This is a genomic window from Chryseobacterium sp. PvR013, assembly GCF_017833095.1.
Classification (GTDB): Bacteria; Bacteroidota; Bacteroidia; order Flavobacteriales; family Weeksellaceae; genus Chryseobacterium; species Chryseobacterium culicis_A.
This window is the reverse complement of the sequence record NZ_JAFIBT010000001.1, coordinates 5,296,092-5,526,777: the sequence shown is the minus strand read 5'-3', so window position 1 is coordinate 5,526,777 and position 230,686 is coordinate 5,296,092. Positions and strand designations below refer to the sequence as shown.

The 230,686-nt window shown below is 37.2% G+C and carries 197 protein-coding genes (2 of these 197 only partly in view); 99 read left to right on the top strand and 98 right to left on the bottom strand.

Going from position 1 to position 230,686, the window contains the following annotated elements:
• The 11 genes from JOE44_RS25045 to JOE44_RS24995 all read right to left on the bottom strand — a co-directional run.
• Nucleotides 1–454: the 5' portion of a TIGR01777 family oxidoreductase gene (locus tag JOE44_RS25045; protein WP_209789020.1), read on the bottom strand. It extends 446 nt beyond the left edge of the window; only the first 454 of its 900 coding nucleotides appear in the window; its start codon is at nt 452–454; its stop codon lies beyond the left edge, outside the window.
• A 280-nt stretch (nt 455–734) separates the two neighbouring features.
• Nucleotides 735–1,439, bottom strand: a complete 705-nt coding sequence (locus JOE44_RS25040; RefSeq protein WP_209789018.1) for a DUF2071 domain-containing protein — start codon at nt 1,437–1,439, stop codon at nt 735–737.
• 16 nt (nt 1,440–1,455) lie between these two features.
• Nucleotides 1,456–1,932 (bottom strand): SRPBCC family protein, encoded by a 477-nt coding sequence (locus tag JOE44_RS25035; protein WP_209789016.1) that lies wholly within the window; start codon nt 1,930–1,932, stop codon nt 1,456–1,458.
• Between the two features lie 21 nt (nt 1,933–1,953).
• On the bottom strand, nt 1,954–2,778 hold the full coding sequence (locus tag JOE44_RS25030; RefSeq protein ID WP_209789014.1) for a DCC1-like thiol-disulfide oxidoreductase family protein: 825 nt from the start codon (nt 2,776–2,778) through the stop codon (nt 1,954–1,956).
• Nucleotides 2,775–3,137, bottom strand: a complete 363-nt coding sequence (locus JOE44_RS25025; protein ID WP_209789012.1) for a hypothetical protein — start codon at nt 3,135–3,137, stop codon at nt 2,775–2,777. Before JOE44_RS25025 ends, JOE44_RS25030 begins: the two co-directional genes overlap by 4 nt.
• 156 nt (nt 3,138–3,293) lie before the next feature.
• The gene (locus JOE44_RS25020) at nt 3,294–3,797 is read right to left on the bottom strand and encodes a transcriptional regulator (RefSeq protein WP_209789010.1); all 504 of its coding nucleotides are present in this window, start codon (nt 3,795–3,797) and stop codon (nt 3,294–3,296) included.
• Between the two features lie 231 nt (nt 3,798–4,028).
• Nucleotides 4,029–8,546: a TonB-dependent receptor plug domain-containing protein gene (locus JOE44_RS25015; RefSeq protein WP_209789008.1), complete on the bottom strand. Its 4,518-nt coding sequence runs from the start codon at nt 8,544–8,546 to the stop codon at nt 4,029–4,031.
• A gap of 3 nt (nt 8,547–8,549) precedes the next feature.
• Complete coding sequence (locus JOE44_RS25010) at nt 8,550–11,318, bottom strand: hypothetical protein (RefSeq protein ID WP_209789006.1); 2,769 nt, start codon at nt 11,316–11,318, stop codon at nt 8,550–8,552.
• Between the two features lie 61 nt (nt 11,319–11,379).
• Nucleotides 11,380–13,287 carry a VWA domain-containing protein gene (locus tag JOE44_RS25005; protein WP_209789004.1) on the bottom strand — a complete coding sequence of 636 codons (1,908 nt, stop codon included), beginning with the start codon at nt 13,285–13,287 and terminating at the stop codon, nt 11,380–11,382.
• A gap of 121 nt (nt 13,288–13,408) precedes the next feature.
• Nucleotides 13,409–15,808, bottom strand: coding sequence for a VWA domain-containing protein (locus JOE44_RS25000; protein ID WP_209789002.1), 2,400 nt, complete (start codon nt 15,806–15,808; stop codon nt 13,409–13,411).
• A gap of 12 nt (nt 15,809–15,820) precedes the next feature.
• Complete coding sequence (locus tag JOE44_RS24995; RefSeq protein WP_105680822.1) at nt 15,821–16,339, bottom strand: RNA polymerase sigma factor; 519 nt, start codon at nt 16,337–16,339, stop codon at nt 15,821–15,823.
• A gap of 196 nt (nt 16,340–16,535) precedes the next feature.
• Here JOE44_RS24995 and JOE44_RS24990 point away from each other — a divergent pair, with 196 nt between their 5' ends.
• Both JOE44_RS24990 and JOE44_RS24985 read left to right on the top strand, forming a co-directional pair.
• Nucleotides 16,536–17,738: a C1 family peptidase gene (locus JOE44_RS24990; protein ID WP_105680823.1), complete on the top strand. Its 1,203-nt coding sequence runs from the start codon at nt 16,536–16,538 to the stop codon at nt 17,736–17,738.
• Between the two features lie 209 nt (nt 17,739–17,947).
• Nucleotides 17,948–18,106: a hypothetical protein gene (locus tag JOE44_RS24985; protein WP_209789000.1), complete on the top strand. Its 159-nt coding sequence runs from the start codon at nt 17,948–17,950 to the stop codon at nt 18,104–18,106.
• Between the two features lie 190 nt (nt 18,107–18,296).
• Here the strand turns inward: JOE44_RS24985 and JOE44_RS24980 are convergent, their stop codons facing one another.
• Complete coding sequence (locus tag JOE44_RS24980; RefSeq protein ID WP_209788998.1) at nt 18,297–19,358, bottom strand: NADH:flavin oxidoreductase; 1,062 nt, start codon at nt 19,356–19,358, stop codon at nt 18,297–18,299.
• A 166-nt stretch (nt 19,359–19,524) separates the two neighbouring features.
• On the opposite strand from JOE44_RS24980, the gene JOE44_RS24975 reads away from it, so the two are divergent.
• Nucleotides 19,525–19,917 carry a helix-turn-helix domain-containing protein gene (locus tag JOE44_RS24975; protein ID WP_079242396.1) on the top strand — a complete coding sequence of 131 codons (393 nt, stop codon included), beginning with the start codon at nt 19,525–19,527 and terminating at the stop codon, nt 19,915–19,917.
• Nucleotides 19,918–19,956: 39 nt separating this feature from the next.
• Here the strand turns inward: JOE44_RS24975 and JOE44_RS24970 are convergent, their stop codons facing one another.
• Nucleotides 19,957–20,244 carry a hypothetical protein gene (locus tag JOE44_RS24970; protein WP_209788997.1) on the bottom strand — a complete coding sequence of 96 codons (288 nt, stop codon included), beginning with the start codon at nt 20,242–20,244 and terminating at the stop codon, nt 19,957–19,959.
• A gap of 109 nt (nt 20,245–20,353) precedes the next feature.
• On the opposite strand from JOE44_RS24970, the gene JOE44_RS24965 reads away from it, so the two are divergent.
• Nucleotides 20,354–20,770 (top strand): carboxymuconolactone decarboxylase family protein, encoded by a 417-nt coding sequence (locus tag JOE44_RS24965; RefSeq protein WP_209788995.1) that lies wholly within the window; start codon nt 20,354–20,356, stop codon nt 20,768–20,770.
• A gap of 31 nt (nt 20,771–20,801) precedes the next feature.
• Here the strand turns inward: JOE44_RS24965 and JOE44_RS24960 are convergent, their stop codons facing one another.
• Both JOE44_RS24960 and JOE44_RS24955 read right to left on the bottom strand, forming a co-directional pair.
• Nucleotides 20,802–21,152 carry a hypothetical protein gene (locus JOE44_RS24960; RefSeq protein ID WP_209788993.1) on the bottom strand — a complete coding sequence of 117 codons (351 nt, stop codon included), beginning with the start codon at nt 21,150–21,152 and terminating at the stop codon, nt 20,802–20,804.
• Between the two features lie 86 nt (nt 21,153–21,238).
• Nucleotides 21,239–23,671: a thiamine pyrophosphate-dependent enzyme gene (locus JOE44_RS24955; protein WP_209788991.1), complete on the bottom strand. Its 2,433-nt coding sequence runs from the start codon at nt 23,669–23,671 to the stop codon at nt 21,239–21,241.
• A 135-nt stretch (nt 23,672–23,806) separates the two neighbouring features.
• Between JOE44_RS24955 and JOE44_RS24950 the strand changes: the two genes are divergently transcribed.
• Nucleotides 23,807–24,103, top strand: coding sequence for a hypothetical protein (locus JOE44_RS24950; protein WP_245169862.1), 297 nt, complete (start codon nt 23,807–23,809; stop codon nt 24,101–24,103).
• 1 nt (nt 24,104) lies between these two features.
• Here the strand turns inward: JOE44_RS24950 and JOE44_RS24945 are convergent, their stop codons facing one another.
• The 7 genes from JOE44_RS24945 to queA all read right to left on the bottom strand — a co-directional run bounded on the left by JOE44_RS24945 (nt 24,105) and on the right by queA (nt 30,889).
• A complete protein-coding gene (locus JOE44_RS24945) occupies nt 24,105–25,082 on the bottom strand; it encodes a polyprenyl synthetase family protein (RefSeq protein ID WP_209788989.1) in 978 nt (325 codons plus the stop codon).
• 73 nt (nt 25,083–25,155) lie between these two features.
• Nucleotides 25,156–26,064 carry a hypothetical protein gene (locus tag JOE44_RS24940; RefSeq protein ID WP_209788987.1) on the bottom strand — a complete coding sequence of 303 codons (909 nt, stop codon included), beginning with the start codon at nt 26,062–26,064 and terminating at the stop codon, nt 25,156–25,158.
• Nucleotides 26,065–26,299: 235 nt separating this feature from the next.
• On the bottom strand, nt 26,300–27,148 hold the full coding sequence (locus tag JOE44_RS24935) for an IS3 family transposase (RefSeq protein ID WP_209785203.1): 849 nt from the start codon (nt 27,146–27,148) through the stop codon (nt 26,300–26,302).
• A gap of 14 nt (nt 27,149–27,162) precedes the next feature.
• The gene (locus JOE44_RS24930) at nt 27,163–27,594 is read right to left on the bottom strand and encodes a transposase (RefSeq protein WP_209784502.1); all 432 of its coding nucleotides are present in this window, start codon (nt 27,592–27,594) and stop codon (nt 27,163–27,165) included.
• Between the two features lie 114 nt (nt 27,595–27,708).
• Nucleotides 27,709–28,659 carry a sterol desaturase family protein gene (locus JOE44_RS24925; protein ID WP_209788985.1) on the bottom strand — a complete coding sequence of 317 codons (951 nt, stop codon included), beginning with the start codon at nt 28,657–28,659 and terminating at the stop codon, nt 27,709–27,711.
• A gap of 74 nt (nt 28,660–28,733) precedes the next feature.
• Entirely contained in the window at nt 28,734–29,768 is a 1,035-nt protein-coding gene (gene rlmN, locus JOE44_RS24920; RefSeq protein ID WP_209788983.1) for a 23S rRNA (adenine(2503)-C(2))-methyltransferase RlmN, read from the bottom strand.
• Nucleotides 29,769–29,839: 71 nt separating this feature from the next.
• Nucleotides 29,840–30,889, bottom strand: a complete 1,050-nt coding sequence (gene queA / locus JOE44_RS24915; protein ID WP_079242405.1) for a tRNA preQ1(34) S-adenosylmethionine ribosyltransferase-isomerase QueA — start codon at nt 30,887–30,889, stop codon at nt 29,840–29,842.
• Between the two features lie 154 nt (nt 30,890–31,043).
• On the opposite strand from queA, the gene JOE44_RS24910 reads away from it, so the two are divergent.
• From JOE44_RS24910 to JOE44_RS24885, 6 genes are all read left to right on the top strand, one after another.
• Nucleotides 31,044–31,757: a hypothetical protein gene (locus JOE44_RS24910; protein ID WP_209788981.1), complete on the top strand. Its 714-nt coding sequence runs from the start codon at nt 31,044–31,046 to the stop codon at nt 31,755–31,757.
• A 35-nt stretch (nt 31,758–31,792) separates the two neighbouring features.
• Nucleotides 31,793–32,485: an AIM24 family protein gene (locus tag JOE44_RS24905; protein WP_105680833.1), complete on the top strand. Its 693-nt coding sequence runs from the start codon at nt 31,793–31,795 to the stop codon at nt 32,483–32,485.
• 57 nt (nt 32,486–32,542) lie between these two features.
• A complete protein-coding gene (locus tag JOE44_RS24900; RefSeq protein ID WP_209788980.1) occupies nt 32,543–34,078 on the top strand; it encodes a hypothetical protein in 1,536 nt (511 codons plus the stop codon).
• Nucleotides 34,079–34,418: 340 nt separating this feature from the next.
• The gene (locus JOE44_RS24895) at nt 34,419–35,816 is read left to right on the top strand and encodes a Gfo/Idh/MocA family oxidoreductase (protein ID WP_209788977.1); all 1,398 of its coding nucleotides are present in this window, start codon (nt 34,419–34,421) and stop codon (nt 35,814–35,816) included.
• Nucleotides 35,806–36,720, top strand: coding sequence for a sugar phosphate nucleotidyltransferase (locus JOE44_RS24890; protein WP_209788974.1), 915 nt, complete (start codon nt 35,806–35,808; stop codon nt 36,718–36,720). Before JOE44_RS24895 ends, JOE44_RS24890 begins: the two co-directional genes overlap by 11 nt.
• Nucleotides 36,711–37,742: an aminoglycoside phosphotransferase family protein gene (locus tag JOE44_RS24885; protein ID WP_209788971.1), complete on the top strand. Its 1,032-nt coding sequence runs from the start codon at nt 36,711–36,713 to the stop codon at nt 37,740–37,742. Before JOE44_RS24890 ends, JOE44_RS24885 begins: the two co-directional genes overlap by 10 nt.
• A 564-nt stretch (nt 37,743–38,306) precedes the next feature.
• Here the strand turns inward: JOE44_RS24885 and JOE44_RS24880 are convergent.
• Together JOE44_RS24880 and JOE44_RS24875 are read right to left on the bottom strand one after the other, a co-directional pair.
• Nucleotides 38,307–38,798: a DNA-deoxyinosine glycosylase gene (locus tag JOE44_RS24880; RefSeq protein WP_209788968.1), complete on the bottom strand. Its 492-nt coding sequence runs from the start codon at nt 38,796–38,798 to the stop codon at nt 38,307–38,309.
• Nucleotides 38,799–39,097: 299 nt separating this feature from the next.
• On the bottom strand, nt 39,098–41,092 hold the full coding sequence (locus JOE44_RS24875; protein ID WP_209788966.1) for a S9 family peptidase: 1,995 nt from the start codon (nt 41,090–41,092) through the stop codon (nt 39,098–39,100).
• A gap of 208 nt (nt 41,093–41,300) precedes the next feature.
• Here JOE44_RS24875 and JOE44_RS24870 point away from each other — a divergent pair, with 208 nt between their 5' ends.
• Complete coding sequence (locus JOE44_RS24870; RefSeq protein ID WP_209788963.1) at nt 41,301–42,167, top strand: chitobiase/beta-hexosaminidase C-terminal domain-containing protein; 867 nt, start codon at nt 41,301–41,303, stop codon at nt 42,165–42,167.
• Nucleotides 42,168–42,218: 51 nt separating this feature from the next.
• Here the strand turns inward: JOE44_RS24870 and JOE44_RS24865 are convergent, their stop codons facing one another.
• A complete protein-coding gene (locus tag JOE44_RS24865; RefSeq protein ID WP_047388083.1) occupies nt 42,219–42,563 on the bottom strand; it encodes a phage holin family protein in 345 nt (114 codons plus the stop codon).
• Nucleotides 42,564–42,681: 118 nt separating this feature from the next.
• Complete coding sequence (locus JOE44_RS24860; RefSeq protein ID WP_079242415.1) at nt 42,682–43,104, bottom strand: PaaI family thioesterase; 423 nt, start codon at nt 43,102–43,104, stop codon at nt 42,682–42,684.
• Nucleotides 43,105–43,346: 242 nt separating this feature from the next.
• Between JOE44_RS24860 and JOE44_RS24855 the strand changes: the two genes are divergently transcribed.
• The 3 genes from JOE44_RS24855 to JOE44_RS24845 all read left to right on the top strand — a co-directional run bounded on the left by JOE44_RS24855 (nt 43,347) and on the right by JOE44_RS24845 (nt 45,581).
• On the top strand, nt 43,347–43,772 hold the full coding sequence (locus JOE44_RS24855) for a hypothetical protein (protein ID WP_209788959.1): 426 nt from the start codon (nt 43,347–43,349) through the stop codon (nt 43,770–43,772).
• A 251-nt stretch (nt 43,773–44,023) separates the two neighbouring features.
• Entirely contained in the window at nt 44,024–44,878 is an 855-nt protein-coding gene (locus JOE44_RS24850) for an AraC family transcriptional regulator (protein WP_209788956.1), read from the top strand.
• 202 nt (nt 44,879–45,080) lie between these two features.
• The gene (locus JOE44_RS24845; protein WP_209788953.1) at nt 45,081–45,581 is read left to right on the top strand and encodes a hypothetical protein; all 501 of its coding nucleotides are present in this window, start codon (nt 45,081–45,083) and stop codon (nt 45,579–45,581) included.
• A 389-nt stretch (nt 45,582–45,970) separates the two neighbouring features.
• Here JOE44_RS24845 and JOE44_RS24840 read toward each other — a convergent pair whose 3' ends face one another.
• The 14 genes from JOE44_RS24840 to JOE44_RS24775 all read right to left on the bottom strand — a co-directional run bounded on the left by JOE44_RS24840 (nt 45,971) and on the right by JOE44_RS24775 (nt 62,097).
• Entirely contained in the window at nt 45,971–48,097 is a 2,127-nt protein-coding gene (locus JOE44_RS24840) for a type IA DNA topoisomerase (protein ID WP_209788951.1), read from the bottom strand.
• Between the two features lie 386 nt (nt 48,098–48,483).
• Nucleotides 48,484–49,212 (bottom strand): M17 family peptidase N-terminal domain-containing protein, encoded by a 729-nt coding sequence (locus tag JOE44_RS24835; protein WP_209788948.1) that lies wholly within the window; start codon nt 49,210–49,212, stop codon nt 48,484–48,486.
• 895 nt (nt 49,213–50,107) lie between these two features.
• Complete coding sequence (locus JOE44_RS24830; protein ID WP_209788945.1) at nt 50,108–51,475, bottom strand: alginate export family protein; 1,368 nt, start codon at nt 51,473–51,475, stop codon at nt 50,108–50,110.
• Between the two features lie 2 nt (nt 51,476–51,477).
• A complete protein-coding gene (locus tag JOE44_RS24825) occupies nt 51,478–51,903 on the bottom strand; it encodes a DoxX family protein (protein ID WP_209788942.1) in 426 nt (141 codons plus the stop codon).
• 143 nt (nt 51,904–52,046) lie between these two features.
• Nucleotides 52,047–53,819: an amidohydrolase gene (locus JOE44_RS24820; protein WP_209788940.1), complete on the bottom strand. Its 1,773-nt coding sequence runs from the start codon at nt 53,817–53,819 to the stop codon at nt 52,047–52,049.
• Nucleotides 53,820–53,880: 61 nt separating this feature from the next.
• Nucleotides 53,881–54,570 carry a hydrolase gene (locus JOE44_RS24815; protein ID WP_209788937.1) on the bottom strand — a complete coding sequence of 230 codons (690 nt, stop codon included), beginning with the start codon at nt 54,568–54,570 and terminating at the stop codon, nt 53,881–53,883.
• Between the two features lie 44 nt (nt 54,571–54,614).
• Complete coding sequence (locus tag JOE44_RS24810) at nt 54,615–55,490, bottom strand: pirin family protein (protein WP_245169861.1); 876 nt, start codon at nt 55,488–55,490, stop codon at nt 54,615–54,617.
• Between the two features lie 456 nt (nt 55,491–55,946).
• A complete protein-coding gene (locus JOE44_RS24805) occupies nt 55,947–56,531 on the bottom strand; it encodes a Crp/Fnr family transcriptional regulator (RefSeq protein WP_209788934.1) in 585 nt (194 codons plus the stop codon).
• Between the two features lie 10 nt (nt 56,532–56,541).
• Nucleotides 56,542–56,853 (bottom strand): hypothetical protein, encoded by a 312-nt coding sequence (locus tag JOE44_RS24800; RefSeq protein ID WP_209788932.1) that lies wholly within the window; start codon nt 56,851–56,853, stop codon nt 56,542–56,544.
• A 152-nt stretch (nt 56,854–57,005) separates the two neighbouring features.
• Nucleotides 57,006–58,616 carry a Na+/H+ antiporter gene (locus tag JOE44_RS24795; protein WP_209788930.1) on the bottom strand — a complete coding sequence of 537 codons (1,611 nt, stop codon included), beginning with the start codon at nt 58,614–58,616 and terminating at the stop codon, nt 57,006–57,008.
• Nucleotides 58,617–58,940: 324 nt separating this feature from the next.
• Nucleotides 58,941–59,561, bottom strand: a complete 621-nt coding sequence (locus tag JOE44_RS24790; protein WP_209788926.1) for a dienelactone hydrolase family protein — start codon at nt 59,559–59,561, stop codon at nt 58,941–58,943.
• Between the two features lie 5 nt (nt 59,562–59,566).
• Nucleotides 59,567–60,520: a ring-cleaving dioxygenase gene (locus JOE44_RS24785; protein ID WP_209788923.1), complete on the bottom strand. Its 954-nt coding sequence runs from the start codon at nt 60,518–60,520 to the stop codon at nt 59,567–59,569.
• Between the two features lie 131 nt (nt 60,521–60,651).
• Nucleotides 60,652–60,948 carry a GNAT family N-acetyltransferase gene (locus tag JOE44_RS24780; RefSeq protein WP_209788920.1) on the bottom strand — a complete coding sequence of 99 codons (297 nt, stop codon included), beginning with the start codon at nt 60,946–60,948 and terminating at the stop codon, nt 60,652–60,654.
• Nucleotides 60,949–61,164: 216 nt separating this feature from the next.
• Complete coding sequence (locus tag JOE44_RS24775; protein ID WP_209788917.1) at nt 61,165–62,097, bottom strand: ring-cleaving dioxygenase; 933 nt, start codon at nt 62,095–62,097, stop codon at nt 61,165–61,167.
• Between the two features lie 681 nt (nt 62,098–62,778).
• On the opposite strand from JOE44_RS24775, the gene JOE44_RS24770 reads away from it, so the two are divergent.
• From JOE44_RS24770 to JOE44_RS24750, 5 genes are all read left to right on the top strand, one after another.
• Nucleotides 62,779–63,777, top strand: coding sequence for an EamA family transporter (locus tag JOE44_RS24770; protein ID WP_209788915.1), 999 nt, complete (start codon nt 62,779–62,781; stop codon nt 63,775–63,777).
• Nucleotides 63,778–63,795: 18 nt separating this feature from the next.
• Nucleotides 63,796–64,824: an ATP-binding cassette domain-containing protein gene (locus JOE44_RS24765; protein ID WP_209788912.1), complete on the top strand. Its 1,029-nt coding sequence runs from the start codon at nt 63,796–63,798 to the stop codon at nt 64,822–64,824.
• Complete coding sequence (gene metI / locus JOE44_RS24760; RefSeq protein ID WP_209788909.1) at nt 64,817–65,473, top strand: methionine ABC transporter permease MetI; 657 nt, start codon at nt 64,817–64,819, stop codon at nt 65,471–65,473. The genes JOE44_RS24765 and metI overlap by 8 nt, the downstream gene beginning before the upstream one ends.
• An 88-nt stretch (nt 65,474–65,561) precedes the next feature.
• Nucleotides 65,562–66,371, top strand: a complete 810-nt coding sequence (metQ, locus tag JOE44_RS24755; RefSeq protein ID WP_209788907.1) for a methionine ABC transporter substrate-binding lipoprotein MetQ — start codon at nt 65,562–65,564, stop codon at nt 66,369–66,371.
• Nucleotides 66,372–66,650: 279 nt separating this feature from the next.
• Nucleotides 66,651–68,915 (top strand): glycoside hydrolase family 3 C-terminal domain-containing protein, encoded by a 2,265-nt coding sequence (locus JOE44_RS24750; RefSeq protein WP_209788904.1) that lies wholly within the window; start codon nt 66,651–66,653, stop codon nt 68,913–68,915.
• A gap of 479 nt (nt 68,916–69,394) precedes the next feature.
• On the opposite strand, the gene JOE44_RS24745 is transcribed toward JOE44_RS24750, so the two are convergent.
• From JOE44_RS24745 to JOE44_RS24710, 8 genes are all read right to left on the bottom strand, one after another.
• On the bottom strand, nt 69,395–71,581 hold the full coding sequence (locus tag JOE44_RS24745) for an outer membrane beta-barrel family protein (protein ID WP_209788901.1): 2,187 nt from the start codon (nt 71,579–71,581) through the stop codon (nt 69,395–69,397).
• A gap of 393 nt (nt 71,582–71,974) precedes the next feature.
• The gene (locus JOE44_RS24740) at nt 71,975–72,526 is read right to left on the bottom strand and encodes a DUF2652 domain-containing protein (RefSeq protein ID WP_105680862.1); all 552 of its coding nucleotides are present in this window, start codon (nt 72,524–72,526) and stop codon (nt 71,975–71,977) included.
• 59 nt (nt 72,527–72,585) lie between these two features.
• Nucleotides 72,586–73,998 (bottom strand): TolC family protein, encoded by a 1,413-nt coding sequence (locus JOE44_RS24735; protein WP_245169860.1) that lies wholly within the window; start codon nt 73,996–73,998, stop codon nt 72,586–72,588.
• 17 nt (nt 73,999–74,015) lie between these two features.
• Complete coding sequence (locus tag JOE44_RS24730; RefSeq protein ID WP_209788895.1) at nt 74,016–77,156, bottom strand: efflux RND transporter permease subunit; 3,141 nt, start codon at nt 77,154–77,156, stop codon at nt 74,016–74,018.
• A gap of 9 nt (nt 77,157–77,165) precedes the next feature.
• On the bottom strand, nt 77,166–78,311 hold the full coding sequence (locus JOE44_RS24725) for an efflux RND transporter periplasmic adaptor subunit (protein ID WP_209788893.1): 1,146 nt from the start codon (nt 78,309–78,311) through the stop codon (nt 77,166–77,168).
• A gap of 216 nt (nt 78,312–78,527) precedes the next feature.
• Nucleotides 78,528–79,442, bottom strand: coding sequence for an AraC family transcriptional regulator (locus JOE44_RS24720; protein ID WP_209788891.1), 915 nt, complete (start codon nt 79,440–79,442; stop codon nt 78,528–78,530).
• Nucleotides 79,443–79,545: 103 nt separating this feature from the next.
• Nucleotides 79,546–80,292 carry a metallophosphoesterase gene (locus tag JOE44_RS24715; protein ID WP_209788889.1) on the bottom strand — a complete coding sequence of 249 codons (747 nt, stop codon included), beginning with the start codon at nt 80,290–80,292 and terminating at the stop codon, nt 79,546–79,548.
• 120 nt (nt 80,293–80,412) lie between these two features.
• Nucleotides 80,413–81,801, bottom strand: coding sequence for an MFS transporter (locus tag JOE44_RS24710; RefSeq protein ID WP_209788887.1), 1,389 nt, complete (start codon nt 81,799–81,801; stop codon nt 80,413–80,415).
• Between the two features lie 142 nt (nt 81,802–81,943).
• On the opposite strand from JOE44_RS24710, the gene JOE44_RS24705 reads away from it, so the two are divergent.
• Nucleotides 81,944–82,414, top strand: a complete 471-nt coding sequence (locus tag JOE44_RS24705; protein ID WP_209788884.1) for an Lrp/AsnC family transcriptional regulator — start codon at nt 81,944–81,946, stop codon at nt 82,412–82,414.
• A gap of 76 nt (nt 82,415–82,490) precedes the next feature.
• On the opposite strand, the gene JOE44_RS24700 is transcribed toward JOE44_RS24705, so the two are convergent.
• A complete protein-coding gene (locus JOE44_RS24700; protein WP_209788881.1) occupies nt 82,491–83,015 on the bottom strand; it encodes a hypothetical protein in 525 nt (174 codons plus the stop codon).
• Between the two features lie 17 nt (nt 83,016–83,032).
• The gene (locus tag JOE44_RS24695) at nt 83,033–84,049 is read right to left on the bottom strand and encodes a hypothetical protein (protein WP_209788878.1); all 1,017 of its coding nucleotides are present in this window, start codon (nt 84,047–84,049) and stop codon (nt 83,033–83,035) included.
• Between the two features lie 525 nt (nt 84,050–84,574).
• Between JOE44_RS24695 and mnmE the strand changes: the two genes are divergently transcribed.
• Nucleotides 84,575–85,960 carry a tRNA uridine-5-carboxymethylaminomethyl(34) synthesis GTPase MnmE gene (mnmE, locus tag JOE44_RS24690; RefSeq protein ID WP_209788875.1) on the top strand — a complete coding sequence of 462 codons (1,386 nt, stop codon included), beginning with the start codon at nt 84,575–84,577 and terminating at the stop codon, nt 85,958–85,960.
• Between the two features lie 266 nt (nt 85,961–86,226).
• Nucleotides 86,227–86,466, top strand: coding sequence for a hypothetical protein (locus tag JOE44_RS24685; RefSeq protein ID WP_209788872.1), 240 nt, complete (start codon nt 86,227–86,229; stop codon nt 86,464–86,466).
• 564 nt (nt 86,467–87,030) lie between these two features.
• Here JOE44_RS24685 and JOE44_RS24680 read toward each other — a convergent pair.
• Genes JOE44_RS24680 through JOE44_RS24665 form a run of 4 tightly spaced genes read right to left on the bottom strand, consistent with a single transcriptional unit; the run spans nt 87,031 to nt 95,959 of the window.
• The gene (locus JOE44_RS24680) at nt 87,031–87,591 is read right to left on the bottom strand and encodes a hypothetical protein (protein ID WP_209788868.1); all 561 of its coding nucleotides are present in this window, start codon (nt 87,589–87,591) and stop codon (nt 87,031–87,033) included.
• Between the two features lies 1 nt (nt 87,592).
• On the bottom strand, nt 87,593–91,141 hold the full coding sequence (locus JOE44_RS24675; RefSeq protein ID WP_209788856.1) for a DUF6443 domain-containing protein: 3,549 nt from the start codon (nt 91,139–91,141) through the stop codon (nt 87,593–87,595).
• A 5-nt stretch (nt 91,142–91,146) separates the two neighbouring features.
• Nucleotides 91,147–94,416, bottom strand: a complete 3,270-nt coding sequence (locus JOE44_RS24670) for an RHS repeat protein (protein WP_209788853.1) — start codon at nt 94,414–94,416, stop codon at nt 91,147–91,149.
• 4 nt (nt 94,417–94,420) lie between these two features.
• A complete protein-coding gene (locus JOE44_RS24665; protein WP_209788850.1) occupies nt 94,421–95,959 on the bottom strand; it encodes a T9SS type A sorting domain-containing protein in 1,539 nt (512 codons plus the stop codon).
• A 643-nt stretch (nt 95,960–96,602) separates the two neighbouring features.
• Here JOE44_RS24665 and JOE44_RS24660 point away from each other — a divergent pair.
• The 3 genes from JOE44_RS24660 to JOE44_RS24650 all read left to right on the top strand — a co-directional run bounded on the left by JOE44_RS24660 (nt 96,603) and on the right by JOE44_RS24650 (nt 99,061).
• Entirely contained in the window at nt 96,603–96,803 is a 201-nt protein-coding gene (locus JOE44_RS24660) for a hypothetical protein (protein WP_348635064.1), read from the top strand.
• Between the two features lie 60 nt (nt 96,804–96,863).
• A complete protein-coding gene (locus JOE44_RS24655; protein WP_209788847.1) occupies nt 96,864–97,451 on the top strand; it encodes a recombinase family protein in 588 nt (195 codons plus the stop codon).
• A 173-nt stretch (nt 97,452–97,624) separates the two neighbouring features.
• The gene (locus JOE44_RS24650) at nt 97,625–99,061 is read left to right on the top strand and encodes a caspase family protein (RefSeq protein WP_209788844.1); all 1,437 of its coding nucleotides are present in this window, start codon (nt 97,625–97,627) and stop codon (nt 99,059–99,061) included.
• Nucleotides 99,062–99,288: 227 nt separating this feature from the next.
• On the opposite strand, the gene JOE44_RS24645 is transcribed toward JOE44_RS24650, so the two are convergent.
• Nucleotides 99,289–99,894: an NAD(P)H-dependent oxidoreductase gene (locus tag JOE44_RS24645; RefSeq protein ID WP_209788840.1), complete on the bottom strand. Its 606-nt coding sequence runs from the start codon at nt 99,892–99,894 to the stop codon at nt 99,289–99,291.
• Nucleotides 99,895–99,977: 83 nt separating this feature from the next.
• On the opposite strand from JOE44_RS24645, the gene JOE44_RS24640 reads away from it, so the two are divergent.
• Entirely contained in the window at nt 99,978–100,397 is a 420-nt protein-coding gene (locus tag JOE44_RS24640; protein WP_245169859.1) for a helix-turn-helix domain-containing protein, read from the top strand.
• Between the two features lie 229 nt (nt 100,398–100,626).
• Complete coding sequence (locus tag JOE44_RS24635; RefSeq protein ID WP_209788837.1) at nt 100,627–101,886, top strand: hypothetical protein; 1,260 nt, start codon at nt 100,627–100,629, stop codon at nt 101,884–101,886.
• Nucleotides 101,887–101,945: 59 nt separating this feature from the next.
• On the opposite strand, the gene JOE44_RS24630 is transcribed toward JOE44_RS24635, so the two are convergent.
• Nucleotides 101,946–102,536: a DUF4840 domain-containing protein gene (locus tag JOE44_RS24630; protein WP_209788835.1), complete on the bottom strand. Its 591-nt coding sequence runs from the start codon at nt 102,534–102,536 to the stop codon at nt 101,946–101,948.
• 220 nt (nt 102,537–102,756) lie between these two features.
• Between JOE44_RS24630 and JOE44_RS24625 the strand changes: the two genes are divergently transcribed.
• Both JOE44_RS24625 and JOE44_RS24620 read left to right on the top strand, forming a co-directional pair.
• Complete coding sequence (locus JOE44_RS24625; protein ID WP_209788832.1) at nt 102,757–103,314, top strand: TetR/AcrR family transcriptional regulator; 558 nt, start codon at nt 102,757–102,759, stop codon at nt 103,312–103,314.
• Entirely contained in the window at nt 103,314–104,162 is an 849-nt protein-coding gene (locus JOE44_RS24620) for a sialate O-acetylesterase (RefSeq protein ID WP_209788830.1), read from the top strand. The genes JOE44_RS24625 and JOE44_RS24620 overlap by 1 nt, the downstream gene beginning before the upstream one ends.
• A 91-nt stretch (nt 104,163–104,253) precedes the next feature.
• Here JOE44_RS24620 and JOE44_RS24615 read toward each other — a convergent pair whose 3' ends face one another.
• The 3 genes from JOE44_RS24615 to JOE44_RS24605 all read right to left on the bottom strand — a co-directional run bounded on the left by JOE44_RS24615 (nt 104,254) and on the right by JOE44_RS24605 (nt 111,907).
• The gene (locus tag JOE44_RS24615; RefSeq protein ID WP_209788827.1) at nt 104,254–104,952 is read right to left on the bottom strand and encodes a DUF1826 domain-containing protein; all 699 of its coding nucleotides are present in this window, start codon (nt 104,950–104,952) and stop codon (nt 104,254–104,256) included.
• A 149-nt stretch (nt 104,953–105,101) separates the two neighbouring features.
• A complete protein-coding gene (locus JOE44_RS24610) occupies nt 105,102–106,967 on the bottom strand; it encodes a T9SS type A sorting domain-containing protein (protein WP_209788824.1) in 1,866 nt (621 codons plus the stop codon).
• 71 nt (nt 106,968–107,038) lie between these two features.
• Nucleotides 107,039–111,907, bottom strand: coding sequence for a PKD domain-containing protein (locus JOE44_RS24605; protein WP_209788809.1), 4,869 nt, complete (start codon nt 111,905–111,907; stop codon nt 107,039–107,041).
• A gap of 531 nt (nt 111,908–112,438) precedes the next feature.
• Here JOE44_RS24605 and glsA point away from each other — a divergent pair.
• From glsA to JOE44_RS24520, 17 genes are all read left to right on the top strand, one after another.
• Nucleotides 112,439–113,452: a glutaminase A gene (gene glsA / locus JOE44_RS24600; protein ID WP_209788806.1), complete on the top strand. Its 1,014-nt coding sequence runs from the start codon at nt 112,439–112,441 to the stop codon at nt 113,450–113,452.
• 945 nt (nt 113,453–114,397) lie between these two features.
• Nucleotides 114,398–121,423 (top strand): type I polyketide synthase, encoded by a 7,026-nt coding sequence (locus JOE44_RS24595; protein WP_209788794.1) that lies wholly within the window; start codon nt 114,398–114,400, stop codon nt 121,421–121,423.
• A 19-nt stretch (nt 121,424–121,442) separates the two neighbouring features.
• The gene (locus JOE44_RS24590) at nt 121,443–125,699 is read left to right on the top strand and encodes a type I polyketide synthase (protein WP_209788780.1); all 4,257 of its coding nucleotides are present in this window, start codon (nt 121,443–121,445) and stop codon (nt 125,697–125,699) included.
• Nucleotides 125,687–125,986, top strand: a complete 300-nt coding sequence (locus tag JOE44_RS24585) for a phosphopantetheine-binding protein (protein WP_002977699.1) — start codon at nt 125,687–125,689, stop codon at nt 125,984–125,986. The genes JOE44_RS24590 and JOE44_RS24585 overlap by 13 nt, the downstream gene beginning before the upstream one ends.
• Nucleotides 125,977–126,759, top strand: a complete 783-nt coding sequence (locus JOE44_RS24580) for an alpha/beta hydrolase (protein ID WP_149832975.1) — start codon at nt 125,977–125,979, stop codon at nt 126,757–126,759. Before JOE44_RS24585 ends, JOE44_RS24580 begins: the two co-directional genes overlap by 10 nt.
• Nucleotides 126,752–129,154: a nucleotide disphospho-sugar-binding domain-containing protein gene (locus JOE44_RS24575; RefSeq protein WP_209788771.1), complete on the top strand. Its 2,403-nt coding sequence runs from the start codon at nt 126,752–126,754 to the stop codon at nt 129,152–129,154. The genes JOE44_RS24580 and JOE44_RS24575 overlap by 8 nt, the downstream gene beginning before the upstream one ends.
• Before the next feature lie 15 nt (nt 129,155–129,169).
• Nucleotides 129,170–130,441: a condensation domain-containing protein gene (locus tag JOE44_RS24570; protein WP_245169858.1), complete on the top strand. Its 1,272-nt coding sequence runs from the start codon at nt 129,170–129,172 to the stop codon at nt 130,439–130,441.
• On the top strand, nt 130,438–131,691 hold the full coding sequence (locus JOE44_RS24565; RefSeq protein WP_209788768.1) for a hypothetical protein: 1,254 nt from the start codon (nt 130,438–130,440) through the stop codon (nt 131,689–131,691). The genes JOE44_RS24570 and JOE44_RS24565 overlap by 4 nt, the downstream gene beginning before the upstream one ends.
• Nucleotides 131,688–132,236 (top strand): hypothetical protein, encoded by a 549-nt coding sequence (locus JOE44_RS24560; protein WP_209788766.1) that lies wholly within the window; start codon nt 131,688–131,690, stop codon nt 132,234–132,236. Before JOE44_RS24565 ends, JOE44_RS24560 begins: the two co-directional genes overlap by 4 nt.
• 207 nt (nt 132,237–132,443) lie before the next feature.
• Nucleotides 132,444–133,274, top strand: a complete 831-nt coding sequence (locus JOE44_RS24555) for an AraC family transcriptional regulator (RefSeq protein ID WP_209788763.1) — start codon at nt 132,444–132,446, stop codon at nt 133,272–133,274.
• 46 nt (nt 133,275–133,320) lie between these two features.
• On the top strand, nt 133,321–133,737 hold the full coding sequence (locus JOE44_RS24550) for a hypothetical protein (RefSeq protein ID WP_209788759.1): 417 nt from the start codon (nt 133,321–133,323) through the stop codon (nt 133,735–133,737).
• Between the two features lie 314 nt (nt 133,738–134,051).
• The gene (locus JOE44_RS24545; RefSeq protein ID WP_209788756.1) at nt 134,052–134,576 is read left to right on the top strand and encodes a hypothetical protein; all 525 of its coding nucleotides are present in this window, start codon (nt 134,052–134,054) and stop codon (nt 134,574–134,576) included.
• Between the two features lie 75 nt (nt 134,577–134,651).
• The gene (locus JOE44_RS24540; RefSeq protein ID WP_209788753.1) at nt 134,652–135,455 is read left to right on the top strand and encodes a molecular chaperone; all 804 of its coding nucleotides are present in this window, start codon (nt 134,652–134,654) and stop codon (nt 135,453–135,455) included.
• The gene (locus JOE44_RS24535) at nt 135,448–136,476 is read left to right on the top strand and encodes a hypothetical protein (protein WP_209788750.1); all 1,029 of its coding nucleotides are present in this window, start codon (nt 135,448–135,450) and stop codon (nt 136,474–136,476) included. Before JOE44_RS24540 ends, JOE44_RS24535 begins: the two co-directional genes overlap by 8 nt.
• A gap of 2 nt (nt 136,477–136,478) precedes the next feature.
• Nucleotides 136,479–139,274 carry a hypothetical protein gene (locus tag JOE44_RS24530; RefSeq protein WP_209788747.1) on the top strand — a complete coding sequence of 932 codons (2,796 nt, stop codon included), beginning with the start codon at nt 136,479–136,481 and terminating at the stop codon, nt 139,272–139,274.
• 163 nt (nt 139,275–139,437) lie between these two features.
• Nucleotides 139,438–139,764 carry a nucleotide pyrophosphohydrolase gene (locus JOE44_RS24525; RefSeq protein ID WP_077418536.1) on the top strand — a complete coding sequence of 109 codons (327 nt, stop codon included), beginning with the start codon at nt 139,438–139,440 and terminating at the stop codon, nt 139,762–139,764.
• A gap of 8 nt (nt 139,765–139,772) precedes the next feature.
• A complete protein-coding gene (locus JOE44_RS24520; protein ID WP_209788738.1) occupies nt 139,773–141,953 on the top strand; it encodes a DNA/RNA helicase domain-containing protein in 2,181 nt (726 codons plus the stop codon).
• Nucleotides 141,954–141,994: 41 nt separating this feature from the next.
• Here the strand turns inward: JOE44_RS24520 and JOE44_RS24515 are convergent, their stop codons facing one another.
• The gene (locus JOE44_RS24515) at nt 141,995–142,405 is read right to left on the bottom strand and encodes a helix-turn-helix transcriptional regulator (protein WP_209788736.1); all 411 of its coding nucleotides are present in this window, start codon (nt 142,403–142,405) and stop codon (nt 141,995–141,997) included.
• 299 nt (nt 142,406–142,704) lie between these two features.
• Between JOE44_RS24515 and JOE44_RS24510 the strand changes: the two genes are divergently transcribed.
• The 16 genes from JOE44_RS24510 (at nt 142,705) to JOE44_RS24435 (ending at nt 163,637) form a co-directional block, all read left to right on the top strand.
• On the top strand, nt 142,705–143,214 hold the full coding sequence (locus JOE44_RS24510) for a hypothetical protein (protein WP_245169857.1): 510 nt from the start codon (nt 142,705–142,707) through the stop codon (nt 143,212–143,214).
• A gap of 1,529 nt (nt 143,215–144,743) precedes the next feature.
• Nucleotides 144,744–146,396 carry a T9SS type A sorting domain-containing protein gene (locus tag JOE44_RS24505; protein ID WP_209788734.1) on the top strand — a complete coding sequence of 551 codons (1,653 nt, stop codon included), beginning with the start codon at nt 144,744–144,746 and terminating at the stop codon, nt 146,394–146,396.
• 16 nt (nt 146,397–146,412) lie between these two features.
• Complete coding sequence (locus JOE44_RS24500; protein ID WP_209788731.1) at nt 146,413–149,841, top strand: hypothetical protein; 3,429 nt, start codon at nt 146,413–146,415, stop codon at nt 149,839–149,841.
• A gap of 20 nt (nt 149,842–149,861) precedes the next feature.
• The gene (locus JOE44_RS24495; protein WP_209788728.1) at nt 149,862–153,182 is read left to right on the top strand and encodes a DUF6443 domain-containing protein; all 3,321 of its coding nucleotides are present in this window, start codon (nt 149,862–149,864) and stop codon (nt 153,180–153,182) included.
• Nucleotides 153,183–153,201: 19 nt separating this feature from the next.
• A complete protein-coding gene (locus JOE44_RS24490; RefSeq protein WP_209788725.1) occupies nt 153,202–153,558 on the top strand; it encodes a hypothetical protein in 357 nt (118 codons plus the stop codon).
• Between the two features lie 9 nt (nt 153,559–153,567).
• On the top strand, nt 153,568–153,936 hold the full coding sequence (locus JOE44_RS24485) for a hypothetical protein (protein WP_209788722.1): 369 nt from the start codon (nt 153,568–153,570) through the stop codon (nt 153,934–153,936).
• A 95-nt stretch (nt 153,937–154,031) separates the two neighbouring features.
• Nucleotides 154,032–154,922, top strand: a complete 891-nt coding sequence (locus JOE44_RS24480) for an RHS repeat-associated core domain-containing protein (RefSeq protein WP_209789312.1) — start codon at nt 154,032–154,034, stop codon at nt 154,920–154,922.
• Complete coding sequence (locus JOE44_RS24475) at nt 154,912–155,499, top strand: hypothetical protein (RefSeq protein WP_209788719.1); 588 nt, start codon at nt 154,912–154,914, stop codon at nt 155,497–155,499. Before JOE44_RS24480 ends, JOE44_RS24475 begins: the two co-directional genes overlap by 11 nt.
• A 322-nt stretch (nt 155,500–155,821) precedes the next feature.
• A complete protein-coding gene (locus JOE44_RS24470; protein ID WP_209788716.1) occupies nt 155,822–156,721 on the top strand; it encodes an RHS repeat-associated core domain-containing protein in 900 nt (299 codons plus the stop codon).
• Between the two features lie 4 nt (nt 156,722–156,725).
• Complete coding sequence (locus JOE44_RS24465) at nt 156,726–157,307, top strand: SMI1/KNR4 family protein (protein WP_209788713.1); 582 nt, start codon at nt 156,726–156,728, stop codon at nt 157,305–157,307.
• A gap of 168 nt (nt 157,308–157,475) precedes the next feature.
• Entirely contained in the window at nt 157,476–158,375 is a 900-nt protein-coding gene (locus JOE44_RS24460; protein ID WP_209788710.1) for an RHS repeat-associated core domain-containing protein, read from the top strand.
• Nucleotide 158,376: 1 nt separating this feature from the next.
• The gene (locus tag JOE44_RS24455) at nt 158,377–158,649 is read left to right on the top strand and encodes a hypothetical protein (RefSeq protein WP_209788708.1); all 273 of its coding nucleotides are present in this window, start codon (nt 158,377–158,379) and stop codon (nt 158,647–158,649) included.
• Nucleotides 158,650–158,756: 107 nt separating this feature from the next.
• A complete protein-coding gene (locus JOE44_RS24450; protein ID WP_209788705.1) occupies nt 158,757–159,350 on the top strand; it encodes a suppressor of fused domain protein in 594 nt (197 codons plus the stop codon).
• A 119-nt stretch (nt 159,351–159,469) separates the two neighbouring features.
• On the top strand, nt 159,470–159,889 hold the full coding sequence (locus tag JOE44_RS24445) for a hypothetical protein (protein WP_209788702.1): 420 nt from the start codon (nt 159,470–159,472) through the stop codon (nt 159,887–159,889).
• 1,582 nt (nt 159,890–161,471) lie between these two features.
• The gene (locus JOE44_RS24440; protein WP_209788699.1) at nt 161,472–161,792 is read left to right on the top strand and encodes a GIY-YIG nuclease family protein; all 321 of its coding nucleotides are present in this window, start codon (nt 161,472–161,474) and stop codon (nt 161,790–161,792) included.
• 702 nt (nt 161,793–162,494) lie between these two features.
• Nucleotides 162,495–163,637: a 1-acyl-sn-glycerol-3-phosphate acyltransferase gene (locus JOE44_RS24435; RefSeq protein WP_209788696.1), complete on the top strand. Its 1,143-nt coding sequence runs from the start codon at nt 162,495–162,497 to the stop codon at nt 163,635–163,637.
• 127 nt (nt 163,638–163,764) lie between these two features.
• Here JOE44_RS24435 and JOE44_RS24430 read toward each other — a convergent pair whose 3' ends face one another.
• Both JOE44_RS24430 and JOE44_RS25320 read right to left on the bottom strand, forming a co-directional pair.
• Nucleotides 163,765–164,814: an alpha/beta hydrolase gene (locus JOE44_RS24430; RefSeq protein WP_209788693.1), complete on the bottom strand. Its 1,050-nt coding sequence runs from the start codon at nt 164,812–164,814 to the stop codon at nt 163,765–163,767.
• A 72-nt stretch (nt 164,815–164,886) separates the two neighbouring features.
• A complete protein-coding gene (locus tag JOE44_RS25320) occupies nt 164,887–165,018 on the bottom strand; it encodes a hypothetical protein (RefSeq protein WP_280895496.1) in 132 nt (43 codons plus the stop codon).
• Nucleotides 165,019–165,133: 115 nt separating this feature from the next.
• Here JOE44_RS25320 and JOE44_RS24425 point away from each other — a divergent pair, with 115 nt between their 5' ends.
• The 5 genes from JOE44_RS24425 to JOE44_RS24405 all read left to right on the top strand — a co-directional run bounded on the left by JOE44_RS24425 (nt 165,134) and on the right by JOE44_RS24405 (nt 170,558).
• Nucleotides 165,134–166,117 (top strand): L-histidine N(alpha)-methyltransferase, encoded by a 984-nt coding sequence (locus JOE44_RS24425; RefSeq protein WP_209788690.1) that lies wholly within the window; start codon nt 165,134–165,136, stop codon nt 166,115–166,117.
• An 86-nt stretch (nt 166,118–166,203) separates the two neighbouring features.
• Nucleotides 166,204–167,373 carry an ergothioneine biosynthesis protein EgtB gene (gene egtB / locus JOE44_RS24420; protein ID WP_209788688.1) on the top strand — a complete coding sequence of 390 codons (1,170 nt, stop codon included), beginning with the start codon at nt 166,204–166,206 and terminating at the stop codon, nt 167,371–167,373.
• A gap of 10 nt (nt 167,374–167,383) precedes the next feature.
• Nucleotides 167,384–168,304, top strand: coding sequence for an ABC transporter ATP-binding protein (locus tag JOE44_RS24415; RefSeq protein ID WP_209788686.1), 921 nt, complete (start codon nt 167,384–167,386; stop codon nt 168,302–168,304).
• Nucleotides 168,301–169,869 carry a glycine betaine ABC transporter substrate-binding protein gene (locus JOE44_RS24410; protein ID WP_209788683.1) on the top strand — a complete coding sequence of 523 codons (1,569 nt, stop codon included), beginning with the start codon at nt 168,301–168,303 and terminating at the stop codon, nt 169,867–169,869. Before JOE44_RS24415 ends, JOE44_RS24410 begins: the two co-directional genes overlap by 4 nt.
• Before the next feature lie 143 nt (nt 169,870–170,012).
• Nucleotides 170,013–170,558, top strand: a complete 546-nt coding sequence (locus JOE44_RS24405) for a hypothetical protein (RefSeq protein ID WP_209788680.1) — start codon at nt 170,013–170,015, stop codon at nt 170,556–170,558.
• A 17-nt stretch (nt 170,559–170,575) separates the two neighbouring features.
• On the opposite strand, the gene JOE44_RS24400 is transcribed toward JOE44_RS24405, so the two are convergent.
• From JOE44_RS24400 to JOE44_RS24390, 3 genes are all read right to left on the bottom strand, one after another.
• Entirely contained in the window at nt 170,576–171,004 is a 429-nt protein-coding gene (locus JOE44_RS24400; protein ID WP_209788677.1) for a DUF3592 domain-containing protein, read from the bottom strand.
• Between the two features lie 90 nt (nt 171,005–171,094).
• Nucleotides 171,095–172,582: a serine hydrolase gene (locus JOE44_RS24395; RefSeq protein ID WP_209788674.1), complete on the bottom strand. Its 1,488-nt coding sequence runs from the start codon at nt 172,580–172,582 to the stop codon at nt 171,095–171,097.
• Between the two features lie 87 nt (nt 172,583–172,669).
• On the bottom strand, nt 172,670–173,242 hold the full coding sequence (locus JOE44_RS24390; protein ID WP_209788671.1) for a helix-turn-helix domain-containing protein: 573 nt from the start codon (nt 173,240–173,242) through the stop codon (nt 172,670–172,672).
• Between the two features lie 188 nt (nt 173,243–173,430).
• Here JOE44_RS24390 and JOE44_RS24385 point away from each other — a divergent pair, with 188 nt between their 5' ends.
• Complete coding sequence (locus JOE44_RS24385; RefSeq protein ID WP_209788669.1) at nt 173,431–174,303, top strand: type II CAAX endopeptidase family protein; 873 nt, start codon at nt 173,431–173,433, stop codon at nt 174,301–174,303.
• 91 nt (nt 174,304–174,394) lie between these two features.
• On the opposite strand, the gene JOE44_RS24380 is transcribed toward JOE44_RS24385, so the two are convergent.
• Nucleotides 174,395–175,852, bottom strand: coding sequence for a hypothetical protein (locus JOE44_RS24380; protein ID WP_209788666.1), 1,458 nt, complete (start codon nt 175,850–175,852; stop codon nt 174,395–174,397).
• A gap of 581 nt (nt 175,853–176,433) precedes the next feature.
• On the opposite strand from JOE44_RS24380, the gene JOE44_RS24375 reads away from it, so the two are divergent.
• The 11 genes from JOE44_RS24375 to JOE44_RS24325 all read left to right on the top strand — a co-directional run bounded on the left by JOE44_RS24375 (nt 176,434) and on the right by JOE44_RS24325 (nt 180,963).
• Entirely contained in the window at nt 176,434–176,649 is a 216-nt protein-coding gene (locus JOE44_RS24375; RefSeq protein ID WP_047433885.1) for a RebB family R body protein, read from the top strand.
• A gap of 17 nt (nt 176,650–176,666) precedes the next feature.
• Complete coding sequence (locus JOE44_RS24370; RefSeq protein WP_209788663.1) at nt 176,667–177,182, top strand: hypothetical protein; 516 nt, start codon at nt 176,667–176,669, stop codon at nt 177,180–177,182.
• Between the two features lie 38 nt (nt 177,183–177,220).
• Complete coding sequence (locus JOE44_RS24365; protein WP_209788652.1) at nt 177,221–177,409, top strand: hypothetical protein; 189 nt, start codon at nt 177,221–177,223, stop codon at nt 177,407–177,409.
• Nucleotides 177,406–178,233 carry a hypothetical protein gene (locus JOE44_RS24360; RefSeq protein ID WP_209788649.1) on the top strand — a complete coding sequence of 276 codons (828 nt, stop codon included), beginning with the start codon at nt 177,406–177,408 and terminating at the stop codon, nt 178,231–178,233. The genes JOE44_RS24365 and JOE44_RS24360 overlap by 4 nt, the downstream gene beginning before the upstream one ends.
• A 29-nt stretch (nt 178,234–178,262) precedes the next feature.
• A complete protein-coding gene (locus JOE44_RS24355; RefSeq protein WP_209788646.1) occupies nt 178,263–178,646 on the top strand; it encodes a hypothetical protein in 384 nt (127 codons plus the stop codon).
• Nucleotides 178,647–178,669: 23 nt separating this feature from the next.
• Nucleotides 178,670–178,897, top strand: coding sequence for a RebB family R body protein (locus JOE44_RS24350; protein ID WP_209788643.1), 228 nt, complete (start codon nt 178,670–178,672; stop codon nt 178,895–178,897).
• Nucleotides 178,898–179,361: 464 nt separating this feature from the next.
• The gene (locus JOE44_RS24345; protein WP_047378383.1) at nt 179,362–179,619 is read left to right on the top strand and encodes a RebB family R body protein; all 258 of its coding nucleotides are present in this window, start codon (nt 179,362–179,364) and stop codon (nt 179,617–179,619) included.
• Nucleotides 179,620–179,697: 78 nt separating this feature from the next.
• Complete coding sequence (locus JOE44_RS24340) at nt 179,698–179,955, top strand: RebB family R body protein (protein WP_228421494.1); 258 nt, start codon at nt 179,698–179,700, stop codon at nt 179,953–179,955.
• Nucleotides 179,956–180,016: 61 nt separating this feature from the next.
• The gene (locus tag JOE44_RS24335) at nt 180,017–180,274 is read left to right on the top strand and encodes a RebB family R body protein (protein ID WP_047387826.1); all 258 of its coding nucleotides are present in this window, start codon (nt 180,017–180,019) and stop codon (nt 180,272–180,274) included.
• A gap of 85 nt (nt 180,275–180,359) precedes the next feature.
• The gene (locus JOE44_RS24330; protein ID WP_047421299.1) at nt 180,360–180,617 is read left to right on the top strand and encodes a RebB family R body protein; all 258 of its coding nucleotides are present in this window, start codon (nt 180,360–180,362) and stop codon (nt 180,615–180,617) included.
• A gap of 82 nt (nt 180,618–180,699) precedes the next feature.
• Nucleotides 180,700–180,963, top strand: coding sequence for a RebB family R body protein (locus tag JOE44_RS24325; protein WP_047378387.1), 264 nt, complete (start codon nt 180,700–180,702; stop codon nt 180,961–180,963).
• 66 nt (nt 180,964–181,029) lie between these two features.
• Here the strand turns inward: JOE44_RS24325 and JOE44_RS24320 are convergent, their stop codons facing one another.
• The 4 genes from JOE44_RS24320 to JOE44_RS24305 form a co-directional block, all read right to left on the bottom strand.
• The gene (locus tag JOE44_RS24320; RefSeq protein ID WP_209788640.1) at nt 181,030–181,710 is read right to left on the bottom strand and encodes a response regulator transcription factor; all 681 of its coding nucleotides are present in this window, start codon (nt 181,708–181,710) and stop codon (nt 181,030–181,032) included.
• A 9-nt stretch (nt 181,711–181,719) separates the two neighbouring features.
• Nucleotides 181,720–182,325, bottom strand: a complete 606-nt coding sequence (locus tag JOE44_RS24315; RefSeq protein WP_209788637.1) for an ATP-binding protein — start codon at nt 182,323–182,325, stop codon at nt 181,720–181,722.
• Between the two features lie 113 nt (nt 182,326–182,438).
• Entirely contained in the window at nt 182,439–182,975 is a 537-nt protein-coding gene (locus tag JOE44_RS24310) for a hypothetical protein (protein ID WP_123864406.1), read from the bottom strand.
• A gap of 94 nt (nt 182,976–183,069) precedes the next feature.
• Entirely contained in the window at nt 183,070–183,783 is a 714-nt protein-coding gene (locus JOE44_RS24305) for a hypothetical protein (protein ID WP_209788635.1), read from the bottom strand.
• 207 nt (nt 183,784–183,990) lie between these two features.
• Between JOE44_RS24305 and JOE44_RS24300 the strand changes: the two genes are divergently transcribed.
• From JOE44_RS24300 to JOE44_RS24290, 3 genes are all read left to right on the top strand, one after another.
• Nucleotides 183,991–184,626, top strand: a complete 636-nt coding sequence (locus JOE44_RS24300) for a LysE family translocator (protein ID WP_209788633.1) — start codon at nt 183,991–183,993, stop codon at nt 184,624–184,626.
• A gap of 175 nt (nt 184,627–184,801) precedes the next feature.
• On the top strand, nt 184,802–185,665 hold the full coding sequence (locus tag JOE44_RS24295) for a helix-turn-helix domain-containing protein (protein ID WP_209788630.1): 864 nt from the start codon (nt 184,802–184,804) through the stop codon (nt 185,663–185,665).
• Nucleotides 185,666–185,752: 87 nt separating this feature from the next.
• On the top strand, nt 185,753–186,475 hold the full coding sequence (locus JOE44_RS24290) for a siderophore-interacting protein (RefSeq protein ID WP_105680930.1): 723 nt from the start codon (nt 185,753–185,755) through the stop codon (nt 186,473–186,475).
• A gap of 105 nt (nt 186,476–186,580) precedes the next feature.
• Here JOE44_RS24290 and JOE44_RS24285 read toward each other — a convergent pair whose 3' ends face one another.
• The 4 genes from JOE44_RS24285 to JOE44_RS24270 all read right to left on the bottom strand — a co-directional run bounded on the left by JOE44_RS24285 (nt 186,581) and on the right by JOE44_RS24270 (nt 191,126).
• Nucleotides 186,581–187,159, bottom strand: a complete 579-nt coding sequence (locus tag JOE44_RS24285) for an NAD(P)H-dependent oxidoreductase (RefSeq protein WP_209788628.1) — start codon at nt 187,157–187,159, stop codon at nt 186,581–186,583.
• A complete protein-coding gene (locus JOE44_RS24280) occupies nt 187,156–188,178 on the bottom strand; it encodes a saccharopine dehydrogenase (RefSeq protein ID WP_209788626.1) in 1,023 nt (340 codons plus the stop codon). The genes JOE44_RS24285 and JOE44_RS24280 overlap by 4 nt, the downstream gene beginning before the upstream one ends.
• 53 nt (nt 188,179–188,231) lie before the next feature.
• Nucleotides 188,232–188,798 (bottom strand): Crp/Fnr family transcriptional regulator, encoded by a 567-nt coding sequence (locus JOE44_RS24275; protein WP_209788623.1) that lies wholly within the window; start codon nt 188,796–188,798, stop codon nt 188,232–188,234.
• 558 nt (nt 188,799–189,356) lie between these two features.
• Nucleotides 189,357–191,126, bottom strand: coding sequence for an aminopeptidase P family protein (locus JOE44_RS24270; protein WP_209788620.1), 1,770 nt, complete (start codon nt 191,124–191,126; stop codon nt 189,357–189,359).
• 217 nt (nt 191,127–191,343) lie between these two features.
• Between JOE44_RS24270 and JOE44_RS24265 the strand changes: the two genes are divergently transcribed.
• Both JOE44_RS24265 and JOE44_RS24260 read left to right on the top strand, forming a co-directional pair.
• Nucleotides 191,344–191,781 carry a DUF6526 family protein gene (locus JOE44_RS24265; protein ID WP_209788618.1) on the top strand — a complete coding sequence of 146 codons (438 nt, stop codon included), beginning with the start codon at nt 191,344–191,346 and terminating at the stop codon, nt 191,779–191,781.
• Between the two features lie 573 nt (nt 191,782–192,354).
• A complete protein-coding gene (locus JOE44_RS24260; protein WP_245169855.1) occupies nt 192,355–193,089 on the top strand; it encodes a DNA topoisomerase IB in 735 nt (244 codons plus the stop codon).
• 128 nt (nt 193,090–193,217) lie between these two features.
• Here JOE44_RS24260 and JOE44_RS24255 read toward each other — a convergent pair whose 3' ends face one another.
• The 13 genes from JOE44_RS24255 to JOE44_RS24195 all read right to left on the bottom strand — a co-directional run bounded on the left by JOE44_RS24255 (nt 193,218) and on the right by JOE44_RS24195 (nt 205,033).
• Nucleotides 193,218–194,108 (bottom strand): helix-turn-helix domain-containing protein, encoded by an 891-nt coding sequence (locus JOE44_RS24255; protein WP_209788615.1) that lies wholly within the window; start codon nt 194,106–194,108, stop codon nt 193,218–193,220.
• Between the two features lie 199 nt (nt 194,109–194,307).
• On the bottom strand, nt 194,308–196,554 hold the full coding sequence (locus JOE44_RS24250; RefSeq protein ID WP_209788612.1) for a TonB-dependent receptor plug domain-containing protein: 2,247 nt from the start codon (nt 196,552–196,554) through the stop codon (nt 194,308–194,310).
• A 195-nt stretch (nt 196,555–196,749) separates the two neighbouring features.
• Nucleotides 196,750–197,637, bottom strand: coding sequence for an urea transporter (locus tag JOE44_RS24245; RefSeq protein WP_209788609.1), 888 nt, complete (start codon nt 197,635–197,637; stop codon nt 196,750–196,752).
• 158 nt (nt 197,638–197,795) lie between these two features.
• Nucleotides 197,796–198,374, bottom strand: a complete 579-nt coding sequence (locus JOE44_RS24240) for a hypothetical protein (protein WP_245169854.1) — start codon at nt 198,372–198,374, stop codon at nt 197,796–197,798.
• A gap of 188 nt (nt 198,375–198,562) precedes the next feature.
• Nucleotides 198,563–199,351 (bottom strand): urease accessory protein UreD, encoded by a 789-nt coding sequence (locus JOE44_RS24235; protein ID WP_209788606.1) that lies wholly within the window; start codon nt 199,349–199,351, stop codon nt 198,563–198,565.
• Nucleotides 199,352–199,990: an urease accessory protein UreG gene (gene ureG / locus JOE44_RS24230; protein ID WP_105680942.1), complete on the bottom strand. Its 639-nt coding sequence runs from the start codon at nt 199,988–199,990 to the stop codon at nt 199,352–199,354.
• Between the two features lie 115 nt (nt 199,991–200,105).
• Nucleotides 200,106–200,795: an urease accessory protein UreF gene (locus JOE44_RS24225; RefSeq protein ID WP_209788603.1), complete on the bottom strand. Its 690-nt coding sequence runs from the start codon at nt 200,793–200,795 to the stop codon at nt 200,106–200,108.
• A 1-nt stretch (nt 200,796) separates the two neighbouring features.
• The gene (ureE, locus tag JOE44_RS24220) at nt 200,797–201,306 is read right to left on the bottom strand and encodes an urease accessory protein UreE (RefSeq protein WP_209788600.1); all 510 of its coding nucleotides are present in this window, start codon (nt 201,304–201,306) and stop codon (nt 200,797–200,799) included.
• Nucleotides 201,296–201,943 (bottom strand): hypothetical protein, encoded by a 648-nt coding sequence (locus JOE44_RS24215; protein ID WP_209788597.1) that lies wholly within the window; start codon nt 201,941–201,943, stop codon nt 201,296–201,298. Before JOE44_RS24215 ends, ureE begins: the two co-directional genes overlap by 11 nt.
• Nucleotides 201,944–202,108: 165 nt before the next feature.
• Nucleotides 202,109–203,830: an urease subunit alpha gene (gene ureC / locus JOE44_RS24210; protein ID WP_209788594.1), complete on the bottom strand. Its 1,722-nt coding sequence runs from the start codon at nt 203,828–203,830 to the stop codon at nt 202,109–202,111.
• 1 nt (nt 203,831) lies between these two features.
• Nucleotides 203,832–204,200, bottom strand: coding sequence for an urease subunit beta (gene ureB / locus JOE44_RS24205; protein WP_047378418.1), 369 nt, complete (start codon nt 204,198–204,200; stop codon nt 203,832–203,834).
• A gap of 12 nt (nt 204,201–204,212) precedes the next feature.
• On the bottom strand, nt 204,213–204,515 hold the full coding sequence (gene ureA, locus JOE44_RS24200) for an urease subunit gamma (protein ID WP_105680948.1): 303 nt from the start codon (nt 204,513–204,515) through the stop codon (nt 204,213–204,215).
• A 152-nt stretch (nt 204,516–204,667) separates the two neighbouring features.
• Complete coding sequence (locus tag JOE44_RS24195; RefSeq protein WP_105680949.1) at nt 204,668–205,033, bottom strand: hypothetical protein; 366 nt, start codon at nt 205,031–205,033, stop codon at nt 204,668–204,670.
• 406 nt (nt 205,034–205,439) lie between these two features.
• Here JOE44_RS24195 and pruA point away from each other — a divergent pair, with 406 nt between their 5' ends.
• The 3 genes from pruA to JOE44_RS24180 all read left to right on the top strand — a co-directional run bounded on the left by pruA (nt 205,440) and on the right by JOE44_RS24180 (nt 208,171).
• Nucleotides 205,440–207,065, top strand: coding sequence for an L-glutamate gamma-semialdehyde dehydrogenase (pruA, locus tag JOE44_RS24190; protein WP_209788591.1), 1,626 nt, complete (start codon nt 205,440–205,442; stop codon nt 207,063–207,065).
• 401 nt (nt 207,066–207,466) lie between these two features.
• Nucleotides 207,467–207,688 (top strand): cytochrome C551, encoded by a 222-nt coding sequence (locus tag JOE44_RS24185; protein ID WP_209788588.1) that lies wholly within the window; start codon nt 207,467–207,469, stop codon nt 207,686–207,688.
• Between the two features lie 273 nt (nt 207,689–207,961).
• Nucleotides 207,962–208,171, top strand: coding sequence for a hypothetical protein (locus JOE44_RS24180; protein WP_209788585.1), 210 nt, complete (start codon nt 207,962–207,964; stop codon nt 208,169–208,171).
• A gap of 320 nt (nt 208,172–208,491) precedes the next feature.
• Here the strand turns inward: JOE44_RS24180 and JOE44_RS24175 are convergent, their stop codons facing one another.
• Nucleotides 208,492–210,120 (bottom strand): AraC family transcriptional regulator, encoded by a 1,629-nt coding sequence (locus tag JOE44_RS24175; protein WP_209788583.1) that lies wholly within the window; start codon nt 210,118–210,120, stop codon nt 208,492–208,494.
• Between the two features lie 300 nt (nt 210,121–210,420).
• On the opposite strand from JOE44_RS24175, the gene JOE44_RS24170 reads away from it, so the two are divergent.
• Nucleotides 210,421–211,581: a thioredoxin family protein gene (locus tag JOE44_RS24170; RefSeq protein ID WP_209788581.1), complete on the top strand. Its 1,161-nt coding sequence runs from the start codon at nt 210,421–210,423 to the stop codon at nt 211,579–211,581.
• Between the two features lie 71 nt (nt 211,582–211,652).
• Here JOE44_RS24170 and JOE44_RS24165 read toward each other — a convergent pair whose 3' ends face one another.
• Nucleotides 211,653–212,348 carry a hypothetical protein gene (locus JOE44_RS24165; protein WP_209788579.1) on the bottom strand — a complete coding sequence of 232 codons (696 nt, stop codon included), beginning with the start codon at nt 212,346–212,348 and terminating at the stop codon, nt 211,653–211,655.
• Between the two features lie 317 nt (nt 212,349–212,665).
• Nucleotides 212,666–213,688 carry a beta-ketoacyl-ACP synthase III gene (locus tag JOE44_RS24160; RefSeq protein WP_209788576.1) on the bottom strand — a complete coding sequence of 341 codons (1,023 nt, stop codon included), beginning with the start codon at nt 213,686–213,688 and terminating at the stop codon, nt 212,666–212,668.
• Nucleotides 213,689–213,761: 73 nt separating this feature from the next.
• Here JOE44_RS24160 and JOE44_RS24155 point away from each other — a divergent pair, with 73 nt between their 5' ends.
• From JOE44_RS24155 to JOE44_RS24135, 5 genes are all read left to right on the top strand, one after another.
• The gene (locus JOE44_RS24155; RefSeq protein ID WP_209788574.1) at nt 213,762–214,661 is read left to right on the top strand and encodes a CorA family divalent cation transporter; all 900 of its coding nucleotides are present in this window, start codon (nt 213,762–213,764) and stop codon (nt 214,659–214,661) included.
• 106 nt (nt 214,662–214,767) lie between these two features.
• Nucleotides 214,768–216,354 carry a patatin-like phospholipase family protein gene (locus JOE44_RS24150; RefSeq protein ID WP_209788572.1) on the top strand — a complete coding sequence of 529 codons (1,587 nt, stop codon included), beginning with the start codon at nt 214,768–214,770 and terminating at the stop codon, nt 216,352–216,354.
• Nucleotides 216,355–216,392: 38 nt separating this feature from the next.
• Nucleotides 216,393–216,890: a DUF2199 domain-containing protein gene (locus tag JOE44_RS24145; RefSeq protein WP_209788569.1), complete on the top strand. Its 498-nt coding sequence runs from the start codon at nt 216,393–216,395 to the stop codon at nt 216,888–216,890.
• A 3-nt stretch (nt 216,891–216,893) separates the two neighbouring features.
• Nucleotides 216,894–217,118, top strand: a complete 225-nt coding sequence (locus tag JOE44_RS24140) for a hypothetical protein (RefSeq protein WP_209788566.1) — start codon at nt 216,894–216,896, stop codon at nt 217,116–217,118.
• Nucleotides 217,119–217,135: 17 nt separating this feature from the next.
• Entirely contained in the window at nt 217,136–217,588 is a 453-nt protein-coding gene (locus JOE44_RS24135; protein WP_209788562.1) for a hypothetical protein, read from the top strand.
• A gap of 45 nt (nt 217,589–217,633) precedes the next feature.
• On the opposite strand, the gene JOE44_RS24130 is transcribed toward JOE44_RS24135, so the two are convergent.
• Nucleotides 217,634–218,164, bottom strand: a complete 531-nt coding sequence (locus JOE44_RS24130) for an NAD(P)H-dependent oxidoreductase (RefSeq protein ID WP_209788559.1) — start codon at nt 218,162–218,164, stop codon at nt 217,634–217,636.
• A 91-nt stretch (nt 218,165–218,255) separates the two neighbouring features.
• Here JOE44_RS24130 and JOE44_RS24125 point away from each other — a divergent pair, with 91 nt between their 5' ends.
• A complete protein-coding gene (locus JOE44_RS24125) occupies nt 218,256–218,633 on the top strand; it encodes a helix-turn-helix domain-containing protein (RefSeq protein WP_209788547.1) in 378 nt (125 codons plus the stop codon).
• A 75-nt stretch (nt 218,634–218,708) separates the two neighbouring features.
• Here JOE44_RS24125 and JOE44_RS24120 read toward each other — a convergent pair whose 3' ends face one another.
• A complete protein-coding gene (locus tag JOE44_RS24120) occupies nt 218,709–219,269 on the bottom strand; it encodes a DNA-3-methyladenine glycosylase I (RefSeq protein ID WP_209788544.1) in 561 nt (186 codons plus the stop codon).
• 161 nt (nt 219,270–219,430) lie between these two features.
• Between JOE44_RS24120 and JOE44_RS24115 the strand changes: the two genes are divergently transcribed.
• The 3 genes from JOE44_RS24115 to JOE44_RS24105 are packed head-to-tail and all read left to right on the top strand — an operon-like array spanning nt 219,431 to nt 221,806.
• Complete coding sequence (locus JOE44_RS24115; RefSeq protein ID WP_209788542.1) at nt 219,431–220,345, top strand: alpha/beta hydrolase; 915 nt, start codon at nt 219,431–219,433, stop codon at nt 220,343–220,345.
• A 17-nt stretch (nt 220,346–220,362) separates the two neighbouring features.
• Complete coding sequence (locus JOE44_RS24110) at nt 220,363–220,740, top strand: hypothetical protein (RefSeq protein WP_209788539.1); 378 nt, start codon at nt 220,363–220,365, stop codon at nt 220,738–220,740.
• A 52-nt stretch (nt 220,741–220,792) separates the two neighbouring features.
• Nucleotides 220,793–221,806 carry a TQO small subunit DoxD gene (locus tag JOE44_RS24105; protein ID WP_209788536.1) on the top strand — a complete coding sequence of 338 codons (1,014 nt, stop codon included), beginning with the start codon at nt 220,793–220,795 and terminating at the stop codon, nt 221,804–221,806.
• Nucleotides 221,807–222,123: 317 nt separating this feature from the next.
• On the opposite strand, the gene JOE44_RS24100 is transcribed toward JOE44_RS24105, so the two are convergent.
• From JOE44_RS24100 to JOE44_RS24075, 6 genes are all read right to left on the bottom strand, one after another.
• Complete coding sequence (locus JOE44_RS24100; RefSeq protein WP_209788533.1) at nt 222,124–222,720, bottom strand: hypothetical protein; 597 nt, start codon at nt 222,718–222,720, stop codon at nt 222,124–222,126.
• Nucleotides 222,721–223,101: 381 nt separating this feature from the next.
• Nucleotides 223,102–224,679, bottom strand: a complete 1,578-nt coding sequence (locus JOE44_RS24095; RefSeq protein ID WP_209788530.1) for a DHA2 family efflux MFS transporter permease subunit — start codon at nt 224,677–224,679, stop codon at nt 223,102–223,104.
• Between the two features lie 116 nt (nt 224,680–224,795).
• Nucleotides 224,796–225,899, bottom strand: coding sequence for an HlyD family secretion protein (locus JOE44_RS24090; RefSeq protein ID WP_209788526.1), 1,104 nt, complete (start codon nt 225,897–225,899; stop codon nt 224,796–224,798).
• Between the two features lie 16 nt (nt 225,900–225,915).
• Nucleotides 225,916–227,232, bottom strand: coding sequence for a TolC family protein (locus tag JOE44_RS24085; protein ID WP_209788523.1), 1,317 nt, complete (start codon nt 227,230–227,232; stop codon nt 225,916–225,918).
• Nucleotides 227,216–227,842 carry a TetR family transcriptional regulator gene (locus tag JOE44_RS24080; RefSeq protein ID WP_245169853.1) on the bottom strand — a complete coding sequence of 209 codons (627 nt, stop codon included), beginning with the start codon at nt 227,840–227,842 and terminating at the stop codon, nt 227,216–227,218. The genes JOE44_RS24085 and JOE44_RS24080 overlap by 17 nt, the downstream gene beginning before the upstream one ends.
• A gap of 298 nt (nt 227,843–228,140) precedes the next feature.
• A complete protein-coding gene (locus tag JOE44_RS24075) occupies nt 228,141–229,259 on the bottom strand; it encodes a DNA polymerase III subunit delta' (RefSeq protein ID WP_209788519.1) in 1,119 nt (372 codons plus the stop codon).
• A 388-nt stretch (nt 229,260–229,647) separates the two neighbouring features.
• Between JOE44_RS24075 and mdlD the strand changes: the two genes are divergently transcribed.
• Nucleotides 229,648–230,686, top strand: partial view of an NAD(P)-dependent benzaldehyde dehydrogenase MdlD gene (gene mdlD, locus JOE44_RS24070; RefSeq protein ID WP_209788518.1) — the 5' portion only. 281 nt of this gene lie beyond the right edge of the window; the window shows 1,039 of its 1,320 coding nt (coding positions 1–1,039); its start codon is at nt 229,648–229,650; its stop codon lies off the right edge, out of view.

The window sequence follows — 230,686 nt, the reverse complement described above, 5'->3', positions numbered from 1 at the left end:
CTTCATTTTTGACTGTAAAAAATTCTTTTTCCCAGCTTTTGCAGATATTCATGGAAAAGTCATCCCCAATAATTCCGTTTTCTTCTGTATTGAAATGCATTTCAGAATGAACGTAAATGGTTGCAGAACTGGCATTCAGCCAAATTTTCGGTTGATCAGAACATTGATCTACAGCTTTCTGTAATATCCTTGTACTGTCTATTCTTGAGGAATAGATTTCCTGTTTATTTTTCTCATGATACCGGCAATCCACAGATTTTCCTGTAAGGTTGATCAGAATATCTGCTTTTTCCAGGCTATTTTTCCATTCACCTATTGTTTGTGCATCCCAATAGATTTCATTTTTACGTTGAGGATTACGGGTCAGAATGTATACCTGATTACCCTTTTCTGTAAAATATTTTTCTAAGTTTTCGCCAAGAAATCCGGTGCCTCCGGCTATGATTATTTTCATTGTTTTTAAGTTTAAGGTTTAAAGTTTGGAGTTCAATGTTTAAGGTTTTCCCACAGATTTCGCAGATTTTCACAGATACTTGTGATGAGATATATCTTATTTAAACGCTGTAAACTTTTAAGAAAAAAATCAAAAATTTTTACAGACTTATGTGTACTTCTTCTGCGTAAGATATGTTCTTAATATCACTTAAATGCTTATCTTTTGTGACTTTTGTGGTTCCATATTATATGTTCTCACGGATATTTGTGGATAGGAAGGTTTTGCATTTTTTGCTTTTTCAGCTGATATATTTTTTGGTTTTGACTTGGATTTCTGAGCCTTCGGCTAACATTACTGAAACAGGCTGTTGATGGTTCAGGCATTCAAAATCAGTTCCGTAGATCTTTTGAAAATCAACTTCCAAATGGTATTCTTTTATGGTGTAGCATTTCCATTTTGGATGACATACTTCGTATTCAGAGGTTGTATTTTCTTTTTTGGTAAATCCAAAATAATGTTCTGTGATAAATTCAAATTCAGAGTTTTCTTCCATAGGTTTTGCCGTGTTCTCCGCCATTATCTGAATAGAATGCCAGTTTTTATCTTTCCATGAATACCGGATCAGCAGTTCATCTTTATTTTCATGGATCTGGTTTTTCATGGGCATAGTGTGATAATTCTCTTTGTAAATAGAATTTGCAACCAGGCTCAATGCAGGTTTGGGAACAATTTCTTTGATGAATACCACTCCTCTTTTCCAGATTCCATTTTCTTTTTTTCTGACATAAAATCTTAGGTTCACTTCTTCAAAATTCCGGTGGAAAGGAATGGGAAATCCTAAGAGTCTGGTATTTAAAAACATGAATCCGACCAGACTTACGTAACATTTGCCTTTATAAAAATCGAGTTCTGTTCCTTTTGGAAGGTATGGCAATAAGAGGTCAGGATCAATTTCGTAATTGATGATGGCCAGTTTTCGCCATTCTGCTTTTAAAAAGTTCATAATTCTCTGTTTTAGGTTAAAAAATGGCTATTCCGTCATAGGTAGAAGATTCTGCAATGGTTTTGATCAGTTCATTTCTTTTGAGCAGGAAGTTTTTAAGGTATCCTCTGAGAAAAATGGCATTGAATAATTTTCCTATGATGCCTAGTGGAGATTCAAATTCAAAAATATCGGTCATCAATGTTTTTCCGTTTACAGATTTAAAAATATGCCGATGGCGCATAGACTTGAAAGCTCCTTTCTGCATAACATCTATGAACTGAATGGGTTTTTCCATGCTGGTAATTTTTGTGGTAAGGTTTTGATACACTCCCAGATGTTTTGCCCGCCAGGTAACTGTTTCATTTTCTTCAATCAGTCCTGAAGTACGTCCTGCGATTGCTTTTTCATGAGTTTTTGAGGTGGATTGCTGATGTAGATCAATATTCCTTGCCAGATCAAAAACATAGTGAATATCTGCGTTGATTACTGTATTTAAATAGATTGTTGACATTTTCAGAGGTGTTAAGTTTTTTTAAATTTTAAATTCAATGGTGGTCAGAATAATGATGGCCAGTGCCGTTATTCTAAACAATATCCAGGAGATCGTAGGCAGAAAGTTCAGCTTAAGTATTCTGCATCTTCTTATATGTTCCAGAAACATAATCAATACTACAATTCCAAAGTATATCATGTAAAAAACAGGAGTAAAACTCGTTATCAGAGCAGGCATTAAAAGTAAAGTCCTGATTAAGGAAACAGTCATCATATTTCCGATATAATCCCAGATTTTATCTTTGAGATAGGTTTTTAAAAAGAAGGCCTGCCAAGCGATCTGGCCAAGGCAAACTGCAAATTCTCTCAGGAAATTCCTTTCTAAATTCAAGTTTAGTTTACCAGAAAACAGGCTTAAGATATAGGCTGAAAAAATAACAACAAAGCTGATGTATGCTATTCTGTATTTCAGGTTAAAATCCGGAATGCAGGATTGTTCTGTATCATCTTTTGGGGAAGGAATAATCTGTTTCCGGTTATAAGAAACAAAGGAGTACAGTTTTTGAAAAAACCAATACAGAGGTTTTATACGAGCCATTTTTACCAGCCATGGAAAAGAGTTTCCAATGATGAGAAGCAGGCTGTCTAAACCATACACGACTTCATTTTTGGTATGGTCTACCAATGCAATTTCATTTTTCGCCCGATTGAAATCGATGAGGCTTTTATTTCTGCCTGAGAGTTCTGTAAATGCTTCTCTTCCATCTTCATCCAGCATTCCACATTTTGTAAAACCTTTGGAATAGAGATTACACATTGGGCATTCATTGTCGTAGATTAATGTGTGATTTTTGAGCGTTTTCATAATTGTGATTTATAAGGTTCATAAGTAGTGTAGCAATCATAAACATATGCCGCGGCCATCACAGGGCTGTATAAAAGAGCGGCCATTAAAACATATCCAAAAAAGTCATTGATATGTTTCTCTGTAAACAAAATGGCTACAATAATCCAGACCGGTGCTATTACAATTCCATACGCGATATACAGTGCTGACTTTTTTGTTTTAAAAAACAGTTTGATCAGGAAACTTACCATTTGCGGAATTCCTACTATAAAATAAAACAGAACAAATCCCGACAAACCACCAAATAAAAAAGCCTGAGGTCCTATTATTATAAAAAACAGCTGAATGTAATAATCATATTTTGCAAATGTTTTCATGGTAATAACTGTTTAAAGTGATCCTTTTCTTCTGAAATAAATAATCAGGAATAAATGAATGATTAAATTTTTCATACTTATTGTTAGTTTTATATTTTCAGTAATTTTTGAAAGTTAGTTTGAAATAAAAAAGGATTTTCATCCTCTTTCAGTTTTCTATTTCAACAGATTGGTAATCTTCCCTACCAGCCAGTGGTCATCACTTTTTATCGCCAGATCCATAATATTGTTGATTTTTCCGGTTACAGAACTGAAATCAGTCATCAGCTTGATAAATTCCTGAGCTTCTTCCGAGTCATTATCCTCAATATTTTTTAATTCTTCCAAAAAAGAAATTACAGGTTCAATTTCTCTCTTTCTGCGTTCTTTGGTTATCTGTTTGAAAAGATACCAGACATCTTTTTCTGCCACGAAATATTCTTTACGGTCTCCTTTCACAAATTCCTTTTTCACAATTCCCCAGTCTATTAGGGCACGAAGATTCATATTGGCATTTCCTCTTGAAATCTCCAGCTGCTCCATTACTTCATCGGTAGAAAGGGGTTTGCCGCTAGCCAAAAGCAGTGCGTGCACCTGTGCCATCGTACGGTTGATTCCCCAATTGGTAGCAAAGGTTCCCCAGGTCTGAATGTATTTTTCTTTTGCTTCTGAAAGTTGCATTGTGTTCCGCTTTTAATTTCTGTAACAAATGTAATTATATTTTTTGAATTTTCAATAATTTTTGAAAATTAATTTTAAAAGGTTTGCTTATTTTCAGTTTTGGTGTCATCGAATTCTGTTGTATCCAGCTTCCAGAAGTCATTTTAAACTTAACTTCTCTTTTTAAATGTTGCTTTCTTATAGCCAGTTTTTTCTCCTTGTCAAGGTTTAAAACCTTGACAAGGAGAAAAATTATGGTTCAATACTCGTTGTAATTCCTTGATTCCAATATTTTGCTTCCGGCATGTAATAGAGATAAACATTGCTTGATTTTCCTGTGTAGGTTCCTGCAAACTCTACTTTAAGATCAAGATTGATGGTTTTCGTTTCTTGTGCATTGAAATGTTCCCAGTACAGCACCAGATAATTATCAAAGATTTCATAGTAAGAAACCTGCTTTTTATCTATCAGATCTTTCAATAAAGCATTTTGAAGAGTCAAGCCTGCAGGAATACCAATTTTTGCTATGGTCATGGGTAACTGGCCATTTATTTTATTTTTAATAGTAACAGTCATTCTCCTGGTCTCTCCTACTTTAGACGCTCCGGGTTTTAGCTTTGTGTCCATGATAAGAGGAATATCCTTGCTTTCAGGTGCCTGTAATGTATAATATTGATATTCCAGTTTATAAGGCAGTCCACTTTTAGTGGGATAATGAATATTGATTCTATTTTCACCCGCTTTGTATGCTGATGAAAGGCTTATTATGGGTGAAGTATTGGCCTTATTGATTGTGATAACCGGTCTTTCAACTCCAAATAACTGCTCATTTTTAGAGAAAAATTCAGACAGTGCCTGTACTGCCAATGTTGTTGCCTGAGTAGATCCGAATCCATAATATCCATTGAAACTGATTAATTGATCTGCAGCTTCTGCTATTTTCAACTGGTTGAGTTTTTCATCTTTCTGAAGTGCCATGATATACAGGGAAAGGGTTTCGGCATCGGCTGATATTCCCCATGAGCCCGTAAAAGTGATTTGGGATTTTACTTTCTTTGATTCATATTGCTGATCAAGAATCTTCATCAAATCATCATATTCTGCCTGCTTACCTAAATGAGCCGCTGCATTGGCAAGCAACGCCAGCTGATAAGAGTCTTTTGTGGCTAAAGCTCTTTTCATCATCACTTTAAAGGAATCTTCAATTTCATTTTTGAGGCCCAGTTTGGATAAAGCATAGACCACGTACATATTTCTCGACCAGGAATATTCGGAAAAATCTTTTTTGGATTCATAACCTCTTCTCACCTCAAACAGACCGTTTCCGTTTTTCTTTGATAAGATAAATGAGGAAAGCCCCTGAATAAGCTTAGCATCTTGATTTACATACTTTTTTAAATCCGTAAATTCCAATAATGCAAATGCTGAAAGTGACACATCCGATTCTTCGCTGTTGAAATACCCGAATCCTCCGTCTTTATTTTTATAGCTCAACATTTTCTGGAAGCCTTTTTTCATATTTTTAATGACTTCATTTTCTGTTGCTGTATTTATTTTTTTACTTGATTTCAAATAATCCAGAATAAAAATATTAGGATACACCGTTGAGGAAAGCTGTTCAAAGCATCCGTATGGTTCTTTCTTCAATTGTGCCAGATTGTCAAACAATTGCAAAGCAGTGCTTTCAAATACGTAATATGAGGAAAATAAGCTTCCATTGATATATTCCGGAATATTGATTTTTATCTCTTCTGTTTTGTTATTGATAATGGAAAACTGATGGGGAAATCCTTTTTCTTCAACTTTAAACGGAAGGATCATTGTTTCTCTGAAATCTCCGGATCTTATGGTAAACTGAATATGGGAATCTATGATTTCATCGGTCTGTATTTTAACAAATAACCTTCCTGATTCCAGTGGTTTCAGGGTAATCAAACTGTCAGACTGCAGCAGTCTTACATGATTGGGAACAATCACGTCCATGGTCATTTTCCTGATTTCAGAGGAATTATTTTTAATAACAACAGGAATGGTCATCTGATCGGTTCTCGTCAGGTATTGTGGGATTTTGCTGTCTATTGAAATGAGACTCTGAGCAGCATAAGTTGTTTCATCTCTCCCTACAAGTCCTGACGCAGCAATACCTTCTGTCATAATTCTAAAGGTAGAATTGGCATCTGAATTATAAAATTCCACTTTTGCCTTTCCGTTTTTATCGGTTTCTACTACAGGATTCCAGTAAAGAGCTTCTCTATAATCAAAACGGTAAGAGGTATTGGTGGTCTTATATTCAGGATACACAAATTCTCTTGATCCTGCATACGAAACAAGTCGTTCATAGGGCAGCGCTTCTATGGCAAGATAAGATTTCGGGGTAATATCAAATCTGATTTTTGAGCTGCTGTTTTTATATGAATTCACAATCACCACTCCATTTGCAGCCCTGCTTCCATAAATAGCAGTCGCTGCAGCATCTTTGAGAACAGTGATGCTATTGATATCATTTGGGTTGACGGTGGTATTGAAATTTTCTACAGGAGCACCGTCAATAATAAATAATGGACTCTTATTGGTCATAGAGACCGATCCTCTGATATGGATCTGTGCTCCCGTTCCCGGCTGTCCGGTACTGATGACGAGTCCTGCTACTTTCCCATTCAACAAAGAAGCTACATTGGGATTTTGAATCTCCGTAGCAGATGTTATTGTAGTGGACGACATGGTATTACTCTTCTTCGCCATTGAACTATACCCTAATACAACAACTTCTTCAATGTTTTTATTCGTAACAGTATCTTTTCTGGAATGACCAGAATTACTCAGCGGGCTGGTGTTGTTCTTGTTTTCTTTTAATGCTTTTTCTTTTTTTTCAGCTTCTTTTACAATTTCTTCTACATCTATATGGGAAAGATTTTGCTTTGTTAAAGGATTAATATCCAGATTATAAGACAAAATCCTGATTTTCACCAGATGCTTAGGCTGAAAAGATTTGGCAATAATTTTATGTTCATTGCCTGCATTCAGATCCGAAAAATAGAACTTTCCATTTTCAGAGACCGTCTGTTTAAGGATTTTTCTACCACTTGTGTCCAACAGAAAAACCTCTGCTTTTACTGGTTTTTTGTTCTCATCTTCCACAATTCCATAGATTGAGTTTTTCTTTTCAGGAAGGTATTTGTATTTATTGGTTTTTAAAACCTCCGGGATGAGTTCGAAGTATCTGTAGCCATTTGTGAGCATGACAAGATCTAAGCTTTTATCGGCTTTTTCTTCTTTTTTATCGAAATAAAACTGAGGTTTTTCAATTTTCCCTCTCAACTCAGAGTCCATCAGAAGCCAGGAAACAATATGATTCTGTTTGTCATCGGCATACGTCCATAACTTATCATCCACCACACTCAATCCAAGGTTAGCCGGAATCGGGCTGTTGTTTTCATCGGTTGTTTCAATATTCAGGATCACTTTTTCTCTGGGCAGATAATGTTGTTTTACAGGGTTAACCTTTATATTCAGCTGGTTCACTTTATTGGTAAAAACAATACGTTCTGCAATAGGAAGAGTATGGTCAAGAACCGTAAACCTGCAGATTCCCACAGGAAATTTTTTCTCATCAATTTCCAATGAATTACTTCCATTTTTTAAGGTAAGAGTTTTAGAATATATTTCTTTTCCGCGGAAACTTCCCTGAAGAGTAATCGTTTTTTCCTGAGTTGAAGTGATGGTAAAATTCAGTTTTTTATTTTCATTTTGAATATTTAAAACCAATCCGTCATTCTTTGCTTCAGGAAAATTAAAAGTCTGGTTTATATTTTCCGGTTTACTCACTTTTGCATAGTAAGATTCTCCCTTTTCAGGGGTAAAACGGAAGCTTCCCATCCCGAAATTGTAGGCTGAAATTTCTTTTATCTTTTCATGATTCTGATTGTAAACAGCCAGGACAGCATCTACAGGTTTTTCAAATTCATCGAGAATTTTAAAGGCTATATTTTGTTCTATTCCATTGATAAAAGTTCCTCCTTCAGGTAAAAATTTCACATCAAGATTATTCAGAACAATCGGAATGTTTCTGGAAATAGATTCTGTAAATCCATCAAAATTCACTTTAATATTCAACAGTGCATCAGAGGATTTCAACACTTCAGGAAGTGTAAAGGTTAATATTTTCTTACCTTCTTTATCAGTAATCAGTTTCCCTTCTGAAACGGTTTCCCCATTGTGCATTACGGTATAATCTGCTTCATAAAAAGGAATGGGAAGGTTACTCAGACTTCTCATTGAGAAATCGGCTGTCACCTCATCACCAGGTCCATATCCTTTTTTAGGAAAATCGAGTTTCATTAAAATCCTGGGAGAAACTATTTTCTGGAGGGTAATTTCTTTTTCAAAGGTATTTTTCCCTACTTCATTCTGCATCCAATTGGTAAAAGCTCTGATTTTATAAATCCCGCCTTTCATATCTTCATCAAAATAGAAATAGCCCTGAGCATAGCCATTGGTAATTTCATATTTCATTTTTTTCAAAATGCTTCCTGCCGGATCAACAATTTCAAAATTGACAACTCTGCTTTGTTCTACCGGAAGATTATGAGTTCCTTTTACCACATATATTTTAAAATACATTTCCTCGCCAGGTTTATAAAAAACATGATTGGTCTGAATGTAAGTTTTTTCTTTTTCAAAATCCTGAAATGACTGCTGGGCTTTCACAGAAAAAGTTGAGAATAATAAGCTCAGCAAGATGATATAGTTTGATATAAATTTGAAATTCATGGGTTAAAATTTGAGTGAAACAATGCATCCAAATGTTTTAAATGACGGAAGGTTGAAAAAATCCAATCCTCTCCCATTATCCATATCATAAAAATTCTGATTAGGATCTGCACCTTTATTGGCTTGCCAAAGCATTAGATTATTCACGTAAAAAGTCAGCTTAAGATTCTGATTTCCATAGTTAATCGGAAAATTGGAAGACAGTGAAATATTGTTGATTCTTATGTAATCTGCCTTTTGAATATAGTTTTCCGCTACTCCCAGATAGCCATATCTCGACCATCTGTTTTCCTGAACATTCCGGCTGGGATCATAGAAATCAACAGGAATCTGGTTGATACTTCCATTAGCATCTACACCCTGGAAAACATAATTTTTACTATTTCTTTGATCTCCGGAATCGGAAGAACGTCCATAATAATCAAGAACAGCCTGTGTTCCGTTCCAGAGGTGACCGCCTTTTTTCCACTCCCAATTGATATCTAAGGATAGATTTTTATAGGTAAAACTATGATTGAACTTCATTACAAAATCTGGCGTAGGATCTGCAATAATTTTCATTCCATTGGCTTTTTTAGGGAACCCAAACTCATCAATAATCAGTTGTCCTGCTGCATTTCTCTCAAAATAACTTCCCATCACAGCACCCAAAGCCTGGCCTTCTGACAATGTTTTATAAATGTCTTTAAATCCTGAAACAGCCAGATTCTGATATCCGGGAGCGATGCGGTATACAATGTCTTTATATTTGAAAAATGAAACTTTATGGTTGGTATAAATATGATAGCCAAGGCGCAATCGGTTGTAAGCAAAATTGAATTCATATCCGCTGTACGTATGGTCTGCAATATTCTTTAGCTTCAACTGATTATTTTCAAAAACAGGAAACAGATCATCTGTATTTTTTCTGTTGAAATATTCTCCATCCAAATTTATATGATAACCGATATTCAGCATGGCTCCTACTTTCCATTCTCTGGAATTGATGTTGGATAATCCTTTGAAACTTTCCACTTCCTGTACCGGAAAGTATTGATTATAGTTTTCTGCATTCAGCAAAGTTGTGGCATAAGATGCGTAAGATCTTGTTATTTCCGGTTCTGAGCTCAACTGAGTATAACTTCCCAGTAACTTAAAATTATAATTATACCAATCGAAAATCTCATTAAATTTTAAATAGACATTCGCTTTTGGCAGCCAATAATTATTTTTAAGGGAAGTATTGGAAATATAAAATGCATTCCCAAGATTAACACCTGCTTCAAAATCATAATTGCGAATCTCCATATTATAATTAAAAATATGGTCCTGTGAAGTTCTCTGATAGAGAGATCGCTGGTTGATAAAACTGTTATAAATATCAGATTTTCTATCATTTAAAATAAAATTCAGGCTGAAAATATTTTTAAAATCATAGTCTCCCAATGTATAGGAACCTAATATATTGGAATGGTATGCACTGCTGTTCTGAGTTCTTTCATTCAATACTCCATTGCTAAAACCATACGCAGAAGGTTTATACTGATCGAGATTCCAGATGGTATTTTTTTCGTAGGACTGGCTGATATTCACTTTAAAATGATCCCAGTTTTTTATTACATTAAGACTAAACCATCTTTCACGGTTCTGATAACGGTATTTGCTGTCCTGCTCAAAAAGAAATGAAGGGTTGTCTGCATATTGGCTGTAGCTTCTCTGAGAGCCATTGTTCAGAAAAGTATTCTGTTCATTGGAAAAGGAAACCGGTGTTAGCAGTGAATTCTGATAAGCCTTATTGAACAGCCCAATTCTATTGGTATTGGTTGCTTTATCTTCTTCATAATTAAAAGCAAGATTGATGTTATATCCTCCTAATTCTGTATTCAGTTTTGCTTTAAAGCTATTCGCGATATCAAACTGATCGATAAAATACATCTGATTTTTCTGCTGCCCCAGATTCAGGGAAAGCCGGATTTTTTCGTTGTTCCCTTCTTGTATAAAAGCATTTACGTTCAACTGATTGTTGTATCCTACTGTAGTTTTAAAAATGTCGTTTTTATATTTCCGTGCATGCTGAAGACCATCAACCCAGGGGATTAATTTTCCGTTCTGATCATATTCATAAGGCAATCCATTAAATCCCAATGTAGAAATATCGGGTCCGAAACTGAACATCTCATGGGTTTCAGGTCCCTTCCAGACAAGGTTTCCGTTTTCTGATCTTCCCTGAACATATCTGCTCTGCGTTGCCGGAACCGCATTTCTGTTTTTAATATCAAAAGAGGTCGTAAAGCTCCCGTTAAACATTAACATCCTACTATCAAGTCTTTTAACAGTATAAACACTGTCATTCTTTTGCTTTAATTTTCTTATCAGATTAAAATAAGAATGTGATTTTTTACTTAGTCGGGTCTTTGTTTTTTCAATACTAAAGTCATCTCTAATTTCCTTTGAAACCAAAGTATCATATGCTTTGCTGTAAATATTTTCTACATTTTTCTTTTCTGTCTGACTCTCCAGAATAGCTCTTAATTCTCTGAGTTCATAGGTAGAAATAACGTGAATGTTTTTACCCTGATTCCACACTAAAGTATCATAAGGTTTAGCAGCAATGATTGCAAATCCTTCCTCATCAGTCAGTTCATAAATGCCGCTGTTTTTATTATGAATCTTTAAAAAGTTCTGTACTTTATCTTTAGGTGTTAAAAATTTCCCGGAATAATACAATTGTGAGTTTTGTGCCTGTAATAAGCTAATGGTAAACGGTAATAACAGCAAATAATTCTTTTTCATCGGTAATTAGTATGTTTAAAAGTATAAAAAAAGAAATTTCCGGGGAAATTTCTTTTACAAATTATTTTTGAACTGTTTTATAACTTTCTATCAACCTTATAAATTCCGATCGATAGCCTTCTTCATCTTTACTTTTGCCCTGTTTGGCGAGGTTTTCGATATCTGAAAGGTCTTTCTTTGTAATCAGTTCAGAATTCCTTAGTACCAGTCCGAACCATGCCACTGAAGAAGCAAATTTAAAATCCGGGCTTACTGAAGATTTATTTTCTTTTTTAATCACGTTAGTTATCTCAATGCTTTTGTCTCCATCAGGTTTTTTGTACCTAAACTTTACCGTTGCCATTTCATCTCCAAAATTTTTCTTCTTAGAAATTTCAGAATATTTCAGTTTTGTTTCTTTGGGAATAAATTTAGAATCTACGTTGGCCGGGATAACTTCATATAAAGCAGTTACCGTATGTCCGCTTCCTAGTTCTCCAGCATCAATCTTATCATTGACAAAGTCTTCATTTCTCAGTTTTCTGTTTTCATACCCGATCAGTCTGTATGATTTTACATATTTAGGATTAAATTCAATCTGCACTTTTACATCTTTGGCAATGGTATAAATATTTCCTGCAAATTCTCTTCCCAAGAATTTATTGGCTTCCTGCATATTATCAATATAAGCGTAGTTTCCATTTCCTTTGTCTGCAAGGGTTTCCATGGTATTATCTTTATAATTTCCCATTCCATAGCCAAGGCAGGTAAGGAAGATTCCGGTTTTCCTTTTTTCTGTGATCAACGTTTCAATATCGGTGGTAGAAGAAGCGCCTACATTAAAATCACCATCTGTCGCCAGAACGACTCTGTTATTTCCTCCTTTGATAAAATTTTCCTTTGCCAGTTTATAGGCAAGCTCAATTCCTGCTCCTCCTGCCGTACTTCCTCCTGCCTGAAGATTATCCAACGCTTTAATAATTTTTCCTTTTTCACCTGCTGACGTTGGGGACAAAACCACTCCTGCACTTCCCGCATAGACTACAATCCCAACCTTATCCTTAGGTCTGAGCTGGTTCAGTAAAACTTTAAGAGAAGACTTCAGCAATGGCAATTTGTTTTCCGCATCCATAGAACCTGAAACATCAATAAGAAAAACAATATTGGATGCAGGCAGATGATCCATCGGGATATTTTTTCCCTGAAGTCCTATTTTGAGCAGTTTATGTTTTGGGTTCCATGGAGATTCACTGTATTCTGTATTAATTGAAAAAGGATCGCCATTGGCGGGTTGAGGATAATCATACTTAAAATAATTAATCATTTCCTCTACCCTTACTGAATTTTTATCAACTTTATTTCCATAATTAATCATTCTTCTTACATTGGAATAGGATGCATTGTCTACATCTATAGAGAATGTAGAAACAGGTTGGTTACGGGTTAATTCAAATGCATTTTCAACTAACGCTGCATATTCTTCATTGTCATAATCAATATCCTGATCAGCTTTTGTTGTAGTCTTTTTAACATTTTTTTTGTCACCCACCTGATGGTCATAAACTCTTCCTGGTTCATGGAATCTTATGGAACTTTCTACTTCCATTGCAGTAACTGACTTTGGTTTTGGGCAGCCATTATATTCCGGTAATCCCGGAACTGTAGGACAGGCATCGTCTTTATCTAAAATCCCATCTCCATCTGTGTCCGGCCATGGACAGCCATTATTTTCAGGAGGTCCCGCCACTGTAGGACATGCATCATCTTTATCAATTACCCCATCTCCATCTGATTCTACCCACGGACATCCTTCATTTTCTACCGGACCAGCAATATCAGGACATTTATCTAACTTATTAGGAATCCCATCCTGATCTTTATCTTTCCTGACACTGTAAGCCTTTGGCTCGTTGGTTGTTTCAGTATTTTTTTGAGTTTTACAGCCTGTCAATAATACAAGCCCTAGCATGGTTATTAGAGTTTTTTTCATTTTGTTCAAATTTCGGCAGGAAATTATTAAAATAAATTCAAACCTGTTAATAAATATTTTATCATGCTTATTTCTCTACAGTAAGAAAAGAAATTTCCAAAGAAATCTCTTTTCTTAAAAATCACTTTTGAACTGTTTTATAACTTTCTATCAACCTTATAAATTCCGCTCGATAGCCTTCTTCATCTTTATTTTTGCCTTGTTTGGCCAGGTTTTCAATATCAGAAAGGTCTTTTTTCGTAATCAGTTCAGAATTCCTTAGTACCAGTCCGAACCATGCTACTGAAGAAGCAAATTTAAAATCAGGGCTTGCTGAAGATAATCTGTTGTCAGCATTTTTAACAACCTGACTTATTTCACGGCTGGTATCTCCATCAGGTTTTTTATATCTGAATTTTATCGTAGCCAGTTCATCTCCAAATTCTTTCGAAGAGGTGTTCTGGGTATATTTCAGATCATTGTTCATGGGAATAAAGTGTGATTTTACATCTGCTGGAATCACCTCATACAAAGCAGTTACTGTATGCCCGCTTCCTAATTCTCCTGCATCAATTTTATCGTTGATAAAGTCTTCATTTCTCAGTTTTCTGTTTTCATATCCTATTAAACGGTAAGATTTTACCAATTTAGGATTGAATTCAATCTGAATCTTTACATCTTTGGCTATGGCATACATACTTCCTGCAAATTCTTTCCCTAAAAATTTATTGGCTTCCTGCATATTATCAATATAGGCATAATTTCCATTGCCTTTATCTGCAAGGGTTTCCAAGGTGTTATCTTTATAATTTCCCATTCCAAAACCTAAACATGTTAAAAAGACTCCTGATTTTCTTTTATCTTCAATCAGCGTTTGAAGATCTGAAGTGGAAGACATTCCAACATTGAAATCTCCGTCTGTAGCAATAATAACACGGTTGTTACCTTCTTTCACAAAATTTTCCTGTGCTAATTTATAGGCCAGCTCAATTCCTTCTCCTCCTGCAGTACTTCCTCCCGCCTGAAGGTGATCCAAAGCTTCAATAATCTTATCTTTTTCTCCAGCTGACGTAGGTGGCAGCACCATCCCTGCGCTTCCTGCATATACTACAATTCCCACTTTATCTTTAGGTCTAAGCTGGTTCAGCAAAACTTTAAAGGAAGACTTCAACAATGGCAATTTGTTTTCTTCATCCATTGACCCTGAAACATCGATAAGGAAAACAAGATTGGATACAGGCAGATGATCCATCGGGATATTTTTTCCCTGAAGTCCTATTTTAAGCAATTTATGCAGTGGATTCCATGGGGAGTCGCTGTATTCTGTATTGATCGAGAAAGGTTCTCCGTTTTTAGGCTGAGGATAATCATATTTAAAGTAATTAACCATTTCTTCGATTCTTACAGCATTTTTATCAACTGCCTGTCCATTATTAATCATTCTTCTTACATTGGAATAAGAAGCATTATCAACATCAATAGAGAAAGTAGATAATGGCTGGCTGCGAGTTAGTTCAAAAGGATTTTCAATAAAAGCATCATAGCTTTCATTATTTTGTGTAACCGGCGTAATCTGCTGTTGACTATTAATTTCATCCTGCAGCTTTTTCAGTTTTTTTCTTTCTCTTCTTGAAAGATCTTTGGTAGTCACTACAATAACTCCATTTGCTGATCTGCTTCCATAAAGTGCTGCAGCTGTGTTTTCTTTTAAAAGAATAACGCTTTCAATTTTGTTAGGATCTAATTTTCTGAAAATCTCCTCATTTGTCAGTATTCCGTTTACAATAACCAGTGCTTTATTTCCTGCTGTTACAGAAGATGTTCCTCTAATCCGCAGCTGATTGTCATTAATATATCCCTGAGTGATATTACTCCCCAGATTTCCTCCAGATGTACTGATTTGTATCCCTGCTACTTTTCCCTGCAACGATTGATAAACCGTAGCCTGGGGTAAGTTGCTGACAGAGGTGCTTGTAACTGTACTGGATGCTGTCACAGAACTTCTTTTAACTTTTTTTGAATATCCCATTACCACCACTTCTTCAATTTCTTTTGTTTTTAAAGTATCACTGTATATCGATGGTGAAGGTATCAATATTTTACCGGGAGCTTCTACTTGTGATATACCATGAGTAGCTCTTAATATATAGGGATCTACGGGTTCAACAAGTGTAGGCTGGTGAGCAATAGGACTCGGTAAAGACAACTCTTCTTTTCTGATTTTATCTTTTATTTTCCGATCTATTTTCGCAATATCCGTTTGGGTAATCGGACCTCTTGAAGTTGTATTTTCTGCAATGACAGGTTTTAAAGGCTCTGCAGTTTCTTTTTTATTCATAAAATAAAGGGCACCTAAACCAATCACCAGGCTTGCAGCAATACCATACGGCAGCCAAAGAGGAATCATTCTCTTTTTTTCTTCTTTTTTATCTAATTTTTCTTCAATCTTAACCCATACTTTTTCAAAACCAGGAAAAACGGTTGGTTCTTCAGAAAGCTTAGAGGCTTCATTGAATTGTTGATCTATATGATTATTTTCCATTGTTGTAAAAGTTTAAATGTTTTGATTCACTAAAAGTTCCTGCAGCTTTTTTCGTGCAAAATTGAGCTGGGATTTTGATGTACCCTCGCTGATGGAAAGCATGGTTGCAATTTCCTTATGGGGATATCCTTCAATAGCGAAAAGATTAAAGATGGCTCTGCAGCCTTCCGGGAGAAAATTCAGTAAACTGAGAATATCTTTTTCCAGAGAAAGATTTTCTGTGGTTCCCTCGGAATGATCAATGAAGTTTTCTTCCAGGGAAATAAAGAGTCCTTTATTGGTTCTTAATTTCTGCAGGCATTCGTTTACTGTTATTTTTCTAGCCCAGGCTTCAAAGGTTTCGGGGTTCTGAAGCTGAGTAATTTTCGTGAAAATTTTATAGAACGTATCAGCCAATACTTCTTCTATATCTTCATCGTTTTTCAAATAGCGTCTGCAGACTGCGTAAAGCCTGCCCGCCATTTTTTCGTAAACCTTCCGCTGGGCATTGCGGTCGCTACGCTGGCATTCCAATAATAATTCTTGTTCCATAGTCAGGAGTTATATTATTATAGATGCATAAACTTTTCCAGGGGTTGGAAACATGGTCAACTTTTTTATTAAAATATCGAGAAAGTCAATTTTCAGATCAGCCATTTGATATTTTTTTCATTTCAAATTTAACTTTTCCATCTGTAACAAATCTCTATTATCAACGACTATTAATACAAATAATCTTTTTATAGTAATGAAAAATGCCAAAATTGCATCATTACTTTTTGTTTTGTCTGCAGGAAGTATGATGTTTGCCCAAGATGACTTGATTAACAAGTTAAAAAACAACCAATCTCAAAATGCTAATTTTCAGTTCACGACGTTAAAAGACGTTGGCGCAACTTCTGTAAAAAACCAGGGTTCATCAGGAACTTGCTGGAGCTACTCCGGAAATTCTTTCCTTGAATCTGAAATGCAGAGAATGGGCAAAAAACCTGTAGATCTTGCCGAAATTTTTACAGCAAGAAATTCTTACCATGATAAAGCAAAATTATATGTTTTGAATAATGGCGCAATCAGCTGGGGTGACGGAGGAGAGCTTCACGATGTCATTAATATGTACAAGAAGTACGGAGCAGTTCCTCAGGATGCGTATACAGGATTAAAATCGGGACAGACTACCAACAACTTCAAGGAAATGCAAGGGAAACTGAAGCCGGTTCTTGACAGCCTTGTTCAAGCTTCTTCAAAAGGGAAACTGACCGATAACTGGATGGATTCTGTAGATGCAATTCTTGATGAGTATTTAGGAAAAGTACCTGCTAACTTTACGTATGAAGGGAAAAACTATACTCCTAAAACATTTGCTAAGGAAGTAGTAGGAATCAACCCTGAAGATTATGTAGAATTATCTTCTTACAAAGATTATGCATATTATGAGAAATTTGTAGTTCCCATTCCTGATAACTGGAGCCACGATTCTGACTGGAATATTCCGATGAAAGATCTTACAGCAATCATTGACAATGCAGTAACTAAAGGATATTCTGTAGGTTGGGCAACTGACGTTTCCGAACCTTATTTCTCTTACAAAAACGGGGTAGCTTACGTTCCGGACATGGATCTTGATCAAATTACAGCAGAGAATAAGCAGACTTTGTTCACAGAGCCTAAAAAAGATAAAACCATTACTGAAGACATGCGTCAGAAAGCCCTTAACAATCTTTCTACAACGGATGACCACGGTATGCACATTGTAGGTTTGGCAAAAGACCAGACGGGTAAAGAATATTATATGGTGAAAAACTCATGGGGTGTAACCAATGATTTTGCCGGATATCTTTATGTAACAAGACCTTATGTTGAATATAAATCAACGGCAATTCTTGTTCACAAAAATGCCATCCCAAAAAACATTTTAAAGCAACTGAAACCAACGAAGAACATTGGTTTGTAAGAAAAGAAATCATTTCTGCCATTTTTAAAGGGCAGTTTTAGATATTTAAATCTGTTAAAACCCGCTCCCGGAAATTCCGGAGCGGGTTTGTTTTTATTCTGAAGTATTTCTTTCCATGAGAGGTATTTATATAAATTCACATTGGAATATAAACTCTTGTCTGGCTTCCAAAAAATATTATATTTGTATAAATCAACAAATTATTACCTATGAAAAATTTAAGAAAATTATTAAAGTCAGATTTAAAGAGCATCATTGGAGGAAATGCTCCGGAATGTCCGGAAGGAACTACAGCTTGCTATATTCCAGGCAGCAACGGAATTCCTCCCCGCTGGAGATGTGTTCAGGATTCTATAGGCTGTCCATAGACTTATAAAAATCGGCTTTCAGGAAATCCTGAAAGCCGATTCTTTAATAAATAGGTGAAAATTAAATATAAAATAAAGTGAATTATGCTGATTTAATACCAGACAGAATTGTCAATTCAGCTTCACAAGTCAATAAATTATGCTGTTAAAAAATTGACCGCGGAAGTGAATTCACCATTCCTTATTGATATTAAAATAAAACGCCCATACTTTCTGCTGAGAAATCCAGAAGAGCTTCAGTGTTTCCTTCTTTGATCTTCTGTACCCATTGGTGATCCTGTAAAATGGCTCTTCCTACTGCAACAAGATCAAATTCTTCATTATCAAGTCTTCTGATCAGTTCTGTAAGATCTGTTTTTTCTGTTCCCTCACCAGCAAATGCATTAAGAAAATCTCCGTTCAAGCCTACAGAACCTACTGTAATGGTTGGCTGTCCGGTAATTTTTTTAGCCCATCCTGCAAAGTTTAAATCAGAACCTTCAAATTCCGGTTCCCAGAAACGACGCTGTGAACAGTGGAAAATATCTACACCAGCTTCTTTTAAGGGTAATAGCCAGTCTTCCATTTCATTAGGAGTAAATGCCAGTCTGGTTTTATAATCCTGCTGTTTCCATTGTGAAAGACGGATAATAATGGTGAAATCCTCTCCTACTGCCGCTCTGATAGCTTTTACAACTTCTACAGCAAATCTGCTTCTCTCTTTTAGTGTTTTACCTCCGTATTCGTCAGTCCTTGTATTGGTAACTTCCCAGAAAAACTGATCAATAAGATAACCATGTGCTCCATGGATTTCAATACAATCGAAACCAAGATCTTTTGCTGATTTTGCAGAAGCTGCAAACTGTGCAATGGTATCCTGAATATCTTCAATCGTCATTGTTGAAGCTTTTTCCATTTGAACTAACGGATAGTCTTCCGACATTCTTGTATCTCCTACATGCCAGATCTGAGGACCCATTTTACCTCCATTCTGATGTACAGTATCGATTACATTTTTCCAGCCGTTTAAAGCTTCTGTTCCATAGAAATCCGGGATATTCTGCAGGTTTTTTGATCCTGGTCTGTTAATCACAGTTCCTTCAGAAAGAATTAATCCTACTTCTGAAGCAGCTCTCCTTCCGTAATAGTCTGCAATATTCTGAGTAGGAACTCCATTGTCAGATTGTGCTCTGGTCATAGGAGCCATTACTATTCTATTTTTAAGCTGTAGATTCTTGTATTGAAACGGTTTAAATAATGATGATGTGCTCATATTTAAATTTACATTTTATAATTGTTACACAAAGTAACTAATAATAGTTCACTTTTGTATCTTTTATTAAAAAAATAGTGGTAACTTCGCAGTAACTTACATTAGTAACATCAAAGTAACGTATGAAACTTTGGTTTTATATGCTGTTTAAAATAAAGATCTCCTTATGAAAAAGAATGAATTGATGCAATACAGCTGCCCTCTGGGCAAGGCAATGGCCGCTTTGGGAAGCAAATGGAAGCCCATTATTGTTCTTGTTATTAAAGACAGGAAGTTACGTTTCGGGGAACTGGCAGTACGCATTAATGTCATTTCCAGAAAGGTCTTGACTGATCAATTGAGGGAGATGGAAACGGACGGACTGGTTATCCGTGAAGAGTTTAAAGAACTACCTCCACGAGTGGAATATTCTCTCACAGAAAAAGGATTGGCTTTATTACCTATTCTATATTTACTGGAAGAGTGGGAAGCTAAATATCAGGTGAAAGGACAGCATGAAGATAAAGATTGTTCTTTTTTGAATGAAGATATAAAAAATAAAAAAGCTGTCAATGTTTGATGGCTTTTTGCTTTTTAAAACAATTCTGAGCATTATTTATTAATTATCCGGCTTACTTTTTATAAATAAGGATAAAATAAAAAATGTAATTAAAAACATAATAAACTGAATCAATAATACAGGCCATATACTTGGATCGGCATATCTACATCCGAAACTCAAAATTGAGACAGGAAATGTTACTATTAAAGCATATAAAGTCCATTCACCATATAATAGATCACTGCCATAAGCTGAACATACTGCCAATGTTCCGGTTCCTACATATAATATCGAAATAATGAGCGCCCATTTTCTCGACTTCAAAAATGAAGTTATTTCTTTCATGTTTTATTTAATATAATTAAGCACTTTCAAAAAGGTAAGTATATAACGAAAAGGTAAGCATATAGGTTCAAAGCTATTTCTGATGCAAATTTGCAGAAAATATTTCACTATGAATTACAAAGAAATTGCAAAAGAAACCATTGGAAACCTATACAAAACCCACAACAGCATCCGAAAATCCGGTATTGATGAAAAACTGATTGCTTTGGTAGAACTTCGTGTCTCACAAATCAATGGCTGTGCCTATTGCTGCAGCTATCATGCTAAAGAATTATCTGATTTTGGCTTTGAACAGGATGTCATCAACAGACTTCCGGGCTGGAAACACACCAATGCATTCAATGATCAACAAAAGCTTGTTTTAGAATGGGCTGAAGCTCTCATTGACAGTAAAGATGACTGGCAACATATCAAAACAAAACTAACGAAGCAATTTACGGAAAGAGAAATTGTAGAGCTTACTGCAAGCATTACCTTGATGAATACGTTGAATAAGTTGAGGATTACTTTGGCTGAGGGAGATTAATCAAGAAGGAGCTATAAATCTATGGCTGTTTTTATTTTTGAATAGATAATTTATTAAGCTTTATTTGAACACTTTCATGGTAATCGCCATTAAGATAATATACAAATCCTTTCTCTATCACAGCTTTTGAACCTGCTGTAGGAATTGAATCTTTGTATTTAAAATAAAGGGTATCATTTTTTAAGCTATAACTTCCGCTGTACACATCGTTGTCCCGCATCATTCCATGAGAAATGAATTCGAAACTGTTATCATCATACATTTTCAAATAAATCCAGCCTAAAGGAGCTTCTCTGTCTGCCAGTAAAACTTCTTTTTTATTCGCTTTCTTACAACCTATAATTATTAATATTAAGATCAAATATAAGAATCTAATTTTCATGGTTTATCACTGAAGGATTCAAGTAAATATAAACAAAAAAACCGCTCCCAAAAGGAAGCGATTTTAAAATGTATCTAAAATCCCAATTAGAATATTGCAGGATATTTCTGAGGATTTGTTTCATTAAACATTGCGTAGATTTTTTCTACCATATCATCTGTAGACGGCTTGCTGAAGTAGTCACCATCACTTGCATAGGCAGGTCTGTGATCATTGGCAGAAATCGTCAACGGATCTGAATCCAGGTATCTGAATGCTTTTTGTTTTTCAAGGATCTGCTGTAAGATAAATCCTGTAGTACCTCCTTCCACATCTTCGTCAATCACTACTAATCTGTTGGTTTTCTTAACACTTTCAGCAATTTCGTGAGATAAATCGAAAGGAATTAATGACTGGATATCAATCACTTCTGCAAAAATTCCCAGTTTTTCCAATTCGTTAGCTGCTTCCGTTACAATTCTCCATGTAGAACCGTAAGTTACCAACGTAACGTCTTTTCCTTCTTTTGTTACTTCAATCTTCCCTACAGGCACAGTGAAATCACCTAAGTTATCAGGCTGTTTTTCTTTTAATCTGTATCCGTTCAGACATTCTACGATGATCGCAGGTTCGTCCGTCTGAAGCATTGTATTGTAGAATCCAGCAGCTTTCGTAAGGTTTCTAGGGACAAGAACCAAAATACCTTTTGAAAGGTTAAGAATACCTGCCATTGGAGAACCTGAATGCCAGATTCCTTCCAGTCTGTGACCTCTTGTTCTGATGATCAATGGCGCTTTCTGACCACCTTTTGTTCTGTAATGTACAGTTGCAAGATCATCACTCATTCCCTGCAGACAGTAAAGAACATAGTCTAAGTACTGGATTTCCGCGATAGGTCTCAATCCTCTCATTGCCATACCAATCCCCTGTCCAAGGATCGTTGCTTCACGGATTCCTGTATCAGCGATACGTAAAGCACCGTATTTCTCCTGCATTCCTTCCAATCCCTGGTTTACGTCACCGATATTTCCGGTATCTTCTCCAAAGATTAAGGTTTCAGGATATTTTTCAAATATTTTATCAAAGTTGTTTCTGATTACGACTCTTCCGTCTACATCTTCAGAACTGTCAGAATATACAGGCTTAATTTCCTGAATATTTTCTGCTTTCCACTCAGACTGAGAGTATAAGTGAGAAGAATAGTTGTCCTTTTCAACAGCAGAAACTTCATTGTACTTCTGCATCAGTTGATTTCTTTCTGCAGAGTCTGTCCCTCTTGTTGCCAGTAATGCTTTTCTTACCAAATGGAAGATATCTTTCTTCGCTTTTGAAACCAACTTATTGAAGTTAGCAATATATGTTTCCACTTCAGCATTCTGACCTTTAAGATTTTCTACTAAAGGTAAGATAGACTGGATAAGCTCTGAAATTGCTTTCTGATAGTTTTCCCAAGCTGCCTTCTGTCCTGTTTTTGCTGCCTTCTTCGCTTCCTCATCAATAGCGTCTAATTCTTCAGCCGTAGCAATCACTTCTTCTTTTCCATCAATATCGATAGAATAGTTCAGGATCCACTCTTTGAATTTTGCCAGACCGTCATATTCAGCTTCCCAAGCCAGACGCTCTTCGTTTTTATATCTTTCATGAGATCCGGATGTAGAGTGTCCCTGAGGCTGCGTAACATCAATTACATGCACTACTACCGGTACACTTTCTGTTCTTGCGAAATGTTCTGCCTTAGCATAAGCCTCTAATAATGCAGGATAATCCCATGCTTTCACTTGGATAATCTCACATCCCTGATTTTCTCCTTCTTTTCTTTGGAAACCGCTTAGCATTTCACTGATATCAGCTTTTGCTCTCTGGTTTTTAGTAGGCACTGAAATTCCGTATCCGTCATCCCAGATTGAAACAATCATAGGAACCTGAAGAGCACACGCCGCATTAAGCGTTTCCCAGAAATGTCCTTCTGCTGTAGAGGCATCCCCAATAGTTCCGAAAGCAATTTCGTTACCTTCTCTTGAGAATTTTTCAGAACCTTCAAATTTTACGCTTTTATAAATTGTAGAAGCCTGAGCCAATCCCAATAATCTTGGCATTTGTCCGGCTGTAGGAGAAATATCTGAAGAAATATTTTTCTGAGCTGTTAAGTCTTTCCAGCTACCATCTTCATTTAAACTTCTTGTTGCAAAATGCCCGTTCATCTGTCTTCCAGCTGAAGCAGGTTCTCTTTCCACGCTTGTATCTGCATACATCTGTGCAAAGAAACTTTCTACTGTTAAGGCATCTATTGCCAATGCAAAAGTCTGATCCCTGTAATATCCTGAACGGAAGTCTCCATTTCTGAAAACTTTCGCCATTGCAAGCTGAGGAAGTTCTTTACCATCCCCAAAAATTCCAAATTTAGCTTTTCCCGTAAGAACTTCTCTCCTTCCGAGATAAGACATTTCACGAGAGATCCTTCCTAACCTGTAGTCTTCAAGTATTTGATTTTTAAAATCTTGAAAGGATATTTGCTGTGTTTCAATATAGGTTGTTTGCATAGCTAAGTAAAAAAGTTTTTTAATCTTCAAGTATTTTGCTAATATACACTTTTTAAATTAATTTTAATTTTTAATAATCTTTTTTAAAAATTTGATAATAAAAAAAATTGTGCTTTATTTTGAAAAAAATTGTAAATGATGGAGAAAAAGTCACCTCACATTTTGAATGCTTCAAGCAATCTTTTAGGGTTTTCGTTGATTATTATTACCTCATTGAAAATCTCTAAGATCAGTCAGAGTACGTATTTGGATGAATTTGCAGGATTTGCCTGTATTCTTTTTGCCTGCAGCTGCTTCTTTTCTTTTCTGGCGATCAGAACAAGAAATACAAAGCGGGAATACACGTTTGAGAATATTGCGGATTATTTATTTTTAATCGCTTTATTTTGTATAGTTCTAGCTGTTATTATTGTAACCCTAAAAATTATTTAATTTAAAATTTTCGCTCAATTACATAATCCAGCATAATATGTAACGATTTTCTTGCTTCAGAATCCGGAAATTCATTCAGAATGTTTTTCGCTTTCTGCTGGAAATCTTTCATGACCGTAATGGCATATTCCAACCCACCGGAGCTTTTAACAAATTCTATAAGCTCTTTTACACGTTTGGGATTGTTATTATAACGTTTTATGGTATCGAAATAGTACTTTCTATCCTTTTCGCTGGCTACTTTCAGGGTATGAATTAAAGGAAGAGTCATCTTCTGTTCTTTAATATCAATTCCTACCGGCTTACCAATCACGTTTGAACTTAAATAATCAAAAAGATCATCTTTGATCTGAAATGCCATCCCGGTAAAGGTTCCAAAATCCATCATTTTTTTGGCAAGAGCCTCATCTGCATTGTTGGAAAGAACACCTATTTCACAGCATGCTGCAATCAGCGTCGCTGTTTTCTGGCGGATAATTTCATAATACACATCTTCAGTGATATCCAGCTTTCTGGCCTTTTCCAGCTGAAGAAGTTCTCCTTCGGACATTTCACGGATCGTTCTGGAAATCACTCCAAGCAGGTCATAATCTTTATGGTCTGTAGATAGTAAAACCGATTTTGATAAAAGATAATCTCCCACCAAAACCGCAATCTTATTTTTCCACAGTGCATTGATTGAAAAGAAATTACGACGTTTAAAGCTTTCATCCACCACATCATCATGTACCAGAGTAGCGGTGTGGATCAGCTCAATCATAGAAGCACCACGATAGGTTTTTTCCGTCACTTCACCCACCAGTTTGGCACAAAGAAACACAAACATAGGACGCATCTGCTTTCCTTTGGTGGTAACAATAAAACGGGTTACTTTATCTAATAAAGCTACTTTACTCTGCATTGATTCATAAAACTTCTGTTCAAAAAGTTTCATTTCATCATTGATCGGTCGTTTAATCTCTTCTACTGTATTTGCCACAATCTGCGAATGCTGGGTGAATAATTATTAATTCTCACAAAGATAATTTTTTTCGCTCAATTTTAAGATAAAATTAATCTTTGAGTTGATCTTTCGGAATAAAATAAAAAGAGGGTTTTGTAGTTCCCAACGGAGATCTGAACTTTTCTCCGGAGATATACATTCCTGTTTCATCTACACTTATTCCTTCAATCTGTGACAGGGAAAGTGCTGTTCCAAGGTAATAATGTTTGGGTTTTTCTTTAAAAAATATCCCGGGCTCCGTCTCTGTAAAGATGTCTAAAAAGACTTCTGTTTTCTTGGTATATCCTATTAAATAAAGCTTTTTATCAAAATAAGAGGCATCTGTAACCACAAAACCTGTAGTATAGACTTCTATTTTTTCTGCCTTTTGCAGTTCTGAAATTTCAGGATCTACGATATAGTGTGAGGTTGCTTTTGAAGCCCATTCTTTGGTAAATACATGCAGCTTTCCATTTAAATAGATCATGGCTTCTGCATCGAAATCATTTTTTGTATTTTTAGAGGTAAAATCAGTCTGTTCCGGATAATAAAAAAGAATTCTTGTTCCATCCAAAGCTCTTTCTGAACCGGGAATTTTAATGGTATTAGCTGTATCAATACGTCCGTAAGGAACTTTATAGATCATCAGATCTTTCCTGGTTCCCGCATTATTTCCGAAATCTCCGATATAAAAATTTTTCCCATCATTGGCCAAAGCCTCCCAGTCTGTATTGATTACATTGGTTTTCAGTGTTCTGATAATTTCGCCACTTTTTTTATCAATTTCAAAAAGTTCAGCAGCATTTCCACTATCATTGAATGTGTACAGCTTTCCATTTAAAATATTCAGTCCTGAGGTTTCCTCAATTTTATCATCAAGATAACCTACTCTGTATTTTTTTATTTTCAGAAAGTCAGTCCGCTGTGAAAATGCAGACTGGAAGACAAAAAGAGCAACAATCAGAAGAAATTTTTTCATAGGACAAAAATAGGGTTTTATTGTGAGCTAGTGAATTGGAGAGCTAGAGGGCTTGAGAGTGAGTATGAGAGATTTCGGGATGTGATTTTGAGATTTTGAGGATGAAATGGTTCATTTGCAAATTACTTGGCTCTTTTATCTGTTATCTTTTATCTGTTACTTTCAACTTTTGCTATCATCTTGACTAGTCCTAAATAAGCGTTACATATTAATAGGATAAAAATACTAATATTTATTATATAGTTGTTGGGTTTTCCCGACAACTATATTTGTTTTTATACGTTCTTATTTTTACACTATTTTGTTTGTGCATCTGCTCCGGTGTTTTCATATAACACGACCAATGTGGTCTTTTGGTATTATAAATGTGAACTGCATCTTCTACCAATAGCTTCATTGTCTGTATATTTACCTGATAATCTTCTAATAAGAACTCTTGCTTGAGTATTCCGTTTACTCTTTCTGCAATAGCATTTGCATAAGGATCATAGCTTTCAGTCATTGAGGGTCTGATATTTTTCTTTTTCAATATTTTTTGATAAACATGACTGCAATATTGTAACCCTCTGTCGGAATGATGAATTAAGCTTTTTTTATAATTTCTTCTCTTTATAGCCATATTCAGGGCCCGCAGAGATCCCTCAGTTGCCAAACTATTAGAAAGGTCATATCCCATTATTTTCTTAGAATAAGCATCTGTAACCAAAGCCAGATAGCAATTCCTGTCTCGCCCTCCAATATAAGTGATATCTGAAACCCATACTTGTTCCGGCTGTTCCAATGGCATATTTTCTATTAGATTCTTATGCTTTCTGAATCGATGATGGGAATTGGTGGTTATTCGATAGTTTCTTTTGGGTTTTATGAGCATATGATTGGCTCTGAGTATGCTGAAAAGTTTATCTCGTCCCACATGTAATGTATGCAGAGAGTCCGCCAGCATATGATAGATCTTTCTTGTACCCACACGAGGCATCATCAAACGCAGGTTATTGACCAGTGTAATCACTTGGTCAGCCCGGGCTTGTTTTTGATCTCTAAGCCAAAAGCTTCGATAATAGTGCTGTCGGTTGATCCCGACCAATCTACAAAGATAACTTATCGTTTTTTTTGTTTCTTTGCTGAGATGCTGGATTGATCGGGAAAGGAGTTTTTTCTTACCGGAATCAAATATTCTTCCTCCGCCAGGTCTATCAATTTATCCAAAATAGCGGCTTTGTCTTCCGATTCCGTTAAACGGGTTTCAAGATATTCGTTATGACGTTCCAGACGTTTTAACTTCTCTTCCAGCTCTTTAATCTTTTGTTCAGGTGTTTGCATAGCTTTATGTTGGGAGCGGTTGTCTATATCAAAGGTACCATATTTTCTTCGCCATTCCGTTATAGTGCCGTGACCTTGAATACCATACTTACGCATTGCTGCACGATTGCCAATACTGCCACTCTCTACTTCTTTTACTACCGCCAATTTAAAGGAGACGCTGTAATCCTTTTGGCTACGTTTTACATACTGATTGTGAAATGATTCCATAAAATTACTTTTTTTGTGTAACGCTATGTTAGGACGAGACATCTTCCTAAAATAGAAAAGCGGACTAAAATAGCCCGCTTTTCCCTTAGATTTCTATTGATTTTAAATCAAAAGTTAAGCAGATTTCTGCTCTTTCTGATTTAGCTGTTGTTCTTTCTTTTTAGCCTGTTTTGCAAAATACTCTTTCTGGTATTGCTTTACTGTTTTTCCGGTTCCGTCATGTCTCCATCCCGGTGAATTGAAAATATAATTAATTCTGTCTGTGAATTTTAATCCCGGCTGCTTCAGATCTTTCCAGATTTTTCTCCATTCATAAAAAAGAACCGTATCCGGTCTGTTATCGGGCATTTTAGGATATATTCCGTATTTTACAGGAATATTGGGATCTTCTTTCTGAAAGGTTCCGAATATTTTATCCCAAATAATCAGACACATCCCCATATTTTTATCCAGATATTTTACATTGCATGCATGATGTACACGATGGTGAGAAGGAGTCACCAGGATATATTCTAAAAATCCCATTTTCTTCACGGTCTGTGTATGCACCCACGTCCCGTACACCTGCCCAATAGCGTATGCCACCATAATATGCCATGGATTAAATCCTAAAAATGCGAGTGGTGAAAAATACAAATATCTGTAAAGCGGCTGTAGTACAGGGCTTCTGAATCCTGTGGTAAGGTTAAAATATTCTGAACTGTGGTGCGTAATATGAACTGCCCAGAATGCTCTGGAACGGTGATCCACATAATGCAGCACATAATAGGCAAAATCTGTGATGATAAAGCATGCCAGCAGATACCATATACTAAGATCCCATGAAAGAAGTCTGTGATTGTAAAAGAAAAACATTACGCCCATGGCAAATGCCTTCATGATAAGGTCAAGACCAAAATTCATCAATGCCAGATAAACATTGGTAGCCAGATCTTTTCCACTATAGAGCTTAGCTTCTGAAACGTGACTGTAAATCATTTCAGCTAAAATAACAGTAGCATGCAGCGGGATAGCCCATGCATACACATTTTCCAGCCCATCCTCGCTCATTAAAAAATCCATCATCACAAAATAATTTGTGCAAAGGTAGGGTTTTAGCCTATGTTTTAAGAAAACCTTAGGCTTTTTTTAAGGAAATTTTAATCTGTTGTTTTGTTGGCCAACTGTCCGCAAGCTGCATCAATATCACCTCCACGGCTTCTTCTGACCATTACAGTAACCCCTGCATTTTCAAGCTGTCGGATATAATTTTCTTCTGCCTGTTTGTTGCACTGATCATATTTTCCATCCCCGATCGGATTGTATTGAATAAGGTTTACTTTTGAAGGTAACTGTTTGCAGTATTTGATTAAAGCTTTGATATCTTCATCCCCATCATTGATTCCTTTCCAGACACAGTATTCAAAAGTAATGACAGAACCTGTCTTTTGATACCAGTACTGAAGCGCTTCCATAATATCCGTTAACGGGAATTTATCAGAGAAAGGCATGATCTCATTACGCTTTGATTCAATAGCGGAGTGAAGAGATAAAGCAAGCTTCACACGTAATTCATCATCTGCAAGCATTTTGATCATTTTAGGAATACCGGATGTAGAAACGGTAATTCTTCTTGGAGACATTCCCAATCCTTCCGGCTGGGTAATTTTTTTGATAGCTTCCACTACGTTTTTGTAATTCATCATAGGCTCTCCCATACCCATAAATACGATATTGGAAAGTGGTCTGTCGAAATACATTCTGCTCTGGCTGTCAATCAGGGCTACCTGATCTACAATCTCAGCTACTTCAAGGTTTCTCATCCTTTTCAGTCTTGCTGTAGCGCAGAATTCGCAGTTTAATGAGCATCCTACCTGAGAAGATACACAGGCTGTTGTTCTTGTTTCTGTAGGAATAAGAACAGATTCCACCATCAGCCCATCATGAAGTTTCACTCCGTTTTTGATGGTTCCGTCAGAGCTTTTTTGAAGAAGGTCTACGGAAACAGGATTAATGGTATATTCTTCCGAAATTCTCTCACGCAGTGATTTGGAAAGATTCGTCATTTCGTCAATCGAATGGAGGTTTTTACTCCATAACCAGTCATAGACCTGTTTCGCACGAAACGGTTTCTCTCCTAAAGATACGAAATAGTCTTTAAGCTGGTCTAATGATAATATACGGATATCTTTCATTGTAAGGTTGTAGATTATAGGTGGCAGGTGGCAGATAACTACTACCTGCCACCTTTTACCTATTATCTTTTTTAAAGAATTAACATTGCATCACCGTAAGAATAGAATTTATACTTTTCTTTTACGGCTTCTTCATAAGCATGCATGATGAAATCTCTTCCTGCAAATGCAGCAATCATCATAATCAAAGTAGACTTCGGTGTGTGGAAGTTGGTGATCATTGAGTTCGCAACTCCGAAATCGTGAGGTGGATAAATGAATTTATTAGTCCATCCGTTGAAAGCAGAGATTTTTTTGTTTGAAGAAACAGAAGTTTCCAATGCTCTCATAGTAGTAGTACCTACTGCACAAACTCTTCTGTGAGTTTCTACTGCTTTGTTGATAATCGCAGCATTTTTCTCATCAATGATGATCTCTTCAGACTCCATTTTGTGCTTAGAAAGATCTTCTACCTCAATTGGGTTGAATGTTCCTAATCCTACGTGAAGGGTAACTTCAGCAAAATTGATTCCTTTGATCTCTAATCTCTTCATCAAATGTTTAGAGAAGTGAAGACCAGCTGTAGGTGCAGCCACCGCTCCTTCTACTTTAGCATAGATCGTCTGATATCTTTCTGCATCTTCCGGCTCTACTGCTCTTTTGATATATTTTGGAAGCGGAGTTTCTCCCAATTCTTTTAGTTTCGTTCTGAATTCGTCGTAAGAACCGTCGAATAAGAATCTTAATGTTCTTCCTCTTGAAGTCGTGTTATCAATAACTTCAGCTACCAAAGACTCATCTTCTGTGAAGAATAATTTGTTACCAATTCTGATTTTTCTCGCAGGATCTACCAAAACGTCCCAAACTCTGGTTTCTTTATCAAGTTCTCTTAATAAGAAAACTTCAATTTTAGCACCTGTTTTTTCTTTATTTCCGTAAAGACGTGCAGGGAAAACTTTAGTATTGTTGAAGATGAACAAATCTTCTTCATCAAAATAATCCACTACATCTTTGAATAATTTGTGCTCGATAGTTTGTGTTTTTCTATCAAGTACCATTAATCTAGCTTCGTCTCTGTGCTCTGATGGATGTTCTGCTAATAATTCCGCAGGAAGATCAAAATTAAAATCTGATGTTTTCATTTTTTAAATTACGGTTTAAAAATTATTGAAATTACAAGGTGTAATTTTCGGAGTGCAAATATACGACATTGAATACCCCTTTGTCAAGTATTATTTACAATCAAATATAAAACCGTGATTTTACGGGGTTTTTAAAGGCTTAAAAATAGTATTTTTGAGAAAATTAAAATTCAATATGGAATCTGTAAGTAAAATATACTTCATTGATAATCCGTATCCCAATGGTCATAAAATTGAAACATTCAGCTGGAGCGGAAGGATTGATGAGTATGGATCTATCTGGTTTGATTTTCATCTAAAAACTGAAAATTATTATGCCGATGATGAGGAAAACAGTGAGGAAGAAAATGAAGATTTGTCTGACTGGGACTCCAAAATAGTGTTGGGAAATTATCACGCCTGCATATTATCGTCAAATTATTGGGGTGAAGAGAAAGGAATCAGAATTGATAAACCCGGTGAAAAACTGGATTTCGATACTGTTATTAAAAATGATCTTTTCAGCAATGATTTGCCGTCTGAAAAACATTTTGATGACGACAATCTTGCCTTCAATATTTATCTGCTGGGACATGACAGCTGTGCAGGTCATCACATCCGGTTCTTAAAAACAGGTGACCATCAATATGATATCACATGGACAGGTAAAATAGCATTGACCTACGCGGGTGATGAGGAGTTTTCTCATGATTTCAAAGCACAAATCTTCAATGCTGAGTTCGAAGGTTTTCATTATCCCAAAACCTGGTCATTAGAAAAAGCGGCAGAAATATTTAATGCCAAGCTTGCCCGTTTTGAAGACTATGAATTTGTAGATCTGAATCCTAAAAGTAACAAACGGGAATATAAACTCGACAAACTAAGATAATAACATAGTAAAAACAACACATTAAAAATATTATAATGAGTAAATATTCAATAGAAGCATTTATCAACGAGACAAAAGAGAATCCGCAGCAAAGAGATTATTTTGAACTGGAAACAAAACACCTTCTTGAAATCAACCTTAATAATCAGGCGGTATGGACAAAAAAAGGAAGTATGGTAAGTTATGTGGGTAATATCAATTTTGAAAGACAGGGAATGCTGGCTGGAGGAATTGGAAATCTTTTGAAAAAAGCAATCAGTGGTGAAGGAAGCAAACTCATGAAAGCAGAAGGAACCGGAAAATTATATGTAGCCGATTCCGGAAAGAAAGTCCGTATTCTTTATCTGAATAATGAATCAGTTTGTGTAAACGGAAATGACGTTCTTGCCCACGAACAAAGCGTAAAAAGTGATATCACCATGCTGAAAAGCATTGCAGGAATGATGTCCGGAGGTCTTTTCCAGGTAAAGCTTTCAGGTACAGGACATATTGCCATTACCACTCATGGAGATCCGCTGACTTTATTGGTAACTCCCGATACCCCAGTCTTCACTGATCCTAATGCCACTGTTGCATGGTCCGGAAATCTAAGCCCGGAACTGAAAACCAACGTTTCTCTCAAAAGTCTTATTGGCAGAGGAAGCGGAGAAGAATTCCAGATGAAGTTTTCAGGACACGGATGGGTACTGATTCAGCCTTATGAAGAGGTGTATTATATGGAAAAATAAAACAAACAATCCTTAAGAAGTGATTTAGAATTTTCGTAATCATTAAAATTGCATCCAGTGAATACCCTTATAAAACTATTTTTCGTGATCATTCTACTTCCTAATGTAATGATTGCCCAAAAAACAAAGAAAAATTACGAATACCATATAGATCTGCTTCACCTGTCTAATGATGAAGTCCGGGTTTCATTTTCACCTCCAAAGAATAATCTTAAACAAGGTAAGTTTATTATTCCCAAATTGGTTCCCGGATTTTACCAGGCTATGAATTTCGGACAGTATGTTTCTGATTTTACGGCCACCGATAAAAACGGAAAAAAAATCTTAACCGAGCGTTTGGATAAAAACAGCTGGATGGTTCATGATCTTAAGAATGTAAAGAAAATATCATATCAGGTCGCTGATGGATGGGATTCTTTGGAAAAGAATAATCAGGAAGCGAAGTCTCCAGGCACGATGTTTAAAAAAGACAGTGTCTTTGTCATCAATTATAATTCTTTGGTGGGATATTTTGAAGAAATGAAAGGTAATCCCTACCAGATTAAGGTTACAAAAAACAAGGGTTTCTATGCTTCTTCTGCTTTGAATTATCAACAGAAAAATAAAAACACCGATATAGTTTGGGCTAAAGATTACCGCCAATTGGTAGATTCCCCTGTTTTATACTGCGTTCCCGATACTACATGGATCAAAATAGGCCACACCGAAGTACTCGTATCATTTTATAACGATAAAGAGCGTCATTATTCAAAAATAATAGCCCGTGAAATAGAGAATATTTTGAAAAATCAGCAAGCCTATCTGGGCGGAACATTACCGGTCAATAAATACGCTTTTCTGATCTATTATGAATCTTCAAATGAAAATGGATATTTGGGAGACGGATTGGAGCATTCTCATTCTACCCTGTGTCTGTACCGTGCCGGAAGTATGAAATTCCTTCCCCATGCTTTAAACAGAGTGGCTTCTCATGAGTTTTTTCATATCGTTACTCCTCTCAATATTCATTCAGAAGAAATTCAGCATTATGATTTCCTGAACCCTGTCATGTCTAAACATTTGTGGCTATATGAAGGGATGACAGAATATGCTACCATACACATGCCCATCAAACAAAAAATGATCAGCCTGGAAGATTTTGAAAAAAGTCTGGAAGAAAAAATACAGGGCATGAAGGAGTTTGACAATAAACTGTCCTTTACGGAAATGAGTAAAAACTCTATGGAAAGACAAGACCAGTATATGAATTTCTACCAGAAAGGAGCATTGCTCGGAGCGTGTCTGGATATAAGACTAAGGGAACTTTCTCATGGAAAAATGGGAACTCAGGATCTGATGCAGATGCTTATGAAAAAATATGGTGAAGGTAAATATTTCGATGATGACCATCTTTTTGATGAGATTACCAAAATGACTTATCCTGAAATACGCACTTTCTTCAGAGATTTTGTAGAAGGCACCCAACCTATTCCATTGAAAGAATATCTGGAAAAAGCAGGTTTTAATTATGATGAAACCACCGGAAAAGTAACCTCTTTCCCCAATCCGGATTCCAAGCAGCTGGCACTAAGAAAAGCCTGGATCAATCAATAGATTTTTAGATAAAATGGCAAAGAGGCAAAAGGTAAATGAAGATACTCTCCTGCTCACAAACCTTTTCATCCCAAAAACTCTAAAATTCTTTTCCAAGCAATAAATATATACTATCTAGCTTCCTACGGAATGACAAAGTGAGCGGATACATAAAATGCTTAGGTTGTCCATTCCGTAGGAATCTATACTCTTACAATTTCAACGCTTTTACTCTAAAACCCTCTTACTCTAAAACCTTCTAACTCGCACCCCGCACCCCGTAATTCATAAACCCTCCCACTTAATATCTCTCACGCCATCGGGATTTACAAAAGTTTTAATATATTTAAGAAAAAAATAGATGGACAATAGCAATTCCCGCAGGAACTTTCTTAAGACAGCAGCTTTAGCAAGCTTTGGGGCACTGGTTTTACCCAATTCTTTATTTGCCTATTCAAATGATTTTAAAACAGATAAAAAAGTCCGTGTCGGGTTTATCGGTGTCGGTCTTCGTGGTCAGGAACATGTAAAATTACTGGCAAAACGTAACGATGTAGAGATTGTAGCCTTTGCAGATCCTGAAAAAAGGATGCTCGCTGCTTCTCAGAAAATCTTAAAAGACAATAATAAACCGGCTGCTCAGGAGTTTTCCAACGGGGAATATGACTATCGAAATCTTTTAAAATTAAAATCAATAGACGCTGTGGTTATTGCGACCCCTTGGGAATGGCATCTTACACAAGGTGTGGAAGCTATGCGCGCTAAAAAAATTGTGGGCATGGAAGTTTCGGGAGCCATAAAACTTCAGGACTGCTGGGAGTTTGTAAAGGTATATGAAGAAACAAAAGTTCCTATCTTCATGATGGAGAATGTATGTTACCGCAGAGATATCATGGCCATTCTGAATATGGTCCGTAAAGGAATGTTTGGGGAATTGGTACACGGAAGAGGCGGCTATCAGCATGATCTGAGAGGTGTTCTTTTCAATGACGGAGTTAATCCATACAATTCCGGTGCTGAATTTGGAGAAAAAGGATTCAGTGAAGCCAAATGGAGAACAGAACATTATGTAAAACGTAATGGCGAGCTCTACCCTACCCATGGATTAGGTCCGGTTGCCATGATGATGGATATCAACAGAGGAAACCGTTTAACAAGACTGTCATCATTCTCATCAAAAGCGGTAGGACTTCATAAATATGTTGTTGAACATCCAAAAGGTGGAGAAAACCATCCTAGCGCGAAAGTACAATTCAATCAGGGAGATGTGGTAACCACACAGATTGCCTGTGCCAACGGAGAAACTATCCTTCTTACGCATGATACAAGCTTACAGAGACCTTATGATCTTGGTTTCAGAGTTCAGGGAACCGAAGGATTGTGGCAGGATTTCGGATGGGGAGATTTCAACCAGGGACATATCTATTTTGAAAAAACAATGAACCATACCCACCGTTGGGACAATACGGAAAAATGGATGAAAGAATATGATCATCCGATGTGGAAGAAGTTTGAAAATGTTGCTGCCGGAGCAGGACATGGCGGAATGGACTTTTTTGTCATGAATACGTTTATTGAATGTATCAAACGAAATATTGAATTCCCGATGGATGTGTATGATCTTGCCTTATGGTATTCAATTACCCCATTGAGTGAAGAGTCTATTGCCAAAGGTGGTCAGGTGGTTGATATTCCTGATTTTACCAATGGAAAATGGAAAACCCGTAAACCTGTATTTGGAATGACCGATGAGTTCTAAGAAAACATTACTCATATTAGCAGGCGGATTAGGCAGCAGATATAAAGGTCTCAAACAGATAGATGGAGTACTCGGTAACGGTTCGCCGATTTTGGAGTATTCTATCTTTGACGCATTGGAAGCTGGTTTCCAGAAAGTAGTCATTATCGTCAACAAGCTTATTCCTCAAAATTATATGGAAAGGCTCAATGCCATTTCAAAGAGTAAAAATTTTGAACTGCATTGGGTATATCAGGAAATAGACTGTATTCCCATTTCATTGGAAGGTTTTGATTATCCTGATCGAGAAAAACCATGGGGAACTGCTCATGCCGTTCTTTGTGCCAAATATTCGATACAGGAGCCTTTCGTGATGATCAATGCGGATGATTTTTACGGGAAAGAAGCCTATCAGCTGGCTGCCCATGAAATTAACCATCATCATATTTCAGATACCCAGTTGGGAATGATTGCTTATCCTGTAGGTACTACATTGAGTGGAAACGGAGCTGTAGCCAGAGGAATATGTACGCTGGATTCAGAAAATAATCTGATCAAAGTAGTGGAGCAAACATCTATTCAAAGAATAAACAACTCCATCGTTTACATTGAAAACGGAGAAAATATAAAATTGGATCCTGACACCTTAGTATCCATGAACTTTTTTATTTTCCATCCTCACATTTTCTGTTATCTGGAAGCTTATTTCTATGATTTCATAGAATCTGATCCCTTACCGAATCAGGAGTTTTATATTCCTTCCGCAGTACAGAGAATGATGGATGAAAACAGAGTAAAAGTAAAGGTAAAAGCCTCTCCTTCTCAATGGATGGGAGTTACCTACGCTGATGATAAAAAGGAAATTATAGATTTTCTGACTTCAGAGATCAACAACAACAGATACCCGGAAGATTTATGGAGCTAAATGATATTGTTATTGAATTTATCGGTACGGATAATTATGAACTCTCTCCTATCACTGATGGATTGATCAACACAACTTACCTTCTGGAAGATAAGGATCAGGGGAAGAAGTTTATCCTGCAAAAAATTAACAATCATGTCTTTAAACAGCCTGATGTGATCGTCAATAATCATTTAATGGTTAATGAGGTTCTCCTATCGAATAATTATCAGTTTCAAATTATTGAGCCTATCCCTTCTCTTACCCACAAACTTCTGGTAGAGGATGCAAATGGCCAGCCATGGCGCATGCTAAGTTTCATAGAAAACAGTGTTACTTTTCTTACCGCTCCTTCTTTGCAAACGGCTTTTGAAGCAGCTAAAACCTTCAGTTATTTCCTTAGCGTCGTTAATACTGAACAATTACCCGCCCTTGAAGATACTCTTCCTAACTTCCTCAATTTTGAGAAGAGAGTTGCAGATTATAAAAGCTCACTAAAAAATGCGGCCCCTCATTTAAGAGAAAAAGCAAAGACTGAAATAGAAATCACCAACCAGCTCCTGTCCTTGCCAGATCAATGGATTGAGATGGAAAAAAACAATCAGATCCCCAAAAGAATCATTCATGCAGATGTAAAAATCAGTAACATTCTCTTTGATCAAAGTCACAGTCCGTTAGCAGTAATTGATCTGGATACCATAATGATTTCGACTATTTTGTATGATTTTGGAACGATGATCCAGTCCTACACCAATACAACACCTGAAGATGACGGAAGTGCCCAAAACAATTTCAATCCTGAAATGTATGAGGCTGTAAAAAAAGGCTTTTTATTCTATCTCAAGGAAAAACTGACTTCCAAAGAATCTGACAATCTTGATTATGCTGCACAAGTCGCTATTTATATTCAGGAGCTTCGTTTTTTAACCGATTATCTGAATGGAAGTGTTTATTATTCTACGAAATACCCTGAGCATAATTTAGACCGGACTAAAAACCAACTGGAGCTGTTGAAAGGATTGAGAGAATATTTGGGAGTTTGAGAGTCGGAGAGTCAGAAAGTTTGAGAGTAGGAGGGTTTGAGGGTTTGAGGGTTTGAGAATAATAGAGTAAAAACAGATTTCTGCGGAATGACAAAGTGTATGGATAGATAAAGCATTCCGTTTGTCATTCCGTAGGAATCTATGCTCTCACAACTCAAACTCTCCCACTCTCAAACCCGAACCACAGATCCCGAAACTTACCCTAAAATCCAAGATTCGTCACTGAAAAAATATGTACAATGCTGAGATTCCTACGGAATGGCAAGGTGCATGGATAGATAAAGCGTTCCGTTTGTCATTCCACAGGAATTTATGCTCTTACAACTCAAACTCTCCCACTCTCAAACCCTCAAACCCGAAACCCGAATCCCGAATCCCGCAACTTATCTTAAAAATCCAAGATTCGTCACCAAAAAAATCACGTACAACGCTGAGACTCCTACAGAGTGACAAAGTGTACGGCTAGATAAAGCGTTCCGTTTGTTATTCCACAGGAATTTATGCTCTTACAACTCAAACTCTCCCACTCTCAAACCCTCTAACCCGAACCCCGAATCACTAAACTCATCTCAAAAACTCCAGAATTCTTTTCCATTCTTCCAGTTTCTTTTCAAAGGAAACAGTGTGGAGCGGACTTGTAGAAGGCAATAGAAAAATGGGTCGCTTATAATTTTTCCCAAGCACTTTCTGTAAATTTTTGTAGGATTTTCCTCCATTGCAAAAAATAGCTTTAACATTTGGATGTTCTTCCAACAGCTCAGCAATCTGATTCGCTTCTTCATTTTTGATTTCGGAATCCAGACTTCCTTTTCTCTCACAGGAATCAATGACATCCCAAAGGGCAATATGATGTTTCTGTATCGTTTCAATTCTTTGAGTATAATCATGAGTAAATTCTTCGTTCAGCAATTCAAAAATGATTTTCCAGAATTTGTTTTGAGGATGAGCATAATATTGCTGTTTTTCCAATGATTTCACCCCGGGAATTGATCCTAAAATTAGAATGTCAGACTGATAATCAATGATTGGTGGAAATGAAGAAATACGGTTTTGCATATTCAAATATAGAGATTTAAATTATTTTAATCTGGCTGGAAGCTGGAAGCTTGAAGAAGGAAGTTATTGAGGTTTCAAAAAACGGTTGTCCCTATTTTCATCTTTCTAAACAGTGATATCATTAATGTATGGTAACCTCTATCAATGTTAAGATTAACAGCTACTCCCAGCTTCCAATACCCTGAATTTAACTCCCTTAAACCACTCAGATTATTTAGATTTTGGCTAAAGCCATTGGATATTTTTCATAAAAAAAGCGGGCTAAAGCCCGCTCCTATTGATATTTATTTTTATTGATCTTATAAAGTTTCCTTCAGCCAATCAAAGAATTCTCTCTGCCATACCAATCCGTTTTGAGGATGAAGTACCCAGTGGTTTTCATTCGGGAAGTAAACCAGTTTAGATTTTAATCCTCTTAATTTTGCTGCCTGGAAAGCTTCCTGACCCTGCTCGTAAGGAACACGGAAATCAATTCCACCCTGAACGATCATGATGGGCTTATTCCATTTTTCTACAAAATTACTTGGGTTGAATTCTGTATACGCTTTTGGAAGCGGTTTCTCCCATGGAGAACCAAGATCCCAGTTTGCAAACCAAAGTTCTTCCGTCGTCAGATACCATGACTTCATATCAAATAATCCGTCATGAGCGATGAACGTCTTGAATCTGTTTTCATGGATTCCTGCCAGCATAAATACACTGTATCCTCCATAGCTTGCTCCTACAGCCGCTACTCTGTCACCGTCAACATAAGGTAACGTTTTCGCAAAATCTGTGGCTGCCAGATAATCTCTCATCGGCTGTCCACCCCAATCTTTTGAAATATCTTCATTCCATTTTGTTCCCCATCCTGGCATTCCTCTTCTGTTTGGTGCTACCACGATATAATCATTGGCTGTCATTAAGGCAAAGTTCCATCTTACGCTGAAATATTGCGTCAGTGCAGATTGTGGTCCTCCCTGGCAATACACCAATGTTGGGTATTTTTTATTAGGATCAAAGTTCGGTGGATAGTGGAACCAAACTCCCATTTCCTTTCCGTCTGAGGTTTTCACCATTTTAAGTTCAGATTTCCCTTGAGCCAGCTTAGCATAAGTATCTTTATTAGCTTCAGTCACCTGCTTCATTTCTCCGTTTTTAACGTTTACAGAGAACAATTCCGTGGCATGGTTTACATCTGTTCTTCCTACTAAAAGTGAAGATTTATTATCTGTAAAGATTTCATTAACGTCAAAATCTCCTTTGGTAATCTGCTGTACTTTTGCTGATTTGGAATCCAGTGAGAAAAGTTGTTTTGTTCCTCTGAATGCAGCCGTAAAGTAGATTGTTTTTGAATCTGCTCCCCAAAGTACATCTCCGGAAACACTTTCGTCCCAGCCAGAAGTAAGATTAGTGGTTTTCCCTGACTTCCAGTCCAGGATTTTTACATCATTTTTATCTGCTTCATATCCATCTCTGCCCATACTCTGCCAGATCAAAGATTTTCCATCCGGGCTGAATTTTGGATTAATGTCATATCCTTTATTTGATTCTGTAAGGTTTTTGGTGGTACCTGACGCTAAATCATAAGCAAAGATATCTGTATTGGTACTTGTAGCGTACTCTTTTCCGCTTTTAGGCTTTGTAACATATAAAAGCTGTGCAGAATCCGGGCTCCAGATAAAATCTTCAGCACCTCCAAAAGGTCTCTGAGGAGAATCCCAGGTTTTTCCTTCCAAAAGATCCTTTGCTCCTTCTACTTTATCAGCAGTATTCACTACAAATACGTGGTTGTATTTTCCTTCATTGAAATAATCCCAGTGTCTGTGGTTCAGATCTGTGTAAACCTGAGCAGTAGTTTTAGGGGTATCACTGAATTTATCTTTCCCCATCACTTTTTCTACCAATACCTGCTTGCTGAAAGCTATTTTCTTCCCGTCCGGAGAAATTACAACGTTATCAGCCTCACCAATCGTATAAAATTCTGTCCAGGTTTTTCCGGCATCTTTAGAAAGATAGATTTTATCACCTTCCTGCGCATAAATTCCGTTTTTATCCCATTGAATAAGGGCTTTTTTACCGAAATCAATTTTAGAAGACTGATGATTAAGAACATTCAGAAAATAGTTCTCGTTTTTCGTTTTCTCTGTTTTCAGATCTACCTGCCCTACTTTATAGATAAGGGAACCCTGATCTGGTGAAACTGCCTGTACCCCAACTTTTTTCAAAGTCCAAAGAATTTCAGGCGTCATTACTTGTTGTGCATTCATTAAAAGCGGAGCTGCCAAAGCCAGCAGACTGTACTTAAGTTTCATATGTTGATATTCATTTTTTAACGGATTTATGAAATCGCAGTGATTTTATAATATCCTTTTATTAAATTCAAAGATTGCCAAAGTTAATATTTAAAATAAAAATGGACGAAAAAATTAACATTTAAGTTTTACGATATTGAAAATAAATAGTTAATATGCAGCTGAATTTTTATTAATTTTATAAAAACTAAACTAATATCCATTTTACATGAAAAAATTTCTTCTTTTTTCTGCACTCTTTGTGTCTTCTTTCTTTTTTTCACAGTTAATGATAAGCCCTTTTCCCAATCATTATTATAATGCTTATCAGGCAACTCTTTCAGGAAACGGAACTATTTATTATACTACTGATGGGAGCACCCCTACATTGAGTTCCAGTTCAGCAGTCAATAATGTACAGATTACCATTGATCAGAATAAAGAAATCAAAGCATTTCTTGTTGATGGACAGGGAAGTTCATCAGCTGTCATCAGTAAAAAATATTATACAGGAAGTATTCCTACGGCCAACATTTACTTTAAAATTCCTTCTATATGGACTACCGGAAGCTGTGTAATGATTGATATGGTGAGTCCCAATTCCATTGACGGATTTGCCATGGATACCTTCTGGCCAGGGGTTGTAATGCAGCCGGCAGGATGTGAATCCTGGTATAAGGCTGCCAGAAATTTTGAAAGTGCCAATGTACGATTTAACAATTGTACTCTCTTTGAAAATATTCCTGCAACCATCAGTACCAATTTGATTCCGATGGGAAGCACTTTATATTATGATTTTACAGATGGAGTAATAACAACTCCACCCTCATGTTTATTTTTAGCGACTCATGAAACGCAGCAAAAAAACAACAATGTTTTAATCAAAGTTTACCCGAATCCTGTTTCAGATATTTTAAAAGTAAATACCGACCGGAACTTTCAGGAATATGAGATCATAGATGGAAATGGAAGAATGGTGGTAAAAAATCAGTTTGTAAAAGAAATTTCTATTCATCAACTTATTTCAGGAAATTACTTTCTAAAACTGAAAGATTCAAAGGGAGATCTGGTGTTGTTGAAGTTCATTAAAAAATAAAAAAAATCCGCTCAATGAGCGGATTTATATTTTGATCTGTAATGTTTTTAATTAATCTCCATCTGAGAACATTGAGTTCGCCAAAGAGGTTACAATTGACAATAATATACTGAATATAAATGCCCACCAGAAACCATCTACCACCATACTGTCTATGAAATAATCTGCAATCAGGATAATCCCTGCATTAATCACAAGGGCAAAGAATCCTAAGGTAAGGATCGTTAACGGAAGGCCGAACAGACTTAAAATAGGCTTTACAAATATGTTAAGAACCCCAAGTACAATCGCAAAGATAATGGCTGAAGAAAATCCTTCAAAATGTACTCCCGGTAAAATTTTTGTTAAAAGATAAGCTACAATTGCCGTAATAAATAGTCGGATAATTAAGTTCATTGTGATATTTTTTAATGTTTATGGGGGATATGGAGCAAAAGCCATTCCATTTCAAAAAAAAGAATTCCGTGAAACCCTTTATTTAAGGAATATTTTGTCTTTTATTTCCCGTAACGTCTTATTTTATTTTCATCATGGTGACTAATGAGGTCGCTACATGACTTTCTGAGTCCGAACCTTCAGTCTGAACATAAATTTCTGTCCTCACAACAACAATTTTACCTCCACCTTTGATAACATAAGATTTTGAAACCAAAGCATCACCCATCGCAGGACGAAGATAATTCACTTTCAACTCAACGGTCACTACATAGCAATCTTCCGGATAATGGCTCACAGCGGCATATCCTGAAGAAACATCAACCAAAGAGGCGATCATCGCTCCGTTAAACATTCCTGCTTTTCTGGTCATCATTTCCATTTTAGGAATCTTCATGGATATAAAATCGGTTTCTACTCCCAGCAGTTCTGCTTTATAGAATTTCAAGGTTTCCGAACGGTTGAAGCTGTCTGTGATGAGTTTTCTTTTCTCTGGTGTCATTACTTTTGAATTTGAATGTAAAGGTAGAAATTGATTTAAAGATTAAAGAATTTAAAGATTAAAAATTTCCAGTGGCAGGAAGCTTTGAGGGAACTGATATAAACTTATGCTGCTCTTTGATCTCTATATGAATATTTAAATCTTATAGGTATTGAAAACCTGTAACGTTTTTTTGTGTATCGTTTTGTTCAGCAATAATCAAAATTTTTCAGTTCAAAAGGTTAGATTTGCAGGAAAGCTTTATGATGGGTTTAAAAAGGTTTTTACAATTTTTAGGTTTATTGGCAGGATTCTGTTTTCAGGCACAAACATTACATTTGTATGGCGGTGCAGATCAGGATCAGTATCTGGGATGCCTAAACTGTGATAATTTTGATAAAAATTCGATCTGGAACAAGTTCAGCGATTACGGAAATGTCTTCAGTTCAAAATCCATATGGAATCCATATGGAAATTATGGGAGTACCTACAGCGCCTATTCTCCATGGAATTCCTATGCTTCCTATCCTCCGGCAATTCTGGATCAGGACGGAAATTTCTTTGGATTTCTTACTTTGAATCCTTATAAATCTGACAGATCAGAACTGGAACTGGCTGTTATTTTATGTAAGCATCATGAAGAGATTAAAAGTGATGTTGGGGGCTGGTATGAGAGGTTGTTCCGGTAACCTATGAATTCTCACTTCTTCTCCTGGAATATTTATATAAAAAAAATGGTGAAAACATAAGGCTGGATTCCTACGGAATGACAAGTATACCGCTTAGTTTATCCACATCGTTTGTCATTCCGTAGGAATCTAAACTGCATAAATTAAGCTTTTCAGAGAATGACTGTGTATATTTGTTGTTGACTCATTTTTTACAGAGCAAATTGTTTACCTTTTCATAGTATTGAATTCAAAAAAGAAACTCCTTCATTATGCTGAATGATTACAAAAAACACGAACTGTTTGGAAAACCTTTATTACAGAAGATTGATCTTAAAGCGCCATTCAGATCTGATTTCCCGGTTTCTGAGCAGGCTTGTTTTCTGTATGTTATTAAAGGAGAATTTCAATATAAAACAGCAGAACAGGAGTTTACTATTTCTGCTAATTATTCGCTGTTTCTTAATTGTATCAGCTCCGGAAAGTATATTCAAAACTCAGAATCGGAGGAGCATTGTGAAATCGTCATCGTTACTTTCTATCCGGATATTCTGAAAAGAATCTATGACAGGGAACTGCCTGTATTGCTGCAAAAACCGGCAAAAATGGTCTCGAACCAATCCAATGAGAAAATAAATAATGATTTTCTGATTCAAAAATATGTTGAAGGACTGCTCTTCTATTTTGAAAATCCTTCCCTCGTTAATGAAGATATATTAATTCTTAAATTAAAAGAAATTATGTTGTTGCTGGCTCAATCCCAGAATGCTAAAACTATTCAGCTGATCCTGTCACAACTGTTTTCTCCCACAACTTATTCTTTCAAGCAGATTATTGAGGCTAATTTATTTTCACAGCTCACCATTGAACAACTTGCAGCGCAAAGCAATCTGAGCCTGTCATCCTTCAAAAGAGAATTCACCAAATTATATAGTGATACGCCCGCCAACTATATAAGAAACAAAAAGCTGGAAAAAGCGGCCGAATTGCTTTTACGATCAGATGAACGGATTACTGATATTGCATTTGAATGCGGATTCAATGATCTGGCTACTTTTACAAAAAACTTCAGTGATAAATATCGTGTCACTCCTTCAAATTACCGCCAGGAACAAAAGGGGAAATAATTGAGGAGCATTTTTAGGTAATGACACCGCTATTTCTTATTTCCATAAGGAATGTTTCTTTCTGGACCAAACTCTCAAATTCTTGAACTAAATCACAAAATCATTTCTGTCTATCTATCGCAAATTTGTACCATCAGTTACAGGGAACAGAAATATACCTGTCATTACAACTGAAAATGTATCAATTTAAAATACGATCAATATGAATCTATCAGGTTTAGGAATTTTTCATACCATTATCGGTATAGCAGCCCTTGCAGGGGCCATCACAGGGTTTATTAAATATGGCAAAATCAATCTGGCTCAGCGGTCCGGAAAAATATACTTGTATGCAACCGTCATTACATCACTTTCAGCTTTGGGAATTTCTAAGGCAGGAGGTTTCAATGCAGGACATGTATTTTCCTTATTTATCATTGTTCTGATATCCATTGCTTATTTCCTTTTTTCCTATAAAAAGCATGTCGGAAAAGCAAGATATTTTGAGAATTTTTTGCTGTCATTCAGTTTTTTCCTATCATTGGTTCCCACAATTAATGAGACCTTTACGAGGGTTCCCATTGGGCATCCTTTGGCTAAGGATATCAAAGATCCGGTAATTGGCCAGACGCTTCTTGTTATTTTCCTGCTTTTTGTGATTGGATCAATCTTTCAGTTTATGAAGCAGAAAAAAGAGAATGTTGAGATTACACGTCTTCAGTAGGACATTTGTATTGTGCTAAAGATCGTGAAATTGTAGCAGGTAGGGCTGGATTCCTACGGAATGACAAACTGTATGGATAAACTAAGCGTTGTAATTGCCATTCCGTAGGAATCTCTGTATAAATGAAAAGCAGGAAGATTGTTGGAAAACGCAAATACGCAGCTTATTTCCTAAGCTGTATGTTTTTAAGGCGCAAAGATTTTATCTCCGATAAAATGTGATAATGTTCAAAATTGTATCATCTATCTATGAAGTTCTGGCTGGCCATTATTTTATTATCTTTCAAGGACAATGCTCATATAGCGTATATTAAAATTTAACGCGTTTGACTGGCAGTCAACAGGTTGCGGTTTCGAATCCCGTATTCTCCACTCAATAATGATATTTAATTAGCTAAGCTGTGTCTGGAAGTCATCACTCAAAGTTAAAACACCTTCTGCAAGATTTTCCGGATGGGTGGTAAAGCCTTTCAATTTTGAGGTTTTTCCCTTTAATACAAGGTCTAAAAGCTGCTTATCAGACAATTTTTTACCGAAATTTTCAAAGGTAATTTTGAAACCACAGTTTTTAAAATCAGAACATCCTACTGCTGTTTTTCCTTTGATCAGGTTGTGTTCTTTGCATTTTGGGCATTTCGTTTCTTCCCAGGACTGAAGTTCTTTTTTCTGTGCAGGCTCTCTTTTTTTCTTTTCCTTTACTTCTTCTTTTTCTTCTTCCTGAAGGGTAATCACTTTTCCTTTTCCGTACACCACTTTTTCAGTAAGTTCGGTAACCATCTGAATCAGTTCTTCTTTGAACAGGTTGGCTTCATACTCTCCTTTTTCAATTTTACGAAGTTTGGATTCCCATTCACCTGTCAGTTCCGGACTTTTTAACAGCTCATCTTCGATGGTATCAATCAACTGAATTCCGGTTTGGGTAGCGATGAGGTTTTTTCTTTTTTTCTCGATGTATTTTCTTTTGAAAAGGGTTTCAATGATGTTGGCACGGGTGGATGGTCTTCCGATTCCGTTGTTCTTCAGCATTTCACGCAACTCTTCATCTTCTACCTGTTTTCCGGCAGTTTCCATCGCTCTCAGCAGTGTTGCTTCGGTATAAGGTTTGGGAGGTGTTGTTTTTCCCTGGTGAATCATCGGATCATGTGGTCCGGTTTCTCCTACGATAAATTCAGGAATAGTTTGTTCTTCCTCTTTTTCTTTTTCCTTATCGGTAGTTTCTTCCTTAGGCTCTTTGGCATAAACAGCTCTCCATCCTGCTTCAAGCACCTGTCTTCCGCTGGTTTTGAAAGGAATTGTTCCTACTTTTCCTTCCACCAATGTATTTGAAATTTTACATTCCGGATAGAAAACGGCAATAAAACGTTTGGCAATCAGATCATAAATCAGTTTTTCTTCCCTGCTCAGATTTTGAGAAGGTGGAATTTCCGTAGGAATGATCGCATGGTGATCGGTTACTTTTGTATCATCGAAAACGGCCTTTGATTTTGGAATCGGAGCTTCCAGTAACGGAGCAATCAGCTCCTGATAAGGATACATTTTCTGAAGAATACCTGTTATTTTCGGATATAAACTCTCGGATAGATAAGTGGTATCAACACGCGGATAGGTTACGTGCTTCTTTTCATAAAGACTTTGGATATAATTCAACGTATTTTCTGCTGAATAACCGTATTTTTTATTGGCTTCTACCTGAAGTCCGGTCAGGTCGAAAAGTCGTGGATTTTTTTCTTTCCCTTCTTTAATTTCGAAAGAAACGATCTCAAATGGATTGACTTTAAGATATTCCAATCCTTTTTCAGCTCGTTCCAAGGTTTTTAAACGGTCAATCGCTGCATTGAAAAGAACGTCACGATATTTGGTTTTCAGTTCCCAATACTCTTCTGTGGTAAAGGCATCAATTTCTTTCTGACGCTGCACCAGCATGGCCAATGTGGGAGTTTGTACCCTTCCAATGGAAAGAACGGCTTTGTTTCCCCCGAATTTCTTGGTAAAAAGTCTGGTCGCATTGATTCCCAACAGCCAGTCTCCGATAGCTCTGGCATTTCCGGCCAGATACAGATTTTTATAATCTTCTGCAGGTTTTAAGCTGGCAAAACCTTCTTTAATAGCATCTTCCGTCAATGAAGATATCCATAAACGCTGGATGGGTTTGTTACATTTTGCTTTCTGCAATACCCAACGCTGGATGAGTTCTCCCTCCTGCCCGGCATCCCCGCAGTTGATGACCTCATCACATTCTTCGACCAATTTTTCAATGACTTTAAACTGATTTTCAACGCCTTTATTCGGGATCAGCTTGATTCCAAAACTATTGGGAATAATCGGCAGTGAAAAAAGGTTCCAGGATTTGAACTGTGGGCCGTAGTCGTGAGGTTCTTTCAGGGTACAAAGGTGTCCGAACGTCCATGTCACGCAATAGCCGTTTCCTTCCATATAGCCTTGTTTAGGCGTGGTAGCGCCCAATACTTTGGCGATATCTCTGGCAACACTGGGTTTCTCGGCAATACATAATTTCATGAACTCGGGTTTATTGAAGGAGTGCAAAAATCGGGATTTTTTTTGACATTGCCAATTTAGTTGAGGGTTGAGGTCTTAGAGTTGAAAGAGAGGAAATTAGGTTCTGTATTATAAAATTATAAAGATGTAAAGTTTTATAATATATTCCATCAATCCACTTTGTCATTTTGACGAAGGAAGAATCTTACTGATATTAAATGACGCTACATTTCATTTAGTTCAGAATGATATTTTGAAAATCCTACATTCATGCTGCCTTAAAATTAAAAACATTTAAGCTAAAACTTTGTATTTAAATTACTTCCTATATATGTGATTATATACTTTATATAAAAAGCCCCCTTAAAAAAGGAGGCTAAATCAACAATGTAATGAAACTAGGTTCATTATTTCTTTTGAGCTTCTGAAATAGCATCAGCAATTCCTCCGCCTGCAGTTTCAAAGAAGGCAGGACCAGCCAGAAGATATACTTTTTCTAATTTTTTTGTGGTGGACAACTTGTGTTCTTTCAGGTAATTTTCTGAACGGTTGGCATGCACGATTCCTCTTACTACGTTTCCGGCTACCAAAGCGGTTGGAGAGTCTATTCCGGCATCTTTCAGATCACTGGCGAAGGCAAAGTTGGTAACACCTAATCTCATCGCTTCACGGGCTGCCACTTCTCCTACGGAAGTCATTAAATCTGGAGTGAAATTCTTGCGGTCACCCAAACCAATCAATAATAATTTCTTTGCAGACATCGATCCTGCAGGTGGTGTAATTAAAAGAGTTTCCAAAGAATGTCCCTGAAACTGTCCTGCCTTTCTGATATTGGTTAGTTCTCCTTTTAAAGCTTCATCCAGGTGAACCAATCCGTTCAATTTAGCAGGTAAGGCCTGAGCATTGAAGATGTCTCCTTCTGTATATTCGAAAACACAGGCTACCTGAAGCTGGGCATCTGCTGAGGAAGGTCCCTGTACCAATCCTACCATGGAGATACCGTCTACGGTTCCCCAGGTTTTAGAGGTTCCGATGGCTGTTGTTTTTGCAGTGGTTGCAGTGGTTGTTTGTGCAAAATTTAATGTTGAGAATGCTAATGTTGCAATTATCAGTGATTGTTTTAGTGTATTTTTCATGAGATTTTTTGTTGTTAGTTGCTGGTTATTTTTGTTGCTGGTTGTGTGTGTGTTGTTGGATAACGCTAAGGCGCTAAGTTTTTGCTGATGTTTTATTTTTTAAGGCGCAAGTCGCTTAGCTCAGGCTATTTTTTGCTTTTTCAAAGGTAGTTTCTGTGATGTAGATGTGCATTGATGTGGGATAATTTGTTGAGAGGTGTGGGTTTTAATGTTTGTTTGTTGGGATAACACAAAGGCGCTAAGTTTTTGCTGATGTTTTATTTTTTAAGGCGCAAGTCGCTTCGCTCCGGCTATTTTTATTTTTTCAAAGGTAGTTTTTGGGATGGAAAGGTACATTGATCTGGGATAATTTGTTGAGACGTGCGGGTTGCGAGTGTTTTGTTGGATAACGCAAAGGTGCTATGTTTTTGTTGATGTTTTATTTTTTTAGGCGCAAGTCGCTTAGCTCAGGCTATTTTTTGCTTTTTCAAAGGTAGTTTTTGGGATGGAAAGGTACATTGATCTGGGATAATTTGTTGAGACGTGCGGGTTGCGAGTGTTTTGTTGGATAACGCAAAGGTGCTATGTTTTTGTTGATGTTTTATTTTTTAAGGCGCAAGTCGCTTAGCTCAGGCTATTTTTTGCTTTTTCAAAGGTAGTTTCTGTGATGTAGATGTGCATTGATGTGGGATAATTTGTTGAGAGGTGTGGGTTTTAATGTTTGTTTGTTGGGATAACGCAAAGGCGCTAAGTTTTTGTTGATGTTTTATTTTTTAAGGCGCAAGTCGATTCGCTCCGGCTATTTTTGTTTTTTCAAAGGTAGTTTTTGGGATGGAAAGGTACATTGATCTGGGATAATTGTTCAATTAATTTTCAAATTATCTCATTTTCAAATTTTCAAATTCCCTATATTTTTTTAAAACTTAAATACAATTCTGGAGTTGATAAAGAGTCCGTCTTTGTGGCTATCGATGACATCATTGATGAAAGCTCCGGTGTTGAAATACTGTATTCCTGTATTAAAGGTTAAAAATGAATTGATTTTATAATTAAAGCTTCCCAGGAAAGCCGTTCCGATGTATCTCTTTTTTGAGTTTGAAGATGGTAGGTTTAATGTTCCGCTGGGTCTGTAAATTCCGTCCTGGGTAGAATATCTCCAGTTGAAAACTACATCTGCCTGCACTGTTATTTTTTCACCTAAATCAATGGTTGCATAGGGATGAATATCAATTAAGTTTACAGGTCCGATCTGAGGATTAAATCCAAAATATCCACCTTTCGGATACAGAGGATTGAATGTCCCTAATGTTCCGTCTCCTTTATTGCTGTCGCCTGAGATATAATCATTTCTAAGATTGATGGTTGGTTTTCCTTTTACATTTTCAAACATATATCCGATGTCTGCAGAAGCCGTCCATGCGCTGATATTTCCTTTATTAAAGTTGCCAAACTGATAGGCTGCTTCAAAATTGTAGATAAAGCCACCGCCATATTTCCAGAATCTTCCTCCAAAAGTATGTCTGTTTTCGTCTGAAAGTCCGTCTTCAAAGCGTACATCTTTTCTGTGAATCCCCAGATAATACAGCTCCAGGTTTCCACTTCTGGGAATAATCCATGTGTTGTAACTTCCCCAAAGGTTGACTGATTTCGAAGATTTGTTATCGAATGCTCCCGGGTTGATTTCACTGGCAGCCATCATAAAAGCATCTGATCTGAAATTTCCTCTTTTGTACATGAATTTTAATCCATCAAAATAGAGTCTTAAATTCGGGCCTTCTCTTACGGAGATCAGTCTTCCGCTTCCATAGTCCAATTCCTGTCTTCCTGCACGCACGGTCAGTTTTTCTTTATCATTTTTCAGAATATCGAAATCAATGAAGAGGTTCTGAATATTCAGATGGTCTTCATCAATCGGTCTTGGTCCATTTTTCCTTCCATTTTCCCATGCACTTCTCACCTGCCCGAAAATTCTTACCCGTGAGCCCAGATGCAGATCTCCATGTATCGTGTATCTTTGAATCAGAAAAGGATTGCTTCCAATTCCCATTCTGCCCCAGTCTTCATTATTAAAATCTACAAATTCCAGTCTTGCTTCTCCTCCCAATGACAGATATTTGTTATTGTTTTCTGTAATCGGGATGTATTTTATGGAGTTATAAAAAGTTCTTGCAGAGTCTTTGTATGCCGCATAATCTTCATCAAACCTCATCAGCTTAAACTGAGCGGAGAGCTGAATTGGAATAAAAATCTGCAGTAACAGTACAATAGCAATGAGTTTTTTCATAATTATTTCTTTGTTAAATAATGATCCACTGAATATTTTCCTGAACCCACACATAATAAAAACAGGTAACACAAGCTGTACATAAATGGAGTATCTTTTACCAGTAATGCATCATTCCAATGAAGAATAAAATATCCTGTAAGGGTTACAGCCAAGATCGGCAATACAGCAATTCTTGTGAAAAATCCAAAGATTACAAATACCGGAAATACGAGATTGGCAGCATCTGCAAAAAGGCTATTGAATGATTCCGGAAGGTGCAACGGGTTCGGAACCTGCTCTGCTTCTGAAACACCTACTCCTATTTTTTTTAATCCGTGGGCTACGATTAATTCTACAGAAAGTAAGACTCTGAAAACTAAAAGTGCAATATTGATTAGTTTTCCTCCCGGATTGGTATTGGTGATGATGTGGATTAACTTTTTCATGATTGTTGTAACTGTTTTACTATTGAAGACTTTTATGGGTAAGACCACCCCGTCAAAAATTCTTTGAATTTTTGCCACCCCTCCGGAGGAGGGGAATTTTTACCCCTTCAGTTGAAGTGTTTGTGGATTTTGTGGTATAAAAACTATTTTGTTTGATAGCCTCCGTAATATTTCACGGGTGACCATTCCGGAATGACTGGAAGCGGTGCTGGTGCGGCTGTTTTGTAGGTTTCGTCTCCGTACACTACTTTTCCGTCTACTATGGTTAGTTTTGAAGTAATGTTCTTAATTTCTTCATCCTTAACCTCAAAATAGTCTTTATCCAAAATGGTAAGGTCTGCAAAATATCCCTTTTGTATTTTTCCTTTCTGATAGTCTTTTATTAATTCATAGCCGCCATAAGTAGAAAGGGATAAGGCTGTTTTTCTGTCCAGCGTATTTTCTTTGCCCATCACCTGAGTTCCTCCGATGGTTTTTCCTGTTGTGATCCAGTATAAAGCAACCCATGGATTGTAGCTTGCTACTCTTGTTCCGTCTGTTCCCAATCCTACAGGAATTCCCATTTCAAGCATTTTTTTCACAGGAGGAGAAGCTAAAGCCGGCTTTTTACCATATCTGTGGATGAAACTTTCTCCCTGATACGCCATTCTGTGCTGTACTGCAATTCCTCCACCCAAAGCTTTTATTCTTTTCATATTGTCTTCAGTAACGGTTTCTGCGTGATCCATAAACCAGACTAATCCGTTCAAAGGAGTTTCTTTGTTGACCTCCTCAATGACATTTAAAAATCTTGTGATACTTTCATTATAGGTAGCATGAATTCTGAAAGGCCATTTATTTTTTACCAGAAGACTTACGACCTCTTTCATATTTTTCTCCATGGTAGCGGGAAGTTCTGGTCTTGGAAAAAGGAAGTTTTCAAAATCGGCACCATCAGAAACCAGGTTTTCACCACCTCCGTTCACATGGTAATCTATTTCATTGAAATCATTGTGGCCATGATCATCAATCTCTACCATTCCTATCCATTTGGTATAATCTGCAAGCTCAGAACCTTTCTTTTGAGCAAATAAATAATAAGGTAAGCGAACGGTAATTTTTCCTTCTTTGTTCAACTTATCTGTTGTTCCATAATCGTCAGGAAAATTCTGGAATCCTCCTCCTGCATCCATTACAGCCGTTACCCCTAATCTGTTCAGTTCCGTCATATACTGGAGGGTTGAGTTTATTTTTTCTTCTTCTTTCAACTCCGGTAATTTGGCCAATGTTGAATAAAGGATGAATGCGTTAGGCTCTGCAACCAATAATCCTGTGGGATCTCCATTGTTGTCTTTCTCAATTAAACCCTGTGCAGGATTAGGTGTTTCTCCGTTGATATTGAGTTCTTTTAATCCAGCTTTGTTTAACCATGCTTTTCCATAAAGATACATGATGAATGTGGGAACATTTCCCGTGGCCTCATTAATTTCAGCCAGTGTGGGAAGTCGTTTTTCTTCAAACTGATATTCATTCCAGCCTCCGATCACTCTTACCCATTGTCCTTTGGGTGTTCTCTGCGCCTGTTCTTTCAACATTTCCAGTGCTCTTTTTAAAGATTTCACCCCATCCCACCGAAGTTCTGTATTGTAAAATCTTCCTCCACGGATCACATGTAAATGGCTGTCAAATAAACCGGGAATCACTCTGTTTCCTTTGGCATCAATAACTTTTGTATTGCTGTTTTTTAATTTTAAAATCTGGGCATTGGTTCCCACCTGTAAGATTTTATGGTCTTTGATGGCAACAGCCTGTACTTCAGGATTTTTATCATCCATGGTGGTGATCTTCCCATTGGTAATGATCATTTCTGCTTTCTGAGCATGGAGTATTCCTGTTCCTAAAACCGCAGAAAAGATAAGTGTATTCAGTAATTTCATTATTTCAATATTTAAGTTTGAAGTTTTCGGCAGGCTTTCAGCCTGCCGAAAACAGACATCATTAATGTTTTAACATTTCCTGAGCATACTGAATTCCAATACCGTAAGCTCCACCGTGTTTTTTCATCAGATCATTAACTGGTTTGTAGGTTTCTTTTCTTGCCCAGTCTCTCTGAAGTTCCAACACATACTGAACAGAAGTAATTGGGTGAGCTCCTGCCTGAACCATACGGGTGATTGACTGATCGTGAGCTTCTTTAGAAATATCCCCTGAAGCATCTGTTACCACATATACATCATACCCTTCATCAATAGCAGATAATACAGGGCCTACGATACATACACTTGTCCATAATCCTGCAAAAACCAGTTTCTTTTTATTTTTTCCTGTGATGGCTTTGTGAGCGTTAGTGTCTTCCCAGGTATTCATTGTGGTTCTGTCTACATATCCGCTTGTTGCTTCAGGATATACTTCTGAAATTTCAGGGAAAACAGGTCCGCTGAATGATTTTTCAGCCACCGTTGTTACCACTGTAGGAACATTAAAGATTTTTGATCCTCCGGCTACCAGTGCTACATTATTTCTCAGTTCTTCCATGCTGATGCTCTTTGTTGCAAAAGCCATTTGGCCTTCATGATCAATCAATACTACGGCATGGTTGGTAGGGTTTAATAATGATTTTCCAGGGTTTTGAGCTGATACTGTTAATGATAATAAACCAGCTGCAAATGATAGGATTAATTTTTTCATAATTATTTAAAATTTAAGGGTTGTTATTTCTGTTTAATTTTCTTTTACATGGTCATTGGCACCTCCATTACAAGGATTTCGGTACCTTCTTTAATGGCTTTGATATTAATATCCTGAATATCCCAGACTCCAAATCCATCGCGTTCTTCCAAAATTTCTCCGCCGATTTCTGCACTTCCTTTAAGAATGAAAACATAAATGCCGTTTCCATTTTTTCTGATCTTATAATGCGTTTCTTTATTCTGATCAAAAATTCCCAGATGGAACCACGCATCCTGATGAATCCATACTCCTTCATCGTCTGCATTGGGAGAAAGAATCTGTTGAAATGTATTGTGACCTTTTGTTTTATCTAAAGTGATCTGATCATATCTTGGAGTTACATTTCTTTTTTTAGGATAAATCCAGATTTGAAGAAATTTTACCAGCTTATCACTGTTTTTGTTGAATTCACTGTGCATGATTCCCGTTCCTGCACTCATCACCTGGATGTCTCCACTTCTGATCACTGCCGTATTTCCCATGCTGTCTTTATGTTCAAGATCACCTTCTAAAGGAATACTGATAATTTCCATATTGTCGTGAGGGTGTGTTCCGAAACCTCTGCCTGCTTCCACTTTGTCGTCGTTCAGGACTCTCAATACTCCGAAATGCATTCTTTCAGGATTGTGATAGTTGGCAAAACTGAAAGTGTGCTGGCTCAGCAGCCATCCATGATCTGCTTTGCCTCTTGAGTCTGCTCTGTGGATTACAGAATTTTCCTTTATTTTTGATTCTGTATTGGGCAGGTGATTGTATCCGATTGGTTCTAATGGTTCAATCTCATCGATATCATTTTTCATAGCGCTTGCCAGAGAAGCTGATGCGACAAACATTCCTGTTCCCAGTAATCCTTTTTTTAAAAAATCTTTTCTGTCCATATCTCAGTTGTTATTTGTTCGTTTTTGATATGACAAATGTAGAGCGCTGAAAAACCCTGCACATTTAACTAGTTTAATAAATGACTTTTCAGCAAAAAAAAATGCCGGATACTTTTGTATCCGGCAGTATGATTATATTGGATTGTTTTTTGAGAAAATACAGAAGTCTTTTTACTCTTAAGACCTAAAGGATAAATTTGTTTAGATTCCTACGGAATGACAAATACAACACTTAGTTTATCCATACAGTTTGTCATTCCGTAGGAATCTCTGTATGAATGATAAGCAAAAAAATAGTTGGAAAACGCAAAGACGCAAGTTGTTTTTTAAGCTAAATATTTTTAAGGCGCAAGGATTTTATCTCCGATAAAATGGGTGACTATAATTTCACAGGAATATTCACCCCTATAAAATCCATGCAAATCTCTGCAATCTGCAAGTATAAAAAACTAAGATTTATTTCTCTTTTGAGGCAAGTCGTTTTCTGATGGTACTTACAAATTCTTTTGAAACGCCGAGATAAGAAGCGATGTAATATTGTGCTACTCTTTGTGGAATTGAAGGATATACTTTGATAAATTCAAGGTATCTGTCTGAAGCAGTTTTGGAGATCGTATTGACCAGTCTGCTTTGTAATGTGGCGAGATTCCTTTGAACCAGCATTCTGAAAACTCTTTCAAATTTAGGGATCTCATGAAGTAATTTTTCTTTGGTTGCAGGATTCAGCATATAGATTTCCGAATCTTCCAGCGTCTCAATATAAACTTTAGAGGGCTTCTGCTCCTGAAATGAAGCAATATCACTGATCCACCAGTCTTCAATGGCAAACAGAAGCGTAACTTCGGAGCCGTTATCATCCAAACAGTACATTCTCACACATCCTTTGTGAATATATCCTTCAAACTGACAGATTTCTCCTTCTCTGAGTAAAACCGTTTTCTTAGGAAACGACTGGCAGGCAAGCAGATCTGTAAATATTTTTTCTTCTTCGGGAGTGATGGAGATAAATCTTGTAATATTTTTGATGATATTTTCGAACATAATGTAGCATTTACCCCTGCAAATTAGGAAAAAGACTGTAAACTTCATTCTTTAAAAGCCCACTTCCTCCTCCATAATGATCGATCACTTTAACATCTTTATCTAATCCGGCGCAAAATGCTTTGATATTTTTCTCAAAATCATCCTCCAAACCTGAGCTTAAAAGGACAATATCCACTGTATTTTCTTTTATATATTCATAGCAGAAATTTTCATCACTTTGTATTTCAGCCGTCCAGCCTTCATTATTTTCTATAATTCTTTTTAAAGTATCCAGAATTTCCTGATTCTTTCCAATAACTAAAAAATGTAATGTTTTCATCTTGTTCAAGGTTTAAAGTTTAAAGTTCAAGGTTTAGGGTTTAAGGTTGAGTGTTTATATTGTTTGAATAAAGGGTAAAAGATAGATGAAATTACTCTGATCCTCTCAAACCCTCCGACCCTCAAACTCACATCTTGCATCCGGAATCCTTCCTACAAATGTTTATTCCCCGTAATTTTCAGTTCATTAAGATCCAGTTGGGATTCTGCTTTTCTGATTTCATCATCACTGAAGAGTTTTTCGCGCTTCATTTTAAACAGCTCCTTTCTCTGCAGGGCAAATATATCCAGCATTACTTTGTGATATTCTGCCATATCATTTTGTCTGTTCGTACACATTTCAATAGAGCTTAAATGATTCTGATGGAGTTTGATATCATTTTCCAATGCTTTTTTAAGATTTTCAAGCAGGTTATTGCTTTTCACTGCATCATTATACTCATGGTCAAGTTTATGAACGGCAAGCCTATCCAGCCTCATCTGAATTCCTGCCTGCTGTTCGTGGGAAGGAAGAATGGGATCAATCTCTCCAATCTTTGTTAATTTAATTACCAAAGGCAATGTCAGTCCCTGAAATACCAGTGTCACAAAAATGACTACGAATGTGATAAAAATGATCAGGTTTCTCATCGGGAATTCCGCCTGAGTATTCATCATAACCGGAATTGAAAGGGCTGTTGCCAGAGAAACAACTCCTCTCATTCCTGCCCAGCCTATAATTAGAGGGTTTTTCCATCCCGGACTAGGATCACGACGGGCTTTTTCACTGAACCATCTTGGAAGATGAGCCACAGGATAAATCCACAACAAACGTACTACAATGACAATCAAACTGATAATTAAACCATATTTGATTCCTTCCATCAAAGAAATTTCCCCCAATCCATTGATGATATCCGGAAGTTCGAGCCCTATTAATACAAAAACCAGAGCATTCATCACAAAAATAAGGGTGTTCCAGACTCCTGTCATGTTAATTCTTGTGGTTCCTGTTTTAAAAATTTCATGAGCACGGAAAGACATAAACAATCCTCCGCTTACCACCGCCATCACCCCCGAAAAATGAAAATGTTCCGCAGAAAGAAACAAAATATAAGGAGTCATTACGGTAAGAGCCGCATCAATGGCTGGTGTTGTAGGTAAAAAACGGTGAATGGCATAGAAAATATGAGCTCCTGCAATTCCTATGACCACACCCATTCCTGCTACCAGAAAGAACTGTCCTGTTGCTTCATGCATTGAAAAAGCACCTGTCATTACTGCTGCCAGAGCAAATCTGAAAACAATAAGTGAAGAGGCATCATTAATCAAACTTTCTCCTTCCAGTATGGCGATTGTACGTTTTGGAACTTTTAACCCCTTTAAAACTGTAGTGGCGGCAACTGCATCTGGTGGCGAAACAATTCCTCCCAATAAAAAACCTAATGCCAGTGTAAAACCCGGGATCAGCATTTGTGAAGTATAAGCAACGACCAGAGAAGTCAGAAATACCAGTCCAAAAGCCAAAAGGCTGATGGGGCGTTTCCATTTCCAGAAATCATTCCATGAGGTATACCAGGCTGCTTCGTATAAAAGAGGAGGTAAAAAAATTAAAAATATAATTTCGGGATCCAGTTTTAAAACAGGAACTCCGGGAATAAGGCTGATTCCCAAACCGGCAAGAACCAGAAAAATGGGATAGGCAATTTTAATCCGCTGCGCCAGCATAACCAGCAGCATGACCAGTAATAAAAGGCCTAATATTAAGAGGAGTTGTTCGTGCATGTTTTTTAGAAGTTAGAAATTAGAGGCTAGAGGTTAGTTTTTAGATTCTGGTTATTTAGGTTTGGGCTAAAGCCAGTGGATTGATTATTTATTATAAGGCGGGCTAAAGCCCACCGCTATTGAATTGTCATTGTTTTAAAATCCCAATTATAAAGATTAACCACAAAAGTCACAAAGTTTTTATTTTAAAATGTTTATAAAGTTTAATAGCATACAATATAAAGATCACATGAGAGAAAAATCAAAGATTTTTATAAAACTTAAATGTTCTTTTCAGGAACTCGATATTTACTTATCAAATCTTTTGTGATTTTTGTGGTTAAATTATTTAAATATCACTGAATTAGCTATTTCAATTTCTTCCTCATTAATAGAGTGACCAAAGTTAGCATATACTTTTTCTGTTACTTCCGCATTCATTTCTCGTAAAATATTGGCTGTAGCATATACTCTTTCTACAGGTACATGAAAATCCGGATTGCTGGTTCCCAGAAAAATTGGGGTTCCGGCAAAGTCGCCTTTATAGTTTTCACGATTAATTTTATCTCCTATTACCCCACCGATAATAGCTGCTGCTCCACCGAATTTCTGCGCATTACGGGCTAAAAATTCAAGGGTAAGGCAGGCTCCCTGAGAAAATCCGAAAAAGTATATATTTTCAGGTTGAATTCCGGCTTTTACTGCGGCTTTTACTGTTTCATCAACTATTTCAAGGGCTGATGATAACCATGGTTCATTTTGTTCCACGGGTGCTATAAATGAGAAGGGATACCAGGTGTGATTCAGTGCCTGTGGCGCTAGCAGTGCATAATCTTTTACATTTAAATGCTGTGATAAACTCAGAATATCCTGAGCACTTCCTCCACGCCCATGAATCATAATCAAAACTTTTTCTGCCTGATTCAATGGTACTCCTGCTGTTTTTATATTTAAAATATGACTCATTATTTCTATCTGAATTTTTCTGTTGGATAATTAATTACGGGAAGAACTTCTGCCAGACGTTCTCTTCTTTTTTCAAACTGCGGTGGCAACTGCAGATCTTCTCCTAAAAACGCTGCTTCTTCATCTACATCGAATCCCGGGCCGGAAGTGGCAATTTCAAATAAAACACCTCCAGGTTCTTTAAAATATACTGATGTAAAGTATTTTCTGTCCTTCACTTCAGTATGTTCCAATCCGTATGCATTTAATTTTTTCACCATTTCAAGCTGAGACGCTGCATCCGGAGTGGCAAAAGCTACATGATGAACAGTACCTCTTCCTGCCAATCCTTTCAATGCACTAGGTGTAGACAGCAGATCTACATATTTTCCCGGCAAATTCTCGGTTCCCAACCTTAGTCTGTCAGGAGTTTCCTTAATCACTTTATGATCCATCTGAGTGGTCAGAAGAGCCGCCGTTCTTTCATAGGCATCCTGCCAGATTTCTACGTGATGGATTCCTTTGACAGCATAGTCTTTAGGAATATACCCATTGTAATATCCTTTTCTTTCGTCTTTATCATTAAACACCAACTCCAGTCCTAGCCCGTCAAAATCTTCAAGATAAATAAAAACTTCATCAGAAAATCTTTGCTGCGGTTGTTTGAAAGGAATATTAAACTGCTCGAGACGGTTCATCCAATAATCCAGAGCTTCTAAAGAAACTGAAAAAGCAGTGGTATTGAGCATTCCTTTACCATGTCTTCCATTGATCAGATCTTTGCCATAAGGAAAAGTGGTCATAATGGTTCCCGGTGTTCCGTATTCGTCACCGAAATAAAAATGGTAAACATCTGAGTAATCGAAATTAACCGTTTTTTTAACTAAACGAAGTCCTAAAACTCCCGTGTAAAAGTCTATATTTTCCTGTGCATTGCCGGTAATTGCCGTAACATGATGCAGTCCTGTGATAAGTTTCATTGTGTTGAAATTGTTAATTGGTTATGATGATGGAAGGCGAGATTCGGAATTCGGGTTGATAAGTTAGAAAGTAGTTTTTATGCATCGTTTGCCTTTCACTTCTATTTTTTAGCTCAAGACGCTCAAACTCACTACAGTTCTTCCTTCATCCAGACATCGTTATATTCTTCCGGGTGGCGTTTGAACTGAGCGTGAACATACGGACACAACGGTACAATTTTCAAATCATTTTCTCTTGCATAGGAAACCAGTCTTTCCAGTAAAATTTTCGCGAAACCTTTTCCTTCATATTCCTGATTTACTTCGGTATGGTAAACTGTCAGCTTTTTTCCAATGACTGATATATCCATTTTTCCTGCTTTATGGTCGTCTGAGAAAAGTTGAATTTCTCCTTTTCTTCCTTCTAAAACTATTTCTGTTCTTTCCATTTTTTATATTTTTATTTTGTATTCAATAGTAAGTAAATTTTAACACAAAGATTTAATAATAGTAATGCATATTTTAAGTGAGCTAAGAATGGAATCAGCAAATTGATCCGATGAAGCGTACTGTTATGATTACCTATAATAAACTTACTTTCTTTAATTGTGTATGGGTAATTTCTTAATTCAAAATTAGCATCTTTATCAGTACTGACCGATGATCTATGATAAGTTCGGCAGGGCTCCTTCTATTTTGTCACGCATTCCTTCGTATTGAACGGGAAGTTTCAGATTTGTGCCCAATTCATTCAAAGGTTCGTCTACGGTGAATCCCGGATTATCGGTTGCTATTTCAAACAATACACCACCAGGCTCACGGAAATATAATGAATAGAAGTAATCCCTGTTGATCTTCGGAGTAATGCTCAAACCAGCTGATAACGCTTTCTCACGATATTCCATCAGAACAGTATCATCTTTCACTCTGAATGCAATGTGGTGATTGGTTCCGGCAGCATTTCTTCCGGCAGGAATGGTATCATTTTCAATAATATCCACAAGATTGGCAGTATCAATTGCATCCGTTGCCAATCTGTATCTTTCTCCCTCTTGTTTCTGCAAATCGTATCCTAAAATATCCGTCAGAACTTTGAGGGTAGGATCTGCTTTTTTTAAGGTTAAAGTAACATTATGGAAACCTTTCAAAGCATTTTCATCTTTGATATCATCTGTTGTCCATACTTTTCTGTTGTCTTCACTAAGCGGTTCGATCAACTGTAACTGAAGCCCGTCCGGATCTTTAAAAGAAATCATTTTTTCTCCGAAGATTTCGCCCTCTTCTGTAGCTACATGTAAGCTTTGTAAATGATTTTTCCAGAATTCAAGACTTCCTTTAGGTACTGAATATCCAATATGAGTAGCCATTCCGCTTCCATTATTTCCTTTTCCTATTCCTTCCCACGGAAAGAAAGTAAGAATGGTTCCCGGTGTTCCTTCTTCATTTCCGAAATAGAAGTGATACGTTCCCGGATCATCAAAATTCACCGTTTTTTTCACAAGTCTTACTCCTAAAACCTTTGTATAAAAATCTAAATTTCTTTTGGCATTGTCTGCTATTGCAGTAATATGATGCAGACCTAATATTCTATTGTCCATGTCTTTAATTTTGATGCTAAATTACACTGAACAGAAATCCTGTGCATTTAACTAGTTTAATAAATCAAAAAGGTCCAATGATCTTGTCCTTTTGATCTGATGATTATTTAATTTAAAATTCACAGATTTGTTGGAAATTCAAGCAATACATAAAGTAAGGTTTATAAATAATCTACAAAATAAAAATGCACCAGAATAAATTTCTATCTATTTCATCCATGACAATATAAAAATTATTTAATTCTTATAAATTTCAATTTATATTACATTTTTAATAATTAGAAATAAATGATATTTTCTCTATTTTTTGAAATAAAAGGCATTAAAAACATTTTTCAAATTAAAATAAATGAGTGAATTTAAAATTATAAAATACTAATAAACAGCAATTTAAATCATTAACAATAAATTAATATTTAAAATACCTACTTTTTTAGTAGACTAATAGAAATTAAATTATATATTTGCAAACGTATTCAGGAAATAAAACAAAATGAAGACAAAATCAAACAATAATACAATTAAGAAACATACCATCAAAAATATGATGAAGGATATCTGTATGCCTATACATCAAGAATACTGTGGTTGACCTTACTTTTATATAGATATATTTTCAAAAAGGCTTTACCACGTGGTAGAGCCTTTTTTATTGAACACAACAACATCAAAAAAATAAAAATGAGCAATTCTAAAAACAAATGGTTGATTCCATTGGCTTTTACAAACATCTATGTGATATGGGGAATTACGTTTTTAGCTATTTCATTTGGCCTAAAAGGTTTTCCGCCATTCATTCTTTCAGGATTAAGATTTCTGGTTGCCGGAATTCTGATGATAGGATATCTTCTTTCTAAAGGAGAAAAAGCAAATTCTCTGATCAACTGGAAGAAAAATGCAATTACCGGTATTCTTATTCTTACCGGAGGAACCGGGCTTGTAGCCTGGGGAGAACAATATATAACGGCTTCTGAGGCGGCTATTTCTATTGCCACCGGCCCGTTCTGGTTTATTGCTATCGACAGAAAAAACTGGAAATATTATTTTTCGGATAAATTCATTCCTATAGGATTGGCCATTGGATTTGCAGGATTGGTGATGTTTTTAAAAGGCAGTGTAAACTCAAATGCTGCTCATGCTATTGCTAATGAAAATCTCCGTATAACTGCGTTTGTCGTATTGGGATTAAGCTCCATCGCATGGGTATTGGGTTCTTTATATTCAAAGAAAAATCCGGCTTCTCAATCTACATTTATGAATATTGCCCAACAGCTTATCGTAGCAGGATTAGCCTCCTTTCTCATTGCTTTTTTCAGAAAAGAATGGACTGATTTTTCAGTTTCTGCTGTTCCGTTATCGGCATGGTTTGGGGTTCTATTTTTGATCTTCTTTGGATCCATAGTCGCTTATTTGTCGTACATTTGGCTTCTGTCCGTAAAACCCGCTGCCTTGGTAAGCACCCATACCTACATCAATCCTATTGTAACAGTGATTGCAGGCTGGATTATTGCCAACCAAAGCATCAATGGAGGTCAGCTGTACGGTTTATTCGTTATATTGCTGGGAGTACTTCTAACGAATGTCACCAAGTATTTCAGACTTTCAAAACGGTCCAAGGTCAAAATCAGAAGAGTAAGGAGATTTTTTAACAGAACAGGCAGACCATATCAGCCTATTTAAAAAGTATATAAAATCAGAATGATAGAAATCAGAAACATATCAAAAACATTTCATCAGAAAAAACAGTCTTTTAAAGCACTGGATAAGGTAAGTCTTACCATAGATAAAGGAGATATCGTAGGAATTATAGGATTTTCGGGTGCAGGAAAAAGTACCCTGATCCGTACGGTAAATCTATTGGAAAGACCGGATGAAGGACAGATTATCATTAATGGAAAAGATTTTACCCAACTGAGTTCTAAACAACTGGCTGAGGAGCGTAAAAAAATCGGAATGATCTTCCAGCATTTCAATCTTCTTTCTTCGAGAACTGTTTTTGATAATGTAGCGCTTCCTCTTGAACTGGACCATACCAGCAAGGACGAAATCAACAGAAAAGTTAATGAATTACTGAAGATTGTAGGACTTGAAGATAAAGCCAACGATTATCCTAAAAGCCTTTCCGGAGGGCAGAAACAAAGAGTTGCCATTGCAAGGGCTTTGGCCAATGATCCTCACCTTCTGCTTTGTGATGAAGCCACCAGCGCACTGGATCCTGCTACCACGCAGTCTATTCTGCAGCTTTTAAGAGATATCAATCAGAGACTGGGAATTACCATCCTTTTAATTACCCACGAAATGGAAGTGATCAAAGCGGTCTGCAACCATGTAGCCGTGATCGACAAAGGAAAATTATTAACAAAAGGTACATTAAGCGAGATTATTTCGGATAAAGAAAACCCGATAATCCGCCAATTTATAAATTCAGACATCATGACCCTGCCACAGGAATTCATTAGCAGACTGCAGAAAGAACCTAAAGAAGGTTTATTTCCGCTGGTCGAAATAGAACTTAACGAAAACATCAGTGTTGAACAAATTCTTTCAACGCTGTACAACCAATATAAAATCCCTTATAAATTGTTAAAAGCAGATGTAGAGTATTTTGGAGATTCCAATTTCGGGAAATTGCTGCTGCAGCTTCAGGGTGAAACTGAAGAAAACCAACAGGCGATCTATTATTTCAACCAAAATAAAATTCAAAATACAGTAAAAGGATATGCTTAGTGATACGGTAATTGCCCTTTTGGCAAAAGGAACCTGGGAAACGGTTTATATGACATTTTTATCCGGATTTTTTGGATTTGTACTGGGTCTTCCGGTAGGAATTCTGTTATTTTTAACAAGAAAAGGCCAGCTGCTGGAAAATGTAGCCTATCATAGAGGGCTTTCTATTTTGGTTAATATTTTCCGTGCAATTCCCTTCATTATTCTAATTGTATGGATGATTCCTTTTACCAGAATTCTGGCAGGAACTTCCATTGGAGTAAATGCTGCTTTGGTTCCATTAAGTGTGGGTGCAGCTCCTTTTATTGCAAGACTTGTAGAAAACAGCCTTATTGAAGTTCCTCATGGTCTTATAGAAACAGCAAGAGCCTTGGGAGCTTCTCCATTACAGATTATCAGAAAAGTACTGCTTCCTGAAGCTCTTCCTTCATTAATCAATAATGCTACCATCACTTTGATTACCCTTGTAGGTTACTCAGCAATGGGTGGTGCCGTAGGTGCAGGTGGACTTGGACAGGTGGGCTACCAGTATGGATATATCGGATATGATATTGTCATTATGAATACGGTATTGATTCTGCTTGTACTTTTGGTTTTCTTCATCCAGTTTATGGGCGACAGATTGTCAAAAAGATTTGATCACAGGTAATTGGGTGAGAGTGTCGGAGGGTTTGAGAGTTGAGATTCGGGTTACTAGATGCGTGATGTGTGATCAGTATATATAAAATTTAATTAGAATGAAAAGAATAAAGATTTTTGGCTTATTGGCTGCTGGAATATTACTGTTCAACGCTTGTTCGGGAAGAAAAGATGATCCGAACTTTATCCGCGTAGGAATTACTTACGGCCCGGAACAGGAAATTGCCGAAGTGGCCAAAAAAGTAGCTAAAGATAAGTATAACCTGGAAGTGGAGCTTATCCCTTTCAACGATTATGTGGTTCCCAATGAAGCATTGACCAACGGAGATATTGATGCCAATGCCTTTCAGCATATTCCTTATTTAACAGAACAGTCAAAACAGAGAGGTTACAACCTTGTACCCGTAGGCAATACATTTGTTTATCCTATTGTAGCGTATTCAAAAAAGATTAATAATATCAGTCAGTTACAGGAAGGCAATACCATTGTAATTCCCAACGATCCTACCAATGGAGGACGCTCTTTACTGCTTCTGCAGAAAAGTGGTCTGCTGAAATTAAAAGCGGGTGTCGGGCTTTTACCTAAAGTGACTGACATTACAGAAAATCCTAACAATCTGAAAATTATGGAGATTGAAGGTGCCCAGATTCCAAGAGTGTTGGAAGACAGAGATGTTGTGGTTGGAATAATCAATAATAATTTTGCTGCTCAGGCAGGCTTGAATCAGGAAAAAGAAGGAATTCTTGTGGAAGATAAAGACTCACCGTATGTGAATGTGGTAGTTGCCAGACCAGATAATAAAAACAGCCAGAAAGTAAAAAACTTTGTAAAAGCCTATCAGTCTCCTGAAGTAGAAAAGAAAGCCAAAGAAATTTTTAAAGGAGGAGCTGTGAAAGGATGGGATTGATGAGTGAGAGGATTTGAGTGTGGGAGAGTTTGAGGGTTTGAGAGTATTAGAGTTGTCAGAGTGGATTCGGGATTCGGGGTACGGGTTTTCGGGATTCAAAGTATTGCTTTTTACTTGTATGCTTCTCTTCAGTTTTTTCGCATTTACCAATACAATATTTAATAAAAAGCTGTCTGCCATTAAGCAGGCAGTTTTTTTATTTGATAAAATTTTATTTTCTCAATTTGAGATAATAAAAAATTTTCTTTATTTTTGTTTTTAATCAAATAGAAAGGCATTATGTTAAAGAAAACCGTCATTATAAGTTTACTCACCTTTATTTCTGCTTCTTATATGGCTCAGACCAATACTACCATCCCCGTTTATTTAGATGAATCCAAACCTGTAGAACAGCGTATTCAGGATGCATTATCAAGAATGACACTGGAAGAAAAAGTGGCCATGCTGCATGCACAGTCGAAATTCAGTTCACCAGGTGTTCCAAGATTGGGAATTCCTGAATTCTGGACAACAGATGGTCCTCACGGAGTACGTCCTGAGGTAATGTGGGACGAATGGGATCAGGCCGGATGGACGAACGATTCTATCATCGCCTACCCTGCCCTAACTGCTTTATCCGCCACATGGAATAAAAAAATGTCATGGAATTATGGTAAAGCTTTGGGTGAAGAAGCCCGCTACAGAAAAAAAGATATTCTTCTGGGACCTGGAGTTAATATTTACAGAACTCCGCTGAATGGAAGAAATTTTGAATATATGGGTGAAGATCCTTATCTTACTTCAAAGATGGTAGTGCCTTACATTAAAGGAGTACAGTCTAACGGCGTGGCAACTTCTGTAAAACATTTCGCCCTGAACAACCAGGAAATGTTCCGCCATACCAGCAATGTGAATGTAGACGACAGAGCTCTGTATGAAATTTATCTGCCACCTTTCAAAGCAGCCGTAACAGAAGGTGATTCCTGGACAATTATGGGTGCTTATGACATGTACAAAGGTCAGTATGCCAGCCAGAATCAGTATCTGTTAAATGATATTTTAAAGAAAGAATGGAATTATAAAGGGGTTGTAGTCTCTGACTGGGGTGCTGTAAACAATACGGAACAGGCTATTCATAACGGTCTTGATCTTGAATTCGGATCGTGGACTAACGGACTCTCCGCAGGAACTAAAAATGCCTATGACAATTACTATCTTGCTAAACCTTATCTTGATTTGATTAAAGCAGGAAAAGTAGGTACCCAGGAACTTGATGATAAGGTAACAAGACTTCTCCGTCTTGCCTATAAAACTACAATGAACCGCAACAAGCCTTTCGGAAATATTGCTTCTGAAGAGCATAAAGCGGTTGCCAAAGAAATTGGAGAAGAAGGAATTGTTTTATTAAAAAATCAGGGGAATGTTCTTCCTATTGATATTAATAAGGCTAAAAAGATTGCCGTTATCGGAGAAAATGCCATTAAAATAATGACGGTAGGCGGAGGTTCTTCATCCTTAAAAGTGAAATATGAAACCCTTCCTTTAGACGGAATCAAATCCAGATTTGGAAAACAGGCAGATGTACAATATGCAAGAGGTTATGTAGGTGACATCGGAGGAGAATACAACGGAGTAAAATCCGGACAGGATTTAAAAGATACCCGTTCTGCCGCTGAATTACTGAATGAAGCTGTGGAATTGGCAAAAAAATCGGATTATGTGATTTTCGTTGGCGGACTGAATAAAGCAGATTTTCAGGACAGTGAAGGAAACGACAGAAAAAGCTATGGCTTGCCTTACAATCAGGATCAAGTGATCTCTTCACTTGCAAAAGCAAATAAAAATCTTGCTGTGGTTCTCGTTTCCGGAAATGCCGTAGCTATGCCATGGATTAAAGAAGTTCCCACAGTTTTACAGTCCTGGTATCTGGGTTCTGAAGCAGGAAACTCTATTGCAGCTGTTTTAGCAGGAGATGCCAATCCATCAGGAAAGCTTCCGTTTACATTCCCAATAAAACTTGATGACAATTCAGCCCATCAGCTTGGAGAGTATCCAGGGCAAAAGGATGAGTTTGCAGCAGGAAAAGGTAAAGATCAGAAAAACCCTATCAATATTACTTACAACGAGAGTATTTTTGTAGGTTACCGCTGGCATGATACTAAGAATATAAAGCCTCTGTTCAGTTTCGGGCATGGGTTGAGCTATACCACGTTTGAATTCGGAAAAGCAAAAGCTGACCAGACAACGATATCACAGGATGGTACCATTACTTTTACCGTTACGGTTAAAAATACAGGTAAAAAAGCAGGTGCTGAAGTAGCCCAGCTTTATATCAGTGATTTGAAATCATCCGTTCCACGTCCTGCAAAAGAACTGAAAGGTTTTGAAAAAGTATATTTGAATCCTGGAGAACAGAAAGAAGTTACTTTCACCATTGATAAAACGGCTTTAAGTTATTTTGATGCTCAAAAACATGACTGGGTAGCTGAACCGGGAGACTTTGAAGCATTGATTGGAAATTCTTCCGATGCCATTAAGACGAAAGTGAAATTTACGCTTAAATAAAACTGAAAGTTAAGAGTACTAAACTCTATTTAATAATTATTTGATAGAATGCAAACAGATTCCAGATTGGGATCTGTTTTTTTATTCCTCCCTTTTTTATGCGTGCTAAACCTATCAGAGTTTTTCTAACGCAAAGTTTAAATAAAAAAAGTAACATTTTTTAAGGAAGCTAAGAAAGCAACTTTGTTGCTTAAGAAGGATTATGATTGTACGTTCGCTTAGAAAGAATCAATGTACTTGATTCAAAACTTTGCTGTCTTAAAATAATAAGAAATTCAGATAAGAGCTTTACGTTAAAATCTAATTATTTTTCTCCCACAGATTACAGTGATTGCACAGAGTTTTAAGACAAGCATAAAGATTATCTTTCACTACTTCCCTCTTCTAGCTTCTAGCTTCTAGCTTCTAGCTTCTAGCCAAAAATAAAAAGCAGATTCCAAATTGAAACCTGCTTTTATTTTTATCTAACAAATTTTGAATTACTTTCCTCCGCCACCGTTTTTCTCTACATCGGTTTTTGTATTTTCTTTTACCTTCTGATTTCCAAAACGCTTTACAAATGTAAGAGAAACACCATACCAGTCCCATTTTGAATATTCTCTGAAAGTTCCATCAGGGCTGTAAGTGGTATTATCACCATAAGGTCTCTTAAAAATATTCATCAGCTGCATGCTTAGTTCCATCTGGGTTTTCGGAAATATTTTAGTCACTGAAATATTATGGAAGACATTGGTATTATTCGCATATGAATTTCCGTTATTCTGATTGGCAAGCTCCATCCACGCACTCAGGTTAATATTTTTATTGAACAGATTGGTATAAGAAATATTCGCAGAGGCTCCCCAATAACTGATATAATCTTTGGCACCCAGCTTATTTTTCTCATTAAAATCCTTATTATTAATGTAATACCATCCAAATCCTGCATTCACATTCAGTTTATTTTTCAGGAAGTTCTGGTTGGTATTGGCAAACAGGTAATATTTTTCAACCTTTCCATCGAAGTTCCCTGGTAATGAAACTGTTCTTCCGTTTTCCGTTACATAGGTAGTCCAGTAATCCTGATTCGTGTGCATATATCTTGCAGAGATAAAGTATTTTTTCAGGATTCCCAATTTCAGATAAAGCCGGTCATTCGGATTGGGATTCAAATAAAGGTTTCCTCTGGAATAGGTTCCGTTAATTTCAGGCGTCACGAAAGGGTTAAACTCTGAATACCAAGGCCTCCAGATACTTCTGTTATAGGTAAGGCTCAGATCAAACTTCTCTGAAAAGCTGTATTTCAGCAATAAATTGGGAAGAAAAGTACCGTAAGAATCTCTTCTTTCTGTACCTGCTACATCCTGTCTTACTTTATAATCAATATATTCGTATCGGATTCCGATTCTGGTTTCCAGTTTTTCGAAAAATGTTTTGCTATAATTGGCATATAAAGAGCTCAGATGATCTTCATAATGGAATCTGTCGTTTTTGGAAAGATTAGCATATTCCGGTGTACCATTATCAATACTAAATCCATAGAGACTGTTAGGAATAACGTGATTGTTCAATTCGGTTTTTCCCCCTGCTTCCATGGTACCGCCTGTCTTACCAAAAGGATGGGTATAATCTATTTTCAGATAATAATTACGCATCTGATTTGAACTGATCGACCCCAGCTGCTGATTGGTTATCAAACCCTGCTTATTAATTTGCTTGTCAATCAAATTATCATTGTCATTACTGGAATAATTGGTTCCTAAATTAATATCTAAAATCCTATTCTTTTCTTTATCATAATATTTATAGAAAGCATTAGTACCAAGATTACGGCTGAATCCCCAGTTATTTTGGATTTGATGAAAAGATTCACCGGGATCTCCATCTTTTGTAGTCATCCCATCAGATTCTGCTGAAAGCAAATTCCTGTTCTGGGAATATTCCAATACAAGTCCGAAATTATTTTTGTCATTGATTTCAAATTCTGAAGTGGAAGAAAGAGATGGACTTTCATTTCTCATTACATTTTCCAGATTGAACTGAGTAAGTTTATTTTCAGCATATCGGTTATCCCATGTTTGATTCTTCTGCACATAAGTTCCGTTATTATAACTTCCGATAAAGGTTTGGGTAAATTTTTTCTTATGGTAATTCAGATTGAAATTCGTGTATTGTGAGTTTTTGGTACTTTGTCTGTTGTTGAGAGAGATACTTCCTTTTAGTCCTTCATCATCCCTTTTTTTAAGGACAATATTGATAACAGAACCGGAAGTTTCATAACGGGAAGACGGACTGGTAATCACTTCAATTTTCATAAGATTATCAGCAGGAATTGTTTTAAGATATTCCTTTAGTTCCTTCCCTGTAAAAACAGATTTCCTGTCATTGATATATACCGTAACCATTTGTCCCTCGGCTTTTACCTCATCATTGTTATCAATACTTACCAAAGGAGTCATTCTAAGAACATCCCATGTTGTATTTCCTGCCAGAATTGCACTATTTGCTACATTAAATACAGTTCTGTCTACTTTAGATTCTACGGTTGGTTTTCTGGCCACCAGAGTAACCGCTTCTATTTCTTTTGCATTTCCTTTTACAGTATCGTTGGCAGCCGGAGCTGGAGCCTGCTGGGCCATTACTAAGGAGCCTGTTAATATTGCTATAGGAAATAATATTCTCTTCATGTGAAATTATAGTTTTTCTATAAGACCACTATCTTCACAAGTTTGTTACATCAAAAAATAAAAAAAATTAAATAAAGATTTAATTCCCAGCAATATATCAACATTTAATGTAAACATAAATTAAAAATCAATACACATTTTTCAATAAACCAACGAAATACAAATCACTTCCATAATAAATAATCTTAAAAAAATATTTTATACGTAATTTAAATTTCACTTAAAAAAAATTGCAAAACCAATGCATATTACATAAATATTTTACTACCCCTATAACAAAAACAAATTTTTTACCCGCAGATTTCCTAAAAGCTGACCAATAAAAAAAGCCCGGATCTCACCCGGGCCGCTAGCAATAGCAAATTTACAAGGAATACTATTAAAAAATATAGGCTAGTTTACATTTTCAAAATAATGGATAACCCCCACTTCAGGCAGACGAAGGGGTTCTTTATTAAAATCAGACTCTCTGTTTTTACTGCTTTCCAGAAAAGAATTGCTGAAAAGTGCATAAGAAGGCTTTTCTGCCATTCCATTTTTCAAAAGCTGATGGGCTTCCACAATCGTTTTTCCATATAGCTTTCTGAAATTTCCAATATTGTATTGTGAAAAGGATCCATAATGCACAATAAATTTGAGAGCCAGATCAATGGTAGTGCTTAAACTTTTACTCAACTCCTCTATTTTCCTGTTGAAGGCACTTCTCATCTTCCACAGCATTTTTGAAATACTCTGATAAGACGGATTTTCATCATAACGGTAAAATAAAATGGCATCTCCCTCAATCTCGGAAATTTCAAAATACTGATCGTTCACATCAATCAGTGTAGACAATAACTGTCTTACAATATACTCGCCTGTATACAATTTTGTATTGAACACAAATTCGGTAAATCCGCTGAAATCCGGAATAAGAATGATCCCCTCTTGTATATTTGTCTTCATAATGATAATGGATTAAAAACCTGCTTCATCCTTACAGACGAAGCAGATTCAATTTTACTTTATTGCCACCCGCCTCCTACAGAACGGTAAAGTGCTGTAATAGCATTCAGTCTCTGGGTTTTCAGAGAAGCCAGTTCCAGTTCTGCCTGAAGTTTATTCGTTTGTGCGATAATCACTTCTACATAAGTTGCTGAATTATATTTAAATAACAGATCAGCCTTCTTCACTGCTTCTCCAGATTTCACGGCCAGCCCTTCTGCAATTTTCTGCTGTTCTTCCAGTTTTTGGATTTGTATCAGTGCATCAGAAACTTCTCCTACTGCTTTTAAAACAGACTGCTTGAAATTGAGTTCAGCCTGATCAGCAACTACTTTAGATTGTTCATATTGTGTTTTCAGCTGTTTCCCGTTCAGAATAGGCTGGGCTACAGCGCCTGCCACCATTCCGAAAAGCGATCCCGGAACACTGAACCATTTGCTGATCTGAAAGGCATTCACGCCTCCCTGCGCCGTAATATTCAGTGAAGGATACATGCTCATTTTCGCCACATGAATGGCTGCTGCACTTTTTCTTACTTCAAGTTCAGCTGTTTTGACATCCGGTCTGTAGCTCAATAATTCTGAAGGAATTCCTGCAGCAATATGATCCGGAGACTGTACATTATTCAGGCCTGCACTTCTTTCAATTTTCCCCGGCATAGAACCCGTTAGCAGGCTCAAAGCATTTTCCTGGGTTGTTACAGAACTTTCAATAGCCGGAATTGATTTCAGAATCTGATCTTTCACAATTTCCTGCTGTTGTACAGCCAATGCTGTAGTAAGCCCAAGCTCCTGCTGTTTGGTCAGAAACTTCAGCGTATTATCCGCATAAGCAAGATTGGATTTTGTAATTTCCAACTGAGTATCCAGCATCAAAAGGTTATAATATCCTTGTACTACAGCAGATACAACTTGTGTTTTCACTGCTTTTGCCGCTTCCTGTGTTTTAAGATATTCTGCTAAAGCCTGTTCCTTCCTTCCTTTAATCTTTCCCCAGATATCAGCTTCCCAGGAAAAACTCAAGGAAGTTGTATAATCTTCCATATACCTTTTTCCCATAAACTGTCCGGCCATCATTCCGTTCATACTGTTGTCTGAAGGACGGTTGATATTGGCATTGGCAGAAGCACTAACAGTCGGAATATTTGCCCATTTGCTCTGATTGTAAGCTAATGATGCAAATTCTATCTGTTTTAAAGCGACCTGAAGATCGTTATTTTGTACCATCGCTTTATCTATCAATCCTACAAGAACAGGATCTTTAAAAAAGTCTTTGTAGCTGATCTTCGCAATATTTTCATGAGAATCCGCTGCAATGCTGTCACTTCGGAAAGCTTCAGGCATTTTTACTTCAGGCTGTTCATATTTCTGAACTTTACAGGAGATTGCGGTTCCCGAAATGAATGCGATATATGCTATATTTTTAATTTTCATTGTTAAAATCATTTGAATTAATATTCCCAATCTGCATCGGTTACTACTTTTCCGTTGATTCTCTCATGCAATGCCTGGAATACCACAAAAAGAACAGGAACTACGAAAATTCCTAAGATCGTTCCGAAAAGCATCCCTGAAATGGCGGCATACCCAATAGAATGGTTACCCATTGCAGAAGGTCCAACCACAAAGATCAATGGGATCAATCCGGTAATAAATGCCAGAGAGGTCATCAAAATAGGACGTAAACGGGCTTTTGCTCCTTCCACCGCAGAGGCGATAAGACTTTTCCCTGCTCTACGTCTCTGAATCGCAAATTCCACGATCAGAATACCATTTTTTGCTAACAACCCAATCAACATCACCAAAGCAATCTGTACATAAATATTATTGGATAATTCCGCGAAGGTAATCCCCACAAATACTCCGGAAAGTCCCACCGGAATAGCAATCAATACAGCCAATGGAAGAATATAACTTTCATATTGAGCAGATAAAAGGAAGAATACAAACACGATACATAATCCGAAAATCATAACAGATTGTGAGCTTGAACCTGCTTCTTCGCGGCTCATTCCTTTATAATCGTAAGTATATCCCGGAGGAAGTACCTGCTTGCTCACTTCTTCAATGGCGGACATAGCCTGTCCGGTACTATATCCCGGAGCTGCCATTACTGTTAAATTGGATGAATTAAACAGGTTGAAACGATCCACCACCTCAGCTCCTGTTACCTGTTTCAGGCTTACCAATGTATTGACAGGAACCATCTGACCTAAGTTATTTTTAACGAAAATTCCGTTTAGGGATTCTTTATCTTGTCTTGTCTCTGGTGTAGACTGTACCAAAACTCTGTAATACTTTCCAAATCTATTGAAATCAGACGCCTGAATACTTCCGTAATATCCCTGCATTACTCCTAACACGTCAGAAACATTAACTCCCAGCTGGGCAGATTTCACTTCATCTACAAGCACTTCAAACTGCGGATACGTCACATCGAAAGTGGTAAATGCTACCGCTACTTCAGGTCGCTGCATCAAAGCGCCCATCATTCCGTAAGAGATATTTCCTAAATTCTGAAGTTCTCCGTTGGTACGGTCCTGAAGCACAAGCTCCATTCCACTCGTATTTCCGAAACCGTCTACCGTAGGCGTATTGATCACAAGGAAATTGGCTCTTTTATCCTGAGAAAGCATTCCCTGAGTTTGTCCTATGATATCATTGATATTATTGACAGGTCCTCTCTCGCCTCCTTTTTTCAATTTAACGAAAATAGAAGCAGCGGAAGATGACATGGAACCACTGAATAAGTTCAATCCGTCTACCGAAATCACTTTATCCACAGCAGGATTTTTCATCAGAAGATCTTCTGTGTCGGAGACTACTTTCGAGGTTCTGTCTTTTGATGCTCCCGGAGCAAGGTTCGCGGTTACAATGATAAAACTCTGGTCTTCATCCGGAATAAATCCTTTAGGCGTTGTCATAGACATCCACGCAAACAAACCTCCGAAAGCCACAATCATAACAAGTGCCACCCATTTTCTTTTCAAAAGGAACAGCACAGCTTTCCCATAGCGGAATGTCAGTTTATTAAAGCTGGCATTGAAACCTGCAAAGAAACGATCTTTGAAATTCATTTTTTCATGCGTTCCCGGATGGTGTTGTTTTAAGAATAAAGCACATAATGCCGGGCTCAATGTCAAGGCATTGATCGCTGAAATCACAATCGCGATAGCCAATGTCAAGGCAAACTGCTGGTAAAATAATCCCGTGGAACCACTCATAAAGGCTACCGGAACGAATACAGCAGACATGATTAATGTAATAGAAACAATGGCTCCTGTAATTTCACTCATCGCTGACATGGTAGCAGCTCTCGGATTGAGCTTTTTATGTTCCATTTTAGCATGAACCGCTTCCACCACTACAATAGCGTCATCCACTACAATACCAATGGCGAGCACCAAAGCAAACAACGTAAGAATATTAATAGAGAACCCAAAAACCTTCATAAAGAAGAACGTTCCTACAATAGATACCGGAACTGCAATAGCCGGAATCAACGTGGAGCGGAAATCCTGAAGGAAGATATACACCACGATGAATACCAGAATAAATGCTTCTATCAGAGTATGAATAACCTGCTCTATGGATTGATCCAGTGCATCTTTTGTAGCATAGGGAATTTCATAATCCATTCCGGCGGGAAAAGATTTTTCCAGTTCTTTCATTCTTTCCTGAAGCGCAATTTGTACTTCATTCGCATTCGATCCTGCCATCTGGAAGATCGCCATCGTTACGGATGCTTTTTTATTATAATTAGAAGATACCGTATAACTGTAGGCTCCAAATTCTACTTTGGCAATGTCTTTTAACTTTAATACAGATCCATCATTCAATGCTTTGATGGTAATGTTTTCATACTGCTCAGGTTCTGTAAATTTTCCTTTGTAGCGAAGAACATATTCCATCACTTCTTTACTTCTCTCTCCCAATCTTCCGGGTGCTGCTTCAAGGTTTTGAGTCTGAATAGCACGGGAAACATCAGAGGGTGTAAGATTGTAGGAAGTCAGTTTATTCGGATCCAGCCAGATACGCATGGAGTAATCTTTATTTCCATACACCATGGCATCTCCTACTCCTTTTACTCTTTTCAGTTCCGGAACAATGTTGATTTTCGCATAGTTTTCAAGGAAAAGGTCACTCATCGTACCATCTTTACTGGTCAGAGAGACCATCGCAATCATACTGTTCTGTCTTTTCACGGTGGTGATTCCTGCCTGGATTACCTCTGCAGGAAGCTGGTTGGTCACCTGTGCCACTCTGTTCTGAACGTTAATGGCGGCCTGATCCGGATCTGTTCCTAATTTAAAGATAACAGTTATACTCAATGTACCGTCATTACTTGCTGTAGAAGTAATATAGTCCATATTTTCCACACCATTGATGGCATTTTCCAATGGCGGTGCTACTGACCTGGCAATTGTTTCGGCATTAGCTCCCGGATAGGCAGCTGTTACCATAACGGTAGGAGGTGCGATGTCCGGAAATTTTGTAATCGGAAGGCTTACCATCCCGACGATCCCCAGAATTACAAGCAATACGGAAATAACCGTTGCCAGTACGGGTCTTTTTATAATTTTCTTTAACATGACTTCTTCTTAGGATTTTTTCTGTTGAGCATTTTTCTTTTGTGCCACTACAGGAGTTCCCGGCTGCAATCGGTCAAAACCGCTGGTGATATATTCATCTCCTGCTTTAAGCCCTTTCGATACAATAAAATTATCGCCTGCTTTTCCGTTCACTTCAATAGGAAGCATTGCGGCTTTTCCTCCCTGAATGGTAAATACAAAAACTTTATCCTGAATGGTTCTGGTAGAGGCAATAGGAAGTAAAACAACATTGCCGTAGAACTGATCCAGTATAATTTTGCCTGTATTCCCACTTCTCAAAAGGTTGTTGGGATTGTTGAATTTTGCTCTTAAAGTAATGGATCCTGTTGTTTTATTGAACTGTCCTTCTACAGCATCAATCTTTCCTGTCTCCGCATATTTTTCACCTCCTGAAAGCAATAATGAAACTGCCGGAGTATTTTTAATGACCTCATCAATACTGCTTCCCGTGTATTGTTTCTGGAAATTATTAAAATCATTTTCACTCAGGCTGAAGTAAGTATATACCTGGTGAATATCTGATAATAAGGTAATCGGTTCCTGATTTCCCGGAGTCATTAAACTTCCCAGACGATAGTTGAATCTTCCGATAAATCCGCTTACCGGAGCTTTAATGGTGGAGAAGTTCAAATTGATTTTAGCCGATTCAATGGTAGAAGTAGATTGGCTTACTGCTCCACGTGCCGCATTATAAGCCGCTTCAGCTTCTTTCACCTGAATATCTGAAACCATTTTGTTTCTAAAGAGTTCTTTTTTTCTGTCCAGATCAATTTTAGAGGTTGAAAGGTTGGCCTGAGCCGTAATCAAAGATGCCTGAGCACTTTTCAGCTGTTCACGGAAAACCTGATCTTCAATTTTGAATAATGGCTGGCCTGCTCTCACAAAATCACCTTCATCTACAAAAATTTTGCTTAAATATCCTGTTACCTGAGGTCTTATTTCCACATTGGAAACTCCTTCAATAGATGCTGCATATTCTCTGGAAACAGAAGCGTCTCCCTGTGTTACTTTTGCCACGGGTAATTCCGGTGCCTGCTGCTGATAGCCCTGGTTTTGATTATTCTTCTTACAACCCGCCAATACAATCAGCGAGAGAAAAAGTAGAGTCGATTTTTGAATAAAAAATCTTTGCATAACAATAGTCCTTTTAAATTTTCCGCACAAAAATCGAACGAAAAAAATTCAATAGGATTATTCGAAAAACCCCTTGTTTTGTCAAAAAGACTCTTTATTTTTAAAAACATGAGAAATATCACTTATAGACAATATAAATGACAGTATTCAATATTTTAAATCAAAATAGTATTCAGTTTTGGCAAAAAGACATCTTAAAACACAACCTACTGACTATCAATACAAATCATCTTTCCTATATTCCAAAGGAGATCTTCCTGTATGTTTTTTGAAAAACTTACTAAATGAAGCCTGATCAGAAAAACTTAGCTGTGATGCTACCTCATTGACATTCAGGTTGGGATTTCTCAATAACAGCCTGGCTTCTACCGCTAAAACCTGATGAATAATATCTCTTGGGGATTTGAACACTGTTTTATTAATCACCTTTGTAAGGTATTTACGGCTGATAAAAAGCTTATCGGCATAAAACTGAACATTATGTTCTTCTTTGAAATGCTCCTGAACAAGCTTAAAGAAGCTGGTGGTCAACTCGTCTTCTCTATTGGTTACAACGTGTAGTTTTTCCGTTTTTTTGAAATAATTATCAATTTCGTAGATCACCAGTGAAAAGTGATGCCAGATCATTTCATTGAAATAATAATTGTCTTTTTCCTTGTCATTCAAAACCTGAAGTTCATCGAGATGAAAATTCAGTTTTCTGTACACATCGGGTTCATTTCTGATGATGTGGGTAGGATCTGATGAAAGGCTTTTCAGGACATTATTTGACTTATAATTAAAGCCTGCGTCAGAAATAAAATTCAATGAAAAGAAAATATATTTAGCATTGTAATCTTCCGAAATTTCGTCTACCCAAAAGGTTTCCAGCATGGGGCAAAAAACAATATCCCCTTTAGAGACTTCATAACTCTTATCATCCAACCTGAACGTAACGTCTCCCTTTTGTATCATAAAAATGCAGAAATAATCTGCACGGTAAGGAATATTCGGTTGTATGATATAGTTCACCTTATCAATTTCCATCACGACAAATTCCTTGATTCTAAGATCAAATTCCACCTGCTGAAGAACTTCATCAAAAGCGAGCTGCGAAACAAAATCAGGTTTTGGCTGGGATTTTCTAGGCATTGAAAAGGTATTAGAATACGAAGATAGTGATTAAGGAGAAAGGGTAAAATAGCAATAGGCAGTAGGCAGTAGGCAGTAGGCAGTAGGCAAAATTGCTTTTTTGCTAAACAATAATAATCAGTTCTTTATCATAGCCGTTATATTTTTCATCAATATACCCATGAGGATTACAGATAACTTCTGTTTTTTCAATTTTATATCTGCATGGTGTATGAATATGCCCATGAATCCAGTACAAAGGTTGATATTCTTTGATTACATCTTCCAGATCAGATGCATAAGCAGAGGTAACGGGATCTTCTTTATAATGCTCCGGCACTGATTGGAGACTGGGAGCATGATGGGTAACGACTATATTTTTAAGTCCTTTTGAGTCTTCAAGACTTTCCTGCAGCCATTGTCGTGAAAGCTGATGAATTTTAAAGGTATCTAATGTTCTCATTTTCGAATAGGAAGGATCTCTCCTGATCATTTTATAGTCATTCATTTTAGACTGACAAAGCATTCCGTACTGAACAGGATTTCCGAATATTGAAAAATCCGTCCATAAGGTGGCCCCATGAAAACGAATTCCGTCAATGTCTACAAATGTATTTTCCAGCACATAAACATTGGAATTCACAGCCGCTTCTCTGATTTTATGGAGTGTTTTCGGATAGGAACCTTTATAGTATTCATGATTGCCCAAAACATAGATGACTGGTTTATTGGGTATTGCTTTTTTAATCCATTCAATCCCTTTGGTTCCTAAATTGACATCACCTGCCAGCACAACAATATCCGAATGGTCAAAACCTAATTCCGTACTTCCAAATTCCTGATGAAGATCGCTGATGACCTGTATTTTCATGATGTTATAGTAAAGCACAAAGGTAGTGAAGGGAAACAGAATGGCAAAAGAACAAAAAAAGAACCGACACCTAAGCACCGATTCTTTCCTCATATAGTTTGTGTATTTTTAAACTGCTTATTACGAAACAGCAACTTCTGCCTGTTTCAATTTTAAGCTTTTCAATATAAAATAGAATAACATTCCGAGCGCCAGCAGAGCGTAGCCGATCAATATCATCAGATTCAGGCTTCCTACTGAAAATTCTGAGGGAAAAATCTGGCTCATTAAAGTCATGAATGACAGTCCGATTCCTGCTCCCAGAAAGTAACTTGTAGAGCTCAAACTTGATGCCAATCCATAATTTTCCGGCTCCACATCCTGAATTCCCATTACAGAAAGCGCAGTAAAGCAAAACGTCATTCCCACTCCTGAAATACATGCAGCTCCCAGCAAAACCAATGTTAACGGGTGTCCTGCATACACAGAAATCAACAGTGACAATCCTCCTGCCAGCATAAACAACCATCCTAAAACACCCATTTGAGAAGAATTCAGGCGTTTTGATACATGAGGCAGGATAAATTTAGCTGTTAAAGCGGATATGATACTGAATGGAACAAGCATTAATCCTGCAGAGGCAGCGCTATATCCCATATCTTTCTGAAGCATCAGTGAAATAAGGAATAAAAATCCGATAAAAAACGCACCCAAAGTGAAAAACACAGCATTGGAAACGACTAAAGACTGATGTTTAAACAGTTTTAAATCCACTAACGGCTCTGCCACGGACTTTAATCGGTAATAGACCATCACCAGCAGTATTAATGACAGAACCAAAGATCCTGCTACCAGAAAAGGCTGTTCTTTAATATGAACCAATTCATGGGTTCCGTATGTAAGGCTTAACAATCCAAGTACCATTAATATTCCTGAAACCACATCTGTTTTCTGAGCGGTTTCATTTTTCTCATCTGCAGGCAGATAATAATAAGACAGCACAAGGGTTATTAAAAGAACGGGAACATTGATCAGGAAAACCCAATGCCAGCTCAGGTAAGTACTGATAATTCCTCCCACGGAAAGACCACTTCCCGAACCAATGGCAGCAAATGAACTGAAGATTCCGATAGCCCGGTTTCTCTCCTGTTCTCCTCTGAACGTATTGGTTACAATAGAAAGTGCTGACGGCATCACTAACGCAGCTCCCAGTCCCTGTAAAGCACGGAAGATGGCCAGTACCTCAAAGTTTTGAGATAATCCTGCACCTAATGAAGTCAGCATAAAAATCAGAGCTCCCAGTAAAAACATTTTTTTTCTCCCGATCTGATCTGAAAGTTTCCCTCCAATGATCAGAAATCCGCCAAAAAACAATACATAAAGGGTCTGCAACCATTGAACAGTCTCGGCTCCAATCTGAAACTGCTGCTGAATAGAAGGAATGGTTAAATTAATAATGGCAATATCCAACGCCTCTACAAATGTTCCTACCGATGCTAAAATTAATATTACATTCTTCCTTGTATCCATGTTTCAAATTTCCTGCAAAATTAAAATTAACAGAACGTATTTAAAAATTTAACCTTAAATTTGGAACAATATTAAATATTTAAAATATTTAAAAGAACAAAACACCTGAAAAACCAAGTAAAACCTATAAAAACAGAACAAAATGGCAAGTGAAAATTATATCCCTGATGAAAAAGACTTATCAATTCTTAGACTTCTTCAGAAAGACGCTAAGATGAGTGTCCGAGATATTTCGGCAAGAATCAATTTGAGTCCTACTCCTACGCATGAACGTATTAAACGTATGGAAAAACAGGGGATCATTAAAGAATATACTGCTGTAGTAGACCGTAAAAAGGTCAATAAAGAAATGATGGTGATCTGTATGATTGCCTTAAATGTCCATAATAAAAAAACAGCGGGAAAATTCATTGAGGAAGTGGGCAAACTGAAGGAAGTTGTAGAGTTTTACAATATCAGCGGAGATTTTGATTTTATGCTGAAAATCTTGGCTCCCAATATGGATGAATTTCATGAATTTTTTGTGAACAAATTATCTGAAATCGAAGGAATTGGTCAGACTAAAAGTATTTTTGTCATGAACAGCATCAAGGAAAGTAACCAGATTGTTTAACATGGGAAATAAAAAAGCAACTGCATAAAAATACAGCTGCTTTCTATTATTTTAAGACAGATTACTCTGCCTGTGTTTATTTCCAGTAATTCCAGACCGACCCATCAAATATGGCCAGTGTTTTGCTGGCTGTATCATAACAGATCATTCCCGGATAAGGATTTTTCACATTAAGATGGGGTGATGTTATTTTAGGAAGAATCATCGCTTTATTTTGAGATTCCAGCACCAAAACTCCATCAGCAGAACTTGTGGCTTCTCCCATAATTACTCCTTTCCCTGACTCAGCAGAATTGTTGACAATAACCGCATTTGAATTTCCGGCATCTGATAAAGATTTCCAGACTTCATTTTCATAGACTTTTACTTTGTTATCTGTGACATCAAAGATGAATGTTCCGTTTGCCAAAGATCCTGTGGGAAATCCTGAGGTAGCGGGAAGAATTAAGCCTTTTGTATTCCCTGATACGTTATCAAAGTCTAACACCGTACTGTTTCCGTCTATCACCTGTTTGCCAATAGCTACCTGAGCAAAAAACGAGTTAAAAATAACCAAAGCTATTACTATCCCTATATTTTTTATATTTTTTATATTTTTCATACAATCTATTTATCGGTTTAATCATTACAGCTTCTTTGTACACATTTCCATTCGGTCCCGTTATAAAGCTTTACACATTTATCCTGAATATCATACAGGAGCATTCCTTCTTTCGGTTCTGCGATGGCATCTCCAGGCTGTGGTGTCTGGCTTACGTGCTGAACTCTGGTAATGACAAAACCCTTGTTTTTTGATTCCATAGCCAAAAATCCATTCGGTACATTTTCCGGCCATGCTTTATTTTTCTGCTGTATGGTAATTCCGAATTTAGTAAATCCATCTGGTGTACCGGAAATTCCGGGTTTTGTACAAAATCCGTCAATCTCATCAATAATCATAGGAGCATTTCCACAACTTGTTTTATCTTCTGACAACCCTTCTGGCCAAAGAGAAGGACACATTGCTTTTGTTGCATTGGGTCCACAGAAACTGGAATTTCCCATTCCTAATCCTGTTACAGATCCCATCACAATAGCTACGATCTGACTGTCATCACTGATAATGGAAGCTCCACCTCCACCACTTACATCTGCTTTTGCAATACAGTACGCTCTGCCAGTAGGAATACCTACATATTCAACAGAAGGATATGTGTTGGACTGCTGGGTAAATGTTCCACAAATTTCTACCACACTGCTTGTTCCCATTTCAATAACAGAAGTTGTTCCGGGATAAAAGCCACCAAAGGTTGGATCTTCCTGAATCACTGATCCTACAAGCGATAGAAAGGATTTGGTTCCCAGTTTAATTTTTGAATTTTTCTGAGATCCGAAAGTTCCTACTTTCACAGTTCCTGTAGACTGAACACTTGCTCCGTCAGCAATTTCCAATACTCCATCAACCTGAATACTATTGGAATGCAGCTGCCCCGATTGTATCATAAGAGTTGCTCCGTTCGGAATACTGATATTGGTACTTACATTAAGATTTCCGTTAAGACAATACGTATTTCCACTGGTCATCGCCTGCCCTGTATAAGGAATACACTGAGCATAAGCCACAGCGCTAAAAGCAAGCATTAATAAAAAAATCATTTTTTTATTAATATTTAAAAAAAATAGGTTATTCATATACATTTATAATACTTTAACAAATTATTACTGTTTTAATAATAAAAATTTAAACTTTCAACATCATCGACCGACTAACAACAATTAACATACCAAACAACTGTTTAATTTTTTCAGATGGATATGATATTTAACCAGCACACTCCATTTCCAGCACTATCAGAAAACGCTTATAAATGTTACACCCAACAAATTGTACACTTTAAATGCTATTTACATTCAACAGAATTATTTTATATATTTTAAATTTAAAATAGTGTATTCCTTGTATGTTTAATAAGAGGTATTCTTTATTCTTTATTCTTTATTCTTTATTCTTTATTCTTTATTCTTTATTCTTTATTCTTTATTCTTTATTCTTTATTCTTTATTCTTTATTCAAAACACAATACATTTCAAATCTTCCTTTTTTTAAACTGAATACAACAATAGATAATCTGAATAGCAGACCTCCATGAAAATTCACATTAAAAACCGTAAATTTGCAGCATGAATAACGATACGATATGTGCACTGGCTACTGCCAATGGAATAGGTGCTTTGGGCATCATCCGAGTTTCAGGAAATGAGGCTTTATCTGTAGTTCAGAAAAGTTTTCCGGCAAAACAACTGGAAAAACAGAAATCCCACACCATTCATTACGGTTATTTTATGGATGAGGAGGAAGCTATTGATGAGGTAATGCTGTCAATCTTCCTGGCTCCAAAAAGTTTCACCACTGAAAATTCTGTGGAGATTGCTTTTCACGGTTCCCCGCATATCGGAAAACGTATTCTTGAAACGCTGATCAAAAACGGAGCGAGAATGGCCAAGGCTGGAGAATTTACCCTTCGTGCCTTTATCAATGGAAGAATTGACCTTTCCCAGGCGGAAGCTATTGCTGATGTGATTGCTTCTGATAATGAAGCTTCCAGAAAAGTAGCCATCAATCAACTGAAAGGAGGAATCACCAATGAGATTTCCTTATTAAGAACTGATCTTCTGAATTTTGTTTCCCTGATTGAGCTGGAACTGGATTTTGCTGAAGAAGATGTAGAGTTTGCAGACAGAAGTGCATTGAGTGGATTATTGGATAAAATTGAATTAAAATTAAATTCTCTGATTGAGAGTTTCCAATATGGAAATGCCATTAAAAACGGAACCGCTGTAGCCATCATCGGAAAACCCAATGCCGGAAAATCTACGCTGCTGAACTCTCTTTTGAAGGAAGAAAGAGCGATTGTAAGTAATATTGCAGGAACAACAAGAGATACCATTGAGGAAATTCTTCATATTAAAGGACATGCTTTCCGATTGATCGATACCGCAGGACTTCGTGAAACGGTGGATGAAATTGAAGCTATCGGAGTAAAAAAAGCAAAAGAAAAGGTAGAAAACGCCAATATCCTTGTGTATCTGGCCGATGCTGCTACGGAAGATTTTTCGGAAGATATTGAAATGATCCAATCCCTATTGAGAGAAGATCTGAAGCTGATTATCTGCGCAACAAAAATTGATGAAGTTACTCCTACTAAATACGAAACAGTAGAAGATATTTTCAGAAATGCCATTTCCCACGAATTTGATTTCATTAAAATCTCAGCAGTTGAAAATCAAAATATTCAGGATCTGAAGAATGAACTTTCATCGTATGTTGAGCAGTTAAAGTCTGAAGAAAATAATGTTGTTATTACCAACCAACGTCATTTCGAAGCCTTAAGAAAGTCTCTGGATGCCGCTCATAAGGTAAAAGAAGCTATTTCTTTCCAGATCTCTACAGAATTACTGGCGTATGAGCTTAGAAACGCCTTGGAACATCTTGGAGAAATTTCCGGAGAAGTGACGAATGATGAAGTGCTGGGGAATATTTTTTCTAAGTTTTGTATCGGAAAGTAGGCTATGTTTTAGATTGTATATAGATTACAATTACAATAATACGAAAACCCTTTAAATATAATATTTAAGGGATTTTTTATTTATTTTCTATTTTATTTCAAAATTTAATATTGCATAATATATACATTCTATTTGTTTCTATTCCGTTTCTATGAATTTGATTTGGAATAAAATTTGTAATTTCATCGTTAAAAAATGTTACATTTTGAAACAATGAGAAACATGGGGAAACAATGTGAAACATTTTTAGGGAGAATTTAGACATTATGGAAGTCAATAAAATTTGCCAATTCTGCGGAAATAGGTTTGTAGCTAAAAAGACTACAACAAAATGCTGTTCCGATTACGCAGAGATTTTAAAAGCTTTAATACCTCAATACATATATGAATACACTGGCTTAATACCTAAAATAGAAGAGGAAAAATGGAAAAAGCATGATTTTCAGATTGATTATAAAAAGCGATTAGAATTACATCCCGAATGGTATACTTATAGCGGTTTTTAAGGTGTTTTAATGACGTTTTTTATCGAAACTATGTAACTATTTATTGTGTAACCTGAAAAAAACAGCCTTATTTGGGTCTTAATTTGTGTTGTTATCTATTGTTAAAAGCGCTTATTAAATTGAAAAAAATTCAAAACCATATTTTTGCCTATATCATATCTAATCTGAGTAGTAATAGGAGTAGGTATATAGATAGATTATGTAGAAAGGTATATGGAGTTAGGCTTTTCTCTTTATGTTGCTGATTTTGCTTTAACTCCCTTCCAGTAAGGGTTAAAAGGGACTTTTGAATATTCTATTGTTTATAAATCTGTGCATGAGACGATAGTCGTTTTTAAGCGATTTTATAGATTTGTAGGATTAATTGTAAAGCAAAAAGAAAGAGGTCAATTTGATCAGGAATACGATTAATAGTATCACTTTTGCAAGCTTGTATCCTGTATTAGAAAAAAATAATACTAAAACTATAAACGCAAAACCCATCACAATTGCGATGGGTTATTTGCTATTAGTTAGATCATCATCTGTACTTATTTAAGAATCTCATTGAAAGACATGATAAAATTATTTAGGGTTAAAAAGATGGACAACTTCTTTTGTTTCTTTCTCTGCTAAAACAGGGGGATCAAATATTACATCTCGAATAATTTTCTTTTTGATAGTATCAAAAAGCGTTTCGCCCTTTATATACTGATTTTTATTATCATGGGTAAAAGTATATACAGCATATGGTTCTCCTGTTTTACTGTAAAAAATCCAAGGTCCCCTTTTTAAATATAAATTTTTACCTTTATAAAAATCTACTTCTCCCTCACTTGCTATTTTACCATTATTAAAATAGATTGTTGAAGTAAAATGATTAGGTGCTTTATGTAAATAAGAGTAGCTACTTACCTTTTGATTTGGATAATATTTATAAATTTTAACAACAGTGCCATTATGATAAATATACTTACTATCTAATTTAGCACTTTTATCAAATACTTCAGAACTTACTAATCTTCCTTTACTGAATGTTGCTTTTGTATCATTCTCATTAGTTTTAATCCATTCAACATAATTTTCTTTTTTACATGACTGTAGCAAAAGAACAATCATCCAAACCGTAAAACTTAAGTTCTTCATATTATTTTTGTTTAGTTTTTATTACACTATCAACTTTTGCCCTTACATATGGATTTGAAACTTCGTCATAATTATTTCCTGTATGCCAGTTCTGATATATATTTCCAGTTTTAGGTACTTTAAATTGCATAATAGTATCTTTATCATCAAGTGGTACCGTAGCATTAATAATTGTATCTTTATTAACAGGTTGCACTCTTCCACCTAAAAAAGTATATGCTAAATCTCCTAACGCCATTATATCAACTCTGTAAGCCATAAGATCTTTCCAGTCATTTCCTCTGCTTAAACTATTAACCATTCCTCCCATAAAACCATCCAAGCTAACAATTTTATCAATATCCCCTCTAAAAAAAGGATTAGTATAGTTTAAAGGACCAGCACCTCCTAAATTTGTATAAAAGTTACCTCCTTCATTTCCTAAATGAGAGAGATACCTAGTAAGATCAAAAGCACCTTGACCTTTTATATACATTCCTCCAGGTGTTGTTGTTGCTCCATAGGAAGTATTACCGTTTGTATCGGTATAAGTTCCGTCCGCATTTAATGTATACTTGACATCACCTGTAGTCTGATCTGTAACTTCACCTGTTTGTGCAACACCATATACATTTGCATAATTTGCATCCAATGCTTCTTGTACAGTATTAATTTTAGCATTATACGTCAATGTATGTTGCCCATTTATGATCTGATGTATCCAACCTAATCCTTCTCTACCATCAGGATCTATAAAATTAATAGGGTTACTGAAAGCATAATTATAGGTGCTATGTCTTGTCATCTTTTCAGCCAATGGATCTATTACTCCCCATCTACCAAGGTCACTCATATACATTCTGGCTCCAAAATCACTCCATCCTGTTTCCTGTAGTTCCTTTCCTCCGAATTTATAGTTATAATAGCTTCCAAAGTTTGAACTAGAAGATCCTCCAATATGGTTTAATCCAAATGGATAATAATTATTGGTGTCTATAGTTTCCAGTACTCCAGCATTATTTTTAGCAAAAGTTATCCTTACATTTCCTAAATGATCCTTGTAGTTGTAAATATAGCGGTTTTCTACGAAACTGTAAAATCCTTCTGAGGTAGGTACAAATTCTAATTTCCACTGAGCTATAGGAAGAATCGGTGGCTTTTTGGAGTAAGCCTGTACTTCAAATGCATTCTCTGTTTTACATGTCAAGCATATACCTCCGTTGTCTTCAAATGAGTAGTGGAAATCATCCAGATAGTCTGTCATACGATTAGTAGGAAGTCCCATATAAAACTGCTGTGAAACTGTTTTGCGAAGCTTTACTCCATCAGCTCGGTACAGATGTGATATTCCTGTATTGATAGGTCTGTCCATATAATCAAAACTCTGAATCGAAATAGCATTAGGCAGACTAAGGTGATTGTAAGCTATGGATTGAATCCCTTTATCTTTCATATCAGTCATACTCCCATTAAGATCATAAGCAATGATATTGTTTCCTCCTTCGTATCCTGAGTTGTTAGGTGAACTTTCTATCACCTGATTCAGACGGTTTCCAGTGTATTTATATTCAAGATCATCTACCTGAGTGGCTGTAGCTCCCGATACAGGGTAAGCATTTCTTTTCAGGGTCATGATATTTCCGTTCATATCATAAGTCAGGCTTTCATTGAAGTTATTATTATACGGATTGGTAGCCCCAGGTTCTGTATAAATACCATCTTTCAGCCTGTTAAGTGGATCATAAGTATAAGAATATCTTTTCAAAACATCTTCTGAAGCGTTTTTCCAGTCTACCTCTGCAATATTTCCATTATACCTTCCTGGAGCTAAATTGGTGTATTGAGGGTTAGTATACCTGATTTCATATCCAAAGAGTTTTCCGTTTAAAGAAGCTGGATCGTTGATTTTGGTGAGCCAGCCTCTGATATTATACTTGTAATCTATAGATTGTAATGGATTGGCAAGATCTACTCCTCCTACTTTTTTATTAGTAACCTGAGAAATTTCATTATACGTGTTTTGAGTTAAAATTTCTATTGGATTACTATCTACCTGGTGCTTGTGTACTAATAACCTGTTCTGGTTATCATAATCAAAAGTTTCTGTAATGACTCTTTCTGTATCAGTATCTAATCGTTTATGCTTTGTTACAGTCTGCTTTGTAATACCTGCAAAATCCAGCTTGGATTCTGTATGGGTATATCCTCCCAAATGATTAATGGAATGATTTCCAATCACTCTTCCTTTCTTATCATAATAGCTATAATTCTTAGTCCAGCTGTCATCTTCAATGTTTTTTACAAGACTGAGCACGGGAAGACCTTTAGTACTTCTTCCGTCAGCTGTAGGGCTGGAGGTAAGAACTGGTTCTCCCTCAATACCTGAAGGAAATGCAGGATTAAAACTATAGTCAGGATAGGTGTCATAATAATTAACACTTAATATCTGGCTAACATTGGAAGGGGTGGAAAGCTTGGTATAGTATACAGCCATGCCATTTAAGGTAAATCCAGGTGTAGTAGTTCTGGTTTCATATAAATTAGCATTGATGTTAGTGCTGTTTTGCATTGATGTCCTGCTGGCAGGATTATTTGTGATTCCTGTGTAAATGACTCTTCCAAATTGATCATGTTTAGTGAAAAGCCATTGTCCTTTTCCTTTAAGAACCGTATCCTGGGTCAGGATAAGTTGATCAGCTTGATTGTACACCATATATTCCAAGCCTTTGCCAGGAACTTTTTTTTCTACCAGGCGGTTTCTGCTATCATATTTATACTGGTAACATAAATCATTAAGTACAGATTTGGGATTAGTCTCTATTGAAGCTTTAGGAGGAATGACAAATGCCAGCTGATCATATTCATTGTAGAGATAATACGTATCTGCATTCTCTGTAGCACTGATTACTTTTCTTACCAATAAGACCTGCCCTTTACCATTTTTAAATTCTATGGTTTTATTGTCATCTTCATCGGTAACTGTATTTTTATACAATTTGGACTCTTCATACATTGTAATGTTACTGATCTCTGATAATGTGGCATTATCGATCCAGCTTGTAGTAACAGTAAACTTTTTTACCTTATCTAATGTAGAATTGACATCATATCCGAACTTTACAGATTTTCCATTCCAATCATTACCTACTTGTTTCTGCTCCAAAACTCGGTCTAAAGGGGACTTTTCTATTTCTTTTTCAGAGTAGATTTTTTCATTGCCATAAGGACTACTGGAGAGATTGCTTAAAGGATTGGGAGTAATAGCTCCGTTTAAAGTGCTACCCTGAGGAACTGGAAGATAGTCTTTAACCTGTCTTCCAAACGGATCATATTCAATAGGAGTAACCACATCTTTTCCTAATGGCGATGCTTTTATATTGACTATTTGTTTTGGTCTTCCCAGACCATCAAAATACTGGACAGTTTCCAGAGACTTTGTAGCGGTAGTACCATTATAATCCAGATATGTTTTACTCTGGATATAGTTTTCCGTATTGGGAAGCGTCGTAAGCTGTGCTTGCAGAGTACTTGTGATAAGCAAAGCACTTATGGGGATTATTATTTTTTTCATTGTGTTTAGTTTTTATAGTTATACTTCATTTCCTTTACAGTCTGTCCATTGGCATCTACTACTTTCTGAAGTCTTCCCGCAGAATCATAGATGTAATTTTCCCTGATTCCTGATGGAGGGGTAATACTTCTTATTCCAATCAAAGAATCATAGGTATAAGTGGTGATTTGATAGTTTGACAGAGAGTTTCTAAAGGTATTCAGCACTGATAAAAATGCGGACTCATCATTATTAGCCACAGCAGAAGCATCTGTATTGGAAGCATTAACAATAGAATCAATCAGCGACTGCGAAATATCTGTTAGTTTGGCACCTTCTATCTTGGCTAGTGGCTGAGTCTTTTTATAACCCCAGATAATAGATGTTGTTACTCCATTCTTATCTGTATACTGCGTTAGGTTTCCTCTGGAATCATACTGATCATATGTAATTTCAGTCGTGGTAGTTCCTACAAGATCTGCTACTACAATAGAACTTGCATATAAATGAGAAGGATTATCATATTTTATTTCATGCTTACTGATGGTTTTACCATTTTTCTTCACTTCAGTTTCTACTGGCTCACTGATAATATTAGCAAAGATCAGTTTATTGATTTGTTTGTCTGTCGGATATTTATAGTTAACCTCCATTAATTCATTATCAGGGTATTGTATATTCTTATTAGTCAAGAAACACAGGCTGTTAAATGCATTATTTTCCATCGAACTTACTGTAGTGTTATTTATATAGTCTTTTACTGTTGAATCATTCATAAATACATAATCCCCAGTAAACTTGCTAACCTCATAGCTGATCTGGCTGACTTCAGAGTTTTCTGCAAGGAATACATCTTTTGAACCAACACCCAAAGAATAAACAGTAGCAGGAGTAAATCCAGATGGGTTGATCTGATAATGGTTATCTGTTTCTTTTAAAAGTATTCCGTTATTATCTTTCTCTTTGATATTTAGAATCAATCCTCTTAGGTAACTTTTGTCTGGATGATGAATAGTAGGAGCAGACCATGTATCAAATTTTGAGAAATATGGAGAAAAATACAGTGGATCAAGAGTAAATCCTCCATTACTTGCACCTGCATATTTCCATGTTTTTCCTACTTTGACATCATCAGGATGAGTGGAGAATGCACTTAATGTATATTCTTTTTTACCTTTTCCGTCGGTCTCAGCTACCACTCTTGAATACCTGATCATATCATCTGTGTACATGTATTTTGGACTAGAGTATATAACCATATATCGGCTTCTGTTACCATTATTTTCATTTACTGTGATCTTCTGAATTTCAGACAGTCTTCCAGCTCCATTATTATTGAAGGATGCAGCTACTTGTAGAAGTTCTGGATGAATTTCTCCACTGGTCTGTCCATTGGGAAGGAGGTACTTATAAGCCGTAGTAATTGGTTGGGATTGGCTATTTTCTTTTTTAATGATATTCTTAATACGAAGTCCACCAGTTTTATTGTTGGTAATGTATGTTTCTCCACCCGTATTAAAGTCGTTAAGTTCATATTCGTATGATATACTCCCTTTTGTAGGATAAATAATCTTGGTCAGTATTCCTGCTTTTGATCTGGCATCAGAAGGTCTTCTATTTGCACCAGTGTAATTCCAGCCATAGGATGCGCTTATAACTTCAGGAACCAATGTCATAGCAGTATTATCATTGAAGTATCCCCAGAAATCCTGCTGAAACGCATTGCGTGAAGGAAGGTTCTCGGTCATGTTATATTCAAAATCTGTCGAAGCAATCTGATCATTTGACGTTCCGATAGATCTAAGAGTTCCAAGCTTTAGTCTTTTACATTTGTAATCATTGCATGATCCCGTAAAATAAGACTGAACGAATTCCATTTTTGAGATTCTATTATTACTAAAGTCATATTTTTCTACCGATGACAGACTTTTCCTTTTGCTGTTTCCATTCTGGCTTTGGTCAATATCCTGTCTTTCAAGACCATTGTAAAAAAGACTGATCTTATTTTGATCTGACGTGGTTATTGCAGAAATTCTTTTCGGTGACTTGAGCCTAAAGTCTGTGTTTCTAGGGACTTCACGTTCTGTAAAGCCTGGATCTCCTGAAAATATAAAATAGTTTGGTGGACTTGCTGTATAGCCACCTCCAGGAAAGAATTTTTGCTTTATAAATGATTTTTCATTATAAATGAGATCAGGTAAGGTTTCATAGGCATAGTTCATATAATCTCCACTTACACCTTCCATTTTGCTTACATACCATTTAGAAGTATATTCATTTGCGTCAATCCCTTCATTTCTGTCAGGTGTATTGAGCCCCCAGCTGTCATCATGCTCTGGAGTAGTTTCCGTTTCAGTGTATAGTCTTTCTATATATTCGGGAGTATTAGGAAGTGTATAAACTATCCCTTCGGGGGTGGTGATCAACCATTTGTTGTCTGTGGAACCAAAAGGTGCTTTTATTTTTAATCCTGGGATATGAGGTATGGTAACAGGATTCCTGTCTCCATCAAAAACAAATTTTCCTGAATATTTTCCTACCTTAAAGTAAAATTCATCAGGTTCACCATCAACATTAAGAATCTGCCAACCTACACCAAGCATGGCTGCCAAATCAGATATCAGGTATCCATCTGAGATATTGGGCGCAGGTCCAACAGCAGGCTGAGCAAGAAGTGAACGGAATTTATCGACATTAACACCATTTTTAATATTTATGGCAAGACCTTGCAATGCACCGCCAAGTGATTGATTATTATAAGGTTTTTCAGCCATAATGAAAGTCCCGTTGTAAGGGGTTGCAAAAATTTTAGGATTCCAGTTGGCATAATCCAGCCAGCCGTTAATACTTTTCTGTTTATTGGGCATGGAAGTACTTATAGTACCCGCAACTCCTACTGAAGCATTGGTATATATGGTAATATCATCAGGAAAACCATTGACTTTACGGCTAATGTATCCACCAGCTTCAATTTCCCATCCAAGACCAGCATCTGAAGCAATATCATTCACTCTTATTCCTTTACCTTTATCATATATTAAGGATATGTTTTCACTTAGTGATTTTGTTGATAGATCAGCAATGGCTATTGAAGGTCTTACAATTCCTGTGCTCAAATCAACCTGCTGATCAGAAATTTTGAATTGAGTTAGTCCGCTGGTTTCTGGTTTGTTTACACTAGGTCTGTTAGCATTCATGGTTTGCACATCAAGCCAGTAGGTCTGTGCATTAAATGAGACAGTGCTTGCAGATAAAAATGATAATATTAATGCAATTTTTATTTTTTCTTTCTTCATCGTGTTATTTCTTAATTAGTTTGGCATTGGCTGATTTACCCGTATCAGTTTTGATGGTCACCAGATACGCACCCTGAATCAGTGCCTGGGTATTTAGCTTGGTAACTCTGTTTTTCGTTGTAATATTTTGTAGCTGTCTTCCAGACATATCATATAACAGGATATCTGCATTTTTGAAGTCATTAAATCCTATTTCCACATAAGCATAGTCAGATACAGGGTTTGGATAGATTTTGATATCATATTTTTCAATCAAATCATTTACCTGCTTATCTGCAAGCTTTACAATCTTCCAGTTCTCTTTCCCTAATTCTTCTGCACTTGTTCCAGCCAGAACAATGGAACCATCTCTGTTTAGTTTTAAGTCAGACAATCTCTCTTCTTTCTTTCTGGATTTTCCTTTTACATGTTTTCTCCACTGCTCATTTCCATTTTGATCAAGATATAGCATCCAGAAAGTTTCATCATCAGTCTGTATTCTTCCTTCAGCCTGAGTATAGCCCCCTAATAGAATTCCTTTGGAAGATTTGTCATCTGCTAAATGAAGCACACTCATTCCCATCAGAATATCACGGTTTTTGAAATTGTAAGATTTTTGCCACTGCTCATCACCTCTTTCGTTTAAAGAAATTAGCCATAGGTCTGTGCCTTCTTCGATACCTACTGTTTTGTTCCCTGATCTTTCTGATCTTGATTCTCCACCGACAATAAAGCCATTTGAAGTTAAGGCTAATGTTCTGATATGATCATCATCTTTTCCTCCAAAGTTCTTTTCCCATTCTATTTTTCCGTCCTTTGAAAGCTTAACGATCCAATAGTCACCTTCACCATAATTTTCTGTCTTCTTTGTCCCACTTATAGAACTTCTTGAATAAATTCCAAGTAGCATCCCTCCATCACGGGTAGGGATCATCTCTTCTACTTCATCTAAACCACGTCCTCCTAATGTGTGTTCAGATAGTATTTTTCCATCTTTATCAAGTCTTATAATCCAGACGTCTTTAGAACCATAACCTTTAGAGGAATTCTGTACATTCCCAGCAACAAAGAATCCCTGATCTGTAGTTTGGATAACTGCTTTAGCTTCTTCATTTGAAGATGTACCTAATGTTTTCTGCCACAATTCGTCCCCAAATTCATTGATGCGGATTAACCAAATGTCTGAACCTCCCTTTGAGTCATCCTTTTTATCCAAACCTTTACCTGAATATGAGGTGCCAGAAATAAGAAAACCACCATCCTGGGTAGTGACAGTTGAAGATAAATAGTCGTGATTGTTTCCTGAAAAATATTTTTCAAAAACCTGCTCTCCCTGCTGGTTTAATTTGATCAGGTGAAAGTCATAACCGTTATTTTGCTTACTTCCAGCTCTTATTGGCTGTATAGAGCTTCCTGTGATCAGATACTGCCCGTCAATAGTTGTAGTTATCTGGCTTAAAAAATCCTGCGAACTTGATTTTATGTCTTTTTGCCATATCACACTCTGAGAGTACAATACTGCGGTAATGCAAAGAGTTAATGCACTAAAGTAGAGTTTCTTCATACTTGTGTTTAATTTTGGGTTGTTAATTACTTATTTTAAGTAGTTGTAAAAATATTGCTTTTAAATCTCGTTAGAAACATTTATGCGTTAACTGAATATGAAAGTTATCACTTTTCAGCGTTTTGTATCTGTTCTAAATTAACTTATGACAAAGGTATATCCCAAAAGCGACATAACTTGACGTGTTATAATAAGTTTTGAAGTATTTAGTATTTTTCTTTCTTGAAATACTTTTTCATTGCATTGATTGTGGATCTCAAACCTTTCATAAAGTAATAAGCACAACTGATGTACAAAATAAGTATTGAAGCCATCATCAAAATAAGCCATACATCATCCCAAATATTGTATGGCTTAAATTTAATTGCTGGAAAACAACTTGTTTGCACCTGTAATTGTACTATCATTTTGCGTTATTAAATGGGTTTTTCCCCTCACGCATAAAAACTGTTCCCATTTTTTGATACTGAACAGGTTGCTGTTTTACGCACACTGTATAAATTCCACTTCCAAAACCGTTTTGCGCTCTGATTATGATTACCTCTTTTTCATCAACTCCATTGTCAATGGCAACAAATTTCTTTAATCTGTTATTTTTGATTGGCTCTTTGAAGTCTTTTGGTAAATCACATTCTTTAAGGAAGTGGAAGACCTTTTAAATAGTCTTTCGGATTCTTATTATGGTGAGTATGATTCAGACGAAGATTTTGCCCAGACTACTTTAGAACAGGAGGGTTCAATTCCTGAAAACTTGCCCTTTTACATCTGTATTGATTGGGAGGCAACAGCCAGACATTTAATGTATGATTATATGAGTTCTAATGGGTATTATTTCCGAAACTAATTACAATACTAATCTTTGCACCTTGCTTAAAATGCAGGGTGCTTTATAACATTTACAATTATGAAAGCACGATATATAAGAGTTTCAACAGGAGCTCAAAACACGGCCAGACAGGAGGAACGCCAAGCAAAAGGCGAAAGGGTATTTACCGATATTGTTAGCGGTTCTACTCCCTTTAATGATAGAGCGCAGGGAAAAGAACTCATTAAGGCTATTGATGGGGGCGAAATAAATTACGTTTCGGTAAGTTCTATTGATAGGCTTGGAAGAAACCTTTACGACATTCTTACGACTCTGGAATTTTTCAAAGAAAAGGGCGTTATTCTCAAAGTCGATAATCTCGGAATAGAAAGCTTAATCAAAGGAAAGGAGAATCAGGCCTTTAAACTTATTATTTCTGTTATGGCAAACATAGCCGAATTAGAGCGAGAAACCATTTTAGAACGTCAACGAGAGGGCATCGCACTTGCAAAGGCTAAGGGGATTTACAAAGGGCGTGAAAAAGGTTCTACTGAGAGTATAGAAGATTTCCTTTTTAAGTATAAAGAGGTGATTAAGAACCTAAAGAAAGGAAATTCCATCCGGGATACTGCAAAAATTTGTAATGTTAGCATTGGAACAGTTCAGAAAGTCAAAAATAATATCTAATTTAATGAGGGTAGACCACTCCTAGAAAATATAATTATCACTATCGACAGATCAGAAATGAAGCAAAACGGCTTATTTTTATTATCAGGGTATTGGAGTTGCTTTTATTATTCTATATAGCTAATATGGTACTAATTCTGTTAATGTATGTATATTAGTTGAAAATTAATATCATGAAAACATTAGCAATAGTTATTGGAAATAATGAGTATCATAAAGGAGCAACCTTAGATAATGCAGTAAATGATGCTACAGCAATTTCAGAAATCTTCAAGAGATTAAGATTTGATGTAGAATTATTAACAGATATTACAAAAGATGATATTCCAAATATATTAGATGGGCTTATAGCTAAAATAGATGACTATGATGCTACAATCATCTATTTTGCAGGACATGGTTTTGAGCTAGATGGTGAGAATTATCTAGCATCTATTAACTGCCAAATTCCGCCAGCTGGTGTACATAGTGCAGGTGCTGATAGTATAAAAATATCTGAAATTTTAAAAATCTACTCGAAAAATCCAAACAAAGTAAACATATTAATTATTGATGCTTGTAGAAGAACTTTTAATAGGGGTAGCACATTGGGATTTTCGCCCATTCAGTCACCACGTGGAACATTAATAGCTTTCTCAACATCACCTAATGATGGAGCCAGTGATAAAGGATATGGTGAACATAGTATTTACACAGGTGTTCTTTTAGATTATTTAGGTAGAGAACGCCTTTCCGTTGAAGCACTATTTAAAAAAGTTAGACAATCTGTATATACTTTAACAAATGGAGCACAAACTACATGGGAACATACATCATTAATTAGTGATTATTATTTTAATGATGGGCAACTAGTGTATTCTTTGAGTATACCTTATGACGAATCAGTAGTTATGGATCAAAAATTTTCAGAATCTTCTGATTTTGGTGAAATTATAAAAGCATTCAAAAGCTATAATTTTTATGCACAAAATGATGCATTGGAAAAAGTTTTAAAGATGGATCTCAATTCTTTGGATAAAAATCAAAAGTTTATACTAGGAAGAAATATTTTACAAGCTGCTAATGGTGGTGCTTGGGAGTGTAAAAAATTTATTGAAAATTTGAGCAATACTTTGATACCGTTCAATGAAAGTAATGGTGAAAATCATCTTTTAAATGGTATTCTATTTGAAATTTATTTTGATTCTAATGGCAATTTTAGAAAAGACAAAAAAAACAGACTCTTTGAGGAAATATTTAGATTAAGAAAAAAAAGTCAATTCATAAAATCTTTTGATTTTATTGGTACATTGCTAGCCGCACAAAATAACAATATAATTTACATACCTAGTGCTACTGATGTTATTCATGATGTTGATGTAGTAGCAGTTGAAAAAACTATTAAAACATTCTCTGGTGAGGAAAAGATGCAAGTTATATCTAAAGTTTCGATAAATAACATTGATATTACAAAAGAAATTTCGAGTTATAATTTTAGTAATGGTAATAAAGACACATTATTAGATCACCTTAGTAATTATCTATGTATTCCTAAGGATCTTCTAAAAATTAATTGTACGATAAATCTTGAAAAAATCTATTTTGATAGAGACACAGTCATTACTTGGTAAATATTTAAAAGAGAAACAAATACGATACTATAATGTTACTATCATACACAACAATATGATAATCAATACTAATTACTTTTGTATCGAAAAATAAAACCTTAATTTCTATTAATCATCCTAAAAACCGTATTAATTACAAAAAAAATAATTACTAATCCTGCATACATCTTTACAACAAGCTAAACAGCTACCTATCTGTATTTTAAGATAAGTAGCTGTCATATTTTTCAGGCCTGAGTGATAGCCGTTTCAATGTCTTCTACAGCTTTCAGAAAACTCGCTTCCCTGAGTTCCGGTATCACTGTACCTTCTGTTTTGAAAACTTCCACATCGGTGATTCCTATAAATTCAAAAAATGTCTTCAGGTATTTTTCCATATTCTCTACGATTCCATTATCATAGACTCCTCCTATCGCAAAATTCAGGTATACTTTTTTATTTTCAAGAAGACCTTTGAGTGTACCGTCGGCGTAAGAAAATGTTTTCCCGGCAATAGAAATATGATCAATCCATGATTTCAATGTTGAAGGAATCCCAAAATTGTAAAACGGAACACCAATCACAATAATATCTGCTTCCTGGATTTCCTTTATCGCCAGATCTGAGAACCTTGAAACTTCTCTTTCCTGTTCATTTTTTTCTTCGTCTCTTACATTGAAGGCATTGAAGTGCGCAAGCTCCATGTGAGGAATGATATCATTAGCCAGGTCACGAACAACAACCTTGCTCAAATTATCTTTTGCCAGTAAATGTTCAATTACAGCCTGTGACAGTTTGCTGCTTACCGAATCTTCACCGCTGATGCTTGTTTTGATATTTAAAATATTTGCCATTTCTAAATTTTTTGTTTTTGACAGGGACAAAATTATTGTAAATTCACATTCCAAAGTATAGCAGTTACCTAAAGGAAAGCAACATGGAAGAATATCATGATCATAAAGAATGCCTGCAGGCACTTAGACCCATTCGGGATACCCTGGACATCATCAGTGGAAAGTGGAAATTGCAGATTATCATTTCCGTGAATGCAGGAAACAGACGTTTTACAGAAATACGAAAAAGCATTCCAAAGCTGACACCAAAAGTACTGGCAAAGGAATTAAAGGAACTGGAACAGAACGGACTGATTGAACGGATCGTGACGGAGAGTTATCCTGTGATTATTGAATATTTCCCTACAGATTATACCAGTACATTGGATCAGGTGGTGACTTCATTACAGGATTGGGGCGAGAATCATCGAAGACATATTTTTGGGACAACTCATACACCTGCAGAAAAAAGTAAGGTTACCGAAACCACGAATGAACAAAACAAAATTATTTCGTCAAAATAGGAATTTACAGGTTGGTTCTTTACCGTAATACTCTTGGTACATTTCAGTTTCAGAAATGCTCAGTTCAGGAATTCTTCTTTACTCTCCAAGCATAATAATCACTGCAGTTTATTTTTTTAGCCGGAAATAATTTAATTCCCTTTATTTAATCGTTTGCTTTGAAAAATAGCGAAAAAGGGTAATGTTTTAGTATTTGTTTACAGAGGTAACTTTATCAAAAATAAGTACCATGAACACAATTATTAAAAAACTATCAATTTTAAGTGTACTGATTTCACTGATGAGTTTCTGTTCCTTCCTGTTTGCGCAGGTTTATCCAATCGGGCAGATGTTTTTGACTACTTATGGGCAGTCTTTTACCATGTACAACACAGGGGTGATTGTTCAGAATGGAAATCCGGGAAATGCAGGCCAGGCAGTATATGACCAAACCGGAATTAATTATCTGTGTTTGCCTTCGGCAGTTCCTTATCAAAAGGCATTTTTTCTTGATTTTGATAGAAATATTATCGAATTGGATTACCGATTGGGATACCGGATTGTAGGCTATTCCACGATTCCTGTCCCTCCCCGACCTGTGATGTTCCTGCCAAAACCAACTTACGATAATCAAATAGGAATTGAAACCGCTGACGGATTGAGACCCTTACCTACACAAATTGTGGATGAACAAAAACCTTTCGGGGACGTCATGATGACAAGCGAACAAACGGCTGTAGACTGTTATAAAAACACCATGAATCCTGACGGAACAATCAATCAGCTGGAATTCGGGGATTGTATGGTAACAAATATGGCTGGTAAAAAAGAACTTGAAATTTATAAGTGCGCCAAAAACTCAGAAACCCCTGAGGAACAAAGTCTTTGTATGCTCAGTATATTGGGAGGTTCAAAAGAAAGACAGATTACCCAGGATATGATGAAATGCTATAAAGAATATGGCAATAATTACGAAATGTATCCGCTTTGTTTCGCTGATAAAGTAAATAATCCGGAGTTAAAACAATTAGTTTCCTGCTTTAAAGATCAGGCCAGCAGTGGTCAGGTAACCTTTATGGGAACTGCTGTGTGCTACGGTGCAGGTAAGCTTAATCTGAATACGGAAGCACAAATAGCAGTGGAATGCGCTGTAAGTACCGGAGGTCAGCCTTATGCATTTGCAGGTTGTGCAGGCGGCCAATTGACCTACCGTGAATTAAGCAAATGTTTAACAAACGGTGTAGGTGGAGATCATGGATGTTTTGGAAAGAATAATACGATCGTTAAAGGATTAAATCAAATTGGAGATGCCTTAAAAAATCAGTTCGGACCTACGAATGATATCGTTAAAACATGGAATACGACCGTTCATGATTTGCAATACGGTCCCGGAAAAAATCATGAAGCCGTAAAAGTGGTCAGAAACATAAGTAATGAACTGGGGAAAGCGGGAACTAATGTAGCCAAAGAAATAAAAAAAGTAGTTCCCAAAATAAGAATCAAATGGTAATGAAGAAATAAGACAGATGCACTTCTGTAAGTGCATCTGTACAATATTCAATCCTGCGATTACTTCTTCAGCATTTGAAAATTATATTTGATGAGGTTGAAAGGATTGACAGCTGTTCCCTCAACGGTTATTTTACTCGCAAGCAGTTCAAAATTCATATTTTGCGTGCTCTGTTTGGTAAACAATCCTTTTTTAGAAGCTGTAAATGTTATGACCACCTTTTTGTTTACCCCATCAATAGGAACCTGAACCGTTAATTCTTTAGGAAGAAGATTAAGTTCTATTTCCTTTTTTTGCTGGTATAAAACTGCTGTATAATCCAGGTCATATTTTATTTTCCCAATGGCTGTTAAGGCTTGATTGGCTTTCACAGGATCAGAAATTACAGAGTAAATAATTTCTTTCATTGGAAATTCTGAATAGGAAATCAGGTTTTTCTTGGCCGTAAAAGCAACCGCTGTTTCTCCATTCACAGTTCCCTGGGATACACTTGCTTTTCCTGTGTATTCACCATTAAGATCATCAAAACTGATGGTCACAGGATTAGGTTTAGGAGATTCATCATCATTACTGCAACTTGCCAGAGCAAAAGGAATAGCCAGTAAGATCACAAGCATAAATATCAATTTTACATGAATGAATTTTTTCATTTTGATTTTAATTAATTATTTTGATTAAAAAAATATTTTACTGAGTACTCATCTATATAAATACAGAAATTCCATATCCTTGCTTGGGATTTAAAAAAATAAATTCAATTACCTGATTTACTGCATATTATTTTCAATACCGATTTCTATTGATCATGATTTTTTAAATGAATGTCTCAATATTGAGACATTTGTCGTAAATTTGAGCCAATAAAAAATAATGAGTACTCAACAAAAAATTATTGATACAGCCATAACGGTCTTCAATGAAAACTTTTCGGCAACATTTGAAGAGATTGCAGAACATTGTAATCTTAACAGAAGAACATTGCACCGCTATTTCAAAAACCGGAACGAATTACTGGAAGCCTGTAACAAAAATATGATGCAAGCCTGGGAAAATGCAGCTATTAAAGCTTGTAACAGTTCCACAGACCCATTGGTACAACTTGAAAACTTATTATATGCAGGAATTGAGAGCGGAACAAAGTATGCTTTTTTGATAAAACTGAATGAAGTTGAACCTACCTATAAAACCGAAACAGGTAAGGAATATTTAAAAGTAAGAAATGAGCTGTTCAGTACAATTGAAAAACTACAGAAAGAAGAATTGATAGACAGCCAGTTACCATTAGTCTGGATAAAAATTCTTTTCACAAATACAATCACTGCAACCATCACCGCTTACAGATCCGGAGATATTGCTCCCAATGAAATAAAGAAACTAGCCTGGAATTCCTTTAGCAGAAGCATAGGCATGCAATTAAATAAACAATAATGATACATTCTTTTTTAATGATAGGCCAGTCCAATATGGCTGGACGCGGCTACGCAAAGGAAGTCCCTCCTATTTTTGACGAACATATTAAAATGCTGAGAAACGGATTATGGCAAATCATGTCAGAACCGATAAATTATGACCGTCCAAGTTCGGGTGTCGGGCTTGCTGCTTCATTTGCTGCTTCCTGGAGACTTGATAATGCGCAGAATGAAATTGGATTAATTCCATGTGCTGACGGAGGCACCAGTCTTGATGACTGGGCTGTGGATGGTGTTTTATTTGAAAACACTATATCACAAGCCAGACTTGCCCAACGAACAAGCGAAATCAAAGGAATCTTATGGCATCAGGGTGAGAGTGACTGCTCTCCTGAAAAGGCAGAAAAGTATCAGGAAAAGTTTTCTGAAATTATTGAAGCGCTGCGTAAAGAATTAAACAGTCCTGAAATTCCTCTTATCATTGGCGGCTTAGGCGATTATCTATTCCATGGAATATTTGGGCAGTATTTCATCCATTATCCTTTAGTCAACCAGCAATTGGAACAGTTTGCGCAGACTCATGAAAAATGTTATTTTGCCACCGCAAAAGACCTTACTGCCAATCCTGACGGTGTACATTTCAATGCGCATTCACAAAGATTACTGGGAATCAGGTATTATCATGCGTATCGGGATCTGAAAAACATCTTCAATCCTTTGCCTGATGAGGACAGCATACTGGAAAAAATCTATAAACGATCTTCCACTAAGACAGAAAAAATCAAACTGCTGGAACACGAATTTGCAGTCGGGAATATTGAAAGTAAAGATTACTTAAACGAACTAAAAGCGATCAGTCAGGAGTAAAAGAGCGCTTGATAATCAGTCATAAAAAATCCAACATCTTTCCGATATTGGATTTTTTTATTCAAGCAATTGATTTTACTCAAAATATAATCTAACAAATCAACAGCAACCTGTATGCTCCATCATTTTCAACAGGTGCTCTGTGAACACAAGGTAAGGCTGATTGCTCAGGATGATCTACAGCAATCCGCCAAAGATGGCCAACACCCAAATTGACAGGCTTTGCATCAGGCTTAGGCTGATAATGAAGATCAAAGAAATACTCTTTCAGGAAGTCTTCAAATTCTTCTTCCGGACCGTCGTGTAATTTTTTGAGCTGTTCCCGGATTTCAGGAATTAAAATTTTCTGTTCAACCTCAGCATTGGCTATGATGTCGCTTGCTGCCCCGTGATAAGTACATAGAAAAGTATCTGTTCCTACGGGAGAACGGTCTACATGATATGAGTATACATCTGTTGAAATAAAACCAAGTTCTTCGTCACGTTCATAGCATTTCAGTAAATTAAGAACCGGAGATGCTCCAAAATCTGTCAGTAACTGTAAATCATTTAAAATAATTTCCCTTGCGATACTGCCTTCTTCTGATAGTTGCAGTGCTAAAAGATCTTCACTGGTAACTTCGGTGATATTATCTTTTAACTGAAGCTTTGCCACAATTTCTTTAAAATCACCCGCCATATTTCGATGCCAGCAAATGGCATTCATCACTCCCTGAAAATGGGTATTTACAAGTTCAGAAAAGGAAGAAACCACCCCAATTTGACGATTATCAGAAAACATATTGTTCATATTTTGGAATAAACAGTTTAGCCATTTAATTCTGTGCAAAAATACGGAATAGGTTATTCAATTCCATCAACCAGCTACGATAAAAAACAGCGCCCTCTTTTGGAGAACACTGTTTTATATATAAGGTTATTAGTTTTCAGTTTTGTTTTTTACTTCTTCAATATTTTTTCCGTTACTGTTGAAGATTTGGTTTTAAGTTTAACGTAATATACTCCTGTCTGAAGAGAAGATACTACAATCTGTTCCTGCATCATATTCAAAGTTCCCTGTTTTACCAGTTGTCCCGTGGCCCCAAAAATCTCATAAGAAACCAAAGGCTCTCTGCTTCTGATATTGAGCACCTCCTGAACCGGATTTGGGTATAACTGTATTCCTGCCTGAGCAGCAGTTTCTTCTACAGACATCTGGCTGCACGCTGATTTAGCAAATTTTGTAAAAAAAGACTGAGATTTCCCTCCTGCTACATTAACAGCCATTGTATTGACATTATCATTGGCCTCTGTAAATAATTGATCATGAAAAAAACCTCCTACTACATAATTACCATCTTTATCTGCGGCCACTGCCGTAAATTCATCGATAACATAATAGTTACTGCGAATCTCTCCTGTTCCCAAAACATCTCCGGTATCTTTGTTAAGTCTTACCAATAAAGGATCTGACCGATCTCCATCAGGGCGCACCATGGCATAGCTTCCCCAGATATCAGACCAGCTTCCTTTGGCAAATGCTATTTCGTTTCCATTAATGGCAATTGTTCCTTTGGTAAAACGATAGCCAAACTGAAGGCCAGACATTCCGTCCGGAGTTCTTGCCCATTGTACTGTACCTGCTGCATTCATCTTCATAACAAAGGGAACGGCTTCAACATAGTTCCTCAGAGGAAAAGTATAGCTTCCGAAAGTTGCAGGCACTGTTATTCCGTTAAAATAACGTCCTGAAATATAAATATCTGAAGTCACCGGATCTTTTATAATGGAATGAATTTCATCATCCGTACTTGTGGTACCATTATTAAGTTCTTTTCGCCATACCTCAGCTCCGGTAGTACCATCAAAAGCAAACACATAAGCCGCTTTCGTAAATGGAACATTATTGTAGGAAAGATCAACCAGATTACTGAAGCCGGGATCCATCCTTTTACCTGCAATGTAATAACGATTCAAACCTTCATCATAGACAACATTCACTTTTCCCTCTCTTCCCACAATATTTATTGCATTTCCCGTGATAGGAAGAAGCAAAGGAGCAACTGGAGTCATATTTCCACCATCATAATTGAACTTAACCGCATAATACTGATAAGTTGAAGTAAAGGTTGAAGGCACCGTAATTAATCCGTTTAAATGTGTTCCTGCTCTGAAACCCATTACAGCATGAATATTTTTGGCAGAATCCATATACATCATCTGCACATCGCACATGCGGGAAAAATAGTTAACATCTCCCTGTAAAGGCTTACTCCATGCCAGTGTACCGTCCGAAGTATTATATTTCAACAGAAAAGCAGCTTTGTGCGCAGGCTCTGTTGTCTGGTCATAATAGGTATACAGAGGTTGTGTGTGGGTATCATCAAAATGTACGGGAACCGCATTTGGATCTCCGATATATGAATTGTTATAAATGGTAGTCATAACGTATAATCCACCGTTATTATCCACTTTAATATGCCATGCATTTTCTCCGTCTCCTGAACCTCCTATTGGCCTGGACCATCTTATATTTCCTGCACAGTCTGCAGAGAACAGAAAAAGATCACTCAGTCCGTAATTAGTTACAGAAGTACCATTCAGGTTTTGTCCCTGTTCACGCATTGTGGCAAGATAGTAGGTGTTATTATTGTCATCTACTACAATATCCCTTATGGATTCATCAAAGACATAATGAAACCCCGGATCAGCAGAACCTGTCAGTCCTCCTGCCTGTTTTCCCCATTGCCATTGATAATTCTGACTAAAAGATAATCCTGGTAATATCAGCAGTAATCCCCACAGTTTGTTTTTGAGTTGTATCATAAAAATTCATTTAATTATCACATACTATAAAAAAACAGTGCTCTCCGAAGAGAACACTGCTTTATAAGCTACTAATTTTTAATTAGTTTTCCTTGTAATGATGTATCTCCCGTTTGTACAATAACGATATAAACACCTTGCAGCCAGCTTGTAACTTCTACGTCTACCTCTCCGGAAGCCGTTTTCAGTTCCTTACGGAATTTGACATTGCCCATGGCATCAAAAACTGTAATCTGTTTTGCCAGTAATTTTTCATTACCTGTATTATACGAGATTTTCACTTTTTCCTTCGCAGGATTTGGTATCATTTTCAGAGAAGAAACTGAAGCAGCCATTACACTTCTTCCTGCACTTCTCATACCCATCCAGTTAGGATCTACCGCTTTGGTAGTAAACTTACATGTTTCATTTGAGAATAAGATCTCATCAGTACCCTGGAAGCTTGAGTTTGGATAGAATGCCAACGGATTAGCGTTCATATCATATACACCACCTGCCGGAATAGTAATAATGGACGGAATATAAACTCCAAATCCATTAAGACTTGAAACAGTAAGGCTTATAGCCTGGCTTCCGCCATTGTAGATCATACCATATACTTTATAGTGATCTCCAGCCCATTTCATGTCTTTGATATTTGCTTCCAGCTTACATTCTGTTTCGAATCCACATTCTTTACCTGGATAGTAATTCATGGTTCCCGAAGTAAACTGACATCCCAAATGATCGATCTGAAGCTGATATGTTCCCGGAGCATTAATATACAACGGATAGATATAATCATTGTTTCCGCTCTGGATATTGTTTCCGAACAACTGCCACTCATGATGATCAAAGATTCCTTTAGGTCCTAAAACATAATTCTTTCTAAGACATTCATCATAGCATCCTGTTGGGAACACCCACATCAGACTCTCAAGGCTTAATGGAACCTGAGTATTTCCTACTACTTTACATCCGCTTGGTGCAGTGTAAATAACCTGATAAGCACCCCCTTCATTTACCGTAATAGACTGACCTGTCATTCCGTTACTCCAATTGTAAACTCCTGCAGATGGACCTGATGCTGTTAACACAACCTGATAAGGCTGGCAGTTTACCATATTATAGGTTACCGAAATTGGGGCTGGCGGACTATTTACCGTTACCGTAAAGCTTTTGCTGCTTGTACAGCCTGATGTACCCGGAGTTCTTACTTCCAGAGTATAAACATACGTACCTGCCGTTAATGGCCCTGTACTTAGAGCAATTGGATAAGGAGCAGAAGTCCATGGTACAACGATTGAATTTCCTTTTTTCCATTGATATTCCAATGTATTATCCGTTACAATACCAGTAAGGACTGTTGAAGATCCTTCACAGATATTAGCCACTCCGGATATGTTAACATATGGAGGATTTTTAAGAGTCACAGGGATTGCTTTAGTACTCATAATGCTTGTTCTACATCCATCTGATGATACCAGCACCGGCCAATAATTACCAGATTGTGTTGGAGTGAACACAGGAGAGTTTGGCGCTCCTGATACAGGCTGAGAACCATTCATCCAGATATACTGGCTAGGAGATCCAAGCGTACTGGTAAATACGATATTAGGAGCACTTCCGATACATGCTACAAGAACAGGAGGCGCTATATCACCATCAAGAGTTGCCTCTTTCACATTCACAGTAATGACCGGAGAAAGATATTCACATCCCTGAGCAGTTCTAATTTTCAGCTGAATGGTTTTTGTTCCTGCAGTATTATACGTTATCGTAGCATCTGACCCTGTCGTAATATACGATGTACCATCAAAGATCCAGGTATATGTATTTCCCGGAACATAGGTTATTGGACTGAACGTAATAGGCGAACGTGCACATAACCAGGCTGGAACCAGGAATGATGTATTAGGAATCGGAGCTAATGTAATAGTCTGCGTAGTGGTACACGTTGGTTTCCCAGGTGCAGACACTGTCATCGTAAAGGTATAAGTACCTGGTGCCAGATTATAAGTAGCTGATTGCCCTGTTTGAGTAGGCTGTCCTGGCGAAGTAAATGTATACGTAATAGATCCCGGATTAATTTCAAATATTGTAGAAGTGTTGAAAAGCGTTACACTGTATCCGTTTCCGCTACACACTGTACTGATATTGAATTTAGGCTCATAATTCTTTCTTACTTCTACTCCTTTACTGTACCAGCATGAACCGTATCTCAGACGTACAAAAACAATGTGTGCTCCTGCAAGATTAGTCTGATATACCGGTGAAGCTGTTCCCTGACCAGAAACTAACGTAAGCATAGGATCAGACAACCATTGGATTTCGTCCGGAACTCCATTATAGGTTAAACCTGAAACTGTAATATTGTTACAAGCTGACCATGCCGGAACGAAGTTAATCTGAGGGTTTGCCGTACAGCTTCCACTGCTTGGACAAGACTGAGTTACATTAATGTTTTGTGAAGAAACCACACAACCGTTAATATCTACAGCCTGTACTCTATAAGTTCCAAAAGCACCTGCTCCTGAGATAGTATATGAGTTGGTAGTTGCCCCCGGTATGATTGTATTATTTTTATACCATTGCCACGAAAGAATATTTGTAAGTCCTGTAGAACTGTTAGCCGTAATGGTATACGGTGTCATTGTTGTAGGATCACAAACTGCAATATTATATACCGGAGAAACAGTAATAATCGTTTCAGGATATACAATAAAGTTAGCACTTGCGGTAGGTTTATAATTACATCCGTTCGTACCTGTATACGTTACAACAACCGTTTGAGAAACATTATTTCCTGAATTGTTCTGGATATATCCGTTATTCGGGAAGCTGTAAATTCCACTTGGGTTGAAAGCTGTAGTATACGTTCCGCCAGGGAATGTGAAAGTTACATTCGTTGCTGAGGTAATGGTTCCCTGGTTAACTGTGAAAGTAAGGTTTGACCCTAAACAAATTCCACCAACATTTGTGAAACTCACTACCGGAAGGGTGATTAAAGATACCGGCATAGTGATGATTTTCGTCACACCACACTTTACTATTTTTAAAACCAGGTCCGTAGTACTGGTTGAAGAAATCTCATTGAAGTTAACTGTAATATTAGCAGTACCCTGTCCTCCGATAACACTTCCAAAGTTGGAACTTGCAAATGACCATTCCATAAAATCCGGAACAATTCCATTCAGATTAGCACTGAAAGTTTGAGTGCTGCTCGGACAGAAAGGTCCTGAATTTGGATTAATAACAATCGTGCTAAGATCCAGTTTCGTTACATTGAACAATTTTGGAGCAGAAAGACATGCTGCACTACTGATCGATTTATTCTGTGCAGACACTGTATATGATGTAGCACCAGCGTTAAATATAACCGTTACAGAAGGTCCCGCATTACTTCCCTGAATGGTTCCGTTGGTAACACTCCAAACCGGTACCATTCCAGAATCCACTGAGCTGATCGTATAAACATAAGGTTTTCCAGGGCATACTTTTGTTTCTCCGGAGATTGTTCCGTTAGGAGCCTGTGGAATTGGTAATACCTTAATAATTCTTGCATTACTTTCACAACCTCCACCTTGCTTAGTAGCTGTAATAGTATACGTTCCTGCTGTCGCAAAGTTGTAGTTGAATATTCCCGTCATTACAGGAGAAGTATAAGTAGAACTTCCTGTGGTTACTTTCCAGATAACAGGCACGTTAGGAGAAGCCGTAAATCCCTGGCTTGTTCCTGCACAGATTTCATCTACGCCTCCACTTATCACTACCGGTGCCTCTACGATGATATCAATAGATGCCTGCCCTTCACATGTCAATAAAGTATTGAAATAATTAGCAGTAAGATGATAAGTACCCGGCTGACTGGCTGAGAAAACAACTTCATTTCTCTGTTGTGTATTGGTCAGCAAACCTCCTGCAGGCCCCGATACATTCCATTGAACTTTCGTTGTAGGCCATTGAGGAATTGAATATGTGTACTGTCTTCCAGTACATATTACTTCCTGTCCTTTAACTTTTGCATTCTTTAAAACTACAGGAATTTTAATTGTCGTCCACTCAGGACAAGCACAATCAGACATATACATTACGTACCCGAAGCCGTCAAGCGGATCTACCTGATCCCATACTACTTCGATTTCGTTACCGTTATTGTTGATAATTGATCCACCAATAACTTTCCATTGTCCTTTGTTACATCCATCCTGTGCACTGTATTTCTCAGTACTTCCTTCACATACTACGGAAGCACAATTGATCTGTACAGGATCTGCTTTTAATACCTTGATCTGTTTTTTAATTTTATCCTGGCAGCCACACTTGTTGGTTACCGTTAATTGGATGGTATAATTTCCAGGATTAGCATACAAATGAGAGGGTTCAAAAGCGGTGGAAGTTGTACCATCGCCAAAATCCCAGAAGTAATTGATGATATCCGACCCTCCGTTCTGTTCAGAAAGATTGTCAAAATAAATCGTTGTATTTCTACATACCGTATCACCTAAGTTCAGTAATTCAAATTTAGCGATCGGTCTGTTAATCTTCACAATACAGATCGTCTGTGTTTCAACAGTTCCATCATTGTAGGTGATGACAGCCTGTAAAGATCCGTTACCTGCTGATCCCCAGCCCACATTGGCTATGGTATTCGCGGGCCCTGAAGTAGCTACCGTTCCTCCGGAGACTGTCCATTGTACGGCAGAAACATTAGGTCCCTGTACCTCATAGGTGACATTTGATGCCTCGCAGACGCGCAGACATTGGGATGAATTGATGTAGGAAAAGGTGGTTCCGTTATCAGGGACCTGATCATCTTTCTCGCCACGGAATTCCTGGCATCCGACCTGAGCGGTCCATGTAATTCGAGCTTGAGCTTGTAGTACCCATGGTACCAAAAGCCAACATAGCAGGAGCCATCTGAAGATGTGCTGCCTACCAAAATAGGTGTTGTTTTTCATAGTTATTAAAAAAGTGTTATTAATTTTTTGTCAAATTAATAAAAAATTCAATACAATAATCATTTAATAGTGAAAAAATAACATAATTTTATAACTGAATTCCAACAATATAGATAAATTCATGCTTATATGTTATTTCACTACTCTATTAATTATGCAAAAAAAATCCGCCCTTTATTAATTTTTATAGCTACAGCCCATTTTAAACCAAATAAAATTCTAAATTTCAATGTATTAAATCCCAAAATAAACAACCAAAAGAACAATTTGTTTATTTTTTACTAATAAAACTGATTTTAAATTAAAATTAATCACATTAAAAAAGCTAAAAATAAAACTGCCTGTCTATTCATTATTCTTAAATAACTTTCCATACATTTTAACAGCTTCAGTCTTCATGTATCAATGCGGCCAGCCCAAAATCACAATGATATTCTCAGGCATGATAAAGGAGAATTGCTGACAAGATTAAAAAACTATATCTTTGTTTTTTAAGGCTTATCATAAACATTTTATTTGAAGATCTTCTCTATGAAAAACAACAGCTTTTTATTTTCTGCAAAAGGAATCTGCACTGCCGCTTTTCTTTCCTTAAACACAATCGTTTATGCACAGAAAACAGCAGACCTCTCAACCCTTTCAGAAAAAACATTAAATACCATCCTGGAAAAAAACAGAACATATTACACCCAGGGAAAAGTAGCAGATTACATTCCGGAACTGGGAAAAATGGATGCTAAAGCAATCGCTTTTTCAGTGGTAGATAAAAACGGGAAAGTATTCAACACCGGTGATATAAGTAAGAAATTTACCATGCAGAGTATTTCTAAAATTATATCATTAATGGTTGCTGTAAACGAAAAAGGAGAAGCTCATATTTTTGATAAAATGGGATACTTTGGATCAGATAAACCTTTCAACCACTTTTCAAACCTTGAAACGACAGGGAAACCTCTTAATCCAATGATGAATGCCGGGGCTATTCTTACCACTTCACTGATCTCAGGAGATGGCGAGAAACCATTCCTTAAAATACTGGATATGGTAAGATATATTACCAAAAATTCATCAATAGATTATAATAAATCAGTTTATGAATCAGAAAAATCAACAGGACACCGTAACCGCGGTATGTTTTACATCATGAAAAACAGCGGACTGATTTCAGGAAATGAAGACCAGCTGGACAACTATTTCAAGCAGTGTTCCATTGAACTTACTGCTGAAGATCTTGCAAAAATAGGCTACTTCTTTGCCAACCAATGTGTAAGATTCGACGGAGATTCCACCTATAAAAATGCAGATATGGCGAAACTGGTAGAATCACAGATGCTGACAGCCGGAATGTATGAATTCAGTGGCGAATATTCCAGAACAGTAGGCTTACCTAGCAAATCCGGCGTAGGAGGCGGAATTACCGTAAGTGTTCCCGGAAAAATAGGAATCGGAGTATTCAGCCCTGCTTTAGATCAGCATGGAAATTCACTGGCCGGATATCATATGATTTTAGATCTGGCAAAGCAGTATGGGTTAAGTATATTTTAATTCCTACCGTTCTTTATATAAGCAGCTCACCAGATATTTGATTCAATAAAAGGTATTTTAATATAATTGATCCGAGATCATCTTTAAAAGCCTTATTCGTTCAAAAAAACTCAACAATCAACCGATTCAAAAACAGTAAGTATATCAGATACTTACTGTTTTTTTATGAATTTCGGAAAGATATTTAAATTATTCTTAAAAATACCTATCTGTTTATTTATCAAAAAGATAGAAAAAATTCACAAATAATTCAAATTAAATCACATTATATTGATTAATTTTATTTAAATTCGCCTTGCCATTTTATCAGATTGATAAAGGTAATTCTTACATTTCAGAACCCTATTCATTGTATATTATCTTTTTGTAATATACCTAAAAACAAATCTCTTGTTTTTGAAATATTTTATTTTTTATTCCTATATTTGCTTAACATTTTTTTAACTATAAATATTTATAGTTAAAATTTAAAGATTGTACCGGCCATGTTTCTAAGAATAAGGAAACAATAAATATACTTTAATAGTATTTGAATAATTGATATTTTCATATTAAAAAATCATTATCAAATAGCATTTATAATTGAAGATATATTATAGTTTTATTATTTTTATTTCCTCATAACAAAAAATTGTTATTTATATGAATAACATTGATGTTTTGCTATGAGTTATCATTAATCATTTCTATACCGTAAATGCTATGAAAAACTTGACCAAAATCAGGCTGATGTCTTTTGAAAAGCCGGATATAACTACCACAACCCAAAATCTATCCAATACCGATAGATTATTAAATAATTACCACAAAACAACACCTATTGTTAACGATTTAATAAAAACAATTTTTACTATATCGTAGCAAAGAGTAATGGTCTTACGATCGAAAGACCTTGCATTCTGTTATGGAACTCTTGCTATCATTCAATAATTCAATTAACACGCCATGAAAAAACTAACCATTATTGGATTGACGCCTTTTGAAAAGCCGGACGTTAACCTCATATCTAAACTGCATCAGGCAGGTGCACTTCCCGTTCTAAGTTTAGGAAATGAGCTAACGAAAGCCCAGGAAGCGTTACATCAACTTGACCAGATAGACGTACCATCGTATGGTATTTATTTTTCTAACGACAAATTCACTACTCTTCAAATTCCGGAAAAAGTACGATTTGCGATCCTACCGTTCGGAATGTCTAAGCCACTCAATGTACCTGTTATTTATCAGGTAACCAGTTTAGAAGAAGCTAGACAAGCTGAACAGGCGGGAGCACAAGGAATTATTATCAAAGGAAATGAAGCTGGCGGATTAGTAGGCTATGAATCCACGTTTGTATTATTCCAGCGTGTGATCAAGGAAATCCAGAGCATTCCGGTGTGGGTACAGGGAGGAATAGGTCTCCATACCGCAGCCGCAGCAAAAGCTTTGGGAGCAACCGGAGTTATATTGGACAGCCAGCTGGCATTGTTCCCGGAAAGTTCCGTTCCTAAGGATCTGAAAGAAGTATGCTCAAAACTGAATGGTACAGAAACTAAGGTGATCGCGAACCATCGTGTATTGGTAAGACCCAATTCACCGGCTTTACCTGAAAACGTAACCGCTGAAGAGCTGAAACAATATTTTACCGGTTTTGACCTTAGCACATGTTACATCCCAATGGGACAAGACATTTCGCTTGGAATTGACCTGTATGAAGACTTCAAAACACTGAAAAAACTGATTTTCGGATTTAAAGAAGCCATGTATGGACACCTGAAGCAGGCAAAAGCACTGAATGTCATTGATAAAGGCAACTCTTTAGCTCAGGAACTGGGATTACAATACCCTATTGCTCAGGGGCCAATGACCCGTGTAAGTGATGTCCCATCATTTGCCAATGCAGTTGCAGATGCCGGAGCTTTACCTTTTGTTGCTTTGTCATTATTAAAAGGAGAATCCGCGAAGTCTTTGGTAATGGACACCAAAAAACTTGCTGGTGAAAAAACATGGGGTGTAGGAATTTTAGGATTCGCACCACAGGAATTAAGAGATGAACAGACCTCCTATATATTAGAGGCAAAACCTCCCGTAGTTTTAATCGCCGGAGGAAGACCTGCTCAGGCCAAAGTATTTGAAAAGGCCGGAATAAAATCATTCCTACACGTTCCTTCCCCTGCCCTTCTGGATATTTTCCTGAAAGAAGGCGCTAAAAACTTCATTTTCGAAGGACGTGAATGCGGAGGACACGTAGGACCACTTTCAAGTACAGTACTTTGGGAAAAACAAATTGAACGTATTTTAAAAGAAGACCATCCTGAAAAAATCAGTGTCTTTTTTGCAGGAGGAATTCATAATGCATTTTCAACGGCATTTGTTTCCATCATGGCTGCACCATTAGCTGCTAGAGGAGTAAAAATTGGAGTATTGATGGGTACTGCCTATCTGTATACTCATGAGGCTGTACAAACCGGAGCTATTCAGGAAGAGTTCCAGTCTCAAGCTATGCAGGCAAAAGATACCGTTTTACTGGAAACAGCTCCGGGACATGAAACACGTTGTTTAAACACTGCATTTGCCTACCATTTCAATACAGAAAAAGCAAAACTTCTTGCTGCCGGAATGGATAAGAAACAAGTCTGGGAACAGCTTGAAAAACTAAATGTAGGCCGTCTGCGTATTGCCGCCAAAGGTATTGAACGCCAAGGCGACAAACTGGTCAATATTCCTAAAGATGATCAACTGGATTTAGGAATGTACATGATAGGACAGGTTGCTACGATGCATAATCGTGTAATCTCATTGGCAGCCCTGCATCAAAGTGTTGTAGACAATTACGCATATATTCAGGATGCTGTATTATCAGAGGAACCTGTTTCAACAGAAAAGCCACTGGATATTGCTATCGTAGGAATGGAATGTATCTTCCCGGGCGCTAAAAACCTGGATGAATACTGGAGAAATATTATTTTAGGAAAAGATAGTGTTACTGAAGTACCGGATGAAAGATGGAATAAAGAATTATATTACCATCCCGATTCTGACGGACCGGATGTATCCCATTCCAAATGGGGAGGATTTATTCCTAAAATTGATTTCGATCCACTGGCATTCGGAATTCCGCCACAGTCTCTTGCAGCGATTGAACCTACACAATTGTTGACCTTATTGGTCGCAAAACGTGCAATGGAAGATGCAGGATATGGTGAAAAACATATCAATAGAGAAAATATCTCTGTAATTATCGGAGCTGAAGGAGGTAATGACCTTGCCAACAGCTATAGTTTCAGAGGATACTATAAACAGGTTTTCGGAGAACTTCATGAAGAAGTAAAAGAAGCCTTCCCACATACCACAGAAGACTCATTCCCGGGTATTCTTGCCAATGTTATCGCTGGTAGAATTACAAACCGACTGGATCTTGGAGGCAGAAACTTTACCGTAGATGCAGCTTGTGCTTCTTCTTTGGCCGCTATTGATTTGGCTTGCCAGGAACTTGTATTAGGTAAATCGGATATGGTTCTTGCCGGAGGAGCAGATTTACACAACGGAATCAATGATTATCTGATGTTCTCCAGTACGCATGCTTTATCCAGAAAAGGAAGATGTGCTACTTTCGATGGCGAGGCAGACGGTATCGCTCTTGGAGAAGGTATTGCCATTCTTGTTTTAAAAAGATATGAAGATGCAGTACGCGATGGTGACCGTATTTATTCAGTGATCAAAGGAGTTGGCGGATCCAGTGACGGAAAAGCATTGGGATTGACGGCTCCTAGACAAATAGGTCAGGTAAGAGCATTAGAACGTGCTTATTCCCAGGCTGGTATCAGTGCTGCTTCCGTAGGTTTAGTGGAAGCTCACGGTACAGGAACCGTTGTAGGTGATAAAACTGAATTAAGTGCCTTAACTAATTTATTCAGCCGTTCAGGAGCTTTACCCGGACAGACTCATTTAGGTTCTGTAAAAACACAGATCGGACATACAAAATGTGCGGCAGGATTAGCAGGATTAATCAAGGCTTCCCTGGCTGTATATCACGGAGTAAAACCACCTACCCTTCACCTTCAGCAGCCTAATGCGTATTATAATGCAGAAACCAGCCCATTTGCTTTCCATGCAGAAAGTGGACTATGGAGCGAGAAGAACCGTTATGCCGGAATCAGTGCTTTCGGATTTGGAGGAACGAACTTCCATACAGTTATTGCCAACCATCCTAAGCAGGATAATTCAATCGCAATGCAATCGTGGCCTTCGGAACTATTTGTTTTCCGTGGAGATACGTATGAAGAAGCCAAAGGGCAGTCAGGCCAGATTAAGGCTTTATTAGAAATTAATGATGGTATTCCATTAAAAGATATTGCTTATAGCTTAAGCATCAGTTCGGAAAAACCAATTCAGTTCAGTATTGTAGCGGATACAGTTGAAGACCTGATGATGAAGCTTGAGCTAGTACTGCTAGGGATTGAGACAAAAGATACTTTTACTGTAAATAAAAAAGAAGGTAAAGTAGCGTTCACATTCCCTGGACAAGGCAGCCAGAGAATCAATATGGCTCGTGATTTATTCGTCGTTTTCCCTGCTATGCGTAAGATTATCGATGAGTATCCTGAACTTGAAAAAGTCGTTTTCCCATCTAAGACCTTTAATGAGGCTGACTTAAAACAACAAAAAGAAACCATTAAAGATACCCGTTTAGCACAACCTCTTTTAGGAATTGTAGACCTTGCACTGGCTAAATTCCTGGAATCATTGGGTATTATTCCGGATATGCTGGCAGGCCACAGCTATGGTGAAATACCGGCTTTATGTTTTGCCGGAGTATTTGGAGAAGATAAACTGGTTGACTTAAGTATTCAGAGAGCTCAATCTATTTTAGATTCAGTGGAAGGTGGAGATCCTGGTTCAATGCTGGCTGCAAGTGCTACTGCGGAACGTTTACAGCCGATCATTGCTAAAGTAGAAGGATGTTATCCTGTGAACTTCAACGCTCCTACCCAATGTGTCATTGCAGGAAGTACAGAAGCGATTAATACATTACTGGAGGTTCTTAAACAGGAAGGTATTTCTGCTAAAAAACTGGAAGTAGCATGTGCTTTCCACAGTCCATTATTGGCAAAATCCAAGGATTTATATGCTGAAGTCTTGAAAGACGTTCCTTTCCAGGAAATGCAGATTCCTGTGTGGTCCAATACCACGGCAGAAGTATATCCAGCGAATCCTTCAGAAATAAAAGAAAGACTTACTGATCATCTGGTAAAGCCTGTAAGGTTTGTAGAACAGCTTCAGGCCATGTATAATGATGGGGCAAGGATCTTCATTGAAGTAGGACCAGGAAAAGTACTTACCGGACTGGCCAAATCCTGCCTGGAAAAAGATCAGCTTACCTTATACGTTGAAGACAACAGCCGTAATAAATTCAGTCATCTGCTTTGCATGCTGGCTCAATATTTAGGAACAGGCCGCAGCTTCAATATTAATAAACTTTTTGATGGCAGAAGCGTTAAGGTTATTGATATCAACCAACCTGAGCTTTATAAGAAAAGCCCTGCTATCTGGCGTGTTAACGGGCAAACTGCCCATCCAACTACTGGTAATCTGCCATCTAATGGTGCGTTGCCACTAATAAACCCTATTCCCATGAACAATTTTACGAATAACCCACAGGCACCTGCAACTGAAGCTCAGTCTACTGCTGAACGTATGCTGCAGGAATATTTAAACAGCATGAAATTAATGATACAGGCACAGCGTGATGTGATGCTTTCCTTTATGGGACAGAATCCTCAGGCATTCCCTGCTCCTGTATACCATTCACCAATACCAGCTCCTGCACATCAACCTATATCTGCCATTCCGGATCAGCCTGTTCATCAGGAAAAACCTGTAGCTGTGGTTCCTGTAAAACAAGCTCCGTCAAGAGATATCAAATCCTTATTACTTCAGGTGGTAAGTGATAAAACAGGATATCCACAGGAAATGCTGGGTATGGAAATGGATCTTGAAGCTGATTTAAGTATTGACTCTATTAAAAGAGTAGAAATTATCGGAACACTTCGTAATGAATTGGGAACTCTGGGCAACGGAAACACCAGTGAAGATACCGTTATGGAACAATTAGCCGGAATAAAAACGTTAAGCGGCCTTGTTTCATGGCTTACAGAATTCTCGGGAGCAGATACAACAACTGCCTCAGAAAAAATCGAAACAGCAGCTGAATCATCAGTTTCAAAATCACAGACACAGCCGGCATTCTCTCTTGAAGATCTTCAAAATGCCATTTTAACTATTGTAAGTGAAAAAACAGGTTATCCAAAAGAAATGTTAGGTCTTGATCTTGATCTGGAAGCTGACCTGAGTATTGATTCCATTAAACGTATGGAAATCATCGGTGATCTTAAAACCAAAATTGGTTTTGGCCAAAACCTTGAACAGGCAGACGATGTTATGGAAAAACTGGCTGCCATTAAAACCCTTCGTGGTCTGGCAAGCTGGATCAGCGAAATGAATGGGGAAACCAATGAATCAGCTCAGGAAGTAAAAGCAACAGACACTGCAGAGCCAGCTCAAAATGTATTATCCCGACTTCGCTTTGATATTACTCCAACCGATGCTTCTTTAGTACAAAATACAGAAGTATTGCAGGGAAAACGTTTTGCCATCACTCAGGATGACAGCAAGCAAACCTCAGCGATCAGGGAAGCACTGGAAAAACATGGAGCCATCGTAGAATTGGTAGACTCAGAAAAAGATCTTTCAAATGTTGATGGATTAATTATGCTGGACCTGTTCTCAACAGTTGATAAACCAAGCATTATCGACCATGTAGACCTGATCAAAAAGCTGGATTTTGATAAAGCAAAATGGGTATATCTGATCTCTGATATTCCTGCACATCTTCAGGAAATTTCTGATGTAAGCATATTACGCCACCACCAGGGATATCCGGGGCTTTTCAAAAGTTTAGCAAGAGAATTTGACAATACCACTTGCAGATTAATCAGTCTAAGCACTCCTCAGGAAGTAGATCAGATTGCTGAGATTACTTTAAAAGAGATTTTGACCAACGATAAACCTGCTGAAATCATTTACAAAAATGACCAGCGACACAAAGTAGATATCATCCCGTCTCCATTATCAACAAGTCTGAATGAAGCGCATATCCAGTTAGATCAAAAATCTGTGGTCCTGGTATTGGGAGGTGCTCAAGGAATCACGGCTGAATTGGTGAAGCATATGTCTCAGGCTTATCCGTGTACTTATATTCTGGTAGGAAGATCTGCTGACCCAAGAAATGAACTTTCGGCTAAAGACTTTGAAGGAATGAAAACCAAAGAAGAAATCAGAAGCTTCTTAATCAAATCAGGTCAATTCACATCTCCTGCAGAAATAGAAAAAGAAACGACGAAGATTTTCAAAAACAATCAGATCCTGCGCACGATCCGTGATATGGAAGAACTTGGAAATACCATTATTTACCAATCATTGGATCTTTGTGACGAAGAAGGTTTAAGCAATCTGATCAGCAGTATCTATGAAAAATATAACCGTTTGGACGGAGTAATCCATGGTGCAGGTCTTTTAGAAGATAAATTATTCAAACAAAAGACGACAAGCTCTTTCGGACGTGTATTTGATACCAAAGTAAAACCCCTTCGTGTATTGGCAGAACAGCTTCGTTCAGACTGCCAGTTTGTAGTATTATTCTCAAGTATTGCTTCCGTATACGGTAACAAAGGTCAGACAGATTATGCTGCGGCCAACAGTGTACTAGATGATTACGCAAATGCTTTAAATAAAAGATTAAAAGGAAAAGTGATCTCTATCAACTGGGGACCTTGGAAAGGTGCCGGAATGGTTTCTGCCACCCTTGAATCAGAATACGAACGCAGAGGTATTTCTATGATTCCATTGGATGAAGGGAAAGAAATCTTCCTTAACGAAATCAAATACGGAACAGAAAGCCAGGTGCTGATCATGTCAGGAAATAATTGGTAAAACACTGCATAAACTCAATATGAAAAAAACAGATGTTGCTGTAATTGGTCTATCCTGTGTCTTTCCCGGGGCACAGGATGCCAACACTTTTTGGCAGAATATTGTCAATAAAGTTGATTCTACCGAACTGGCTCCGGCCGATCGGATAGATCCCGTGCATTTCAGTGATGCCACAAGTCCCGTTGACCGTTTTTACTGTCAGCGTGGAGGATTCATCCCTGATTATACTTTCGATCCTACAGCATTTGGTATCTTACCATTGGCCGTTGAAGGAACGGAACCTGACCATTTGCTTACCCTTGATCTGGTGCAGAAAGCCCTGGAAGATGCCGGCGTATTTCAAAAGAACATTTCTCTTGAAAAAACGGGAATCATCATCGGTAAAGGAAACTATACCGGTCCGGGAGCTACCCGCGCTATTGAAATTGTAAGAACCGGAGAACAGATTTCTTCGTTACTGCAGGAATTACTGCCTCATGTTTCTTCCGCAGATATTGAAAAGGTAAAACATGCTTTCCAACAGCGTAAAGGACGTTTTGCAGCCGATACCGCCATGGGATTAATTCCCAATCTCGTTGCTTCTCTTGTTGCCAACCGTTTCAATTTAGGAGGAGCCGCATTCACTGTAGATGCCGCTTGCGCTTCTGCATTAATTGCTGTAGATCATGCCGTGCAGGAACTTCAGAGAGGTCGTTCTGATATCATGATTGCAGGAGGAGTCCACACAGGACAGAACGCTGCTTTCTGGAGTATTTTTGCTCAATTGGGAGCCATGTCCCGCCAACAGCAGATCAAACCGTTCAGCGTGGATGCTGACGGATTACTGATTGGTGAAGGTTGTGGTTTTGTCGTGTTAAAACGATTGGAAGATGCCGTTCGCGATCAGGATAAAATCTATGCCGTAATCAAAGGGGTGGGCGTAAGCAGTGATGGTACCGGAACCAGCGTAATGAGCCCATCTGTAAAAGGTCAGTTAAAGGCTTTAGAGCAGGCGTGGATCAATGCTGATTTAGATAAAAATAAAGTGGGATATCTTGAGGCTCATGGCACAGGAACACCCCTTGGAGATAAAACAGAGCTTCAGACGTTAGCTCAGTTCTTCGGAAAAGAAGAATCGACTCCGGCAGCGGGTATCGGATCTGTAAAGTCCAATATCGGTCATGCTATGCCGGCAGCCGGAATTGCAGGATTAATTAAAACCTGTCTGGCTTTACACCATGATATTTTACCGCCAACCTTATATTGTGAGAATCCAACCTCGGAGATGCAGAATACAAGGTTTGAACCGGTACAGGAAGCCAAAAACTGGTCAAAAACCGGACTTCCAAAAGTAGCAGCAGTAAATGCTTTCGGATTTGGAGGAATTAATGCACACGTTGTTCTGGAAGGCTATGATATGCCGAAAAAAGACCACGTACTGATATTAGCCAGACCTACGCACGAAGAATTGCTTTACGCATTACAAAATAATGAAACCGCCATTGGTGAAGGAGATTTCAGAGTTGCTATATTCGATCCAACACCTGCAAGAATAGAAAAAGCCATTAAAATTGTTTCCAAAAATATTATCTGGAAAAACAAACAGGACATCTGGTACACCTCTACCCCATTATTAAAAGATGGTGGTAAAGTAGCCTTTGTATTTCCGGGCTTAGATGGTCTTGCAAAAGGTGAAGTGGAGACGGTAAGCCGTTATTTTGGATTGACAGCTCCTATTGAAACAGAAGGAGAAGGTCTTTTAACCGATGCTTTAAACATCTTCAACAACTGCAGTATCCTTGATAATTCATTGAAAAAGCTGGGAATTATTCCCGATATGAATGCCGGACACAGTTTAGGAGAATGGCTGGCAGGATATTCGTCCGAATTAGCAGAAGCCAATTCTGTAAAAGCGTTAATCGATGTACTTCACCCTGAAACATTTGAATTAAAAGATTCCAAGTTCATCGCTATAGGTGCAGGAATTGACGTCATAAAACCTTTTATTAACGAAATTTCAAACCTTTATATTTCCAATGACAATTGCCCTAATCAGGTCATTCTTTGCGGAAGCAATGCTGCTCTGGATGAATTGATTCCTTTGTTAAAGGCAAAACAGATTTTCCATCAGGTGCTACCGTTCCAATCAGGATTCCACTCTCCTTTTATTGCTGATAAACTGGATGTAATCCTGGCGGGAATGGAAAAAGCGCAGTTCCAGCAGACCAAAATCCCATTGTGGTCAGCCACAACCTTAGAACCTTATCCTTCAGATCAGGCAGCGATCAGAAAACTGAGTGCAGAGCATTTGGTTCAGCCTGTTCGTTTCCGTGAGCTGACCGATACATTATACGAAGAAGGAGTCAGAGTATTCATTCAGGTGGGTACAGGAGGATTGATCGGATTTATTGATGATACCTTAAAAGGAAAAGCCTTCAGTACTATTGCTTCCAGTGTTCCTACCCGCTCTGCATTAGCACAGTTACAACGTGTAGTCGCTTCATTATTTGTAGAAGGGAAAACCATTGCGCTTGACTTTTTAGAGATTCAGAATCATACGAAGAGAGCATCAGGAAAAGGAATTAAGCTGGAATTAGGTTCACCTATCATCCGTAATTTTAAAGAAGTGAAAGCGTTGGCTCAATCCTTTGAGACACCAAAACAATATACCGCAACTGCTTCAGCTATTGCCACCAAAAGCGGTCATCCGCTGGTACAGGCATTCCAAGACAACGTTGCCGATATGATCCGTATGCAGGAAGAAGTATTGACTTTATTCCAAAACCGTCCGGAGATTACAATCCAACGTCCTGTAGCTCAGGCAGCTCCTATTGCTCCAAAAGCACCAAGAAGTACAACCTTCTCAAAAGACTTATATGTAACGCTTGAAAGTCATCCTTACCTGATTGACCACAGCCTGTTGAGACAGCCTAAAGGTTGGGCTCATGTCGCAGATATGGAACCGGTCATTCCGATGACCATGATCTTTGAGCAGCTCGCAGAAATTGCAGAAGCCGAAATTCCGGGAACACTGGTTCATAAAATCATGAATGTAAGTGTATTCCAATGGATGAATGTTGCCAAACCTTTCGAAAAAACCGTAAAAGGAGAATGGCGATCACCCAACCACGCTTATCTCGATATTGAAAACTTTGCCAACGCAGAAGTAATTTTAAAATCCGCTTCGGTTCCAACACCAGCCTTCAATCTTTCCATCGGTAATCTTTTGCCTATCGAAAGAACTCCTGAAGAAATCTATGACATGCACATGTTCCATGGAGACAAATACCAGGGAATCACTGAAGTTTCAGCCGTTGGAGACAAAGGAATTATCGGAAAAATAAAAGGAAACGGCGGTAAAGGTTCTCTATTGGACAATGCAGGACAGTTATTCGGACTTTGGCTGCAGCTTACTTTGGTGAAAGACCGTATTGCATTCCCTGTAAAGATCAGAGATATTGAATTCTTCGGCGATATGCATGACCAGGAAGGTATTTTTGAATGCACCTGTATGCTGACGGAGCTTAATGATGAATTTGCCATTGCAGATATCATCCTGACAAGAGACGGAAAAGTATGGTGCGCCATTACCGGCTGGCAGAACAGAAGACTGGAAATAGATGCTCCGTTATGGAATGTTTCCATGTCACCGCTTCACAACAGGCTTTCGGAAGAGATTGCTCCTGAAGTATTCTTTTTCCATCAGGCGTACACCAGAGTGGCTTCATGGGATTTTATCCTGAAAAGATATTTCAACCAGACGGAAAAACAGCATCACCAGCAGTTATTACCCAACAAAAAGAAAAACTGGATGGTAAGCCGTGTAGCCGTGAAAGATGCTGTAAGAAACCTTCTTCGTCAGGAAAAAAATCATGCCTGCTTCCCGATCACGTTTGAAATTCGTTCCGATGAAGTAGGAAAACCTTACCTCATCAGTGATTTTACAGAAGATATTCATATTTCTCTAGCTCATAAAGGCAAAGAAGCCGTAGGAATCGCGAGATATGGAAAATCTGTAGGAATTGATATGGAACTGATGGAAGAACGCAGCTCAGGATTCTACGACATGGTATTTACCGACAAAGAATTAGCCTTATTAAAAGACAGAGATCAGGCCGAATGGACCACCCGTTTCTGGGTAGCCAAGGAAGCCTACGGAAAGTTCCTGGGAACAGGACTGAAAGGAAATCCTAAAGCCTTCGAAGTCGAAATGATAAAAGACGATCACCTGTGGATCAACAACATTGAAATCAAAACTATTAAACATAAAAATTATATTATCGGATGGACACTGTAAACGCAACATTAAAAATGAACCACGAAGAACTTTTTACTTTATTAAAAGGTTTTATTACTGAAGTGATTGGGGCTGAATTTGTAGAAGAAATGGATATTACTCCTGAAAGTTCATTCACCAAAGATCTTGAAATGGACAGCATCGAGATTGTTTCTTTCTCAGAAAAAATCAAAGCGCATTTTGGCGATCAGATCGACTTTACAGGTTGGTTATCTTCTATGGATCTTGACCAGCTTATTAATCTTGACCTTAGTATGATCATCAATTATATCTACGAATGCCAATAATCACTGTCAATAACAGACAAGTTCATATACAGGAACTCAACAAAGGAGCCGAACAAACCGTGGTACTCATCCACGGTATGTTCAGTAACCTGTCCATTTATTATTTTAATATTGCCCCTGTGCTGGCGAAGCATTTCCATGTGGTGATGTACGATCTGAAAAGCCACGGTATGAGTGAACGCTTTTTGGATGGGTACGATCTTGACAACATGTCATCCGATTTAATAGGTTTAATAGATCACCTTCAACTGGAAAAAGTACATCTTGTAGGCTATAGTTTCGGAGGTCTTATTGCACTGAAAACAGCTTTAGAATATCCTGACCGCGTGAATCAGCTCGTGGTGATGGAAGCTCCGGATCCTCAGGATGAAAAAGCCCGTAACATCATTGATGAATATAGCAAAGAATTTCTTGAGCACTATGTCGCCAATTTTACAGACACTACCAAAGTACAGATGGGTAAAAGACAAATGGAAAAGAACCATCGTATGTATGAATTTCTGTTTAATCAGACCACCATTAAAGCAGATATGATCAGGGAAAAACATTTCCTTGGTGAAGCTGACTTCAAGGGATTGGAAACTTCCACTTTATTGCTTTATGGCGCTGACTCCAACTGCAGACCTACCGGTGAGTGGCTTCAGTCTCAAATCAGCCAGTCTGAACTTGAATTAATTCCGGGCGATCACAATATTCCTATCCAGGAACCTCAGCTCATCGCTGAAACAATCGCTCAATTTTTATCTAAAATTTTAACACAAAACCATGGCTAAATTTGCATTTATAGTTCCACCATTAACAGGACATGTCAACCCTACCCTAAGCATCGGTGCTACCCTGCTGGAAAGAGGACATGAAGTAGCCTGGATCAGCCTCGACCCAACGTTAGAGGCTAAACTTCCCGAGGGAGGAAAATTATTACTGATCCAATACGATCAGACCGACGAAGAAAAGAAAGAAAGTGAACAGTATCTCGATATAATTTCAAAAAAAGTAGTGTATGGTATAGACAGCGTTAAGTTCCTGTACGAAGAGGTTCTTATCCCGCTGAACAGACATTGCTATAACGGAATTATTGCTTTACTGAAAACATATCAGCCTGATTTGATCATCGGAGACCATCAGTTATTTGCTGCCCCTGTTGCCGCTAAAACTCTTGGAATCCCTTATGCCACTTCCGTTACCGCTCCGGCAGCCATTAAAATCATGAATGAGCTTCCAAAAGTACACGAGTGGGAAGTGAATCAGATCCTAGATTTACAGAAAGAACTCGGTTTCCAGGAAGAACGCTCTCTGGCAACCTCAGACCTATTAACGCTTGTTCTTACTTCCAATTATTTCTTTGGGGAAATGGATGATCTGCCTTCCCAATATCAGTTCACAGGTCCCGTTCTTACCGAAAGACGTGTTTCATGTGAATTCGACTGGGAAAAGTTGAAAAGCAAAAACAACAAAAAGATCCTGGTAAGTATCGGTACTACCTTCGATCATGATCATAAAAAAGCTTTCTTCCAAAAGGTCATTGATGCCTTTAAAGATGAAGATTTAACCGTTATAGTCGTTTCTGATCCACAGCTTTTCGAACAGTGGCCGGATAACTTTATGGTCTATCAGCAGGTTCCGCAATTGGATCTTTTACCTCATCTTGACGGTGTGGTATGCCATGGCGGTCACAATACCGTATCCGAAACACTATCACACGGTATTCCTTTGGTCGTGATCCCGATTGCCTATGACCAGTCACATGTTGCCGGACGTGTTGTACGTACAGAAGCTGGTGAACGTCTTAATTTTAACAGATTTAAAGGAAATCACCTGAGAGAAGCTGTACAGCAAATCCTGAACAATCCGAGCTACAAAGAAGCAGCTCAGAAAGTCGGACAATCTTTTGTGAAAGCAGGAGGCTCTGCTACGGCAGCCAACTTATTGGAGCAAGCGATATTGAAGGCTTCAAAACCTGAAAAACCGTCTAAGTTTTTATTTGTAGTTCCCCCGTTCTTCGGACACGTGAGCCCTACTTTAAGTGTGGGAGCAAGTTTAATTGCCCGCGGCCACGAAGTAAAATGGTTCGGAATTACGCCTTTAGACAACAAACATATTCCTGAAGGAGGTTCTTATTTCTATCCTGAAGAAGATCTTATTCCGTATCAGGAGGAAATTGCCCGCATTCTGAAAAGACAGGATGACGGGCCCGCATGTTCCGGACCTGAAGTCATGAAACTGGCACTGGAAGAAACCTATGTTCCTTTTGCTAAAATGATGATGCCGGGACTTACCAGACTGACAGAAAGCTGGATGCCGGATGTTATTGTGAACGACTGTATCACTTTCGGAGGAGCTCTTTTCGCTCACAAACATAATATTCCTTGTGTAACCACTACTCCGGTGCCACCGGATGTGATGGGAGATACGGAAAAAAGTGCTCCAAAAATCTGGGAATGGCAGCAGAACTTAATCAAAGATCTTCAAAAAGAAGTAGGCATTCATGAAGAAGGTATTTACATTCATTCTCACAAACTGAATATGGTGTTTACATCACAGGCTTTCGCTGGTTTTGAAACGGTTCCATCTCATATGAAATTTGTAGGTCCGGTAAAAGGCCGTCCGAATGATGCCCCATTCGACTGGGATAAACTGAACGCCTCCACCACTCCAAAGATATTTGTATCATTGGGAACGCTGCTGGTAGATATCAGAAAAGCTTTCTTTGAAAAGATTATCGCTGCATTTAAAGACCAGCCGGTTACGGTGATTGCCGCTACTCCACCGGAAATCTTTGAAGAATGGCCGGATAATTTTATTGTGAACAGTTTCGTGCCTCAATCTGCAGTGATGCAGAGAATGGATATGGTGATCTGCCATGGTGGTTTCAATACCGTTAACGATACTTTTAGAAACGGATTACCGATGTTAATCACTCCTATTGCTTATGATCATTTCCATATTGCAAAACTGATCGAGCAGGCAGGTTGCGGAATGAGTATCCGATATAAAAGACTTCGTGTAGATGCTCTTCGTGAAACTACTTTTGAATTATTGGAAAATCCGAAATACAGAGCCGCCGCTCAGGAAGTCCGAAACACATTTACCCTTGCCGGAGGGAACGATAAAGCGGTAGAACTGTTAGAAAATTTTGTGCAGGAACATTCAACATTAGCTTCTGTATAGCCTATGAATCAACACATGAAAAGAAAATTGTTATTTGGTGAACGCATGTTATTGGGAGACGGTACAGAACCCTTTAACGCGGTCATTCCGTTCAGACTGAGAGGTACTTTCACCTTAAAAGAGATCCAGCAGGCTCTGGCTCAAATTCAAAATAAACATCCATGGCTGAAAGCATTGATCAGCCATGATGAAAAAAATATTCCATGGTTTAATGTTCCTGAAAAACCTATTTCTATTCCCGTAAGAATCATCACCCGACAAAGTGAAGATCAATGGCAGGAAGAATCCAGGAGAGAATGGAACACCATTTTTAATTACGAAAAATTACCTCTGATCCGGTTTGTATGGATCAAAGGGGAAAACGTTTCTGACATGCTTTTTGCGTTCCATCATTGCTTATGTGATGGTGGTTCTGCAATGGCTTTTTTAAAAGAATTTCTTTTGGTACTGGATAATCCGGCTGCCGATATTGGAACTGAAAATCCCATCTTAGGTATTCAGGATGTTGTTCCCTCCAATATTCTGAACAGCCGCAGGCAGAAACTGAAAGCTAAGTTTATCGGAAGACTGGCCGCTACCGCAATCAAATGGATTCCCGTAGGTAAAAAAGCGGTGGAAAGACAGAATGACTATCTGATCCACTGGAAACTGGATGAAACCCTGAGCAAAGAGTTGATTAATTACTGTAAATCTCATGAAGTGACCGTCAATACATTTTTGAGTGCATCCGTATTGCAGGCATTTAAAAAAGTAAGAGGAGAAAAATCCTTCAACAAGGTTTCCTGTCCGGTAGATATCAGAAGGTTTGCCAACCAGATCAAAGAAGATCATATTTTCGCTTTCGGGCTGATGATTGTGGTTTCTTCTGATGAGAAGCTAAGTTTTGAGGACAATCTAAGGACAATGCAGAAATCTGTGGAACAAAAGACTTCAAAGCTGAATCCTTACATCACGATGATGGTGATGGAGTCCGGGCATGATGCACTGAAGAATTTTACCAGGCTGTTAAAAAACGGAAAGTCATCCAATGACTGTATGTTTTCCAATCTGGGACGCATACAGATTCCTCATGAATACAAAGAGTTTACGGTGGAGACGATTTTCAGTCCGTCAGTTATTGGCCCATTAGGAAATACAACGACCCTTGTAGTCTCTACTTATCGTGGAAAAATGGATTTTTCATTCATGGGAAGCGAAGGATATTTGCCTTACACCGATGCTCTGGCAGTCCGTGATGAGGTGATGCAGATTATACATTCACAACTGAAACAAATGGCAGTATCATGATCAAAAGACCTTTAATGATGGTGGAAAGGATCATGTATGTAGATCCTGAAACGCCTTTAAACTGTGTTTATACAGCAAGAATCAACGGGGAGATTCCCGAAGAAAATTTTAAAACAGCTTTAGTAAGAATTCAGCAGAAACACCCGATGCTGAGAGCTAACATTGATCATAACAACGGACGATATCCTTTCTTTATGGGACAAAGAGATATCGAACCCATTCCGCTTCGTATTGTAGAGCGAAAAACGGATGAGGATTGGTTCAAAGAATCTGAAAAAGGATGGTTCCAGCTTTTTGAAACTCCTAAAAAACCACTGGCTGAAGTAGTCTGGGTAAAAGGACAGAACACTTCCGAAATCCTTTGGATCATGCCTCACTGTATTTCTGACGGAACTACGGGAGTAACTTTAATGCGTGAGCTTTTGAGTTTACTGGATAATCCTTATGCTCCTTTAATTCCTTATGTTGCTTTTGAATCTGTTGATGATTTTCTTCCTTCAGATTTTAATACGGGAATTAAAAAATATAAAGCCGGTCTTTATCTGCTGTTTGCTAAAATTTTCTTTGCAATCCAACGAAAAAGTAAAAAGAGAAACATAGGAAAAAACTACGCGATTCACTGGAAAATGACACCGGAAGAAACCCGGCTGATCACTGAAAAATGTAAAGCCAACGGAATCTCTGTACATGCTTTACTGTGCTCTTCTGTGATGCAGGCATTCCGTGATGTTCAGGGAGACCGTGCCAAAGGCAAGGTGATCAGCCCTGTAGATGTGCGTCATTTTATTCCGGAAATTAAAGAAGATCATTTATTTGCTTTCGCTCCAACGGTAGAACTTTCCGTGAAGAAAGACAACAAGAATGTGATGAGCAATGCCAAAGAAATCAAAAGGAATCTTATTGAGAAAATCAGTAAAATGGAAGCCCGTGAACTCCTCTGGATGGGCGAACATATGCATCCCATTGTGGAACGCATGATCCATATGCTGAAATCCAGCGAAGGCGGACATGATGTAACCTTATCCAATATGGGAAAGGTCAATATCCCGAATGATTATAAAAATTTCAATCTGGAAACGGTATTCAGTCCTACTGTGGCTTTCCCATGGCTGAACTCCAATACCTTAGTCACCAGTACGTACAACCAGCAGATGGACTTCACCTTTATGTCCAATGAAAATTTTCTTCCCAAAGAGGAAGCCCATCAGATAAAAGATAAAGCCATCGAGCTATTGACCACCTGTCTATGAAATTTAAAATAAAGCCGCCGAAGCCGAAACTCATTAAGAAAACTACCCTGAAACGCTTTCTCATCAAGCGTACGATTTACTATGTCCTTCCGAATGTGTTTTTTAATTTCATTATCGCCTACGCCAGCTTCAAAGAATTAGGGTACACCCATTTTTTTTCGGGAACTCAAAATCTGGCCCGTCTTACCCTTCCTATGGCTATTTTTCTTCCCGTTGTTCTTACCATTGATATTATTAAAAGAGTAACGGATGCCGCCAGTCAGGAAGCGATAGAGTTTACGGTAGATGAACAGCTGAATATTAAAAAACTGATGACCAGGCTAAGCATCTTACATGGTTTGATTACAGGGTTGCTTGTACTATCCCTGCTCTTTATCGGACAGTACAATTTTTCCAAAGATTATAAACTGGATGCTACCGCCATGGCTGTAGTGGTGGGTATATTGGCAGGAGTGCTGTCCGTGATTTTTGTGTATCTGCCCGTGTGGAGATTGAGAAGGTGGATGTCCAGAGTACGACCTCTGCCCGCAGACCTCAACACATAACCCACGGCCAAACAAACTTACAGCACTGTATTTCATTTCATTACGAATCAAAAATACTGAATATTCCCGGATGACTTAGTAGCCATCCGGGATTTTAATATCTCGATCAACTTAATTTTTTTCTTTAAAACTCAATATTTGATAAATTTTTTATATTTATATCAATAATTTTCCAGAATTTTTCTTGGGCAGAATGAGCAATAATGTATGTACAAAATCACGGATCAGTTAAAAAATATAGGATTCAGTATCAATCGTTTAGATTATATTATTACCAGAAATAATTACAGAAGAGAATTCAGCACATTAGACTATTTTTGTATTTATATTATTCTTGAAGACATCCAGTTAACGGTAGAAAATGTTCCGTATTCATTAAAAAAGGGAAATATAGCCTTCGTAGGACCACAAAAGAAAATCGTTTTTGGGGAGACCAAAAGATCAGATGTCTATTCCATTGCTTTTTCATCCAGTTTTTATGAAAGATCAACCAAGGACAGCCTTTTTATCAATTCACAGCTTTTTTACAATTATAATTCTGAAATATTTATAGCGCCATTCAACAATATAGAGCAGATGAGGGTCATATTTCTGGAACGGATGGAAAGTTTCCGGAAAAAGGATGAAAGTCTATATATATCTGCTGCCCACAATGCTATAGAAAGGCTGATGCTGGACGCATTTTTTCATATTCCCACTGAAGATATCAAAAAAGATATCAAATTCAACTATATGTATTATGTGAACCGCTTCAAAGTGCTTTTACAAAGAGATTATAAAAAAGCAAAAAAGGTGGCCTACTATGCAGGAGAATTGAATATCTCCTCAAGAAAACTGACCGAGATGACAGAATATGTACTGGGAAAAACAGCCAAACATATCATCATTGAAAAGCTGATTACCGAGTGCAAAAAAGCACTGGCCTTTTCAAACGCTACCATCTCTGAAATCTCTTATGAGCTGGGTTTCAGCAATGAAGGAAACTTTACCAATTTCATCAAAAAACATACAGGAAAAAATCCCTCAGAAATGAAATAATTTGTATATTTACATAAGTAACCTTTTGGGGAAAAATATAGGTTATATGCTTGCAAAGTACATTTTATTCATTTTGTTATATTTTGCTTTTACAAAATCATTTGCACAGGCAGCAGACGGTTTAAGGCTTAACGTAAGGCTTTATCCGGTACAGATGCTTGCTATTGGCTCAGGGTTTTCGGACGATGGGAATGAGTCTTCCTCCCGGGAAGTTCAGTCTGTGACAATCTCAAGTCCGTCAGGGTTTCAGCTGAATGCACAATATAATGAATATCGTGATACAATCGGACATTCCGAAAGCAACCGGGAAAGATCTGATGAATATCATCTTATCAACCATCATAAAGGAGTGGTTCAGAAGAGATATCCCATCAATCATGAGATTAAAAATGCAATAAAAAATTTAGCCACTAATCCGAGTGATGAGCGTAATTTTTTAATATTAACTCTAATTTCTCAGTAAAAAATTAAGCAAGGCCTATAAAAATAACTATGCAACGAATAATACTTTTGCAATTTATTCATTCCCTTTGTATTAAGTAAGTTTAGTGTTTAAGATTAATAAAACATTAAATTTGCTTTATGGTGATTTTATCAGTATTTAAATGATACTTTTTATGCAATTATTCATAAAAGGTATTTATTGTTGTGCGCTAATCTGTTTGTAAAAATTCACAAATAATAAGTATCTTTTCACAAAGGCCCTGATGTTCTTTGTATTTACCTTTGCATCCGCAATTTTAAAAACAATTAATACAAAAAAACATCCTTAACCTTATGAAAAATTTTATCTTAGCATCTTTTGCTATCCTGGGATTCTCTACATTACAAGCACAAAAGAATGTAACCCTTAACGTGAGACTTAAACCTATTCAGACTCTTGTTGTTAACAACGCTCAAAAAGTCGTTAATTTAGACTACCTTACTAAAGATGACTATGCCAATGGTGTATCTTCTGTAAACGCAGATCATTTAAGCATCTACAGTACAGGAGGATTCCAGGTAAAAGTAAGAGGTGGTAACGATGCATTAGAGTATGGAGGTAAAAGCATCCAGGCTAACACCATCCAGATTAAAGCAAGCGCAGGTTCTGACGCTGTAAACGGTGCTCAATATGCTCAGAGTGTACAATTATCAACTAACGAAGCCACTTTGGTAACTTCTTCTACCGGAGGAGTAGACAAAAAAATCAACATTGAATACAAAGGAGCCGGAGATAATAAGTACCTGAACAATTATATTGCCGGACAAGATCCTACAGTATACACTACTGAACTTACGTATACCATTATTTCTCAATAATAGCTATCATTTTGTAATGATAAAGTGTTGTACCTACCACAGCACTTTATCAACACTTAAAAACTAATCTCCGCCATGAGCAGATTCTCTCTTCTCCTTTTCAGCCTTCTTTTCCTATCCTTTTTTCATGGGTATGCACAAACAGGAGTTTCGGTTTCACCGCCAAGACTGTACTTTGAGTCGGGAAACGGAAACAGCAATACCCAGACCATAACGGTGACGAATGTAAGTGCCAAGAATTCTCTGGATCTTGCCATAAGTTTGGGAGACTGGGAGTATGACGGCAAAGGTGAGAATATAACGTATCCCGCCAATACGCTTCCCACTTCCTGCGCAAGTTGGGTTTCGGTCAAAAAAGAAGAGAATTACTTTACCCTGGCTCCCGGAGAAAAAAAAGATATTGAGGTAACTCTTACCGCTCCGAATGCACTTTCAGACCAGCTGGCTACCCATACGGCCGTTCTGTATGTAAGCCAGATGAATCCGGTAGATGACGTGGATCATAAAGGAGCGAATATCAAAGTAAGCATCCGCTCAGGAATCAAATTATTCCATAAACTGCCTGCAGCCAAAACCAAAAAACTTGAAATCCAGAATCTGGTATATGGAAAAACAACCCATACCATCAACCTTTTTTTTGAAAATCAGGGTGACATATGGGGAGACGGAAAAATATACTCCGACTTTGTGAATACGCAAACCGGAAAAAAAGTATCGCTGGATCCCGTTATCTTTTACACCATGCCCGGAAATAAAAGGGAAATGAATATCCCTATTCCGGCAAGCCTTGAAAAAGGAAAGTATACCGCTTCCGTCATGATTGATTACGGAGACAACAACAATCTTGAATTAGGAGAATTAAGTTTCAGCTATGAATAGTAAAATTTTCTTCTGCTTCTTTCTGTTGGTTTCTCTGAACTGCTTCTCACAGGTCAATTACAACTCATGGGTAAACAGCTATCTGCAGATTAATTCTTACAGCGGAAATACCAATCCTGATGCCTATACCTTTACTCTGGCTGGTAATGGCGCATTTAATATTCCGTACTGGAAAATATCCATGAGGCTGAAACAGCCTATCACTTCTACTGAAGGAAACTATACGATGCCTGCCAACAAAATATCATTTCAGCCCGTTTCCACTTCAGGACAAGCTTATCCGGGACCTGTACCCACGATTCCACAGATCGGAATGCCGCTGAATACTTTTCTTCAGGCCAACCAGGAAGTCTTTTTAATTCCGCAGTCCAATGCAGCGCTGTACAATCAGCCGCCACAGCCCAACGGCTACTATAACCTGCAAGTAAAATACAGCCTGACCGTTATGGGAGGATCTTATCTGGGAAGCTACCCTTCCTGGACCAGATTTAATGTTCCGGTACAGTTTACGGCGTATGACCAGTACAATAATATTATTGGCAGAGCTGATCATAATTTTCAGATTCACATCGGACCACTCAGCGGAACTCCTACTGATGTCCCCGAAATGTCGCTTCAGTTTTCAGCAAAAGCAGTCAACGGATCACTGGAATTCAAAAGCATGTCAGATTATGTCAACGGAGTAAGTGTCACCTATTCCAATGGACTGATTGTAAAAAGCAATACCAATTATCAGATCAAATTACATTCTCTTCAGGGACAATTCAGCTCTCCAGCCGGAAATTTTATTCCTTTAGAAACCGTAAAAATGAATCTCATTCCCGTTTCGGGAAACACAGGTAATGTATATCCTATCCTGCTGAGTGCTTCTCCCCAGCTTATTGCTACAGGAGGCTCTACAGGAAATTCAAGCCTGTATTACGATATCAGATATTCCACCAAAGCTAATGATGAAAGACTGATTAATGCCAAATCGGAAGAATATTCCACCACCCTTCAATACGAGATTATCCCCCAATAACCATGCTTCAAGACCTGTTCAAAAAAATCTTTTTCATTTTTTTGATTTCGTTCCAGATATGGATTCCGGCACAAAGCAGTTCCGGAGTAAGTCTTGATATCCGTAATGAATCCAGAACAGATAAAGCAGGGATTTTGGATCTGATCATCGTTCTTGACAATCAAAGCACAAATGATTTCAAAGGAAAAGTAAACATCACGATTCCTAAAGGTTTCAGAAATATTTCAGGAAACAGTCTTCAGGTCGAAATGAAATCCGGGGAACATCTTTTTTTACCCGTAAAAATTGTGGTCAGCAACAATGCCGTTTCAGGAGATGCCCGACTTACGTTCCGGCTTTCGGACCCGCAGCATAAAACAGCTGCAGAAAAAGAAATCCTGTATACGGTCAGAGAAAATAATGCAATGCGCATCACGGCAGAAAATCCAGTGATCTATATGAATAAAGTCACTGATTCAGTAGAGGTCAGAGCAAGAGTTTCCAATCTGGGCAACAGAAAACAGAAGGTAACGGTTGTATTTAAAATTCCCGAAGCAGAACAAGGAAATGCTTTCATAGAGAAAAAAGGAAGTATCAGCGTGCAGACGGATTCGGTGTTTGTATTTCGTTTTCTGCCTTCCAGAATACGATCGCGGGGCAACCAGCTTTCCGTCAATATTGCAGGTTTCAGGGAACCGGATAGAGAAATATTCGGCAATACCTCAGTAACTGTACAGAATGTTTCTTCGGTACAGCGTTATGAAGATCTTGAATCTACCGCCTTTTCAAATTTCACCAGGAACACCATCACGGCAAGCTACAGACATGCCGGGGAAAATCTGGATATGTACCAGCTCGTAGGTTCGGGAGGCTTCAACCTTCCTTCCGGATATGTTTTCATCCGGGGAAATATCTATACCATGACGAATCAGAGTGATCCTATTGTCAACAATACTTATCTGACCTATCGTCGCGAAAACAGTGAATTCACCATCGGAAACATCAACAAAATGCTCGAACTTTCCCTGTTTGGAAGAGGGCTGGAATATGCCTACACTTCTCCGGATAATGACACAAAAATTGAAGCAGGTTTTGTAGATCAGACCTATAGCCTTATAGAAAGAAATTCATTTCTGAAGTATGGCTACGGATTCTATACCAGAGGAACCCTTGGAGCCCAAAACGCGTCCCGCAATATCTCCGGAACGTATATTTTCAGGGATGATCCTTATGAAAAGGCCAGACATCATGTGGCCGGAACAGACCTTCAGCACGCCTTCGGGAAAGACTGGAAAATAAATACAAAAGTGTACGGCGGACTGAGTTTTTACGAAAATAACCAGTCTACCAAACCTTCTCTCGCTTTGGAATCCCAGTATTCAGGGAAGATCAGAAAGGTCAATCTGAACGGAAATTATTTCTACAGCACCGATTATTACCCTGGAAACAGAAGAGGAATTTTACAGATCCAGCAGAATTTTTCCACGATGATTTTCAAAGACCATTATGTGTATGCCAACATTATGGCTTCCCATTTTTCACCTAAATTCTACTTTTACGACAACACTCTGAACTCAAGCAACATAAGACTGGATACAGGAATCAATTTCCCTAAAAAAGGGAATTTCGGGATGGGACTCGGCTATCAGTATCAGGAAGAAAATTCTAATTCCTACAATAATTTTTTCAATGCCCAGCCTTACGAGAATACGAAACAACTCAAAGCACAACGTTTTACGGAATATCTTACCTGGCTGAGCCCTGATAAACAGCATACCTCTATCCTGAGCATGGAGACAGGATGGGTGCAATATCCGGACAACGACAAACAGCAGTTCCAGATGAAAGTAAGCGGAACCTATGGCTACAAATGGCTCACAGTGAACGGTATTTATCAGCATGGAAGTTATTTCCTTTCCGAGTATGCTTTTTCAAAAATGATGAACCAGAGCACTCCCTACAAAAAACTTTCGCTTTCTGCTTTTGTGAATAAAAACTTCTTCGACCATAAGCTCAATGTGACCACAGGAGTTTCTTATACGGATGATGTTCTGTACGGAAAATCACCTTCAGGCTTTATGAACCTGAAATATTCAAGGGAAAGATATGCCCTGTATCTGAATTCTTCCTACTTCAGTTATACGGCAGGAAGTTTTACCAATAACCTGTTGACCATTGAAGCCGGAGTGACCGTCAACCTTAGAAACAGCACCCTGGATCCAGGTAAAAAAGGTGATATCAAAGCATTCGTCTATTATGACCTGAACGAAAACAATATCTATGATGAGGGCGACAAAGAAGCGGCAGGCTACCTTATCATGCTCAACAATATTTCATTTAAAACCGACCCTTCAGGTTCTATCAGTTACCGCTCTATCCCTTACGGAAAGTATGCCCTGAAACAGGTTATCCAGCAAGGTTGGTATTATGATGAAACCGAATTTACCGTAGACAAGCATCACTACTCTTTTCAGATTCCCCTTCATCAAAACGGAACTACCCAGGGAAAAATAACCTATGATTTTGATTCCAAAACCGCAGTAGATTTCACCCCAAAAACAGGAGGTATCCTGTTCAATATTTACCGTAACGAACAGTTAGTACATCATATCATCACCGATGATAACGGTGAATTTGCCTCCTTCCTACCTTCCGGAAATTACAGGATTGAACTGAACAAAAACTCCCTGCCTGCCAATACCTATTGCGAACACTCTACTGATACCTTCAAAGTGGAAGCCGGGAAAATAGTACAACTGGAGCCTTTTGTGATTAAGGTAAGGGAGAAGGTTATTAGGGTGAAGAAGTTTGGGAGTTAAAGTATGATATAACTATTTATCAAATATTTATAAATGCTTAAGCAGTCTAAATGTACATATCAACTTAAAATTCTAAGAATAAACTAATATTTTCAAGATGATTATGCCCAAGTTTTTACTATTTTTAAGGTTGAATTAGATTTCAATTTATTAAATAGTGCTCATGATAGATAAAAGTACAATTGAAAAGCTTCTAAAATTTCGTGATGACAGAGACTGGGAACAGTTTCATAATTCCAAAGATTTAGCATTAGCTTTATCCATTGAAGCATCTGAACTTTTAGAAATATTTTTATGGAAGAAGAATGAAGATTTTGATAAAGATAAATTGGAAGAAGAATTAGCCGATGTATTCATGTATGGTTTACTCCTTGCAAATAAGAATAATATAGATATCAATAGTATTATTCTAAAGAAGTTACAGAGAAATAACGAGAAGTATCCTGTAGAAAAAGCAAAAGGAAAATCAAATAAGTACGATGATTTGTAGTACAAGAAATGAAGAATTTTACAATTACAGAGGAATACGATTTTGATCACCTCATAGAAACCAAAATAAATAATAATCATAAAGACTACTTATCCTGGCCAATAGTTTATTTTTTGAAAAATAAAAAAACTAAATCTGCTTATGTTGGAGAAACTACAGATGTATTAACCAGAATAAATACCCACTTAAAGTCAGAAGAAAAGAAACAGCTTTCATCTGTAAATCTTATTGTAAGTGATTTATTCCACAAATCTGCTACCTTAGATTTAGAATCAAATCTTATTAAATATATTTCAGCTGACGGACAATACACATTACAAAATGGGAATCTGGGAATTTCTAATCATCAATACCATGAAAAGAAAGTTTATTGGGATTTATTCAAAGACATTTGGGATGAACTTAGACAACTAGGTATATCCCGACATTCTCTTGACTTTATCAATAACTCAGATCTTTTTAAATATTCTCCGTATAAATCTCTTTCTAAAGAACAGATCAAAGGATTGAAAATGATTCTAAACTGTTTACTTGATGAAAATGCTAAAGTCAGTCTTATTCATGGAGGAGCTGGAACTGGTAAATCTATTTTAGCAATTTTTTTATTTAAACTATTGAAAACAAATTTAGAGGATTTCAACTATGCTGATTTTGATGAAGATGATGAAGACCTTTTCCTTTTACTAAAAAGGGTTAAAAATAAATTTAAGGATTTAAATATGGCATTAGTAATTCCAATGGCATCATTTAGAAAAACCATTTCTAATGTATTTAAGAATGTAAATGGCTTATCTGGAAAAATGGTAATAGGACCTTCAGATTTAGCAAAAAACAAATATGATCTTATTATAGTTGATGAAGGACATCGGCTGAGAAGGAGAGTAAATTTAGGATCTTACTTTGGAACATTTGATACAAATTGTGAAAAATTAGGATTAGATAAGTTTACTGCTTCTGAACTAGATTGGGTTACTCTACAAAGTAATAAATCGATCATTTTTTATGATCAATTTCAATCTATAAAACCTTCCGATGCAGAAAGAAGTAGTTTTAAAAAGTTAGAAGCTGAACCTTTAACACGTGTTGAAAAATTAAAAACTCAACTTCGGGTACGTGGTGGAAATAATTATATAAAATTAATTCACAAAATTTTTGATGCACCTGCTACACTTTCTTTAGAACCATATAAAACAGATGACTATGAATTCTATCTTTTTGATGATTTATCTCAAATGATTGATAAAATAAAAAAGAAGAACGAACTTCATGGTTTGTCAAGGATGGTAGCAGGATATGCCTGGGAATGGGTTTCAAGCAAAAATACTGAAGCTTATGATATTATTATTGGAGAAAACCAATTAAAATGGAACAGTGTTTCTGTAGATTGGGTCAATTCACCTAATTCTATCAATGAGGTTGGATGCATTCATACTACACAAGGTTATGATTTGAATTATACAGGAGTAATTATAGGACCTGAATTGGATTACGATTTTGTATCTGGAAAATTTATTATTGATAAGCAAAAGTATAAAGATAAGAATGGTAAAAACTCTATTAAAAATGAAGAAGAATTATTAGATTTTATTATCAATATTTATAAAACCATATTGTTGAGGGGAATAGAAGGTACTTATATTTATGCATGCAATGAAAATTTGAGACGCTTTCTTCAGCAGTTTATTCTATCTTATAACCCTTACTCCACTGATAAGAAATCAATAAAATTTTCCAATACTCCTACAGAAAGTTCAATTCCTTTCTACGATTTAAATATTGCGGCAGGCTCTTTTTCTGAATTGCAGCAATTAGAAAAGGTGAAATTTATAGAACTTGATAGTATAGAAAATAGAGATGATTATTTTGCATGCACTGTAATAGGTGAATCAATGAATAAAATCATTCCCAATGGGAGTATTTGTTTGTTCAAAAAATATAACGGAGGTTCTCGTAACGGACTAATCACTTTAGTTGAGGGAAGAAACATTGCTGACTTAGAATTTGGAAGCAATTACACTATTAAAGAATATTCCAGCAAAAAATTAACTGATGAAGAAGGATGGCATCATGAAGAAATAGTATTGCTACCTCAATCCTACGATTCTAATTTTGAGCCTATCATTCTTAGAGATGAGGAAACGATTGATTTTAAAACTCTAGGTATTTTTGTAAAAGTATTAAAAAAATAAAAAAGGTTCAGCACATGCTGAACCTTTTTCTATATCTTAAGTTATCCCTTCTCAATCAACTTCTCCAACCTCTCCATCATCTCATCCTTCTCCTTCAGCATCCTCTCATAAAGAGCAATTTTTTCATCATGCAACTGAACTATTTTCTCAATAGGATGAAAATTAATTGTACCATAATTAAATGAATTACTGAAAGCATGCTCACCAAACGTATTAGAAATAATATTCACCGCCTGCTCCTCATCAAAATTCTGAAACGCTTCCACCGGAATTTTCAATACTTCAGAAATTCTTTTCAGTAAAGGGTCTTCAATAATTTCTTTCTGTTCCAGCAGAGAAACTTTCTTCTGGTTCCAGTCGTCCCCAAGGTCAAGAGCCAATGCTTCCTGCTTGATGCCCAGCATTTCTCTGAATCGTTTTACATTGCGTCCCTGATGTATTTTATGTTCCATGATAATTCAACATTTATGAGGCTTAAATATAGAAAAATATTTATAAAAACGGTGCTTAAAAAACAGCTTAATTACAATCTCTGTTCTTCATGATGATCCTGTGAAACGGGTCTCCTCTCCTATTTCGCCATTTCCATTTTTATACCCTCTTTTTTTCTTTAAAAACCTAGAAAAAACAAACCCTGTTATACCGTTTTCACTTTCTGATGAACACACTCTGAAAATCTTATAACACCCTATTTTTCTATGCCCTGCACTCGCTATATTTGATTCAACAAACAACCAAAAAACACAATATTATGGCGCTAGACAATTTAATCAGTGTAAGCTTTTCAAAAACAGATTTGGAAACCATTGACAAAGCGATTCAGGACATCCAGTCTGTACTTACAGGAAAAACCATCAATCTTACTCCTGAACAGCGACAGCAATACGGAAGAATTGCAGAACAGAACAAACTCTTCGTGAATAAAGCAAAAATCTATATGGAACAGTATCCGCAATATGTTCCTCCCTTCCTGGATAAAGCAGAATTCGACAAAGATTATACCGCCAGAGAACAGATTGAACAAAGACTGCAGCAGATGGATTCCTTAGCAGAACAGCTTTCAGATACCAAAGTATTGCTGGATCACGACAATTATCACAACTCGATCAGCTTTTACAGGAATATCAGATTTCTTTCTGAAGAGAATGTACCGGGAACCAATGTCATTTATGATGATATGAGACAGTTTTTTGTAACCACACAAACTCCTCAGCAAATTCAAACTCCTCCATCCTCAACAGATCCTAATACTTCTTCTTAGTCAATAGTACTAGCAAATACATCTTCTCTCCACATGAGCACGTGAAAACGTGCTTTTTTTGTGATTATTCATCTGCCGATTTTTGGGTGAAAATCTCACATTGATCAAAGTCGAAATGTTGTTGCCTCTTAAAAATACAGTAAGCCTAAAAACTTTGCGACTTTGCGTTTCAAACAAAATAAATAGTATACATTATCCACCCTTGCAGATTTTAAGATTTGCTAAAAATGGTTGGAAATCGCAAAGGCGCAAGAGCTTATCATAAGGACGCTTTTTAAGGCGCATGGATTTTATCTCCGATAAAATTTCTGATAGTTTATTATAATTTCCTGGTTGAAAACCTCACATTGATCAAAGTCGAAATGTTCTTGCGCCTTAAAAATATAGTAAGCCTAAAAACTTTGCGCCTTTGCGTTTCAAACAAAATAAATACTATACATTATCTTCACTCACAGATTTTAAGAGTTGCTAAAAATGGTTGGAAATCGCAAAGGCGCAAGCTCTTATCATAAGGATGTTTTTTTAAGGCGCAAGGATTTTATCTCCGATAAAATTTTCTGATACTTTATTATAATTTCCTGGTTGGAAATCTCACATTGAGCGAAGCCGAAATGTTCTTGCGTCTTAAAAATACAGTAAGCCTAAAAACTTTGCGCCTTTGCGTTTCAAACAAATATCTGATTAGATTTTTTTTAAAACGCAAAGTTCTATTAGCTATAATGGATGATTTGAGAAAGCAAAGAAGAGTAGCTGCGTGGATAGTGAAACAGCTTTTTAAAATAGCATTTTACCGCCTCTACCCTCTTCCTAACCCTCTCCAGGCAGTATAGCAACCGTCCCGAGCCCCTTATATAACGGTCTGGAGCCTCTTCAGAAGTCCCTGGAGCCCCTTATCCAAGTCCGTCTACCCCCTTACCTAAGGGGGTATAGCCCCTTCATGAAGGGGGTGGAGACCGTTTGGAAGTCCCTCCAGAGGCTTATTGAAGTGGCTGGAGGGACTTCGGAAGAGGGTAAAGCCCCTTTTAAGAGCCATTTTATTAAAAATTCTTTTATTTCTGTAAGCAGAGGACGAAGAGGTGTAATAGTATGGCTGCTTCCAATAATTTCTCTTTTAAAAATTTAATAGTCATAAACAGATGTTTTTAAATAGTATAAGACATGCTGTTGCTTCACGAGGATATTTTTGCATATACCAAAGTAACATTCATACAAATAGGTCAGATTTTTACCATCGGCCCATTAGGGGTAAAAAGCAATAACTATAATTTTTTTAGTCAGTTAAATCCAATCAGCGGATATTCTTCAACACCTTTTAAAATACTAAAAATCAGTTTAATGTGTACACATTGACGCTCAATTTTATGCACATAAATTACAATATTTTTCACCCCTAAAAAATATTATTATAAATAGTTTTGAAACATTTCTGAGCCTATAAAAGCATCTGATTCTCAAAAAAGATAATAAAAAAGAATTGGATTAACCATGATCTATCAGAACAAACTATGTTAACTTAAAACAACACGGGAATGAAAAAAAATTATCTCAGTGCATTCACTCTATGCACAATCCTCGGCGTATCCGCTCAGGAAGTAGTGTGGCAGAAAGACCTCAAATCCTCCACTCAGGATTTTCTCAGCCAGGTCACTACCACCATCGATCAGCAGTATCTGATCACCGGAAGTTCTATACAGTCAGGAAGCGGAAAGCTGGAGGCTGGAAGTAAGCAAAACAACGGTTACGATTTTCATCTGGTAAAACTGAACCAGCAGGGACAGGAAGTCTGGGAGAAATATTTCTCTGGATTCAACCATGATTATTTATCCGCAACCGTCACCACCCAGGATGGCGGATTTTTATTAGCCGGAACATCGTATTCAGGAAAAGGACTGGATAAAAAAGAAGATTCCAAAGGAGGCTCGGATATCTGGCTGATCAGAATCAATGAATTTGGCGATGAATTATGGCAGAAAACTCTGGGAAGTTCTTCCGATGAAGAAGCCAGAGCAGTGATTCAAACCACGGATTCAGGATTTTTTATAGCAGGATCCTTCACCTCCGCCCAGGACTCCAAAATGAAAGGCTATGGTTCAAAAGATGTCTTAATAACAAGATTGGACAAAGACGGAAAAGAATTATCCCAATTAATTCTAGGGGGAAAAGGGTTAGATGAGGTAGAAAAAATGATTCCAACCCGTGACGGCGGAGCATTACTCGGAATTTATTCAAGAAGCTCATCTGTTAGGACAAATAATCAGCAATCAACGACCAACACTAATATTCCGTCTGACAGACCTGCAACCCATAACCTGTTATCTGCAACCTCAAAGCAAAGCGACAGCTTCGGTGAAGGCGACTATTGGATTGTAAAACTCGACAAAAACGGAAAGGTAGAATGGGAAAAGAACTTTGGAGGGAAAGCAGATGATCATATCAGAACCTTGGCGTTGACTTCAAATGGCTTTGTGATGGGGGGAGAATCCAGATCAGAAAGATCAGGGAATAAAACGGTAGGCCTGGAAGAAGGAACAGACCTCTGGCTGATCGCACTGAACGACAGAGGCGAAGAACAATGGCAGAAGTCCTACAACTTTGGAAACCGTGATGTGCTGATGGGGATGAGTGTGATTCAGAGCCAGGATGCAAGAACCAAGAATCAAGACTTTACCAAAGGAATATTGCTGGGAGGGTATACTCAGGCAGAAGGAAGAATAGAGAAGGATGATGAAACATTTTGGCTACTGTACATTGACCAGTTAGGGAACGAAGCATGGAGAAAGCATGTGAGTGGAGAATCGAGACAAAAAGAGGAAAGACTTTCTGATGTAAAACTGAACAGAGACGGCTCTATTATTCTGGCCGGAACAAGTGCAGAAGAACTGGGCAAAGAAAACTGGAAGATTGTAAAGCTGGGCGATAAACAAGTGGATCAGCTTATTGAGAAATACGACATCAAAATTTATCCAAACCCTGTTTCAGACTATGCTTACGTAGAAATCGGCTTTGATTTTAAGGATGCTGACATTCTGTTGTATGATATGTCTGGAAGACAGCTTCAAAACCTGAAAACCACAAACAAAGTAACCAAAATCAACACTCAGGCTTTGGTTCAGGGAGCCTATCTGGTGACAATAAAAACTGATACCAACAAAACGGCGAATGCCAAGCTAATTAAAAAATAACAATAAAAACACAATCATGAAAAAAAATATAAGCAGTTTATTTTTCTGTTTATCCCTTGGGACTGCATTAGCACAAACTACGGGCAGCAAGCAATCAACACTTCCTAATATCATTCCTCCTTCTTCGGAGTCCTATAAACTGGGAGCATTTGGAAACCTTCCGGTAAGCCTTTTTACAGGGAACGCCAATGTAGACATCCCTATAACATCCTTTGCCACTGAAAATATCAACATTCCCATCAGACTTAATTATTTTTCCAATGGGATAAAAGTAGACGATATGAACGGCTCTACAGGATTGGGCTGGACGCTTACTTCCGGAGGCGTAATCACCCGAATCATTCGTGATCTTCCGGATGAAAATAACCTCACAAATGTCTCTATACCCACCAATTTTGATGAGATAGGGGCTAATAACCCTATAGCCATGCAGTTTTTTCAGGATGCTTCTAATGATAATGTAGATACGGAACAGGATTTATATATGGCCAGTTTCGGGGGAATGCAAATCAAGTTTATTTTTGACAAGAAGGGAATTCCTGTCATCTATTCTCAAAAAGACATCATCATTGAAGGAAAAAGCGGTGGGGATTCATTTACCATTACCACGGATGATGGTATCAAGTACTATTTTACGGATAAAGAATCTACCTCCAACCGTACCTCGGGTGCAGGACATTCTTTGATCAGCATTTCTACAACAGCCTGGTATCTGACAAAAATTGAAGATACTTCCAGCGGAGAAATTGTATTTATCGAAAATGTAGAGGGTGGATATACAGCTACCATGAGCCAGTCTCAGACTTTATCCTATACCAGTCCCAACAGTGGGCCAATGTTTTCTTCCTGTGGAAACCCCACATTTATAAGGTATCCTCAAGTCAGCGAATTGATCAGCCACAACCAGACGGTTAATGGCAAGCAGATTAAAAGAATCTACAGCAATAATCCTTCTCAGGGCGAAATTATATTTGATTATTTTCAGTCGGGAGGAAGTTCGGACTACAAACGATTACAAAAGATCACCAAAAAAGTGAATAACAGCATGATCAATGATGTTACTTTAAACTATACCCTCACCGCTAATAACCGATTGTTTCTGAATTCTGTTTCTGACAATGTATCGGGCAGTTCGTACAGTTTTCAGTATAACCAGCCTGACCAGTTCCCACCCAGGCTTTCATTTGGCAGGGATGACTGGGGATATTTCAATGGAATTGAAAGTAACTCTAATCTGCTTCCCTATATCCCCAAAATTATGAGTTGGAGCGGTTATCAATCTTCTGCAAGAGGTGTTGTCCCTTTTAAAACTTCTATCGGAATACTGCAAAAAATTACGTATCCCACTAAAGGCTTTTCAGAATTTTTCTACGAAAACAATACAGTGGTGGAAAAGGGTGTAGTCCTTATCCCTGAAAAGAAGAATGGAGTTCAGATTGGAGCACAGAAAGGAAGCAGTGGCCCGCAGGGAACGAACTCCACTACATTTATGTCTGTAAAAGATGAAGAAATTACCATAGGCGGAGGAGCATGGTTCAATAGTGATGCCTGCGATGCCCAATGGGAAGTTCCGGGTAAACACCGTGCTGTTGCCCAGCTTAAACGGGCGAATGGGCAAAGTGTCACTCTTTATCAAAAAACACAAAGCGGTATGCTGACAAGTCCAACCACTTCCCTTACACTTCCAGCACCTTATGCCTATTATGCCATGATTCCCAAAAACGAAATGCTTACCCTGTCGCTCAGTACCCTTTTTGTATGCGTACAGGCGGAGGCATCAGCAACTTATACGGAAGCACTGGAAGTAAGAGGAGACAAAGAAGAGCCCATTGGAGGGTTAAGAATTGCTAAAATTGTAGATACCACAGAAAACGGAGTCGCTACAACCAGAAAGTTCGTTTACCATGATCTTGGTGAACAGACCACGGAAGCGATTGTACTGAGAACTCCAGAGTTTGAAGAGCAGTTGGATTATACAATGACCTGCAATACGACACCTAATCCGGGCAATAATGGTGGGAATGTCCCTACAGGCGTAGAGCGGTTTCCGTACTACACCATAACGTCAACGAATATCAATCAACTCTTCGCTACTCATCCCAATGTTTTCTACAAGACCGTTCAGGAGATTGTTGAAGGAAAATCAAATATCATCCACCATTATTCCACAGACGCTGATGATTTCGGCAAAGTGCTGTATGGAAAAAACATCAGAAACTCTGTCCTGACCAATTTAGGCTGGAATAACGGAAAAGAGAAACTGACACAATATCTGGACAGCGGAAATAACCTGGTTCGGACTATAGAAATGAACTATGAAGAGGATAACAACCGCAAGTATCAGGTAGATGGTTTTTCGATCAGAAAAAATTATGATCATCCGGTAACACAAAATGTAACAAGAACCTGCACGGCAGAGGATGTTGCGAGAACCTATGATTACACCTACTGCAGTGCCAACCATTCTCATTTCTATACAACTACAGATGGAAATAAAAACTGCCATGCCATAGGGGCAAATAACCAAACTATCACGTATAAAGATATTTGTTATGGGAAAAGTGTTGGAGAAGTCATTGCGTTTGCTGATCAACTGGACAATCTTGACATCATGCAGTATAAGAACATTTCGCGTTTTGAGTATCTGAAGTCCCAGAAAACAATAGATTATCTCAACGGCAATGCCATGAAAACAGAAACCCAGTATTTCTACACCAATCCTAAACACCATCAACTGACCAGTGAGAAAACAATTTTTCCAGACCTTTCCACAGCAGAAAAAACGCATCAGTACGCCCATGAAAAAAACAACCAGCTGATGATTGATAAAAATATGGTGGGCATCCCTTTAGAAAGCCAAACACAGCAAACGGCAAATAATATCACCAAAGTGATCTCCCGTGATGAGACTGTTTATCCAGCCGCTTTGCCCCATGCAACCACGGGAAATTTAGTGCTTCCATTAGCTGAATATTCTTATGATGCATTAAGCCCTGCTATTTCCTCAAAGGAGGTTACCTATGAAAAATATGATGAAAAGGGAAACATTCTCCAGTACAGGGAGAAAGACGGTACTCCGGTAAGTATTGTCTGGGGTTATAACAAGACCAGGCCGATTGCCAAAGTTGTAGGCTCTACCTATAGTCAAATCGAAGGAATGATAAATACTATCGTAACTAAGTCCAATGAAGATGCAGCAGATCCCACCAAAGAAGCTGAGTTATTACTGGCTCTTGATGCCTTTCAGCCTGTGGGAATGACCACCAAATATACCTATGATCCTTTGGTAGGAGTAACCACCATAACGCCACCGTCAGGAATCAGGGAACTCTATGTCTACGACAGCGCTAACCGATTAAAACAGGTTCAGTTAAGGGAAAGGGATAATACCGGAACCTACAGCTATAAAGTGGTGAAAGAATTCAGATATCACTATAAACAGTAAGCACCCATAAAAAAACACCCATGAAAAAAATACACCTATTAGGTCTGCTGTTGATCGCCATGCTGACCTCTGCACAAAGTATCTCAGAAAACTATATACAATCCCAAACCTGCCTGAGCGGAGACTGCAGCAAAAAGACAGAAACCCTTACCTATTTTGATGGACTGGGAAGACCCAAGCAGATTGTCAGCGTAAAAGCGACCACAACAGGAAAAGACCTGGTGACTCCTATTATTTACGATGCCTTCGGAAGACAGGTAAAGGATATTCTTCCAGTTCCTGCCAATACCCTCAATTCAGGCATTCATACCGGGATTATCGATGAAACTGCGGCTAATTCTTACTACGGAACAGCCAATGCCTATACGGAAAAGGAGATGGAGAATTCTCCCTTAGACAGGCTAAAGCAAGTGGCTCAGCCTGGTGACCCCTGGAAAATGGCGGGCGGACATACACAAAAGCTTACCTATGAAGTGAACCTGGGTTCAGAGGTAAAGAAATTTATCACGAGTACAACCACGGCTACATCTGGAGCAGATCATAAAACCATTTCCTCTGTATCCATAGTGCCGGGCAGTGAGTTTTATGCCCCGGGAACTTTATACAAGGATACCGTAACCGATGAAGATGGAACACCTGTTATAGAGTTTCAGAACGGGCGTGGTGAGACGGTACTGATACGCCGTACTGATGGAACCCAAAATATTGATACCTACTATGTCTACAATGAATATGGGCAAAAGGCATTTGTAATTCCCGCTTTAGCAGTAAAAAAGATTGAGCAGAATAATAATGTTATTTCCACCGATATTCTAAACAGCCTTTGTTATCAATACCGCTACGACGGCCAGTACAGGCAGGTGGAAAAAAGACTGCCCGGAAGGGATGATTGGGAATCTGTAGTATATGATGCTTCTGACCGTCCGGTGCTTACCCAGGATGTCAACCTGAAAAATAAAGGACAATGGCTGTTGACCAAGTATGATGCTCTGGGACGTGTTGCCTATACCGGACTTATGGCAGGTGGAGAAAGAGCAGCCATGCAAAGCCAGCTTGCTTCTCAGGTGGTCAGTGAAAACCAGACAGCAAATGGATTTGATAAAAATGGCTTCATCGTCTATTACACCAATAATTTCCTATCCGGCTTTACGACACTTTTAACGGTTAATTACTACGACTCTTATCCAAGAGATACTAAGGAATTTCCCCCTGCAAAAATCCTCGATCAATATGTAATTAACGAAGACAAATCGCTTAACGGAGGAGCCAGTACCCAAGGGCTGCCCACGGCATCTTATGTAAAAAATATTGAGGATGATAACTGGACCAAAACCTATTTCTACTACAATACAAAGAGTGAGAAAGTAGCGGAGAAAAGCTGGAATCAACTGGGTGGATATACAAAAAAGGAATTCAAACTTGATTTTTCCGGTGCTGTGGATGAAAGCTATACCTATCACAAAAAAGGGGCTTCAGATGCTGAGGTTACCATCCAGGAAAGGTTTGTATATGATGACCAGAAAAGGCTATTGAAACACTATCACAAGGTGAACAGCCAAATGGAAGAACTGCTGGCAGAAAACACCTACAACGATCTTGGACAGCTTATCAATAAAAAAACAGGGAATACCACGGATACTCCTTTACAGTCGATAGATCATACCTACAATATCCGTGGATGGCTTACCAAAGTGAATGATCCTGCCAACCTGAACGGGAAGCTTTTTGGTTATGAGCTGAAATATCATAATCCCGTGTATTCTACGGTGTCTACAGGAAAATACAATGGGAATATTGCAGAAATAGACTGGTCAAGTGCAGATACCGGAACATTCAGAAGGTATAATTATCAATACGATGGATTAGATCGCTTAAAAAACGGAATCTATTCTGAACCCAATGCCACCGTTCCACAGAATGATTATTACAATGAAGCTTTGACCTATGATCTCAATGGGAATATCCAAACCCTTAAAAGAAACAGGTTTTTGACAGGGTTTGGGGCACAGCTGATTGATGATCTTACTTATACTTACAATGGCAACAGAGTAAATACGGTGAGTGATGCTTCAAGTAATTATGCAGGGTATCCCGCTTCAGTATCCACCGCAATTCCTTATGACGGTAACGGAAATATGATCAGCCACGAGGATAGAGGTATTCTGCAGATAGACTATAACTACCTTAATCTTCCCAACTCCATAAAATTTAATAGATTATACAATAGCCATGACTTTGTAAATACCTACAACTTCAACACAAAATACCTGTATAATGCTGCGGGAATCAAGCTAAGAAAAGTTTACACGCATGGAACTGGTAGAGCACAGATTGAAGCCGTCAGCAAAACAGATTATTTAGATGGATTTCAGTATACCAATGAGGTATTAAGCTTTGTGCCGACCTCAGAGGGCTATTATGACTTCGTTCAGAATAAGTATATTTACCATTATACCGATCAGGTAGGAAACATCAGACTTGCGTATTACAAAGATGCTTCCGGAAACCTGAAAATAGACAGGACTACTCATTACTATCCTTTTGGATTGGAGTTTGGAGATTATTTAGGGACATCTCTTTCAATATCTCCGAATTATAAGTACTCTTCCCAAGGACAAGAAAAGCAAACGGAAACAGGCTGGAGTTCTTACCATTGGCGTAATTATGATGCTTCAATGGCGAGGTTTTTTAATGTAGATCCGCTTAGTGAAAAATATGCTTATCAGTCACATTATAATTTCTCTGAAAACAGGGTTGTTGATGGTAAGGAATTAGAGGGATTGGAATGGGTAGGAATCGCTACCAGATTTATGCCAATGATGGAAAATACAGGAATCCGTCCTGTTATTGAACCTCTATCAAAACCAGAAGTAATTGAAGGAACGTCAAAAGCAAGTAGATTTTCCAAAGAACAGCTGGAGCATTTTAACTTAGGAAGGAAAGTAGAAAAAGAAGTACTCGATAAAATGGGATTAGAAAAAAATACTGAAACTTTTGAATTTAAAGATCCTAAAACAGGAAAATTAGAAAGAACAATTCCTGATGCAATGACGAAGGATGGTGGTACCGTTGAGGTAAAACATGTTCAAAAACAGTCATTGACTAAACAATTAAGAGGTCAAATAGAAATCTCAAAACAAAATGGTGCTGAAGCTCTTTTAAAACTAAATGAAAAAGCTACAACTACTAAATCTCTTGAAAGATCGGGTATAAGAATTGAAAGATACCAACCTTCTATACCAAAAACAGATAATATAAAAGCTAATAGCAACCCTCCTGCGTTTATACGTTCTCAACCTGTTCGAAAAGATGCATGTGCTAAAATTCCTAATTGTATTTAATATAATAAAGTAAAGAATAATGAACAATGTCGAAAAATTAATCAAAGCAATACAAGAACAAGCTGAGAAATTTTTAGTTGAGAATGGGGAGTTTGCACCTTTTGCAACGTATATAAGAGAAAACGGCAAATTAACATATATTGGAACATATTCTGAAACAGCAGATTCAAAAGAAATGTATGAAACTCTTTTAAATGGAGCTTATGAGAAATTGAAAGATGAAGATGTAAGACTTTATGCCATAGGTTTAGACGGAAAGTTTAATGGCATGGACGTATTAGTTATAGAAATAATTTTATCTCCTGATGATAGATATATTGCTAAATATCCTTATGCTTTGGGAGAGAACGATGTTATATTTGGTGATAAAATTTAGCAAATTACTATGTCAGAAAAATATATAACAGGAATTAGTCAAATCGTTGAAACAAGTAAGAAATTCTTGAAAGAGCTAAAGGAGTTTGCACCCTTTGGGCTAATTTATAAGAATGGAGAATGGATGGATTTGGCAACTTATGATGATTCTATGGATTCTAATAAGATGAAAAGTTTTTTAATCAATACAATAATGAAGGATTTTGAAGAAGGAAATACTGAGTTTGGAGCAGTATGTGTTGATGCTAGAATTAAGGATATAGGAGATGTAATAATAATCTATAATACATCGAATGGAAAAGATTGGTATGAGCTAGTCTATAAGTATGAATTTGATGGTGAAGATGTCCAGATTGTAAAAAAAAATATTGAATATTGAGAATGTTATTTTTCAAATGTTAATGATTTAGGGTATTGATCTCAATACCCTAATTTTTAAGAACCAAAACATATACTACCGATCATCAAGGAAACATCAGAGTTGCGTATTATAAGGATGCTTCCGGAAACCTGAAAATAGACAGGACAACGAACTTTTATCCATTTGGACTTGAATTTGGAGGAGATCTGAGCACTGCCAATTCAATATCTCCAAACTACAAGTACTCTTCCCAGGGGCAAGAAAAGCAAACAGAAACAGGCTGGAGTTCTTACCGATGGAGAAACTATGATGCTTCAATGGCAAGGTTCTTTAATGTTGACCCTTTAGCAGAACAGTATCATATCTGGTCTACCTATGCATTCAGCGGAAACAGGGTTGTAGATGCAAGAGAGTTAGAAGGATTAGAGCCTGTACCGCTACCAATATATGCACCTGGGATTGTAGCAGCTCCACCTGGATATTCAGTAAAATCGGGAGCAGGATCAGCGGTATATGAGCAGATGAAGAGTAATGCCGTTAATAACTATAATGGCTTAATGCGTGGATTAGCTGCTCAAATATCCGTTATTGCGGCAGTAGGTATCACCGGAATATCCATTGCTAACCGCGTTCTGAATAACGATAATGATAAAAAAGATAGTAAATCTGAAAAAGATAGCACCGAAAAAGGTAAAGCCAAAAGTGGCAGGTCGAAGGAAAAAGGAGTTGTATATGAAGTTCCTGAAGACGGAACTGAATCGGGGGTGCCATATGTAGGTAGAACTAAAAAAGGTAATCCAAGTAAGAGAGGTGGAAAAGATGATGGCAGGGATAGAAAAAAAGCAAAGGTCATTGATGAATATGATCCTAAGAATCCAGAAGAAGGAGCATTTAAAGAGCAGAAAGCCATTGATGAAAGAGGCGGAATAGGTAAATTGGATAACAAAAGAAATGAAATGAACCCAGAACGTTTTAACAAAGTAAAAGCAAAATATGAAAGATAAAGAATTCAATAATTTTTGGAATTGGATTAAAAATAATATTGAATATTTAACTCCCAAAAAAATTACAGAGGAGTATATTAATCTATTAGACACTGAAATTGAAAAGATTGGTGATTTCTCTTGGGAAATTGGATTTGATAATAGAGAAGATAAGAATTTTTTAACAATTTCACCGGAAGGGGATGCAGAATTATTGAAACTTTCAAAAAGTATTATTAATGAGGCACCCCCAATTGAAGGTTGGATTTTTTATTCTGCTAAGCCTCCTAAACAATGGAAACTAATATTTAACCTTTTAATAAATGATGAAAAAGTTCAGTTTAATGCAACCGAATGGAAATATGTTCTTTACAAATATCCTGACAATGTCTATGATGTCGTAATACAAGTTCCAAAATCGTATATTCCTTATGAAGATTATTTTGATCAAATAGGTGATATTGCGATTACAGGTGAACTTGGTGAAGCCTTTGTAATTGAGTACATAAATGAAATTGAGTTAGTGTATAAATTCGAGGAGCGAGCAATGGGAAAGGAAAAAGATTTTGTTTACCTGAAAACTGAAATATTGATGTAGAAGGATAGTTTACTATCATAATATAGAAAAATGAATAATATTGGGTAATGTTTCAAACATGTTGGTAATGAATTAGAGTATTGGAAACCAACACTCTAATTCATTACCAACACTAGTTAAAATTTGAATTTGAGATAATATTGCGGTAGGCAGAGCAGAAGAAAAGAGAAAAATAGGCTATGTAAAATATTGAAGATCATACCTGGTGATTCAGATTTGTTGGTAAATAATAACTTAGGTAGGAAACATCAGAGTTGCGTATTATAAGGATGCTTCCGGAAATCTGAAAATAGACAGGACAACTCATTTTTATCCTTTTGGATTGGAGTCTGGAGATTATTTAGGGACATCTCTTTCAATATCTCCGAATTATAAGTACTCTTCCCAAGGACAAGAAAAGCAAACGGAAACAGGCTGGAGTTCTTACCGTTGGAGGAATTATGATGCTTCAATGGCAAGGTTCTTTAATGTTGATCCATTAAGTGAAGACTATGCTTATCAGTCACATTATAATTTCTCTGAAAACAGAGTTGTAGATGGTAGAGAACAGGAAGGCTTAGAGTGGCAAAGCACAAAAAGAGCACAAGATCTTCCTGGTGATCCTGCAGAATTTGCAGAAATGATTGGTGGCGGGATTAACAGTCTAAGAGCTGCGGTAGCCAATAATGTTGCAAGAACAGCTAACTTTTTCACCAATGATGCTGTAAGAAATAAATATGTAGTTGGTGAAGAAGGCGGGCTGACTTTGCTTACAGGAGTTCCTAAAGAATCCTTGAAAGAGAAAGTAGCAAACGGTGCTCTTGATTGGGGTACTATACTTTTATCAGTTGCTGGCGGACCTGAAGGAGCATTAACGGCGCAAGGTGGGAAATCGCCTGCTGTAAAAGGGTTTGAAGAGGTAAAAGATGCGGTAAAAACATCAAGCATTGCTAGCCAGCGTCAAGGGGCTGTTAGGAAAGCTTGGAAAGAAGAACAAAGCATGGTGGAAAGAACAGCGGGAAGAGGAACTAGAAGGTGGAACTCAGCTCAATTAAAAGAATTGAAAGAAACTGGCAAAGTAAAAGGAATGAAAGGGCATCATATTAATAATGTTAAGCATCATCCTGAAATGGCTGGAGATCCTAACAATATTGAGTTCGTAACAACAAAAGAACATTTGCTACGACATAATGGAAATTTTAGAAATAAAACTACTGGAACTTTAAAAAATCGTAAAGATTAAAATTATGTATAAAGAAATAAGAGAGCTTATTTATAAGTTTCAAAATTTAGGAACAGTAAACTCTAGCGATGGAGCAATGTTAATAGGTCACATACCATTTAAAGCTCCGGAAGCTTGGCTAAATGAAATGTTCCCTGTATTAGATAATAGTGAAATTGATAGTTTAGAAGATCAGTTAGATACAAGTATACCAGAGGAATACAAGACTTTTTTGCAAAAATTCAGTAATGGTTTGATACTTCTAGCCGCAACATTAAGTCTTGATGGATTTCGAAGACAATTGACGCGTGATCCAAAAGCAAATTCAAGGCAACCTTTTTCAATTATCACTCCGAATGTTTATGAGAGGCCTGATAATTCAAAAGAAAGTTATTTTTTTATTGGAGGATATCAATGGGACGGTTCACTCTTATATATAGATAAAGATACTAATATTGTGCATTGTGGTTCACCACATGACGCAACTTCAAAAGTTCAATGGAATTCCTTTGAAGAAATGTTATTATCCGAATTGAAGCGTTTGTATACTTTCTTTGATGATGAGGGAAGAGAGATAGATGAAGATGTTTCAACGCTTCCATATTAAATCAACAATTTTAAAGAATTGCTATTGATAATTTAGGGTATTAAAAACAATACCCTAAATTTTAATAAAGTAATTTACTATCAGGTAGGAAACATCAGAGTTGCGTATTATAAGGATGCTTCCGGAAACCTGAAAATAGACAGGACAACTCATTTTTATCCTTTTGGATTGGAGTTTGGAGATTATTTAGGGACACCTCTTTCAATATCTCCAAACTATAAATACTCCACTCACGGAAAAGAAAAACAACAGGAGACCGGATGGAGTGACTTTGGTGGAAGAATGTATATGCCTGACATTGACAGATGGTTTTCACTCGATCCATTGAGTGAAGAGTTTGGAGGTTGGTCACCATATAATTTTGTATTAAATAATCCGGTACGTTATGTTGATCCCGATGGAAATGCTCCAATTGATGTAATTGGTGAGGGAGACGGTTGTTGCGGAAATTTCTTTAAAGGTGTAAAAGAAGGATTTACTGGAAGGATTTATGGTATCAAAAATTTTGTATCAGATCCTTACGGAACAACTCAAAATGCTGTAAATAATTATACATGGAGTGATTATGGTGATAGTGTAGCCAATTCATTGACATTTGGTATTTATGGTACTGCTAAAACTGTTAATAAGGCTGCTCAAGGAGATACACGCTCAGCAGGCCAAGATGTGGGAGGAACAGCTTTTGATGCCGTGGTGGCAGGAGCTACCGTCGGAATTGCAAAAGGATTTAAGGGGAAAGCACCTGTTCTTAATAGTGTAGAAGAAATTAAAGCTGGAAAGTATTCACATTTAAAAGAGCCAAATACAGTAGGAGAAGGCTTAAAAACAACCTCTGCACAGAGAAAAAGAATTTTAGCTGAAAACTTGAAACAAAATAATGGTAAACTTATCAGTGATGGGGATGGAAGGGTTTTAAATATGCCCAAAAAAAATGTTAAAGGACAAAAAGCAGATATGGATCAGGCTGAAGTTGATCACATAAAAGCCCGATCAAAAGGAGGTTCAAATAGCAACAGAAACATGCAGGTATTATCAAAAGAAGAAAATATAAAAAAATCAAATAAATAAAATGAAATCATTTAAAGAAGATTTAAATACAGCGGTGATAACTACAAAATTCGTTTTAGAAAGAAAATCTCCAATTTTACATGTATTCCATTATGAAGATGATGGTAGTTGGCAGTTTTCTGGAAATGAAGCCAACTTAGATGATGATGATTTTCGGGTAGCTTCTCTTGAGGAAATTATTTCTCTTGATTCGACAGTTTTAGAGTTGGTAGATTTGCCTTTAGGTAGAGAAGCACACAGAAAGGATATTAGTGCTTCTTGGGAAACCGAATAGAAGCAGAAAAATATGAAAAAAAAATAAAATTAATATGATTGGTTGCTTTTCAATCCTAATGATTTCAGAGGGGATTAATATAAAATATAATTACATTTTAAAAAAATATGTCTCAACACCCTTCTGAAGAAAACAAAAAACTTTCTAACTATATTACAAATATTGTTGGTATTAATGAAATAATTGATCGTCATTATGACAAAGAAAAAAAGAATTTTATCGATATTTTCACCTGTGATGATCCTCTTTATCCTAGAATAAAAATTTGCGGTACGATAGGAATATCTGATCACCCCAATAAAATTGAAATGAATAATAATAGCTTTAAAGACATTCCAATAGAGCTTTTAATTGGTGGATATAGAGAATTCAAAATGTTGTCAAATATTCTATCCACAGCAGGATTTTATATTACTAATAATGGGTGGGAATGCCAACCAGGTTCAGTATTTATGAGAATTGTTGAAATGTATTTTGAGACTTCTGAAATGAAACATATTATGTTTACATCACCATTTTTATGGGAGAACAAATTACAACCACTAAAACTTGAAACGAAAACAGTACATTGGCTTTTGTGTATTCCTATTTCTGATAAAGAACTCGAATATAAAATGGAAAATGGTACATCTGCATTAGAAGATATATTTCAGGAAAAAGATATTGATATATTTGATATTAATAGAAAATCAGCTATTTAAGAGCTTTATTTTAGTAGCAAAATTCAAATTGCCACATGAATCCTTTTGTGTGGCATTTTTCTGAATTTAGTGATTAAATACTTCAAAATCTTACTTCCAAATGATAATCCTTAAAAATTATGAAGCTTTTAATTTTACTTTCCTTTGTTCCATTATTACTTGCTAATCCAAAAGAAATTATTTCTGGAAACCTATCTTGCAAAGATTTTAAAACCGGAAAATTTGTATTAATAAGCAATGAGACAAACAGAAAATTTCTTATACACAGAACCAAAACCCTTCAGATAGAAGAAGTTTTTGATCTTTCAACAAAGAAAAAAATACAGAAGGATAGATATTATAGAATATTATGGAAGAGTGACTGTCAATTTATATTATTATTAGACCTTACCAAAAGCCAGCATGATGAAACTGACAAGTATATTAACTCTCATGGTGGGTATCTTTGTACGATCAAAAAGATAGAAGGAAAATGTGCTATTATTGAAACCCAATTTGCAGGGGAGATTTTTGCTTCTGAAGTTTGTAAAACTCAATAAGAGATAAATTTATAAATATGTTGATTATTTAGGGTATTATTTTAATACCCTAAATTTTAAAATGGAATTCTGATCAGGTAGGAAACATCAGATTAGCGTATTACAAAGATGCTTCCGGAAACGTGAAGGTAGACAGCGTCCCGCTCATATCCACGTTAGAATAAATAACAACCCTTACATAAATGCAAGGGTTTGTTTATACTACAAGTTTTGCTACTTTTAAACTTTGGATGACAGCCAGCTTTGCTTCAATCTGTAATTGAATTCTCAGAATAGTTATATTAACTTAATAATCTTGTTTATGGACACGAGCGGGACGCTCGCGCCAGCAAGGGAATGCTTTTATCACTACAACAAACTAATCTTATTTCTCTCAAATTCCTACTGCAGATCAAAGTGGCAGTCTAGATTCCTACGGAATGACAAAGACGCACGTATAGGATCTGCATTAATTAATTATTCAATATGTACAATTCTAACAATACATTTCCCTACCCACATAGCTTGTCATTCCGTAGGAATCTCAACAATCTACTGAAGTTTGGGCTAAAACCAGATGAATGTTTTATCATTACAACAAACCAAGCTTATTCCTCTCAAATTCTTACTACAAATCTAAGTGGTAGGCTAGATTCCTACGGAATGACAAAGGCACCTTGTATATAATCTGTATTAATTAATTATTCAAAATCTACAATTCTATCAATACACTTCCCTACCCACACATCTTGTCATTCCGTAGGAATCTCAACAATCTATTGATGTTTGGGTTAAAACCAGATGAATGTTTATCATTACAACAAGCCAAGCTTATTCCTCTCAAATTCCTGCTGCAGATCAAAGTAGTAGTCTAGATTCCTACGGAATGACAAAGACACCATGTATCTAATCTGCATTAATTAATTATTCAATATGTACAATTCAACAATACACTTCCCTACCCACACAGCTTGTCATTCCGCAGGAATCTCAACAATCTATTGATGTTTGGGTTAAAACCAGATGAATGTTTATCATTACAACAAACCAAGCTTATTTCTCTCAAATTCCTACTGCAGATTAAAGTGGCAGCCTAGATTCCTACGGAATGACAAAGGCACCATGTATATAATCTGTATTAATTAATTATTCAACATCTACAATTTAACAATACACTTCCCTAACCACATAGCTTGTCATTCCGTAGGAATCTTAACAATCTATTACTGTTTGGGTTAAAACCAGATGCATTTATCATTACAACAAACCAAGCCTATTTCTCTCAAATTCTTACTACAAATCCAAGTAGTAGTCTAGATTCCTACGGAATGACAAAGACACCATGTATATAATCTGTATTAGTTAATTATTCAACATTTACAATTCAACAATACACTTCCCTACCCACACAGCTTGTCATTCCGTAGGAATCTCAACAATCTATTGATGTTTGGGCTAAAACCAGATGAATGTTTTATCATTACAACAAGCCAAGCTTATTTCTCTCAAATTCCTACTGCAGATCAAGTGGTAGCCTGGATTCCTATGGAATGACAAGAATCGAAAATATATTTTTTGTAACTTTTGAAAAATAAACACACAAATGATTGAATTTCCAAAAGGAAGATACACCTACTATATCTATATTCTTACTAATAAAAATAGAAAAGTACTTTATACAGGGGTTACAGAAAACCTCCACAGAAGATTGTATCAACACAAAACAAAGCAAAATCGCAGTAGCTTCACGGCAAGATATAATCTTGAATTTTTGATTTATTATGAGAAATATGACTGGATTCATTATGCTATTGAAAGAGAAAAAGAAATTAAAAACTGGTCAAGAATTAAAAAACTTGAACTTATAAGGACAATCAATCCTAATCTAGAATTTTTGAATTACTTGTTTGAAAATTGGCGTTAACATAAACCATTTTATATCAAAATACTAATATTGTCATTCCACAGGAACCCAATTTTCTACAATAAAAATTCTTTATATAATAACTTTGGCTAGATTCCTACGGAATGACAAAAAAATCATGTATATAATCTGTATTAGTTAATTATTCAACATCTACAATTCAACAATACACTTCCCTACCCACATAGCTTGTCATTCCGTAGGAATCTCAACAATCTACTGAAGTTTGGGCTAAAACCAGATGAATGTTTTATCACTACAACAAACCAAGCTTATTTCTCTCAAATTTCTACTGCAGATCAAAGTGGTAGTCTGGATTCCTACGGAATGACAAAGACGCAGGTATAGGATCCGTATTAATTAATTATTCAAAATGTACAATTCTAACAATGCACTTACCTTGCCCACACAGCTTGTCATTCCGTAGGAATCTCAACAATCTATTGATGTTTGGGTTAAAACCAGATGAATGTTTATCATTACAACAAACCAAGCTTGTTCCTCTCACATTTCTACTGCAGATTAAAGTGGCAGCCTGGGTTCCTACGGAATGACAAGGTGAATACGTATACTGACTGCTTTATAATAGACGAACGTTTTCCGGAACTCCTACGCCCTTCATAATACTTTAACACCCATTATACCCCATGCCCCAATAAATTTTCGTTCTTTTGCAAAAAGTTTTAATTTTTACCCAACCGCATGTCTAAGTTTGATGAAATCCGGTATTTCAATGATCAGGAAGTAAATGAGAGATTACAGAGTATAGCCCGTGATCCGATGATGAAAGCCTTCATGAATTTCACTTTTCCTGATACGGATGAGCAGGTTTGGCTGGAACAGTTTAAGAATATTCATTCTATCAGTGATTTTCAACATCAGTTTGTAGCCTATGCCGTTCGCCAGATCCTTGCAAAAAGTTCTGACGGCTTAACGACTTCAGGCTTTGATAAGCTGGATAAGAATACCCCTTACCTTTTCATCTCGAACCACAGAGATATCGTTCTGGATACTTCATTGCTTAATCTCGTATTGCTGGAAGGCGGTTATGTGATGACTGCTTCAGCAATCGGTGATAATCTTGTTCGCAAAAAGTTCTTAAATGTACTGGCTAAACTGAACCGAAATTTTCTGGTACAAAGAGGTCTGCCACTTCGTGAACAGCTAACAAGTTCACAAACCATGTCTGAGTATATTAAAGAACAGCTGTCTCAGGAAAACCGTTCTGTATGGATTGCACAGCGTGAAGGCCGTACCAAAAACGGTAACGATTCCACCCAGCAGGGAGTTTTGAAAATGCTTGCTATGGCTTCCGAAGACCAGTCTCTGAAAGATTATTTTAAAACATTAAAGATCGTTCCGGTTTCCATTTCCTATGAGTACGATCCTACAGATTCGTTAAAGATGCCTCAACTGCTGGCACAGCACAGAGATGAGGAATATATTAAAGGGAAAAATGAAGATTTTACCAATATCATCAGCGGAATTCTGGGGCAAAAGAAACGCATCCATATTCACGCAGGTGAGGTATTAGATAGAGAACTGGATGAAATTGCAGCTACCATTGACAATAAAAATAAACAACTGCAGGCTATTGCACAGGTAATTGACCGTTCTATCATCAGCAATTATAAGCTTTGGCCTACCAAGTATATCGCTTACGACCTGCTTCACAACACCCATACCTATGCTTCCGAATATACGGAACAGGAAAAACAGTTATTTGCCCGCAGACTTGAAATGCGTATTGATCCGTCAGATCCTGTTTCTAAGGAGTATTTCCTGGCGATGTATGCAAACCCTCTGGTCAATAAACTGAAGATCCAGGAAAACCCTGAAGGATAATTAACAATCAGATAAAATTAAAAAACCACTGCTATTGAGTAGTGGTTTTGTTTTGTTGAGAATACGAACGAAAATTCATATCAGCTGACCAATAAAAGGGTTGCTATTCTTGAAATTCTGTAATTTTTTATTGGGATGATGACATGGAATCTACTTCTATGATAGCCTCTGCAAATGCTTTCGGAGCTTCCTGTGGTAGATTGTGACCAATTCCGCCTGTTAGGGTATGGTGTGCATATTTGCCTGTAAATCTGGAGGCATAACTTTCCGGTGCAGGAAACGCAGCTCCGTTGGCATCACCTTCCAGGGTAACGGTGGGAACTGTTATAGAAGGAGATTTTGCCAGTCTGGCTTCAAGCGCATCATATTGTTTTTCACCTTTCGCCAATCCCAGACGCCAGCGGTAATTGTGAATCACAATATCAACATGATCAGGGTTATTGAATGCCTGGGCAGAGCGTTCATAAGTAGTATCATCAAAAGCCCATTTTGGTGAAGCTGTTTTCCATATCAGTTTATTAAATGCCGCAGTGTTGGCTTTATATCCTTTAAACCCTCTTTCGGTAGAAAAATAATACTGATACCACCATAAAAGTTCAGCATTTGGAGGTAAAGGCTTTTCATTTGCTTTTGGACTTCCTATTAAATATCCGCTTACAGCTACCAGTCCGGAACAGCGTTCAGGCCACAGGGCTGCAATGATATCAGCAGTTCTGGCTCCCCAGTCGAAACCGCCAATGATGGCTTTATCAATTTTCAGGGCATCCATAAAAGCAATGATATCCAGTGCAACTGCGCTCTGCTGGCCGTTGCGTTTGGTATCCGGAGACACAAAGGTAGTGGTTCCGTAGCCTCTTAAGTAAGGCACTAAAACGCGGTACCCTTTTTCAGCAAGAATAGCCGAAGACTGTTCAAAACTATGGATATCATAAGGCCATCCGTGAAGAAGGATCACAGGTTTTCCGTTTTCAGGCCCTACTTCTGCATAGCCTACATCCAGCAGCCCGGCTCTGATTTTCTTTGTATTCTGGAAAGCAGTTCTTACAGCAGTGTTTTCCAGATCTTTGTCGCCATTCGTGTAAGTCTGTGCTTTAAGAGATAATAATCCCATTCCTATAAAAATGACCAAGGATAAAATGGCCTGTACTTTTTTACTGAAGTTCAATGTAGTATTCATAATAGTGATGTTTTATGAGGGTAAAATTAGGGTAAAGCAGCGCTCAAAATAAGGGTAAATATGTTGAACAGGTCATATTGAACGGCGAAAACTGATTTTCAGGCGGTAAACCAGACAGCTTCCCTGCTCTTCTTCATTGGTTTTATTTTCAAAAGAAAGGATTCCTGATGGATAAAAAAGTACCACATCTGGTAAAAACATCATGATAATCATTCTATTAAAAGTAAAATTGTTTATATTTAATTAGATATATTCAAAGAATTCATGTTGTAAAGGCAGGATAATTGCAATAATCTACAAATCACACAAAATAAGACTTATGAATGTACAGTTAGACCCGCAATCTAAGACTGCAAAGAATGCTGTTGATCAATTCCGTTCAGATATTTTGAACGGCCTTAGCAATACTCCTAAAAAATTATCTTCAAAATATTTTTACGATAAGATCGGCGATCATCTTTTTCAGAAAATCATGGCCATGCCTTCCTATTATCTGACCCGTTGTGAGCTGGATATTTTCAAAAATAAAACAGATGAACTTATTGATCTGCTTATTCCCGGAGACGAACCTTTTGATCTGATTGAATTGGGTGCAGGAGACGCCATGAAATCCACCTATTTACTTGAACAGCTGATCCGGAAAGGGATTAACTTTACTTACATGCCGATTGATATCTCAGGAAATATTCTTTCCATACTTCATCAAAAACTGAGCAGCCAGTTTCCGGAAATTAAAATAACCTGTCTGGAAGGAGATTATTTTGAAATGCTTCAAAAAGCAGCTTCCTTATCGGACAGGAGAAAAGTTGTTCTATTTTTAGGAAGTAATATCGGGAATATGACTCTGGAAGAGGCTGAAGGTTTCTGTCTGCATCTGAATAAAAATTTATCTCCGAAAGATCGTGTATTGATAGGATTTGACTTAATGAAAAATCCACACATTATTCTGGAAGCTTATAATGACAAAGAAGGAATTACCGCTTCTTTTAACCTTAATCTTCTTACCCGCATCAACAATGAACTGGGCGGTAATTTTGATCTGAAACAATTTCAGCATTACCAGACCTATGATCCGGTTAGCGGAGCCTGCAGAAGTTTTCTGATAAGCCTTATCAGCCAGGAAGTGACTATTGACAATATAAGGATTTCTTTTGAAGAAAACGAATGGATTGATATGGAGATTTCGCAAAAATTTTCTTCTGAAAAAATCATGGATTTAGCCCAACAATCAGGATTTGCCATCGCAGGAACTATCAACGATTCTAAAAAATGGTTTGTAGATTCAGTCTGGCAGGTCAAATAAAAAAAGAGGATACACACCACGCCTATGTAAAAGTGAAATAAAATAGACTTCTTTCATTGAACATCAATCATTAAAAACTAAAAGACATGACACCAGAGATCACCACAAAAGATTTTACTAAAAAGTATAAGGACATCCGCAGACGTTCTGAAGAAATCTGTGCTCCGCTGGAAATCGAAGATTATGTAGTACAGCCGATTGTAGATGTAAGCCCCCCGAAATGGCATCTTGGTCATACCACCTGGTTTTTTGAAACCTTCATTCTTTCCCCACATTTCCCGGATTACAAGGTTTTTGATCCCCAATATAATTTTGTTTTCAACAGCTACTATGAAACTATCGGGGCACGGGTGATCCGGACCGACCGTGGAAATCTCAGCCGTCCTTCTGTTTCAGAGGTGTATCAATACAGAAAATATGTAGATGAGCATATGGAGGTTTTTCTTCAAAGCTCATTTCTGACAGAAGCTCTTGAACCTCTTTTGGAACTGGGGCTTAACCATGAGCAGCAGCACCAGGAGCTATTAGTTACTGACATTAAATATATTTTAGGACATAATCCGCTTTTCCCTGCTTATACAAAAGAAAAATCCGGACAAAAGAACCCCGGAGATCTGGAAATGTTAAGGTTTTCTGAAGGCATCTATGAAATTGGATTTAAAGGAGAAGGGTTTTGCTTTGATAATGAATTAGGAAGGCATAAAGTATATCTTCCAGACTTTAAAATTGCCAACCGTCTCGTCACCAATAGTGAATATTTAGAATTTATGAAAGCAGGCGGATATGAAGATTTCAGATACTGGCATGCTGAAGGATGGGACTGGGTGAAACAGAATGCTGCAAAATCTCCACTGTACTGGCATTATATCGAAAACAAATGGATGTATTATACCCTCAACGGATTGCAGGAAATAAACCCTGATGCTCCATTGTGCCACGTTAATTTCTATGAAGCCTCTGCTTTTGCTTCCTGGAAAGGAATGCGTCTGCCCACCGAGGAAGAATGGGAAACGGCTTCCATTTATTTTGACTGGGGAACACGCTGGGAATGGACGAATTCTGCTTATCTGCCCTACCCTCATTTTAAGAAAGAAGCAGGAGCAGTAGGTGAATATAACGGAAAGTTCATGATCAATCAAATGGTTTTAAGAGGAGCTTCGGAAGCCACACCTCCGGGACACAGCAGAAATACCTACCGCAATTTTTTTCAGCCTAATTTAAAATGGCAGTTCACAGGAATCAGACTTGCCCAGTAATTTTTTACCGATGATCACAGTAGAATCAATTTCAAAAAGTTTTAACGGAAAAAAAGCAGTAGATCAAATTTCTTTTCAGGCATTTGATCAGGAAATCCTTGTTCTTTTGGGAACCAGCGGGTGCGGGAAAACAACCACACTTAAGATGATCAACCGTCTCATAGAAGCAGATTCCGGAAATATTTTTATAGATGGCAAAAATATCCGTGATCAGAAAGCTGAGGAACTGAGAATGGGAATTGGTTTTGTCATGCAGCATTCGGGGTTATTTCCCCATTATACCATTCAGCAGAATATTGCGGTGGTTCCTGAGCTGTTGAAATGGGACAAAAAGAAGACAGAAAGAAAAACGGATGAGCTTTTGGCCAAACTCCACCTTTCCGAAGAGATACTTTCCCGATTTCCCCACGAGTTGAGCGGCGGACAACAGCAGCGTGTGGGTATTGCAAGAGCATTGATTGCAGATAATCCCGTTTTGCTGATGGACGAACCTTTTGGAGCGCTTGATACCATTACTAAGGCTGACATTCATTCGGAATTTAAATCGCTGGAAGAACTTAAAAGTAAAACTATCATATTGGTTACCCATGATGTACAGGAGGCCTTTGAGCTGGGCCACCGGATATGCCTGATGGATCAGGGAAAAATTATACAGACCGGTACTCCCGGAGAAATGCTTTACCACCCTGAAAATGACTTTGTGCGTGATTTTTTTGCCAAAAACCGTCTTTTATTAGAGTATAAAGTAACATCATTACACCACATCAGTCCTTTTCTTACACCAGAAAATGTATACCACAGACCAAATGGTACGGGCAGTACAAGTGTGTGGGATATTTTACAGCAGTTGAGTTCCGATCATCAAAACGCTGAAGTATATGAACAAGTGATCAGAGCGTTTAATCAGTATAGAAAATCACAGATGGTATGACACAGCAACAGAGTCTTTGGCAATTTATTGCGGAACAGCACGAAAAGCTTACTACCCAGATCATTCAGCATCTTGGGCTTACCTTTTTGTCTTTGCTTCTGGCCATCATTGTTGGAGTGCCATTAGGTATCCTGATTTCAAGAAAAAAGAAACTTTCCAGCCCGGTGCTGGGTACCGCAGGTATTTTACAGACCATTCCGAGTATTGCCTTGCTTGGATTTATGATTCCTGTTTTCGGGATTGGTCCGAAGCCGGCCATTGCTGCTTTATTGATCTATGCTCTTCTTCCCATTATCCGGAATACCTACACTGGAATTATGGGCGTAGATCCGGCTGTGATTGAGGCAGCCAAGGCTATGGGAATGAACAGAAACCAACTTCTTTTTAAGGTAAAACTTCCTTTGGCCATGCCGGTTATCATTGCCGGTATCAGAACCGCTGCTGTAATTAATGTAGGAGTGGCTACTCTGGCATCATTTGTGGCAGCAGGTGGTTTAGGAGAGTTTATCTTTGGAGGAATTTCACTCAACAATACGAATATGATTCTTGCCGGAGCCATTCCGGCAGCATTATTGGCTGTTTTTCTGGACCAGGTTATTGCCATGATCCAGAAATCAGGTTACCGGTTCTTGCAAAAGCTGAAATATATTCTTCCTGTTATCTTTATTATTCTGGGAATAGGATATCTTCTGACTTTTGTGTCACACCGGACGATTAAGGCTGGTTTTACACCGGAATTTATGGGAAGACAAGATGGTGATATCGGGCTTCGCTCGGTATATGGACTGAATGTGAATCCCCTTGTGGTAAGTGATGCGATAATGTATAAGGCTGCTTATGAGAATGAACTGGATCTGATCAGCGGATATTCTACAGACGGAAGAATCAAAGCGTATGATCTGTATGTCCTGAATGATGATAAAAAAATATTTCCGCCTTATTATGCTGCTCCCATCATCAAGACCAAGACTCTGAAAAAATTTCCGGAATTGGAAAACACCTTAAACCTACTGGCTGGAAAGTTCAATGATTCTATCATGACGGATCTGAATTACAGAGCTGATCATCTCCATCAAACTCCGGAAAAGATTGCAAAGGAATTTCTCATCAGAAATCATCTGTATAAAAGTCCCCGGAAAGGTAATGCAGGAATCGTCAGGATTGGCTCAAAAATCTTTGGGGAACAATATATTCTCGCAGAAATGTATACACTGCTTATTGAAGGGTATACAGATTATAAAGTGGAAACCAAAACAGGTTTAGGGGGAACAAAAATATGTTTTGATGCTTTAATGAATGATGCCATAGATTTCTATCCTGAATATACGGGAACAGGGCTTCTGGTGCTTTTAAAACCTTCCACAGAGACCATCAGCAATGTGTCCAAAATTCCCGCTGCAACCTATGAATATGTGAATACCGAGTTTGAAAAACAATATGGAATTCAATGGCTGAAACCACTTGGGTTTAACAATGCTTATGCTCTGATGATGCGGAGAAAGCAGGCTGAAGAGCTTCATATCAAAAGTATATCTGATCTTACCCATTATTTTGATGGAAACTAAATTTCCATTGATGATCCGGATAGCTTGAATCAGGAATATATCTCATTTTTATTAAAAAACAGCAGGAAAAGTCTTTTGAAATCCATCAGTTTTTCCAAAAAACCTATCTTCGTATCTGAAAAAAATTGACAAAATTTGACAAAATGAAGAAAATAATATTGCTGGCTTCGGTTGTATTTGTTCTCCATTCATGTGTGGTAAGAACGGCTACAAAAGTAGTATCCGGAGCGGTAAGCTTAAGCTATAAAGCGGTAAAAGGAACCGTAAACGGAATCAGCTGGGCGGTAAGCAAAGCGAAAGGAAAAATAGACGAAGACCGCGTGGATGGCACCTGGAAAGTAGTAGGTGTATACCGTGGTTCTTTTGAAGACTTTTCGAAAGATCAGAATCCTGACGGCTCATTTACCTCAGAATGTACGGAAGGTTTTGACCAGATTGTTTTCAAGGCTAAAAAATCTAAATTCAAACCGGTACATTGCAGTACGCAGGATGAGGATTGGGTGAAATATTCTATGGAATTTGGAAAAAATCCTTCAACGAAGGAAAAGGAGAATTATATAGAATACAATTCCAACAACTATATTTCCGTTATTGATGTGAACAATAAAACGATGGTTCTGGAAGGCAATCTGATGCCTAAATTAGCATTTTCCGGAGCTAAATTATATCTTCTGGAAAAAGTAAAATAACAATATAAAAAAGCAGGTTATTTTAAAAACTGAGCTGCGATAAAATATCCGGCTCCTACCACCAATAATGGCAGTGCTATTGAGATCAGGATTAATGGCCAGGCAAAAATTCTGAAATACGTATATAATTCTACCGAAGAAGGATCATCCGGATCATAGATAACCGTCTCCGTTTCCCCTACCGACCACGCTGAAGGATTGGTTCCTTCAGGCAGTTCATAGGTATATTCAATATTATTTTGGGTACGGAAGGTAAAGAGAGGGCTGAATACTACTCCATCCGATTCAAATTCCCGAAGTGAGGTAACGGTTGCCGTTGCCTTTTCGGCTTTCTTTAAGAATAAGAGTGTGCTTTTGAGGCTCAGCAATGCTGCAACAAACAGAATCACTCCTGCTCCAAGGATAAAATAATATTGCCACATACCTTTCGTTTTATTTCTGTTCATAGTACTGCATTCCGGAAACAAATATTCATCTATTGCATTTATTTTCAGATTGATACTCTAAATATACAAAGATTTTCATTGTAGAAGCAGTTATCTGGTTTCTATGTCCACAATCTTCTTACCCTGTTCTCCCAGATAGTGGACAACCAGTTTTTCATATACTTTGTAACCGTCATCAACATTGGTAAATATCACAATCCCTTTACCTGAATTAGGCAGTACAATAGCAATACAATGGGTGCCATGATCCGTCCCGCCGTGAGCCAATGCATAATCCCCATTTCCAAGGTCATATATTTCAAAACCTAATCCGAAATACTTGTCCTCTTTTGTTTTTACCTGTTTTTTGATCATTTCCTGAAAAACCTCTGGCTTCAGATTTTTCTTTTTCATGACACTGGCCATAAAATTCCCGTAATCTTCTACTGTAGTATGGAGATCATCGGCAGCATTAGCCATTTTAATTTTTTCTATGGGGTAAGCTTCTCCTTTTTCATTGTATCCTGTTACAAATCTTGATTCATCCATGCTTTGATCCCAGATGTAGCTTGTATCACTCATTTTGAGGGGTTTAAAAATCAATTCTCCGGCAAGCTGTTCCAGCGATTTCCCAAACTTCTTTTCTAATGCTTTCCGAAGGTATTCAAAACCTTCTCCTGAGTATTGGTATTTTGTGCCAGGATCAAATTGAAAATTCAGTTTTTTATCTGTATTCATCCATCTCCAGTTGGGAAAACCGGTCTGATGGGTCAGGATCATTCTGGTGGTGAGTTTTTTATGCCTCGGATCTATGGCAATATCAGGATCTGTCCAATAAGTATCTAAGGGTTCGTCCAGTTTCCATTGTCCTGAACTTATCAGACGTAAAGTGACCATTGCTGTGACAGGTTTGGTAAGAGATGCTACATTAAAATAGGCATTACGGGGAGCCGGCATTCCTTTTTTATAATCTCCAAAAACTTTTACCTGCTGAAGTTTTCCTCCTTCAATAATTCCTAATCCCAGCGCAGGAATATTATTTTCTTTCAGCCAGCTTTCCATGGAACGATCGTTATCAAATAGGGTTTCACTATCTGTAGTCTGCTTCGGATGGTGATTAAAACTCAATGAATTTTTAAGTTTCCATTCATCATTTTCCAGCATCCAGAGGTGGGTAAACTTTGCTTCTCCAACTAATTTTTCAACGTGATTTCCGGTGTTTTCGTGAAACAGATGATCTCCATTCTGAATAGCAGCATATATTTTTCCATCTTTATACATGGGATAAATTTCAGTACTTTTCTCCACCAGAACTCTTTTTAGCTGATACGTTTCGGGAGATTTGCATAATCCGTTTTTAAAATCAATGATGAATTTTTTCCGGTCTTCAAAACCGCCTTTATCGTGATAAAATTCAAACGTATCGCTTAACAGATTTTCCATCTTCTTTATGTTGCAGGTATTGTAGCCTGCTGAAAAAAACAGGCTGTCTTTCGACATAATGGTTTTATAAAGGGAATCTGTATTTTTAAGTTGCGCCTGGTGTATGCTAAAGAATAGGGTGCAAAAAGAAAGGAAAAACTGAGTAGGCTTTGTCATTGTTATTTTTTTGACAAAGATTCAATTTCATTTCGTTTTTTAAATAAAAATGAACCCGACAAAAACCCGACAAAGTCACGACACAAATTATAACATACTGAATTTCAGATTGAAATATAGTTTCTTTTTACGATCAATCTCAGCAGCATTCCGGAGGATCATCAATACGTTGGATAATACAATAAGGATCATCAGAATAAGGGTAAACTCTTTTCCGAGCTTTAAAAAGATACCGAGCATAAATACAATGGGCGCCATAGCAGTCCAAAACATCTGCAACGAAATAATCTGTTTAGTAAGAGTGTTTCTCTGCTTCATGAAAAACATCAGCAGAAAAGGAGCCAGAACATTTAATGGGGGTACAATTACAAATAATAAGGAGGAGAGATTGATCATTTTAACCAAAGAATAATTGATTGTTTCAGATTCTTCTGCAGCTTCTGTTGTTACCTCATTATTTTCCGGGAAAATGACAGCTTCTTCCTGCAATAATAAAGATTCGTCTATTTCCAAAGTCTGTGCAAGGGCTCTCAGCGTATGTCCTTTAGGTTCTGTTCCAGATTCTATCCTTTGAATGGTTCTTACAGAAATCTTTGATTTTTCTGACAGCTCCTCCTGCGTCAGGTTTTTTTGTTCTCTTATGGCTTTTAGCTTGGACATCTTTTAGAGTATTCGAAAAAAATTATTTTGGCTAATTTACAGCTTTCCCTTATTAAAAAAACAGAAACTATTTTCTTTACGAAGGCTAATGCTAAAAATTGGTATTCGTATAAAAAATAAATGTATTTTTATTTAAAAATAACCTTCTATTTTTCAATCATTTATAAACATCAACACCAGATCAGTTTATGGAAAATACAATATCCAAATCCGAAATCAGGAAGAATATTGCTACTTACCTGATTCTTACCTTACTTTTCTGTCTCCCGGTTTATTATATGTGTATCCGTACCGGAAAACTTGGCGGCGGCATTATATCTTATGCTACTATTGTAATGTGGTGTCCCGCTATTGCTGCATTTCTTACCTGCCGTATCCGAAATATCCCGATTTCTTCTCTGGGCTGGAAATGGGGACTTACGAAATACCAGATCATGGCTTATTGTATTCCTGTTCTTTACAGTTTAGTTCCTTACCTCATCATCTGGATCAGTGGAGCCGGCGGTTTCTATAATCATGAATTTGTAGCAGAAATTGGCAAAGGAATGGGCTGGAATCTTTCTGATGGCATGACGATCATCCTGTATATTATTCTGATGAGCAGCTTTGGTATGGTACGTTCGGTAGGATCTGCATTAGGGGAAGAAATAGGCTGGCGCGGTCTTCTGACTCCTCAATTGGCCAAAATGAATTCTTATACTGCGACTTCTCTTTGGATGGGTGTGATATGGTCTGTCTATCATTATCCTCTGCTGCTTTTTTCCAATTATAATACGGGCGGCCCCAAATGGCTGGCTTTTTTATGTTTTACGGTGATGATATTTGCAGCCTGTTTCATTTTCACCTGGTTACGGTTAAAATCCGGAAGTTTATGGACAGGTGTTATTTTACATGCCAGCCACAATCTTTTTATACAGTCTATTTTCACACCGCTTACGGTAGATACGGGAAATACCAATTATTATATTGATGAGTTTGGTATTGCTCTGCCTATTGCTACAGCTATTGTTGCTTATTTCTTCTGGCGAAAGAGAAAACAGCTTCCAGCAGTTTCAGATTGAACATCCGCTATTTCTTGTATTTAATTTAAACAAGAAACGGCATTCTGAAGCTATTCAGAATGCCGTTTTTTTGGAGCAGGGTATATTTATTTTAATCAATCTTTTCGGAACTTTCCAGGAGTTTTTCGTAGCTTTTCTTTCGCTGCGGGATATTACGTTCGTATCCTGTTTCTCTTTCTACCCAGTCTAAGGGCTGCAGATATCTCAGAATAATATCCATATCATCAGTATTAAAGCCTTCTGAGTAGTTGCTTTTTTCTTCTTTCAGAATAGGCTCGGGAAGCTTTTGATCTTTGCGATAGGGAGACAGGTCGGATCCGGCATACTTTTTCTTTCTCGCATCGCCTTCATCATCTATTTCTTTTATCTTTTTTTCAAGGTTTTTGATAGTCTGACTTTGCGGATTTTCCCCGCTTTCTTTTAATCTTTCAATATGATCTTCAAATGGTTGTTTCCTTCCCCTGATCTCTGTGTTTATTTCCTGGATTTGATTTTGAATAAATTTACCGGATCTTGTAGGAGGCTCACCCAATAAAAGCCTTTCATATCCGGTAGCTTTACCTCCTTTTTCTGTTTCACCGTCTCTCCTATTAAACCAAATGGTCATTCTGCCTCCGCTTTCACTTCCTTTTTCTTCCATATACCGAACCTGATATCCCAGCATGGCCATCACTTCAAGATTCCCGCTTCTGAAGCCAAGATGTTTTACATTTTGAAAATGTCTCTGAAAATAATCATACAACTTAAACTGGCCTAAACGGGTGTTTCCTCCCCATGCTTTCAGTTCGGAAGAGTTTCCTTTCCAAAATTCTGTAATATTGAATACTTTTTTGGGGCCATAATATCTATTAATCTCCTCTGCTGTTTCATCGTATTTCTTTGCTCTTTCTTTTATGTATCCCTTATCTCCGGTAATAATAATGGCATCATACATATCTGCCACTCTATGTACAATCTGCTTGATTCCCCAATAGCTGGTATCATGTTCTATGTGAATATCACCTCCTTTTCCGCTGAAACGGGACCATAAAATCAGTAAATTTTTCCCGCTTGTGGGGATCCCCTGCGTTTGCAGCCATATTTCTATCGCATTATCCTGGCTTCCGTTGATGTCCCAGACATTTCTCAGATTATTTCTCATCTCATCAGAAAAGTTTTGCGCAATATACTGGGTTCCTTCCCCTACAGGTTTATAGTAGTTTCTGATTATTTCTCCTTTTGAAATATTAGGATAATGTATTAAAAGGTTTATTACTTCTTTTTTCAGCTCACTTGCCAACCCGGGACTTCTCACTTCCGGAACTCTATGAGTATGTATCCTGTCTTCACTTATTCCGGAATTCCTGTAGAATTCTCTGATCGATTTGCTGTTATCATACGGATCATTTACATTCTCAAATTCATCCATTGTTGTAGATAGCAATACGTGGTATCTTTCATCATTAATCAATGTTGCAGCAATGGCAAACATATCTCCGGTGGCATATCCCGGCTGTACTATTATAAAGGGAGGTCTCACTTCCGGTTCTTCGTTGTTCTGATTATTCATATTATGATTTTAAATGTTAGAATAGGTTATCAGACAAATTTCAAAGTAAACCTGCTGCCGTTATAGAGGGGATCTACCCATTTTCAAAAACTAAGGGTTTACCCGTATTCACAGGTGATGTATTTATGTATTCATATGTATTTTCATGAAGCAGAGAGGAAGCTGGAGGCTGGGATAGGAAGTTCATAAACGTAATTGAAGAGCTTCCTCTTTTTTATTCAACTTTATAAAATTTCATTGTTCAATAAACCCTTAAAGAAGTAATTGTCCGGATAGTAACTTCCGGCTTCATTCTTCCAGCTTCTGGCTTTTAAGATAGATTATTTCTGTTTTTGCTATTTCTTAAATACAATCCATTTTTAAAAAATTTCACTCATAGGAGAATTCCCTTATTTTTTAAAATTCCGTTTTTTCCCTTAATGAAGATTTATTGAGTTTGATGAAATTTGTATCAGACAAAAGAGATCAACAATCTCATAGTGAAGGCTTAACCGGAAAATAAAAAAAGGTTGAGTTGAAAGAAAAGTCTTTGAAAAAAGATACTTGAACATAAAACAATAGTAACCCAATAAACCCAGAATATGGCAGATACAGTAAACACCCAGACTACAGATGCAGTAACACAGACGAATGTTACGGTACTTGGTGAGTCTCCCGCACAGGCTATGAGTATGCTTTACCAGATGGCCACCCATGCCAGTGGAATTTCCATTCAGAATTCTGTAACGAATCAGCAGAACTTGAACCAGCTCAACCCAGCGATTGTTGCAGATGCCATTAAAATTTTAAAAGGATAATCTAAAACCTTACAATCATGAGTGAAAACAACAGTGAAACCCAACAATCCCAGGCAGCAAATGCTACCACTCCGGCGGAGAAAGCTGTAGTATTTGTGAACAGTGAGGTATTGGCTCCCCCTAAGGCTTCTCCAATGACCGGAGTAACGAAAGTAATGATAGAACAGTCTACAGGAATGATGGTTCAGGATTTACAGTCTTTTTTAAAAGGATTCGAACAGGTAGGTTTGATTGCATTAAGCAGACTGGCCAATAATTTACTGACGTATGGAACCACTTTCGGGCCTGCTCCCGGAAGTAAAGAAACCTCCGTTCAGATGGCTGAGAATCTTCAGGGCCAAGATGCAGGAAAAGGTAATGAAATGATGAAGGACTTATTCAAAATGGTAAGTGAATATGCTGAAGTAAAGGCTAAAATTTCCAATACTATTTATAATGTGAATACCATTCCAGTCTCAGAAGTACTTCCTTCTCCCCCATCTTATACGGAAGTTTCCCCTGAGATTGAAGATTCTGAAAAAAAAAACGAGTAGATCCGGTTTCGGAAGAAGTCTCATCAGAAAAGGAAGGTATGAGAAAAAGCTTTATCACGGCTGATCATGGGGGAAAATTAGTATTAAAGTCAGTAAAACTGACACAGCCACTTGTAAAACCAGAGATTAAAGAAGCAGTAATTCCTTCAGTAGAGCCTGAAGATAAGCCAAAGAAAAAAACAATCATCAACCAAATCATTGAAAAAATTAAAATAAATAAGAGATGAATTATTCCTCAGTAACTAAACCCGCAAAAATTTTAAATCTAGAAAGTTTAAACGATTTAAATGAACGACTTTACCTGGTCAAAGACCATGATAATGATTATTTTGATACCAAAAGTGCAGATGCCAAAAGGACAGAAAACAATGCAGAGCGTTTTGTATTTAATCTTCAAACATCCAATATTAATATACAACCTTCTGTAAGACTGGTCAACTGCCTCAACAGAAATAGTAAAAGATACAATCAGTTTCAGTGTTTTGTGGTGGAACCTATAGATAAATCAACGGGAATTGCCGTGATCATGGTCAAACTGGATGATCCAAAGGTGTTTTATTGTAATGTCAGAATTATGCCTCTTACCACCTTAAGCGACATTGCTGTTCCTGATTATGATTCAAAACTTCTAACGGTCAATCTTGAAAAATCAAAATGCATCCTTAAAGCAGATATTACGATCACTCCATCTGATACAGGTGAAGCACAATATTCAGTACATGATGTAGATGTGGCTGCTATTTCTGACCTGGCTACCCAGGAGGAAACAATAGCCTTAAAAAGGGAACTGGAATTTCAGGCCTCCAAGCTGATTGCTCATTATTTCCAGGAAATCCTGAGTATTGTTGTGAACGAAACGCCTCCACCCGGTAAATCTCTTATCATTCCGGATGATTATATCCTTACACTTCCTCCACACCAGCTGAAAGAAATGTTATCTGCCAGTACTATTGCAGCATGTGTAGCATTGGAAATTACAGGGTATAATGTATTGAAAGAAATCAACCGTGACTGGAAGGCTGCGTCTGCATTTATTAATTATCTGCTGTAGTAATTTTTGCAACATTTAAAGCAATATGTATGCGCAGAAGAACCAGAAAGAAAGCTCCCGCCTATAAACCTCCGATTCCTGTATCGGAACCTGAAGTTGTGGAAAAAGAAATCATGCCTTTTGTTTTAAGACATGAAGAAGAAATCATCAATTATATCAGGGATAAAGCCATCAAAGAGACGATGAAGTCATTGGCTCCTCTGCTGGAAAAGCTTGAAGAAGCCGTTAAACAACAGGAATCTGCCCAGGTTCAGGCTGTCACACCAGATCCACCGGATACTCCTGTGATGAATTATGAAGAACAGCTAAAAAAGCTTCAGGAGGCCTCTACAGCAAAGGTAAAGGAGAAAGAACTTAAAATAATGGACCGGATGAATAAACTGAATGCCAGATTTGGAAACATCCGACCATAGAACCCCCAAAATCCACTATTATTATGAACGAAATCGATGCAATGATTACAGGAATGTCTACCGCTGTACCTCAGGCGATCACCACACAGGTAAGTGCACATTCTACGGGTGCAATGCAGATCAATTCTGCCTTGAACCAGCAGCGAAATAATATGACTGCCATGAGCAACTATGTCATGGGCTTAAAAAAAATGAGTCCGAAAAACAGTAAAATAAAGGAACTGGAGATATTGAGAAAAGAACGTTTCTAATTTCAGTTTTATCACTACAGATGCGGTCTGTTTCCTGCAAAGATGAAAGCTGGTGCCTTCAATATATACAATCAGGTCAACATTTATCCTGCACCGCCTTTCAGATGCTGCCAATGTACAAAACAATCATTCAGAATCCATCTTTAGCCCAAAGGAATCCAGCATTGTCAGCATAGCCGCAGTAGAAATTTATTTTTAAGACAGATATTAAAAATAAAGACCGCATCCTTTTATCAGAAAAAACAGGCTTTAAACTCGCGCAGATTTTACAGAGAGGTTTTCAATCATTGTATTCAGAGCCACCCTTCAGATTTAAATATTCATAACTATCACCTGTCTATACCAATGTCTTTGAAATGTATTCATCTGAAGATCTGTGGTGAGTTTAAAACTCAAATAGTAAACTAGTTTACCTCAAATAATTATTAACCGAGATCAGATCTCAACAAAAAACAATTACAATTATGCCAGTTAATGAACAAATCACAGACGCAGTAACGCAATCTAACGTGAAAGTAGTAGGAGAATCTCCTGCAATGGCTTTAGCCAACGTGTACCAATCTGCTGCACATTCTACAGGAATTATGTTTGAAAATGCAGTAAACGCACAGAACCAACAGAATATTTTAGGTCAGGCAGCTACTACTCAGGGTATTCTGCAGATCTATAGCCTGGACACGGTAGCAGATGCTGTTTCTATTGCAAAGATTCTTAAGCCGTAGTTTTTAACTTTTTCGAAAAAAGTAATCATCCCAGCCGGAAAATCCGGTCGTTTTTTAACCTAATAAACTATAATCATTATGCCAGTTAATGAACAAATCACAGATGCAGTAACGCAGTCGAACGTAAAGGTAGTAGCAGAATCTCCTGCAATGGCTTTAGCCAACGTTTACCAATCTGCTGCACATTCTACAGGAATCATGTTTGAAAATGCGATGACCGCTCAAAACCAGCATAACATCGTAACGCAGGCAGCTACTACGCAGGGGATCTCCCAGATCTACACGAAGGATACGATAGCTGATGCCATTTCTATTGCTAAAATTCTTAAACCTTAATTAAAACAATTCTATAAAGCCGGAACAGCCGGTTATTTTAACCCAATAAACAATAATCATTATGCCAGTAAACGAAAAAATCACAGACGCAGTAACGCAATCAAACGTAAAAGTAGTAGCAGAATCTCCAGCAATGGCTTTGGCCAACGTATATCAATCTGCTGCACATTCTACAGGAATCATGTTTGAGAATGCAGTAAATACCCAAAACCAACAAAATATTGTTACCCAGGCAGCTACTACTCAGGGAATCACTCAGATCTACAGCCTGGATACGATTGCAGATGCGGTTTCAATGGCTAAAATCCTTAATCCGTAATCCATTTTTTCGAACAGCTTACATTTCATTATCCGAACAACCGGAAAATCCGGTTGTTTTTAACCTCAACTAAACAATAATCATTATGCCAGTAAACGAACAAATCACAGACGCAGTAACACAGTCGAACGTAAAGGTAGTTGCAGAATCTCCTGCAGTAGCTTTAAGCAACGTATATCAGACCGCAGCACATTCTACAGGAATTATGTTTGAAAACGCTGTGAGTGCACAAAACCAGCAGAACATTGTTACCCAGGCAGCTACTACACAAGGTATTGCACAGATCTACAGTCTGGATACCATAGCTGATGCGGTTTCTATGGCTAAAATCCTTAATCCATAATCCATTTGCGGACCTCTTTTAAAACTATTATCAAAACAGCCGGAAAATCCGGTACTTTTAACCCCAATAAACAATAATCATTATGCCAGTAAACGAACAAATCACAGACGCAGTAACGCAATCGAACGTAAAAGTAGTAGCAGAATCTCCTGCAATGGCTTTAAGTAACGTATATCAATCAGCTGCACATTCTACAGGAATTATGTTTGAAAATGCAGTGAATGCACAAAACCAGCAAAATATTTTAGGTCAGGCAGCCACTACTCAGGGTATTTTGCAGATCTATAGCCTGGACACTGTAGCAGATGCAGTTTCTATTGCTAAAGTATTGAATCCTAAATTATAGTGTGTTTTTAGATTTCTTGTGATCAGGGAGTACATCATGTACTCCCTGATTCTTTTTGGATACAGACTACTTGTCGAATAACACAATTTCATCAGGATCTATCACCTTATTTTGTACGGCATAAATAACCAGTCCTGCCATATTTTTTACGCCTGTTTTGATCATCAGGTTGGTTTTATGCGTTTCTACGGTTTTTGGAGAAATAAAAAGAGAATCAGCAATTTCCTTGGTGCTGAGCTGCTGGCAAACCAATCGCAGAACATCTATTTCTCTTTCGGTGAGTTCATTCCTGGAAAACGCATGAAATTCCGGGAGTTTATTGGAAAGCTGAGTTCTCATGACATCAATTTGATCATTGGAAAAATAATGTCCTGTGTGGTGAACGGTTTTGATGACAGCCAATAATTCTTCTAATTCAATTTCTTTAGGCAAAAAAGCATGGGCTCCCATTTTCAACATTTGTCCCATGAATGAGCGGCGGTAGAAGCTGGAAAGAACGATAATTTTTATTTCCGATTCTCTTTTGGTGAGTTCAGCCATTACTTCCAGACCGTCACCGTTTGTCATCCTCAGATCCAGAATCAGGATATCTATAGTTCCGGAATTTTGCTGTATGAGAAACTGATGTCCACCTGTAGCTGTCATTACAACCTGGTAGTCACCATTATTTTCAATATAATTTTTTAAAAGCTGTACAAACAGCAGATCGTCATCTACAATTCCGATTTTAATTTTTGAATGTTCCATGTTTATTTTTTATTGTATGGCCATACAGGCTATAAATTTTGTTCCTTTTTGGGGTTCTGTCTTAAGTTTATAGATTGCTTTAATTTTTTGTGCTCTTGACTGAATATTCCTCAGACCAATACCTCCGGAATGGGTTTCTATGATAAATCCGCGCCCGTTATCTTCTATGGTTAATATCAGATAATTCTGAGAGATTCTTAAGGACACCTCTACTCTCGTAGCTTCAGCATGTTTTAAAATATTGGTTATCAGTTCCTGCAGGATTCTGAAAAGATTCAGTTTTACAGGATTACTGATGGGTGTACTTATCGTAATATGCCGGAAAATGACTTCTATGCTTTTATTGACCTGATCAAGATAATCGGCAATTAAATCCTCCAGCTCAATCTCATCAAGATCAGGCGGGGTAAGATTATGGGATAATTCGCGTATCAGCTGCATAGATTTTTTTAAATCACGATTAAGCTCTTCCGGTTTTTTATCATTAAGGTTTAAACGGATAAGATTCAACTGTGAAATAATATTATCATGAAGTTCTTCTGCCAGACGTTCCCTGTCCTGTTCCTGTAAAAGCAGCATACTCTCCCAATATTCATTTTTTGTATTCCGAACCATTCGGGAAACCTTCTGTTTATTTTTTTTAATACTATTTAAATAACTAATAACCAATAATGTAATGAATAATGTTGTTAAAAAAAATAGTCCAATTCCGATCCATATCCATACAACTATCTGATCCTGATTTTCCCAACGCCACATCCCAGATTAATAAAAGCAATATAAAAAAACAATAGCAGGAAACCTCTGAAAAGCCAGATTGGAGCTACCCAGTTCAGATGGTTGCTGATTAAAAAATTATAGGTAGTAGATATGAGACATTCGATAGAAAAAAACAAGAAAACAATGATATTAACGATAAACATATCCCTATCTGTCCTACCTTCCCTTATGATCTTCATAAAATAAGAGGAGGCATAACTACAAATAATAATACTGGTGATAATATTGGAATAAAAAGTAATCTGTGTATCTCCTTGTACATACAACACATTCGTAAGTAACACCAATATTGCATAACAATAGATCATCCATCTCAGCTCACGGGAAAGCTGGATATAATAATTGCTATAGATCACCGTAAGAATCATCAAACCAAAAAACTGGCTTAATGTATAATTGTAGGTATTGAAAGTATTTAACTTCATCAGCCTTCCGGCCAAATCTGTCAGTTCCAGCATGAATTCTCCTGAAAGAAGTATGATCACAGGAAGTTTCGTTTTTCCCCTTTCTTTTATCAATAGAATCAGCCCTGTACATAAGACCAGGTTAATAATGATCTGTAAGTACAGGGATAAACTGTTATACGAAAACACTGGTGCTTACCTTCAAAAGTTGATAATCATTAAGAGTATCAATAATGGTAAAAGGAGGTCTTGGAGTAGAATAATTTTCTGCGGTTTCACTCATATGATCAATCGCCAGACTTTTCATGGTAATAATTTCGATATGATAAGGAAAATCAGTATCCTTTTTTTCTAAATCATCAGTAAGTCCAAAGAAACTGGCACACGTCTGTCCGCCTGCAATTCCCATTTTTTCATAATCTGAAAACGGAATGGAAATAAGCTGAAAGATATCTTCTTTTTTCTGAGCCTTCAGCCATGACGTACTAAACATATTCCATCGGAAACTACGGTTAATAGCAGATTCTGATGTGATTGGAGGAACATTTACTGCAATATCGTTACTGCTTTCTATTTTTGATTCATTGAACTCAAGTAAAAAATCTTTAGTAATGATTGTACTGAAATTGGCATCTTTATCGCTTTTAGAATCAATCAGGAAAAATTTCAGCTGATCTTCATGAATCCCTACATAAGCATGAATCATTTTCAGTTCTGCGGTTTCAAGATTTCTTTTCCATTGTTCAATCTCTTCCCCTGAAACACTGAAGTGGGTTCCCTGATTCAAATAATTCAAAATTTCTTTACCATTTGTATCAATTCCGTTTTTATAAGAATCAATAAGATTTTTCCATTTTCTGATGGCTTTAAAGATGTTTTCAGTAGTCATGATAATATTTATTTGTGAATGATAATTATTTTATGTGTTGAAATTTACAAAAAAAACAGACTGCTATTTATTTTTAAATCACATTCAAGTGGAAAATAAAATATAATGAAGTTAAAATGACTATTTCTTCTTTTTTTCATAAAATTAAATGAGAAACACCTCCTATCTTTGCATCAGAAAACACCTCATTTAAATAAATACCACCGTATGATTCCATTTCACGAGCTTATATTTTTCATTCTGGCTGCACTCATCTTAGTGATCAGCCCCGGTCCCAATATGATTTACCTCATTTCGAAGTCTATAACACAGGGGAAAAAGTCTGGTTTTATCTCATTAGCCGGAGTAGTATGCGGATTTTTATTCCATATCATCATGGTTTCTTTTGGTCTGACCGCTGTTTTACTGGCCGTACCATTCGCTTATACCGTTCTTAAGGCAGCGGGAACGTTGTACCTTTTATATCTTGCCTATCAGGCGATCAAACCCAACGGCAGGAATATTTTTGATGTTGATAAAAGCAGTTCTCATGACAGTCCCAAAAAGCTTTTTACCATTGGTTTTTTAACGAATGTCCTGAATCCAAAAGTGGCAGTCTTTTACCTGTCTTTCTTCCCTCAGTTCATCAAACCTGAGTATGGTTCCGTATTCACACAAAGCCTGGAGCTTGGTGTTATTCAGGTTCTGATCAGCTTCAGCATTAATTTTATCATTGTATTAACTGCTGCAAGAGTTTCCTTATTCTTTTCCAATAATCCGGTCTGGATAAAAGTCCAGAAATGGTTTATGGCCAGCGTACTGACTTATCTGGCGATAAAAATGGCATTTTCTAAAGCAAAATAAAATCCGGAACAGGTTTCTTTCTGTTCCGAATTCTGTTGTATATTCATATAAAATCTGACTTGAAGAAAGCATCATGGTTATGCACCGCGAATTTGAGATTAATATTCGGGGTATAAAACCGTGAAAATACGTAATTTTACCATTGCGTATTATCCTCATCACAACAGGTTTAAAGATGAAACAGACCATTCCCACTTATGATTTAAACGGTATTTCCCATCATCAGTTCCATGTCAAAAGAATGGATAAAAGTACTCAGGAAGCTGAGGATATTCTTTTGGACAAAGGAATACACCGGGACAGTCACTATATTTTTACCTGTATGGAAAGCGGACATGTAAGAATGATGGTGGATTTTAAAACGATTGAAGCCAAAGATTCCACTCTTTTCTGTGTATTACCTGGACAGGTACATCAGGGACTTTTAATGAAAGATGTCTGTGGATGGTTTGTCGCGGTAAAAGCAGAGCTTGTTCCTGATGCAGTACGTACTTTTTTTGATGAATCTCTGGGGGAAATTCAACCGCTGGCTCTGGATAAAAACCTGGTTAAAAAACTCAATACTACAGCCGGTATCCTTCATACTTCCTATACCAACGAGATGCTTTCATCTAAGGAGGGATTCCTGGTGGTTCAGTCATTACTGAATGCATTTCTTGGGATGTTTGCTTTGCTGTATTCCCAGAAAAACAGGTCTCAGGCTTCCGGTGAAAGCCGATCTGTGCAACTGTCAAGAGCCTTCAGAGGTTTAGTTCGAAGAGATTTTAAAACCCTGAAAAGTCCATCAGAATATGCAGAAATTTTAAATATTACAAGAGGATATTTAACCGAAGCGGTTCGTGAAGTAACAGGAAAACCCGCACAACACTGGATTCATCAGGAAATTTTAATTGAAGCGAAAAGACTACTGGTCTTTACTCATCTGAGCGTAAAAGAAGTAGCCTATGAGCTGGGCTACAGTGATCACACCTACTTCAGCCGTTTATTCTCCAAACTGGAAGATCAATCTCCGTCAGAATTCAGAAATCAACACCAATAACACAAACCACGAATAGTCCAATTAATTCCCCGAAACAGCTATCGGTATTTTCTGATTTTGCAACGTCCTTTGCAATAAAAATGATTTATGCCAAGCCTACCAAAATGGATCAATGACACAGTAGAAAATGTTTGGTCCTCAAAATTTAAAGAATGTACTGTTACGCATATAGAAAAAATTACGGAAGACCTTTGCCGTATACGTTTTGAAACAGATTTACAGGAAGTTCCCTATGAACCTGCCTACGCCATAGGAATAAGAATTAACGACCGGGATTTCCGGAATTATTCTCCTTATAATTTCAACAGGGAAGCAGGAACTTTTGATATTTTATTTCACCTGCATGACATTTCTGCCGCCGGAAGCCATTTTGTAACCCAATTGACTCAAGGAGATTCTGTAAAACTTTTAATGCCCAGAGGAAAACAGTTCTTTGCTCCTGATGCAAAAATTCATTTTTCTGTGGGAGATGAAACGTCTTTGGGAAGTTCTCTTTCCCTCAAAGAAGCTGTGGAGGAATGTGGTTCTTCATTCATTTGTCTTCATGAACTGGAAGAATGTTCCGCTCTTGAGAAACTCAATTTATATGGCTATCACAGTCCTAAAAACAATACCATGAGAATGATCGAAGCTTTGAATGACTTTCTGAGAGAAGAAAAAGAAGCCATTTACAATGATGATGCCGTGTTCTACCTTACCGGAAACGGAGGAAGAATGTCTTTAATCAGGAAGTTCCTTAAAGCCAGAGGTGTTTCTCCCAAGTGTATAAAATCCCAGGCCTATTGGATTGAAGGGAAAAAGGGTCTGTAAAAAGGAGCAACAACAATATTTTCACTTTAACAATGAAACTTTATCCGGTAATAAAAACCGATTATTGCCGGATAAAGTTATCATTACTACATCCTAAAATTTAAATTATTTCTGTTTCTTCCCTAATTCTTTCACTTTTCTCAACCATTGAGCCCGCTGCTCATCTTTAGAATTCCGGATAATCCCGATATAAGTTAGTTTAACAGGTTTTACGCCGCAATATTCCAGTATGGATTTTTTAAGCTGATTTACGCTGGGCCTTCCAAAAAACAAACGGTAATACCAACCTGGCTGATCTAATGTAGTCATTATATGTGCCGTTTTACCTTTTAAAAGTTTATCCCACCAGACAGAATTCTCCCGGTATTTATAAGCCATTCCCGGTAAGAAAAGACGGTCTATGAATCCTTTCATCAAGGCTGGAAATCCGCCCCACCAAACGGGATGTACCCAAACCAAATGATCTGCCCATTGAATAATTTCCCAGGCTTTCATCAAATCCGGCTCCAGTTCCATTCTTTTCTGGTATCCAAACTGCAGATTGGGATTGAAATTTAAATCTCTTATGACGATTTCTTTTACTTCTGCACCTGTTTCTACTGCTCCCAACCGATATGCTTCCGCAAGACCAAAATTGAAGGAATCTTTATTAGGATGTCCGTTGATAATTGCTATTTTTTTCATTGCGTGACATTAATATTAATTGAATCATAAGCATGAAGCTGTGCCATTAAAGATAATGGGTCGTGCAGCTGATGGCTGAAGTACACCTTATTTTCATGGGGGTTTCTCAGTAGCTCTTCTGTGTGTAAAACAGCCGATAAAGCAGTTAGTTCTGCCTGTCCTTTTAAACTCTGAAGGCTCAATTTCTTTTGTCCGGACGGATCTTCAACAACAATTTCAAAAACAGACTGATCTCCGTTCCCACTGGAACCGAAAATCATTTTTCTCTCTTTTAAAGATAAAATATTGTAGATCCTCAGGGATTGAAATGCGCCCAGCAACCAGGTAATGAATTTTGAATTATATGTCATTTTCACACTCACATCGGAAATTCTTTCCACCTTATTAAGAATATACAGATCAGGCACATCAAAATTATAAGCACTTCTCTTACCAATTCCAAAGGAAAAATTAAAAGCTTCCGTATCTAGAAAATGTCTGATAGAAACCGGCCTGTCGTTTTGATAATACACAAAAGGAACCGCTACATTTTCTGCCATAAAGTGAGCCGAACTCTCGCCTGCCAGATCCTTCACAGAATAGTATACAAAGAGTTTTACTTCATTGATATCACCTGAATCCGAAAGGGCATTCACCAATCCCGGGACAATTCCGCCCATCCATCCTGAACTGAATACAATTCTGCTGTTCACGTCTGCTTTTCCGGCAATAGCATAAGCTTTTACCAAAGCCGGAGTAGGTTTGGTAATATCCAGATAATCTATTCGATGAGTAATCGCGAAATGAAGTATATGATCTTCTTTATCATTCACAGAAAGAATGATGAGGTTTATTTTTTTTTCTACAATAACCTTAAAAGAGGAAGGATCTGTAACATCAATCCTTAGGTCTTTATCCGTTTTTCCCCCTTTTCTTCCACCAATAAAAACATTGATATGAGGATTTCTTGATTTGAGAATGCGGGAAATCGTTTTTCCTACCAATCCATTTCCTCCGATAATTAAAATATTCTGCTCCATAACTTTTTTTGACAAAAGTAGAGCGCTCCTATTTCAATGAGCAGGACAAATGTCTAAAAAGAAATTTCCTTTCTGATACGGCTTAAATGGCGTTGGGTAATTCCCAGATAAGAAGACAGATACTGCAATGGAATATTCTGAATATAGTCAGGATGATTCTTTAATAATGTTTCATATCGTTGCGCTGCGCTGTCTCTCTGAAGCTGAAAAAAACGTGTTTCAAGTTCAAGATATTCCTGCTCTGCAATGATCTTCAAAAATTTCGTCCAGTTGATGCTGTTCTTTACCAACTCATCTACTGCTTCTTTTTTAAGAATAATCAGTTCTGCATTGGTAATAGCCTGCATACTTTCTTTACTGGGACAACCTGAAACAAATGATGAATAGGCAGCAATCATATGATTGGGAAATCTGAAGCAATAGGTCATGTCTTTTCCTTCATCTGAAGTATAAAAAGAACGGAAAATACCAGATTTCACCAATCCTACTTCTTTGCAAAGTTCTCCTTCCTGTATGAAATAATCATTTTTATTAACGAGTCTTAACTCGGAAAATTTCAGGAACTCTTCAATTTCATCTTCTGAAAACAGATTAAAGCTTCGGAAATATTCACGTTCCATTCTATAAAATAAGTTTCAGCGAAAATAAATAAAATACTTCTTTGTAAACGCAGCGTTTTGATTTTTATAGAATTCTATTTTAAAAAAGTAAAGGCGGAGGCTGTCTCAAAAGTGAAATAGTTTGGCTTTTGTCATTCTGAACGAAATGAAATGTAGTGAAGAATCTCATATTTATTGTTATTAATAAGATTCTTCCTTCGTCAGAATGACACTTCCGAGACAGACTCTTTTTAAGCGAGAGCATATTGATAAACTTCAATTAACAGCAAAAAAAAATCATCTCAGGACGAGATGATATACCGTTTTGAATTTACTTGAGTTATTTATGAAGATATGAATGATGTTTTGTTATAACAAAGATAAGCCAGTCCCGGTTTTTATCCATCAGTGGAATCCCTAGAATTATATCCGTAAAAATACGGTTGTATAAAAAGAAAAGCCCTGCAGGAAATACCTTACAGGACTTTGGTTTATCTAACAATTCTTCTGTTTATTGTTTAGAATTCAAAATGTAAAGTAATGATTATCATGTACTTTTCATCCTGAACTTTATCTTTATTAAAGAGGGCTTACCAATTGCAGGAACCATTCTTTAACTTCTCCATCTAAATGAGGAGCCAGCTTTTCTTCACAGGTTTTATGGTAACCATTCAGCCATGCAATTTCATTTTCTGAAAGAATTTCCTTCACTACAGTGTCTTTAAAGAATGGGCAGAACGTCAATGTTTCAAACTCATAGAATGTTCCGTGAATTGTTTTTTCTGCTTCTTTTACTGCGATCAGGTTTTCATGGCGAATTCCATAATGACCTTCCAGATAATATCCAGGTTCGTTTGAACAAACCATTCCAGGAAGAAGTTCCTGAGGATTCAGGTCTTTTCTGATATTTTGTGGTCCTTCGTGTACATTCATGAAGCTTCCTACCCCATGTCCTGTTCCGTGGTTGAAGTCTTTACCTTCCATCCATAACGGAAGCCTTGCAATAGCATCAAGGTGTACACCTTTTGTTCCTTTCGGGAATTTCACCATGGATAAACGGATCAATCCCTGTAATACCAATGTTGAATTTCTTTTAAACTCTTCTGAAGGTGTTCCTAAAGCAAAAGTTCTCGTAATATCTGTAGTTCCTTCAAGATACTGACCTCCTGAGTCTACAAGGATTGTTTCCTCGTTGGTAACGTCTTTGCTTCCTTCTTTTTTGGCAGAATAATGCATGATTGCACCGTTATCTTTATATCCTACGATAGATCCAAAGCTTTCTCCGACAAAATTTTCTCCTTCAGCACGGAAGCCTCTCAGTTTTTCACCGATAGAATATTCATTCATTGCTTCTTTTCCAGCGTTGTGAGTTAACCAGTAAAGGAATTTCACCATCGCTACTCCATCTCTTACCATTACTGTTCTGAAACCTTCAAGCTCAGCTTCATTTTTCTGAGCTTTCATCAGATTTCCGGGAACCGGAGCTTTGATAAACTGATTGTCTGTCTTTAATGTTTCGAAAATCTGCTGGTTGCTGTTTGGAGAAACCAATACTTTTTCATTTTTGAATGTCTTCAGGTAATTGTAGAATTCTTCGTACGGCATCATTTTCACAAAGGCATCATCCATTTGTTTTCTTGCAGCCACTTCCATTTTTTCTAATCCTGTGAACAGCACCGCATCATTTTTAGTAATCACAATATATCCTAAAAATACAGGATTGCTGTCTACATCACTTCCTCTCAGGTTCAGTGTCCAGGCAACATCATCCAGGCTTGAGATAATATGTACGGTAGCTTCCTGTTCTTCCATTTTCTGACGGATTGCAGAAATTTTATCGGATACCGATTTCCCTGCTCTTTCTACCGGATGTACAAAAATTGGATTGGCAGATGGAATTCCTCTTTCTTTCCAAACTTCTTTTAAAAGTGGAAAATCTACCAGCGTAATATTTTTTGAATTCAATTTTTGAGAAAGCAATTCCCAGTTTGCATTGGAAGCTGCCACAGCATTTACCGCCACTTTACCGCCGGAAGGAATTTCTGAAATGATCCAGTCGATATAATTGGGAGTTCCTTCCATACCCTCTTTGAAAAGGTCGATTCCTGAACCATCCAGCTCGATAGCGGCTTGAGTAAAGTATCTTCCGTCTGTCCAAAGTCCGGCTTTATCCTTGGTAACCACCACAAAACCAGCGGAACCCAAGAAACCAGACAGCCAAGCTCTCTCCTGCCATTCTTCAGGAAGGTATTCACTCATATGCGGGTCTGCAGAATATACTATAAATGCATCAACATTATTTTTCTGCATTTCTTCACGAAGTGCAGCAACTTTTTCCTTTGAAGTCATTATTTTTATTTTTAACCACCGAAAGTTACAAAAAATTTGATGTCTGAAGGGTAAATCTACTGCCTATTTTGCTTAATAATCTGTTATTTTTAATGGGCTCTAAAAAAAAATCAAACCCTTAAACATATTCAATAAAAAAAACCATTTTCAAGTAAAAAAAACTACCACATTATCAAAATAATAAATTTTTGGAAGGATTATTGCTTCATTCTACTTCATGAAACAGCAAAACTACAATAACCACAGGAAATTTTATCCGCCACATCATTTTATTTATCTTCCATTGCTTATTATACTGGAGATTTTAGGAATTTACAAAATCTGGGATGATCCTGGAAATCAGCTGGTCTGGATACTCTTTTCTGTTGTGATTTTTTTGCTTTTTTATCTGGCATTTATGACACGGCAGCATTATGCACTGGGACTTCAAAACCGAATGGTAATTCTGGAGTTTAAGCAGCGTTATTTCGAGATTTTCAATAAAAGATCTGATGAAACTGCTGAAAAACTGAGATTTGACCAGATTGCTGCCTTGAGATTTACCTATGATGATGAATTCAAAGAGCTTTTATACAGAGCACTTCATGAAAACATCTCAGGAGACGAAATTAAAAGGTCTATAAAAAAATGGAGGGCTGACCGACTCAGAATCTAACACACCCACAAAATATATACTTATGAAAAAATGGAGCTTTTATAGTATTACGATATTAAGTTTGTTGACACTAACAAGTTGTGAAGCAGTAGAAACGATTTTTAAGGCAGGAATGTGGTGGGGAATAATCTTAGTCTGTGTGATAGTAGGGATTCTTTTACTGATTTTTTCGAAGGGTAAAAACTCTTAACCATGTTTTATGGAGAAGAATACAGATTTGGAGATCATTTCTCACCTAAAGCCTTCAAAAATTGTTAAAATAATGAAGGATCCGGAAGCTTCTGCAAAGGCGGTACATCTCGTATATACCACCGATGCAGAAACCGACGGAATTACCCGTAAGAAAACAGGAAACACATATTCCTATTATAAAGACGGCAAAAAGATAAAAGAGATAAGGAAGAAATTACCAGAATCAAAAGTCTGGTTATTCCACCTGCCTGGGAAAATGTATGGATCTGTGCTCTTGACAATGGCCACCTTCAGGCAACAGGCTTTGATGTCAAAAAAAGAAAACAATACCGCTACCATCCTCTTTGGAGCGCTTTAAGAAATCATACCAAATTTTACAGAATGCTTCAGTTCGGGTATGCGCTACCGGACATCCGGCTGCATATAGAACAGGATCTGGCGCTGAGAAATTTTGAAAAACGAAAAATCCTGGCTTTAATTGTAAGCCTTATGCAAAGAACCAATATCCGTATTGGAAATAATGTCTATGAAAAACTGTATGGTTCTTTTGGCCTAACCACTTTAAAGGATAAACATGTAAAGGTAAACGGACAGAAAATCTCTTTTTCTTTTAAAGGAAAGAAGGGCATTATGCATCAAATCGACCTTAAAAGTAAAAGGCTGGCGAGGCTGGTTCAGAAATGCAAGGATATTCCCGGAAAAGAACTTTTCCAGTATTTTGATGATGAGGGAAACCGGCATTCAATAGATTCCGGAATGGTAAACGATTATATTAAAGAAATAAGCGGTGAGGATTTTACGGCAAAAGATTTCAGAACATGGTCCGGAACAGTAAGTGCTCTGATTGCTTTTAAAGAAATCGGGTATGCAGAAAATGATTCTCAGTATAAAAAGAAAGTAAAAGAAGCCTTGGATATCGTTGCAGAAAATCTGGGAAATACCTCTGCTGTCTGTAGAAAATATTATGTTCATCCATTAGTCATCAATCTTTACGAGAACAATACCATCAAAAAATATCTTGATGAGCTGGAAGTTATTGAAGAAAATGACGGAAAAGCCGATCTGACAAAAGAGGAAAAGCTGGTTCTGAAAATTCTTGAAAACGAGAGAATGTGAGAAGATGGAAGAAAGGAAGCAGGGAGATGGAAGTTCTGAAATTCCTGAAATCAAATTCTGAACTTTCAACTTATTTTGATTAGGTTACTGCAATACTTCCAGCATCTGGCTTCCAGCTTCCAGCCTAATTATATTGAAATCCTGTTGTTGTTCAAAAACTGAACTCTATATTCCTTTGGCGTAATGCCTGCAATTTTTTTGAAAAGCTGTGTAAAATGGGAGGCGGTATGAAAATTCAATTCGTAAGCTATCTCCGCAATGTCTTTACTGGAGTGCAGTAATGCTTTACTGTAATTGATATCAATCTCGTTGATCCATTGTTTTGGGGACTTCTGAGTAACTCCTTTCACACATTTATTCAGATAACTTTCCGTTACCGATAGTTTATCAGCATAAAAAGCCACTCTCTTTTCTCCTACATGATATTTGAACAAAAGATCCCGGAACTGAAGGGACAGCTCCATGGGTCGTGTGGCAGATTTATGATGGGTGTCAGAATCTGTGCTCAGCATTTTGATTAAAATAAGATGAAGCATAGTAACCACAACATCATTGACATTAAGGTTATTCAGCCATAGTTCCTGCTCCATGATAGGGAGAAGCTGGGTAATCGTTCCATAGGTCAGGCTGTCAAGATTCAAAAAAGGAGTCATGAAAAAAATACTGCTTTTATGTTTAGGAAGTTCCTGTTCAGACAGAATATTATTTTCATAGGCAAGGAAGAAACCTTCAATATCGTCTGATAACTCAACAGTAGCCGTGATGGTTCCCTGTTTAATAAAGATCACACCTCCTTTTTCAGCGTGGTATTCTTTATTTTCAAGATACTGTCTGATATGTCCATTGGTCACGAAAATAATAAAATTGAACGTTGTACGGTACGGAATGACCGGCATGAGAATACCTTTAAGATAATTTTCTATCCGATACAGCTGTATATCAGCATTATTGGCTAATATCTTATCCGTAATATTCGGGAGAAAAAGCTTTTTATATTGAAAATTGGATAGTACTTCCATAATGAATTGATTATTACAAATTTAATACTGAAAATTGAATATTTGGATGTTTTTGTAATTTGTACAATGTCGGGTGTAAAATGTACAATGTATAAGAATAACATTATTTGAACGATCGCTTTTTTTTATTTTAAAATATTCAAGAAACAATTGCCCGCACCACATTATACATTATACATTATACATTATACATTATACATCAGAATTTATAATACACCCCGACTCTCACTCCAAAAGGACTTCCCGGAGTATACGTAAGGTCTGTAATAGGTTCTGCTTCTCCTTTCAGCTGGGTTTCTGTGGCAAACTGAGCTTCGTTCCATTTTACATTGAAAAGGTTGTTCAGCTGCACATTAGCGCCCCATGTCTGACGGTTATAAGAAAGCATCAGGTCATTCACAAAATAAGCTTTGGTTCTGATGCTGTTATCTTCCACAGCAGGTCTTGCTCCCAAATATCGGTACTGCAGTCCTAAAGAAAATCCGTGCAGGAAATCCCAGTTTACAGATCCTGTACTGGTTACTACCGGAGCCAGTGGCACATAATCCTGTCCTTTTTCTTCTTCAGTAAATCTTGCGTGGGAATAGTTGATATCCGCATTCAGATAGAAGTTTTCCAATGGCTGAAAACGAACTCCCAGATCGGCCCCGAAACGTCTTGATTTTCCGGAAGGTTCTACTACAGCATCATCTCCTACATACACAAATTCCTGCTGCAGATCCATATACCATAATGCCGGAGTAATAATTAATGATTTGAACGGATGTAATCTTACTCCGAAGTCTGCGCCAATAGAGTACGGAAGTGTATTTTCGTTTTTATTGGGAACTACCACTCTCAGGTCATTGGAATGAAAGCCCATTCCTGTTTTCAGGAACCACATTACGTTATCATTCTGGGCATAGGAGAAATTAAGTTTAGGGCTCAGTCTTGTTGCTTCTTTTGACTGTCCGGAAGGCAATTGTTCCACATCCAGCAGGTTGTGCATATTAAAAATAAAATGATCTACTCTCAAAGCCGGATTAATCGTCCATTTCCCTGTTTTCCAAACCAGTCCGGAATAAGCATGAAGATTGGTTTCTGTTCCTGTTACATCAGACAAACGGTCTAACAGAAGATCTCTGTGATACACATGGTTAAGCTGCAGGGTATTAATATCATCATTTCTTAATCCAATTCCTGAAGTCCAGTTTAAAGAACTGTTGGCAAATGAAAAAGTCTTGATGTATTTTACTTCAGCTCCGTAAATATTTCTTCCGTCCGTCTGCTGAATCTCGTCTCCATGTTCTTTATCTTTTAAATTAAAGGTAAAATCAGAATACAGATTAAAATTATATTTTGAATAGAAAGCCATGGCATCAATCTGTTCGGAAGGAGAAATAATGTGTTTAAAATTCATCTGAAGGTTTGTTCTGGAAGTTTTTCCGCCTTCTGTAGGATCAATACTTCCCCATCGTCCGATGATTCCATCATCTACGGCGCGTTCGGGAATTTGTCCGGAAGCATTCCAGGAAGAATTAAATGTTGAGAACTGGATATTGAAATAGTCTTTATCCGTAAGCCACTGGTTGTATTTTCCGAAGATATTGACTCTGTTAAAATTCTGTTTTACATCAAAAGGACCGTCTGTATAATTGTACTCTGCTGCGATATAGGCATTTTTTCTGCCCAGATCATCATGCAGAATATTGAACATTCCCAATACTCTTTTTGAATTGAATGAACCTCCTTCCAGTTTAATCATACTGTTTTTCAAACCATTGTACGTCTGAAAATCTACGTATCCAGCAGTATTAAAGTCTCCACGATCCATGTAATAGGCTCCTTTTCCGAAATCAATATTATTAACCGTTTCAGGAATCACAAAGTGTAAGTCTGAATATCCCTGACCATGGGCATGAGAGACAATATTCACCGGCATTCCGTCTACATTTACGCTTACATCAGTACCATGGTCGGCATCAAATCCTCTTAAAAAAAGCTGTTCAGCCTTTCCACCTCCGGCATGCTGTGCAATAAACAATCCCGGCACTTTTCTCAACAAATCCTGCGCGGAATTTACCGGAAATTTGTTCAGATCAACCTTTGTAATGGCGGATAAAAACGAACTGTGATTAATAGCTACTTCAGAAATCTGAAAAGGTTTATGCTGTAAAAAAATAACTTTATTTTTATCCTCATCATTGGCCACTACCCATTTTACCTCATCGTATCCCTGACGGCTGATCACAAGGGTATCAGGAAGGGATTTTACAGGAATGGCAAATGTTCCGTCTGTTCCTGTGTGAGTATGGCTGTTTCCGTGGTCATATTTTACCAAAGCATCTGCAATAGGAAATTTGTCATCTGCATCTTTTATTAGCAACTGTTTTTCTGCTTCCTGCGCCATTATTTTTCCACTGAATGCCATGACCAGAAATACTGCGGCTATTTTTGTTATTTTCATTTTTTTAGTTTAATTATATTTGAATTTTAGAAGTTAGAAACCAGAGGTTAGAGGAATATCAATAGTGAATTTTGCTTCGCAAGTAAATGGTCAATCATCGTGAAAAAAACTTTAAACTTTAAACTTTAAACCTTGAACTTTAAACGTTGAACTCTCTCACTCTCAAACCCTCCAACTCTAAGACTCTCTGACTCTTTATTTTTTTGCTTTAAGAAATACTTTCTGAATTAAAAGCGTAATCCAGGTTCCGGCTACAAATGGGAACGTAAATACACCACCCACTCTATCCAGACAGTGATTATCAATTAAAAGATCATCAATAGCAATGGTTAAAAGAACGGCAATCAATACCCACAGACCATCTGTTTTCTTTACTCCGGAGAAAACAATTGCGGAAAGCACGGCATTAAATCCAAATAATCCCATGTGAATTTCTTTGATAGGTTCTCCATTCAATTGTGATAATCCGGCTCCCAATATAGAAGCTGCCAATCCATATAAAGCCGCTATCGGAGAACTTATGAAAACAGCCAGGAAGAAAATCATTCCTGAAAGTATGCCTCCCTGAAATATTACTTCCCCAAAACCATTGGTACAAGCAAGAAAATCATCATATTCTGTAGAAATAACTTCACTGCTCAACATCGCAGAAGGCGGAATATGAGTAAAATGATGCAGCGTGAATACCAATACCCATGTGATAATGATAAATGGAAAAGTAAACACCGGAATTTTCTTTTGGATAAAGAAATGCTGAATAACAGCTGCCAACGCTCCTCCCAATACGATAAGAATCCATATTAAGAATGTTGTCTGAAACAAAAATGCCAATGCTACTCCCACAAGGGCTGCACTGAAGCCGTAAAGCCCTGCGTTGATTTCAGATTTGGCATAGCTAAGTTTCATCGCCGTAAAAGTTCCGGTTGCTGTGGAAAGCAGTACTGCCACTCCACACTGCCAGCTTCCCATAAAAATTCCTATCAGAAACAAAAGCCCGGTCCATCTGTTTTCCTGGAGCATAATCTGCCCGATTCCTTTTAAAACCTTATCGATAAAGGGAAGTTTTTTGAAAAATTCGTCCATAGTTTTTTTTGTATAATGTATTTTGTACAATGTAAAATGTATTGATGATTTGAAATTAATAGCAGGAGGTTGGAAGTTGGGAGCTGAAAGCGGGACTTTACCCTAAAGCTCTCACTCACTCTTACCCACAAACCCCTTCATTAGAATCCCGAACCTCATCACCATCCAAGAAAGACCATTCCAACTCCGCAAACGGTTACTACTGCTCCACTTACCACTCCCATATACCTTTCCAGTTTTTCAGTGTTGAATAATGTTGAGTAACCATAACGTCCCAAAAGAACCATTCCAAGCATTGTCAGGACCGTAGTTGCCGTAAAAGAAATAACCAGAACAGCAATTTCAGACATAGAATGTTTTACTCCTGAATAAAATAATAAAGGAATAAGAGGCTCACTGGGGCCCATCACGAAAATCATAAAAAGCACAAGCGGAGTTACTTTTATTCTTTTTTGAGGCATTACCACTTCGCTGTGATTATGTTCGTATACATATACATCATCCCCCATCACATCAAAATGTTTGTGAGGTTTGTTTCTGATTGCCTGAATGAGACCATATACCAGATAAACCCCTCCAAAGATCAGCAATGCCCATCCTGAAAAGTTCCCTCTAATATCCTGAAACCATGAAATTTTATTCAGCTGCCATCCGAGAAAAACTCCGATAAAACCCAAGATCAGAGAGCTCAGCACATGTCCGAATCCACAGACAACCGTTAATATTGCGGTTTTCATTCCACTCCATTTTTTGGATTTTGAGATCACTATGAAAGGCAGGTAATGATCGGGCCCCGAGGCTGTATGTATAAAGCTTATTGAAACAGCACTTAAAAGAAGTGCCCAAACTGTACTATCCATTTTTTATTTATTTTTTTACCTGAGAGCCTTGTCAAGGTTTTGAACCTTGACAAGGCTCTCCTTTTTTACTCGAGTGTCCAAAGGATTTCCTGAATATGAAGGAAAAAGTTGTACATCAGTTCTCCGCCATGTCCCAAAGCTCTTACTACAAAACCATTATCTTCCATAGCGGAAACACCCACTTCCATTTCTTCATGATGCTGTGTTGCGGCTTCAACAATCTCCTCAATCAATCCAGTTTTATCTACATTTTCTTTTGTACTGTAAAAAATCAGGGTTCCCTGGTGGGTATATTGTTCGAGATTTCCGATGCTATTGATTGGGATCATATCAGGCTGGATCAGGACATTATCTTTTACAACAAGTTTATTGTTGTGGTAGATTTCCATCACATTCTGAAAACGTTTCAGTTTAAAAACTTCTCCATAATGTTTTCTTCCACAGGTAATAATCTCGCTGATGATGATCTGACTATTTTTCCCAATATGAATATTCGCTTTACTTTTAAAGTTGGAATCCTCGTGCGGAACGATAGGATGCGGAACATAGGCAAAAGAAGTTTCATCTTCCATTGAAACATTCAGTTCCTGACGCGCTTCATCCTTCATATTGAAAAGCCTTTGATAGGATTGTGACTGTAACTGAAGGGCAGCTCCTTTTTCAATGGCAACGTCTAAATGGTAATGATCACCATCCAGAATTCCCGGAGAGGAGCTCATCACCATCTGATAGAGCTTTTTGTCACTTTTTCGCTGTCCTACAGAAACTACTCTGAAAGGAAGTGAGACATAAAGGTCTTTCACATAGGATTCTCCTCCCTTGAATCCTGCAATAATTTTTAAACGACTATCCATTTATCTTACTAAGTTCGGTTCTTCAACTTCTTCTAAAAGAGCATATTTTTTGATCCAACCGATTACTTTATCTAATCCTTCATCTGTTTTAAGATTGGTGAATACAAAAGGATTTCCTTTTCGCATTCTTCTGGCATCATTTTCCATCACTTCAAGGCTGGCTCCTACGTAAGGGGCAAGATCTATTTTGTTGATGATCAAAAGGTCTGATCTTGTGATACCAGGTCCTCCTTTTCTAGGAATTTTCTCTCCTTCCGCTACATCGATAATAAAGATGGTAACATCAGCAAGATCGGGACTGAATGTCGCTGAAAGATTATCCCCTCCACTTTCAATTAAAACGAGTTCAATTTCCGGGAAACGTGCTGCTAGTTCATCTACTGCTTCAAGGTTCATACTTGCATCTTCACGGATAGCAGTATGAGGGCAGCCACCTGTTTCTACTCCGATAATTCTGTCGTGGGGAAGAAGGCTATTTTTCGCCATAAATTCAGCGTCTTCTTTGGTATAAATATCATTGGTAATTACTCCAAGGTCATACTTACCGAATAATTTTCTGCTTAAACGTTCTAATAGTGCAGTTTTTCCTGAACCTACAGGTCCTGCTACTCCTACTTTTATGTATTTTCTATTTTCCATTTTTTTTATTTTTTTTAACGCTAAGAGCGCTAAGTTTTTTTGATTGAGAATATTTTACGATCGTAAAGGTGTTTCACTCAGCAGAGGGCAATTCATCAATTTGCTCTTTTATCTTTTAGGACATATAAAGTCTTGAATACAGTCTTTCATGCTGCATACACCTGATATCAAAGGCAGTGTTGCAAAGTCCCACCATATCCCGGTCCATTTCCATTGTTTCCCATACTGTTTTTTCCATTACGGGATATAGTGAGAATAAAATATCTTGTCCATCCAGCTGTCCGAGAGGAACGAGCTTTACCGCATTGGTAATCATTCCTGCAACAGAGGTGTAATAGAATCCCAAAAGAGCTTCATACAAAGGAATCTTCATTAAGTAAGCATATACTCCGAATACAATACAGTAATGAGAATTGGCTTCTTTATGCTGAACTGCTTTTTCAAAAGCCTCCATAAAAGGGAAACTTTCCCGTCTTTTGAAAATCTTAATCAGTCTGAGCCCTAATTTCTGACTGGCCTGGCGGATTTCTCTCGGGCATTTTATTGCATTGCATTCATTATCGAGAAGTATCAATGTTTCTAAATCTCCTTTTTCTGCAGCTTTATAAGCCAGTTTTACAAAAGCTCCATCATTGAATTTAAGATTGTACTGAAGCATATTCTGCACAAACTCTTTTGCCGTATCTGCATTATGTACAATTCTTTCCTGAACATACGTTTCAAGTCCGTTGGAATGGGTATATCCTCCGATGGGAAGTGTAGGATCTGCAAGATGAAGCAGTCCCGACAGGAAGTTTATGTTCATATTATTCATCTTTTGGGGCGGCCATTTTTAGGATTTTTGTAAAGATTGTTGAGCCCAGACTTCCATGTCCATGAGGTTCTACATTCGATTTAAGAAGATTCAGCAGTTTTACAGATTGTTTTTCCGGTCTGAAACCACTTGCTTCCAGCCATCTGAACATGGGCATTTCAAAAGGAAGCAATACTTTATCATTCTGAATGAAAAGCGGAATGTGTTTGTTTCCGATCTCATAGCACACGGTACCCATTTCTAACAGTGAAGCAGGCGACATCACAATCGCTTCTGTTTCGAGAACGTTTACTGCAATTATTTTTTCTGCATCCTCAAAAAGAATATCTCCTTCACGCAAACGCTGTCCCTCTCTTAGAAACTTGATCGCAATATCAGTTCCTTTTCTGGTTTTTTTACGTTGAATTCTTTTGGTGGTTTCAAACCATTCCAAATCGAGATAGTCTATGGTTTTATCTGAAGAATTTTCAGAGAGATTGCCTATGATTTGATTAATTATCATTTTTAGATTTTTTTCTGAAGTCTAAGTTTTTGGAAATGCCTACCCCGAATGTTGAACCGCTGATTCCTGCTACATAGCTTTTTGTCCAGCCTTCTTCTTTCGTTTTGGTTTGCAGCATTGAAAGCTCAGCAAATTTGAATTTCAATGCCCAGCCTCCACCCAGCAAAATCCCGATCAAAGGATAGGCACGAAGACGGAATCCATTAAAGTTCTGCATAGCATCAGCAGCCGTTGAAAGTTGCTGTCCCCAAACATAATGAGCATCCACCTGCCCGATTAATACAAAGTATTTCCCAAGCATTACTGACGGACTGTACCAGATACCGGCCTCATTTTGCTTATAAACAACGTTATGGTCTACCGTATTCTGTGAGTAGGCATAGTTGACTCCAATAAGATCATTATTATTGATGAAGTATCCCACTCCAAGCGGTGCGCTGGCAACTGTACTGCTGCTGCTTGATGGTGTTGTAATTTTAGAGTAGTCTAATGAACCGTACACCATAAACTGCCCTTTGGGTCCTTCTTCATCACTTTTAAGCCTGTGTCCGCCAAGAAACTGAGCGCCCAGATTTCCTGAAAGCACAGACATTCCGGCTACAGCAAGAGAAAAAACTGTTTTATTTAAATATTTCATTTTTAACCTTCGTTCTATAATTATTTTACATTCAGTGAGTAAACCTGGGATAAAGGAGTACCTGAAAGTGTCATTCTGAACGAAAGGATTCCTGCGAGATTCTTCCTTCGTCAGAATGACAGAACCAAATAATTTCGCTTTCAGATACTGTACTTTAAATTTATCTTAGAATAAGAAATACAACTGGGTTAAAGGAAGTTTTTCTGCCGGTTCACAAGTGATGTACTCACCATCTACTGTTACTTTGTAGTTTTCAGGATTCACTTCAATCAGAGGAGTCTTATCGTTATGGATAAGGTCTTTTTTTGAAATATTTCTACAGTTTTTCACCGGAAGAATCATTTTCTCTAATTTGTAAGAAGCGATAGTTCCGTTGTCAATAGAGATCTGAGAAACAAAATTGGCACAAGTTCCAAACTTAGCTTTTCCATGAGCTCCAAACATATTTCTGTAAATAATAGGCTGAGGCGTAGGAATGGATGCATTCGGATCTCCCATTTTAGCAGCAATTACAAATCCGCCTTTTACAATCATTTCCGGCTTTGCTCCAAATAATGCAGGTTTCCAGATGACCAAATCTGCTAATTTCCCTTCTTCAATTGATCCTACATATTCTGAAATACCGTGTGCAATAGCTGGGTTGATGGTATATTTAGCTACATATCTTTTTGCACGGTAGTTATTGTTTCCACTGTCCTGATCTTCAGCCAAATCACCTCTCTGCTCCTTCATTTTACTTGCCGTCTGCCAGGTTCTTGTGATCACTTCTCCGGGTCTTCCCATTGCCTGGGAATCCGAACTCATGATGCTGAAAACACCCATATCATGAAGGATATCTTCTGCTGCAATGGTTTCAGGACGGATACGAGAGTCTGCAAACGCCACATCTTCAGGAATATTTTTACTCAAGTGGTGGCATACCATCAGCATATCCAAATGCTCATCAATGGTATTAACCGTGTAAGGACGTGTAGGGTTTGTAGAAGCAGGCAGTACATTCGGGTACATTGCTGCTTTAATGATGTCCGGTGCGTGACCTCCTCCAGCTCCTTCTGTGTGGAAGGTGTGAATTACCCTTCCGTTGATCGCTCTCATGGTATCTTCAAGAAATCCTCCTTCATTCAGAGTATCGGTGTGGATGGCAACCTGAACGTCGTATTTATCCGCTACTTTCAAGGCTGCATCAATGGTTGCAGGAGTTGCTCCCCAGTCTTCGTGGATTTTTACTCCCAAAGCACCTGCTTCTACCTGCTCTTCAATAGGTTCTTCTGCCGAGCAGTTCCCTTTCCCGAAAAATCCAAGGTTCATAGGATATTCTTCAGCGGCTTCAAGCATTTTCTGCATATTGAATCTTCCCGGAGTAACGGTTGTAGCATTCGTTCCATCATTTGGACCTGTACCTCCGCCAATCATTGTTGTGATTCCGCTGTATAAGGATGTTTCAATCTGTTGAGGGCAGATGTAGTGAATGTGGGTGTCAATTCCTCCTGCTGTTACGATATATCCTTTTCCACCATGAACTTCCGTGGAAGCTCCGATAATCATATTGGGAGTCACTCCATCCATTGTATCAGGGTTACCGGCTTTTCCGATTCCTACGATCTTTCCGTCTTTGATTCCGATATCCCCTTTTACGATTCCCCAGTGGTCAATAATTACGGCTCCAGTGATACAAAGATCCAAAACACCTTCGTCTCTTTTAGCAGTAACATTCTGTCCCATTCCGTCACGGACTGTTTTTCCTCCTCCGAAAACGGCTTCGTCTCCGTAGTGCGTGAAATCTTTTTCAATTTCAATAATAATTTCAGTATCCCCTAGTCTGATTTTGTCTCCGGCTGTAGGACCTAATATATTGGCGTATTGTTTTCTGTCTACGTGTAAGCTCATCTTAGTGATTTTTAAAGTTTAATTCTTCAACTTTTGCAAGGCTTGCTTTTTTCTGTTCTTCAGAATCCACCTGCCCATCGACAAGGTTGTTGAAACCCATTGCTTTTTTAGTTCCTCCTATTTCTACCAATTCCACTTCTTTTTCTTCTCCCGGCTCAAATCGAACGGCAGTACTTGCTACAATATTCAGTCTCTTTCCGAAAGCTTTTTCACGGTCAAAACTCATGGCTTTATTAACTTCGAAAAAATGGAAGTGTGAACCTACCTGAATAGGACGGTCTCCTGTATTTGTTACTTTTATTTTTACAGTTTCTCTGCCTTCATTACAGATAATTGTACCTTCTTTTACAAAAATTTCTCCTGGTATCATAATCAGTAGGTATTAACGGATTGGATTGTGTACGGTTACAAGTTTAGTCCCATCCGGGAAAGTGGCTTCAATCTGAACATCGTGGATCATTTCTGCCACGCCAGGCATTACATCCTCTTTAGTAAGAAGATGAGCGCCTTCCTGCATCAATTCGGCTACTTTTTTTCCATCTCTTGCTCCTTCAAGCAAAAAATGACTGATGAGTGCTATGGATTCCGGATAGTTTAATTTAAGGCCTCTTGCCTTTCTTTTTAGAGCGAGCTCGCCTGCCAGAAATAGCATAAGCTTCTCCGTTTCTCTCGGTGTTAAGTGCATAATATTTTTATTTAAAATTGGACAAACAGAATCCCGTTCGCCTTTCTGCAAAGGCAAATAGAAATGTTCAGAAATGTAAAATGGGAATGATTTTTACGGACTTGTATTGACATGAATACAAATCATAACGAATCATTAAAATTTTAAAAGATTTAGCAGCGTGCTATCTGCAGGGAATGATACAGAATGTATCTTGGTTCGGTAATATAAATACGGGTTTGAACGGCCGCAACACGTGTATTGTAAGTATAATCTGCAAAGAAATAGTGTAACCACTGCTGTGCAAGTATCGAATAGTCAAACTTCACTTTCTCCCAGTCGTTGGAATCCTGTACATCCTGTGCATCTGAAAAGCTATACATTTCAGGCTGGGTCTGCTGATCAGATTTCTGCTGAAGGAGATGAATTTTTGAAAGAATATCAGAGTATGGTTGAGTTTTCCCTGTATGTGCAAAAAGACCTGCACACAACGCTGAGAAAAATATCACAAAAGAGAAAAATAAGACTCTTTTTTTCATACTGTTAATAATGGTGTAAAATTAGAACAATCTTAAAACCCAGGCTATCAAAAAAATTATTTAAAATGTTCAAAATCGCAACAAATGCAATTTTATGTATTTTTAACATTCCACTATAAATCCCTTATTTACAATACATAAGCACTATTTATAAACTATGACAAATATTTAATTGTCCCCATTCCCATAATTCTGATTGTTCATCTCCTCTTTTCCTTCTATTTAAGAAATCGAATAAATACATCTTGTATTCTCAATTTCATATGTTAAAAAACCGCTATCCATTAATGATTATTCAACAATCAAGTTTATTCCATAAAAGCAGGCGGTATTTTTTTCTTTCCTTATAATTATCGTAAATTTGTATACACATCTTATTTAATTTAATAAAATAATAAAACGTAATATGTCAAAAGCAATTTCGCAAGTACCATTAGCGGTAAACGAGCCGGTAAATTCTTATGAACCGGGATCTCCGGAAGTTAAAAGCCTTATCGACACTTATAAAAAAATGTGGGCTGAAAAGGTAGAAATCCCAATGATCATCAACGGAAAGGAAGTAAAAACGGATACAAAAGTACAGCTTCAGTCTCCACAGGATCATGCTCATGATTTCGGATTCTACTATCAGGGTGGTATGCAGCATGTGGATGACGCTATCAATGCGGCATTGGCAGCTAAAAAAGAATGGAATGAGCTAGGCTGGGAACAGCGTGCAGCAATTTTCTTAAAGGCAGCTGATCTTTTGGCTGGTCCTTACAGAGATGTGATCAACGCTGCAACAATGATCGGACAGTCTAAAAATGTACACCAGGCTGAAATTGATGCAGCTTGTGAGTTCATCGACTTCTTAAGATTCAACGTTGAGTTCATGACAGAAATGTATTCTGAGCAGCCGGTTTCTGACAATGGAATCTGGAACCGTGTTGAATACAGACCATTAGAAGGATTCTGTTTTGCAGTAACTCCGTTCAACTTTACAGCTATTTCCGGAAACCTTCCGACTTGTATGGCAATGTTAGGAAACGTAGTGGTTTGGAAGCCTTCTGACAAGCAGGTATATTCTGCAAAAGTAATCATGGATGTATTAATCGAAGCTGGTCTTCCTGCAGGTGTTATCAACATGATCTTTACAGATGGAAAAGAAACTGCTGAGAAAGTATTGGCTCACCGTGATTTTGCAGGTCTTCACTTCACAGGTTCTACAAAAGTATTCCAGGGAATGTGGAAAATGATTGGAGACAATATCCACAACTACAGAACATATCCAAGAATTGTTGGAGAAACAGGTGGTAAAGATTTTGTAATCGCTCACCCATCTGCTAACGTAGAAGCTGTAGCAACTGCATTGGTAAGAGGTGCTTTCGAATATCAGGGACAAAAATGTTCTGCTGCTTCAAGAGCGTATGTACCTAAGTCTCTTTGGGCTGATGTGAAAAAAGTAATGGAAACTCAAATGAACTCTATTAAAGTAGGTTCTCCAGAAGATACTTCAAACTTCGTAAACGCTGTAATTGATAAAAATTCTTTCGAAAAATGTAAAGGATACATCGACAGAGCAAATGCTTCCGGTGAAGCTGCTGTAGCCATCGGTGGAAAAGTTGACGATTCTAAAGGATGGTTTGTACACCCAACAGTAATCGAAACTACAAATCCTCACTACGAAAGTATGGTGGAAGAGATCTTCGGGCCAATCTTATCGATCTACGTATATGAAGATCAGGACTGGAAAGAAACACTAAAACTTGTAGATTCTACTTCTCCTTATTCATTGACTGGTTCTGTGTTCTCACAAGACCGTTACGCAATTAATGAAGCTTTTAAAGCGTTAGAAAATGCATCAGGTAACTTCTACATCAACGATAAACCAACGGGTGCCGTAGTAGGACAACAGCCTTTCGGTGGTGGTAGAGCTTCAGGAACTAATGATAAAGCAGGTTCTAAAATGAATCTTCTAAGATGGACCTCTGTAAGAAGCGTAAAAGAAACGTTTGTTTCTCCAAAAAACTACAAATATCCATATTTAGGGTAATCAACGATCATTGATCATTGATAAATGATATAGCAGCCTCGGAATTTCGGTTTCGGGGCTTTTTTGTGGATACGAGGATTCAGGTTCAAGGTTCAAGGTTCAAGGTTTAAGGTTTAAGGTTCAAGGTTTAAAGTTTAAAGTTTAAAGTTTAAAGTTTAGAGTTTAAGGTTACTGGCAGTTAAAAAAGTACTTTCATTTCCATAACACGCTCCCACTTCTAACTTCTAACTTCTAACTTCTAACTTCTAACTTCTAACTTCTAACTTCTAACTTCTAACTCCTATTCCCTGCAACCTGCTACCTAACATCTTTTAACAAACTTTACAGATATTTTACGACTTCCCAGGTACTGTTAGGAATAATTATTGATTTTTTGTTACTACACCTCAAAATAGAAGAATATGAAAAAGTTATTGTTAACAGCCGTTGGAATAGGAATATTTGCAGTGAGCTGTGGAACCAAAGAATCGACAATGTCAACCAGTAGCCGGGATTCAGCAACAGTAGGTAATACGCAAAAAAGTATACCTCCTACAACAACTGATACCATGACTACAAAAATGACGAATCCTGACAGTATCAAGATAAAAAGGGATTCTATGGCAACGTCTCCTGTCAAATAGTATTTATATAACATTCGATCTAAAAATGGAAAATCTGCAGATGAAAGCTCTGCAGATTTTTTTTATTGAATAACCAGAAATGTTGAAGTTATCATCAAGTTTTAGCTTTAAAGGACTATTATTTAGGTTTTGGCTAAAGCCGATGATGATATATTATTTTTAAAGGCGGGTTAAAACCCACCCCTATTGAATTTTAATGACAACATCTTTTATCTTTTATCTTTTAATTAATTCCTTATATTTGATTATCATCAACAATCAAAATTAACTATTATGAAAAAATTATGGATAGGAGCTGTTCTTGGACTTCTTTTCCTTGGAAGTTGTGCTCAAAATAAAGAAAAAAGAGAGGAATATAAAGAGGCTCACAATAAAGATTCTTTAAGAAATAAAATGGGAGATTCTGCTGTGGCCAACTCCATCCCTTCACCCGCAACCTCTGATACTTCAAAAATTAAAACCGACAGTACAAAAGTTAAATAAAATCACAAATCCACAGAAATCTGTGGATTTGCACTTAAAAAAACTTGACTGAAAAAAAACCGGGCAATCAACCCCGATTATAATATATGGTTCATATTCCTGATCAGAAGAATATTTTCCTTAAAAGCTAAAAAAAAGGGAATTGCAGTTTGGGCTTACTCTTATCTTGAAAGAAGAAAATAAAAATGATAAGCTGCAGCAGAATTACATCATGTCCCGTGAAACTGATGCAAATATATACCAGCAAAGCTTTTCTTTAAAATAATAGGTTGTTCATTTTCATGAAAATGGTAAGGTAGAATTAAAAAAACAAGCTGTTTTTAATCATTTTCGGGAAAATGGATATTTTTGTCTGATTGCTTTTCAGTATCCAGATATTTGATATATGCTGATGGAGAATAGTCTGTAACCGCTTTAAAGACAGCAGCAAATTTACTGTGTGAAGAGAATCCGCATTCATCGGCAAGGATACTTATTTTATACTGTCGGTACTTTTCATCATTGATTAATTTGTCTACAATATAATTGATTCTTAGACGATTGACATACGTTTTAAAGTCTGCACTTTTATGCTGATTGATAACATAAGACAGATATTTTGTATTGGTATTCAATTCACCGGCAAGAAAAGAAAGGGACATTCCTTTGTTGTTATAAAGATCACCTTTTTCAAAATTTTCAAGAAGTTCAAGCAATTTTGATTCTGTTTCGGAAGTCATGAGGGAATCATTCCGTCTGCGGTCTGCTTCAGAGTCTTTTTCATCAATTTCTTCCACAGATATATTGGAAAATTCGGCACCATCGGGTTGTTGTAAAGAATACTGAGTTCTGTTACTGATCATATTTAACTGAGCTCTTATAATATTTCTGAACTTTGAACGCTGTTTTTTCTGCTTTGCCCTGAATAAAACAAGTAAAACAACCAGCGAAGTAAACAGAATGATAATGGCTGCATTTTTTGCCAGATTCATATGTGCTCCTTTTTTACTGTTCTTTCCTTTCAGAATTTCTCCACCCTTCGCAGCAAAACTCTGATTACGGGCTGCAATACTGTCATAAGCACGTACATATTTCACAGCATATAATGAAGCTTTAAAATTGTCTCCAATTCCTTCATAGTAATCGTTAATATTGGAATAAACGGCTTTTTTAAGTTTAAGGCTTCGGGATGTGTCTGCAATTTTTTCTGCTTTTTTAAGATACACCTCAGCGTCCTTCCAGTTTTTCTGCTTCAGGCGTATACCTCCCAGCCCGTTATAAACCAGTCCCATTGTACAGCTTCCATTTTTAAGCAGTCCTTCCGCTTTTCGATAGTAATCTTCGGAAACAGAATAATCATTAAGTTTGAAATAGACATCTCCCAACAGCTGATATGAAGCTGCTGCTGTTCTGCTTTCGTTATAGCTGTTTATTTTTTCAAAATATTTCAGAGAGGATTCAATATGCCGTATCGCATTGGGATAATTCCCAAGCTCCATCTCATAGAAGGCCATTTCCTGATTCAGGAGCCCTGCGGCTTCATTACTTTTTTGAAAATCGGTAATCCGTCCGGAAGCCTCCAGCCCTTTTACAATGTATTTTTTGGATCTTTCGTATAACCCTACCTGTCTATATTGCCTCGCAAGTAATCTGGTCACCACGGCCATCCATTCCGGATCATTCATCTGATTGATTACCGAATGGGCATTTTCACTGAAACAGATTGCTTTTTTAAGTTCTCCTGCATGATGATATAGCTCCGAAGAAAGAACAAGACATTTGATCTTCTCTGAAGATGTTTGTGCCCTCATATACAGAGAATCTGCGGTTTTGATGGCTTTGGGTAAATCCTTATAGGCTGTAACAGAAGAAGTCTTCTCACAGATAAGGTCAAAGTTATTTTTTTTCTGAGCGAATATGGGGACTGCTGTTGCCAGCAAAAACAAAAATTTCAGAAGACTTTTAGGCATAAGAAAACAAATTATTATTTTTATTCTATAATAATTCATCATTATTTTCACGGAGTGTCTTTTTGTTTTTTACAAAACTAGTGATATTTTATTTTTTATTAAAACATTCTACTGAAATTTAATCATTTACCTTAAAACAGTCATTTGCGTTAATTTTAATAATAAGACTAAAACAATAGATGATTATCTTTCATACGCCTTGATAGCTGTTTTAAAACTAAAGTTCCTTTATAATTATTTTCAATATGAACGACTCATATGTCATCATATTTATTACATTTGCAGGGAATAAAAGTTTTTATGAAAAAAATAGCCATACTTTCCTCAATCTTTATAGGAGCTCTTGCATGGGCGCAGGGAATTAAATTTGAAGACAGCAATTTTGCTTCTATCCTTGCCAAAGCAAAAAAAGAAAATAAACTGGTCTTTATTGATGCATATGCCTCATGGTGTGGACCTTGTAAGCTAATGGTGAAAAATATTTTCCCGCTTCAGTCTGTAGGTGATTATTACAATTCTCACTTTATCAATGCTAAAATTGACATGGAAAAAGGAGAAGGAATTGAGCTTGCCAAAAAATATAACGTAAAAGCATTCCCTACCTATCTGTTTATTGACGGAAACGGTGAAGCAGTACACAGAACGTTAGGATATGTAGAAGAAAAAGACTTTATCCAGTTTGCCAAAGATGCTGAAGACCCGAATAAAAGACTTACTTCTCTGAAACAGCAATTTGAAAAGGGAGAGAAAAACCCTGAGTTTTTAAAGAATCTTGCCGGACTTACTATGTATAACGATGCTGAGTTTGCCGGAAAAGTACTTAACCGTTATTTCCAGCAGAAACCCAATTTAGATCAGGAAGATATCCAGATGCTTCTTTCAGGAGTTCAGACAACAGATAGTCCTTTGTACAAGATTTTCCAGGATAAAAAAGCAGAGATCATTAAATTCTTCCCTGAAGATAAATACGAAAAGTTTGATAAAAACATCAAGCTTAACACCGTTTCTAAAAAAGCTTATAACCCGGATACAAAAAAATGGGATGACAACTATTTCATGGCTGAAACCCAGAAATTCCTGAGCAAAGAAGAGGCTGACAAGATTTTAAAAAGAATGAAAGCCAACAGAGCTTTAAAGAACAAAGATATTCCTGAGTATGAAAAATTAATCCTTGACCTTTACAAAGATTATTCTGCAGCAGGTTCTGAAGAACTGAATTCTCTTGCATGGAACTTCTTTGAAAATGTAAGCAGTAAGACATCTCTGGAAAAAGCAATTACATGGGCACAAGAATCTGTAAAGAAAAACCAGAACTTTGCCAATACAGATACGCTAGCCAATCTTTACAATAAGGTAGGAGATAAGAAAAATGCAAAAATGTGGGCTGAAAAATCTATTGAACTGGCAAAAAGTACCGGACAGGATTCTTCTGACACAGAAAAATTATTAAAAAGCCTTTAATAGAGTATACTATATAAATAAGAAACCGCAGAACTTTCGTTCCGCGGTTTTTTGTTTTTTGATTAGAATGTTCAGTTATTATATACCAAAACCTGCATCTTAGTAAGCATTGCTTCTGTATCACCATTATATCCTGCATAAGCAGAAGGAACAAAATTAACTGTAGCACTCCCAGACCACGAAGTATATTGAATTTTAAAAGTATAAGTTCCCGCTGCAAGGGTTACCGATTTCAAAAATGTCACCGGAATCGGCATATTTAGCAAAGTGATTCCCCCAGGAAAACTTCCTGCTTTAGTAGCGAAAGCTGAAGAAATTTTCACTCCATTCTGTAAAAGGGCAAAAACCCCTTGGCTCGAATTACCATCTAATAATGTAGCATATCCTAAAATAGTAAATAAAAAGGTCTGAGTTCTCCCTGCAGGAACTGTTAAAGTAATAGTAACTCCCGGCACATCAATTGTTGCTCCAGGAGCAGCTGTAGCAGCTGTAGTTCCCTGTACATAATAAGCGTTGTTAATCGTTCCGCTTATTGTATTCACTGTTTGCCATGAGGGTGCAGCCGCAACACCGTTAGAAGTCAGAATCTGACCGGAAATTCCTGCTGATCCAGCTGTTGTACTATCTCCACCTACATTTAATTCATTTACTACCTGTAATGAACCGTTGACATGTAAGGTTTTCTGAGGAGTTGAAGTCAGTATCCCGACCTGCCCCCAAAAAAACATGGGAACTAAAAAAGCTCCCAGTAATAAATAATTTTTCATGTTTTTTGTTTCTAGAAATTTCGCTTAATAAACTTAATAAAGTTACTATTATATATATTTTTCTTAAAAAAACTTTAATGAATATTTTCAATTAAAAAACAACAACTATACTATAAGTTCTATAACACAAAAAATTCACTTTAAAAACCAAAAATACGTACATAATATACTAAAAAACAATGATTTAAATTAAATTATTAAAACAAATAAACAAAACAAATTAAAACCTCTATTAAAAACAAAAAAAAACACAGAACGAGAGTTCTGCGGTTTTTTTTTAGCTATTTTGCAATGAAGCCTTTTCGCCTTTTTGTTTATTAATATTCAAACAGAACACTTCCCCAGGTAAATCCGCTTCCGAAAGCTGAAAGAAGAACCAAATCTCCTCTCTTGATTTTTCCTTGCTCAATCGCTTCACTTAAAGCAATGGGAATAGAAGCAGCCGTTGTATTTCCGTATTTCTGAATATTATTAAAAATCTTATCATCCGGCAGTCCAAATTTTTGCTGAACAAACTGAGCAATTCTAAGATTCGCCTGGTGTGGAATGAACATATCAAGATCTTCAATGGTTTTCCCTGCTTTGTTCAGTGCTTCCATCATGGTTTCCGGAAATCTTGTTACGGCATGTTTGAATACAAAGTTTCCGTTCATAATAGGATAAACTTCTTTATTGGTAACATTCTTCGGTTCTTTTCTCATTCTGTCACTCCATCCGAATTTAGATCCCGGAAACTGTGTACATAATTCATCGGCATATTTCCCTTCAGAATGCATATTCATCGCTAAGATATCCCCTGCATTTTCATCTTCTGATGCAGAAAGAACAACAGCTCCTGCTCCATCTCCAAAGATTACAGAAACCCCTCTTCCTTCGTCAGAAAAATCCAATCCGAAAGAATGAACTTCTGCTCCTACAACAAGAATATTTTTATAAGTTCCTGATTTAATAAATGCATTCGCAACACTCATAGAATAGACAAATCCTGAACACTGATTTCTTACATCCAATGCTCCAATGGTATCACATCCCAACATATCCTGAAGCAATACTCCACATCCGGGAAAATAATAATCCGGAGAAAGTGTTGCAAAAACAATATAATCAATATCCTTAGCAGTCAGACCCGCTTTTTCAAGGGCTTTTTCAGAAGCTTTAAATCCTAGATAAGCGGCTGTTTCCTGAGAATCATTTCTATTTTTACGATGTCTTCTTTCCTTGATCCCCGTTCTTTCCGTAATCCACTCATCATTGGTCGTCATGAGTTTTGCTAAATCATCATTTGTAACAACGTTATCTGGAACATAAAATCCCACACCTTTTATTGTACTTTTAATCATATAGTTTTTTAATTTTGGCAAAGATAAAACTTATTTAACACATAGTTTTTCAAAATATTAGTATTTTTACTTTATGCCAATTGATACGATATACAGAACCTCCCAGTGCGAATGGGTAGATGTAGAGGCTCCTACTGTAGAAGACCTGAAATTTCTTCATGAAAGATATGAAATCAATAATCTTCTGCTGGAAGATACAATGGATCCTAATCACCTTCCGAAATATGAAGAAGACGGGAATATAAAATTCTTCTTACTCCGTGAAAGTACAGAGCTGGAAAGAAAGAATTTGAATACCATCAGCGATATCAGCACCAAGATTGGAATTTTTTTGGTTGAAAATACCATTATCACCATCCACAGGATGAAAACCAGAAGCATCACTGAAGTCAAGAAGAAAGTTTCTTTGATTCAGGAAGATCTTAATCCTCAGCAGATCACGCTGATGATTGCTATATTGATCATGAAAAGTTTTGATGATGAATCTTTAAGTCTGTTTGAAACGATGGACAATATAGAGAATGAGATTTTCCTTAAAAATACCAATCATACCAGCCAGATCCGCCGTCTTTACAAACTGAAACGAAAATCAGGATTAAATTCCAGGGTACTGGTGATTTCCACGGATGCTATTGATAAATTTAAATTACTGAATTTACAGGACTCTGAAATTGTCGATTTAAAGGATAAGCATAAAGATGTAGTGGCAGATTTTGACCACTTGAATATTCAGATCACCAACCTTATTTCCATGTTCCTTGCACTTTCGGATCAAAAGGCCAATCAGGTGATGAAGGTTCTGGCTATTTATTCAGTTTACTTCTTACCGATTACTTTTATTGCCGGAGTTTACGGAATGAACTTCGATAATATGCCTGAGCTTCACCATAAATATGGATATTTTATAACGCTTGGAGCCATGGCAACGGTTGTGATCAGTACGTTTATTTATGTGAGACGAAGACAGTGGTGATTAATTTTATATCAACACAAAAGCGCAAAGATTTTATCTTCGGTAAAATAGACATCGGTTGATTGCATTTTTGCCTTTAACCAACACACCATCAAAACAAAATACCATGACCACTGAAAACCTCAACAAAATTCTGGGAGATCCTTCTCTTTCACAGGCATCTAAAGATAAACTGCTTGCCTTACACGAGAATATATCTGCCAAAGAATTCTCTGATCTTCTGGATCAGAATGGTAATCAGTATGTAGAATTTGTACAGGAAGGTGGCGGTGTCTGGGGAAGCGCATTGGTAGGGTATCTTTACGGACTGGAAATATTCGGCATCCGTTTTCTGAAAGTAGCAGGAACAAGTGCCGGAGCAATAAACACCATGCTCATTGCAGCCTGTAAAACCAAAGAAGAATCTAAAAGCGCCTTGATCAAAGATATTCTTTTCAGTTGGGATTTTTCAGATTTCATGGATGGGAAAACCTATGTAAAAACAACGCTCCATGCGATGCTGAACAACAAAGATTTTTTTAAGATCAATGCTGTTATTGCCGCTATCCTTTTTATTATTCTGATCAGTATTCCTTTTTTCGCTCCTTCAACAACAATTCTGAATGCCAAACTGATGTTTCTGATTCCTCTGATTCCGGCTGTCATTCTCTTTTTCTGTATTCAAAAGCTCTACAATAATTTCAGGAAAGAAAACAGCGGACTGAATCCGGGAAATGCTTTTCAGAATACCATGCAAAATGCACTGGATCAATTTGGAATAAAAACGGTTGCCCATCTCAATGAAAAATTCATTCAGAAAGAACAGGAGCTCAACCTCAATTACCGTTATGGAAACGGGCAGGAATATTATCTGATGGCGCTGCAAAGCATCGAAAAAATTAAAATCAAAAATCAGGTACACATTGACCAAACCCGATACAGAATTTTCTATGAAAGCGCTGTCAACAATGATTACTATAAAAACAACCCGTTTTATCTTCTGAAGTCTGAATATGTAATCATTACCACCGATATCAATGCTAAAATTAAGGTAGAGCTTCCTACGATGGCCAATCTCTACTGGTCTGAAGAGGAACTGAAACACATCAGTCCGGCTGAATTCGTAAGAGCCTCTATGGCGGTTCCCCTTTTCTTTGAACCTTTTCAGAAACAAATCAATAAAGATGACAGTTCTGTAAAGTACGCCTGGAGATACTGGATGAATACAAAACCGGAAGATATTAATCCTGCCGGAGTTTTCATTGATGGTGGCAGTATTTCCAACTTTCCTATTGACCTGTTTCATGCTGATGAAGTTTTTTATCCGAGAATGCCCCTTTTCGGAGTACAGCTGACGAGCGATTCTGCTATTCTTTCTGAAAGAGGGAAAACCAGTGAGGAAATTCTCAAAACGCCCTTCAGTTATGCCGGAAATATCATCAGCACCTTAAAAGGATTTAATGACAAAACATTCCTTACCAAACATACTTTTTATCGTTTATACAGCATACAAAGCGTCAACTGCGGTACCAGCAGCTGGCTGAACTTCTTCATGAAAAAAGAAGAAAAGGAAGAACTTTTCAACAGAGGTTTTCAGGCTGCCCTTGATTTTCTTAACACCTTTGATTGGGAAAAGTACAAATATGAAAGAATGATGCTTACCATGAAGGAGAAAAAAATACTGAAGGAAGAAGATACACCTACGGTGGGATAAGGATTTTTAGGTATTTTAGCCGAAAAGCAAATTTAATCATGAAATACATCTGCCAATGCTGTGGAGAAGAGAAAGAAGACTGGCCTGCAATAGCCTATTCATATCCTTATTTTTACTCCTGCTTATCTGAAGAAGAATTAAAGAATGCTGAACTCAGTTCAGACCTTTGCGTTGTAAAAGAGGAAGAAAATACCCATAGATTTATCCGTACTGTTCTTGTACAGGAAGTCACAGATGATTGCAGAGATCTGGATTACGGAATCTGGGTATCCCTGAGTGAAAAGAGCTTTGATGAATATGTGGAAAATTATGACAATAAAGAATTTGAAGCCGAGTATTTCGGATGGCTTTCTACGTATCTTCCGGATTATGAATTTGAAGAAAGTGTTCCTACCACAGTTGTAGTGAATAATTCTATCGGCCGCCCTTTTGTCTATCCTCACCAAAGTTATGACCATCCATTTGTACATGATTTTTATAATGGAATTGCAAAAGAAGAAGCAGAGAAAAGAATCAATCGGGTTTTAAATAAATAGAAAATGAAATCAATTTACAAGTACCTATTTTTTATCGGATTATCAATGTTTGTTCTATCCATTATAATGTTTTTTACGTCTGTTGGATTATTTACAGCAAGAGGAGATTATTCTGAAATCATTGTAAATTTAGGTGAAATTTCCTTTTTCCTCTGGCATCCTTTTTTAATCATTGGAATATTTTTAACTATAGTAGGAATAGTTGGTAGACTAAAAAAAAATAAATAAAAATATATTAACTGAATATGAAAAAATTTGTGTCAGAAAAATTCCATATTATTCTTTTGGTACTCACTTTAGGATTAATCATATTCTGCATGGTAGACGAGAATTTATGGGTAAAGAAAATGCTCAAATCCCCTAAATATACAATTGGAGAAGCTGTTACGGATTGGCATCCAAAGAATAACAATGGTGTAGGAACAGATTATAGATATCAGGTTAGTAATAAAATATATTTTAAAACAACAAATTATTCTTACAAAAAAGGAGATAAATTCCTCATCATTTTCGATTCTGTAAAACCTAAAAATGCAAAAGTTCTTGGCATTTATTCTATTGAGAACTATCTTATAGATTTAAAAGTTCCTTCAAAAGGCTGGAAATATCAGGATGTGCCTTTTAATATTGATAGTAATACCATAAAGAAATATTTACAAGACTGGAATGTGGAACCTTTTGAATATATTCAGCAATAAAGTTGAACTCCTTTAATTCAAGAGTCCAACTTCATTTTTATATTGTTACAAATTATCCAGAAACTCCAGATACATCGGAACACTTCTGTTGATCCATTCATCGGAAGAATCTCTTTCAATTCCATAATAAACGAAAGGTTCTTTGTAGTCTGCCTTTATATAATCAAAGGTCAGTTCGTAAGGTCGGAAAAGTTCCTTCATGGTGTATTTATATTCTCCAGATGTACTGTACCCTTCTTCATCTATTCCTGCGGTAACAGCCAGTGACATTTTCTTTCCGGCCAGTTTGAAACCGCTGTTGCTTCCATATGCCCAACCATACAAAACCACCTCATCCAGCCATTGTTTTAAAAGCGGCGGACTGCTGAACCAGTAAAACGGAAACTGAAATACAATCTTATCATAAGATTCCATCAGCTTTTGCTCCTGAGCTACATTGATTTTTCCGTCAGGATAAGCTTCGTATAATTGATGAATAGTATATTTTTCAGGGTATTTTTTTAATTCGTCAATCCATTTTTTATTGATAACAGATTTTTCAATATCAGGATGGGTAACAATTACTAAGGTCTTCATTATGTTTAAATTTCTATGACAAAATTACTACACGTAACTTACATTTCGTACATTAGCTACCCATTGTATGGTACTATAAAAAATGTAAGTAATGACTAAAATAAAGGAAAATTCAACCAATTTTGCCAATAAAAAAGCGCTTGCCGATGAATGTCCGGAGATCTATGCTTCCAATATTATCGGGGGACAATGGGCATTGGCGATCTGCTGTTATCTGATTAATGGAAAAATGCGTTTTGGAGAATTGAGAAAAAAGCTTCAGAACATTACGGAGCGTATGCTTACCCTTCAGCTCCGAAGGCTGGAAGAAGATAAAATCATCACCAGAACAGTGTATGCTGAAGTTCCGCCAAGGGTAGAATATGAACTTACAGAAATAGGCTACAAACTGAAACCCATCATCCTGGAGTTTGAAAAATGGGGCAATGAGCATAAAGAACTGATGAAGCAATCATCAAGGAATAATTGAGATTCCTACGGAATGACCAATAGAAGTATTTAGTCTTAAACACGCACCTTGTCATTCCGTAGGAATCCAGGCATATTATTTAGCCGTTTTCCCCCTCCACAAAGGTTTTTGAGCCAATACTTTCGAATGTATCGGACAGCTTTCGTGATGAGCTCCTTTGAGATATCCCGTGCTCATGAGAAATTCATTGACAATCTCTCCGCCTGTAAATTTGAAGGTTTTCTTGAATAGCTTCATCCATTCCTGCAATGTCATTGGATGATGATGTTCCAGCCATTTCTCGAACGAACCAAATTCCTTCTGTAATTCTATAATCTTTTTTGCATTTTCAATGGCAGCATTCACTTTCAGTTTATTCCTGATAATCCCCGGATCGCTTAACAGTCTTTCACGGTCTTTCTCTGTATAAGCCGCTATTTGCTGAATATTAAAATTGTCATACGCTTTTCTGAAGCTGTCTTCTTTTTTCAGAACGGTTTCCCAGCTTAATCCCGCCTGATTGATTTCAAGAATCAGTCTTCCAAACAACTCATTATCATCATGAATAGGAAATCCATAATAGTTATCATGGTAATTTTTGTGCAGTTCTTTTCGGCTTTCGGGCTGCATTCCTTCTATGGCTAAACAATAACTCATTGAAATATTCTGTTTAAATTCTAAATAATGTGGTAAAGATAAGACAGGTTTGTGACAACTGTACGTCAGTAGTATTTTAATGTTAATAATAATTCCATGTGCTTGAGGTCTTTCAGCTCAGAGAATATTTAGTAGTTTAGAAGACTCAAAAAACGATCAACATGAAATCTCTGTTTTCCATTCTTCTTATGATATGTTCAATATCCTTTCAAGCACAGAATTTATACTCAAAGGCTTATGGAAATCCGAAAAATACTCCTGTCATTTTTATTCATGGCGGCCCCAGCGGAAATGCAACTTTATTTGAAGGAACTACAGCTCAAAACCTTGCCGACAAAGGATTTTATGTCATTGTCTATGACAGACGTGGTGAAGGACGCTCAAAGGATGAAAATGCAACCATGACATTCAAAGAAAGCTTTGAAGATTTAAAAAGTATTTATACCACTTACCATATCAAAAAAGCCAATATTCTTGCCCATAGCTTTGGAGGAATTATCGGGACTTTATTTACAGAACAATTTCCGGAAAAAGTAAAATCCCTTACGCTTGCCGGAGCTTTATTTACCCAACAGGAAACCTACAACCATATTATAAAACAAGCTAAAGAACATTTTAAAAATGATCCTGCCCGGCTTAAAGAGATTTCGGAAATAGAAAGTCTAGACAAAAATTCTGCTGCTTATAGAAAAAGATGTTATGATATGGCTGGGAAACTTGGATGTTTTGATATGCCCCATCCTACTCCCGAAAGTGAAATGCTGAGAACGGAATACAAAGCAGGGGAATTCAACAAAAACAATATAAGAAACCCTGATTCTCCTCTTAAATTCTACCAAAATGAGTCTCAGAATAATCTTGATAATACTGCCATTTTAAAAAGTATCAGCAAAAAAGGAATTCCCATTTTTGCAGTGTATGGCAAGAATGACGCAATATTTTCAGAAAAACAGCTGAATGATCTTAAAAATATTGTCGGGAAGAACCATTTCAGGCTTATTGATAACTGTTCCCACTACTTATTTGTGGATCAACAGAACGATTTCCTGGAATTTATAAAGCTCACATTAAAATAAAGTGTAGTTTTGTAACCATGCCCCATTCAGGAATCCATATGAAAACCTATAAAGCCATCATTACGATGCTTATATTGGTGTTTTCATTATCACCATGTTCTGTGAAAAGAAATGTTCTTGATATTTTTGACATTCAATACATCAGCGGGCTGAATAAAGTAAAAACAACTTCATCTCTTTCCTTTAGCTGTGATCTCGCTTCTGCTTCTTCAGGAATTTCAGTTTCAAAAACTAAAGTTCAAAGCCGATACAGTAAATTCTTATTGAGTGCTAATCAAGCTACAGGTAACTTCGTTGAAGAAAAGATTCTCCTCAATACCTATTCCGGGCATTCTACAGGAAACAGCCCTCCAAAATATATTCTATTTAAAAGACTGAAACTTAATCTGATTTAAAAATTTTTAAATCTAATAACAATCAGTTTTTTACAATACAATATTAATTTCAATGAAACATACCATAAACAGCCAGTCTTCGGACCTGGCCGGATTATATACTTTATCCCTCCGCATGGTGATCGGATGGACTTACTTTTCAGCGTTCTGGCGCCGACTTATCCTTGAAAACAAGCTTATTCCTGACGAAAAAGGATACATAGGAGAAAAATTCAATCATTTTTTACCTAATGCCCTCGGCATAAAACCTATTATTGAATATCTTGTTACCCACCCGGATGCCTTGGAGCGCTCCATGATCATCTTTACCATTATTGAAGCCGTTGTAGGATTATTCATTATTCTCGGATTATTTACACGGTTAATGAGTATCGGAATTTTCAGTCTTGCCCTCGGGATATTATTAGGTTCCGGCTGGCTGGGAACAACCTGTCTTGATGAATGGCAGATCGGAGTTTTAGGAGTTGCCGGCGGATTTGTTCTGTTTCTTACCGGAAGCGGTCCTTATTCACTGGATTATTATTTCATGAAGAATAACAAAAGCTTCACTCAAAAAAGATGGTTTCAGTGGCTTGGCTCAGGAAATTTCCCTGTCTCACAACCCAAAGTTCTTGTACTGGCAGGTTCGTTTATCATATTGGGTTTAACTCTTTTTACCAATCAGTATTTCCATGGAGGTGTATGGGGAACCCTGCATAATAAATCGGTAAAACCGAAGCTGGAAATTTCAAATATTTCTCATACTAATTCGGATTTAAAATTTGAAGTGTACAGAACGGAAGGAGCCGATGTGTACGGTTCTTTTCTGATAGGCATTCATATTCTGGACAAAAATGGAAATATTTTAAAAGAGCTGGATCATAAAGAACTTGCCGGATTGTCTAAAGAAAATATAAAAAATCATTATGTTGCCAAAGTGAAACCGGGAAAGCACAGTCTGGTAGTTCCATTGGGAGCAAAGGCTGATATAACCGTGAGTATTGATGATATAATTGAAAAAAGTGAAATTCAGGCTCTAAAGCTGATTGATATCAGTGGTATTGAATGGATTGAGAATATTAGATAAAATATTTTGTTGGTAGGCACAAAGGATTTTCATGCTTTAGGCTATAAGACGCAAAGATTTTATCTCCGATAAAATTGAATGCTGCAGACGATATTTATCTGTTTTGTTAAATGGGCAACACCCATTCCTATTGATTTTTCTTTATGATATCATTTCGTGAAAATAAAATCTACGGAATCAACTAAATCGTAAGTTTGCTTATCAGTTTTGTCTCAAACCATTGGATATTTATCCATAATAAAAGCGGATTAAAATCCGCTTTTATCACTATTTTGAAATAAAAATTCTGTAAAATCAACGAGATATTTGTAAGAATTCTATTTTTCTACGATTACTACATGATAACTGCATGAGCTGTCAGGATCTAGTTTGAGGACTTTTATATCCAATAAAACATCCAGTCCCATTGTATCGCAAACTCCCTGTATGAAAGGTTTTATGACCGGCCATTTCAGCAAACCCGCAATCTGCAGGCTCTGGGTGATTTTATGATAGCGGTCTACTCCTTTAATCAGTAATTCACATTTGTAGTCATTTAATTCTTTAAATTCAAAGTTATATTCGGGACTGGATGTAAAAATTGCTCCTATCAGTATTTTTGCTACAGCAGGAATACCAGGCTGCAGGTTAGGTTTTGTTTCAAGATTTCTCAGCGCCATTCTTGATCCGAGATCATACATAAAAGTACTGGAAAGCTGTTCTATAGCTTCTGCTCCATAAAGTTTTCCGATTTGTTTGAGCATCCCTCCATAAAAAGCACCTGTAATATCTGACAAGCGCTGGGTAAGTTCAGTAAAGGTTTTGGGAAAGAAATCTGAAATAATCTGAGGCTGATCCATTTCAGGAAGATAAACATCATTTTCTCTGAAGTCGGATAACGCGGCATAAGTTTCCGGCAATTGAATTTGATTCATATTTAATACGGTTTAATTAGGTAACGCAACGAAACACACCACTTCATACAGCTTCGGAAATGGGAAAATTGTCTTTATGGAATATAAAAACAAAATAAAAAGTAGCTGTTTCAACTGTTTTTAATACATGAAGTTCAGATAAAAATCTGATACTGTATTGCGATAAATCCTTTTTGATTGGACTCTTGAATGGTGAGGGAATGTATTCATACTTTTTTCATTTGGTATGGTAAAGCTAGACAAAATAAATAAATTCTCCAATATGTGATATTATTTTTTCTTTAACAAAATTACAATCCAAAGATATTGACTGATACTATTTTACAACAGAAACAACATAAAAAAACCTTCGAAAAGTTCGAAGGTTTTTTTTATTATAATTTAGTGCATGGCTTCACTCAAATCTATTTTTTCTTTGCTCTTTCTTTCTTTTACAAGTAAGATAAACGGAATACATATCAGGAATACGATTCCGAGGTAAAGAAATACATCCATATAGGATAATACCGTTGCCTGTTTCGTTACGGATAAGTCGAGCATTTTATATGCGGCATTCATTGCTGCATCAGGAGTCATTCCTTTCGCTATAAAATTTGCTTTAAGGGCGGCAAGCCTTTGCTGAACTTCAAAACTGTTTTCGTCAAGGTGGGAAATCAGGTTATTCCTGTATTTCTGACCCGCATTGGCAATAAAGGTAGTAATTGCTGCAATCCCGAAAGATCCTCCCAGCTGTCTCATCATCCCTGTGAAAGCGGCTCCCTGGCCAATCTCCTGCCCTTTCAGTGTACTTAAGGACAAAGAGGTAATCGGAATAAACAATAATCCCAAACCTGCTCCTCTCACAATCAACATCCAGAAGAAGGCATCTTTACTGGTATCCGGTGTCAGAATTTTGTATCCCCAGAAGCTATAGACAAAGAAGATGAATAATCCTAAAGAAACCAGAATCTGTTGTTTTGCTCCTTTTGCCAGTAATCTACCAATGATAGGCATCATAAAGGCCGTCGTTAAAGCTGCCGGAATCATCAGTGCCCCAGACTGAAGTGCTGTCCATCCCAAAATACTCTGGGTATACAGTGGAACGATGAACGTGGAACCATACAGCCCGAATCCAAGCACGAATGACATCATGGTTCCGATTCTTAGGTTACTATTTTTAAGTACCCTGAGCTCAACGATTGGATATTTAAAGGTAAGTTCTCTCCAAAGGAATAATATAAATCCTAAAATTGCGGCTACTGTGAAGGCTACAATCATTCCGCTTTCAAACCAGTCTTCTTCATGTCCTCTTTCCAGAATGAACTGTAATGAACCTACTGTTACTGCCAGCAATCCAATCCCAATCCAGTCAACATCCGAGACTTTACGTTTTTCTGCATATTTCGGACTTCTTACAAACTGCAGCGTCATCAAGGTTGCTGCAATTCCAATCGGAATATTAATATAGAAAATATAGGGCCAGCTGAAGTTATCAACGATATATCCTCCAAGAGGCGGACCTAAGGTAGGACCGATAATTACTCCCAAACCATAAATAGCCTGAGCCATACTTCTTTTTTCAATCGGATAAGATTCCGTAATAATCGTCTGTGAAGTTACCAATAAGGCTCCCCCACCGATTCCCTGCATCAATCTGAAGAACACAAGTTCCCAGATATTGGTCGCATTTCCACATAAAAATGAAAATATGGTAAATATAATGATGGATGCCGCAAAGTAATTTCTACGCCCAAACTGCTGGGAAAGCCAGCTCGTCATTGGTACTATAATTACGTTACCAATGGCATAAGCCGTAATTACCCAACCCACTTCAGAAAGTGTAGATCCAAGATTCCCCTTCATTTCATTCAAGGCAACATTGACAATCGTGGAGTCTACAATTTCAAGAAGGGCACAAAGGATAGCCGTAATCGTAATGATTACTCTACGCGCTCCATATTCTACTAATGAATCTTGCATAAGTTTTTTACGATGTAAAAAATCAATTGTGAATTTTGCTTCGCAAGTGAATAGTGAATTTTAAAGCTGATTCCCTATTAACAACGAAATTCATTGACTTTTAACAGTTTTAAAGGTTATTTCAAAGCAACTTCTGCCTTCACGTTCATTCCTGTTCTTAATCTTTTTGCAATGTTCTTATCAAGATTTACAAAATCGATTTTTATAGGAAGTCTCTGAACTACTTTTACGAAGTTACCACTCGCATTATCCGGAGGAAGAATAGAGAAAGTAGCTCCTGTAGCCGGAGAGAATGAACTTACCACTCCTTCAAACTCCTGATCAGGGAAAGCATCAATCTCAATTTTCACTTTTTGCCCTTCTACCATTTTATCTACCTGTGTTTCCTTAAAGTTGGCCACAACCCATTTCTGATCGTTTTTAACCAAAGCAAACAACTGTGATCCTGCCTGCAGATACTGACCTGCCTGTGTAGATACTTTCCCTACATGACCGTCTTCAGGTGCAACAATTACGGTATATGATAAGTTTAATTTTGCATTTTCCACATCTACTTCTCTTTGTTTAGCAACAGATCCGGCAACACTGATTTGTTGTGAACTTGCAGCCGTTTGAGAAGAAGCAATATGGGTTTGCTGAGCAATTTGATTTCTCTGATCTACTAAAACCTGTAACTGTCTGTCTGCAGATTGTTTTGCTGCTAAAGCCTGCTCATACTGCTGTTCTGTAATAGAATGGTCTTTTACAAGATTAGCATATCTCTTCAAATCCTGAGAAGTTTTCCAAACATTTACTTTTGCGGCTTCTATCTGAGCATTGGCAGTGACTACCGCTGCTTCTGAAGAACCGATATTTTTTGAAGTAGCCGTTGTAGTAGCTTCTGCATTGGAGATATTACTTCTCGCTGTAGATAATGCTGCCTGAGCCTGTTCAAGAGCCATTTTCTGATCTCTGTTATCCAAAATCACCAACGTATCTCCTTTCTTTACAAACTGGTTGTCTTTTACTTTTACCTGAGCTACATATCCTGAGATTTTAGAAATTACCGGTGACATATTGGAAGCGATTTGAGCATCGTCAGTCTCTTCATGGTACTGTCCGTAAGTAAACGCTCTGTAACCGTAGATTCCTCCTCCGATTACTACTGCAGCTAAAATGATAGGAAAAACTAAACTTTTTTTCTTTTTAGGTTCAACTGCCTGTGTATTATTATTTTCCATTTTGGTTTCGATCTGATTATTTAATTGTTAAAGTTCCTGTTGTCTGTAATAGTTTTCTGTATGCCAGTGCAGCATCTGCCTTAGCATTGATTACGCCAACGTTGGCAGCAATCTGCGCCGCATCTGCATCCAATAATTCTGTCATGGTTGCAAGACCGTTATCGTATTTATTTTTGGTAATTCTGTAGTTTTCATTAGCCTGCTCAGCAGATTTTTCAAAAACAGTAATTCTCTTCTTTGAATAATCTGTGTTCTGATACTCTCTGTTTACATCAAGCTTAATGTTATCATTCAATAATTCATCGGTAGCAGCAAGCTGTTTTTCTCTTGCCTGCGACTGTCTCAATGAAGAATTTTCTTTCCACAGGTTGGATAAGTTATAGGAAACTCCAATCCCTACGTTAATCGCATTGTAAACAGTAAGAAACTTAGGAATATCAGCTGCGACATAACCTCCTGTAAAGGCAATAGAAGGAAGATTTTCTGCTTTTGCTGCTTTTGATCCCAGTTCTGCCGCTTTTCTCTGTTGAGCCAAAGCCTGTAAGTCTTTACGATTTTCTCTGGCTTCGGTAACATAAAAATCAACAGGTTTTACGTCTGATCCTTCCTCAATATAATTTTCATCTACTGCCAGCTCTGTCGTTTCAGGAAGTCCAAGTAATAAATCCATATTGATGTTGGCAATATTGTAGTTATTTTTAGCTTCCAACAGTTGAAGTTCAATATTTGAAGTCTGAAGATTTGCCTTTAATCTGTCATTTCTTGCAATCAAACCATTGTTTTCCATTTTAAGGAAAGTTTCATCTCTTTTTTGAGAAGCGGCAAGATTTTCTTCAAAGACCTTGATAGACTGGTTGGCTTTAAACAGGTTGTTATAAGCCTGGGCGACATTATAAGCAATGGCAATTTTATCATTCTCAGTACTTAGTTTAGAAGCTTCTACCAAATATTTAGCTGACTGAATACCATATTTGATTCTTCCCCCGCTGTAGATCGGAACGCTAAGGTTAGCTGAACCGTAAAGCACCTGATGTACTTCTGGGCCACCTGCTCCACCGGAAACTCCCGGAAGTTTAATATCAACATTCGGTTTTATCGGAAGGTACATATAGCTACCTGACACTTTTAATTCCGGTAACTGTCTGTTTTTAGCCTCCAAAAGATCAGCTGTAGCCTCTTCGATCTTGGCTGCATCGATCTTGAGATTCTTGCTGTTCTGGATTCCCAGCTGCACGGCTTCGTCAAGAGAAAGTGTTTTTTTCTCCTGAGCATTTACATTTGCTATTCCTACGAATAGTGATAATGCAATCACTGAGTTATTTATTCTCTTCATAACCTAAAAGGTCTTTTAGTAAATATTTTATATGTTTATTAAGTTCTGTGTAGTATTTTTCATCAAAAGCTTCTTCTTCTTCTGTTTCATTCAGGAACTCTTTATACATTTCTTTAGCATTGAATGCATAAAATAAGGTTCCGCTTACCGTGGAATGAAGCAGATAAATAGGTGGGTTTTTGGTGAAAATTCCATTTTTAAGACCACTTTCCAATATTTGGGAATACATAGAAAGGAATCCCATTTTGGTTTGTTTCAAAAATTCTACAATCTGAGGATTCTTTGTATGCAGCTGCTCTCTCTGCATAATTCTGTAGAAGCATTTTTGAGTTCTGATCTTGTGAGAAAACTGATCAATAACTTTTTCAATTTTCTGCCACTCGTTGATATCTGTTCTTCCCAAAAGATCCTTTGAAAAAAACTGACCTTCATTCATTCTGTATTCCACTAATTTCTCATAAAGTTTTTCCTTAGAGCCAAAATAATACGAGATCATAGAGATGTTTACATTAGCATCCTTTGCAATTTCGCGGGTGGAAGTCCCTTCGAATCCCTTTTCTGCAAAAAGCTTCTCGGCTGCGAATAATATATTTTCTTCTTTTGAAATCATGTTAGTGTTCATTTTTCAGGGCGCAAATGTACACAAGTTTTAACACAAATCAAACGATTGATTGATTTTTTAATATAGATTTAATTTATTGTAACGGAAAGACGGTTTCTATAATGAGTGCTGGAACTTCTGGAAAGCCTGTTTTGGAAGAAAAACAGCTGGATAAAGTTTAATGATAATGGAAAATTTGGGAGAAATTCTCTACAAAATATCAATCTTTAACACAATTTTACTGGAAAACACTTCTTAAAAAAAAGGAAAATACAAACAAAAACTCCGGTGAGACCCGGAGTTTTATTTATGTGCTTTTGTGAATATATCTTGATAATTTTATGCCGAGATCGGTCCAGACAATTTTAGGATTTCCGTTTCGGGTAAGGTGCAGATCCGCAGTATTGATTTCTTCCAGAATACTTTCAATGTTGCCGCCACTGATAAATTTTGAAAACCCGGCCCAATTGAAGCCGTTCGCATTAATCTTTTTATACACCAGATTTTCGGACTGATAATTTTGAAGTAATGCCAGTCTGAAAATTTCAGAACAATAGTTGAGGAAGTTTTTCTGTTTTTCCCTGTTCCATCCTGCAATTTCCCTTGCCCAGAAAATAATGCTTTTCAAATATTCAGGTTTCTTTTTAACCATAAATGCATCTCTCACCCACTGTACAAAGAGCTTTTCGAATTCATTGCTTTTATCTCCAGAATTCAGCAGTTTTATGGCATCATTGAGATCTCCCTGTGCTTCATGAACAATCTCTCTCACTTTTTCTTCGGAAACAGAAAAATTCTTTTTGAGATGATTTTCAATATCTTCATCATTAATTCTGGGAATCTCTACAATCTGTGCTCTGGAAAGAATGGTTGGAAGAATATCGTTGGTGCTTTCAGCTGTAAGAAGAATAACAGTCTTTGCAGGTGGCTCCTCCAAAAATTTCAAAAACTTATTGGAAGCGGCAGTATTCATTTTATCAGCTCTCCAGACGATAAGAATTTTGGTTCCCCCTTCATAACTTTTCAAAGAAAACTTCTGGTTCTGGTCATCAATCTCATCAGCAGAAATAAATAACTGTTTATTCTCCGATTCTAAAAAAGCAGTCCAGTCATCATAACTTGCATAAGGAGAAGCCAGGATCATTTCTCTGAACTCATCAAATTTATTTTTACTTAATGAATTTTTATTATCGGTAAAAACCGGAAAACTGAAATGCAGATCCAGGTGATTAAGGTGCTCTACCTTCACCGCAGCATGTTCATTTTCCCGCATGAAAATTTCCTGTGCATAGGCCAATACCATAGGCAGTGTTCCGTATCCCTCCTTTCCTACAAAAAGTTGGGCATGGCTCACTCTGTTTTCAGCAATGCTTTCTCTAAGAAGTTTTTTCAGATTTGTCTGTCCGGCGATGTTCTCCCAATTCATGTTTCAAAGATAAAAAATCTTCTCTCATTTCATAAAATTAAGTCTGCTTAAAATCCATAAAAATATAGATCATACATTTTGAGTTTCCTTAAATCTATAAAAATACAGGATATAATAAAACCATGAAGAAGGGTTGAAGAAATAAATTATAGTTAAGATGAATCATTCTGATTTTAAGCTTATAGCGAAGCTTATCTTACTACTCTTAACACCTTCATACCATCTTAGTGGTTCAAAAAAATGCCTCCTATTATAGGTAATATCAATAATAGGATTAGAATAAAATATAAATTAAATTTTACACAATGTAATTTTATACAATACATTTGCAACGTGAAATTATTCGTAAATTCATTACCATTTCACACCTATTTAAAATATTAAACCAATGGATACAAACCTGGAACAAAAAATTAAAGGGATATTTCAACAGCAGAAAGCCTTTTACAAAACGAATCAGACTAAAGATATTGAATTCAGAAAAGCACAATTAAGAAAATTCCGTGAAGTTTTTTTACAGCATACTGATGCACTTTGTGAGGCTTTGGATACAGATTTGGGGAAAAGCAGAAAAGAAGCAGAGTACGTGGAGATTCAAATTGTTATCAGTGAACTTGATTATTTGCTGGAAAATGTTGATGAATGGGCAAAGCCAACCCCTGTACCTTCAAAACCACATCCTTCAGATGCTGAAATTGTAAGTAAAGTGACCTATCAGCCTTATGGAGTTACGTATATTATCGGACCTTTCAACTATCCAGTTCAATTAACATTCAGTCCGCTGATTGGGGCTTTGATTGCAGGAAATACAGCCATTATAAAACCTTCTGAAAATACGCCTCATGTAGCTCAGGTTCTTGAAGATATTGTCAGAAAATCTTTTGATGAATCTTATGTAGCGGTTATTCAGGGTGCTATTGAAGAAAATACATTGTTATTAAGTTTACCTTTTGATTATATTTTCTTTACAGGAAGCCCGAATGTTGGGAAGATTGTTATGAAAGCAGCTGCAGAGCAGTTAATTCCGGTGACCCTTGAACTGGGTGGAAAATCTCCAACGATTGTTCATAAAGATGCAGATCTGGATAAAGCCGTGGCAAGAATATCTTATGGAAAATGGATTAACTGCGGACAAACCTGCGTTGCTCCTGATTATATCTATATCCATGAGTCTGTAAAGGATGCCTTCATTGAAAAATTCAAAGCTAATCTGGATACAACTTATGAAGGAGAGTCACTTGGGAAAATAGGAAAAATAGTTAGTCAGAACCAGATTAAACACCTGGCGGGTTATCTGGAAGCAGCTCCGGAAAAAGTGATTTACGGTGGAAAATATGACCTTGAAACGCGCCATTTTGGGGCTACTCTAATGGATAATATTACCTGGGATGATCAGGTGATGCAGCAGGAGATTTTCGGGCCTATTC

Coding starts and splice junctions, on each gene's coding strand:
- JOE44_RS24255 (WP_209788615.1), bottom strand. CDS start 194,108: ATGGAAGTACTATCCAATTTTCAATATAAAAAGCTTTTTCTCCCGAAT.
- JOE44_RS24325 (WP_047378387.1), top strand. CDS start 180,700: ATGCCAGTAAACGAACAAATCACAGACGCAGTAACGCAATCGAACGTA.
- JOE44_RS24465 (WP_209788713.1), top strand. CDS start 156,726: ATGTATAAAGAAATAAGAGAGCTTATTTATAAGTTTCAAAATTTAGGA.
- JOE44_RS24115 (WP_209788542.1), top strand. CDS start 219,431: ATGAAATCTCTGTTTTCCATTCTTCTTATGATATGTTCAATATCCTTT.
- JOE44_RS24805 (WP_209788934.1), bottom strand. CDS start 56,531: ATGTTCGAAAATATCATCAAAAATATTACAAGATTTATCTCCATCACT.
- JOE44_RS24265 (WP_209788618.1), top strand. CDS start 191,344: ATGAAACAGCAAAACTACAATAACCACAGGAAATTTTATCCGCCACAT.
- JOE44_RS24825 (WP_209788942.1), bottom strand. CDS start 51,903: ATGAAAAAGTTAATCCACATCATCACCAATACCAATCCGGGAGGAAAA.
- JOE44_RS24855 (WP_209788959.1), top strand. CDS start 43,347: ATGATGGGTTTAAAAAGGTTTTTACAATTTTTAGGTTTATTGGCAGGA.
- JOE44_RS24140 (WP_209788566.1), top strand. CDS start 216,894: ATGAAATCAATTTACAAGTACCTATTTTTTATCGGATTATCAATGTTT.
- JOE44_RS24125 (WP_209788547.1), top strand. CDS start 218,256: ATGACTAAAATAAAGGAAAATTCAACCAATTTTGCCAATAAAAAAGCG.
- JOE44_RS24955 (WP_209788991.1), bottom strand. CDS start 23,671: ATGCAAACAACCTATATTGAAACACAGCAAATATCCTTTCAAGATTTT.
- JOE44_RS24545 (WP_209788756.1), top strand. CDS start 134,052: ATGAAAAATTTTATCTTAGCATCTTTTGCTATCCTGGGATTCTCTACA.
- JOE44_RS24090 (WP_209788526.1), bottom strand. CDS start 225,899: ATGGAAAATAATAATACACAGGCAGTTGAACCTAAAAAGAAAAAAAGT.
- JOE44_RS24450 (WP_209788705.1), top strand. CDS start 158,757: ATGTCTCAACACCCTTCTGAAGAAAACAAAAAACTTTCTAACTATATT.
- JOE44_RS24180 (WP_209788585.1), top strand. CDS start 207,962: ATGAAAAAATTATGGATAGGAGCTGTTCTTGGACTTCTTTTCCTTGGA.
- ureC (WP_209788594.1), bottom strand. CDS start 203,830: ATGAGCTTACACGTAGACAGAAAACAATACGCCAATATATTAGGTCCT.
- JOE44_RS24335 (WP_047387826.1), top strand. CDS start 180,017: ATGCCAGTAAACGAAAAAATCACAGACGCAGTAACGCAATCAAACGTA.
- JOE44_RS24120 (WP_209788544.1), bottom strand. CDS start 219,269: ATGAGTTATTGTTTAGCCATAGAAGGAATGCAGCCCGAAAGCCGAAAA.
- JOE44_RS24135 (WP_209788562.1), top strand. CDS start 217,136: ATGAAAAAATTTGTGTCAGAAAAATTCCATATTATTCTTTTGGTACTC.
- JOE44_RS24375 (WP_047433885.1), top strand. CDS start 176,434: ATGGCAGATACAGTAAACACCCAGACTACAGATGCAGTAACACAGACG.
- JOE44_RS25015 (WP_209789008.1), bottom strand. CDS start 8,546: ATGAATTTCAAATTTATATCAAACTATATCATCTTGCTGAGCTTATTA.
- JOE44_RS24745 (WP_209788901.1), bottom strand. CDS start 71,581: ATGAAGAGAATATTATTTCCTATAGCAATATTAACAGGCTCCTTAGTA.
- JOE44_RS24635 (WP_209788837.1), top strand. CDS start 100,627: ATGAACACAATTATTAAAAAACTATCAATTTTAAGTGTACTGATTTCA.
- JOE44_RS24340 (WP_228421494.1), top strand. CDS start 179,698: ATGCCAGTTAATGAACAAATCACAGATGCAGTAACGCAGTCGAACGTA.
- JOE44_RS24455 (WP_209788708.1), top strand. CDS start 158,377: ATGAAATCATTTAAAGAAGATTTAAATACAGCGGTGATAACTACAAAA.
- JOE44_RS24980 (WP_209788998.1), bottom strand. CDS start 19,358: ATGAGCACATCATCATTATTTAAACCGTTTCAATACAAGAATCTACAG.
- JOE44_RS24410 (WP_209788683.1), top strand. CDS start 168,301: ATGACACAGCAACAGAGTCTTTGGCAATTTATTGCGGAACAGCACGAA.
- JOE44_RS24645 (WP_209788840.1), bottom strand. CDS start 99,894: ATGGCAAATATTTTAAATATCAAAACAAGCATCAGCGGTGAAGATTCG.
- JOE44_RS24570 (WP_245169858.1), top strand. CDS start 129,170: ATGAAAAGAAAATTGTTATTTGGTGAACGCATGTTATTGGGAGACGGT.
- JOE44_RS24830 (WP_209788945.1), bottom strand. CDS start 51,475: ATGAAAAAACTCATTGCTATTGTACTGTTACTGCAGATTTTTATTCCA.
- JOE44_RS25035 (WP_209789016.1), bottom strand. CDS start 1,932: ATGTCAACAATCTATTTAAATACAGTAATCAACGCAGATATTCACTAT.
- JOE44_RS24875 (WP_209788966.1), bottom strand. CDS start 41,092: ATGAAACTTAAGTACAGTCTGCTGGCTTTGGCAGCTCCGCTTTTAATG.
- JOE44_RS24130 (WP_209788559.1), bottom strand. CDS start 218,164: ATGAAGACCTTAGTAATTGTTACCCATCCTGATATTGAAAAATCTGTT.
- egtB (WP_209788688.1), top strand. CDS start 166,204: ATGACACCAGAGATCACCACAAAAGATTTTACTAAAAAGTATAAGGAC.
- ureG (WP_105680942.1), bottom strand. CDS start 199,990: ATGGAAAATAGAAAATACATAAAAGTAGGAGTAGCAGGACCTGTAGGT.
- JOE44_RS24150 (WP_209788572.1), top strand. CDS start 214,768: ATGACCACTGAAAACCTCAACAAAATTCTGGGAGATCCTTCTCTTTCA.
- JOE44_RS24080 (WP_245169853.1), bottom strand. CDS start 227,842: ATGATTTCAAAAGAAGAAAATATATTATTCGCAGCCGAGAAGCTTTTT.
- JOE44_RS24485 (WP_209788722.1), top strand. CDS start 153,568: ATGTCAGAAAAATATATAACAGGAATTAGTCAAATCGTTGAAACAAGT.
- JOE44_RS24165 (WP_209788579.1), bottom strand. CDS start 212,348: ATGAAAAATTATTTATTACTGGGAGCTTTTTTAGTTCCCATGTTTTTT.
- JOE44_RS24105 (WP_209788536.1), top strand. CDS start 220,793: ATGAAACATACCATAAACAGCCAGTCTTCGGACCTGGCCGGATTATAT.
- JOE44_RS24095 (WP_209788530.1), bottom strand. CDS start 224,679: ATGCAAGATTCATTAGTAGAATATGGAGCGCGTAGAGTAATCATTACG.
- JOE44_RS24655 (WP_209788847.1), top strand. CDS start 96,864: ATGAAAGCACGATATATAAGAGTTTCAACAGGAGCTCAAAACACGGCC.
- JOE44_RS24610 (WP_209788824.1), bottom strand. CDS start 106,967: ATGATACAACTCAAAAACAAACTGTGGGGATTACTGCTGATATTACCA.
- JOE44_RS24930 (WP_209784502.1), bottom strand. CDS start 27,594: ATGGAATCATTTCACAATCAGTATGTAAAACGTAGCCAAAAGGATTAC.
- JOE44_RS24215 (WP_209788597.1), bottom strand. CDS start 201,943: ATGAAATATTTAAATAAAACAGTTTTTTCTCTTGCTGTAGCCGGAATG.
- JOE44_RS24415 (WP_209788686.1), top strand. CDS start 167,384: ATGATCACAGTAGAATCAATTTCAAAAAGTTTTAACGGAAAAAAAGCA.
- JOE44_RS24620 (WP_209788830.1), top strand. CDS start 103,314: ATGATACATTCTTTTTTAATGATAGGCCAGTCCAATATGGCTGGACGC.
- JOE44_RS24720 (WP_209788891.1), bottom strand. CDS start 79,442: ATGCCTAGAAAATCCCAGCCAAAACCTGATTTTGTTTCGCAGCTCGCT.
- JOE44_RS24075 (WP_209788519.1), bottom strand. CDS start 229,259: ATGAATTGGGAGAACATCGCCGGACAGACAAATCTGAAAAAACTTCTT.
- JOE44_RS24650 (WP_209788844.1), top strand. CDS start 97,625: ATGAAAACATTAGCAATAGTTATTGGAAATAATGAGTATCATAAAGGA.
- JOE44_RS24995 (WP_105680822.1), bottom strand. CDS start 16,339: ATGGAACAAGAATTATTATTGGAATGCCAGCGTAGCGACCGCAATGCC.
- metQ (WP_209788907.1), top strand. CDS start 65,562: ATGAAAAGAATAAAGATTTTTGGCTTATTGGCTGCTGGAATATTACTG.
- metI (WP_209788909.1), top strand. CDS start 64,817: ATGCTTAGTGATACGGTAATTGCCCTTTTGGCAAAAGGAACCTGGGAA.
- JOE44_RS25010 (WP_209789006.1), bottom strand. CDS start 11,318: ATGAAAAAGAATTATTTGCTGTTATTACCGTTTACCATTAGCTTATTA.
- glsA (WP_209788806.1), top strand. CDS start 112,439: ATGAAAAACAACAGCTTTTTATTTTCTGCAAAAGGAATCTGCACTGCC.
- JOE44_RS24175 (WP_209788583.1), bottom strand. CDS start 210,120: ATGCCTAAAAGTCTTCTGAAATTTTTGTTTTTGCTGGCAACAGCAGTC.
- JOE44_RS24360 (WP_209788649.1), top strand. CDS start 177,406: ATGAATTATTCCTCAGTAACTAAACCCGCAAAAATTTTAAATCTAGAA.
- JOE44_RS24185 (WP_209788588.1), top strand. CDS start 207,467: ATGAAAAAGTTATTGTTAACAGCCGTTGGAATAGGAATATTTGCAGTG.
- JOE44_RS24100 (WP_209788533.1), bottom strand. CDS start 222,720: ATGAATCAAATTCAATTGCCGGAAACTTATGCCGCGTTATCCGACTTC.
- JOE44_RS24345 (WP_047378383.1), top strand. CDS start 179,362: ATGCCAGTTAATGAACAAATCACAGACGCAGTAACGCAATCTAACGTG.
- JOE44_RS24350 (WP_209788643.1), top strand. CDS start 178,670: ATGAACGAAATCGATGCAATGATTACAGGAATGTCTACCGCTGTACCT.
- JOE44_RS24615 (WP_209788827.1), bottom strand. CDS start 104,952: ATGAACAATATGTTTTCTGATAATCGTCAAATTGGGGTGGTTTCTTCC.
- JOE44_RS24950 (WP_245169862.1), top strand. CDS start 23,807: ATGATGGAGAAAAAGTCACCTCACATTTTGAATGCTTCAAGCAATCTT.
- JOE44_RS24440 (WP_209788699.1), top strand. CDS start 161,472: ATGATTGAATTTCCAAAAGGAAGATACACCTACTATATCTATATTCTT.
- JOE44_RS24775 (WP_209788917.1), bottom strand. CDS start 62,097: ATGGACAATAGAATATTAGGTCTGCATCATATTACTGCAATAGCAGAC.
- JOE44_RS24740 (WP_105680862.1), bottom strand. CDS start 72,526: ATGAAGACAAATATACAAGAGGGGATCATTCTTATTCCGGATTTCAGC.
- ureA (WP_105680948.1), bottom strand. CDS start 204,515: ATGCACTTAACACCGAGAGAAACGGAGAAGCTTATGCTATTTCTGGCA.
- JOE44_RS24330 (WP_047421299.1), top strand. CDS start 180,360: ATGCCAGTAAACGAACAAATCACAGACGCAGTAACACAGTCGAACGTA.
- JOE44_RS24860 (WP_079242415.1), bottom strand. CDS start 43,104: ATGACACCAGAGAAAAGAAAACTCATCACAGACAGCTTCAACCGTTCG.
- JOE44_RS24085 (WP_209788523.1), bottom strand. CDS start 227,232: ATGAAGAGAATAAATAACTCAGTGATTGCATTATCACTATTCGTAGGA.
- JOE44_RS24810 (WP_245169861.1), bottom strand. CDS start 55,490: ATGGACAGAAAAGATTTTTTAAAAAAAGGATTACTGGGAACAGGAATG.
- JOE44_RS24305 (WP_209788635.1), bottom strand. CDS start 183,783: ATGACTACTGAAAACATCTTTAAAGCCATCAGAAAATGGAAAAATCTT.
- JOE44_RS24495 (WP_209788728.1), top strand. CDS start 149,862: ATGAAAAAAATACACCTATTAGGTCTGCTGTTGATCGCCATGCTGACC.
- JOE44_RS24670 (WP_209788853.1), bottom strand. CDS start 94,416: ATGAAGAAAGAAAAAATAAAAATTGCATTAATATTATCATTTTTATCT.
- JOE44_RS24890 (WP_209788974.1), top strand. CDS start 35,806: ATGAGTTCTAAGAAAACATTACTCATATTAGCAGGCGGATTAGGCAGC.
- JOE44_RS24675 (WP_209788856.1), bottom strand. CDS start 91,141: ATGAAAAAAATAATAATCCCCATAAGTGCTTTGCTTATCACAAGTACT.
- JOE44_RS25000 (WP_209789002.1), bottom strand. CDS start 15,808: ATGGAAAATAATCATATAGATCAACAATTCAATGAAGCCTCTAAGCTT.
- JOE44_RS24785 (WP_209788923.1), bottom strand. CDS start 60,520: ATGAAACTTATCACAGGACTGCATCATGTTACGGCAATTACCGGCAAT.
- JOE44_RS24290 (WP_105680930.1), top strand. CDS start 185,753: ATGCCAAGCCTACCAAAATGGATCAATGACACAGTAGAAAATGTTTGG.
- JOE44_RS24285 (WP_209788628.1), bottom strand. CDS start 187,159: ATGAAAAAAATAGCAATTATCAACGGACATCCTAATAAAGATTCCTTC.
- JOE44_RS25320 (WP_280895496.1), bottom strand. CDS start 165,018: ATGATGTTTTTACCAGATGTGGTACTTTTTTATCCATCAGGAATCCTT.
- JOE44_RS24870 (WP_209788963.1), top strand. CDS start 41,301: ATGAAAAAATTTCTTCTTTTTTCTGCACTCTTTGTGTCTTCTTTCTTT.
- JOE44_RS24510 (WP_245169857.1), top strand. CDS start 142,705: ATGGCGCTAGACAATTTAATCAGTGTAAGCTTTTCAAAAACAGATTTG.
- JOE44_RS24725 (WP_209788893.1), bottom strand. CDS start 78,311: ATGCAAAGATTTTTTATTCAAAAATCGACTCTACTTTTTCTCTCGCTG.
- JOE44_RS24590 (WP_209788780.1), top strand. CDS start 121,443: ATGAAAAAAACAGATGTTGCTGTAATTGGTCTATCCTGTGTCTTTCCC.
- mnmE (WP_209788875.1), top strand. CDS start 84,575: ATGAATAACGATACGATATGTGCACTGGCTACTGCCAATGGAATAGGT.
- JOE44_RS24840 (WP_209788951.1), bottom strand. CDS start 48,097: ATGAAATTATGTATTGCCGAGAAACCCAGTGTTGCCAGAGATATCGCC.
- JOE44_RS24880 (WP_209788968.1), bottom strand. CDS start 38,798: ATGCAAAACCGTATTTCTTCATTTCCACCAATCATTGATTATCAGTCT.
- JOE44_RS24940 (WP_209788987.1), bottom strand. CDS start 26,064: ATGAAAAAATTTCTTCTGATTGTTGCTCTTTTTGTCTTCCAGTCTGCA.
- JOE44_RS24925 (WP_209788985.1), bottom strand. CDS start 28,659: ATGATGGATTTTTTAATGAGCGAGGATGGGCTGGAAAATGTGTATGCA.
- JOE44_RS24145 (WP_209788569.1), top strand. CDS start 216,393: ATGAAATACATCTGCCAATGCTGTGGAGAAGAGAAAGAAGACTGGCCT.
- JOE44_RS24425 (WP_209788690.1), top strand. CDS start 165,134: ATGAATGTACAGTTAGACCCGCAATCTAAGACTGCAAAGAATGCTGTT.
- JOE44_RS24540 (WP_209788753.1), top strand. CDS start 134,652: ATGAGCAGATTCTCTCTTCTCCTTTTCAGCCTTCTTTTCCTATCCTTT.
- JOE44_RS24790 (WP_209788926.1), bottom strand. CDS start 59,561: ATGAGTCATATTTTAAATATAAAAACAGCAGGAGTACCATTGAATCAG.
- JOE44_RS24580 (WP_149832975.1), top strand. CDS start 125,977: ATGCCAATAATCACTGTCAATAACAGACAAGTTCATATACAGGAACTC.
- JOE44_RS24525 (WP_077418536.1), top strand. CDS start 139,438: ATGATAGATAAAAGTACAATTGAAAAGCTTCTAAAATTTCGTGATGAC.
- JOE44_RS25025 (WP_209789012.1), bottom strand. CDS start 3,137: ATGAAAACATTTGCAAAATATGATTATTACATTCAGCTGTTTTTTATA.
- JOE44_RS24110 (WP_209788539.1), top strand. CDS start 220,363: ATGCCCCATTCAGGAATCCATATGAAAACCTATAAAGCCATCATTACG.
- pruA (WP_209788591.1), top strand. CDS start 205,440: ATGTCAAAAGCAATTTCGCAAGTACCATTAGCGGTAAACGAGCCGGTA.
- JOE44_RS24405 (WP_209788680.1), top strand. CDS start 170,013: ATGAAGAAAATAATATTGCTGGCTTCGGTTGTATTTGTTCTCCATTCA.
- JOE44_RS24780 (WP_209788920.1), bottom strand. CDS start 60,948: ATGGAAAGAACAGAAATAGTTTTAGAAGGAAGAAAAGGAGAAATTCAA.
- JOE44_RS24395 (WP_209788674.1), bottom strand. CDS start 172,582: ATGACAAAGCCTACTCAGTTTTTCCTTTCTTTTTGCACCCTATTCTTT.
- JOE44_RS24530 (WP_209788747.1), top strand. CDS start 136,479: ATGCTTCAAGACCTGTTCAAAAAAATCTTTTTCATTTTTTTGATTTCG.
- JOE44_RS24435 (WP_209788696.1), top strand. CDS start 162,495: ATGTCTAAGTTTGATGAAATCCGGTATTTCAATGATCAGGAAGTAAAT.
- JOE44_RS24235 (WP_209788606.1), bottom strand. CDS start 199,351: ATGGATAGTCGTTTAAAAATTATTGCAGGATTCAAGGGAGGAGAATCC.
- JOE44_RS24895 (WP_209788977.1), top strand. CDS start 34,419: ATGGACAATAGCAATTCCCGCAGGAACTTTCTTAAGACAGCAGCTTTA.
- JOE44_RS24160 (WP_209788576.1), bottom strand. CDS start 213,688: ATGATTAAAAGTACAATAAAAGGTGTGGGATTTTATGTTCCAGATAAC.
- JOE44_RS24905 (WP_105680833.1), top strand. CDS start 31,793: ATGAGTAAATATTCAATAGAAGCATTTATCAACGAGACAAAAGAGAAT.
- JOE44_RS24260 (WP_245169855.1), top strand. CDS start 192,355: ATGCTTCAGTTCGGGTATGCGCTACCGGACATCCGGCTGCATATAGAA.
- JOE44_RS24490 (WP_209788725.1), top strand. CDS start 153,202: ATGAACAATGTCGAAAAATTAATCAAAGCAATACAAGAACAAGCTGAG.
- JOE44_RS24640 (WP_245169859.1), top strand. CDS start 99,978: ATGGAAGAATATCATGATCATAAAGAATGCCTGCAGGCACTTAGACCC.
- JOE44_RS24170 (WP_209788581.1), top strand. CDS start 210,421: ATGAAAAAAATAGCCATACTTTCCTCAATCTTTATAGGAGCTCTTGCA.
- JOE44_RS24705 (WP_209788884.1), top strand. CDS start 81,944: ATGGCAAGTGAAAATTATATCCCTGATGAAAAAGACTTATCAATTCTT.
- JOE44_RS24605 (WP_209788809.1), bottom strand. CDS start 111,907: ATGAAAAACAACACCTATTTTGGTAGGCAGCACATCTTCAGATGGCTC.
- JOE44_RS24550 (WP_209788759.1), top strand. CDS start 133,321: ATGCTTGCAAAGTACATTTTATTCATTTTGTTATATTTTGCTTTTACA.
- JOE44_RS24300 (WP_209788633.1), top strand. CDS start 183,991: ATGATTCCATTTCACGAGCTTATATTTTTCATTCTGGCTGCACTCATC.
- JOE44_RS24710 (WP_209788887.1), bottom strand. CDS start 81,801: ATGGATACAAGGAAGAATGTAATATTAATTTTAGCATCGGTAGGAACA.
- JOE44_RS24315 (WP_209788637.1), bottom strand. CDS start 182,325: ATGGTTCGGAATACAAAAAATGAATATTGGGAGAGTATGCTGCTTTTA.
- JOE44_RS24685 (WP_209788872.1), top strand. CDS start 86,227: ATGGAAGTCAATAAAATTTGCCAATTCTGCGGAAATAGGTTTGTAGCT.
- JOE44_RS24735 (WP_245169860.1), bottom strand. CDS start 73,998: ATGAAAATTAAAAATATAGCATATATCGCATTCATTTCGGGAACCGCA.
- rlmN (WP_209788983.1), bottom strand. CDS start 29,768: ATGAAAGATATCCGTATATTATCATTAGACCAGCTTAAAGACTATTTC.
- JOE44_RS24820 (WP_209788940.1), bottom strand. CDS start 53,819: ATGAAATTACTGAATACACTTATCTTTTCTGCGGTTTTAGGAACAGGA.
- JOE44_RS24520 (WP_209788738.1), top strand. CDS start 139,773: ATGAAGAATTTTACAATTACAGAGGAATACGATTTTGATCACCTCATA.
- JOE44_RS24380 (WP_209788666.1), bottom strand. CDS start 175,852: ATGAATAATCAGAACAACGAAGAACCGGAAGTGAGACCTCCCTTTATA.
- JOE44_RS24985 (WP_209789000.1), top strand. CDS start 17,948: ATGAAAAATTTAAGAAAATTATTAAAGTCAGATTTAAAGAGCATCATT.
- JOE44_RS24430 (WP_209788693.1), bottom strand. CDS start 164,814: ATGAATACTACATTGAACTTCAGTAAAAAAGTACAGGCCATTTTATCC.
- JOE44_RS24515 (WP_209788736.1), bottom strand. CDS start 142,405: ATGGAACATAAAATACATCAGGGACGCAATGTAAAACGATTCAGAGAA.
- ureE (WP_209788600.1), bottom strand. CDS start 201,306: ATGATAATTAATCAAATCATAGGCAATCTCTCTGAAAATTCTTCAGAT.
- JOE44_RS24885 (WP_209788971.1), top strand. CDS start 36,711: ATGGAGCTAAATGATATTGTTATTGAATTTATCGGTACGGATAATTAT.
- JOE44_RS24700 (WP_209788881.1), bottom strand. CDS start 83,015: ATGAAAAATATAAAAAATATAAAAAATATAGGGATAGTAATAGCTTTG.
- JOE44_RS24695 (WP_209788878.1), bottom strand. CDS start 84,049: ATGATTTTTTTATTAATGCTTGCTTTTAGCGCTGTGGCTTATGCTCAG.
- JOE44_RS24730 (WP_209788895.1), bottom strand. CDS start 77,156: ATGTTAAAGAAAATTATAAAAAGACCCGTACTGGCAACGGTTATTTCC.
- JOE44_RS24225 (WP_209788603.1), bottom strand. CDS start 200,795: ATGAACATAAACTTCCTGTCGGGACTGCTTCATCTTGCAGATCCTACA.
- JOE44_RS24195 (WP_105680949.1), bottom strand. CDS start 205,033: ATGAAAAAAAGAGTCTTATTTTTCTCTTTTGTGATATTTTTCTCAGCG.
- JOE44_RS24565 (WP_209788768.1), top strand. CDS start 130,438: ATGATCAAAAGACCTTTAATGATGGTGGAAAGGATCATGTATGTAGAT.
- JOE44_RS24750 (WP_209788904.1), top strand. CDS start 66,651: ATGTTAAAGAAAACCGTCATTATAAGTTTACTCACCTTTATTTCTGCT.
- JOE44_RS24850 (WP_209788956.1), top strand. CDS start 44,024: ATGCTGAATGATTACAAAAAACACGAACTGTTTGGAAAACCTTTATTA.
- JOE44_RS24770 (WP_209788915.1), top strand. CDS start 62,779: ATGAGCAATTCTAAAAACAAATGGTTGATTCCATTGGCTTTTACAAAC.
- JOE44_RS24795 (WP_209788930.1), bottom strand. CDS start 58,616: ATGCACGAACAACTCCTCTTAATATTAGGCCTTTTATTACTGGTCATG.
- JOE44_RS25005 (WP_209789004.1), bottom strand. CDS start 13,287: ATGAAAAAAACTCTAATAACCATGCTAGGGCTTGTATTATTGACAGGC.
- JOE44_RS24505 (WP_209788734.1), top strand. CDS start 144,744: ATGAAAAAAAATTATCTCAGTGCATTCACTCTATGCACAATCCTCGGC.
- JOE44_RS24975 (WP_079242396.1), top strand. CDS start 19,525: ATGAAAAAGAATGAATTGATGCAATACAGCTGCCCTCTGGGCAAGGCA.
- JOE44_RS24155 (WP_209788574.1), top strand. CDS start 213,762: ATGCCAATTGATACGATATACAGAACCTCCCAGTGCGAATGGGTAGAT.
- JOE44_RS24865 (WP_047388083.1), bottom strand. CDS start 42,563: ATGAACTTAATTATCCGACTATTTATTACGGCAATTGTAGCTTATCTT.
- JOE44_RS24475 (WP_209788719.1), top strand. CDS start 154,912: ATGAAAGATAAAGAATTCAATAATTTTTGGAATTGGATTAAAAATAAT.
- JOE44_RS24765 (WP_209788912.1), top strand. CDS start 63,796: ATGATAGAAATCAGAAACATATCAAAAACATTTCATCAGAAAAAACAG.
- JOE44_RS24295 (WP_209788630.1), top strand. CDS start 184,802: ATGAAACAGACCATTCCCACTTATGATTTAAACGGTATTTCCCATCAT.
- JOE44_RS24365 (WP_209788652.1), top strand. CDS start 177,221: ATGAGAAAAAGCTTTATCACGGCTGATCATGGGGGAAAATTAGTATTA.
- JOE44_RS24555 (WP_209788763.1), top strand. CDS start 132,444: ATGTACAAAATCACGGATCAGTTAAAAAATATAGGATTCAGTATCAAT.
- JOE44_RS24240 (WP_245169854.1), bottom strand. CDS start 198,374: ATGAAAACCGCAATATTAACGGTTGTCTGTGGATTCGGACATGTGCTG.
- JOE44_RS24970 (WP_209788997.1), bottom strand. CDS start 20,244: ATGAAAGAAATAACTTCATTTTTGAAGTCGAGAAAATGGGCGCTCATT.
- JOE44_RS24500 (WP_209788731.1), top strand. CDS start 146,413: ATGAAAAAAAATATAAGCAGTTTATTTTTCTGTTTATCCCTTGGGACT.
- JOE44_RS24355 (WP_209788646.1), top strand. CDS start 178,263: ATGCGCAGAAGAACCAGAAAGAAAGCTCCCGCCTATAAACCTCCGATT.
- JOE44_RS25040 (WP_209789018.1), bottom strand. CDS start 1,439: ATGAACTTTTTAAAAGCAGAATGGCGAAAACTGGCCATCATCAATTAC.
- JOE44_RS24965 (WP_209788995.1), top strand. CDS start 20,354: ATGAATTACAAAGAAATTGCAAAAGAAACCATTGGAAACCTATACAAA.
- JOE44_RS24535 (WP_209788750.1), top strand. CDS start 135,448: ATGAATAGTAAAATTTTCTTCTGCTTCTTTCTGTTGGTTTCTCTGAAC.
- JOE44_RS24960 (WP_209788993.1), bottom strand. CDS start 21,152: ATGAAAATTAGATTCTTATATTTGATCTTAATATTAATAATTATAGGT.
- JOE44_RS24665 (WP_209788850.1), bottom strand. CDS start 95,959: ATGAAGAAACTCTACTTTAGTGCATTAACTCTTTGCATTACCGCAGTA.
- JOE44_RS24585 (WP_002977699.1), top strand. CDS start 125,687: ATGGACACTGTAAACGCAACATTAAAAATGAACCACGAAGAACTTTTT.
- JOE44_RS24835 (WP_209788948.1), bottom strand. CDS start 49,212: ATGAAAAATACACTAAAACAATCACTGATAATTGCAACATTAGCATTC.
- JOE44_RS24320 (WP_209788640.1), bottom strand. CDS start 181,710: ATGGAACATTCAAAAATTAAAATCGGAATTGTAGATGACGATCTGCTG.
- JOE44_RS24385 (WP_209788669.1), top strand. CDS start 173,431: ATGGAAAATACAATATCCAAATCCGAAATCAGGAAGAATATTGCTACT.
- ureB (WP_047378418.1), bottom strand. CDS start 204,200: ATGATACCAGGAGAAATTTTTGTAAAAGAAGGTACAATTATCTGTAAT.
- JOE44_RS24250 (WP_209788612.1), bottom strand. CDS start 196,554: ATGAAAATAACAAAAATAGCCGCAGTATTTCTGGTCATGGCATTCAGT.
- JOE44_RS24400 (WP_209788677.1), bottom strand. CDS start 171,004: ATGAACAGAAATAAAACGAAAGGTATGTGGCAATATTATTTTATCCTT.
- JOE44_RS25030 (WP_209789014.1), bottom strand. CDS start 2,778: ATGAAAACGCTCAAAAATCACACATTAATCTACGACAATGAATGCCCA.
- JOE44_RS24560 (WP_209788766.1), top strand. CDS start 131,688: ATGAAATTTAAAATAAAGCCGCCGAAGCCGAAACTCATTAAGAAAACT.
- JOE44_RS24990 (WP_105680823.1), top strand. CDS start 16,536: ATGAAAAATGCCAAAATTGCATCATTACTTTTTGTTTTGTCTGCAGGA.
- JOE44_RS24625 (WP_209788832.1), top strand. CDS start 102,757: ATGAGTACTCAACAAAAAATTATTGATACAGCCATAACGGTCTTCAAT.
- JOE44_RS24390 (WP_209788671.1), bottom strand. CDS start 173,242: ATGTCCAAGCTAAAAGCCATAAGAGAACAAAAAAACCTGACGCAGGAG.
- JOE44_RS24575 (WP_209788771.1), top strand. CDS start 126,752: ATGGCTAAATTTGCATTTATAGTTCCACCATTAACAGGACATGTCAAC.
- JOE44_RS24815 (WP_209788937.1), bottom strand. CDS start 54,570: ATGAAAAAATTAATCCTATCATTTGCAGCTGGTTTATTATCATTAACA.
- JOE44_RS24280 (WP_209788626.1), bottom strand. CDS start 188,178: ATGGAGCAGAATATTTTAATTATCGGAGGAAATGGATTGGTAGGAAAA.
- queA (WP_079242405.1), bottom strand. CDS start 30,889: ATGAAAACATCAGATTTTAATTTTGATCTTCCTGCGGAATTATTAGCA.
- JOE44_RS24245 (WP_209788609.1), bottom strand. CDS start 197,637: ATGGACGAATTTTTCAAAAAACTTCCCTTTATCGATAAGGTTTTAAAA.
- JOE44_RS24445 (WP_209788702.1), top strand. CDS start 159,470: ATGAAGCTTTTAATTTTACTTTCCTTTGTTCCATTATTACTTGCTAAT.
- JOE44_RS24270 (WP_209788620.1), bottom strand. CDS start 191,126: ATGACTTCAAAGGAAAAAGTTGCTGCACTTCGTGAAGAAATGCAGAAA.
- JOE44_RS25020 (WP_209789010.1), bottom strand. CDS start 3,797: ATGCAACTTTCAGAAGCAAAAGAAAAATACATTCAGACCTGGGGAACC.
- JOE44_RS24630 (WP_209788835.1), bottom strand. CDS start 102,536: ATGAAAAAATTCATTCATGTAAAATTGATATTTATGCTTGTGATCTTA.
- JOE44_RS24845 (WP_209788953.1), top strand. CDS start 45,081: ATGAATCTATCAGGTTTAGGAATTTTTCATACCATTATCGGTATAGCA.
- JOE44_RS24715 (WP_209788889.1), bottom strand. CDS start 80,292: ATGAAAATACAGGTCATCAGCGATCTTCATCAGGAATTTGGAAGTACG.
- JOE44_RS24370 (WP_209788663.1), top strand. CDS start 176,667: ATGAGTGAAAACAACAGTGAAACCCAACAATCCCAGGCAGCAAATGCT.
- JOE44_RS24680 (WP_209788868.1), bottom strand. CDS start 87,591: ATGAAGAACTTAAGTTTTACGGTTTGGATGATTGTTCTTTTGCTACAG.
- JOE44_RS24595 (WP_209788794.1), top strand. CDS start 114,398: ATGAAAAAACTAACCATTATTGGATTGACGCCTTTTGAAAAGCCGGAC.
- JOE44_RS24275 (WP_209788623.1), bottom strand. CDS start 188,798: ATGGAACGTGAATATTTCCGAAGCTTTAATCTGTTTTCAGAAGATGAA.
- JOE44_RS24800 (WP_209788932.1), bottom strand. CDS start 56,853: ATGAAAACATTACATTTTTTAGTTATTGGAAAGAATCAGGAAATTCTG.